The 230,686-nt window shown below is 53.2% G+C and carries 184 protein-coding genes, 15 tRNA genes, 1 pseudogene and 1 riboswitch (1 of these 201 only partly in view); of the genes and pseudogenes, 104 read left to right on the forward strand and 96 right to left on the reverse strand.

The features are described from left to right. The 6 genes from SHEW_RS10290 to ttcA form a co-directional block, all read left to right on the forward strand. Positions 1 to 248, forward strand: the 3' portion of a protein-coding gene (locus SHEW_RS10290) for a heavy metal translocating P-type ATPase (protein ID WP_011865788.1). Its footprint begins 2,176 nt before the window's first position; only the last 248 of its 2,424 coding nucleotides appear in the window; its start codon lies off the left edge, out of view; its stop codon occupies positions 246 to 248. After that, a complete protein-coding gene (gene ccoS / locus SHEW_RS10295) occupies positions 245 to 430 on the forward strand; it encodes a cbb3-type cytochrome oxidase assembly protein CcoS (RefSeq protein WP_011865789.1) in 186 nt (61 codons plus the stop codon). The genes SHEW_RS10290 and ccoS overlap by 4 nt, the downstream gene beginning before the upstream one ends. After that, on the forward strand, positions 427 to 1,119 hold the full coding sequence (locus SHEW_RS10300) for a sulfite exporter TauE/SafE family protein (RefSeq protein WP_011865790.1): 693 nt from the start codon (positions 427 to 429) through the stop codon (positions 1,117 to 1,119). Before ccoS ends, SHEW_RS10300 begins: the two co-directional genes overlap by 4 nt. Before the next feature lie 55 nt (positions 1,120 to 1,174). After that, positions 1,175 to 1,924, forward strand: coding sequence for an electron transport transcriptional regulator EtrA (etrA, locus tag SHEW_RS10305; protein WP_011865791.1), 750 nt, complete (start codon positions 1,175 to 1,177; stop codon positions 1,922 to 1,924). Positions 1,925 to 2,018: 94 nt separating this feature from the next. After that, on the forward strand, positions 2,019 to 2,951 hold the full coding sequence (uspE, locus tag SHEW_RS10310; protein WP_011865792.1) for a universal stress protein UspE: 933 nt from the start codon (positions 2,019 to 2,021) through the stop codon (positions 2,949 to 2,951). An 84-nt stretch (positions 2,952 to 3,035) separates the two neighbouring features. After that, a complete protein-coding gene (gene ttcA, locus SHEW_RS10315; protein WP_011865793.1) occupies positions 3,036 to 3,989 on the forward strand; it encodes a tRNA 2-thiocytidine(32) synthetase TtcA in 954 nt (317 codons plus the stop codon). A 79-nt stretch (positions 3,990 to 4,068) separates the two neighbouring features. On the opposite strand, the gene SHEW_RS10320 is transcribed toward ttcA, so the two are convergent. Then, entirely contained in the window at positions 4,069 to 4,692 is a 624-nt protein-coding gene (locus tag SHEW_RS10320) for a DUF2987 domain-containing protein (protein WP_011865794.1), read from the reverse strand. After that, entirely contained in the window at positions 4,670 to 5,497 is an 828-nt protein-coding gene (locus SHEW_RS10325) for a glucosaminidase domain-containing protein (protein ID WP_041406629.1), read from the reverse strand. Before SHEW_RS10325 ends, SHEW_RS10320 begins: the two co-directional genes overlap by 23 nt. A 135-nt stretch (positions 5,498 to 5,632) precedes the next feature. On the opposite strand from SHEW_RS10325, the gene yvcK reads away from it, so the two are divergent. Continuing rightward, entirely contained in the window at positions 5,633 to 6,544 is a 912-nt protein-coding gene (yvcK, locus tag SHEW_RS10330; RefSeq protein WP_011865796.1) for a uridine diphosphate-N-acetylglucosamine-binding protein YvcK, read from the forward strand. A gap of 62 nt (positions 6,545 to 6,606) precedes the next feature. Here yvcK and SHEW_RS10335 read toward each other — a convergent pair whose 3' ends face one another. From SHEW_RS10335 to SHEW_RS10355, 5 genes are all read right to left on the reverse strand, one after another. Beyond that, positions 6,607 to 7,800, reverse strand: coding sequence for an amino acid aminotransferase (locus SHEW_RS10335; RefSeq protein ID WP_011865797.1), 1,194 nt, complete (start codon positions 7,798 to 7,800; stop codon positions 6,607 to 6,609). A gap of 395 nt (positions 7,801 to 8,195) precedes the next feature. Then, positions 8,196 to 8,282 (reverse strand) — tRNA-Leu (locus tag SHEW_RS10340). Between the two features lie 38 nt (positions 8,283 to 8,320). Then, positions 8,321 to 8,394 (reverse strand) — tRNA-Cys (locus SHEW_RS10345). 35 nt (positions 8,395 to 8,429) lie between these two features. After that, positions 8,430 to 8,505 (reverse strand) — tRNA-Gly (locus SHEW_RS10350). Positions 8,506 to 8,738: 233 nt separating this feature from the next. After that, entirely contained in the window at positions 8,739 to 10,175 is a 1,437-nt protein-coding gene (locus SHEW_RS10355) for a glyceraldehyde-3-phosphate dehydrogenase (RefSeq protein WP_011865798.1), read from the reverse strand. 236 nt (positions 10,176 to 10,411) lie between these two features. Between SHEW_RS10355 and SHEW_RS10360 the strand changes: the two genes are divergently transcribed. Continuing rightward, positions 10,412 to 11,218, forward strand: a complete 807-nt coding sequence (locus SHEW_RS10360; protein WP_011865799.1) for a DUF2989 domain-containing protein — start codon at positions 10,412 to 10,414, stop codon at positions 11,216 to 11,218. Between the two features lie 211 nt (positions 11,219 to 11,429). Then, the gene (gene gap / locus SHEW_RS10365; RefSeq protein ID WP_011865800.1) at positions 11,430 to 12,440 is read left to right on the forward strand and encodes a type I glyceraldehyde-3-phosphate dehydrogenase; all 1,011 of its coding nucleotides are present in this window, start codon (positions 11,430 to 11,432) and stop codon (positions 12,438 to 12,440) included. A gap of 117 nt (positions 12,441 to 12,557) precedes the next feature. Here the strand turns inward: gap and SHEW_RS10370 are convergent, their stop codons facing one another. The 4 genes from SHEW_RS10370 to SHEW_RS10385 form a co-directional block, all read right to left on the reverse strand. Continuing rightward, entirely contained in the window at positions 12,558 to 12,890 is a 333-nt protein-coding gene (locus SHEW_RS10370; protein ID WP_011865801.1) for a hypothetical protein, read from the reverse strand. A gap of 202 nt (positions 12,891 to 13,092) precedes the next feature. Then, positions 13,093 to 13,368, reverse strand: coding sequence for a hypothetical protein (locus tag SHEW_RS10375; RefSeq protein WP_011865802.1), 276 nt, complete (start codon positions 13,366 to 13,368; stop codon positions 13,093 to 13,095). A gap of 114 nt (positions 13,369 to 13,482) precedes the next feature. Continuing rightward, on the reverse strand, positions 13,483 to 14,814 hold the full coding sequence (locus SHEW_RS10380; RefSeq protein ID WP_011865803.1) for an NAD(P)/FAD-dependent oxidoreductase: 1,332 nt from the start codon (positions 14,812 to 14,814) through the stop codon (positions 13,483 to 13,485). A 60-nt stretch (positions 14,815 to 14,874) separates the two neighbouring features. Then, entirely contained in the window at positions 14,875 to 15,441 is a 567-nt protein-coding gene (locus SHEW_RS10385; RefSeq protein WP_011865804.1) for a GNAT family N-acetyltransferase, read from the reverse strand. A gap of 121 nt (positions 15,442 to 15,562) precedes the next feature. On the opposite strand from SHEW_RS10385, the gene SHEW_RS10390 reads away from it, so the two are divergent. Continuing rightward, on the forward strand, positions 15,563 to 16,642 hold the full coding sequence (locus tag SHEW_RS10390; RefSeq protein WP_011865805.1) for a hypothetical protein: 1,080 nt from the start codon (positions 15,563 to 15,565) through the stop codon (positions 16,640 to 16,642). A gap of 81 nt (positions 16,643 to 16,723) precedes the next feature. Here SHEW_RS10390 and SHEW_RS10395 read toward each other — a convergent pair whose 3' ends face one another. Further along, positions 16,724 to 17,419: an SDR family oxidoreductase gene (locus SHEW_RS10395; RefSeq protein WP_011865806.1), complete on the reverse strand. Its 696-nt coding sequence runs from the start codon at positions 17,417 to 17,419 to the stop codon at positions 16,724 to 16,726. A 236-nt stretch (positions 17,420 to 17,655) separates the two neighbouring features. Here SHEW_RS10395 and SHEW_RS10400 point away from each other — a divergent pair, with 236 nt between their 5' ends. The 3 genes from SHEW_RS10400 (at position 17,656) to SHEW_RS10410 (ending at position 23,710) form a co-directional block, all read left to right on the forward strand. Next, a complete protein-coding gene (locus SHEW_RS10400) occupies positions 17,656 to 18,735 on the forward strand; it encodes an aminoglycoside phosphotransferase family protein (protein ID WP_011865807.1) in 1,080 nt (359 codons plus the stop codon). 598 nt (positions 18,736 to 19,333) lie between these two features. Continuing rightward, positions 19,334 to 20,521 carry an efflux RND transporter periplasmic adaptor subunit gene (locus SHEW_RS10405; RefSeq protein ID WP_011865808.1) on the forward strand — a complete coding sequence of 396 codons (1,188 nt, stop codon included), beginning with the start codon at positions 19,334 to 19,336 and terminating at the stop codon, positions 20,519 to 20,521. Positions 20,522 to 20,527: 6 nt separating this feature from the next. After that, positions 20,528 to 23,710 carry an efflux RND transporter permease subunit gene (locus SHEW_RS10410; protein ID WP_011865809.1) on the forward strand — a complete coding sequence of 1,061 codons (3,183 nt, stop codon included), beginning with the start codon at positions 20,528 to 20,530 and terminating at the stop codon, positions 23,708 to 23,710. A gap of 180 nt (positions 23,711 to 23,890) precedes the next feature. Here SHEW_RS10410 and SHEW_RS10415 read toward each other — a convergent pair. Further along, positions 23,891 to 23,981: transfer RNA gene (locus SHEW_RS10415), tRNA-Ser, on the reverse strand. An 80-nt stretch (positions 23,982 to 24,061) separates the two neighbouring features. Further along, entirely contained in the window at positions 24,062 to 25,354 is a 1,293-nt protein-coding gene (gene punC / locus SHEW_RS10420; protein ID WP_011865810.1) for a purine nucleoside transporter PunC, read from the reverse strand. A 131-nt stretch (positions 25,355 to 25,485) separates the two neighbouring features. On the opposite strand from punC, the gene punR reads away from it, so the two are divergent. From punR to SHEW_RS10450, 6 genes are all read left to right on the forward strand, one after another. Next, positions 25,486 to 26,388: a DNA-binding transcriptional activator PunR gene (punR, locus tag SHEW_RS10425; RefSeq protein WP_011865811.1), complete on the forward strand. Its 903-nt coding sequence runs from the start codon at positions 25,486 to 25,488 to the stop codon at positions 26,386 to 26,388. Positions 26,389 to 26,612: 224 nt separating this feature from the next. Then, positions 26,613 to 27,272 carry a Bax inhibitor-1/YccA family protein gene (locus tag SHEW_RS10430; protein ID WP_011865812.1) on the forward strand — a complete coding sequence of 220 codons (660 nt, stop codon included), beginning with the start codon at positions 26,613 to 26,615 and terminating at the stop codon, positions 27,270 to 27,272. A 185-nt stretch (positions 27,273 to 27,457) separates the two neighbouring features. Then, positions 27,458 to 27,847: a sulfurtransferase complex subunit TusD gene (gene tusD / locus SHEW_RS10435; protein ID WP_011865813.1), complete on the forward strand. Its 390-nt coding sequence runs from the start codon at positions 27,458 to 27,460 to the stop codon at positions 27,845 to 27,847. A 36-nt stretch (positions 27,848 to 27,883) separates the two neighbouring features. Next, positions 27,884 to 28,240 carry a sulfurtransferase complex subunit TusC gene (gene tusC, locus SHEW_RS10440; RefSeq protein ID WP_041406631.1) on the forward strand — a complete coding sequence of 119 codons (357 nt, stop codon included), beginning with the start codon at positions 27,884 to 27,886 and terminating at the stop codon, positions 28,238 to 28,240. Continuing rightward, complete coding sequence (gene tusB, locus SHEW_RS10445) at positions 28,240 to 28,521, forward strand: sulfurtransferase complex subunit TusB (RefSeq protein WP_011865815.1); 282 nt, start codon at positions 28,240 to 28,242, stop codon at positions 28,519 to 28,521. The genes tusC and tusB overlap by 1 nt, the downstream gene beginning before the upstream one ends. 8 nt (positions 28,522 to 28,529) lie before the next feature. Then, positions 28,530 to 28,853 carry a TusE/DsrC/DsvC family sulfur relay protein gene (locus SHEW_RS10450; RefSeq protein ID WP_011865816.1) on the forward strand — a complete coding sequence of 108 codons (324 nt, stop codon included), beginning with the start codon at positions 28,530 to 28,532 and terminating at the stop codon, positions 28,851 to 28,853. Between the two features lie 224 nt (positions 28,854 to 29,077). On the opposite strand, the gene serS is transcribed toward SHEW_RS10450, so the two are convergent. The 6 genes from serS to lrp all read right to left on the reverse strand — a co-directional run bounded on the left by serS (position 29,078) and on the right by lrp (position 36,136). Further along, on the reverse strand, positions 29,078 to 30,364 hold the full coding sequence (gene serS, locus SHEW_RS10460; RefSeq protein WP_011865818.1) for a serine--tRNA ligase: 1,287 nt from the start codon (positions 30,362 to 30,364) through the stop codon (positions 29,078 to 29,080). Between the two features lie 19 nt (positions 30,365 to 30,383). Further along, a complete protein-coding gene (crcB, locus tag SHEW_RS10465; protein ID WP_011865819.1) occupies positions 30,384 to 30,758 on the reverse strand; it encodes a fluoride efflux transporter CrcB in 375 nt (124 codons plus the stop codon). Continuing rightward, positions 30,751 to 32,082: a replication-associated recombination protein A gene (locus SHEW_RS10470; RefSeq protein WP_011865820.1), complete on the reverse strand. Its 1,332-nt coding sequence runs from the start codon at positions 32,080 to 32,082 to the stop codon at positions 30,751 to 30,753. Before SHEW_RS10470 ends, crcB begins: the two co-directional genes overlap by 8 nt. Before the next feature lie 58 nt (positions 32,083 to 32,140). Next, positions 32,141 to 32,767, reverse strand: coding sequence for an outer membrane lipoprotein periplasmic chaperone LolA (gene lolA, locus SHEW_RS10475; protein ID WP_011865821.1), 627 nt, complete (start codon positions 32,765 to 32,767; stop codon positions 32,141 to 32,143). Between the two features lie 157 nt (positions 32,768 to 32,924). Beyond that, on the reverse strand, positions 32,925 to 35,450 hold the full coding sequence (locus SHEW_RS10480) for a DNA translocase FtsK (protein ID WP_011865822.1): 2,526 nt from the start codon (positions 35,448 to 35,450) through the stop codon (positions 32,925 to 32,927). 182 nt (positions 35,451 to 35,632) lie between these two features. Next, positions 35,633 to 36,136, reverse strand: coding sequence for a leucine-responsive transcriptional regulator Lrp (gene lrp / locus SHEW_RS10485; RefSeq protein WP_011865823.1), 504 nt, complete (start codon positions 36,134 to 36,136; stop codon positions 35,633 to 35,635). Positions 36,137 to 36,315: 179 nt separating this feature from the next. Here lrp and ald point away from each other — a divergent pair, with 179 nt between their 5' ends. The 3 genes and pseudogenes from ald to trxB all read left to right on the forward strand — a co-directional run bounded on the left by ald (position 36,316) and on the right by trxB (position 39,289). Beyond that, a complete protein-coding gene (gene ald / locus SHEW_RS10490; protein ID WP_011865824.1) occupies positions 36,316 to 37,431 on the forward strand; it encodes an alanine dehydrogenase in 1,116 nt (371 codons plus the stop codon). 17 nt (positions 37,432 to 37,448) lie between these two features. Then, positions 37,449 to 38,207 (forward strand): annotated as a pseudogene (locus SHEW_RS10495) (alanine dehydrogenase); the annotation flags it as partial. Between the two features lie 131 nt (positions 38,208 to 38,338). Further along, a complete protein-coding gene (gene trxB, locus SHEW_RS10500) occupies positions 38,339 to 39,289 on the forward strand; it encodes a thioredoxin-disulfide reductase (protein WP_011865826.1) in 951 nt (316 codons plus the stop codon). Positions 39,290 to 39,579: 290 nt separating this feature from the next. On the opposite strand, the gene rplT is transcribed toward trxB, so the two are convergent. From rplT to thrS, 4 genes are all read right to left on the reverse strand, one after another. After that, on the reverse strand, positions 39,580 to 39,939 hold the full coding sequence (gene rplT, locus SHEW_RS10505) for a 50S ribosomal protein L20 (protein ID WP_011865827.1): 360 nt from the start codon (positions 39,937 to 39,939) through the stop codon (positions 39,580 to 39,582). An 18-nt stretch (positions 39,940 to 39,957) separates the two neighbouring features. After that, complete coding sequence (gene rpmI / locus SHEW_RS20415) at positions 39,958 to 40,152, reverse strand: 50S ribosomal protein L35 (protein WP_011865828.1); 195 nt, start codon at positions 40,150 to 40,152, stop codon at positions 39,958 to 39,960. A gap of 87 nt (positions 40,153 to 40,239) precedes the next feature. Further along, the gene (gene infC / locus SHEW_RS10510; protein ID WP_041406632.1) at positions 40,240 to 40,782 is read right to left on the reverse strand and encodes a translation initiation factor IF-3; all 543 of its coding nucleotides are present in this window, start codon (positions 40,780 to 40,782) and stop codon (positions 40,240 to 40,242) included. A gap of 3 nt (positions 40,783 to 40,785) precedes the next feature. Beyond that, positions 40,786 to 42,714, reverse strand: coding sequence for a threonine--tRNA ligase (gene thrS, locus SHEW_RS10515; RefSeq protein WP_011865830.1), 1,929 nt, complete (start codon positions 42,712 to 42,714; stop codon positions 40,786 to 40,788). Between the two features lie 315 nt (positions 42,715 to 43,029). Here thrS and SHEW_RS10520 point away from each other — a divergent pair, with 315 nt between their 5' ends. The 3 genes from SHEW_RS10520 to SHEW_RS10530 all read left to right on the forward strand — a co-directional run bounded on the left by SHEW_RS10520 (position 43,030) and on the right by SHEW_RS10530 (position 44,399). Continuing rightward, complete coding sequence (locus tag SHEW_RS10520; RefSeq protein ID WP_011865831.1) at positions 43,030 to 43,305, forward strand: hypothetical protein; 276 nt, start codon at positions 43,030 to 43,032, stop codon at positions 43,303 to 43,305. Positions 43,306 to 43,455: 150 nt separating this feature from the next. Beyond that, complete coding sequence (locus SHEW_RS10525; RefSeq protein ID WP_011865832.1) at positions 43,456 to 44,202, forward strand: SDR family oxidoreductase; 747 nt, start codon at positions 43,456 to 43,458, stop codon at positions 44,200 to 44,202. After that, positions 44,199 to 44,399, forward strand: coding sequence for a CPXCG motif-containing cysteine-rich protein (locus SHEW_RS10530; RefSeq protein ID WP_011865833.1), 201 nt, complete (start codon positions 44,199 to 44,201; stop codon positions 44,397 to 44,399). Before SHEW_RS10525 ends, SHEW_RS10530 begins: the two co-directional genes overlap by 4 nt. A gap of 208 nt (positions 44,400 to 44,607) precedes the next feature. On the opposite strand, the gene SHEW_RS10535 is transcribed toward SHEW_RS10530, so the two are convergent. Continuing rightward, positions 44,608 to 45,219 (reverse strand): riboflavin synthase, encoded by a 612-nt coding sequence (locus tag SHEW_RS10535; RefSeq protein ID WP_011865834.1) that lies wholly within the window; start codon positions 45,217 to 45,219, stop codon positions 44,608 to 44,610. Positions 45,220 to 45,247: 28 nt separating this feature from the next. Between SHEW_RS10535 and SHEW_RS10540 the strand changes: the two genes are divergently transcribed. The 3 genes from SHEW_RS10540 to SHEW_RS10550 all read left to right on the forward strand — a co-directional run bounded on the left by SHEW_RS10540 (position 45,248) and on the right by SHEW_RS10550 (position 47,037). After that, the gene (locus SHEW_RS10540; RefSeq protein WP_011865835.1) at positions 45,248 to 46,633 is read left to right on the forward strand and encodes an MATE family efflux transporter; all 1,386 of its coding nucleotides are present in this window, start codon (positions 45,248 to 45,250) and stop codon (positions 46,631 to 46,633) included. A gap of 230 nt (positions 46,634 to 46,863) precedes the next feature. Then, a tRNA-Val gene (locus SHEW_RS10545) sits at positions 46,864 to 46,940 on the forward strand. A gap of 20 nt (positions 46,941 to 46,960) precedes the next feature. Further along, positions 46,961 to 47,037: transfer RNA gene (locus tag SHEW_RS10550), tRNA-Val, on the forward strand. Positions 47,038 to 47,098: 61 nt separating this feature from the next. On the opposite strand, the gene SHEW_RS10555 is transcribed toward SHEW_RS10550, so the two are convergent. Then, complete coding sequence (locus SHEW_RS10555; protein WP_011865836.1) at positions 47,099 to 47,542, reverse strand: DUF3718 domain-containing protein; 444 nt, start codon at positions 47,540 to 47,542, stop codon at positions 47,099 to 47,101. 293 nt (positions 47,543 to 47,835) lie between these two features. Between SHEW_RS10555 and SHEW_RS10560 the strand changes: the two genes are divergently transcribed. Then, on the forward strand, positions 47,836 to 50,538 hold the full coding sequence (locus tag SHEW_RS10560) for a bifunctional acetate--CoA ligase family protein/GNAT family N-acetyltransferase (protein ID WP_011865837.1): 2,703 nt from the start codon (positions 47,836 to 47,838) through the stop codon (positions 50,536 to 50,538). Between the two features lie 154 nt (positions 50,539 to 50,692). Here the strand turns inward: SHEW_RS10560 and SHEW_RS10565 are convergent, their stop codons facing one another. The 4 genes from SHEW_RS10565 to SHEW_RS10580 all read right to left on the reverse strand — a co-directional run bounded on the left by SHEW_RS10565 (position 50,693) and on the right by SHEW_RS10580 (position 55,610). Then, positions 50,693 to 51,721, reverse strand: coding sequence for a GGDEF domain-containing protein (locus SHEW_RS10565; protein ID WP_041407162.1), 1,029 nt, complete (start codon positions 51,719 to 51,721; stop codon positions 50,693 to 50,695). Between the two features lie 149 nt (positions 51,722 to 51,870). Beyond that, positions 51,871 to 53,499 (reverse strand): phosphoethanolamine transferase, encoded by a 1,629-nt coding sequence (locus SHEW_RS10570; RefSeq protein WP_011865839.1) that lies wholly within the window; start codon positions 53,497 to 53,499, stop codon positions 51,871 to 51,873. Between the two features lie 566 nt (positions 53,500 to 54,065). Then, positions 54,066 to 54,479, reverse strand: a complete 414-nt coding sequence (locus SHEW_RS10575; RefSeq protein ID WP_011865840.1) for a MarR family winged helix-turn-helix transcriptional regulator — start codon at positions 54,477 to 54,479, stop codon at positions 54,066 to 54,068. A 42-nt stretch (positions 54,480 to 54,521) separates the two neighbouring features. Next, a complete protein-coding gene (locus SHEW_RS10580; RefSeq protein ID WP_011865841.1) occupies positions 54,522 to 55,610 on the reverse strand; it encodes a cation diffusion facilitator family transporter in 1,089 nt (362 codons plus the stop codon). A 400-nt stretch (positions 55,611 to 56,010) separates the two neighbouring features. On the opposite strand from SHEW_RS10580, the gene eco reads away from it, so the two are divergent. Continuing rightward, complete coding sequence (gene eco, locus SHEW_RS10585; RefSeq protein ID WP_011865842.1) at positions 56,011 to 56,568, forward strand: serine protease inhibitor ecotin; 558 nt, start codon at positions 56,011 to 56,013, stop codon at positions 56,566 to 56,568. Positions 56,569 to 56,670: 102 nt separating this feature from the next. Here the strand turns inward: eco and SHEW_RS10590 are convergent, their stop codons facing one another. The 4 genes from SHEW_RS10590 to zwf are packed head-to-tail and all read right to left on the reverse strand — an operon-like array spanning position 56,671 to position 61,353. Beyond that, positions 56,671 to 57,312 (reverse strand): bifunctional 4-hydroxy-2-oxoglutarate aldolase/2-dehydro-3-deoxy-phosphogluconate aldolase, encoded by a 642-nt coding sequence (locus tag SHEW_RS10590; protein ID WP_011865843.1) that lies wholly within the window; start codon positions 57,310 to 57,312, stop codon positions 56,671 to 56,673. A 21-nt stretch (positions 57,313 to 57,333) separates the two neighbouring features. Continuing rightward, positions 57,334 to 59,160, reverse strand: coding sequence for a phosphogluconate dehydratase (gene edd / locus SHEW_RS10595; protein WP_011865844.1), 1,827 nt, complete (start codon positions 59,158 to 59,160; stop codon positions 57,334 to 57,336). A 9-nt stretch (positions 59,161 to 59,169) separates the two neighbouring features. Continuing rightward, positions 59,170 to 59,868, reverse strand: coding sequence for a 6-phosphogluconolactonase (gene pgl / locus SHEW_RS10600; protein WP_011865845.1), 699 nt, complete (start codon positions 59,866 to 59,868; stop codon positions 59,170 to 59,172). A 12-nt stretch (positions 59,869 to 59,880) separates the two neighbouring features. After that, complete coding sequence (gene zwf / locus SHEW_RS10605; protein WP_011865846.1) at positions 59,881 to 61,353, reverse strand: glucose-6-phosphate dehydrogenase; 1,473 nt, start codon at positions 61,351 to 61,353, stop codon at positions 59,881 to 59,883. A 308-nt stretch (positions 61,354 to 61,661) separates the two neighbouring features. Between zwf and SHEW_RS10610 the strand changes: the two genes are divergently transcribed. Together SHEW_RS10610 and pyk are read left to right on the forward strand one after the other, a co-directional pair. After that, positions 61,662 to 62,516 (forward strand): MurR/RpiR family transcriptional regulator, encoded by an 855-nt coding sequence (locus SHEW_RS10610; protein WP_011865847.1) that lies wholly within the window; start codon positions 61,662 to 61,664, stop codon positions 62,514 to 62,516. Between the two features lie 183 nt (positions 62,517 to 62,699). Continuing rightward, on the forward strand, positions 62,700 to 64,139 hold the full coding sequence (gene pyk, locus SHEW_RS10615; protein WP_011865848.1) for a pyruvate kinase: 1,440 nt from the start codon (positions 62,700 to 62,702) through the stop codon (positions 64,137 to 64,139). A 140-nt stretch (positions 64,140 to 64,279) separates the two neighbouring features. Here the strand turns inward: pyk and SHEW_RS10620 are convergent, their stop codons facing one another. Continuing rightward, positions 64,280 to 66,556: an acyl-CoA dehydrogenase gene (locus SHEW_RS10620; protein ID WP_011865849.1), complete on the reverse strand. Its 2,277-nt coding sequence runs from the start codon at positions 66,554 to 66,556 to the stop codon at positions 64,280 to 64,282. An 8-nt stretch (positions 66,557 to 66,564) separates the two neighbouring features. Then, on the reverse strand, positions 66,565 to 67,203 hold the full coding sequence (psrA, locus tag SHEW_RS10625; RefSeq protein ID WP_011865850.1) for a TetR family transcriptional repressor PsrA: 639 nt from the start codon (positions 67,201 to 67,203) through the stop codon (positions 66,565 to 66,567). A gap of 219 nt (positions 67,204 to 67,422) precedes the next feature. On the opposite strand from psrA, the gene SHEW_RS10630 reads away from it, so the two are divergent. Continuing rightward, positions 67,423 to 69,327 carry a M2 family metallopeptidase gene (locus SHEW_RS10630; RefSeq protein WP_011865851.1) on the forward strand — a complete coding sequence of 635 codons (1,905 nt, stop codon included), beginning with the start codon at positions 67,423 to 67,425 and terminating at the stop codon, positions 69,325 to 69,327. A 154-nt stretch (positions 69,328 to 69,481) separates the two neighbouring features. Here the strand turns inward: SHEW_RS10630 and smrA are convergent, their stop codons facing one another. Then, the gene (gene smrA, locus SHEW_RS10635; RefSeq protein WP_011865852.1) at positions 69,482 to 70,072 is read right to left on the reverse strand and encodes a DNA endonuclease SmrA; all 591 of its coding nucleotides are present in this window, start codon (positions 70,070 to 70,072) and stop codon (positions 69,482 to 69,484) included. Between the two features lie 488 nt (positions 70,073 to 70,560). Between smrA and SHEW_RS10640 the strand changes: the two genes are divergently transcribed. Both SHEW_RS10640 and SHEW_RS10645 read left to right on the forward strand, forming a co-directional pair. After that, a complete protein-coding gene (locus SHEW_RS10640) occupies positions 70,561 to 71,127 on the forward strand; it encodes a YybH family protein (RefSeq protein ID WP_011865853.1) in 567 nt (188 codons plus the stop codon). Further along, a complete protein-coding gene (locus SHEW_RS10645; RefSeq protein WP_011865854.1) occupies positions 71,120 to 71,599 on the forward strand; it encodes a YchJ family protein in 480 nt (159 codons plus the stop codon). The genes SHEW_RS10640 and SHEW_RS10645 overlap by 8 nt, the downstream gene beginning before the upstream one ends. Positions 71,600 to 71,722: 123 nt before the next feature. Here SHEW_RS10645 and SHEW_RS10650 read toward each other — a convergent pair whose 3' ends face one another. From SHEW_RS10650 to SHEW_RS10660, 3 genes are all read right to left on the reverse strand, one after another. Next, positions 71,723 to 73,912 carry a putative bifunctional diguanylate cyclase/phosphodiesterase gene (locus SHEW_RS10650; protein ID WP_011865855.1) on the reverse strand — a complete coding sequence of 730 codons (2,190 nt, stop codon included), beginning with the start codon at positions 73,910 to 73,912 and terminating at the stop codon, positions 71,723 to 71,725. Positions 73,913 to 74,071: 159 nt separating this feature from the next. Continuing rightward, positions 74,072 to 74,359: a DUF406 family protein gene (locus tag SHEW_RS10655; RefSeq protein ID WP_011865856.1), complete on the reverse strand. Its 288-nt coding sequence runs from the start codon at positions 74,357 to 74,359 to the stop codon at positions 74,072 to 74,074. Positions 74,360 to 74,431: 72 nt separating this feature from the next. Then, on the reverse strand, positions 74,432 to 74,920 hold the full coding sequence (locus tag SHEW_RS10660; RefSeq protein WP_011865857.1) for a VC2046/SO_2500 family protein: 489 nt from the start codon (positions 74,918 to 74,920) through the stop codon (positions 74,432 to 74,434). A 125-nt stretch (positions 74,921 to 75,045) separates the two neighbouring features. Between SHEW_RS10660 and SHEW_RS10665 the strand changes: the two genes are divergently transcribed. The 4 genes from SHEW_RS10665 to SHEW_RS10680 all read left to right on the forward strand — a co-directional run bounded on the left by SHEW_RS10665 (position 75,046) and on the right by SHEW_RS10680 (position 76,726). Next, positions 75,046 to 75,130 (forward strand) — tRNA-Tyr (locus SHEW_RS10665). Between the two features lie 31 nt (positions 75,131 to 75,161). Then, a tRNA-Tyr gene (locus SHEW_RS10670) sits at positions 75,162 to 75,246 on the forward strand. Between the two features lie 40 nt (positions 75,247 to 75,286). Further along, positions 75,287 to 75,371, forward strand: a tRNA-Tyr gene (locus SHEW_RS10675). Positions 75,372 to 75,664: 293 nt separating this feature from the next. Next, entirely contained in the window at positions 75,665 to 76,726 is a 1,062-nt protein-coding gene (locus SHEW_RS10680; RefSeq protein WP_011865858.1) for a PLP-dependent cysteine synthase family protein, read from the forward strand. A gap of 141 nt (positions 76,727 to 76,867) precedes the next feature. Here SHEW_RS10680 and queE read toward each other — a convergent pair whose 3' ends face one another. Continuing rightward, positions 76,868 to 77,536, reverse strand: a complete 669-nt coding sequence (queE, locus tag SHEW_RS10685) for a 7-carboxy-7-deazaguanine synthase QueE (RefSeq protein WP_011865859.1) — start codon at positions 77,534 to 77,536, stop codon at positions 76,868 to 76,870. Positions 77,537 to 77,720: 184 nt separating this feature from the next. Between queE and queC the strand changes: the two genes are divergently transcribed. Next, the gene (gene queC, locus SHEW_RS10690; protein WP_011865860.1) at positions 77,721 to 78,404 is read left to right on the forward strand and encodes a 7-cyano-7-deazaguanine synthase QueC; all 684 of its coding nucleotides are present in this window, start codon (positions 77,721 to 77,723) and stop codon (positions 78,402 to 78,404) included. Next, positions 78,398 to 78,982 carry a rhombosortase gene (gene rrtA, locus SHEW_RS10695; RefSeq protein ID WP_011865861.1) on the forward strand — a complete coding sequence of 195 codons (585 nt, stop codon included), beginning with the start codon at positions 78,398 to 78,400 and terminating at the stop codon, positions 78,980 to 78,982. Before queC ends, rrtA begins: the two co-directional genes overlap by 7 nt. Positions 78,983 to 79,108: 126 nt before the next feature. Here the strand turns inward: rrtA and uvrB are convergent, their stop codons facing one another. Next, positions 79,109 to 81,127 carry an excinuclease ABC subunit UvrB gene (gene uvrB, locus SHEW_RS10700; protein ID WP_011865862.1) on the reverse strand — a complete coding sequence of 673 codons (2,019 nt, stop codon included), beginning with the start codon at positions 81,125 to 81,127 and terminating at the stop codon, positions 79,109 to 79,111. 744 nt (positions 81,128 to 81,871) lie between these two features. Here uvrB and SHEW_RS10705 point away from each other — a divergent pair. The 13 genes from SHEW_RS10705 (at position 81,872) to gloA (ending at position 92,204) form a co-directional block, all read left to right on the forward strand. Beyond that, positions 81,872 to 81,947, forward strand: a tRNA-Asn gene (locus SHEW_RS10705). Positions 81,948 to 81,989: 42 nt separating this feature from the next. Further along, positions 81,990 to 82,065, forward strand: a tRNA-Asn gene (locus SHEW_RS10710). Between the two features lie 26 nt (positions 82,066 to 82,091). Then, a tRNA-Asn gene (locus tag SHEW_RS10715) sits at positions 82,092 to 82,167 on the forward strand. A 24-nt stretch (positions 82,168 to 82,191) separates the two neighbouring features. Next, positions 82,192 to 82,267: transfer RNA gene (locus tag SHEW_RS10720), tRNA-Asn, on the forward strand. A gap of 116 nt (positions 82,268 to 82,383) precedes the next feature. Further along, positions 82,384 to 84,312 carry an EAL domain-containing protein gene (locus SHEW_RS10725; protein WP_011865863.1) on the forward strand — a complete coding sequence of 643 codons (1,929 nt, stop codon included), beginning with the start codon at positions 82,384 to 82,386 and terminating at the stop codon, positions 84,310 to 84,312. 83 nt (positions 84,313 to 84,395) lie between these two features. Beyond that, positions 84,396 to 84,974, forward strand: a complete 579-nt coding sequence (gene rsxA, locus SHEW_RS10730) for an electron transport complex subunit RsxA (protein ID WP_011865864.1) — start codon at positions 84,396 to 84,398, stop codon at positions 84,972 to 84,974. A 2-nt stretch (positions 84,975 to 84,976) separates the two neighbouring features. Then, positions 84,977 to 85,546, forward strand: a complete 570-nt coding sequence (rsxB, locus tag SHEW_RS10735) for an electron transport complex subunit RsxB (protein WP_011865865.1) — start codon at positions 84,977 to 84,979, stop codon at positions 85,544 to 85,546. Beyond that, positions 85,540 to 88,152, forward strand: coding sequence for an electron transport complex subunit RsxC (gene rsxC / locus SHEW_RS10740; protein ID WP_011865866.1), 2,613 nt, complete (start codon positions 85,540 to 85,542; stop codon positions 88,150 to 88,152). Before rsxB ends, rsxC begins: the two co-directional genes overlap by 7 nt. A 2-nt stretch (positions 88,153 to 88,154) precedes the next feature. Continuing rightward, the gene (rsxD, locus tag SHEW_RS10745) at positions 88,155 to 89,207 is read left to right on the forward strand and encodes an electron transport complex subunit RsxD (protein ID WP_011865867.1); all 1,053 of its coding nucleotides are present in this window, start codon (positions 88,155 to 88,157) and stop codon (positions 89,205 to 89,207) included. A 20-nt stretch (positions 89,208 to 89,227) separates the two neighbouring features. After that, positions 89,228 to 89,866 carry an electron transport complex subunit RsxG gene (gene rsxG, locus SHEW_RS10750; RefSeq protein WP_011865868.1) on the forward strand — a complete coding sequence of 213 codons (639 nt, stop codon included), beginning with the start codon at positions 89,228 to 89,230 and terminating at the stop codon, positions 89,864 to 89,866. Next, positions 89,859 to 90,557, forward strand: coding sequence for an electron transport complex subunit E (locus SHEW_RS10755; RefSeq protein WP_011865869.1), 699 nt, complete (start codon positions 89,859 to 89,861; stop codon positions 90,555 to 90,557). Before rsxG ends, SHEW_RS10755 begins: the two co-directional genes overlap by 8 nt. A gap of 3 nt (positions 90,558 to 90,560) precedes the next feature. Then, a complete protein-coding gene (nth, locus tag SHEW_RS10760; RefSeq protein WP_011865870.1) occupies positions 90,561 to 91,202 on the forward strand; it encodes an endonuclease III in 642 nt (213 codons plus the stop codon). A 591-nt stretch (positions 91,203 to 91,793) separates the two neighbouring features. Further along, on the forward strand, positions 91,794 to 92,204 hold the full coding sequence (gene gloA / locus SHEW_RS10765; protein WP_011865871.1) for a lactoylglutathione lyase: 411 nt from the start codon (positions 91,794 to 91,796) through the stop codon (positions 92,202 to 92,204). Between the two features lie 58 nt (positions 92,205 to 92,262). On the opposite strand, the gene SHEW_RS10770 is transcribed toward gloA, so the two are convergent. The 7 genes from SHEW_RS10770 to SHEW_RS10800 form a co-directional block, all read right to left on the reverse strand. Further along, on the reverse strand, positions 92,263 to 94,773 hold the full coding sequence (locus SHEW_RS10770) for a TonB-dependent receptor plug domain-containing protein (protein ID WP_011865872.1): 2,511 nt from the start codon (positions 94,771 to 94,773) through the stop codon (positions 92,263 to 92,265). A 1,105-nt stretch (positions 94,774 to 95,878) separates the two neighbouring features. Further along, positions 95,879 to 96,892 carry a Holliday junction branch migration DNA helicase RuvB gene (ruvB, locus tag SHEW_RS10775; protein WP_011865873.1) on the reverse strand — a complete coding sequence of 338 codons (1,014 nt, stop codon included), beginning with the start codon at positions 96,890 to 96,892 and terminating at the stop codon, positions 95,879 to 95,881. Positions 96,893 to 96,911: 19 nt separating this feature from the next. Beyond that, positions 96,912 to 97,529, reverse strand: a complete 618-nt coding sequence (gene ruvA, locus SHEW_RS10780; protein WP_011865874.1) for a Holliday junction branch migration protein RuvA — start codon at positions 97,527 to 97,529, stop codon at positions 96,912 to 96,914. Then, entirely contained in the window at positions 97,526 to 98,047 is a 522-nt protein-coding gene (gene ruvC, locus SHEW_RS10785) for a crossover junction endodeoxyribonuclease RuvC (protein WP_011865875.1), read from the reverse strand. The genes ruvA and ruvC overlap by 4 nt, the downstream gene beginning before the upstream one ends. A gap of 7 nt (positions 98,048 to 98,054) precedes the next feature. After that, positions 98,055 to 98,801 carry a YebC/PmpR family DNA-binding transcriptional regulator gene (locus tag SHEW_RS10790; protein ID WP_011865876.1) on the reverse strand — a complete coding sequence of 249 codons (747 nt, stop codon included), beginning with the start codon at positions 98,799 to 98,801 and terminating at the stop codon, positions 98,055 to 98,057. A 70-nt stretch (positions 98,802 to 98,871) separates the two neighbouring features. Then, positions 98,872 to 100,650 (reverse strand): aspartate--tRNA ligase, encoded by a 1,779-nt coding sequence (gene aspS / locus SHEW_RS10795; protein ID WP_011865877.1) that lies wholly within the window; start codon positions 100,648 to 100,650, stop codon positions 98,872 to 98,874. A gap of 169 nt (positions 100,651 to 100,819) precedes the next feature. Further along, a complete protein-coding gene (locus SHEW_RS10800; RefSeq protein ID WP_223294704.1) occupies positions 100,820 to 103,576 on the reverse strand; it encodes a transporter substrate-binding domain-containing protein in 2,757 nt (918 codons plus the stop codon). 414 nt (positions 103,577 to 103,990) lie between these two features. Here SHEW_RS10800 and cmoA point away from each other — a divergent pair, with 414 nt between their 5' ends. Genes cmoA through SHEW_RS10840 form a run of 8 tightly spaced genes read left to right on the forward strand, consistent with a single transcriptional unit; the run spans position 103,991 to position 112,745 of the window. Beyond that, positions 103,991 to 104,722 carry a carboxy-S-adenosyl-L-methionine synthase CmoA gene (gene cmoA, locus SHEW_RS10805; protein ID WP_011865879.1) on the forward strand — a complete coding sequence of 244 codons (732 nt, stop codon included), beginning with the start codon at positions 103,991 to 103,993 and terminating at the stop codon, positions 104,720 to 104,722. Continuing rightward, on the forward strand, positions 104,719 to 105,711 hold the full coding sequence (gene cmoB, locus SHEW_RS10810) for a tRNA 5-methoxyuridine(34)/uridine 5-oxyacetic acid(34) synthase CmoB (RefSeq protein WP_011865880.1): 993 nt from the start codon (positions 104,719 to 104,721) through the stop codon (positions 105,709 to 105,711). The genes cmoA and cmoB overlap by 4 nt, the downstream gene beginning before the upstream one ends. 25 nt (positions 105,712 to 105,736) lie before the next feature. Next, positions 105,737 to 106,474 (forward strand): ATP-dependent zinc protease family protein, encoded by a 738-nt coding sequence (locus tag SHEW_RS10815; protein ID WP_011865881.1) that lies wholly within the window; start codon positions 105,737 to 105,739, stop codon positions 106,472 to 106,474. Between the two features lie 15 nt (positions 106,475 to 106,489). After that, the gene (locus SHEW_RS10820; RefSeq protein ID WP_011865882.1) at positions 106,490 to 107,995 is read left to right on the forward strand and encodes an inactive transglutaminase family protein; all 1,506 of its coding nucleotides are present in this window, start codon (positions 106,490 to 106,492) and stop codon (positions 107,993 to 107,995) included. 2 nt (positions 107,996 to 107,997) lie between these two features. After that, positions 107,998 to 108,954 carry an alpha-L-glutamate ligase-like protein gene (locus SHEW_RS10825; protein ID WP_011865883.1) on the forward strand — a complete coding sequence of 319 codons (957 nt, stop codon included), beginning with the start codon at positions 107,998 to 108,000 and terminating at the stop codon, positions 108,952 to 108,954. Beyond that, positions 108,917 to 110,692 carry a hypothetical protein gene (locus SHEW_RS20115; RefSeq protein WP_011865884.1) on the forward strand — a complete coding sequence of 592 codons (1,776 nt, stop codon included), beginning with the start codon at positions 108,917 to 108,919 and terminating at the stop codon, positions 110,690 to 110,692. Before SHEW_RS10825 ends, SHEW_RS20115 begins: the two co-directional genes overlap by 38 nt. Continuing rightward, positions 110,667 to 111,818, forward strand: coding sequence for a DUF3541 domain-containing protein (locus tag SHEW_RS10835; protein WP_011865885.1), 1,152 nt, complete (start codon positions 110,667 to 110,669; stop codon positions 111,816 to 111,818). The genes SHEW_RS20115 and SHEW_RS10835 overlap by 26 nt, the downstream gene beginning before the upstream one ends. Positions 111,819 to 111,833: 15 nt before the next feature. Next, a complete protein-coding gene (locus tag SHEW_RS10840; protein WP_011865886.1) occupies positions 111,834 to 112,745 on the forward strand; it encodes a LysR family transcriptional regulator in 912 nt (303 codons plus the stop codon). On the opposite strand, the gene SHEW_RS20120 is transcribed toward SHEW_RS10840, so the two are convergent. The 9 genes from SHEW_RS20120 to SHEW_RS20125 form a co-directional block, all read right to left on the reverse strand. Continuing rightward, positions 112,722 to 113,690 carry a putative metalloprotease CJM1_0395 family protein gene (locus SHEW_RS20120; RefSeq protein WP_049766520.1) on the reverse strand — a complete coding sequence of 323 codons (969 nt, stop codon included), beginning with the start codon at positions 113,688 to 113,690 and terminating at the stop codon, positions 112,722 to 112,724. The genes SHEW_RS10840 and SHEW_RS20120 overlap by 24 nt on opposite strands. Before the next feature lie 432 nt (positions 113,691 to 114,122). After that, positions 114,123 to 114,392 (reverse strand): hypothetical protein, encoded by a 270-nt coding sequence (locus tag SHEW_RS10850; RefSeq protein ID WP_011865888.1) that lies wholly within the window; start codon positions 114,390 to 114,392, stop codon positions 114,123 to 114,125. Between the two features lie 102 nt (positions 114,393 to 114,494). After that, positions 114,495 to 115,613 carry a 2-iminoacetate synthase ThiH gene (thiH, locus tag SHEW_RS10855; RefSeq protein WP_011865889.1) on the reverse strand — a complete coding sequence of 373 codons (1,119 nt, stop codon included), beginning with the start codon at positions 115,611 to 115,613 and terminating at the stop codon, positions 114,495 to 114,497. 4 nt (positions 115,614 to 115,617) lie between these two features. Then, positions 115,618 to 116,391: a thiazole synthase gene (locus tag SHEW_RS10860; RefSeq protein ID WP_011865890.1), complete on the reverse strand. Its 774-nt coding sequence runs from the start codon at positions 116,389 to 116,391 to the stop codon at positions 115,618 to 115,620. A gap of 1 nt (position 116,392) precedes the next feature. Continuing rightward, positions 116,393 to 116,605, reverse strand: a complete 213-nt coding sequence (gene thiS, locus SHEW_RS10865; protein ID WP_223294705.1) for a sulfur carrier protein ThiS — start codon at positions 116,603 to 116,605, stop codon at positions 116,393 to 116,395. Then, positions 116,595 to 117,443: a HesA/MoeB/ThiF family protein gene (locus tag SHEW_RS10870; RefSeq protein WP_011865892.1), complete on the reverse strand. Its 849-nt coding sequence runs from the start codon at positions 117,441 to 117,443 to the stop codon at positions 116,595 to 116,597. The genes thiS and SHEW_RS10870 overlap by 11 nt, the downstream gene beginning before the upstream one ends. Next, complete coding sequence (gene thiE / locus SHEW_RS10875; protein WP_011865893.1) at positions 117,430 to 119,175, reverse strand: thiamine phosphate synthase; 1,746 nt, start codon at positions 119,173 to 119,175, stop codon at positions 117,430 to 117,432. Before thiE ends, SHEW_RS10870 begins: the two co-directional genes overlap by 14 nt. A gap of 2 nt (positions 119,176 to 119,177) precedes the next feature. After that, on the reverse strand, positions 119,178 to 121,229 hold the full coding sequence (gene thiC / locus SHEW_RS10880; RefSeq protein WP_011865894.1) for a phosphomethylpyrimidine synthase ThiC: 2,052 nt from the start codon (positions 121,227 to 121,229) through the stop codon (positions 119,178 to 119,180). Between the two features lie 177 nt (positions 121,230 to 121,406). After that, a riboswitch (TPP riboswitch) is annotated at positions 121,407 to 121,505 on the reverse strand. Positions 121,506 to 121,651: 146 nt separating this feature from the next. Then, positions 121,652 to 122,848: a hypothetical protein gene (locus tag SHEW_RS20125; protein WP_049766521.1), complete on the reverse strand. Its 1,197-nt coding sequence runs from the start codon at positions 122,846 to 122,848 to the stop codon at positions 121,652 to 121,654. Between the two features lie 223 nt (positions 122,849 to 123,071). On the opposite strand from SHEW_RS20125, the gene trhA reads away from it, so the two are divergent. Beyond that, entirely contained in the window at positions 123,072 to 123,782 is a 711-nt protein-coding gene (trhA, locus tag SHEW_RS10890) for a PAQR family membrane homeostasis protein TrhA (RefSeq protein WP_011865896.1), read from the forward strand. Here the strand turns inward: trhA and SHEW_RS10895 are convergent. From SHEW_RS10895 to def, 5 genes are all read right to left on the reverse strand, one after another. After that, a complete protein-coding gene (locus tag SHEW_RS10895) occupies positions 123,756 to 124,307 on the reverse strand; it encodes a DTW domain-containing protein (RefSeq protein WP_049766577.1) in 552 nt (183 codons plus the stop codon). The two genes, trhA and SHEW_RS10895, sit on opposite strands and share 27 nt — an antisense overlap. Positions 124,308 to 124,479: 172 nt before the next feature. Further along, complete coding sequence (locus tag SHEW_RS10900) at positions 124,480 to 127,716, reverse strand: error-prone DNA polymerase (RefSeq protein WP_011865898.1); 3,237 nt, start codon at positions 127,714 to 127,716, stop codon at positions 124,480 to 124,482. Then, entirely contained in the window at positions 127,716 to 129,770 is a 2,055-nt protein-coding gene (locus SHEW_RS10905) for a Y-family DNA polymerase (RefSeq protein ID WP_011865899.1), read from the reverse strand. The genes SHEW_RS10900 and SHEW_RS10905 overlap by 1 nt, the downstream gene beginning before the upstream one ends. Then, complete coding sequence (imuA, locus tag SHEW_RS20130; RefSeq protein WP_011865900.1) at positions 129,771 to 130,601, reverse strand: translesion DNA synthesis-associated protein ImuA; 831 nt, start codon at positions 130,599 to 130,601, stop codon at positions 129,771 to 129,773. Positions 130,602 to 130,902: 301 nt separating this feature from the next. Then, positions 130,903 to 131,394, reverse strand: coding sequence for a peptide deformylase (gene def, locus SHEW_RS10915; RefSeq protein ID WP_011865901.1), 492 nt, complete (start codon positions 131,392 to 131,394; stop codon positions 130,903 to 130,905). A gap of 179 nt (positions 131,395 to 131,573) precedes the next feature. On the opposite strand from def, the gene SHEW_RS10920 reads away from it, so the two are divergent. The 3 genes from SHEW_RS10920 to SHEW_RS10930 all read left to right on the forward strand — a co-directional run bounded on the left by SHEW_RS10920 (position 131,574) and on the right by SHEW_RS10930 (position 134,865). Beyond that, positions 131,574 to 133,295, forward strand: a complete 1,722-nt coding sequence (locus tag SHEW_RS10920) for an MFS transporter (protein WP_011865902.1) — start codon at positions 131,574 to 131,576, stop codon at positions 133,293 to 133,295. 403 nt (positions 133,296 to 133,698) lie between these two features. Next, positions 133,699 to 134,025: an MGMT family protein gene (locus SHEW_RS10925; RefSeq protein WP_041406634.1), complete on the forward strand. Its 327-nt coding sequence runs from the start codon at positions 133,699 to 133,701 to the stop codon at positions 134,023 to 134,025. A 48-nt stretch (positions 134,026 to 134,073) separates the two neighbouring features. Beyond that, positions 134,074 to 134,865 carry a DUF3108 domain-containing protein gene (locus SHEW_RS10930; RefSeq protein ID WP_011865904.1) on the forward strand — a complete coding sequence of 264 codons (792 nt, stop codon included), beginning with the start codon at positions 134,074 to 134,076 and terminating at the stop codon, positions 134,863 to 134,865. Between the two features lie 229 nt (positions 134,866 to 135,094). Here the strand turns inward: SHEW_RS10930 and SHEW_RS10935 are convergent, their stop codons facing one another. After that, a complete protein-coding gene (locus SHEW_RS10935; RefSeq protein WP_011865905.1) occupies positions 135,095 to 135,880 on the reverse strand; it encodes a class II glutamine amidotransferase in 786 nt (261 codons plus the stop codon). Positions 135,881 to 136,120: 240 nt separating this feature from the next. Between SHEW_RS10935 and fadE the strand changes: the two genes are divergently transcribed. After that, positions 136,121 to 138,568 (forward strand): acyl-CoA dehydrogenase FadE, encoded by a 2,448-nt coding sequence (gene fadE / locus SHEW_RS10940; protein WP_011865906.1) that lies wholly within the window; start codon positions 136,121 to 136,123, stop codon positions 138,566 to 138,568. A gap of 106 nt (positions 138,569 to 138,674) precedes the next feature. On the opposite strand, the gene SHEW_RS10945 is transcribed toward fadE, so the two are convergent. The 5 genes from SHEW_RS10945 to dnaQ all read right to left on the reverse strand — a co-directional run bounded on the left by SHEW_RS10945 (position 138,675) and on the right by dnaQ (position 143,946). Beyond that, positions 138,675 to 140,606 carry a cation:proton antiporter gene (locus tag SHEW_RS10945; RefSeq protein ID WP_011865907.1) on the reverse strand — a complete coding sequence of 644 codons (1,932 nt, stop codon included), beginning with the start codon at positions 140,604 to 140,606 and terminating at the stop codon, positions 138,675 to 138,677. Positions 140,607 to 141,564: 958 nt separating this feature from the next. Next, positions 141,565 to 141,641 (reverse strand) — tRNA-Asp (locus tag SHEW_RS10950). Positions 141,642 to 141,690: 49 nt separating this feature from the next. Then, positions 141,691 to 141,767 (reverse strand) — tRNA-Asp (locus tag SHEW_RS10955). Between the two features lie 117 nt (positions 141,768 to 141,884). After that, positions 141,885 to 143,207, reverse strand: a complete 1,323-nt coding sequence (locus SHEW_RS10960; protein WP_011865908.1) for a TIGR03503 family protein — start codon at positions 143,205 to 143,207, stop codon at positions 141,885 to 141,887. A 10-nt stretch (positions 143,208 to 143,217) separates the two neighbouring features. Further along, on the reverse strand, positions 143,218 to 143,946 hold the full coding sequence (gene dnaQ, locus SHEW_RS10965) for a DNA polymerase III subunit epsilon (protein WP_011865909.1): 729 nt from the start codon (positions 143,944 to 143,946) through the stop codon (positions 143,218 to 143,220). A gap of 68 nt (positions 143,947 to 144,014) precedes the next feature. On the opposite strand from dnaQ, the gene rnhA reads away from it, so the two are divergent. Further along, a complete protein-coding gene (gene rnhA / locus SHEW_RS10970) occupies positions 144,015 to 144,491 on the forward strand; it encodes a ribonuclease HI (RefSeq protein ID WP_011865910.1) in 477 nt (158 codons plus the stop codon). Positions 144,492 to 144,535: 44 nt separating this feature from the next. On the opposite strand, the gene SHEW_RS10975 is transcribed toward rnhA, so the two are convergent. After that, entirely contained in the window at positions 144,536 to 145,258 is a 723-nt protein-coding gene (locus SHEW_RS10975; protein ID WP_011865911.1) for a methyltransferase domain-containing protein, read from the reverse strand. A gap of 137 nt (positions 145,259 to 145,395) precedes the next feature. Between SHEW_RS10975 and gloB the strand changes: the two genes are divergently transcribed. Both gloB and SHEW_RS10985 read left to right on the forward strand, forming a co-directional pair. Then, positions 145,396 to 146,178 (forward strand): hydroxyacylglutathione hydrolase, encoded by a 783-nt coding sequence (gene gloB / locus SHEW_RS10980; RefSeq protein ID WP_011865912.1) that lies wholly within the window; start codon positions 145,396 to 145,398, stop codon positions 146,176 to 146,178. Between the two features lie 95 nt (positions 146,179 to 146,273). Beyond that, complete coding sequence (locus tag SHEW_RS10985) at positions 146,274 to 147,809, forward strand: LysM peptidoglycan-binding domain-containing protein (RefSeq protein ID WP_011865913.1); 1,536 nt, start codon at positions 146,274 to 146,276, stop codon at positions 147,807 to 147,809. Between the two features lie 217 nt (positions 147,810 to 148,026). Here SHEW_RS10985 and SHEW_RS10990 read toward each other — a convergent pair whose 3' ends face one another. Next, positions 148,027 to 149,871 carry an AsmA family protein gene (locus SHEW_RS10990; RefSeq protein ID WP_011865914.1) on the reverse strand — a complete coding sequence of 615 codons (1,845 nt, stop codon included), beginning with the start codon at positions 149,869 to 149,871 and terminating at the stop codon, positions 148,027 to 148,029. A gap of 37 nt (positions 149,872 to 149,908) precedes the next feature. Continuing rightward, positions 149,909 to 150,403 (reverse strand): putative 4-hydroxy-4-methyl-2-oxoglutarate aldolase, encoded by a 495-nt coding sequence (locus SHEW_RS10995; protein WP_011865915.1) that lies wholly within the window; start codon positions 150,401 to 150,403, stop codon positions 149,909 to 149,911. A 209-nt stretch (positions 150,404 to 150,612) separates the two neighbouring features. On the opposite strand from SHEW_RS10995, the gene SHEW_RS11000 reads away from it, so the two are divergent. Then, the gene (locus SHEW_RS11000; RefSeq protein WP_011865916.1) at positions 150,613 to 150,927 is read left to right on the forward strand and encodes a hypothetical protein; all 315 of its coding nucleotides are present in this window, start codon (positions 150,613 to 150,615) and stop codon (positions 150,925 to 150,927) included. Positions 150,928 to 150,962: 35 nt separating this feature from the next. On the opposite strand, the gene SHEW_RS11005 is transcribed toward SHEW_RS11000, so the two are convergent. Further along, a complete protein-coding gene (locus SHEW_RS11005; protein WP_011865917.1) occupies positions 150,963 to 152,609 on the reverse strand; it encodes a methyl-accepting chemotaxis protein in 1,647 nt (548 codons plus the stop codon). A gap of 225 nt (positions 152,610 to 152,834) precedes the next feature. Between SHEW_RS11005 and SHEW_RS11010 the strand changes: the two genes are divergently transcribed. Continuing rightward, positions 152,835 to 153,815, forward strand: a complete 981-nt coding sequence (locus SHEW_RS11010; protein ID WP_011865918.1) for an ABC transporter substrate-binding protein — start codon at positions 152,835 to 152,837, stop codon at positions 153,813 to 153,815. A 14-nt stretch (positions 153,816 to 153,829) separates the two neighbouring features. Further along, on the forward strand, positions 153,830 to 155,188 hold the full coding sequence (locus tag SHEW_RS11015) for a diguanylate cyclase (protein ID WP_011865919.1): 1,359 nt from the start codon (positions 153,830 to 153,832) through the stop codon (positions 155,186 to 155,188). Here the strand turns inward: SHEW_RS11015 and msrQ are convergent. Continuing rightward, complete coding sequence (gene msrQ / locus SHEW_RS11020) at positions 155,185 to 155,802, reverse strand: protein-methionine-sulfoxide reductase heme-binding subunit MsrQ (protein ID WP_011865920.1); 618 nt, start codon at positions 155,800 to 155,802, stop codon at positions 155,185 to 155,187. The genes SHEW_RS11015 and msrQ overlap by 4 nt on opposite strands. Before the next feature lie 38 nt (positions 155,803 to 155,840). Then, a complete protein-coding gene (gene msrP, locus SHEW_RS11025; RefSeq protein WP_041406635.1) occupies positions 155,841 to 156,866 on the reverse strand; it encodes a protein-methionine-sulfoxide reductase catalytic subunit MsrP in 1,026 nt (341 codons plus the stop codon). 181 nt (positions 156,867 to 157,047) lie between these two features. On the opposite strand from msrP, the gene rmuC reads away from it, so the two are divergent. The 10 genes from rmuC (at position 157,048) to SHEW_RS11075 (ending at position 176,383) form a co-directional block, all read left to right on the forward strand. Then, positions 157,048 to 158,523: a DNA recombination protein RmuC gene (gene rmuC, locus SHEW_RS11030; protein ID WP_011865922.1), complete on the forward strand. Its 1,476-nt coding sequence runs from the start codon at positions 157,048 to 157,050 to the stop codon at positions 158,521 to 158,523. A 91-nt stretch (positions 158,524 to 158,614) separates the two neighbouring features. Further along, a complete protein-coding gene (locus SHEW_RS11035; protein ID WP_011865923.1) occupies positions 158,615 to 160,552 on the forward strand; it encodes a transglycosylase SLT domain-containing protein in 1,938 nt (645 codons plus the stop codon). A gap of 343 nt (positions 160,553 to 160,895) precedes the next feature. Then, the gene (locus SHEW_RS11040) at positions 160,896 to 161,807 is read left to right on the forward strand and encodes an AAA family ATPase (RefSeq protein WP_011865924.1); all 912 of its coding nucleotides are present in this window, start codon (positions 160,896 to 160,898) and stop codon (positions 161,805 to 161,807) included. Between the two features lie 27 nt (positions 161,808 to 161,834). Further along, complete coding sequence (locus SHEW_RS11045) at positions 161,835 to 162,830, forward strand: DUF58 domain-containing protein (protein WP_223294706.1); 996 nt, start codon at positions 161,835 to 161,837, stop codon at positions 162,828 to 162,830. Further along, a complete protein-coding gene (locus SHEW_RS11050; RefSeq protein ID WP_011865926.1) occupies positions 162,820 to 164,862 on the forward strand; it encodes a transglutaminase TgpA family protein in 2,043 nt (680 codons plus the stop codon). The genes SHEW_RS11045 and SHEW_RS11050 overlap by 11 nt, the downstream gene beginning before the upstream one ends. A 218-nt stretch (positions 164,863 to 165,080) precedes the next feature. Continuing rightward, positions 165,081 to 168,659 carry an exodeoxyribonuclease V subunit gamma gene (recC, locus tag SHEW_RS11055; RefSeq protein ID WP_011865927.1) on the forward strand — a complete coding sequence of 1,193 codons (3,579 nt, stop codon included), beginning with the start codon at positions 165,081 to 165,083 and terminating at the stop codon, positions 168,657 to 168,659. A 1-nt stretch (position 168,660) separates the two neighbouring features. Beyond that, on the forward strand, positions 168,661 to 172,332 hold the full coding sequence (recB, locus tag SHEW_RS11060; RefSeq protein ID WP_011865928.1) for an exodeoxyribonuclease V subunit beta: 3,672 nt from the start codon (positions 168,661 to 168,663) through the stop codon (positions 172,330 to 172,332). After that, positions 172,329 to 174,317, forward strand: coding sequence for an exodeoxyribonuclease V subunit alpha (gene recD, locus SHEW_RS11065; protein WP_011865929.1), 1,989 nt, complete (start codon positions 172,329 to 172,331; stop codon positions 174,315 to 174,317). The genes recB and recD overlap by 4 nt, the downstream gene beginning before the upstream one ends. Then, the gene (locus tag SHEW_RS11070) at positions 174,314 to 175,237 is read left to right on the forward strand and encodes a hypothetical protein (RefSeq protein ID WP_011865930.1); all 924 of its coding nucleotides are present in this window, start codon (positions 174,314 to 174,316) and stop codon (positions 175,235 to 175,237) included. The genes recD and SHEW_RS11070 overlap by 4 nt, the downstream gene beginning before the upstream one ends. Before the next feature lie 141 nt (positions 175,238 to 175,378). Then, the gene (locus tag SHEW_RS11075; RefSeq protein WP_011865931.1) at positions 175,379 to 176,383 is read left to right on the forward strand and encodes a D-alanine--D-alanine ligase; all 1,005 of its coding nucleotides are present in this window, start codon (positions 175,379 to 175,381) and stop codon (positions 176,381 to 176,383) included. Positions 176,384 to 176,477: 94 nt separating this feature from the next. Here SHEW_RS11075 and SHEW_RS11080 read toward each other — a convergent pair whose 3' ends face one another. From SHEW_RS11080 to SHEW_RS11090, 3 genes are all read right to left on the reverse strand, one after another. Beyond that, positions 176,478 to 176,915 (reverse strand): Hsp20 family protein, encoded by a 438-nt coding sequence (locus SHEW_RS11080; RefSeq protein WP_011865932.1) that lies wholly within the window; start codon positions 176,913 to 176,915, stop codon positions 176,478 to 176,480. Positions 176,916 to 177,315: 400 nt separating this feature from the next. After that, positions 177,316 to 179,019 carry a bifunctional UDP-sugar hydrolase/5'-nucleotidase UshA gene (gene ushA, locus SHEW_RS11085; RefSeq protein WP_011865933.1) on the reverse strand — a complete coding sequence of 568 codons (1,704 nt, stop codon included), beginning with the start codon at positions 179,017 to 179,019 and terminating at the stop codon, positions 177,316 to 177,318. A gap of 604 nt (positions 179,020 to 179,623) precedes the next feature. Then, complete coding sequence (locus SHEW_RS11090; protein WP_011865934.1) at positions 179,624 to 180,298, reverse strand: alpha/beta hydrolase; 675 nt, start codon at positions 180,296 to 180,298, stop codon at positions 179,624 to 179,626. 191 nt (positions 180,299 to 180,489) lie between these two features. Between SHEW_RS11090 and SHEW_RS11095 the strand changes: the two genes are divergently transcribed. Then, on the forward strand, positions 180,490 to 181,509 hold the full coding sequence (locus SHEW_RS11095; protein WP_011865935.1) for a glutathione S-transferase family protein: 1,020 nt from the start codon (positions 180,490 to 180,492) through the stop codon (positions 181,507 to 181,509). A gap of 44 nt (positions 181,510 to 181,553) precedes the next feature. Here the strand turns inward: SHEW_RS11095 and SHEW_RS11100 are convergent, their stop codons facing one another. From SHEW_RS11100 to SHEW_RS11115, 4 genes are all read right to left on the reverse strand, one after another. Next, positions 181,554 to 181,778, reverse strand: a complete 225-nt coding sequence (locus tag SHEW_RS11100; protein ID WP_011865936.1) for a DUF3389 family protein — start codon at positions 181,776 to 181,778, stop codon at positions 181,554 to 181,556. A gap of 97 nt (positions 181,779 to 181,875) precedes the next feature. After that, complete coding sequence (locus SHEW_RS11105; RefSeq protein WP_011865937.1) at positions 181,876 to 182,358, reverse strand: FKBP-type peptidyl-prolyl cis-trans isomerase; 483 nt, start codon at positions 182,356 to 182,358, stop codon at positions 181,876 to 181,878. A gap of 74 nt (positions 182,359 to 182,432) precedes the next feature. Further along, a complete protein-coding gene (locus SHEW_RS11110) occupies positions 182,433 to 183,305 on the reverse strand; it encodes a WYL domain-containing protein (RefSeq protein WP_011865938.1) in 873 nt (290 codons plus the stop codon). Positions 183,306 to 183,586: 281 nt separating this feature from the next. Further along, positions 183,587 to 184,774 (reverse strand): lytic murein transglycosylase, encoded by a 1,188-nt coding sequence (locus SHEW_RS11115; RefSeq protein WP_011865939.1) that lies wholly within the window; start codon positions 184,772 to 184,774, stop codon positions 183,587 to 183,589. 255 nt (positions 184,775 to 185,029) lie between these two features. Here SHEW_RS11115 and SHEW_RS11120 point away from each other — a divergent pair, with 255 nt between their 5' ends. Continuing rightward, positions 185,030 to 185,404, forward strand: coding sequence for a DUF2750 domain-containing protein (locus tag SHEW_RS11120; protein ID WP_011865940.1), 375 nt, complete (start codon positions 185,030 to 185,032; stop codon positions 185,402 to 185,404). A gap of 57 nt (positions 185,405 to 185,461) precedes the next feature. Next, entirely contained in the window at positions 185,462 to 186,145 is a 684-nt protein-coding gene (locus SHEW_RS11125; protein WP_011865941.1) for a hypothetical protein, read from the forward strand. Positions 186,146 to 186,199: 54 nt separating this feature from the next. Here SHEW_RS11125 and SHEW_RS11130 read toward each other — a convergent pair whose 3' ends face one another. Next, positions 186,200 to 187,153, reverse strand: a complete 954-nt coding sequence (locus tag SHEW_RS11130) for a chemotaxis protein CheV (protein WP_011865942.1) — start codon at positions 187,151 to 187,153, stop codon at positions 186,200 to 186,202. 108 nt (positions 187,154 to 187,261) lie between these two features. After that, positions 187,262 to 188,875 (reverse strand): mechanosensitive ion channel family protein, encoded by a 1,614-nt coding sequence (locus tag SHEW_RS11135; RefSeq protein ID WP_011865943.1) that lies wholly within the window; start codon positions 188,873 to 188,875, stop codon positions 187,262 to 187,264. A gap of 489 nt (positions 188,876 to 189,364) precedes the next feature. Here SHEW_RS11135 and SHEW_RS20595 point away from each other — a divergent pair, with 489 nt between their 5' ends. After that, positions 189,365 to 189,538 (forward strand): hypothetical protein, encoded by a 174-nt coding sequence (locus SHEW_RS20595; protein ID WP_011865944.1) that lies wholly within the window; start codon positions 189,365 to 189,367, stop codon positions 189,536 to 189,538. Positions 189,539 to 189,687: 149 nt separating this feature from the next. On the opposite strand, the gene SHEW_RS11140 is transcribed toward SHEW_RS20595, so the two are convergent. Further along, on the reverse strand, positions 189,688 to 190,614 hold the full coding sequence (locus SHEW_RS11140; protein WP_011865945.1) for a 1-aminocyclopropane-1-carboxylate deaminase/D-cysteine desulfhydrase: 927 nt from the start codon (positions 190,612 to 190,614) through the stop codon (positions 189,688 to 189,690). A gap of 229 nt (positions 190,615 to 190,843) precedes the next feature. Between SHEW_RS11140 and SHEW_RS11145 the strand changes: the two genes are divergently transcribed. Continuing rightward, the gene (locus SHEW_RS11145; RefSeq protein WP_011865946.1) at positions 190,844 to 191,251 is read left to right on the forward strand and encodes a YccF domain-containing protein; all 408 of its coding nucleotides are present in this window, start codon (positions 190,844 to 190,846) and stop codon (positions 191,249 to 191,251) included. A gap of 86 nt (positions 191,252 to 191,337) precedes the next feature. Here SHEW_RS11145 and SHEW_RS11150 read toward each other — a convergent pair whose 3' ends face one another. Then, positions 191,338 to 192,039, reverse strand: coding sequence for a substrate-binding periplasmic protein (locus tag SHEW_RS11150; protein ID WP_223294707.1), 702 nt, complete (start codon positions 192,037 to 192,039; stop codon positions 191,338 to 191,340). Positions 192,040 to 192,055: 16 nt separating this feature from the next. Here SHEW_RS11150 and SHEW_RS20950 point away from each other — a divergent pair, with 16 nt between their 5' ends. Both SHEW_RS20950 and SHEW_RS11155 read left to right on the forward strand, forming a co-directional pair. Then, positions 192,056 to 192,310 (forward strand): hypothetical protein, encoded by a 255-nt coding sequence (locus tag SHEW_RS20950; protein WP_223294708.1) that lies wholly within the window; start codon positions 192,056 to 192,058, stop codon positions 192,308 to 192,310. Between the two features lie 24 nt (positions 192,311 to 192,334). Then, the gene (locus SHEW_RS11155; RefSeq protein WP_011865948.1) at positions 192,335 to 192,562 is read left to right on the forward strand and encodes a PGPGW domain-containing protein; all 228 of its coding nucleotides are present in this window, start codon (positions 192,335 to 192,337) and stop codon (positions 192,560 to 192,562) included. A gap of 116 nt (positions 192,563 to 192,678) precedes the next feature. Here SHEW_RS11155 and SHEW_RS11160 read toward each other — a convergent pair whose 3' ends face one another. Further along, positions 192,679 to 193,056 (reverse strand): DUF6508 domain-containing protein, encoded by a 378-nt coding sequence (locus SHEW_RS11160; protein ID WP_011865949.1) that lies wholly within the window; start codon positions 193,054 to 193,056, stop codon positions 192,679 to 192,681. Positions 193,057 to 193,410: 354 nt separating this feature from the next. Here SHEW_RS11160 and SHEW_RS11165 point away from each other — a divergent pair, with 354 nt between their 5' ends. Beyond that, the gene (locus tag SHEW_RS11165) at positions 193,411 to 193,755 is read left to right on the forward strand and encodes a hypothetical protein (RefSeq protein ID WP_011865950.1); all 345 of its coding nucleotides are present in this window, start codon (positions 193,411 to 193,413) and stop codon (positions 193,753 to 193,755) included. A 105-nt stretch (positions 193,756 to 193,860) separates the two neighbouring features. Here SHEW_RS11165 and SHEW_RS11170 read toward each other — a convergent pair whose 3' ends face one another. Then, on the reverse strand, positions 193,861 to 194,766 hold the full coding sequence (locus SHEW_RS11170) for a LysR family transcriptional regulator (RefSeq protein ID WP_011865951.1): 906 nt from the start codon (positions 194,764 to 194,766) through the stop codon (positions 193,861 to 193,863). Positions 194,767 to 194,920: 154 nt separating this feature from the next. On the opposite strand from SHEW_RS11170, the gene SHEW_RS11175 reads away from it, so the two are divergent. The 3 genes from SHEW_RS11175 to SHEW_RS11185 all read left to right on the forward strand — a co-directional run bounded on the left by SHEW_RS11175 (position 194,921) and on the right by SHEW_RS11185 (position 197,957). Further along, complete coding sequence (locus SHEW_RS11175) at positions 194,921 to 196,081, forward strand: homogentisate 1,2-dioxygenase (protein ID WP_011865952.1); 1,161 nt, start codon at positions 194,921 to 194,923, stop codon at positions 196,079 to 196,081. 91 nt (positions 196,082 to 196,172) lie between these two features. Next, positions 196,173 to 197,213 carry a 4-hydroxyphenylpyruvate dioxygenase gene (hppD, locus tag SHEW_RS11180; RefSeq protein WP_011865953.1) on the forward strand — a complete coding sequence of 347 codons (1,041 nt, stop codon included), beginning with the start codon at positions 196,173 to 196,175 and terminating at the stop codon, positions 197,211 to 197,213. 126 nt (positions 197,214 to 197,339) lie between these two features. Then, entirely contained in the window at positions 197,340 to 197,957 is a 618-nt protein-coding gene (locus SHEW_RS11185; RefSeq protein WP_011865954.1) for a LysE family translocator, read from the forward strand. A gap of 40 nt (positions 197,958 to 197,997) precedes the next feature. Here the strand turns inward: SHEW_RS11185 and SHEW_RS11190 are convergent, their stop codons facing one another. Next, positions 197,998 to 199,365: a GNAT family N-acetyltransferase gene (locus SHEW_RS11190; RefSeq protein WP_011865955.1), complete on the reverse strand. Its 1,368-nt coding sequence runs from the start codon at positions 199,363 to 199,365 to the stop codon at positions 197,998 to 198,000. A 118-nt stretch (positions 199,366 to 199,483) separates the two neighbouring features. Between SHEW_RS11190 and ggt the strand changes: the two genes are divergently transcribed. After that, positions 199,484 to 201,214: a gamma-glutamyltransferase gene (gene ggt / locus SHEW_RS11195; protein ID WP_011865956.1), complete on the forward strand. Its 1,731-nt coding sequence runs from the start codon at positions 199,484 to 199,486 to the stop codon at positions 201,212 to 201,214. Between the two features lie 83 nt (positions 201,215 to 201,297). Here ggt and SHEW_RS11200 read toward each other — a convergent pair whose 3' ends face one another. Further along, a complete protein-coding gene (locus SHEW_RS11200; RefSeq protein WP_011865957.1) occupies positions 201,298 to 202,869 on the reverse strand; it encodes a methyl-accepting chemotaxis protein in 1,572 nt (523 codons plus the stop codon). Positions 202,870 to 202,989: 120 nt separating this feature from the next. Next, complete coding sequence (locus tag SHEW_RS11205) at positions 202,990 to 204,726, reverse strand: dipeptidase (protein WP_011865958.1); 1,737 nt, start codon at positions 204,724 to 204,726, stop codon at positions 202,990 to 202,992. Between the two features lie 263 nt (positions 204,727 to 204,989). Here SHEW_RS11205 and SHEW_RS11210 point away from each other — a divergent pair, with 263 nt between their 5' ends. From SHEW_RS11210 to SHEW_RS11220, 3 genes are all read left to right on the forward strand, one after another. Next, positions 204,990 to 207,170 carry a M3 family metallopeptidase gene (locus tag SHEW_RS11210; protein WP_011865959.1) on the forward strand — a complete coding sequence of 727 codons (2,181 nt, stop codon included), beginning with the start codon at positions 204,990 to 204,992 and terminating at the stop codon, positions 207,168 to 207,170. A 311-nt stretch (positions 207,171 to 207,481) separates the two neighbouring features. Continuing rightward, on the forward strand, positions 207,482 to 209,560 hold the full coding sequence (locus SHEW_RS11215) for a bifunctional 2',3'-cyclic-nucleotide 2'-phosphodiesterase/3'-nucleotidase (protein WP_041407201.1): 2,079 nt from the start codon (positions 207,482 to 207,484) through the stop codon (positions 209,558 to 209,560). A gap of 123 nt (positions 209,561 to 209,683) precedes the next feature. Continuing rightward, positions 209,684 to 210,286: a DUF938 domain-containing protein gene (locus tag SHEW_RS11220; RefSeq protein ID WP_011865961.1), complete on the forward strand. Its 603-nt coding sequence runs from the start codon at positions 209,684 to 209,686 to the stop codon at positions 210,284 to 210,286. 112 nt (positions 210,287 to 210,398) lie between these two features. Here the strand turns inward: SHEW_RS11220 and SHEW_RS11225 are convergent, their stop codons facing one another. Continuing rightward, entirely contained in the window at positions 210,399 to 212,189 is a 1,791-nt protein-coding gene (locus tag SHEW_RS11225; RefSeq protein WP_011865962.1) for an acyl-CoA dehydrogenase C-terminal domain-containing protein, read from the reverse strand. 251 nt (positions 212,190 to 212,440) lie between these two features. On the opposite strand from SHEW_RS11225, the gene SHEW_RS11230 reads away from it, so the two are divergent. The 4 genes from SHEW_RS11230 (at position 212,441) to SHEW_RS11245 (ending at position 218,084) form a co-directional block, all read left to right on the forward strand. Then, on the forward strand, positions 212,441 to 213,295 hold the full coding sequence (locus tag SHEW_RS11230) for a D-hexose-6-phosphate mutarotase (RefSeq protein WP_011865963.1): 855 nt from the start codon (positions 212,441 to 212,443) through the stop codon (positions 213,293 to 213,295). A gap of 196 nt (positions 213,296 to 213,491) precedes the next feature. Beyond that, the gene (locus SHEW_RS11235) at positions 213,492 to 217,415 is read left to right on the forward strand and encodes an intermembrane phospholipid transport YdbH family protein (protein ID WP_011865964.1); all 3,924 of its coding nucleotides are present in this window, start codon (positions 213,492 to 213,494) and stop codon (positions 217,413 to 217,415) included. 183 nt (positions 217,416 to 217,598) lie between these two features. Beyond that, entirely contained in the window at positions 217,599 to 217,742 is a 144-nt protein-coding gene (locus tag SHEW_RS11240) for a YnbE family lipoprotein (RefSeq protein WP_160290154.1), read from the forward strand. A gap of 21 nt (positions 217,743 to 217,763) precedes the next feature. Beyond that, positions 217,764 to 218,084: a YdbL family probable chaperone protein gene (locus tag SHEW_RS11245; protein ID WP_011865966.1), complete on the forward strand. Its 321-nt coding sequence runs from the start codon at positions 217,764 to 217,766 to the stop codon at positions 218,082 to 218,084. Between the two features lie 199 nt (positions 218,085 to 218,283). Here SHEW_RS11245 and SHEW_RS11250 read toward each other — a convergent pair whose 3' ends face one another. The 3 genes from SHEW_RS11250 to SHEW_RS11260 form a co-directional block, all read right to left on the reverse strand. Continuing rightward, the gene (locus tag SHEW_RS11250; RefSeq protein ID WP_011865967.1) at positions 218,284 to 219,213 is read right to left on the reverse strand and encodes a universal stress protein; all 930 of its coding nucleotides are present in this window, start codon (positions 219,211 to 219,213) and stop codon (positions 218,284 to 218,286) included. 287 nt (positions 219,214 to 219,500) lie between these two features. After that, complete coding sequence (locus SHEW_RS11255) at positions 219,501 to 222,338, reverse strand: ExeM/NucH family extracellular endonuclease (RefSeq protein WP_011865968.1); 2,838 nt, start codon at positions 222,336 to 222,338, stop codon at positions 219,501 to 219,503. A 424-nt stretch (positions 222,339 to 222,762) separates the two neighbouring features. Continuing rightward, positions 222,763 to 223,770 carry an isoaspartyl peptidase/L-asparaginase family protein gene (locus SHEW_RS11260; protein ID WP_049766578.1) on the reverse strand — a complete coding sequence of 336 codons (1,008 nt, stop codon included), beginning with the start codon at positions 223,768 to 223,770 and terminating at the stop codon, positions 222,763 to 222,765. A 229-nt stretch (positions 223,771 to 223,999) separates the two neighbouring features. Between SHEW_RS11260 and SHEW_RS11265 the strand changes: the two genes are divergently transcribed. Both SHEW_RS11265 and tamB read left to right on the forward strand, forming a co-directional pair. Further along, positions 224,000 to 225,790, forward strand: a complete 1,791-nt coding sequence (locus SHEW_RS11265; protein WP_150100045.1) for an autotransporter assembly complex protein TamA — start codon at positions 224,000 to 224,002, stop codon at positions 225,788 to 225,790. Next, positions 225,787 to 229,686, forward strand: a complete 3,900-nt coding sequence (tamB, locus tag SHEW_RS11270; RefSeq protein WP_011865971.1) for an autotransporter assembly complex protein TamB — start codon at positions 225,787 to 225,789, stop codon at positions 229,684 to 229,686. The genes SHEW_RS11265 and tamB overlap by 4 nt, the downstream gene beginning before the upstream one ends. 89 nt (positions 229,687 to 229,775) lie before the next feature. Here the strand turns inward: tamB and fadR are convergent, their stop codons facing one another. Next, complete coding sequence (gene fadR, locus SHEW_RS11275) at positions 229,776 to 230,537, reverse strand: fatty acid metabolism transcriptional regulator FadR (protein WP_011865972.1); 762 nt, start codon at positions 230,535 to 230,537, stop codon at positions 229,776 to 229,778. Positions 230,538 to 230,686: the final 149 nt, after the last annotated feature.

Here is a 230,686-nt window from a genome sequence, read left to right on the forward strand (position 1 = left end):
CCAAAAACAGCGCCGATCTTATCCTGCTCGGCGATCAGCTATCCCGCTTTCCTCAGGCGGTTCGCATCGCCAAGATGACCGAGCAGATCATCAGACAAAACCTGATCTGGGCGCTTGGCTATAACCTGCTTATCATTCCTTTGGCGGTAACTGGACACGTGTTACCCTACATTGCTGCCATAGGTATGTCGGCCAGCTCATTAATTGTTGTCGCCAATAGCCTCAGACTACTAAAGGTTCGTTTATGAGTATTATCTATGTCTTGATCCCTATCGCCATGCTGTTCGTGCTCGTTGCCGTAGGCATCTTCTTCTGGGCGGTTAAATCTGAACAATTTGACGATCTCGACAGACAGAGCGTGTCTATCCTGTTCGATGACGACATCAAACAGAAGCCAAGTGATTCCAGCGATGAGTCGACGCCGCGTTGATCGACTTTAGCATTACCGGCGCCTTCCTCGTCGGCCTGATGGGTGCTGGCCATTGCATAGGCATGTGTGGTGGCCTGGTGGGCGCCTTCTCCCAGCAGCTCCCAAGAAAGGCCAGCGATAATATTCTGCTCGGTCAGCTGCAGTTTATCTTGAGTTATAACCTGGGCCGCATTCTCAGCTATACCCTGGCAGGCGCGCTAGTTGGCGGCTCGGCCAGCCTGCTCAGTACCCTCTTCAGTATCGATGCTTACCTGATTGGCATGCGTGTATTTGCCGGTGTGATGATGATAGTTACCGGACTCTATATCGCGCAGATCTGGTCTGGGGTGGTGCAGATTGAGCGCGTAGGGAAATTATTGTGGCGCTTCATCGGTCCTATTGCGAATAAGTGGTTACCGATAACAGATTTAAAACAAGCCTTTACGGCAGGTCTGCTATGGGGCTGGCTGCCCTGTGGCTTGGTCTATAGCACACTTACCTGGGCGGTCGCGGCAAACTCGGCGCAGCAAGGGGCGATGATCATGGCGGCCTTTGGCCTGGGCACCCTGCCGGCGCTGGTCAGTGTCGGCATCGCCGCACGCTATTTTGCCCAGCTAGTACAGGCACGAAAAGTAAGGCTTATCAGTGGCTTAATCTTAGTAAGCTTTGGCATACACACTTTGTATATTGCATTTGCGCAGCTAGGCTAGCTGTGACTATTAAATTAGTTTAACATAAGCCTAATTGTGAAATTCGAGAGAGATTATGACAGATAATATTAAAAGTCGTCGTTCGGCTGTACCCGGATGCGCCATTCATTGTCATGACTGCAGCATGGGTACTTTGTGTATCCCTTTCACGTTGAATAACAATGAGCTAGATCAGCTTGATGACATTATTGAACGTAAGAAACCGATACAAAAAGGCGAGCAAATATTTAAGTCTGGCGACTCGTTAAAATCTCTCTATGCGATTCGCTCGGGTACCATCAAGAGCTACACCATTACCGAACAGGGTGATGAGCAGATCACTGGCTTTCACCTAGCCGGTGACGTGATAGGTTTCGATGGCATTCACTCTCAGATCCACCAGAGTTTTGCCCAGGCACTAGAGACCTCTATGGTATGTGAAATTCCTTTCGATACCTTAGACGAACTCTCAGGCACCATGCCTAAGCTCAGACAGCAGATCATGCGTCTGATGAGCAACGAGATCCAAAGCGATCAAGAGATGATCTTGCTACTTAGTAAGAAGAACGCCGAGGAGCGTCTAGCGGCATTTATCAGTAATCTAGCTAGCCGGTTCGGCAGCCGCGGTTTCTCGCCCAAAGAGTTCCGTCTCACCATGACACGTGGTGATATTGGTAATTACCTTGGTTTGACCGTTGAAACCATCAGCCGTCTCCTGGGACGCTTCCAAAAAGCAGAATTGATCGAGGTAAAAGGAAAGTACATTACCATCGTCGATTTTGACTCGCTCAACAAGTTAGCCGGTAACAACAAGATAGGCCGCTAATTAGCCGATTTTCTGGGCAAATTTGATCTAAAACAAGGCAATTTGCCCTATATCGCTCATTATTTAAGTACCACCTCAGATAAAGGAAGAATCTATGAAGGACTATCATAAGATCCTTGTTGTAGTGGATCCAACAAGCGACAAGCAATCTGCCCTCGCCAGAGCCGTCGAACTAGCCTCTAAAAACCAAGCGTCAATCACCGTTTTTCTCTCTATTTTCGATTTTTCCTACGAGATGACCTCTATCCTGTCGGGTCATGAACGAGAAGCCATGCGCCAAGGCGTGATTGCCCAGCGCAGAGCCTGGCTGGACGATATCCTCGGCGGTTACAAAGATAGCGGCGTTGCCATCGACAGCGAAGTGATTTGGCACAATCGTCCCTTCGAGAGCATTATCTTACACGCCATCGAAGGTAGCTATGATCTGATCGTTAAAGGCACACACGAACACGATAAGCTTAAGTCGGTGATCTTTACCCCTACCGACTGGCACCTGATGCGTAAGGCGCCGGTGCCTGTGCTCTTGGTGAAAGAACATGACTGGCCGGTGGCCGGTAAGATCCTGTGCGCCATCAACGTGGCCTCGGAAGATGACGATCATCAAACCCTTAACGGTAAGATCATCGAGCATGCCCTGGATCTGGCCAAGAAATTCGATGCTCAGGTACATCTGGTGAATGGTTATCCTGGTACCCCAGTTAACCTGGCTATTGAGTTGCCTGACTTTGACGCGCACACCTATAGCGAAACCATTCGCATGCAGCATGAGCAGCGTGTCTGTTACCTTGCCAGCAACTATGGTATCTCCAGTGACTTTTGCCACATCAAGGAAGGTCTGCCGGAGGATGTGATCCCTGAGCTTGCCGAGCAACTGGATGCCGAGCTGGTGATCTTAGGTACCGTGGGTCGAACCGGCTTCTCGGCGGCGCTTATCGGTAACACCGCCGAGCATGTGATCGATAGCATCAACTGCGACCTGTTGGCGATTAAGCCCGACGGCTATAAGTCACCGTTAGAAGAGGAATGATCGCCTTAGGCCATCTTCTTTAGCCCCATTTTTTAAGCTATACTACGCGCCCAGAATTTTACGATACTAGGCGCGTTTTTTATTATGTCTGAAGAAACCCTCTCAAAGAAACAGATAACTCGGCTAAACAAGCTACAAAAGCGCCTTAGGCGCGAAGTCGGTAGTGCCATCGCCGATTACAACATGATTGAAGAGGGCGACACCGTCATGTGCTGTCTTTCCGGCGGCAAAGACAGTTATGCCATGCTCGATATCCTGGTCAATCTGCTGCAGAGAGCGCCGGTTAACTTTAATCTGGTAGCCGTTAACCTGGATCAGAAGCAGCCAGGTTTCCCAGAAGATATTCTGCCGGCTTACTTAGATAGCCTAAAGGTGCCTTACCATATCCTCGAGAAGGACACCTACTCTATCGTTAAAGATAAGATCCCAGAAGGCAAGACCACCTGCTCGCTCTGCAGTCGTCTGCGCCGCGGCACCTTATACGGTTTTGCCCAGAAGATTGGCGCTACTAAGATCGCCCTGGGTCATCACAGAGACGACATCATAGAAACCATGTTCCTCAACATGTTCTACGCCGGCAAGCTCAAGGCGATGCCACCTAAGCTGCTGTCTGATGATGGCGCCAACGTAGTGATCCGTCCCCTCGCTTACAGTCGAGAAAAAGATATCGCCGAATATGCAGAATTAAAGGCGTTTCCTATCATCCCTTGTAACCTATGTGGCTCACAGGAAAACCTTAAGCGTGCGGCGGTAAAAGAGATGCTCAAGAGCTGGGATAAGCAGTTCCCCGGCCGTATCGAAACTATCTTCACCGCGATGCAAAATACCAGCCCGTCACAGGGCGTCGACCGAGACCAGTTTGATTTCGTCTCTTTGAAGCAAGATCCCGATGCACCGATGAAAGGTGATGTTGCTGAGTCGGACCTGCCGGCATTCGATTTCTTAGACCTTGCCAACAGCGGTCATATCGATCTCGATGCAGCCAAGCGCAGCAGTGACCTGCTCAAAATTGATGTGGTGAGCACCTATACGCCGTAGGCGCTTATCTCAGATATAAAAACGCCCTCAGTTGAGGGCATTTTTATTATTCAGCTTCGCCATCAATGACGCGCTGACACTAGGAGCTTTTCACCCAAGGGCTGACCACCTTAGGCGTTTCACTAAAACTTATCTTAGTTAGCGCACTTATTTCATCACTTGCTAAGCGATAGATGCCGTCAACCTGCTGCGCTTTACCATCGATCGTCACCTGCGCCTTACCCGCAAACTCAAAGCTGACCCCGACAATATCCTCGGCGAAATATTTCATCGGAAAGCCCTGCATCTGCTTGAGCAACTCATCCATCTGAATTGCCAGCTCGCTAAGTGCTGCCTGGCTATAGTCTCGCGATGGTGATTTGGCGCGGATCTGCATGGCGACACCGCAACGGGTGGCATCATTTTTCATCTGCAGATTGATCAGAGCACGCTCGGACTTTAGGGTCTCATCGAATGGAATATAGAGGCGTTGGTCGTTGGATATCGTCAACGGATAATAGCGTTTCTCCGTGGTGATTGAGCCACTCTCGATAACACAGCCATTCGCCTTAGGGACAGAAAAGGCGATATCGATAAGCGAATAGTTGCCTTTGTTCATCTGCTTCATTCTTTGATAGAAGCCTTGATAGTCGAGAGAGATGGGCGTTGCCTGAACAACACTCGTTGCAAGAAGAAGGCAACTACACAGCAGGCCTTTGTTCATGATTTTCCACCAAAAATTGATTGTTATGACGTAGCATATCAAGCAGCTCTTCAACATAAGCTTCTTGACGCTCTGAGTAATTCATTAGGCCGTACACCAACTTCTCGGCGCTAACCGGCTGATTCTGCGCTCTTAGATCGGCGCGAATGGCGCGCAGCAGCGAATAAGCCGCATTTGAGTTGAGGTTACGCATATAGGAGCCCACGGAGTCTTCGACGCTCTTAAACACGGCCACTTCATGGCTTAGCCCTTCGCTTCGTGATTGCGGCACCAGACCACAGCCCTTCTTAAAGCACCATTGGCCGAAGAAGTTCATCCCTTCTCTGGCAAAACGGCTACTGCCCCAACCCGTCTCGTTAGCTGCCTGAATGAGTACTAAGTCTTCGGGAATCGTATCGACCCGCGTCAGTAGCTCATCAAGAGACTCCAGGGTAGCTGTGCGCATCGAATACTGGTATTTGCTCGCGAGCTGCAAGATACGATAGTCTTCGGCCTCGGACAGGGGCTGCTGGTTTGCTAGGTGGGTGCGAGATTGCTCCAGAAACTTGCGCTCATCGCTAATCACCGCATTGTGATGCCTGATGGCCGGGCGCAGGAAATCGAAGAAGGCCTGCTTTTTCATACCGACATCGCCGATCGCCTGAAAATCTGGGATGGCACTAAACTGACTTCGGTTTTTCAAAATCGTCCCCGGCGCTTGGTCTGGCTCGGTTTTGCGCTCAATCAAGAATAGCTTTACCGCCAATACCGCCAGCGCAACAATCCCGAGGGATAGTATCAACTTGTTGATGTGACCTGTTCTCAAATGCTTCGCTCTTATTATGAGTTCATGGGCGGCATTATATGTCATCTGCGCGATGAACAAAACCGCTATACCTAGGGGGGGAATTGGTTATAATGACCGGCAGGTAAATGGGGATTCAGGAAGGAAATACCCGAAATGCGCGATTGTGCCATCAATCAATATCAACATGTCGTCGCCATCGGCGGAGGCCACGGACTGGGCCGAGTCTTATCCTCTCTCTCATTTCTCGGCCCTAAACTGACGGGTATAGTGGCGACCACAGATAACGGTGGTTCTACCGGACGACTACGCCAGCAGCAAGACTGCATCGCCTGGGGCGATCTGCGTAACTGTCTGTCTCAACTTGCCAGCCGCCCTTCCGTCGGCTCACTGCTGTTTGAATATCGATTCGGTGGTAATAGTGAACTTGCTAATCACAATCTGGGGAACCTGGTGCTGATGGCGCTAGACGACCTCTGTGTGCGGCCGTTAGATGCGGTCAATCTGATCCGCAAGCTGCTCAACATTGAGACCAAGGTGATCCCCATGTCGGAGCAGCCTACCCATCTGGTCGCCATTCAGTCATGTGGTAATCGTATCTTCGGCGAAGTCGAGGTAGACCAGAAGTGTGAAGACCCTATCGCCCTATCGCTGGAACCTATGGTGGGCGCCACCCTTGAGGCCTGTGAGGCGGTTCGTCAAGCCGATCTCATCATCTTAGGCCCTGGAAGCTTTTTGACCAGCATAATGCCGCCACTCCTGCTGCCTAAGCTAGCTGAGGCGCTACATGCCTCTAAAGCGAAAGTAATTCTGATTGATAACCTCACCCAGGAGCCCTCGGCCGCGGCAAACTTCAGCCTGGAGAAACGCCTTGGCTGGTTTAAACAGGTGATGGGCAATAAGGCTGTCGATCATGTCCTTTGTCACGGTGACAGATATCTCACCACAGGCATAGTCACCCATTACCCGCTACGTAGTCGCCATCATCAGGCGCTCCACGACAGAGCGGCGCTGGCAGACGCTCTGTCTCTCATCGTTGAGCCGCAAGCGCTCGATGCACTGGCATAAAAAAACGCCACGTTATTGCTAGCGTGGCGTCTTTGTTAGTCGTGTTTTACCTATTATAAAGCTTACAGTACCTGTGCGATAGCGCGGCAGATGGTATCCATGTTAGCACGGGTCATGCCGGCAACACTGATGCGGCCCGAACCTACGATATAGACGCCAAACTCTTCTTTCAGGCGTGCCACCTGATCCTTATTAAGACCAGAGAAGCTAAACATGCCGTTTTGCGCCGAGATAAAACTGAAATCTTGCTCGACGCCCTGCTCAGATAATGTCTTGACGAACAGTACGCGCATCTCTGCGATACGTTCACGCATCTGTGTCAGCTCTTCTTCCCATAACTTGCGCAGTTCGGCATCACCGAGAATGGTCGCCACAATCAATGCACCATGTGCCGGTGGATTTGAATAACTGCTGCGAATGGTGCTCTTGATCTGGCTAAAGGCACGCTTGGCCGTCTCTTCATCTTCGGCGACTAAGGTCACGGCGCCAATACGCTCGTTGTAGAGACCAAAGTTTTTCGAAAATGAGTTAGCCACCAAGAGTTCAGGCACCTTGCTGGCGACCAAACGCAAACCCTGAGCGTCTTCTTCAACGCCGGCACCGAAACCTTGATAGGCAAAGTCAAACAAGGGGATCAGGCCTTTGTCGACACAAAGCTGGGCAATCACTTCCCACTGACAGATGTTAAGGTCGATACCCGTTGGGTTGTGGCAGCAGCCATGCAGCAGGAGTAGATCGCCGCTGTTGGCTTGCTCCAGGCTGGTAAGCATGGCATCGAAATCGATGTCGTGACTGGCCGCATCATAATAACCATATTGCTTAACGGTTAGACCGGCAGACTGGAAAATGTTGTTGTGGTTTGCCCAAGTTAGATTGCTTACCCAAACGGTGCGAGAAGCGGTATTACGCACCACGAACTCGGCTGCCATTCTCAGCGAACCTGTTCCGCCCGGCGCCTGCGCCGTTACCGCGCGCTTCTCACTCATCACGGCGTGATCAGTGCCAAACAACAAACCTTGTACCGCTTGGTTATAAGCGATCACACCATCGATACCCAGATAACTCTTGCTGGTTTCAGTTTCCAGCAATTTTTGCTCGGCTAACTTAACTGACTTGAGGATCGGCGTCTGGCCAGATTCATCTTTATAGATGCCAACACCTAAATTAACCTTATCTGCGCGAGGATCGGCCTTAAAAGCATCGGTAAGACCTAAAATGGGATCTGCGGGGGCCAGTACAACCTGGTTAAATATCATGGTGGTGTTCCTAAACGTCGATATAAGAAGGGGTTCGGGGCTAGTTATACCACTGTCTGAACGCCCTTCAAAGCGGATATTTTTCTATATCAATATTTTTCTTGTGCCGCCCTAGCTTTCCTGATTTTTAAAGGATTAAAGCGTAATTCTTTTAGAGATTATCCAGCGATCTTAGCAAAATTTAGCAGATCCCTTAAGATGAGATCTCGCTCACATTAGCTTTGTTCAGAGGAGTAGATTTACACACCTAAATTTGCTCAAGATAAGAACTGGGTTGCAGTGCTAACATTAAATGAAGCGTTAACTCTAAGGTTAGGTAAGAAAGAGATTGCCTAAATACAACAAAGCCCCACTTGTTAGCGAGGCTCTATTTAATCATATTCTTTTGATTATGATGGTACCCGAGGACGGACTTGAACCGTCACGCTGTTACCAGCGAGGGATTTTAAATCCCTTGTGTCTACCGATTCCACCACTCGGGCCTAGTGTGTTTTATCGTGATTTACGTTAAAACGAAAAGTGGAGGCGCGACCCGGAGTCGAACCGAGATCGACGGATTTGCAATCCGCAGCATAGCCATTCTGCCATCGCGCCTTTATCTGAAGCGGTTTACGGTGTCACCGTAAATTTGGAGCGACATATCGGGTTCGAACCGATGACCTATACCTTGGCAAGGTATCGCTCTACCAACTGAGCTAATGTCGCATCTGAAACGCTTGCCAGCCAAGTGCCCTATCGAGCTTTCCCCTGACTGCGGAAAGGAATTCTACCGATTTACCTAAAAGTGTCAACGTCTATTTATGGCTTAAACAAGGTTTGTTGCATCAACTGCTGCATTAATCACCTTTGTGACTCTTTGTTAAGCATATTCAACTTCTTATAGATAAAAAAACGCCCCGGTACTTACCGAGGCGCTTAGATTTATCTAGCGGTTAAGATTAAGCAGCAGGTAGAGACTGGTAGTTTAGACCAAGCATCTTCTGCATTACGCCAACAACCTGGCAGCTATAACCGAACTCGTTATCGTACCAAACATAAAGAATGGCGCGGTTACCCTCGGCAATGGTCGCCTGTGAGTCGACAACACCCGCGTAGCGAGAACCAACCAGATCAGAAGAGACAATCTCTGTAGACTCGGTGAAGTCAACCTGGTTTTGCAGCTCAGAACATAGCGCTACGTTACGTAGGTACTCATTCATGTCTTCTTTGCTGGTTTCACCATTCAGGTTCAGGCTAATGATCGCCATAGACACGTTTGGTGTAGGCACGCGAATCGCATTACCGGTTAGCTTACCAGCAAGCACTGGCAGTGCCTTGGCAACAGCCTTGGCCGCACCTGTTTCGGTGATCACCATGTTCAGCGGTGCGCTGCGACCACGACGATCGGCTTTGTGGTAGTTATCGATCAGGTTTTGATCGTTAGTGTATGAGTGAATCGTTTCAACGTGGCCGTTGACGATGCCATACTTGTCGTTGACCGCCTTCAGTACTGGCGTGATAGCGTTAGTCGTACAACTTGCCGCCGAGACGATAGTGTCTTCATCTAGGATATCGTTTTCGTTAACGCCGTAAACGATGTTCTTAATTGCGCCTTTGGCCGGTGCAGTCAGCAGCACCTTAGAGGCGCCGTTACATCTTAGGTGTAGTCCCAGACCGTCTTCATCTTTCCAGATACCTGTGTTATCGACCACCAGCGCATTGTTGATGCCATAACGAGTGTAATCGACTTCATCTGGAGAGTTGGCGTAGATCACCTGAATATAGGTGCCGTTGGCGATAATAGCGTTGTTCTCTTCATCGACTTCAACTGAGCCGTTGAATGGACCGTGTACCGAGTCACGACGCAGCAGGCTGGCGCGCTTCTCGAGATCGCCCTTACGACCGCCGCGCAGAACGATAGCGCGAAGACGCAGCTTGTTGCTCACACCCGTTCTTTCGATCAGTAGACGCGCAAGCAGACGACCGATACGGCCGAAACCGTATAGCACTACATCGCGTGCTTCTTGGTTGTCTTCATGATCGATTGCCGAAGCCAACTCTTGTGACATGTAGGCTTCGATCTGGCTCGCATCCTTATGTTCGCGCCAGTAGTTAACCGCTAATTTACCGATATCAACTTTACATTGCTTCACAGCTAGTTTGCTAAGTGCCTCAACAAACGGGAAACTTTCGCGTAATCTGAGTTTGTCACCCACATGACGACGCACTAAACGGTGTGACTTAATGATCTCGATAGTGGAAGCATTAAGAAGTGGCTTACCGTATAGAACGACTTCTACACCTTGGTTACGATATAACTTACCAAGTAGAGGCTGCATCGCCTCCGCCATTTCGAAACGTTCTTGCCAGCTTTGTAGGTGTTTATCAGCGGTCATTTACAGATCCTTTATCTCACTTTTACTACATTTATTGTAGAAATGATTGAGTAACAAAAAGAAAAGACCAATACTCTATTATTATCGGACGTCAATCCTGTTATTGGTCGGCGCCATTGTAATGAAAAGTGAGCCAGCGATCTAGTAAGATATTTTCTCTAACCGTGTAATTTTATTAGATAAAATCCTAAGGAGACGCGCTTTTGAGATTAAATTTTGTAATCATTACACCAATTATGTCTCTTTTGGCGCTTTTCAGCCTGTTTGGCTGTGATAATGCTGCTAATACCGCCACGATTTGTAAAAATAATCCTGAGCTTTGCGACGATTTACATCGTGATAGCTGGTGTCGATATGAGCGAGCCGACCTGATCCAGAAGCGTTACACCCTTAAAAACACCCCCTCGCCCACCGGCAAGCAGATTTATCAGCATCTGATCAATCTGGAAAACTACAGTAAATGCATCGAACTGGCCGCTGGCGTGCAGCACATCATGCACCCAGAGCGCACCAACGATAGGGTGCGAGCCTTCGGCATCAGCGCCCAGAACTTGGCGCAACTGAGAGAGACGACCAAGGACAACCCGGATCTCTATCTCTCTTACTATCACTGGATCCGCCTTAATGACCAGGCAGCCCTGTCTCGCGTAATAAAGGCACAACAGGCAGGCAGCATAAAAGATCTCGAGATCCTTGCCAGTCTCGCCTCTTATTACCAGAAGTCGGATCTCGATAAGGCCAAGGCGCTCTATCTGCAGCTGTTAGACAGTGCCGATCCGGACAGCTTTAATCCCGACTGGCTATTAGGCCTTGCCAGCATTTACCACCAGCAAAACGATCTGGAAAAAACCTATCTCTTCTCAAAAGCCAACGTATTGATGACGCGCAACACGGCATCCGATGCCAAAATGAACGCCTTAATCAATGGCAACCAGCAACTGGCGCATTTTTTAGATGAACAAGCCGATACCTTAGTGGAACATCTGAAAAACGGTGACTACGCTTCTAGTGAGATCCGCGCTCAGTTAAATACCTCGTCTTAATTGAGCCATTCTCCTTGCTGGCAAAATGTTTGCCACTAGTATTTTTTTTACAGAAATCGGCTCGGTTTTTGTAAAAAATCTGATCTTTGTAAAGAAAACAGCAAATTTGTTAAGCTAACTAGCCAATAAAACCCGATATTGCTTGACGATAGCTGTCAATTTGGTAATTTTACTACCAGATATTTTTATACATTTACCTGAGGGATATGAGATGACTATCCGCGTAGCAATTAACGGCTATGGCCGTATCGGTAGAAACGTACTTCGCGCACTTTATGAAAGCGAAAAGCAGTACCCCATCCAAATCGTTGCCATCAACGACCTGGGTGATGCTTCAATCAACGCTCACCTGACTAAGTACGACTCTGTACACGGTCGCTTCAACGCCAAAGTTGAGCACGACGACGAAGCTATCTACGTCAACGAAGACAAGATCAAAACTTTCTCTGAACGTGACCCAGCTAAACTGCCTTGGGCCGAGCTTGAAGTCGATGTTGTGTTCGAATGTACCGGTATCTTCACTTCTAAAGAAGCGGTTCAGCCACACCTAAACGCTGGCGCGAAGAAAGTGATCATCTCTGCACCGGGTAAGAACGTTGACGCGACTGTTGTTTACGGCGTAAACAACGATGTGATCACCTCTGACATGACTGTGATCTCTAACGCTTCTTGTACCACCAACTGTCTGGCGCCTTTCGCTAAGCCGCTGAACGACGAGATTGGTATCGAATCGGGTCTGATGACCACTATCCACGCTTACACTAACGACCAGCGTCTATCTGACGTTTATCACACAGACCTACGCCGCGCTCGTGCCGCCGCTATGTCTATGATCCCAACTAAGACTGGTGCTGCTGCAGCCGTTGGTCTAGTGGTACCTGAGCTGGCTGGGAAGTTCGACGGTATGGCAGTACGTGTACCTACAGTAAACGTATCTCTGGTGGATCTCTCTTTCGTTGCCGCGCGCGACACCACAGTTGAAGAGATCAACGCCATCATCGAGAAGGCTGCAAGTGTTGCACCTATGAGTGAAGTGCTGTCGGTAAACAAAGAGCCATTGGTTTCTATCGACTTCAACCACAACCCATTCTCATCTAACTTCGATGCGACACAGACCCGTGTAAATGGTCGTCTGGTTAAAGTGATGGCGTGGTACGACAACGAATGGGGCTTCAGTAACCGTATGCTAGACAACGCAGTCGCGCTGATGACTGCTAAGTAAGCAAAGTTTTATTTGAGTTACATTCATAAAAAAGGAGCCTAAATGGCTCCTTTTTTGTATCCGTCTTTCAACTTATTTTTCTGTTTTATCGTATGGCTTAGTGTGATTTTAATCGTCTTACACAGTGCGCGCCATGGCATCGTCCAGGCTCGCTATCCCCTGCGAAAGATACCCAAGGAAAATGTCTGTCTCTGCATTGCTAAGATCAGCCGACAGCACATAGCGATAGAGTTCGAGTAATCGACTCTTATAGGAAAGGAGCTGTTTAACACTGATAGCGCCGGGTAAGAAGTAATGCTCCGCCAGGCAATCTGTGACCCGCTGGCAATCGCTCTGAATAAGACGCTTGATAAAATAGGCTCGGCTATTGGCAGCGTGAAGTGCACCGGCCTTCGCCGCTGGAATATATTTAAGCTGTGCTTGGAGTCTTGGGGTGGCATTTGCTTGCATAGTGAACCTCTTAAGCCTAACACTTATTTCGTTTCACTATTATATTGGCCACAAACTGAACAGCGGCTTACCCGAAATGGATTAATCAGCTTTTAAATCAGTTCAGGCGCCAAATCTTAAACTAAATCCGCCGAACCTGGCCGTCTATCGCGCGCTATCGTCTCGAATTCCACTAAGCACTTTGCACGCACTTGGCATCAAGTTAGAAACGTTTGATACGCACCACTTTCATCACTTCGAAATCGAAGCCAGCAACGGTTTCAGTCTCGGGGTAATAGGTCATATTTACCTTGTGTCCCTGTAGGCTGCGGTACTTTTTGGTACGGCGAAACTTAAAGGGGGCGTCACAACCTTCTATGGTTACCGTATGCTGTACCCATTCATCAATCTCTCTCTGGGTATGGGATAAAATTTTCACGCCCTCTGAATGCACCAGTTTCTGATGTTTATCGAGCATCTTATCTACAACATGTTTCATAGCGGGTAACCTTTATCGATGAGTTCTAACCTGTTTAAAAAAACGACAGTAGAAAATTATAGAACATCTCATCGGCTTTGCGTGTGGTTGAGCTATGGTATCAAAAAATCGGCCCTAACTGTACCTGTCCCTGAGCCAAGCATATTGATAATAGGCACTTTGTCCTAAGCGTCGCAGTCGCGCGAAGTGAAACTTAGGCAGTGGTGATTGATAAAGCGGCAGCTCAGGCAAGCGCTCGCCGGCAATATGCTGTGCCAGGCGATAGGCGGCCTGAGCAGAAAATGCAACACCTGAGCCGCAATAGCCCAGGCTATAACCCATATTTCCCTGACTAAAGACGTGGGGCATATCATCTAAGGCGGCAGCGATCCATCCGGTCCAGTTATGATCAACTGTTACTTCGGCAAGCGCCGGGAAGCAATCTGCCATAGCACTCTTTAAACGCTCGCCATAACGGGGATCGCCGGCATCGGCGCCGCTTATTGCGCCGCGGCCACCAAACAGTAAGCGATTGTCGCTAAGCAGGCGATAGTAGTACTTGAGCCTACGGGTATCCATCACCACCTGATGCGTCTTAAGGCCTGTCGCCTCAAGCTGCGCATCAGTGAGAGGTGCCGTTACTATGATGTTGCTCAGTATGGGCAGGTAGCGATTATCAACCGCTTGATTAAAACGTTTAGGCGTATAGGCGTTACCGGCACTGACAACCTGCTTAGCGATCAGTTCTCCCTTATCGGTTATGAGTCTGTGGTGAGGTCCCTCCTTTAACCACTCTCGCACACAGCTCTCTTCATGCAGGTGTACGCCAAGGGATTGCACCACGCGCTTATAGCCCAAGCAGAGTTTTAGGGGGTTTACACCGAAACCATCGTTAAGGCGCAGCGCGCCATAGGCTTGATGGTTATCCATGTAGCTCTCTTTAAGCTCACTGGGTGTGAGAAACTGGGCGTCGTCGCCAAGATGTTCGGCGATGAAGTCGGCCGCTCCCTTTAATGTGCTATAGGCCTTGGCGTTGTGCGCTATCTTCAGATAGCCCTTGGGCTGAGCATCGCAGGCAATCTCATGCTGTTCAATCAACTGCTCGACGCGGCGCACCGCGCTCGTGAACTCACCATAGATCCCTTTGGTGGTCTCCATGCCCCACTTCTTGGCCATCTGACTATAACCCATGCGTCCAGAGCCTTTGAGTACGAAACCGGCATTGCGGCCGCTGGCGCCAAAGCCTATCTGATTTGCCTCTAACACCCTGGCCTCAATATTAAACTCGCTGGCAAGGTAATAGGCAGTCAGCAAACCAGTAAAGCCTCCACCGACGATGGCAACATCGGTTTGCATCCGGCCGCTGAGAGCTGGCAAGCGTGCAGGACGAGAGACGGTCGTCGCCCAGTATGAGTCTGGCCAGGGCTGACCATCGGGAAAGTCATTGAGTAAAGGATCGTAGGACATAATGTTTAGGACTTATAGAAAGTGATGACGTATAAGGTTATGGCTGGTTAATTCCCTAACCTAGAAAGTCAGGATCATCTCGCAGGCGACGCAATGACATTCGCTGCCACACAGCACGCAGACATAGTCTGGATGATCTGGGTTATTGTTCCAGCGCTCAGGATGTTCCTTGATGAGCTTGCCTCCAGCCTTAGTAAAGTAGCCCACGGCTGAATTATCTGGGCTCTGTTTCCAGAGATGGCTAACGCCAGCCAAGGCGCCCTGGGCCTTACAGGTTTCAATCGAGCTTTCAAGCAGGGCTTTACCTATGCCGAGTCCCCTAGCCTCTTCGGCGACCGTATTACATTTAAAATAACAGCAATGTTCGGGTGCAACAGGCCAAAGCGCTGGCGAGCACCAGCGATCCAGCGTCCAATTGCCCGGTGCGTAGGTAAGCCGAAATCCGACTAATTCGCCCTCTAAGTAGGCAACAAAGTTTGCATTGAGGCCAGATTTTAATGCCTTATGCTGCATCTCGCTAAGCATCTGCTCATCGAGATAGCCATCGCCATGCACCAGATTGCCTAAGGCGATGACTCGCTCAAAATCTTCCTGTGCTAAGGGTCTTATCTCTACTTGGCTACTCATCGCCTCACTCGTCTGTTTACCTTAAATTAACCTCAAGGTAACATAAAAACCCTTAAATGAAGTAAGGATGCGATTAAGCGCATATTTCTTGAACAATCCCAAATCATAATGGAGTCATTGGGTGAATACAGATTTCTCAAAACCTGCGCTGGAAGACAAACTCAACCGGATCACTTCGATACCACAAAGATTCAACCAGGGCCTTAAGAACCTGTGGCAACGTCTCACTCTGCCACAAAGGCTCTACCTGCTGGCTGCGCTGCTGCTGATGAGCGAGCATTTAGGCTTAGTGGCCATCATTACCACAATTGCCCTCGCCCTGGAGTTTTGGCCTCTGTTTGAGCGTGTCTGGCATTCGCTCGCCGGTAAGGCGGTATTGCTACTCTTCTATGCTATCGTGGCCAACTATGCCCTGGCAATGGCTGGTGCCATTGTTAACGAGGTAGTGGGCGTACCGGCAACGCATTTTAACTACACCCATAACTTTGCCATCTTGCTGCTTCTGCCCGCCTGGATCCTGGGCATTAGCGCCATCGGACTATTGTTTGTCCAGCTGTTGATGCCTTTCTATCTCATGATAGCCCTGATGTTAAAACCCGTTGGTATCAAGCTATTTTCCCTTACCGGCAACAGTCATTACCGTTTCACCACTTTGATGGTCAGATTCGTCCTCTCCTTGGTCTTGCTCTACCATTTGATCTTGCTAATCGGTGATGTGGAGGAGAGAGTGGAATCGGCGCTAAACGATTTAAAGACCATTGAGGAATCGGTAAAGGGAGAGTCGAACAAAGGTCAAGACAAGCAGCTAACCGCAAACACAGATGAGGTAGCCGCCAATTTAGAAATGAAGGCGCAACCCAGCGCTGAAGTGTCAGAGAAGGATGAGGCGTTATCAAACGCCGAAACTGCCCAAGAAAAGACAGATGATCAACAAACTCGCCAAGCAGAGAGCGAGGCATCGTTAGCGAAAGAATACGCCTCGCTACGTCACGCCTATCAGGGTGAGATCCGCGAGTTAATCGCCGAGTTTGCCTACCGTCTCGAGGCCGATAGCCGCTCTCGTTGTGAAAAGAGTGAGAATGCCAACGTGGTCGAGCTCAACGACTATGAAATTCTCGAGGTGGTGCCAGACAATACGGCAAAATACCGTTATCGCTTTACGGTAAGAAAATGTATTTCACCAGCCTTTCCGGCCAAATAGTTCGCTTGGGTGTTAGCCATAGGCCGTTAATAAAAGGCCGTTACCCATAGCGCCCAAGCCAGTCAACAATTGCCTTAACCGCTACCAAGGGATCTGCTGGCCATCGAAGTTTAAAAACTGTCCGGACTGAGTTGCGTCCAGGTTTTCGATACATCTAGCCATCTGATCTACAGCCTCATTTACTGTGATCAGCGCGTTGGGCCCGCCCATGTCTGTCTGTACCCAACCAGGATGAAACGCTAGGCAGTAGATCTCCTCGCTACTTAAGTCGATAGCCAGGCTCTTAAGCGCCGCGTTGAGTCCCGCCTTTGATGAGCGATAGAGATAGCTGCCGCCACTCTGGTTATCCGCCATGCTCCCCATCTTTGAAGAGATACAGATCACCTTGGCATTAGTCGCCTTTTGCAACATGGGATAGCAGATCTGGGTCACCATGATGGGGGCTATGGTATTAACCGCAAGCACCTTCTGCCACTCTGCCGCCCTAAGCTGACCGAAACCTATCCCCTTAGGGCCATAGTAGCCAGCGTTATTGATCAAGATATCGATGGCCGCGTCATTTAAATGCTGGGGTAAGGCGTGCACCGAGACATCATCGGTAACATCCAGCTGAATAATGTTAAGATTGGCATGGATCTCCGCTAGTTGGATCAAGGCACTTGCCTGAGCGGGCTGCCTGCAACAGGCACTCACTCTATCGCCTTTAGCCAGATAATGCCTGACAAAGCCTAAGCCTATCCCGCGATTTGCCCCTGTGATCACCACATGCTTTGTCATAACAACTCCTTACATCATCAATAGTTAACAACAAGAATCATAACCTAATGTTCGATGTTTTGCCTGTTTTACCCATCTTTGCACATCTATAACCGCTGGATATGCAAAGGGCTAAACCTGCAAGTCGACAAGCCGCCTTTCCTCGGTTTTTATTGTCTGCGACAATAGGGACAAATTGATGACAACCTATGTCATGTCAGCATGCCCTGTCAGTGACTAGCTAGGAATCCTCTATCTTGAATATTGAGCAACTGCTTTGCGAAACACTCTCATGCGAAAAAGTCATAAAGCTGGGTAAACTGCAGACCCTTTGGAGTGGCTATGGCGAGATAGCCCGCTTTATGGTGCATTACCTGCCTGAAGGACCGTATGACAGCTCCCGTGATGATTTAATTAACAGGCCTGCTTCGCAAACTGTCATCGTTAAGCATATCGCGCCGCCAACACAGAGCTGTCATCCCCACCAATGGGACACAGAAGTCTCTCATCAACGCAAGATGCGCTCTTATCAGGTAGAGCTCAATTGGTATCGTGACTTCGCTCGCCGTTGCCAGGAAGTGCTTAACCTCCCCCAACTTCTAGCGGCAGATCAAGATACTGAGACCCAAGAGATGTTGCTCGTCATGAGCGATCTTGACGCTCAGGGGTTCGATCAGCGCCGCATCAACCTGACCCAGGCCGAGCTTTACGCCTGCATAGAATGGCTGGCCCGTTTTCATGCAATGTTTGCCTATGAAGCTTTTCCGAAAGAAGATGCGCTGGATGATGCTTCCTACGATGGCCTTTGGCCAATCGGCACCTACTGGCACCTGGCAACCCGGCCCGATGAGCTTGAAGTTATGACAGATTCGCCTTTGAAAAATGCCACAGAGGCGATCGACGCTAGGCTTAATCAAGCCAGGTTTCAAACCTTAGTACATGGCGATGCTAAGGTCGCCAACTTCTGCTTTCACAAAGAGGTTGAAAGCTTAGGCGTTAACGGTGTGGCGGCGGTAGATTTTCAATATGTCGGTGCCGGCATTGGCGTAAAAGACTTTATCTATCTGCTGGGCAGCTGCCTGGATGAGGCTCAGTTGGTGACTATTTATGACGCTGCCTGTAGCCACTATTTTAAGTCCCTTAAACAGCAGCTTTCTGGTCGTTGGGCGGCTGAGCAAATTGAGGCTTTGGTAGCGGAGTGGAGTGACCTACTTCCCTTCGCCTGGGCCGACTTTGAGCGCTTTCTTGCTGGCTGGCAGCCTCAGCATCATAAGCGCAATGGCTTTAGCCAAGATATGACTCAGAGAGTGCTAAAGGCGCTCGGCTCAGTGCGATAGCTAAGCCCATTGTCTAAGTCCAATGCTTGAGCCCATTGCCTAAGATTGTTGTATAAGTTAATTGGTTCAAGGCGACTGATTTAAGAGGACTGATTTAAGACGACTGATTTAAGACTATTAATAGAGCCATTGAGTCGATGTTGGGCAGCTTCAGCAAGCGCCTATATCCCCCAAAATCAGGTCCTATTTACTGACTCCCCCAAAGCGTCCAAAAGGCCCGAAAACAGGGGGCAAATCACACCAAAAGGGCTACAATCATACTAAGAGAGTGCTCGATATACGCAAACGGGTGAGTACCCAAATGTGCTATCTAAGTTAGCCAATAACGCGGCATCACACTCTCTTTCTTTTGCCTGATTCTTTCGACTCTATCTTGCCTAATCTTTTACATTTCTCGCGACCTTGTTCTGGTGCATTTGCGCCTCAAGCGAAAATTGCCAATGCCCATACATCGCAAATTACATACCTGTTTACATTTAAGCGCTTTAACAAATTACCTATTTCGATAACATTTACCCTGCAAAAAATCTTTCGCCTAAGTATAAAAGCGTTTTTATTAATAAATTTATTATCTTAGCTCCAACAAGAGGAAGTGTTTGTGGCTACCGTAAAACAGTTCGTATTGCCCATCGCCGTGCTAGTGCTCGGGGGCGGCACCTTTGCCGTGCTAGCATCGATGAAAAAACCACCAGAAGAGAAACCTGTCGTTGACAATACGCCCGTCGTGGCCGTCGAGATAATTGACAAGGAGCCCATGACCTTTACCGTAAACTCCTACGGTATCGTCAACGCCAAGTATGAAACTGACCTTGTATCTCAAGTCACCGGCGAGATCGTCTACTTGAGCGATGCTTTCGTTCGCGGCGGCTTCGTGAAGAAAGGCCAGATACTGGCAAAGATAGATCCTAGCGATTACGAGGCCGCCCTTATCGATGCCAAGGCGACAGTGGCCAGTGCAAAGGCGACTCTGGTACAAGAAAAAGCCTATGGCAAGGTGGCCGCCGAAGAGTGGAAGCGAATCGAAAACGGCACCCCTACCGAGCTCAGCCTACGTAAACCCCAGCTGGCTCAAGAAGTTGCCCGCCTCAACTCATCTGAAGCGGGCCTCAAGCGCGCAACCCGTAATCTCGAGCGCACTGTAATTAAGGCGCCATATGATGCCTTGATCGAGAGCCGTCATATAGGTTTGGGCTCATACGTCTCCGCCGGTACCCAAGTGGGTAAGCTGCTTAGCACAGAAAAAGCCGAGATCCGCCTTCCCCTCCCCGATAAGGAGATACGTTATCTTGACAACAAGGGCCTGGGTGCTCAGGTGATGGTCAAGGGTAACTTCGCCGGTGAGAACACCTCCTGGAAAGGTCAAATAGTGCGCAGCGAAGGCGTTATCGACAATCGTAGCCGCATGACCTATCTGGTGGCCGAAGTGATCGATCCCTATGGGCTGAAGGACAACAAGCAGCCGCTGAGATATGGCAGCTATATTACGGCGCAGATCCACGGCTCACAGGCCCAGGATGTCACCACCATCGCCAGACACCTGGTAGTTAACGACAAGGTCGCCATCATGACGCCGGAAAACACCCTGGCATTTAAGTCGGTAGATATACTGCGTCAGCAAGGTACCCAGGTAGTGATCGGTGACGGGTTAGATGATGGCATGCGCCTCATCACCTCGGCGCTAGATTATCCCATCGAAGGGATGAAACTTGCCCTGGCCGAAGACAAGCAGACCCCGGGACAAGATGAAGCCGTCGCCGATCAACTGGCCATGGAAGACAAGGAGTAAGGGCGAATGCCAGATCCAAATAAAGGCATGATCGCCTGGTTTGCCCGCAACAGCGTGGCGGCAAACCTGCTGATGATCATCATCATTATCGGAGGTCTGCTGACCGCCAGCACGATACGCAAACAGTTTTTTCCCCAGACAGAGACCAACTGGGTCGAGTTTAGCGCCTTCTATCCTGGCGCCGCACCCCAAGAGGTAGAGGAAGGGATCACCATCAAGGTCGAGGAAGCCTTGGAGCGGGTACAGGGCCTGAAGCGGGTGATCACCTATTCTAACCGTAACTCGGCATCGGGCTATTTTCGTATCGAAGACTCCTACGACCCTCAGGTGGTCTTGGATGAGATCAAATCTGAGATCGATTCTATATCAAGCTTCCCCGATGGCATGGAACGACCGCGGGTTGAGCGCATCAAGAATCGACAGGAGGTGTTTTATATCAGCCTCTATGGCGACCTGCCGCCAAAGAAGCTCAAAGAGTTCGGCGAGAAGATCCACGATGAGTTGATGCAGTTGCCGCTGGTGAACATCACAGAGTTTTATGGCGGACTGGACTATGAGATGTCTATCGAGGTCAGCAAGGATAAGCTGCGCGAATACAACCTCTCCTTCAACGATGTCGCCAAGGCGGTTCGCGGTTATTCACGCAACATGTCGGCCGGCCAAATCAAGGCCGAGAACGGCTACATCAGCTTGAGGGTGCAAAACCAAGCCTATGTCGGCTACGAGTTTGAGAATCTGCCGCTGATCACCCTAGAAGATGGCACCAAGTTGCTGCTTGGCGATGTGGCCAATGTGGTCGACGGTTTCGAAGAGGGTATTCAATACTCCAAGTTTAACGGTAAGAACTCGGTAACTTTCTTCGTGGGCGCATCAAACGATCAGAGCATGACGGATGTCGCTAAGGTAGTGAACCAATACGTAGAAGATAAACAGGCCTCACTGCCCCAGGGCTTGAACCTGGAAACCTGGGTTGATATGACCTATTACCTGCAGGGCCGTCTGGATCTTATGCTCGACAGCATGAAAAGCGGCGCCATCTTGGTGTTTATTATGTTGGCCCTATTCCTGCGTGTTCGCCTCGCCTTCTGGGTGATGATGGGGCTGCCCGTCTGCTTCTTAGGCACGCTGCTGCTGATGCCGACCGCCATGATAGATGTCACTATCAACGTGATCAGCCTGTTTGCCTTCATCCTTGTGCTGGGGATAGTGGTCGACGATGCCATCGTCATGGGCGAGAGTGCTCATACCGAATGTGAAGAGAAAGGCCAGAGCATAGATAATGTGATCCGCGGCGTGAAGAAAGTAGCCATGCCCGCCACCTTCGGCGTGTTGACCACCATTGCCGCCTTCCTGCCCATCACCATGGACGATGGGCCTTCATCGGCCTTCGGTCAGTCGATCGGCTATGTGGTGATCTTATGCCTGCTGTTCTCGCTGGTGGAGTCTAAGCTCATCCTACCGGCGCACTTAGCCAAGATGAAACATAAAACTCAGGTTAAGCCGGGCTCTAAGAATCCCATCAACCTGCTGCGTATCGGGGTCAACTATCTACAGGCCAAGGTGGACAATGGACTACAGTTTGTGATCTATCGTCTGTACAAGCCGTCATTAACATTGTCGGTGAAATACAGATACATGATCATTGCCCTGTTCATCTCCTTAATTCTGGTCTGCGCCGGCCTCTATTCCGGCGGGATCCTGCGCTACGTGGGACAACCTAAGATCCCCCATGATTTCCCGCGCATCAGCGTCGAGATGAACCTGGACTCATCAGAGCAAGCGACCCTGTCTGCCGCATTGGCGATCGAGGCGGCGCTGCATAAGGTCGATGATCAGCTGGAACAGGAGTTTGGCCAACGAATGATCGCCGACATGCAGGTCGATCTTCAGGGCAGAACCCGTGCCCAGGTGATGACTAAGCTGGTGACCCCAGAGCTAAGGCCCATAGATACCTTTGCCCTCGCCGAGCGCTGGCGTGCGGCCATGCCGCAGATCCCAGGGGTGAAGTCCTTCAATATTCAGGATAACCTCTTCGGTGGCGGCCGCGACGATGGCGACATCAGCTTCCGTCTCGAAGGCAAAGACGAGGCACAACTCATCGCCGCGGCGAAGGCGCTCAAGGCTAAGCTTAACAGCCTGCAGGGCGTTGGCGATGTCAACGACAGCCGCCAGTCCAGCGCCAAAGAGGTGCAATTTAGCCTCAAGCCTCTGGCCAATAGCGTCGGCCTTACCCTTGCCGATGTCGCCTCTCAGGTCAGCGCCAGCTTCTACGGTCTCGAGGCCCAGCGTATTTTGCGTAACGGCGAAGAGATCAAGGTGATGCTGCGCTATCCCGAAGAGCAGCGCAACTCCATCGCCCACGTGACCGAGGTGATGATCCTCACGACACAGGGCGCAGAGATCCCCCTCTCAGAGGTCGCGGAGATCCAGGTGACGCAAGGAGTCAGCGGGATCAGACGTGAAAATGGCAACCGCACCATCAACGTCTGGGCCTCGGTGGACGCCTCTCAGGCCGAGCCATTTAAGCTAGCCCAGGACATTCGTGATAACTTTATCCCTGAGCTGCTGCGTCAGTATCCTAGGGTGAAAAGTGAGGTGGCGGGTAACATTCAGGAGCAGATCGACAGCGCCAATACCCAGATGCGTAACTTCATCATCTCGCTGCTGGTGATCTACAGCCTGTTGGCCGTTCCACTTAAGTCCTATGTGCAGCCAATGATGATCATGTCAGTGATCCCCTTTGGCATCATAGGCTCGGTGCTTGGCCACATGTTGCTTGGGATAGACCTAAGCGCCCTCTCCCTCTTCGGCATCATTGCCGCCGCGGGCGTGGTGGTGAATGACTCTTTGGTGATGGTGGATTACATCAACCGCGCCCGATTGGCCGGTATCAGCATGAAGGTTGCCGTGATTGAGGCAGGTTGTCGTCGTTTCAGGGCGATCCTGCTCACCTCGCTGACCACCTTTATCGGCCTGGTACCCATCATGAGCGAGACCAGCATGCAGGCGCAGATGGTGATCCCTATGGCGGTGTCGCTCGCCTTCGGCGTACTGTTCGCCACCATAGTGACTCTGGTACTTATTCCATGTCTCTATGTGGCGATCGAAGATACCAAGTCTGCGTTTAGTTGGATATACAACCGAATTGCCGGCGTTAAGGTGAACCAGCCTGTGGTTTCAGAGCAGTAGTCGAATACCACTCGCTGAAACAAAAGAGCCCGCTTTTTAGCGGGCTTTTTTGTAGCGCAGAGATAGCAAGAATTAAATGATAAAACCCGGGGATTAATGCCTATAGCCGATCATAGGCAAATTTACATAGCAGCCATAACGAAAAAAGGCTTCCATTTCTGGAAGCCCTTTTTCTTAATGTGGCGGAGAGATAGGGATTTGAACCCTAGACGGGCTATAAACCCGTGCCGGTTTTCAAGACCGGTGCATTCGACCACTCTGCCATCTCTCCGAACGCCGCGAATAATATAGCGCCCTATTTCACTTGTAAAGGGAAAATATGACTAAAAAGCGCATTTGGCGAACTTACGCTCACTTTGTCGAATCTTCCTCCTGATGCAGCGCAATTTTCGCCGGATCCGGGGGAGATATGGCGCCGAACACGGCTCGCCACTTGTCGTAACCTCTCACCTGAAAACCGATTAGCACGCCTATGGCGCTGACGACTATCCCGACACCAATTGCCTTCTCGCCGCTACTTGCCCATAACGCCACAAGTGAAGATGCGCCAAAGGCGATACTGATCTGCAGGAAGTTTTGTAATCCCGCCGCCTTGGCCGATGCCTGCTTGAACACCTGCAGCGCAGAGTTAACCACTATGGGATAACAAGCGCCATTGGCCGCCGCCATCACAGAGAAGATACTCAACAAAGGCCAGATAGTGCTAGATGGGTAACACAGGGTGACCAGGGCGATACCGGCAACACAAGCACCGAATAGCAACAAGACCCAGGTAAGCGTCACCTCGGCGCCTAAGCGTCGAATAAACAACTTGCTCAGATAGCCCCCGAGAATAAACATCACGGTCTGCGGAATAAAACTCAAGCCGATCGCCTTAGCCTCATACCCATGTTGCTCCATCACTATCGGCCAGAGGGTTAGGTAAGAGAAGAAAGCCGCGGAGCAGGCCCCAAATATCAGCACGTTGCCCAGATATCTGGGGCTGGCCAGCATGGCCAAATAGCTCACGCGCACACTCTTTTGAACTTGTGTGTCTGTACTGCCTTGCTGGCTAATTGCCTCGTCGGCCTTACTATTAAGGCTTTCCTTGCTTTCGACCCAGGCTAGGGTCGCCAGGATAAGCAGCAAACTTAAGCCGCCCAGGATGAAGAAGATGCTGTGCCACTGCTGCCACTCCAGCAGATAGGCACCCAGGATAGGCGCTAAGGCCGGCGACAGGGCCACGAGCGGCATGATGTTACTAAATACCTGCTGCGCCTCGCTGGCCTTATAACGATCTATCACTATCGCCTGCCAGATCACCGAAGCGCTACAGGCACCTAATGCTTGGAAGAAACGCGCCACATTAAACATGGCAATTGAGTCGCTATTGGCAATCACCAGACTGGCTGCGCCGAACAGAACGAGACCCAATACCAGACTCAGACGTTTACCTATGGCCTGTACCAAGGGGCCATACAAGAGCTGACCCAAGGCCAGACCGGCGAGGAAGAAAGTCAGCGAGCTTGCGACCTGAGTAGCACTGGCATCTAAACTTGTTTCAATTGCTTTGAAAGCAGGTAAATACATGTCAGTCGCAATAAAGCCCAACATGCTAAGTAGCGCTAGATAGATAAGAAAAGAAAATTTAGCGATTTTATTCATAAAATTAGAAGATTCACTTTAACTAACCAAAGAAGTCGGTGAGTCTATTGACTTGCCAATTGCTTGTGAAACGTTTATTTTTGCTTACAGCCTTCAAATATTCTCACGGCAAATTTAGGAGCAAATTCGAGATGCTTTCAGAACAGTCGATGCAATTAATTGATATGGTGGCCCGAGTCGGAAGTTTTACCGCGGCGGCCAACAAGTTACACAAGGTGCCCTCTGCCGTGAGTTATGCCGTGAAGCAGGTTGAGGAAGATTTGGGGGTCGTGTTGTTTGAGCGCCACCACAGAAGCGTGAGCCTCACCCCGGCAGGCGAACATTTCGTCAAGCAGGTGCGCTCCATGCTTACCCACTTGGCATCGCTAAAAGAAGACACCAAACGCGTGGCCAACGGCTGGCAACCCACACTCTCAATAGCGCTAGATAACATCGTGCGCGCCGATAAGATCAGTAACCTAATCGCCGATTTCTACCGCCATTTCGACAATGTCGAGCTGATCATACGTATCGAAGTCTTTAACGGCGTCTGGGAGGCGATCGCCACCGGTCGCAGCGACATCGCCATCGGTGCCACTACCGCGATTCCTGTGGGCGGTGATTATCGCTTTAAGGATATGGGCGACATCGAATGGACCTTCCTGGTGAGTAAGCATCACCCCCTGGCCGCAATAGATAGACCCCTGCTTGATGATGAGCTGCGCAGCTACCCCTCTATCTGTCTGGAAGACACCTCTCGCGAAATCCCAAAACGCATGACTTGGCTATTAGACAATCAGCGCCGCTTAGTCGTACCAGACTGGATCCGCGCCATCAACTGTTTCCGCGAAGGCCTGGGCATAGGTTACATGCCTAAGCACTTCGCCACCCCCTTTGTGCAAGCCGGCGCGCTGATAGAGAAAGAGCTGGAACGCCCTAAGGCACCAAGCCCCTGTTGCCTGGCCTGGAACGACGCCAACATGTCACCCGCCATGGCATGGGTGCTGGACTATCTAGGCGATAGCGAAAAACTACAGCGAGACTGGTTTAACTAATCGCATTTAACTGATCAGATTAAATCAGTCGCGTTTATTTAGTCTCGTTTAATTTACCTGGCTTAATTAACGGCTTATCGAGCAGATGGGCTTTCGCCCCTCCCTTGGCTCGGTTATGATAATAGCCTTGCAAAACAAGTTAAATCCGGTTCATGAAATGGAACTCTTGCAACCGATTTGACTCAAATAAACCATCAAGTTAGTGATAGTCACTGGAGATAAAGATGACGCAAGAAACACTATATGCAAGCCATGCTTCGACACAAGAAGTGAATAAGCTGCTTAAAAATACCTATCTGCTGCTCTCGATGACACTGGGCTTCTCAGCGCTGTGTGCGGGGCTGGCAATGGTGTTGCAAATCAGTCCTCTCATGTCTATCGGTCTGTCGATCGGTGGTTTCATTTTGTTGTTTGTCACCCTGAGAAAGGCCGAGTCGGCCGCGGGGCTGTTTTGGGTGTTTGCCTTTACGGGTATGGAAGGTGCCTCGCTTGGCTACATGCTTAATCATTATGCTGGCATGGCCAACGGTCCTCAGCTCATCATGCAGGCCTTAGGCTTGACTGCCGTAGTGTTCGTTACCCTGAGCGGCTATGCCATCACCACCAAGAAAGACTTCTCTTTCATGCGTGGCTTCCTGCTCGCCGGTTTGGTCATTGCCATCGTTGCCGGTATCGCCAACATCTTCATCGGTAGCGGCGCGGTGTTCATGGCCCTCAACGCGGGTATCGCCCTGTTAATGACAGGCTTTATCCTGTTCGATACCAGCCGCATCGTCAACGGCGGTGAAACCAACTACATACGCGCGACTGTGTCGCTGTACTTGGACTTCCTCAACCTGTTTATCTCTATTTTGCACCTACTGGGTGCAGGTAGCGACGATTAAGCAAGCTACGCTTAGAAAGCCCGCCCACATAGGCGGGCTTTTTTATGCCCTTTTCTGTGACTAATTAGCCTTCTAATTAGGCAAAGCTGTCAGCGTATTCACCTGGCATTTGGGATCAATTTAAAAAACAGATAGAATAGCAGTTTAAAGCCGAGCTCCTACGGCGCCATATTAAGTTAGGGTTAATGAGTAAGCTCATCATTCAAGTCAATCAGGCTGGTTACGGCCAGGGTAGCAGCTATCAGGCGCTGCAATTTACTAAGGCGGCTATCGATGCCGGCCATGAAGTGGTCAAAGTCTTCTTCTATCAAGACGGTGTATTATCGACCAATCATCTACAATCGCCCGCCTCCGACGAGTTTGCCCTTTACCAGGCCTGGCGTGAGCTGGGACAGACACATCAAGTGCCCTTGGTAAACTGCGTATCGGCGGCGCTGCGCCGCGGCGTTTTATCTGCGGCCGAATCGGCTGAAAACCAGTTACAGCATTGGAACCTCGAGCCCCCCTTTCAGATGGGCGGCCTTGGCGAACTCGTGACCGGTATAGAGCAAGCCGATCGCGTGATCTGTTTTTAAACGCCAGATGTTAAGCATTCGCTTTTTGGAAAAATGATGAAAAAGATCACCATTATCTTCAGACACGCGCCCCATGGCAGTGCCAAGGGTCGGGAAGGACTGGATTTTGCGCTGCTCAGCGCTAGTTTCGAACAAGAGGTCAGCCTCATCTTCGTTGATGAAGGCGTTCTTAATCTGTTGCCGCAACAGACGCCGGAAGCCATAGGGGCCAAAGATTTCCTAGCAGCTTTCAAGGCATTGCCCCTTTACGATATTGAGTGTGTCTTTGCCTGTCAGCAGAGTCTGGCTGACTATCAACTAGATGAATCGGCTCTAGCCATCCCGCTGGAAGTCAAATCCCCGGCCGAGATAGGTGAGCTATTAACCCAAGTCGATGAGGTCTTTGTCTACTGATGATACTGCATATCGTTCAATACTCGGCGGCTCAGGATAGCGCCCTAGGCACCTGCCTTCGCTACATTCAGCCTCAAGACACCCTCTTACTGCTCGGTGATGGCGTAAACTCTCTGCTGCTACAAAAATGGCAACAAGCCTTGGCTGACATACAGATCTCCTTGCTCGAACAAGACGTGATCGCCAGAGGCTTACAAACTCGCTTGAGCCAATATAAGCAGCTTAGTCAGGCAGAATTTGTCCAATATACATTAACTCACGCTAAGGTGATCACTTGGTAAATTTTATTATGTACGGCGATAGTCAGATCCCCACGGATCCCCAGGGCTATTTGAAAAATGTCAGCGACTGGAGTGAAGAGCTAGCAGTACTTATCGCCACCGAAGAAGAGATAACCCTTACAGCCGCCCATTGGGAAGTAGTACATTTCGTGCGTGATTTCTATATGGAATTTAAGACAAGCCCGGCCATTCGTGTGCTGGTCAAGGCAATAGGCCAAAAACTCGGTGCCGAAAAGGGCAATTCAAAATATCTTTATACCCTCTTCCCTCTCGGCCCGGCCAAACAGGCCACTAAGATCGCAGGGCTACCTAAGCCAGCCAAGTGTATCTAATCTTTAAGCCGTTAATGACCGTCTAATTAATTGTATTTAGATAATAAAAAACCTTCGCGATTGCGAAGGTTTTTTTGTGGTTAGAGATTTTTCATCACTAACATAATCGCTTTCCCAAATGTTGCTAACATTACTGCGAAAAAGATACAGATAATGACGACATAGGTCAGCCACTGAAAATAGCGCCCACCGTTATCCATGTTTCACACTATCTCTTTATCGCATTAGCCTATTTGAGTCAGCCCGCCCATATATGGACGCAGCGCCTCTGGAACTGTGATTGAACCATCGGCATTTTGATAGTTTTCCAACACGGCGACCAAAGTACGACCGACCGCTAAACCTGAACCATTCAATGTGTGCAGCAGTGCAGGCTTCTTGGCTGACTTTGCTTTATAGCGAGCTTGCATGCGACGAGCCTGAAAATCTTGCATGTTGCTGCAAGATGAGATCTCGCGGTAAGTATTCTGTGCAGGCAGCCAGACTTCAATATCAAAGGTCTTAGCCGCGCCAAAGCCCATATCGCCAGTACAAAGTACTACAGTGCGATATGGCAGACCCAGGCGTTGCAGCACGGTTTCAGCGTGTTGAGTCAGACTCTCGAGCGCGGCCATAGAGTCTTCTGGTTTCACCAGCTGAACCAACTCTACCTTGTCGAACTGGTGCTGACGAATAAGACCACGAGTATCACGGCCGTATGAGCCCGCTTCGCTGCGGAAACAAGCCGTATGAGCCGTCATCTTAATCGGCAGCTCATCTTCATCGATAATGGTATCGCGAGCCAGGTTAGTCAGCGGCACCTCGGCGGTTGGGATCAGGCTTAGGCCCTGACCTTCTTCGGTAGCAGGCTTGGTGTGGAACAGATCTTCACCAAACTTAGGCAGCTGACCGGTACCAAGCAGGCTGTCTTCGTTAACCAGCAGCGGCACATAGGTTTCAGTGTAACCATGCTCTGTGGTGTGCAGATCCAGCATGAACTGAGTTAGCGCACGGTGCATGCGGGCGATCTGCCCCTTCATCACGATGAAACGAGAACCGGTGATCTTAACGGCACTCTTGAAATCAAGACCAGCGTGTTGCTCACCCAGATCCACATGATCTTTCACATCGAAATCAAACTGCTTAGGCTCACCCCAGCGGCGGATCTCGACGTTGTCGTTTTCGTCCGCACCAATAGGCGCCGACTCGTCCGGCAGGTTAGGCACGCTCATGGCGATAGCATTCAGCTCTTCCAGCAGCTGCTTTAACTCGGCTTCTTTACTGCTAAGCTCGGCGCCAAGATCGCCGACTTTGGCCATGATAGGTGCAACATCTTCGCCCTTTGCCTTAGCCTGACCGATAGACTTGGAGATCGCATTACGGGACGCTTGCAGCTCTTCTGTCGCCACCTGTAGTGACTTACGCTTTTCCTCTAACTTGCTGAGACGATCCACATCCAGGATAAAACCACGGGTGGCGAGACGCTCGGCGGTCGCTTCTAATTCAGTACGTAAAAATTTGGGATCTAACATGTTTTTAGTTTCTTAATAGTTAAATGCGAGAAAAAACCAACTGCTGTCCTAAGTAAACCATGAATAAACATAGACATAGGTTCAGAGCGATATTTGTAAATGCTTTCAACCAGGCGCCCTGCTGCATCAATAACAGGGTTTCGTTCGAAAAAGTTGAAAACGTCGTAAGTGCTCCTAATAACCCAACACCTACTAATGCTTTGATTTCAGGACTGACCTGACTCGCTTCACCTAGGGCATAGATCACGCCCATCAGGAAGGAGCCGATCACATTGACCATGAGTGTACCAAAAGGAAAAGAAGAGCCAAACACCTGAATCATGAATATTGAAATAAGATAACGAAATACCGCGCCGATAGAACCACCCAGGGCCACAAAAATGAGATTATTCATAGCGTTTCACCTCACTTGCCCTGTCCATTTCGGCCAAGGTGGCTAGCTTGGTCTTGATGCGCTTCTCGAAACCATGCTCGCTAGGATAGTAGAACTGTGTGCCTGCTAGCTGCTCAGGGAAATAACACTCACCGCTGGCATAATGATTGGGCTCATCATGGGCGTAGCGATACCCCTCACCCAGGCCGATATCGGCCATCAACTGAGTTGGGGCATTGCGCAGATGATTAGGCACGGGCTGACTGCCGGTCTCCCGCGCCAGCTGGCGCGCCGCCTTGAAGGCGGTATAGACGGCGTTACTCTTGGGCGCGCAGGCGAGGTAGACAACTGCCTGGGCAATTGCCCGCTCCCCTTCGGCCGGTCCCACGCGATGAAAGCACTCCCAGGCATTGACCGCCACCGACATGGCCACAGGATCGGCATTACCTATATCTTCCGAGGCGATGGCCAGCAGGCGACGGGCGACATATAAGGGATCGCAGCCCCCTTCGAGCATGCGGCAATACCAGTAAAGCGCCGCATCCGGCGCCGAGCCCCGAATCGACTTATGCACCGCAGAGATAAGGTCGTAATATTGATCGCCATTCTTATCGAATCCGGCGAGCTGTTGCCCGGCCACCTCGATGAGCATCTGAGCATTAAACTCGCCGCCATCCGGCAGCATGTCGCTCATCAATTCGATAAGATTAAGAGCCTTACGGGCATCACCATCACAGAGGCTAGCGAGTTTGCCCGCCACTTCATTAGGCATCTTAAGCTGACGCTTACCCAGACCACGCTCCCCATCTTCCAGCGCCTGACGGACTATCTTGATGATCTCCTCATCTTGCAACCGCTTGATCAGGTAGACCCTGGCGCGGGATAACAATGCGTTATTGATCTCAAACGAGGGGTTTTCCGTGGTGGCACCGATAAAAATCACAGTGCCATCTTCGATAAAGGGCAAGAAGGCATCTTGCTGGCTCTTGTTGAACCTGTGCACCTCATCGACAAACAGCAAGGTGCGCTGCCCGCGTGACTGGGCCACACTCTTGGCGTGCTCGATGGCGGCGCGGATCTCTTTCACCCCTGAGGTGACCGCAGAGATGCGCTCGACATGAGCATTGGCATAATGGGCAACCAACTCGGCGAGTGTGGTCTTGCCGGTACCCGGCGGTCCCCAGAACATCATGGAGTGAGCCCTGCCGGCCTCGAGGGCCTGACGCAGCGGCTTACCCTCACCTAACAGATGATCTTGCCCTATATATTGCGACAGGGTTTCCGGCCGCATTCTTGCGGCAAGCGGGCGGAAGTCTGGCGCGAAATCGAAACTTAAGCTAGACACAAATGGCCTTATCTAATGACTTATTCAAATGGCTTATTCTAATTGCTAATTCAAAGGCTCAATCCAATGCCTTTAGGCGCTGATCGTCAATATCGACGCCTTCGGGAACGGTAAACTGGAACAGGCTAGCATCGGCGTCTTTCAAAGGCGCCTGGGCTGACAGATTGAAGACACTGAGGTTACCCTGCTGGTCAGTCAGCTTCATCACCTCGAGTTGCTCATCCTTAAAGCAGACCTCAACGCCGGTCACGCTGGCATCGACGGCCTTAGGGGTTATCTGATAACAATCGTCCTGACGCTTTACCTGATAGGCCTGCCAGGTCGCGTCGTCGCGATGTACCAAGAGCGCGATCGGCGAGGCATTGATAGCCTGATTGAAATCCAACACAGACACCTCTTCGGCAAAGGGATTGTAGATCCACACGTCGCGGCCATCGGCGACAATCAGGGATTCATCCGGCTGGGTCAGATGCCAATAAAACTGGTTAGGTACCGCCAAGGCGAAGGTACCCGTGCCCTGCTGGATCACCTTATTATTAACGTCGGTTACCTGCTGGCTAAAATTGGCCTTAAGGTTATCCAGCTTGGCAAGCTTATCCTTTAGGGCTGCCGAATCATCGGCGTAACTCGATGCCGCCACGACTAGAGGCAAGGCACAGACTAATTGAGATAAGGGTTTTAGCATTTCAAATCCTTTCATGTAAAAACGCTCGCTATTCACTCGGGTTACTGTCCCCATAAACTCAGGACTTTTTATTCGAACTTATCACTCTTGATGTTTACCTCTCGACTTATCATCAAGAGTGTCACAAGAGTTTGTCACGAGAAATATTAACGAGAGCTTAATAATCTTTCGGCGGCGGAGGCGCCAGCACCTCACGGTTACCGTTATGGCCTTGAGAGCTGACGACGCCCTGCATCTCCATCTGTTCTATGATGCGAGCGGCGCGGTTATAGCCAATCTTAAACTTACGCTGCACGCTGGAGATAGAACCACGACGGGTCTCGGTAACAAAGGCCACCGCCTCATCGTAGAGAGAGTCCATCTCTTCATCATTCTCCGCGGCTTCACCCGGCAGCAGCACCTGCTCCCCTTCGGCCGAGCCCTGCAAGATCTCATCGATATATTGCGGCTTGCCGCGACTATGCCAGTCGGCCACCACAGCATGGACTTCATGGTCATCGATAAAGGCGCCGTGAACACGGATAGGCACACTGGTCCCGGGTGGTAGATAGAGCATGTCACCCATACCCAGCAGAGTTTCAGCACCTTGCTGATCTAAGATGGTGCGCGAATCGATACGGGACGACACCTGAAACGCCATACGGGTTGGGATGTTGGCTTTAATCAGGCCCGTGATCACATCAACCGATGGACGCTGGGTCGCCAGAATAAGGTGGATACCGGCGGCCCTGGCCTTCTGGGCGATACGGGCGATCAGCTCTTCCACCTTCTTACCGACTATCATCATCATGTCGGCAAATTCATCGACGATCACCACTATAGACGGCAGTTTATCTAGCTCAGGCGCATGCTCTTCCATGCTGTCTTGTGAGCGCCACAGCGGATCTGTGATCTCCTCACCGCGCTCCTTAGCTTCCTTGATCTTGGCGTTGTAACCCTTGAGATTACGCACCCCTAAGGCAGACATCAGCTTATAGCGACGCTCCATCTCGCCCACACACCAGCGTAGGGAGTTGGCCGCCTCCTTCATGTCGGTCACTACCTCGCAGAGGAGATGTGGAATGCCTTCATACACAGAAAGTTCCAGCATCTTAGGATCGATCATGATGAAGCGTACATCATCCGGCCCTGACTTATAGAGCAAGCTGGTGATCATCACGTTGACCCCTACAGACTTACCCGAACCAGTAGTACCGGCCACCAGAAGGTGTGGCATCTTACCAAGATCCACCACCACAGGTTCACCCGAGATATCCTGACCCAGCACCATGCTAAGATGAGACTTGCTATGCTCAAAGGCTTCGCTGCCGAGCACGTCACGCATAAACACGGTTTCGCGGAACTTGTTCGGGATCTCCAGACCCACATAGGCCTTACCCGGGATCACCTCGACCACACGAACACTCTCGGCTAGCAGCGAGCGCGCGAGATCTTTCGACAGGTTAGTGATCTTAGACGCTTTGACGCCTGGCGCGAGCTCAAGCTCGAAACGGGTCACCACAGGGCCAGGGAAGACGCCGACCACCTTGGCCACAATGTTAAAGTCGGCAAGCTTGACCTCGACCAGACGCGCCACCTGATCCAGCTCTTCCTGACTGATCGGGTTTGTCTTACGATTTGGCACATCGAGCAGTGAAATATCCGGTAGCGGCGTAACAGGCTTCTTCGGCTGAGCCTCTTCTCCGCCCGGCAGGACGACTATGCCATCGACAATTTTTGCCTGCTCGACCTTCTGGTTTTTGGGCAGTTTCTTGGGCAGCACGGCGCCAGTTGAATGCTTGGCATCGAAATCTATGGAGACTTCATCATCCTGAGCACTAAAGCTCAGAGAAGGCTCTTGCGCTTCTACCTCAGCAGCGGTTTTTGCCGTTGGCAGGCTAAAGCTTGACTCCTTAACCCGGCCGCGAGAAGAAGTTTCTTGAGCCTCATCTTCATCATATTCATCATCGTAATCATCCTGATCGTCTTCATAGACCTCTTCTTCGGCCTTAGCCAAAGCCTTTTGACGACGAGACTCCTTGAATCGGTCAAATACCGACATGAACCCCTTGGTATCATCGGTTTCGGGCGCACTCGAGAATTTCTCGGGAACATGTTTAAGCTGCTTCAAACACCAGATGGTGGCAAAACCAACCACCTCGACCACGGTTAGCCAGCTGATGCCGGTCAGCAAAGTAAAGCCGGCGCCGACGAAACAGAGCAGCAGCAAGGTGGTGCCCAGCTGATTAAAATAAGGCAACATGGCATCGGCGATCACATCACCGGAGACGCCGCCAGCCGAGAACTCGTAGATGTCATTGGCATTCATGCTGGCAAGGGACGCAAGGCTGAAGGTGATCAACAAGAAACCAATCAGCCTTAGCCCTACCGAAAAATAATCTATCTCCAACAGTCGGTGAATACGCTTGAACAACAGCCAACCGGTCACCGCCACTATGATAGGAATAAGGTAGGCGGTGTAACCAAAGAAATAGAAAAGCACATCGGCAAGCCATGCTCCCACGGCGCCGGTAACGTTTTTAATCTCACCTTCGAAATTAGACTGACTCCATCCAGGATCAGACGAATGAAAGCTGCTCAGTGCAAGCAGAATATAGGTGGCGACCATGCAGCAGAGGATGAGTCCGCCTTCAAGCAGACGCTGCAGACCGCTGAGTGTTTTGACACTATTTCCCTTAGACAAAAGACAACCCACAAAGCAAAAACGAAAAGGTGAGCCTAAGATATCAAAATAATTCGTGCTATGCAGCGTTTTACCTGCCTATACAGCACAATAGCAAGGCAAAAGGCCTTCATTGGTGAAAAACTATTCGAGGTGAAAAAAAAGGAGCCTTTATGGCTCCTTTTTTACGACATAAATCGTTTTTAAGACTCAAGCGTTACATTTATTGCAACTCTATTGGTCTGCTTGACTTCTTCCATCACAACGTAGGTACGAGTATCAGAAACAGCGGGCAACTTAAGTAGAGTTTCACCTAACAAGCGACGATAGGCAGACATGTCAGAAACACGGGTCTTCAATAAATAGTCGAAGTCGCCAGAAACCAGATGACATTCTTGAATATCATCGAGCAGCTGTACGGCACGATTAAACTTATCAAATACTTCTGCAGTATCGCGATTTAGCGTGATTTCTACGAACACAAGTAATGAAGCCCCAAGATAATGGGGATTTACTAGCGCAGTATATCCATTGATGTAACCTTGCTTTTCGAGTCTTTTAACTCTCTCTAAACAGGGAGTGGGGCTCAGCCCTACACGCTTTGACAACTCCACATTGGAAATGCGGCCGTCGATTTGCAACTCGTTAAGGATGTTACGATCGATCCGATCTAAGTCTTTTATAGGACTCTTTTTATTATTAACCATATTTTTAACCTTGCTTTATCACTAAAACAACATTTACTGCTACGTATGTCAAAAGTTCAGCAGCATTAACTGCCGAAGTGATACTATACTAGATTTCCCTGAAACAATCACGTTCAGGACCTATAAAATAACAATTCAACCCAGAATAAATGGGTTTTTATTCAATTTGAGGCTCGAAGATGATAATTGGTGTACCTAAAGAAATCAAAAACCACGAATATCGTGTTGGTATGGTGCCGTCAAGTGTCCGCGAATTGACCCTAAAAGGTCATGAAGTATTTGTAGAGAAGAATGCAGGTGTTGGGATCGGTTTTAGCGACCAAGACTATGTCGATGTAGGCGCATCAATCTTAGACACTGCAGCTGAAGTTTTTGCGAAAGCAGAAATGATCGTTAAGGTAAAAGAACCTCAAGCGGTCGAGCGTGCCATGTTGCGTGAAGATCAGTTGCTGTTCACTTATCTTCATCTTGCTCCCGATCTGCCACAAACTGAAGATCTTATTAAGAGCGGTGCCGTCTGTATCGCTTATGAAACAGTAACCGATGCCCGTGGCGGCCTTCCGCTACTGGCGCCAATGTCTGAAGTTGCCGGTCGTATGTCTATCCAGGCTGGTGCCATGGCACTGGAAAAATCAATGGGTGGCCGCGGCATGCTACTTGGCGGCGTACCTGGTGTTGAGCCCGCTAAAGTCGTTATCATCGGCGGCGGCATGGTTGGTACCAACGCAGCACAGATGGCCGTTGGCCTGGGCGCGGACGTGGTTATCCTAGATCGCAGCATCGATGCGCTGCGTCGTCTGAACGCTCAGTTCGATAACCGTGTTAAGGCAATCTACTCGACTGCCGACGCTATCGAAAAGCACGTACTGGAAGCCGACCTAGTGATTGGTGGCGTACTGGTTCCTGGTGCAGCAGCACCTAAACTAGTGACCAAAGATCACATCAAGCGAATGAAGCCAGGCAGCGCTATCGTTGACGTCGCTATCGACCAAGGCGGTTGTGTTGAGACTTCTCATGCTACGACTCACCAAGACCCAACTTATATCGTTGATGAAGTAGTACATTACTGTGTGGCTAACATGCCAGGTGCTGTGGCTCGTACCTCGACCTTCGCGCTGAACAACGCGACCCTGCCTTACATCATCAAGTTGGCCGACATGGGTTACCGCGAAGCACTGCGTCAAGACAAGCACCTGCTAAACGGCTTGAACGTAATGCATGGTAAGGTAACCTGTAAAGAAGTTGCTGAAGCCCTGAACTTCGAGTTTGTTGATCCAAGCGTACTACTCGCCTAATCAAGTAAAGAGTGTAAGTAACCGATGCCCGTGGCGGCCTTCCGCTACTGGCGCCAATGTCTGAAGTTGCCGGTCGTATGTCTATCCAGGCTGGTGCCATGGCACTGGAAAAATCAATGGGTGGCCGCGGCATGCTACTTGGCGGCGTACCTGGTGTTGAGCCCGCTAAAGTCGTTATCATCGGCGGCGGCATGGTTGGTACCAACGCAGCACAGATGGCCGTTGGCCTGGGCGCGGACGTGGTTATCCTAGATCGCAGCATCGATGCGCTGCGTCGTCTGAACGCTCAGTTCGATAACCGTGTTAAGGCAATCTACTCGACTGCCGACGCTATCGAAAAGCACGTACTGGAAGCCGACCTAGTGATTGGTGGCGTACTGGTTCCTGGTGCAGCAGCACCTAAACTAGTGACCAAAGATCACATCAAGCGAATGAAGCCAGGCAGCGCTATCGTTGACGTCGCTATCGACCAAGGCGGTTGTGTTGAGACTTCTCATGCTACGACTCACCAAGACCCAACTTATATCGTTGATGAAGTAGTACATTACTGTGTGGCTAACATGCCAGGTGCTGTGGCTCGTACCTCGACCTTCGCGCTGAACAACGCGACCCTGCCTTACATCATCAAGTTGGCCGACATGGGTTACCGCGAAGCACTGCGTCAAGACAAGCACCTGCTAAACGGCTTGAACGTAATGCATGGTAAGGTAACCTGTAAAGAAGTTGCTGAAGCCCTGAACTTCGAGTTTGTTGATCCAAGCGTACTACTCGCCTAATCAAGTAAAGAGTGTAAACAAAGGGAGCCAATGGCTCCCTTTTTCGATTAGAACAATCTAAAAGATTGCCTTTACCCCTTAGGGGAAATTCCCTACAATCGCTGCAATTCGCTAAAGGCACGGAGAAAAAGATGAGCCAAGCTAGACACTGTAACTTATTAATTTTGGGTTCGGGCCCTGCTGGGTACACCGCCGCTGTTTATGCTGCCAGAGCAAACCTAAAGCCCGTATTGATCACAGGTATGCAGCAAGGTGGTCAGCTGACGACCACGACTGAAGTTGAAAACTGGCCAGGCGACGCCGACGATCTAACCGGTCCGGCTTTGATGGAGCGTATGCAGAAGCATGCCGAGAAATTTGAGACTGAGATCATCTTCGACCACATCAACGAAGTTAACCTGCAAGAGCGCCCTTTCCAACTGAAAGGCGACAGCGGTGAGTACACTTGTGATGCCTTGATCATCTCAACCGGCGCCTCGGCCATGTACCTTGGCCTTGAATCGGAAGAAGCCTTCAAGGGTAAAGGTGTTTCGGCCTGTGCCACCTGTGATGGTTTCTTTTACCGTAACCAGAAGGTTGCCGTGATCGGTGGTGGTAACACAGCCGTTGAAGAAGCGCTTTACCTGAGCAACATCGCATCAGAAGTTCACCTGATCCATCGCCGTGACAGCTTCCGCTCTGAGAAGATCCTTACTAAGCGCCTGATGGACAAGGTTGCGAACGGCAACATAGTTCTGCATCTCGACAGCACCCTAGACGAAGTCGTTGGCGACAACATGGGTGTGACCGGCGTGAAGATCAAGAGCACCAAAGATGAAAGCATTACCGAATTTGATGTCATGGGCGTGTTCGTCGCCATCGGCCACAAGCCAAACACTCAGATGTTTGAAGGTCAGCTAGAGATGAACAACGGCTACATTAAGGTGCAGAGCGGTCTTGGCGGCAATGCCACCCAAACCAGCATTCCTGGTGTATTCGCAGCTGGTGACGTGATGGATCAACATTACCGTCAGGCGATCACCTCTGCTGGGACCGGCTGTATGGCAGCCCTAGATGCAGAGCGTTTCTTAGACGCACAGTAAGCGTTACACTTAATAAGAAAGCAGGCCGAGTGCCTGCTTTTTTTGTCTTTAGTACCAATTAAGGTAATAAGTACTCAGAAATAGCACGGGAAAAACGTTCGAGAACAAGGCAGAGTTTTTGATAAGTAGTTATTCTACAATCAAAAATGATAACACCGTTATCGGACGTTTTAACAAGCTAGAATGACCAGTTATTTACTACGATTGGTATAAGTTCTGCCAAATAAATTTGCGGTGATCGGGCACAAAAAAAGGGACCCTGGGGTCCCTTTCAAAGCAAAGCTCACTAATTACTTAGCTAGAGCTTCTTTTGCCTTTTCAACTAGAGTGGCGAAAACCACTTTGTCGAATACAGCGATGTCTGCCAAAATCTTACGATCGATTTCGATAGACGCCTTTTTCAGACCGTTGATGAAACGGCTGTAAGACAGACCATTTTGACGAGAAGCCGCATTGATACGTGCAATCCACAGTTGACGGAATTGACGTTTCTTCTGACGACGGTCACGGTAAGCATATTGGCCAGCTTTGGTTACTGCTTGCTTAGCAACACGGTAAGTACGTGAGCGAGCTCCGTAATAACCTTTAGCTAGTTTTAATACTTTCTTGTGACGAGCACGAGCGGTTACACCACGCTTAACTCTAGGCATTGTTCTTTACTCCTCTAATTAAGCGTATGGTAGTTGACGTGCAATTGCTGGCACATCAGACTTCGCAACTAAACATTTAGCACGTAAGTGACGTTTACGCTTAGTGCTCTTCTTGGTCAAAATATGACGTAAATGGGCTTGCTTGCGCTTAAAACCGTTAGCGGTTTTCTTAAAACGCTTTTGTACACCCTTGTCTGTTTTCATTTTAGGCATTGCTAAAACTCCGCATTGGGAAATTAATAAAACGCAAGGCGAGCAGAGGCCCTCAGAGAGGTCTCTGCTACTTTTAAATTTGCCTTACTATTTCTTTTTCGGCGCGAGCACCATCACAGCCTGGCGACCTTCCATTTTTGGAAAAGCCTCCACAACTGCTATCTCAGCCAAGTCGTCTTTAATACGATTCAAAAGATTCATACCAAGACTCTGGTGAGCCATCTCGCGACCACGGAAACGCAGCGTAACTTTCGCCTTGTCGCCGTCTTCTAGAAAACGCTTCAGGTTGCGTAGTTTTACCTGATAGTCGTTTTCGTCAGTACCGGGACGGAATTTTATTTCCTTCACCTGTATCTGTTTCTGCTTCTTCTTTTGCTCTTTTTGGGCCTTAGCCTTGTCAAAAAGATACTTTCCGTAGTCCATTATGCGACATACAGGCGGCTCAGCGTTTGGGCTGATCTCTACGAGATCTACGCCCGCTTCATCTGCAAGTTCTTGCGCTTCACGAAGACTTACAATGCCGATAGTTTCACCGTCTAATCCATTGAGGCGTACTTCTGATACGCCAACAATGAGTTCGTTAATTCTATTCGCCGCTGCTTTACGCACGTCTGTTTTCTTGATCTTTATGACCTATTCCTCCAACAAATTTAGACTACGGAGCGAAATCTGTTCTTTAACCATGGCAGCAAATTGATCGATTTTGATCTTACCTAGGTCAACACCATCTCTGGTTCGCACCGCGACTTCCCTATTTTCCATCTCTTGATCGCCCACGACCAATAGATAGGGAACACGCCTTAGGGTGTGTTCGCGTATTTTAAAGCCAATCTTTTCATTCCTCAAGTCTTTCGAGGCACGAATTCCCTGATCTTTAAATAATTTGACCACTTCGTCAACATATTCAGACTGTTTGTCAGTAATATTCATCACAACGGCTTGAACCGGTGCCAACCAGGTTGGGAACTTACCTGCGTATTCCTCGATCAGGATCCCTAGGAAACGCTCCAGAGAGCCTAGAATCGCACGGTGGATCATCACAGGCGTTTGACGGCTGTTATCTTCGGCAACATAAGTCGCGCCTAGACGTCCAGGCAAGGCGTAATCAAGCTGCACTGTACCGCACTGCCATGCCCTGTCTAAGCAGTCATGGAGCGTAAATTCGATCTTAGGACCATAGAAGGCACCTTCGCCCGGTAGGATCTCATACTCGATGTCATTGGCTTTCAGCGCATCCATCAGCGCCTGCTCTGCTCTGTCCCACATGGCATCGTCACCGATACGCTTCTCTGGACGGGTAGAGAGTTTCACCACGATATCGTGGAAACCAAAGGTTGCATAGGTGTCGTAGACCATCTTGATACAGCCACTCACCTCTTGTTGCACCTGCTCTTCGGTACAGAAGATATGGGCATCATCTTGGGTAAAACCACGAACGCGCATCAAGCCGTGTAGAGAACCCGATGGCTCGTTACGGTGACAACAACCAAACTCAGCCATACGCAGTGGCAGATCGCGATAAGACTTGAGACCTTGGTTAAATATCTGCACGTGACCTGGGCAGTTCATCGGCTTCACCGCGTACTCACGGTTTTCAGAGTGAGTAGTGAACATGGCTTCGGAATACTTATCCCAGTGACCACTGCGCTCCCACAATACGCGGTCCATCATCAAGGGGCCTTTCACCTCCTGATAGGTGTACTGACCCAGTTTCTGACGAATGAATCTTTCAAGCTCGAGGAACAGACTCCAACCATCGTTGTGCCAGAACACCATGCCTGGTGCTTCTTCCTGCATATGGTACAGATCAAGCTGCTTACCTATCTTACGATGGTCGCGCTTAGCCGCTTCTTCAAGGCGAGTCAGATGCGCCTTAAGGGCCTTCTTGTCTGCCCAGGCCGTACCATAGATACGCTGCAGCATCTTGTTGTCTGAGTTACCACGCCAGTAGGCACCAGCAACACTCATCAGTTTGAAGTGATGACAGAACTTCATGTTAGGCACATGGGGGCCACGACACATGTCGGTATATTCTTCGTGATGATAGAGCGCAGGCTGGTCATCTTTGCTGATGTTCTCATCCAAGATAGCCATCTTGTAGCTTTCGCCGCGTGATTCGAAAGTGTCACGGGCTTCTTGCCAGCTGACGACGCGCTTAACCACATCATAGTTTGTCTTAGCCAGTGCCAGCATACGCTTTTCTAGCTCGGCTACATCTTCCTCGGTCAGCTTATGGTCGAGATCCACGTCATAGTAGAAACCGTTATCGATCACCGGGCCGATGGCCATCTTGGTTTCAGGCCACATCTGCTTAATGGCGTGACCCAATAGGTGAGCACAAGAGTGACGTAAGATCTCTACCCCTTCATCGTCTTTTACGGTGATGATAGCGAGATCGACATCTGTCTCAATCAAGTCGCAAGCATCTTTCAGCTCGCCATTGACGCGACCTGCGATACAGGCTTTTGCGAGACCAGGACCTATGTCCGCGGCGACATCTAGGGTAGAAACGGCGTTAGCAAACTCGCGCTTGCTGCCATCAGGAAGTGTAATTACAGGCATGTATAATCCTTATCCAGTGGTGACCCCTACGTAGGGCCACTTGGTCATATTGAGAAAATTTTAAGCAACTGAAGCGCAAAACATTACCGGAGTTTTGATCTACTTCAGCGCAGGCCTGACATTCTAGGGCCGCATCAGGTAAATCGCAAGGTTTAAGGCCGCCGCTTCGCCTTAAAATAGCCGCTAGTCTGACTAGTCGGCTACAACTCGTTAAATCTGTCACCAATTGTCCATCTGGATGTCATCGAAAAGTCATGGACGGCCCCTACTCTAGCCGCCATATCGTTATGGCTAATTCGCTTAAGGAGCCCGACCATGATGAAGCTTATATTATTGACCGCACTCTTCTATCAGCCTTTGTACCCTAATGACGGCACTCGCGGCGCGTCTATGCTGGAAACTGCTACGCAGCAAACTCAAGTGCAGGCTTTCGAAGCCAAAGGTATCGAACTGCAAACATCGACTATAGGCCTGGATGTAAGCCAACTGGAAAGTGAGATAGCTATTGAGCTCGACCAGCAGCTCAAGGCGCTACATGCCGAGCTGCCACTGCAAGGCGGCGATCAGGAGCTGCTCGCCAGCCAAAACTGATAACGATTGAAGCCGATGACGTCAGTTGTCTTGGGCTTCAACTGCACTATAGGCCTGCTATTGCCCGAGCACTTGCTATGCTATCGCAACCTATTGCTATACAGAGGAAAGTCATCCAAGATTGGGCTCAAAAGATAATGAGCAACTTAGATGACAATGAACAAATGGGCACTGGTAACCGGCGGCGCCAAACGTATTGGTGAAGCGATCGTATTAGCCTTGCACGGTAAAGGCTTCAATATACTGCTGCACTATAAGGGATCAGAAAGTGAAGCAATGGCGCTCGCAGGCAAGCTTAACCTCAGCCGGGTAAACTCGTGCCAGACTGTGCAGGCCGACCTCGCCACCGAACAAGGGCCCCTTAGCCTTATCCAACACATTAATGACCATCAACTCCCGCTTGGGGCTCTTATCAATAACGCCTCGCTGTTTGTACCAGACAGCAGTATTGAAAACTGGCAATCTAGTCAGCAGCTGTTAAACCTTAATCTGCTCGCGCCCTATCTGTTAGCCACAAAGCTCAGTGAAAACCTCGCCAGCAATGATGGCTGCGTCATTAACCTGGTGGATATTCACGGCGACCGCCCCTTAAAACGCCATGGGCTATACTCAATATCTAAAGCAGGATTAAACATGGCGACGCGGTCCCTGGCCCAAGAGTTAGCGCCTAAGGTTAGGGTCAACGGTATATCGCCAGGCGCGATACTCTGGCCATCCCAGAGCGAACAAGCGGCTATCTCCAGCGTCACTCAGGCCATACCTCTGGCGAGAGCTGGCAGCCCCGAGGATATCGCCGATACCGTGTGTTTTATTCTGGAAAGCCCCTACCTTAATGGTCAGGTGATCGCTATCGATGGCGGTCGCAGCGCAACCGGATATACAGGAGCCGACGGATGAAAATTTTTGATAAAGTGATCTGTTGTCCCCACTGCGGGCACCATCAACATATCAACTTAGATATCAGCTGTGGCGATCAGGACTACTACGACGATTGTCGCGTCTGCTGCAACCCAATCCATTTTCGAACCCACATAGACGATTCCAGACAGAAAATAGAGGTCTATGTGGACTCGGACGATGAGCAGTACTATTAAGCCAAGGCGGCTTAAACTTATAGACGGTTTAAACTTATAGGCAACTGAATCTTATCGCCCGCTTAATCTTATAGGTTGCTAGGGACTTGCCACAAAAAGCCTTGGCTTATTGTCTACGTTGCTAAATTTAGCCAGATAAAGGTCACCCACACCTGGTTACGCCTTAATCTACGCCTCAACGCCAAGCCTTATCCGTTAACCAAGCCGTCTAACCCAAACGCTTGGCCAATACCCGCTCAACCGTGTCCACGATAGCCTGAGTCTGACTGTCTATCTCGATATTAAGCATGGTGCCGACAGCGACCTCGTCTAAGTTGGTGATCTCCAAAGTTTCCGGGATCAAATGCAGCATAAAGCCAGATTCACTCACTTCCCCTACGGTCAGGCTACAACCATTCACACCAACGAAACCTTTGTAGAGAATGTAGTTCATCCATTTAGGGTCAACTTCGAGACGAATATCAAAATGAGCAGGCGTATGACTCACCTCAACCACGGTGGCCTGAGTGTGGACATGACCCGATAACACATGGCCACCTATCTCGCTGCCATAGGTCAATGAGCGCTCGATATTAACCTGGCTACCCACAGACAGACCGGCCAAATTGGTAAGCCTCAATGTCTCTTCCATTACATCGAAAAACACCCTATCATCTGCCATCTCGGTAACGGTCAGACAGACGCCGTTATTGGCGACACTTGCACCTCGCTGCAAGTTTTCCTTCAGGTGTGACGGCATCGCAATTTCGATTGTATTAAGACCATCTTTTTTATGAATAGCCACCACTTCACATGTGGCTTGAACAATACCTGTAAACATTTTTTACTCTCTGCATTAAGGCGTTTTCATGAATCAATTCGGCTTTCAAGCCAAAAAGCTCGTCCATCTCGCGTTGCCTGTGCTGATCGCCCAGGTCACCCAAACCATGATGGGTTTTATCGATACCGTCATGGCCGGACGTGTCAGCGCATTAGATATGGCCGCGGTGGCCATCGGCGGCAGTCTGTGGCTGCCGGCGCTACTGTTTGTACAGGGTTTGCTGGTCGCCTTTACCCCTGTGTTTGCCAGCCACCATGGCGCCGATAATCAAAATGCTATCAGGCCGATGGCTTTTCAGGCTGCCTATATTGCCATAATCGGCGCGGCCGTAGTGATAAGCATTCTGCTTTTTGCGCCGCAGATCTTCAAATTAATGGATTTGTCCCCCGAGCTGGCCGAGCTGAGTGTCAGCTATCTCCATGGATTTGCCTGGGGCGTCCCCGCCTTCGTGCTCTATCAGGTCTTGCGAGGATGTAGCGAGGGGATCTCCTACACACTACCGACTATGGTGATAGGGTTTGTCGGCTTGGCGGTAAACATCCCGGCCAACTATATCTTCATCTATGGCCACTTAGGTGCGCCCGCGCTGGGCGGTGCGGGCTGTGGTATCGCAACGGCCCTGGTGTTCTGGGCCATGTTTATCGCCATGACCATTTACATGCAGTGGCATAAGCGATTCGCCGTTATCAAGCCTTTAGGTGCCTTCCACCTGCCGGATCTTAAGACCATGAAGAGAATGACCAAACACGGAATGCCCATCGCCATGGCCTTGTTTTTCGAAGTGAGCCTGTTTGCCATCATAGCGCTGCTGCTCGCCCCGCTCGGCGCAGACGTTGTAGCCGGCCATCAGATCGCGCTTAACTTTTCGTCCATAGTGTTTATGCTGCCACTCTCTATCGGTATCGCCGTGTCGATACGGGTTGGATACTACCTCGGACAATATAAGGCGGACGTGGCTAAGCTAGTGACTAAGGTCGGTCTGGCTATCGCCTTTAGCCTGGCGGCCTGCACGGCCGTCATCACTGTGGTGTTTCGCACTCAGATCGCGCTGCTCTATAACCAAAACCCCGAGGTGGTCGCCCTAGCGAGCAGCCTGATGTTTCTGGCCGCTCTATATCAGCTGTCTGACTCGGTGCAGGTAGTTACTGCAGGTGCCCTGCGCGGCTATCACGACACCCGCAGCGCCTTCTACATTACCCTTGTCTCCTATTGGGCCATCGGCATGGTGCTCGGCTATCTACTGGCAGAAACCGACATACTGGTTCCTGCCATGGGCGCCCACGGTTTCTGGATTGGCTTGATCGCCGGTCTCACCAGCGCCGCACTGCTGTTTGCCTTAAGGCTTCAGTATATTCAAAAGCATCCAAAGCAATTGGCCTTGGTTGATCAGCCGATTAATCACGCCGACCTATAGCCAAGATCGACACAGGCAAGCTGATGTTTAGCTAAATAATCATCATCTTGCCTGAATCTTTATGTAAACACTTTGCCGAATATAACGACGCTTTGGCGTTAAAAAGATCAAGTTGCGCAGCAAATCACCGCTTGATTGAAAAATTACGATTTTTTACTTGCAACTCACATCACATCCCTCGTAATATAGCGCTCGTTCGCTGGCCGAGAGGTCGTGAACGGTAAAGCAGTACAACCGTAGCTCAGTTGGTTAGAGCACCACCTTGACATGGTGGGGGTCGGTGGTTCGAATCCACTCGGTTGTACCAATTTTACAAGAGATAACAGTACAACCGTAGCTCAGTTGGTTAGAGCACCACCTTGACATGGTGGGGGTCGGTGGTTCGAATCCACTCGGTTGTACCATCTTGTAAAAATATCAGCCAGCGTAAGCTGGTTTTTTTATGCCTGTTACTCGCTATTCAGCCTACTTCGCACTCACCATCACCACAATCGGTTCACCACCGCCGGATCTATTGCTGGCAAGATCGGTAATGCTCACCTTGGTCTTCACGCGATTGGCGATCGATGAGTGACGCTCAAGAAACTGAAAGCTTTGTGATGCCTGATACTGGTAGGCAAACTGCGCCAGACTCACGCCATTGCAGGAGATGCTGTTGACCCCGAAGCGCATGTTATGGTCATAGTTAACCAGTTTACGCTTTAACGCCGAACTGTTATCGCTACCCGCCGCAATACAGATCTTGGTCTCGGCGCTACTGTCCTGCGCCACAAATCTATAATTGGCATTGGTGTTAGTGCTGATATTAGCGGCGGCTGCCGCCTCTTCACCCACTGCCAGCTGAGAACTCAAGCCTAAACCTAGAGCCGTAACAGCTACACCGATAGAAACAAACGCCCCTGTTTTCATCTTCAACTCCTTAAGCCGTATTGATAACGGCGCCGCAATACCTGTTTATTGCCGATCCGCAAAGGCACTTAGGTCTGCATCTCATTGCATTGCCAGTCGCCTCGGTGCATCAGATCCCCTCAAGTAAAACCCAAAAACCGCGTCAAGGTTGTTAACCCTTGATGTCAAAGTGTTGCAAGCTGTGTAGCCCAAATGAAGGGCATGGTGAATGGTGCTTATCCTACTAAAATCCTAGAGAAAAAAAGTACAACTGAGGTACACTGTTTGCTGGCGAGTGACAACAGGAGCCGCGAATGAGCCAGCGTACATTACACACCCTATTTAAACCTAAGTCGGTGGCCATCATTGGAGCCTCTAACGGTGCCAAGCGCGCCGGCAATGTCGTAATGCGCAACCTGCTCTCCAGCGGGTTTTCCGGACCTATCATGCCGGTCACGCCAAAATACGATGCCGTGATGGGCGTGCTAGCCTACCCCAATATCGAAGCCCTGCCGCTTAAGCCCGATCTGGCCATCATCTGCACCGCAGCCAGCCGCGTCCCCGCCATCGTCGAGCGTCTCGCCCAATTTGGCTGCAAGGTGGCAATTATCAATGCTTCAGGCATGGCCAATCAGCTCGATGAAGAGGGGCTGAATCTACTGACGCTGACCCGCGCCCACGCCAAACGCTACGGCATGCGTATCCTCGGTCCCAACAGCCTGGGAATGATGTTGCCCAATCTCGGCCTCAACGCCAGCCTGGCACACACCAGCGCCCTACCGGGTAAAATCGCCTTTGTCTCCCAGTCTGCCGCCATCTGCACCACGGTCCTGGACTGGGCCAACAACAAGGGGATCGGCTTCTCCTCCTTTATCTCACTTGGCGATGCGACAGATATCGATTTCGACGAGTTGCTGGACTTTCTCGGGCGAGACTCGCGCACCACGGCGATCATGATCTACATAGACTCGGTCAACGAGAAGCGCCATTTTCTCTCTGCAGCCCGCGCCGCCGCCCGTAACAAGCCGATATTAGTGATCAAATCGGGTCGCAGCCTTGAGGGCACCACGGCCGCTAAGCTACACACAGGTGGGGAAGTGGGTAACGACGCCGTCTACGAGGCCGCCTTCAGACGCGCGGGTATGCTGAGGGTAAACGATCTGGTAGAGCTGTTTGCCGCAGTAGAAACCCTGGCCCACTCTGCTCCATTGCAGGGCGAGCGTTTGGCGATTCTCAGTAATGGCGGCGGCCCAGCCGTACTAGGCCTAGATCAGCTAATTCTCGGCGGCGGAAAAGCCGCCACCTTAGACGATGATACCTTCGACAAACTCAATGCCTTGCTGCCCGATACCTGGTCCGGGCAAAATCCGGTGGATATCGGAGGCGACGCCGATGCCAAGCGATACACCCAGAGCCTGGATATTCTGATGAACGCCGATGTGGCCGATGCCATCTTGGTGTTGCACTCCCCGTCCGCCCTTGGAGACAGCATAGAGATCGCCGACAGCATCATAGAGCTCGTCTCAAAACATCCAAGGCGTCACAAGGTCAATGTGCTCACCAACTGGAGCGGCGAAGACTCGGCCTATCAGGCCCGTAAACACTTTAACCGCGCCGGGGTGCCCACCTATCGCACACCAGAGGGAGCCGTCGGCGCCTTCATGCACATGGTGGAATACAGACGCAACCAAAAGTTGCTGCAGGAAGTGCCACAATCTATCCCAGATAATATTCCCACCGATGCCCAACTTGCGCGCTCCTTGCTGCAGCGGGCGATTGCCGATAACAAGCAGGTGATCGAGACCCATGAGGCAAGCGCCATCCTCAAGGCCTATGGGCTTAACACCATAGAAACCCACTTTGCCGCCAGTGCGGAGCGCGCCGCCGAAATCGCCGAACAGATAGGCTATCCCGTCGCCCTTAAGGTGCAATCGCCGGATATTCACCATAAATCCGATGTCCACGGCGTCATGCTTAATCTCACCTCCCATCAGGAGGTGTTACAGGCCGCCGATGCCATGGTTGGCCGGGTACATTCGATCAACCAGGACGCCGACATCCAGGGGCTCATAGTGCAGAAGATGGCGCTCACCGCTGGCACCCAGGAGATCCGCGTCGCGGTGACCCATGATCCCGTGTTTGGCCCGGCGATTCTGCTTGGCGAAGGCGGCTCCGAGTGGCAGCCCAGCACAGATGCGGCGGTTGCCCTGCCACCACTGAATATGACTCTGGCCCGCTACATGGTGATCCAGGCGCTGAAGACCCACAAGCTCAAAGACAGGCATTTGCCGCTGGGCTTAGACATGAACGCTCTGTGCGTCATGCTCACCCAGATCTCCCATCTCATAATAGATTGCCCCGAGATATCAGGCTTAGATCTTAACCCTGTGCTGTGCGCCGGTGAGCAGATCACCCTGTTAGATGTGAATATTCAGCTCAATGCCAATGCCCAGGACAATACCAACCGCCTTGCCATATGCCCCTACCCTAAGGAGCTTGAAGAGCATGCGGTATTGAAAAACGGCCTCGAGATCATGCTAAGGCCAATTTTGCCTGAGGATGAGCCTAAACACCTGGCCTTTGACAACTCCCTCTCGGACGAAGACAGATATAAACGCTATTTTGGCGTGCGCTCTAAGATGACCCATGAAGAGATGGCTGTGCTTACCCAGATTGACTATGCCAGGGAGATGGCCTTTATCGCCACCACCAAGGGTGCCGATGGCGATGATATTACCCTGGGCGCAGTGAGGGCCTCCATCGACCCCGACAATACCGAGGCCGAGTTCGCCATGGCGGTGCGCAGCGATCATCAGGGAATAGGCATAGGTAAGTTATTACTGGAAAAATTGATCGCCTATTACAAGGCCAATGACACCGAGCTGCTCACCGGCTTCACCATGTTTGAAAACCGCAACATGGCAAGCCTGGCGAAGAAGTTGGGCTTCAGTGTTACTTTTGACATGGAGGAGCATCTGATCAAGATGGACATGCCCCTCAAGCCGAAACAAGACTAGCTGGTGCGCCCAGCTTGTAAGCCGTGCTTATTTAGCACCTTTGCTAAAGCATTAACCATTTTACGCTTAGCTGTTAAATCTGCTTTCACACCCACTTACAGAAAGGCTAGCTCACAACAGAGCTAGCCTTTGAAACAGTTACTTAATGAGCCTATTAGCCCTTCACACAGTTGCGGCCTGCCGACTTGGCTCTGTATAGGGCCTCATCGGCGCGCACCAGATAAGACTCTCTGTCATCATCAAGGCGCAGTGTCGCCACCCCTATGGAGACTGTGATCGCCCCAAGTGAGAGCTTCTTATCTTTGCCTATGCTTAGATGGCGCTCGGCGATGCGCGCCCTAAGTTGCTCGGCCACCACCATGGCGCCTGAATGCTCGGTATCCGGCAGCAGGATCACGAACTCTTCGCCGCCGTAACGCGCGACAAAGTCATCCCCCTTCACCCCTTGCTTTAACGCCAGTGCGATATATGCGAGTACCTTATCGCCCACCAGGTGACCGTGGGTGTCATTAAACTGCTTAAAGTTATCGATATCGACCAGCAGCAAGCTGCTAAGGCGCTGCTCTCTTCTGAACCTTTGAATATGACCCAGCACCTCCTCATCGAAGGCGCGGCGATTACGCAGCGAGGTAAGCTGATCTGTCATCACGGCGATATTGAGATCTTCCATCTCTGCCTTCAGCGCGGCGACCTCCTGATTCATCGTCTTCAGATTCGCTTCCATCTGGCGATTGCTGATCACCACCTGAGACACCTCTTCGGCTAGGGTATCGACCAGGCGCTCGAGGGTCTTAGGGTCTGGGTCCTGGCTGATATTCTGCTGAAAGGTGGTCAGGCTGAGGTTAAATTGCGCCGTACCTGCGGTGACCTCGGATAAACGGGTCATAAAATTATTGATCAAGATCTGCGTCTCTATCTGCACATTCTCGATCACCTCGGGTGACTGCTCGCGAATGAAGCTGTTATAGAGGCCGGCATTGACCTCGGCGGTAAACTGGGCGCGGCTGGCCACCAGGGTGTCGATGGCGCGCTTAAGATCCAGATTGACCCCACGGAAATACTCATACCAAACGGCATAATTATCTGGGGTTACTGGGATATTGAGTTCTGACATGCGCGGAACGGCATGTCGGAGAATTTTAGCGGAAAGTTCGGTCTCGGTAAGTTGTTTAGCCAAATTCATAGAGATTTTCGCCATTTTATTATTAGAGAAACACTAGCGCACACTAGGCGCCTTCATCCCCGTAATTTAATGAATGAAGGCGCAATCTCTACAATAACGAAAATTTTAAGCCTTACCAGCTATTTTTGTTGTTTTTATGTTACAAACCACTATTTTACCCGACAAGTCGCAAACAGATCCTTCTCCTTGCGATACACCTCGGTCGATACGTTCATTAGACCAAGCAGGCTGGAAAAGAGGTTATCGTGTGAGAAACCACCTTTGGTGGCATGGTCACGCAGGCACTGCTTGTCTAAACCATTGTCGGAGGCGAAGTCCGCTGAGAGCCAGGCCAGCATAGGGATCTTGATCTGCTCATCCGGCGCTATCGCATAAGGCGCGCCGTGAAGGTACATGCCACTCTCCCCCAGCGACTCGCCGTGGTCGGACACATAGAGCAAGGCGGTATCGGCCTTGTTCTGCTGCGCCTCAAGGCGTGAGATCACCTGAGCGATAATATAGTCGGAATACAAGATGGTGTTGTCATAGGTATTCATCAGCTCTTCATCGCTGCAGTTTTGGATGTCGCTACGCTGACAATCGGGCACAAACTTGCGGTGGGCTTCTGGATAGCGCAAATAGTATGTCGGGCCGTGTGAACCTATGATGTGCAGCACGATAAGGGTATCCTTGGTGACACCTTCGGCAAGGCGCTTATCGAGTTCATTCAGCAGCACCTGATCGTAGCAGTAGTGACCGTCGCAGAGCTCTGGGTCGCTATTGAGATCTATGTTGATGTGTTTAACGCGGTCACACACGCCCTTGCAGCCACTGTCATTATCCAGCCAGTCCAGCGAGATACCGGCGTGATCCAGCACGTCCATGGCGGTGTCCTGGGCCTGTGCCTTGCGCGCGTCATAATCTTCTCTATCCATACTCGAGAACATACAAGGCAGGGACACGGCCGTTGCCGTGCCGCATGACTCGGTATCTTTAAAGGCGATCATGTCATAAGCCTTGGTATGGGCGTTGGTTGGCTTGTCATAGCCATAGTACTCATAGTTATGGGCCCTGGCGGTCTCGCCGACCACAACCACGACCAAGTTAGGCTTGTCGTTATGATCTAGGGTCAGATTCTTGGCATCTTTGCCCTGCACCTTATAGACCAGCGGTTCCTGGAAGTAGTTAACCTTGACATACTTGATCATAGATCCGATGGCATAGGTAGGGACTATGTAGCGCTTCATCTGATCGTTGTTACGGCCAAAGGCGACATAGTTTTGATAATAGAAGAAGCCGATCACCGCGATACCGGCAAGCATAGCGAACATGAAGGCAAGCTTATGCAGTAGCTCTTTGACGAAAGGCTTGTAGACGATATCGGCCTTAAAGATCAGCAGGGCCGGCAGCAATCCGGTCAGGGTAAAGTTTAAGATTGAAGACCAATTAAGATAGGTTAAGGCCTCGGCGCTGTTGGTCTGCACTGTGTTTTCGATCATGCCATAATCGAACACGACGCCATATTGCAGCGCGGCGAAAAACACGCTGGAAGAGATCAGGGTAACGATGATGAAAAACGGCTTAAGCAGATACTTAACCGAAAAAAGCGAGAAGATGAAGCTTAACGCGAAGATAAGAAATAGCGGAATGGTGGCAATGAAGAGGTAGTTAACCTCACCCTGCTTCTCTATACCCTGCTGAACGATCTGAAACAGCGGAATATTAAATACGCCTACATAAAATAACGCGGTGATCAGTGTAAACTGATTCACCGAAAGGGTTTTAACGCGTGACAGCACTGAGTGTTCTCTCTGTAAATAAACCTAAAATGACGTTAAATAACTCGCCAAGCCGCCGGTTATAACGACCTGCCAATCAACTAACGCCAAGACTTCTTTTTCATTTCCTGCATTATCTTTCACATCAGGGCCAAACCTAGCCCGAACCAGAAGCAATTCATGCTCTAAGCACTTAACTTTTAACACTTAGCTAAAAGTACTTAGCGAATAGCAATTCTCGAATAGCACTTAGCTAATAGCACTTCTCACATAGCACTTAGCTATCAAAATTTTGCCTTTAGTCAAAATTCGGATAGCCTTGGCGCAGAAATGTTGCGGCAATATTACCAATCAACACAGCGCGCCACAATTGTAATCGCTATCCGCCAACCAACACAGACACAGAACACCTTTGTTAACAGCTATGATTTAAGGGCGATAGCTGAAAGGCCATTTGTTAACTGCTATTTGCTTATAGCGTAAGCCTATTAACCAGCATCTTTGAAAGTTTTGAATTAACACTCGGGAGTTTACACACCCGAGGTGAAAAAAAAGTGTTTTTACAGACGCAGTGCATGAGTTGCGGGTTAAAACTCGCTGTTCATGCGCTGAAAAAAACTCAGCAAGAGCTCACGTTCGCTGTCGGAGAACTTAGCGGTAAGTTGATCGGACAAGCCATGGTGCAGTTGGTCATGCTCCCGGTAGACAGCCTGCCCCTGCTCGGTTAATCCAACCAGAATCGAGCGTCTGTCTTGCTGGTGGGCCTTGCGTGCCACCAGACCCGCCAGCTCCATCTTATCGATCTGCACCGTCAGAGTACCTGTGGTGATCCCCATTTTCTCCGCCAACTCTTTCATCCGCATGTCACCATTGCCGCCCAAAATCTCTACGGCATGGATCTGAGGCAAGGAGTGGCCAGCATCCTTGACTACGGCCATCTCCCAAGACGAGAGCTTTTCATAAAATTCGACTATGGTGTGGCTCAATAGGTCATTATTCATCTTTAACGCACAATTCCTTTTTAAAGAGTTCGAAACTTAAGCTTATTCTGCCACTTGGCAAGCGGTTTGACGGCAAGTGATGAGTTCGACCGTCAGATGGTCAATACGTTCAAATTTAGCCAACTTCTGCTTGAAATAGTCCAGCTCCTTCGGCGCATGGCTGACGATAGAGACCATGGCGGCATAATGATCGGCGCTAACACGCCAGACGTGAATATCGCTCACCTGATGATCCTGCTCGGCCTCAATCAACTCAACCATCTGATTAACGTATTGTTTCTCTATGCTGGCATCGAGCAGAATCGGCCCAGTTTGCTTCATCAAGCCCCACGCCCAGCTGGTGATGATCACAGCGCCAACCACGCCCATTACGGGATCTAACCAGGTCAGTCCCAGATACTTACCGAACAGTAAGGCGCCAATGGCGAGCAGAGAGGTCAAGGCGTCGGCCATTACATGGAAATACGCAGCGCGCAGGTTGTGATCATGATGACCCTTGTCACCGTGTGCATGCGCTTTTTCATGTTTATGCTCATGAACATGGTGATGAGCGTCATGCTCGTGGCTATGATCGTGCTCATGGCTGTGATCGTGATGATGCCCGTGACTGTGGTCATGACTGTGATCATGATGGTGATTATGATGATGCCCGTGGTGGTGGTGATGTCCATGGTGGTCTTTTAGCAAAAAGACAGAAATTACATTGACCGTCAGGCCGATCACCGCCACAAAGATCGCTTCGTTAAAGTGGATCTGCTCTGGGTTAAACAGGCGGCTCACCGACTCAACCACCATAAGCAGCGCTACCAGTCCGAGCGCGACGGCACTTGTAAAGCCCCCTAAGACGCTTACCTTACCTGTACCAAAGGCAAAATCAGGGCTGTTGGCATGTTTCTTCGCATAGTGATAGGCAAACAGGGTAATGAGAAACGCCGCGGCATGGGTCCCCATATGCCAACCGTCGGCCAATAAGGCCATCGAACCGTATACGGTACCAGCAACAATCTCGGCGATCATGGTAAATAGGGTTAGCAGCAACACATAACGGGTGTTGCGCTCGCCATCACTGTTTAAATTGGCGAACTGATGACTGTGCTGCCAGGGGGCTAGATGATCCTTAACGTTAGACATGAATGTTTCTCTATTTGTTTTTATTGGTTAACTTTGGCTAGTTAACTGTTGGTTGTTTAACTTGGGTTGATTAACTTTTAACGGTTAACTTCTACTGGTTCGTATAAAGGTTCGTACATCGGCTCGTATATTGATTCGAAGCTAGCAGTTTGTGTTTATCCGTACCCGAGACGCTCAGCCCAAATACTTTGAAAGCCAAACAGTCAGAATATTAACTAGTTTGATTTTCAAAGTAAACAAATATGAGATGCTCGAATAGAAAACTGCCATTCTCGTCACAAGCCATCTTAAAAATTAACTAAAAACAATTAAATAAAAATTATTTCTTTGCTTTTAACCCTTTTCCTCTATGCTAGCGTTTATACCTGTATAACCGTTCAATTTAACGCTAGGAGCTTTCATGAAATTACCATTGAACAAATATACATCTGCCCTATTATTCGGCCTGGGTCTCTCCCTTAGCACCTTCTGTGCCCAGGCGACCAGTCCTGCTAAGCCACAACAGTTAACCATGCCCGTCGCAATAAGCTACTCTGCAAGCGATTATCAAGCCGAGGATGCGACTAAGATGTTTCCCGCACCAACTGACGGCCTGGTGCAACACATTCTTACCCTGCCAAAGCTTGCCAATGAGGGCGACTATCGCCTGGAGATAGCCATCGGCCGTAGCGAAGAGGTAGATTGCAACAAGCATGGGCTGTCGGGGGAGATAACTCAGCATACGGTAAAAGGCTGGGGCTATAACTACTATCAGGTTGATGCCATACATCAAGGTCCTAGCACCATGATGGCCTGTTTCGATAAGGCAAAGAAGACAGCATTTCTCACCCTGCCTGAGAAACTTACCTTAGCCTACGACAGTCGCTTACCTAAGGTGTTTTACTTGCCAGCAGGTGCTCAGCTTAGATACCGCATCTGGCAGGCCAGCAGCGACTACCAGTACAGCGAAGCCAAGTAGTTGTGTTCAGCCTTACGGCCTGTAGCTCATATTAATCAGATACAAAAAAACCTCTGCCTAGGCAGAGGTTTTTATATTGCTATCTGTATTTAGAAGCAGTTATTACAGGCCGTTGATAGCGTCTTTACACAACTGAGTGATACGCGCCCAGTCGCCCTGCTCCATGGCATCGGTTGGGGCAATCCAGCTGCCACCGATACAATCGACATTCTTAAGCGCCAAATAATCTTTGTAGCTGCTCGGGGTAATGCCGCCGGTTGGGCAGAAACGTATGTCGGCTAGCGGACCCGAGAAGGCCTTCAGCGCATTCACGCCACCAGATGCCTCCGCCGGGAAGAACTTAAAGTTGGTGTAACCCAAGGCCATACCCGCCATCACCTCAGAGATGCTAGCAACGCCAGGGATTAACGGCACACTGCCTTTCATCGCCGCCTTTAGCAGGTCAGGCGTGGCACCCGGGGTGATCACAAACTGAGCGCCGGCATCGATTGCCTGCTGCAGCTGCGCTTCGTTGAGCACAGTACCCGCACCGACTAAGGCTTCGGGCACCTCTTTGGCGATCTTGGTGATCGCTTCCAGCGCACAAGGGGTACGCAGCGTCACTTCCAATACGCTGATGCCACCCTCAACCAGGGCTCTGGCGAGTGGAACCGCATCCTCAATCTTATTAATCACCATGACGGGAACGATCGGGCTACGTTTAAAAATATCTTGGGGTTGAATTGACCAGTTATTCTCAGCCATTGCTAAAAGCTTCCTCAATGATTAATAATTTTCGTCTATGGTCGTGGTGCAGCGTGCACCCGTCTCTGGACTACTTAAATTGGAACGCAGCGCCGCAAACAGTTCGCGGCCCATGCCGAAACTGGTACTGCGTAGATCGACTTTTTCCACTTCACGACTCGCCAGTACAGCCTCATCGACCAGCAGGCTCACCTCACCAGTATTGGCATCGACACGAATCAGGTCACCATTTTCAACTTTAGCGATCAGACCACCGTCTAATGCCTCTGGCGTCAAATGGATCGCCGCAGGCACCTTACCGGATGCACCAGACATACGGCCATCGGTCAGCAGCGCGACCTTAAAGCCTTTATCCTGTAGCGAGCCCAGAATAGGCGTCAATTTATGCAGCTCAGGCATACCGTTCGCCTTAGGTCCCTGACCTTTAACCACGACCACGCAGTCTCTGTCGAGCTCTCCGGCCTTAAACAAGCCTTCGAGTTTGTTCTGATCGTCGATCACCACGGCAGGCGCCTCGACGAATCGGTGCGACTCTGCAACCGCTGAAACCTTGATCACCGCGCGGCCCAGGTTACCCTTAAGCAGTTTTAATCCGCCGTTGGCCTGGAATGGCGATGCCACGGCCGTCAGTACCTCTTTATCCAAAGATTCGTTTGGGCCTTCGACCCAAACCAATTCATTGTCGATAAGGCGTGGCTCCTGAGTGTAACGACGCAGACCAGGACCGGCCACCGTCAACACATCTTCATGCAGCAGTCCGGCATCGAGCAGTTCCTTGATCAGGAAGGCCATACCGCCAGCTGCGTGGAAGTGGTTGATGTCGGCGTGACCGTTAGGATAGACGCGAGCAAGTAACGGCACGGCGTCTGACAGCTCAGAGAAATCATCCCAGTTGACGATAATGCCGGCAGCACGGGCAGCGGCAACGATATGCATGGTCAGGTTGGTTGAGCCACCCGTTGCCAGCAAGGCAACTATGCCATTGACCACAGATTTTTCGTTAACCACTTCACCGATAGGCGTGTATTGGGTACCCATCTCGGTGAGACGGCACACCTGCTTAGCCGCCATCTTATTGAGGGCTTCACGCAGCGGATCATCAGGATTCACGAAAGAGGAACCTGGCAGTTGCAGACCCATTACCTCCAGCATCAGCTGGTTGCTGTTTGCCGTACCATAGAAGGTACAGGTGCCTGCACTGTGATAAGACTTAGATTCAGCTTCCAATAGCGCAGCGCGATCCACCTGCCCCTGGGCAAACTTTTGACGTACCCGCGCCTTCTCCTTGTTAGGAATACCGGATTTCATCGGGCCGGCTGGCACAAACAACATAGGCAGATGACCGAAGCTCAGAGCGCCGATCAACAGACCAGGAACTATCTTGTCACAGATCCCCAGTAGCAAGGCGCCGTCAAACATGTTGTGAGACAGACCCACAGCCGTTGACATGGCGATTACCTCACGGCTAAGCAGGCTGAGCTCCATGCCGGGTTGCCCTTGGGTCACACCGTCACACATGGCTGGAACACCGGCTGCTACCTGGGCAACACTGCCAACTTCGTGACAGGCGTCTTTCAGCAGCTGAGGGTAGTGCTCGTATGGCTGATGGGCCGATAACATATCGTTGAAGGCGGTGACAATACCTATGTTGGCTTTGTTAAATGCCTTGATGGCATTCTTATCCGCCGGGCTACAGGCGGCAAAACCGTGGGCTAAGTTGCCACAGCTTAGGCTGCTGCGATGAACGCCATTGGCTTTTGCTTCGCCCAGCGCCGCAAGATACTTTGCACGAGTCGCTTGGCTTCTGGCAATGATCCTGTCGGTCACTGACTGTACTACTGAATGCATAATCGCTCCTTAAGCGCTCCAATAAACATCGACGGGTGTCTTATGCTGGGCAAGTACCGCACGTATCGGCATCGCCTTGGCATCGTCATTCTCAAGCGCTTGTCGGTAAACGGCGAGCTTCTGTTCACCGACTATGTGTAAATAGATTTGGCGTGACGCTAAAATCCCCTGCTTAGAGATGGTCATGCGACCATGGGGCGCCTCGCCCGGATTCACCGCCAGACACAGCGCCTGAGTAGTCAGCGCCTGTTCAATCTCCTTAGCGCACGGGAACCAGGAGCAGGTATGGCCGTCATTGCCCATGCCAAGTACCACCACATCGAAGGGCCTCGGGAAGTTGGCTAGTTGCTCTATGGCCATGTCGACACCAGCCTCTGGCGTGGCAAACATATTCTTCAGGCCGCGAAACTTGGCGCCCGCGGCGCGGTTTTGCAGCAGGTGCTGTCTCACCAAGCGCTCGTTGGAATCGCTGTGCTCGCTATCGACCCAGCGCTCATCGGCCAGGGTGATATAGACATCGTTCCACTCAATCGCCTTCTGACTCAGCAGCTTAAACAGTGCCAGCGGTGTCGAGCCGCCAGACACTACCAGGCTAGCCTTACCGCGGGCGTCGATAGCCGCCTGAAGCTGCTCGGCGATGCGATCGGCAAGCTGCGCCTCCAGGCTGGTTTTGCTATCAAAAGATTTGAATACGGATTCTTTAATCATCTTAAAATCCCCTTATTCGTCCCAAGAGCGGCCGTCTTTAGCGATCAAAGCAACTGAGGCCACAGGGCCCCAGCTACCGGCTGGGTATGGCTTAGGCTTCTCATTGCTCTCTTCCCACGCCTGAATGATGCCGTCGACCCAGGTCCATGCCTGCTCAACTTCATCGCGGCGTACGAATAGCGCCTGATTACCCAGCATGGCTTCGAGCAGCAGACGCTCATAGGCATCGGCGATACGATCGTTCTTGAAAGTATCGGAGAAACTCAAGTCCAGCTTAGTGGTTTGCAGTCTTTGTTTCTGCTCAAGACCCGGCACCTTGTTCATCATCTGGATCTCAACGCCTTCGTGAGGTTGCAGACGAATCGTCAGCTTGTTTGGCGGCAGGTTACGGTAGCTTGAGCGATACAGGTTGTGTGGTGGGTTCTTGAAATAGACAACGATTTCAGAACTCTTGGTCGGCATACGCTTGCCGCTACGCAGATAGAAAGGCACACCGGCCCAACGCCAGTTGTCGATATCGACGCGCAGGGCGACGAAGGTTTCGGCGTGAGACTGAGTATTTGCGCCCTCTTCCTCCAAGTAGCCAGGCACTGGCGCCCCTTTGAGGAAACCGGCCGAGTACTGTCCGCGCACCGTGTTTTCATAGATGTTATCGGCATCTATCTTACGCAGTGACTTAAGCACTTTTACCTTCTCATCGCGAATGCTGTCAGCATCTAGGTTTACCGGCGGATCCATGGCGACCAAGGTAAGTACCTGTAGCAAATGGTTTTGGATCATGTCGCGCATCTGACCGGCTTTATCGAAATAGCCCCAACGCCCTTCGATGCCCACCTCTTCGGCAACGGTGATCTGCACATGATCAATCGTACGGTTATCCCACTTAGAGGCAAACAAGGAGTTGGCGAATCGCAGCGCGATCAGGTTCTGTACCGTCTCTTTACCTAGGTAGTGGTCGATACGATAGACCTGGTTTTCATTAAAGTAGGCGCTGACTTGATCGTTGATGACTTTAGAAGAAGCGAGATCTGAGCCGATGGGCTTTTCGAGGACGACACGGGTATCAGGATAGATAAGGTTTTGTTCATGCAGGCAGCGACAGATATCGCCGAAGATGGCCGGCGGCGTCGCGAAGTAGTTCACCATGACGCGCTTCTTGGGCTCGAGGATCTCATGGAAGGCACTGTAACCTTCAGCCTCGGTGAAGTTAGTCCCAATATAAACACAGCGCTTTAGGAATCGCTCGAGGGTTTCATCACACAGGGCTTCTTTAACGAAGCTCTTTAATGCCGTGACAACCAGCTCCTGATACTCATCATGGCTAAAGGCGTCTTTGGCTACTCCGACTATCTTAGTCTCCTCATTGAGTAGACCTGCCTTATCCAGCTGATAAAGAGAAGGGAGTAACTTACGTCTGGCGAGATCGCCTTTGGTGCCGAACAATACAAAATCACAAGCTTTGGCTTCTGGTGATGTCATGCCCATAGCTTAAAAATCTCCTATGTACTGTGTCCCATCGTTTCGATGAGAAGCTCACATGTTTGTTGTAATATAACAACAGAATTTGTTAATTGCATCTAAATTTTGCAAAAAATGACCTATTAGTAAACTAGCAACGAGACACCAAAATCTGATATGCTTTTTGTGATTAAATTACTATATATAGTAGAAAGTTTGCTCTGTAGTTAGATCATAATTCGTCATATAAACCAAACTGTAGCACTTTTTGTTTGGTTCTATCATGACATAAAAGAATAAATATAATTACATTACAATCCAGTGGATGTACGCATATGAATACCCTAGAAAAGGTTCAGAAAAACCTAACACATTTCAGTAAGTCGGAACGTAAAGTGGCTGAGGTGATCCTGGCGTCACCACAAACCGCGATTCACTCCAGCATCGCCACCCTGGCTAAGATGGCCGACGTGAGTGAGCCTACTGTGAACCGCTTCTGCCGCCGTCTCGACACTAAAGGCTTCCCCGATTTTAAGCTGCACTTAGCTCAGAGCCTGGCCAACGGTACGCCTTATGTCAGTCGCCACGTCGAAGAAGACGACAGCCCAGACTCCTACACCACTAAGATCTTCGAGTCTTCAATGGCGGCACTGGATACCGCCAGACAGAGCATGGACACGGCAGCCATCAATAAGGCGGTCGACATTCTTACTCAGGCAAAGAAGATCTCCTTCTTTGGCCTTGGCGCCTCGGCCTCTGTTGCCCATGACGCACAGAACAAATTTTTCCGCTTCAACGTGCCTGTGATCTGCTTCGACGATGTCTTGATGCAACGCATGAGTTGTATCAACAGCAGCGAAGGCGACGTCGTGGTGTTGATCAGCCACACAGGCCGTACCAAGTCACTGATTGATATCGCCCGCCTAGCCCGTGAGAACGGCGCCGCAGTGATCGCCATCACCTCTCGTAACTCACCGCTGAGCGCCGAATGTACCCTGCCAGTGACCATGGAAGTCCCCGAAGATACCGACATGTATCTGCCCATGGCTTCACGCCTGGCTCAACTGGTCATTGTCGACGTATTGGCAACCGGTTTTACCCTGCGCCGCGGCCCACGTTTCAGAGAGAGTTTGAAGCGGGTAAAAGAGGTGTTGAAAGAGTCTCGCATCGACAAAGAAGCGACACTATAGTCCAGTTTTGTAAGGATATTAGGCGGCCCTTGTATAAGGGGCCGCCTTTTTTTTCACTTTTAATCGCAGCAGTTCACAAAATTAATAATTTGAGATAGATCATTTTGTTTGTAATTTTCCTACAAAACTCCATTTTGTCTGTTAATATAGAGTAAGATTATTTAAAACTTAACGGAGTATCTCATGTTCCGCAGAACCAAAATTGTAACGACTCTGGGTCCAGCAACCGATCGTGACGACAATCTACGTCGTATCATCAAAGCTGGTGCAAACGTTGTTCGCCTCAACTTCTCTCATGGTTCACCTGAAGATCACCTGAAACGTGCCACCGACGTGCGAAATATCGCCAAAGAGCTCGGTGTTCACGTTGCCGTACTGGGTGATCTACAAGGCCCTAAGATCCGTGTATCAACCTTCAAAGACAACAAGAAGGTGCAACTGGATATCGGTCAGGCATTTATCTTAGATGCCGATCTCGAAAAAGGCCAAGGTGATGAACACCAAGTGGGTATCGACTATAAAGAGCTACCGCAAGATGTCACCATCGGCGATATCCTGATGCTCGACGATGGTCGTGTTCAGCTTAAAGTAGAAAAAGTTGAAGGTAATAAGGTTCACACCACAGTGACGGTTGCCGGTCCCCTGTCTAACAACAAGGGCATCAACAAGAAAGGTGGTGGTTTGTCTGCCGCGGCGTTGACCGAGAAAGACAAGCAAGACATCATCACAGCAGCGGCCATCAAGGTCGACTACCTAGCGGTCTCTTTCCCACGCAGCGGCGCCGATCTGAACTACGCCCGTGAACTGGCCCAGAAGGCTGGTAGCAATGCCCTGATCGTCTCTAAAGTTGAGCGCGCCGAAGCCGTTGCCTCTGATGAAGCGATGGACGATGTGATCCTAGCCTCTGACGCCGTGATGGTTGCCCGTGGTGACCTTGGTGTTGAAATTGGTGACGCTGCTCTGGTGGCTGTACAGAAGAAACTGATCAGCCGTTCTCGCCAGCTGAACAAGAGCGTGATCACCGCGACTCAGATGATGGAGTCTATGATCACCAGCCCAATGCCAACCCGCGCCGAAGTAATGGACGTGGCTAACGCCGTGCTTGATGGCACTGACGCCGTGATGCTTTCGGCCGAAACCGCTGCCGGTGACTTCCCTGAAGAAACCGTTAAGGCGATGGCCAACGTTTGTCTTGGCGCCGAGGCTCACCCAAGTGTTCAGGTGTCTAAGCACCGTATGGACGAGCGTTTCACCTCGGTTGAAGAAACCATCGCCCTGTCGACCATGTATGCGGCCAACCACCTGGAAGGCGTTAAGGCTATCGTTGCCCTGACAGAATCTGGTGCGACACCTCAGCTTATGTCTCGTATCAGCTCTGCTCTGCCTATCCTGGCCCTATCACGTCACGATGTGACTCTAGCTAAGATGGCACTGTACCGCGGCGTACAGCCTGTCTACTTCGACTCAACAGCCTACGGCGCAGACGAGCTAGCGAAGAAGGCACTTGAAGCCCTGACCGAAGCGGGTTACCTCACATCCGGTGACATGGTACTGATGACCAAGGGTGACGCGATGGAAACTATCGGTGGCACTAACACCTGTAAGGTACTGATCGTCGCCTAAGACTTTCAGCAACAATCAAGCGGTTCGCTTAGTTAGATGAACCGCCTTAAAAGAAAAAGGTACGCAATGCGTACCTTTTTTATGCCAGACCTAGATGTCAGCCCCGTAAATTAAAACCGAAATCTTTACGCAATCCGCCGTTAGAGGCTTTCAAACTCATCCACAGCAATCGCTATCTTACGTAGCCTATCGGCCTCGAGTAGCGTGTCGTGCTCTGCCTCAGTAATGATCTTAAGCTCATAGGCTTGGGCATACAGGGCATCGTTAGCCTGTTTACGCTCAAGCTTGCCTTCCTTCTGGGCATTGCGCAGCGTCTTAAACAGATGCTTTGCCTTGTACTGAGCGATAAACGCATCTTCCACCTCGGCGATCCCGCCATTATCCCCTTCGAAATCTGGGCACAGATGGGTCAACCTATCGCGAGCCGGACCGGGTCTGAGCATGCTCTGACACACGGCAATGGTGAGCTTGTCGTCCGGACCATTGAAATGGTTACCCAGAGGGAACACCAAGGCACGCATCGCATAGGCCAGTGGGCGATTGGGGAAGTTACGCAGCGCGCCATAAAGCGCCTTAGCCGCCCTTTGCAACCTAAGCTGCATCACATAGTGTACGGTCGGCAGGTCGTCCTGCTGACGGCCATTGTCTTCGAACAGCTTGAGGGTGGCCGAGCCCAGGTAGAGTTCGCTGAGCACATCACCAAGGCGCGCCGACAACATCTCCTTGCGCTTGAGATCGCCGCCCATCACCAACATGGAGAGATCGGTGACGAAGGCGAGCGCTGCCGACAGACGAGTCATATCCTTGTAGTACTGTTTGGTTTCGCCGGATACGGGCGCCGAATTGAATCGGCTGCCGGTTAAGGCGCCCCATAGTGAACTCAGGGCATTACGTGCCGCATAGCCCATGTGACCCAGCAGCAGATTATCGAAGCGCTCTAACGCCTCGCCGGTATCTTCCATGGCCGCGGCTTCCATCTCGGCCAGTACGTAAGGATGACAACGTGTCGCCCCCTGACCGAAGATCATCAGGCTGCGGGTAAGAATGTTCGCCCCTTCTACCGTGATCGATATCGGCGTGGCCATATAGCCATGACCTAGATAGTTCTTAGGCCCAAGCTGGATCCCCTTGCCCGATTGAATATCCATGGCATCGTTGAGCACATCCCGGCCCATCTCTGTCATGTGATACTTGGCGATGGCGGTAACCACAGAAGGCTTGACCTTAAGATCGATCCCCGTGGTAGTCAGACGGCGCGCCGCCTCTAGCTGATAGGTGTTGGCGATAATACGCGCCAGGGCCTCTTGCACCCCTTCAAACTGGCCGAGCGACAAGCCAAATTGATGGCGTACATAACTGTAAGCAGTCGTGGTCTTAGTGGTGACATGACCGGAAGCCGTCGCCAAGGCGGGCAGCGAGATGCCGCGACCGGCCGAGAGACACTCGACTAGCATGCGCCAGCCCCGTCCCGCGTATTGCGGCCCACCAATGATCCAATCCAGCGGAATGAAGACATCCTCGCCGCGAGTCGTACCATTCATGAAGCCCATGTTAAGCGGGTTGTGACGATTACCTATCTCAACGCCGGGATGATCCGTTGGGATCAGAGCACAGGTGATCCCTATCTCTTCTTTGTCTCCAAGCAGGCCTTCAGGGTCACGCATCTGGAAAGCCAGCCCCAATACCGTCGATACCGGAGCCAGGGTGATATAACGCTTGTCCCAGTTAAGCTTGAGGCCTAACACCTCTTCGCCCTGGAACTCACCGCGGCAGACTATGCCGGTATCGGGAATGGCGCCCGCATCTGAACCCGCCTCGGGGCCTGTCAGGGCAAAACAAGGCACGGCTTCACCACTGGCCAGTTTCGGCAGCCAGTGATCGCGTTGCTCCTTGGTGCCATAGTGGGTCAGCAGTTCGCCAGGGCCTAAGGAGTTTGGCACCATCACACTTACCGCCGCGCTCACGCTACGACTGGCAAGCTTGCTGACGATGGTTGAATTGGCATAGGCAGAGAAGGCCTTACCGCCATACTCTTTGGGGATGATCAGGGCGAAGAAGCCCTCTTTCTTGAAGTAGTCCCACAGCTCGGGCGGCAGATCTTTACGCTCCTGCACTATGTTGAAGTCATCAATCATAGTCAGGGCCGTCATGACCTGCTCATCGATAAAGGCTTTCTCCTCTTCGGTCAGCCTTGGACGGCCGTAGCTGTGCAGCGTATCCCAGTTGGGCTTGCCACGAAATAGCTCGGCTTCCCACCAAACATCGCCGGCTTCCATCGCCTCTTTCTCGGTATCGGAGAGCGGAGGCAACACCTTCTTAAAGAAGGCGAATACGGGCCGCGTGATGCACTGCATACGGATATTTTTCACGCCAAAAAGCACTATGATGACCAATAGTGCCAGGATAAAGAGTGTCATGTTGCCCCCTACTGCGTTGTCACAGGCACTGCCACACCGGCAGCCAGATATGGAATGACCTTGCGGATCACGGCTTCGATATCATTGTGCTCATTGAAATCTGCCTCGGCAATTTCGGTCAAGGCATCAGCTGATGCCATGGTGAAGACCACAGTGCCTAAGGTAAAGTGTAATCGCCAAAACATCTCTGCGGGGGGAATATGTGGCGCGCTTTCGGCAACCGCCTTCACAAACTCGCTCAGATGCTCACCATAATGCGTGGTGATGAACCATCTCAGGTGCCCCTGACTCTCGATGTAGCCACGGCCCAACAGTTGCAAAAAGGTGCGGGTGCCATCGGCCTTAAACTTGTTAAGCTCGAGGAGCGGTTTAACCAATGACGAGAAGATCTCATTCAGGCTAGGTTCGCTAGCCTGTTTTAATTGCACCACGGCATCTGAGGCTTCTGGCATGAAACGGTCCAGATAGCGCGCGAGTACGGCGCGGATCAGCTCTTTCTTAGAGCCAAAATGATAGTTTACCGAGGCGAGGTTAACCTCTGCCTTGCTGGTGATCAGCCGCAAGGAGGTTTCTGAAAAGCCGCGCTCGGCGAATAGCTTTTCTGCCGCATCCAGTATTCTTGTTTTCGTGTCGGATCGATTTGCCATTCCGTGACCTACAACTCTGATTTAAACGTGTGTTTAAATTAAACACTGGTTCACCTATTGTCAAATGGAAATCGACAAGCTTTGCGAAGCCTTGCAAAGACAAGGAGCCCCTTAATGGCTATGGCAGATAAGGAAAAGCGCGTTCAACTGTAAAATTTGGTGAAATTGAGTAAACTATGCCCCACAAAAAGCCACACAAAAATAACAAAGGAAGCACTCATGAAACCAATTTGTGCCAAGTTGACTCCGGTTGCCGTGGTCATCGCACTCTCTCTAGGGATCGGCGGCTGTAATGACGATAACAATGCTAATACAGAAAGCAAGGCCACTGCAGAAAGCAAAGCCCAGCAGGCAGCAGGGCAAGATGGTCTAAAACAGCAAACCTCTGAGCAAGATAAGCTGGCCGAAGCCAAACAGTTTATCAGCAATGCCGAGAGCCAACTCGCCGATCTGTCTATTGAACAAAATCGCGCCGAGTGGATCTACAGCAACTTCATCACTGAAGACACGGCCACCCTCGCCGCCTCTGTCGGCGAACGCCAAACCGCCCTATCGGTACAACTCGCCACCCAAGCCGCCAACTATAGCCAGCTGCCACTGGATGAGGTCAACACACGTAAACTCAACATCTTACGTAGCGCATTGGTGCTGCCGGCCCCTCTGGATCCTAAGAAGAATGCCGAACTTGCCAATATCAGCGCCGAGCTAAATGGCCTCTATGGTAAAGGCAAATACTGTCTGGCCGATGGACGCTGTCTCACTCAGCCAGAGCTTTCGGGCATCATGGCCAGCTCACGCGATCCTAAAGAGCTTGAGGAGATCTGGAAAGGCTGGCGTGAGATCGCCAAGCCGATGCGTCCCCTGTTTGAGCGCGAGGTGGAGTTAGCCAACGAAGGAGCTAAAGATCTGGGTTATGCCAACCTCTCTGAACTCTGGCGTAGCCAGTACGACATGCAGCCCGATGCCTTCTCTGCAGAGCTCGACAGACTCTGGGGCCAAGTAGAGCCTCTGTATGAATCGCTGCACTGTTATGTCAGGGGCGAGCTGAACGAAAAATATGGTGATGAAGTCGCACCTAACAAAGGCCCTATTCCAGCACATCTGCTTGGCAACATGTGGGCGCAGCAATGGGGTAACGTCTATGACATGGTGGCGCCACAAGATGCGGACCCTGGCTATGATGTGACCGAGCTGCTGGCGAAACAGGGCTATGATGAGCATCAGATGGTTAAACAGGCCGAGGGCTTCTTCACCTCGCTCGGTTTCGACGCACTGCCTGAGACCTTCTGGAGCCGTTCGCTCTTCCTGCAGCCCAAGGATCGCGATGTGGTCTGTCACGCCTCGGCCTGGGATCTCAATAACCTAGATGATATTCGTATCAAGATGTGTATCCAGAAGACGGCAGAAGATTTCACCGTTATTCACCATGAACTGGGCCACAACTTCTATCAACGCGCCTATAAAGAGCAGCCCTTCATCTTTAAGAACAGTGCCAACGATGGCTTCCATGAGGCGATTGGTGACACGGTCGCCCTGTCTATCACGCCTAACTACCTGAAGCAGATAGGCCTACTGCAAGAGGTGCCAGATGCCTCCAAAGATATCGGTCTCTTGCTAAGACAGGCACTTGATAAGGTGGCCTTCCTGCCCTTTGGCCTCATGATAGATCAATGGCGCTGGAAGGTATTCAGCGGCGAGATCACTCCAGCACAATACAACCAAGCCTGGTGGGAGCTGCGTGAGAAGTATCAGGGCGTTAAGGCGCCAATCGCCCGCAGCGAAGCCGACTTCGACCCGGGTGCCAAGTACCATGTACCCGGCAACGTGCCCTACACCCGCTACTTCCTGGCGCATATTCTCCAGTTCCAGTTCCATAAGGCGCTGTGTGATATCGCCGGCGATAAGGGCCCGGTTCACCGTTGCAGCATCTACGGTAACAAGGATGCGGGCGCTAAGCTAAACGCCATGTTAGAGATGGGTCAGAGTAAGCCTTGGCCAGAAGCCCTTGAAGTGGTCACTGGCTCGCAAAACATGGATGCCTCTGCGGTACTCGATTACTTTGCGCCGCTAAAAGTCTGGCTGGATAAGCAGAACAAGCAGGCTAACCGTCAGTGTGGCTGGTAACGGGTAATCTCATCAAACAGGCGTACTTAGACCAATACATAGCCTAATTTGAGACAGTAGAAACAAAAAATCACCTCCTCGGAGGTGATTTTTTTTAAACTAAACACTATTAAGGCAGCAACAAGCGCTCTCAAAAATTAAGAGCCTTGCTAGGTTAAGCCCAGCGGTGTGTGCCCTTAGCATGTTGCTCTGCGGTGTCTAACTTATCTTGCTCCGATTTCATTAGCATCACCATCATGGCACCTGGACCGCCCCAGGCAGCTGGCGCACTATGAAAGGCCTGCACCACCTCTAACTCGGCAAGCCAGGCAGCAACGTAAGATTTGAGCTTAGCGGGAATAGGCTGACTATTCACCCCTGTGCCGTGGATCACGATAAGGTTTCTTAGCCCTGACGCCTGACTGTTTATCACAAAATCGAAAAGCAGCTCTCTGGCCCTGGCTAGACTCAGGCCGGTTACATCCAGATCCGCCTGCACATCATATTTTCCCTGGCGAAACAGCTTAAACACCTGTCCCTGCACGCCCTGTTTCTTAACGCTCACCACGGCATGTGGCTCTAGCGGCGTAATATCATTTAGTTCGAGGGACAGTTTCTCAAGCGCTAAGCGCCGCTGCGCATCATGATGACGCTGCTGCCCCTCAGCGCTCAAACCACTCTGAATTGGCGTGACCGCATTACTTGCCTTTAACGGCTTAACACCATGCATAGAAGCGAGAAATAAAGCGCTTTCATCTTCACTCATGCCTATCTCCTTCACTTCTGTCTTTCACTAACACGCCGGGGCCCGCTATGGTGTTTTTGTTACGAGCGACACCGCCTAAAAGCTCACTATTTAGTATTAATAGCAAATCGGCAAGTCACTTGCGGAGTCAAACACTCAGCCAATCATGAAACCAATCCCTACATCCAATTACAGCATACAGGCACCCGGTCAGGTAAAAGTATCCGTTTAGGCTCAGCAAAACTCAAGTGCGCTATAGGGGAGGCCCATTCAAGCGACTCAAAAATCACCAATCCATGGTCAGCAACCTGGTAGGTTTTGCATTTCATGTCTTATGAGGCACAGAAGCCTTGATGCTTGTAAACATCGAGAAAAGAGGTGATTAGCGGTAAAGTTGCAGAAAAAAGCAACGCCCAGTGCTAGAGACACAATTTGTTAAGAACTAAATCTTTCGCATCAAAAGGCCATGGATTATAGTGACCCTAGTATTAGCAGCAGCGTATAGCTAAATGAAACTCTTCAAATTTGTCCTTGTCTTGGGGCTCTGTGCTCTCAATTTCCAAGCCTTTGCCCAAAAGAATGACAATGATGCCTTAAATCAATTCTATAAGCAGTTCAGCGTCGCCTTTGAACAGCTAGACGCGGCCGTGATTCAAGATATCTACGCGGAGAATGCCTGCTACATTCCCGAGCAACAGAACAAAGAGATCACCATGGGGCGCGATAACATTATCGAGCTCTACAAACGCTTCTTTGGCAAGATTAAACATAAGAATGCTCAGATAGAAGTGGATTTTCGCGTGGTCGAGCGCCAGTTAGACAAACAACAGGCGACCGATGTGGGCTACTATCTTATCCGCTTCTATCCGCCTAAAGAAACCGAAGAACCCGTGAGCGAGTTCGCCGGTAAGTTTGTCACCGTCTCCAAGAAGAAGGCAGATGGCAAATGGTACCTCACGGTAGATACCAACAATCGCTCGGAACCGTCGTTTTACTATAGTGCCAAGCCGTTACCTAACCTCTATTATGGCCGTCAGTTTTCGACCCTAAACGAGTCAAGCAGCAATCATGATTAACCCCTCCCTCCCATGCCCCTGTGGCAGGTCGGTGAAAGATAAACCCCTAAGCTACAACCAGTGTTGTGAACCTTTTCATCTCGGGGTCATTGCGCCGGATCCCGAATCCTTGATGCGCAGCCGTTATTCGGCTTTCGTGCTCAAGTTGCACAAGTATCTGATTGCGACCCATCATCCCGATTATCTGGACGGACTGAGTGTCGAGATGCTCGATGAAGAGAATCATACGAGTTGGCTGGGGCTAAGCGTTAATCGAAGCAGCAGCGCTCAAGATGCGGGAATGGTAGAGTTTCACGCCTGGTACCAAGGTAGCAACGGACTGAACGCCATTCATGAAATCTCAGACTTTGTGAAGCAAGATGGTCGCTGGTGGTACACCCAGGGCGAGCAACTTGTGCCCAAATACCCCAAACGCAACGCTCCCTGTGTCTGCCAGAGCGGCAAGAAATTTAAGCAGTGCTGTCTTAAATAGTTAGATTGGTCATTCAGCCAAACTGGCTATAACGGCTTATACACAACAAGGCTGAGCGCCCACGCAAACTTTCACGTATAAACCACTACCGCAGCGGATTAGTTAGGAATAGCTATAGTTGTGTCAGTGTAGCGGCGTCTCGGCATTGGCTCGCAGGAACTGGCTGAATTCGGCCTCTCTAAGGGCTGGGCTGTAGAGGAAACCTTGGGCCTGATGACAGCTCAATGCCGATAGGAAAGATTCCTGCTCTGCGGTCTCGACCCCTTCGGCCGTCAACGACAGATTAAGCGCCTTAGCCATGGCGATGATGGCGCTGACGATCTCGCGGCTCTCACGGCTGACACTCAGATCTGAGATGAAGGATCTGTCTATCTTAAGCTTAGAGATGGGGAACTGCTTGAGATAACGCATCGAGCTGTAACCCGTGCCGAAATCGTCGATCGCCAGCCCCACCCCTAGCTCGGCCAGCTCCTTGCAAAGATGCGTCGCATAGACCACATCTTCCATCAGCTCGGTCTCGGTGATCTCTAAGATCAGGGTATTAGGGCGAATACGGTAACGGGTAACCAGCTGCCACACCTGATCGTAGAGCTGAGTACTGAAAAACTGCCGCGCCGATACATTCACATGCATAGAGATGTTGATGTTATGATGCTGCCACAGGTTGAGCTGACGGCAGGCGGCCTCTAACACCCATTCGCCTATGGCGGCGATCATGCCGGTTTGTTCGGCGATATCGATAAAGGCGCCTGGATAGAGCACCCCCTTCTTGGGGTGGTGCCAACGGATCAAGGCCTCAGCGCCGATATAGGCCTGTCGGCCGAGATCTTTAAGCGGCTGATAATATAGCTCAAACTCACGATTCTTCAGCGCCGCCTGCAGATCCCGCTCGATCTGTGCATCCTCTTTGAAGGTGTTTAACAGGGCATGGTTGAAGATCTGTATCGCGCTGCCCTGCTTCTTCTTGGCATATTGCACTGCGATATCGGCGCAGGTAAGCGCAGAGAACCCTGCCTCCAGGGCATCGATTTCGACCACAGAGAGTGCAGGTTTAGCCTCAAATGATTCGGCGCCCACCTGCACAGGCAGGCTCAGCTGATGATAGAGGCGCTTGATGGCATAATCCAGGCTCTGCTCATCCTCTACTCCTTGTAGCACCAGGGCAAACTCATCGCTGCCCACACGGGCCATCAGCTCCGCCTTCTTGACGCTGGCGAAATGTTTGATACGACGCGCCACCTCGATCAACAGGCTATCGCCCTTCTCGTGACCATAGGTATCGTTGAAGCGCTTAAAGCCTCTGAGATCGATCAACATCAGGTGGCCGCTACGGAGTTTTTCCAAGGCGCGATTGAAATAGCTGCGATTATAGAGGCCCGTCAGCGAACAGCGCCAGGCTAGACGCTCGAGTTCATTCTGCTGCACCAGCTCTTCCGAGCAATCTTCGGCGGTCACCAAGGCGTAATGGTTGCCCCTTGGCGTGGTGAAGGGACGCACCCGATAGCGCAGCCAGTAGCTCTCGCCGTCGCGACGGGTCAACTGGGTGTTTCCCTTGGTGATCTTGCCTTGCTTAACTTGGGCCAGTACCGCATCGGCCTGCACCGGCGATTGCTTAAAGAAATCCAGACAAGCTAGCGATTTGCCTAAGATCTGCTGCTTAGGCACCCCAGAGATAGCGTGATGGGCGCCGTTGACGTATTCAATCTTATCCGTGGCCAGATTGACTACCATACTGATCTGTTCAGACTGCTCTATCGCCTTCAAGAACAGACTCAGGCGTTCGTCTGTGTCGTAGGCTCTCTGGGTGGCCAGGGTCAACGCCAGCTGATCGGCGACTTGAGAGACGATATGGATTTCGCTTTCCGGCCATTCATGGGGATGCAAAGATTCGAGATAGAGCACACCTTCAAGATGGCCATTGATCCGAATCGCCACATCGAGATGGGACACCACAGCGTTGGCCGTCAGATGCTCACGAATCTCGGCGACGCGGCAGTCCTGCTCCACGTCGATCACATCTATGATACGACCGCGTTTGAGTTGTTCGAAATAGTTAGGACAGAGACCCTGTGCGGGACGCGAAGCATGATTCAGAGAAGACTGATTAAATGAAGCTTGGCTTTGAGAACCCGAAAGAGCTATGAGCTCACTGGTCTCGCAACCGGAAAACAGGCAAACACCTATGTTGTCGACCTTCAGGGATTGACTGAGCAGATCACAGGCAAGCTCGGCCGTCTCTTTAAACTGGCCTTCTTGTTTTTGCGTCGAATTGACTATCGTTTCAAGCAGATGTTGAAATTGTCGCTTGGTCATAAAATCCTACTGCCGATAACCTTTGCCAATAAAAAGGTTATCAAGGTAAAAACCGCCAAAGACGGTACAACATAGATGTTATTGTTATTATTTAACGTTCAATTTGTGCACATTACACGAATAACTAGCTAATTAGCAAGCAAATATAGCAAGCCCCTATTAGAGGCCATGCTCGAGTTGAAAAATCATCTTCTCGGCGCTGTAACCAAAGGTCAGACGTAGCTCCAGGGCGCCTTCTACCGCCTTAATGTCACTCTCCACACCCTCGAAACGCTGTTTGGCCGCTTCAGCCAAGGCTTGCAACTCACTCTGGGCCTTGTCACCCTCGCGAACCAGAGTCAGTACTGTGTCAAATTCATCGATCACAGCGCCTATGTCGGCATAGCTGCCACAATCGTTACAGGTATCGTTGACTAACTCGGATTGACCTTCTTGAATCTTCTTCATTTTGACGCTTAACCTTTTAACTGAAAATGCTCTTAGCTATATATAGCAAAACCCGAGCGTTCGCACTTAAAACTAAGCCAAAATGTCTCCTAACGCACGTTGCCTGACGATCTGCTCGGTAAAATGGGGCAGCTCCATCACAGGTGCATCGGCGTCGAGTTCATTATGAAAACGTGCCAGGGTAACGGGATCGCAGTTAGCCAACACCTCTTGCATCGCCAGTGGATCTCGCCCTCTATGCACCAAAGGCTCGGGGTTTAAATATTGCTGTAGATGAAAACCACAGAGACCCGCTTGATGAAACTGCTCACTATTATCTCTGTCTTCACCCAGATGCAGTGCGCTGGTCAGGGGCTGAGCGTCCGGTAACTCAAACTGACGCTTGAGTTTCGCTTCAAGATCACTGGGGGTTTGCTCCAGGTTAAACTGCGCCATATCGCGGGCGTCGTTAGACAACATGGCCAGCAGCAGACCAAATTCGCCCCGGCGATGATCGACTATCGCCTGGTTGAGTCGGGTCCCCAATTGATTTTCGTTGATGATCAACTGACTAGTTCGCATAAAAAAACATCAATAAAACAGCTCGTTGCTATTTAATCGACCGCTTGCGCCATAACTTTAGTAATTATTTTAAATTGGGGCTTTACAGCGCCAACGATTCTGACTACTATTGCCGCCGCAATTGAGGAGGGGTTCCCGAGTGGCCAAAGGGATCAGACTGTAAATCTGACGGCTCAGCCTTCGAAGGTTCGAATCCTTCTCCCTCCACCATTTGCCTACAATGTATTAAAGAGATACTCGTGGAGGGGTTCCCGAGTGGCCAAAGGGATCAGACTGTAAATCTGACGGCTCAGCCTTCGAAGGTTCGAATCCTTCTCCCTCCACCATCTTTATCTTGTTATTACCTTGTACTGCTGTAAAAAATATGGAGGGGTTCCCGAGTGGCCAAAGGGATCAGACTGTAAATCTGACGGCTCAGCCTTCGAAGGTTCGAATCCTTCTCCCTCCACCATTTTTTCTCCCGCGTTATCTTAGCTTTATCCTAAACCTCAGTTTTATCTTAAAACTTAGCTTCCCCGTTTGTTTTACCTATTGCCATAAAACGCATCTGTTTTTAAGGAAAACTAATTCATCCCGTTTGCTACCCACTGCAACATACTGCTTAAGCCATTTTCCAGTCGATCCTTCAATCATCACAACAAGCGCCCTCGACGCTCGGTCGCATTTCTTTTCGATTTTCCTTTTCGTTATAATTTATTTCGTTAAGCTATAAGGTCTATCCGCTCAATAACCTCAGGAGCCACAATGGATCAATCTTGGGTCAACCAGGCCATCGCAAAGATCGAGGCTGATTATCAACGCAGTGCAGACACTCATCTGATCAAGCTGGAACTGCCCATGCTGCCCTGCATCGATATCTACCTAAAAGATGAAAGCACCCATCCCACAGGCAGCCTCAAGCATCGCCTGGCGCGCTCTCTGTTTCTCTACGCCCTGTGTAACGGCTGGATCACCCAAGATACGCCCATTATCGAATCCTCCTCCGGTAGCACCGCAGTGTCCGAGGCCTACTTCGCACGCCTGCTGGGGCTGCCCTTCATCGCCGTGATGCCCGCCTCGACCGCCAAGAAGAAGATCCAACAGATCGAGTTTTATGGTGGACGCTGCCATTTCGTCGAGCATTCGAGTCAGATCTACGCCGAGTCACAACGCCTGGCCGAAGAGCTATCGGGCCACTATATGGATCAGTTTACCTACGCAGAGCGAGCCACCGACTGGCGCGGTAACAACAATATCGCCAACTCTATCTTCGAGCAGATGCAAAGAGAGCCGCATCCCGTCCCCAGCTGGATCGTGATGAGCCCAGGCACGGGCGGCACCTCGGCCACCATAGGCCGCTATATTCGTTACCAGTGTGCCAAGACCAAGCTTTGTGTGGTGGACCCAGAAAATTCGGTGTTCTACGACTATTACCATAGTGGCGATGCCAGTATCAGCTGCGCCGGCGCCAGCCGTATCGAAGGCATAGGCCGTCCGCGGGCAGAGCCCTCTTTTATCCCAGGGGTTGTCGACCATATGGTCAAGATTGATGACAGCGCATCGATCGCCACCATCTATTGGTTAGAGACGCTGATCGGCCGCAAGGCAGGCCCTTCGACCGGCACCAACCTCTATGGCGCCCTGCAACTGGCGAGCGAAATGCATGCCAACGGCCAAACCGGCTCTATCGTTACCCTGCTATGCGACTCGGGAGATCGTTATCTCGATACCTACTACGACAAGCAATGGGTAGATGAGCATATCGGCGACATTACTGAGTATCAGGCCAAGCTAGCGGCCTTTAATGAGTCGGGTCATTTGGAATAGCCAGCCTGTCTGACCAATTCTCAAGCAGGAACTTTAGAGAAGATAAGTAGGCTCTAGGAGTCACAAACGAAAAACGGCGCCTTTAACTGTTTACTCCCGGTTGGCGCCGTTTTTTTATGTGAATATAAGTGTCTCTGATACTTAATCGATATTCAGATATTTATGGGTCTGAATAGAGAGGCGCCAGTTACGCTCGATGCAGACCTTCATCGCCAGCTCGGTGGCGCGGGGCTTCTGGCTAATCGGCTGCAGGCAGATGGTCTTGCCTAGGGTATCAATGCCTTTAAGCAGCTCGTCGAGCTCCTCGATATGGGAGGCCTTGGCTACCGGGTGTTTGATCTCATCGGCGCGTTCCAGCGCCTGCTCTAACACCTTATAACCGCCCTTCATGTTGATCTTAGGCGACACCGTCACCCAGGCACGGGGATCGACTAACACGTCGAAGGTCCCGCTTGTCTCAATTTGACACTGCATGCCGGCATCGGCAAAGGCCTGAGTCAAGGCGATAAGATCATAGATACAAGGCTCGCCGCCGGTGATCACCACATGTTTGGCGCTAAAGCCCTGCACCTTGAAGTGCATCAACAGCTCACGGGCATCCAGCTCGGCCCAGCGGCCGATGGCGCCATCCACCTGGATCACTTGCTCAGAGGAGACGCGGTTCTCGGCTAAGGTTTCCCAGGTATGTTTGGTATCGCACCAGGAACATCCCACAGGGCAGCCCTGCAGACGGACGAAGATCGCCGGCACGCCCGTGTATACCCCTTCACCTTGGATGGTTTCAAAAACTTCATTAACCGGATACTTCATCTTAAACCTCGTCACTTGCGGGCGGCTTTTATAGAAGATTTTGCCCCTACAAGCAAGTATAACCCCATTAATTCCCCAAGGTTTCACCAATTTGTCCATGGCTTAGGCGGATCGCCACAAGAAAATTTGCAAGGCCTTCATGGTCAGTTAAACTATCGACAAATTTTCTATCCGGACAGAGCAGATGTCTAAAGCTGTTGTTGTGTTTAGTGGCGGACAAGACTCCACCACCTGTTTAATTCAAGCCCTGAATCAATATGATGAAGTGCATGCGGTTACCTTCGATTATGGCCAGCGCCACAGCGAAGAGATTGCCACCGCCGCCAAGCTGGCCAAGGACCTCAAAGTCGACAGCCACAAGATATTAGATGTAACCGTGCTGAACGAGCTGGCTATCTCTGCCCTGACCCGTGATGCCATTCCCGTATCCAACGAGCTGATGGATAACGGCCTGCCCAACACCTTCGTGCCTGGGCGTAACATACTGTTTCTCACCTTGGCCGGGATCTACGCCTATCAGCTGGGCGCCGAAAGTGTGATCACCGGCGTGTGTGAAACCGACTTCTCCGGCTATCCAGATTGTCGCGATTCATTTATCAAGGCGATGCAATCGGCGCTCGAGCAGGGAATGGATCGTGAACTTAAGCTCGTCACTCCCTTAATGTGGCTTAACAAGGCCCAGACCTGGGCACTGGCAGACAAGTACCACAGCCTGGAGCTGGTTAGAGACCAGACCCTCACCTGCTATAACGGTATCGTCGGCAGCGGCTGCGGCACCTGCCCCGCCTGCCTGCTGAGAGCCAAGGGACTGAATGACTATCTGGATGACAAAGCAGGTGTCATGGCCGAACTGGACGCAAAATGTTAGGTCGGCTGACGTCGCGCGCTACGCCCTATGGCGTGGTGCTGGGGATCAGCATACTCTGCAGCCTGCTCTACTTTCTCCACCTTGACGGCACGCTCGCCTTTCGCCGCAGTGCCATCGCGCACGGAGAGTGGTGGCGCCTGGTTAGCGGCAATCTGCTGCACACCAATCATTGGCACCTGCTGATGAATCTGGCGGGTCTGTGGGTGATCAGTTTTCTGCACGAGAACCACTACCGCGCCGGTAATTTCACCCTGCTGTTTGCCTTGCTCTGTCTGCTACAGGGACTGGGGCTCTACTGGTTTTTCCCCATCTTAGGCGGTTATGTAGGCCTCAGCGGCATGTTGCATGGTTTATTTGCCTACGGCGCCCTCAAAGATATTCAGATGAAGATCCGCTCCGGCTACCTGCTGTTTGCCGGCGTCTGCTTTAAGGTGGCTTATGAGCAATATTACGGCGCCACGGATCAGATCACTAAGCTGATCGATGCCAGGGTCGCCACCGAGGCGCATCTAGTAGGCGTGATCAGCGGCGTGCTGGTCTTTTTGCTCTATCGTCTCATCAGGCGACTGGCGCGCTAATGACCAGGCACTAATGACAAAGCGCTAATAACCTAGTTAAGGCATTGCTTATAACATTGGCTCTGAAAAGATAAAAAGGCTCACCTAGGTGAGCCTTTTCTTTGTTGCATCGCTTATGCGTGTGTACTAAGCCTTAATCAGCGCCTCGCGCAGGGCCAGCACTTCATCACGTAACGCTGCCGCCTGTTCGAACTCCAGATCCCTGGCATGCTGATGCATACGCTTCTCCAGCTCATCGATCTGATGGCTGAGGCTGGACGCGTCTTGCTTGGCATAGGTAGTTCTGGACTCCGCCACCTTCTGGTATTTCGGCAACACCTTGGCGGTATGCTCGTTATAGTCACCCAGATCCATCACGTCGGCGATCTTCTTCGACACCCCTTTTGGTGTGATGCCGTTGGCCAGGTTAAACTCACGCTGTTTCTCCCTGCGACGCTCAGTCTCACCGATCGCCTTGGCCATCGACTTAGTCATATTATCGGCGTAGAGGATCACCTTGCCGTTCACGTTTCGGGCGGCGCGACCTATGGTCTGAATGAGGGAGCGCTCTGAGCGCAGGAAGCCTTCCTTATCGGCATCTAAGATGCACACCAGGGAGACCTCGGGCATATCCAGGCCCTCCCTGAGCAAGTTGATGCCGACCAGCACATCAAATACACCCAGGCGTAGGTCGCGGATGATCTCCACCCGCTCTACCGTATCTATGTCTGAGTGCAGATAACGAACCTTGACACCATGCTCATCGAGATACTCGGTGAGATCTTCCGCCATACGTTTGGTTAACGTGGTCACCAACACCCGCTCGTTCACCGCGACGCGCTTGTTGGCTTCAGACAGAAGATCGTCCACCTGAATTGCCACCGGGCGCACCTCTATCTCGGGATCCAGCAGGCCTGTCGGCCGCACCACCTGCTCGGCGATCTCCCCGTCACTCTTATCCAGCTCATACTGCGCCGGGGTTGCCGACACGAAGATGGTCTGTGGCATCAGGGATTCGAACTCTTCGAACTTGAGCGGACGGTTATCCAGCGCCGAGGGCAGACGGAAACCATACTCCACCAGATTCATCTTGCGCGAACGGTCACCCTTATACATGGCGCCGATCTGCGGCACTGTTACGTGGGACTCGTCGAGGATCAACAGGCCGTCGGCTGGCAAATAGTCCAGCAGGGTCGGCGGCCCCTCGCCCGGGCGTCTGCCAGAGAGATAGCGGGAATAGTTTTCGATGCCGGAGCAGTACCCCAGCTCTGTCATCATCTCAATATCGTATTGCACCCGCTCAGAAATCCGCTGCGCCTCGATAAGCTTATTATTGTCCAGCAGATACTGCTTGCGCTCTCTGAGCTCCTGCTTGATATCCTCTGTAGCCGCCAGGATCTTCTCTCTGGGCGTCACATAGTGGGTCTTAGGATAGACAGTGGTGCGCGCGATGCGCTGCAGAATATGGCCGGTCAAGGGATCAAACAGGCTGAGACGGTCAATTTCATCGTCGAACAGTTCGACACGGATCGCCTGCTTGTCAGATTCGGCCGGGAAGATATCGATCACCTCACCGCGCACCCTGAAGGTACCGCGATCCAGCTCGATATCGTTACGGGTATATTGCAGCTCGCTCAGGCGCTGCAGGATCTCCCTCTGGCCCATAAAATCGCCCTGACGCAGATGCAGCAACATCTTCATGTAGGATTCAGGGTCGCCCAAACCATAAATGGCCGATACAGAGGCGATCAGCACCACATCGCGCCGCTCAAGCAACGCCTTGGTGGCAGAGAGTCGCATCTGTTCGATATGAGCGTTGACCGAGGCATCCTTCTCGATAAAGGTATTGGTCGACGGCACATAGGCCTCGGGCTGATAATAGTCGTAGTAGGAGACAAAATACTCGACGGCATTATTAGGAAAGAACTCCTTCATCTCGCCATAGAGCTGGGCCGCCAGGGTCTTGTTGGGCGCCATGATGATAGTTGGGCGCTGCATCTGCTTGATAACATTGGCGATGGTAAAGGTTTTGCCGGATCCCGTTACCCCAAGCAATGTCTGGTTTGCCAGCCCGGCATCCAGGCCGTCGACAAGTTGCTTGATTGCCCCAGGCTGATCGCCAGCCGGGGCGTATTGCGAAACGAGATCAAATGCTGATTCACTCAATGGTGCACTCCTTTATAGCTGTGCACCTATCTTAAAGTACCCACAGCTATTAGCCAATGAGACGGTTCATTTTCTTATTAGGCAGAATTCACCAAAACACCCCATAAATGTCATCGGTTTGTCATGTAAGTTTTGTACAAGGAGGAAATTCACGCTTCATGGTCAAAAAACAGGCTAAAACTCACGCCTGTAGCCAATTTAATACACAAGTGAAGGGCCAAAACTCATTACATATCTGTAACGTCTTGCAGATAATTGCATTAAGGGGCTTGATTTTCATAAGTTGTTGATAATTGGTGCCAATATTAAGATGCGCTAATTCTTGTCATTTTAAGTACAACCCGCAGAGCCACTGCGTTTGCCCGGCGATTTAGTGCCTAACCCACAGGCTTATCCACAGATTTAGTGGATAACTCCCGCAACCTCAGGATAATCGCGGCTTTAGCCCCTTTTACACATAGCCGCCCTTTTCTCTATAGGGATGTAATTTTACTACATTTGAAAACCCAACCTATCAGAGGAGTGTCGTCGGCAGTCATATAGCGTCAGCATAAAATGCCAATAGCCGATAAATTTCAGCCAGATATGGCCGTTAAAGCAACAAAATGCGCACTTAGCGATCACTGTGCGCATTAGATGAGCACTTAACAGCATAATTACACTTTTTTTGCCAAGTCGAGTTGACTCATGTGTAAGAGCGATTTAATATGCGCTCCGTCTTCAACGACGAGTCGCTTACACGATTCCCCAGTAGTTCAGTCGGTAGAACGGCGGACTGTTAATCCGTATGTCACTGGTTCAAGTCCAGTCTGGGGAGCCAAAGCGTCAAATCGAAGAAGATGAGTTAGCTATAATAAGATGTTCCCCTGTAGTTCAGTCGGTAGAACGGCGGACTGTTAATCCGTATGTCACTGGTTCGAGTCCAGTCAGGGGAGCCAATATAGTTAACCATATAAGTATCAATTCCCCAGTAGTTCAGTCGGTAGAACGGCGGACTGTTAATCCGTATGTCACTGGTTCAAGTCCAGTCTGGGGAGCCACTTATAGCATAGAGAAGTATCTACTCCCCTGTAGTTCAGTCGGTAGAACGGCGGACTGTTAATCCGTATGTCACTGGTTCAAGTCCAGTCTGGGGAGCCACCTTCTTAAGTTTTATCCTCAGCGTTAACCTAAAAAACTCATCGGCCATAAAGCGTTAGACTATCTGTTTCAAATTTAGCTAGAATGAGCAGTCGATCAATTTAGGTTACTTTCTTATGGGCGTTGGAAAATCTATACATCTATTGCTGATAACGGCTTGTCTTGCCTTGACGGCGCTGGCCTATCTCAACCAGCGACAAGAGATCGCCGCAATAGCCGACTTCCAACTCAAGGAATATCAGGCCGATCCCATCTGGCAACAGCCCCTACCCGAGCAAGGCCAAGCACTCTTTACGTTGCTGACTAAGCAATACGAGTTTCAGTTCTTCCAATATGTGCACCAATTAGACGGCAACCTCAACTACACCCAGGGCGAACTTATCGCCTCAGGTACGGATCTGGCCACAGTGCTCTTTAATCAGCCAAGGGAAAACACCCAAGCACTGCCCCAAGGCCGCCTGCAGGTGAAACTCTCCAGCCGCACCATAGCCAAAGATGCACTGACTCATTTTACCCAAACTCTTATCTGGATAGTCGGTGGCTATCTGGCCCTGGCGGTACTCTTTACCCTCTTGATGGCCAGACAGAAGCGGACCATAGGCTATGCGGTCAATGCCCTGGACGGTTTCGCCGAGCTTAAATTTGATGCCATCGCCCATTCACGTTTTCACGGCGAACTCAAACCCTTAGGCAAGGCACTGGAGCATTGCCGCGTCGCCCTGCATGACAAGTTCGATCAGCTGCAGCAACAGACAGAGCAGCTTAATCGTGAGGCCTATCAAGATCCTGTCACCCTATTTGGCACCCGCCCCAAGTTTACCGAGAAGCTCGACGCCCTCGCCAAGCCCGGCAAGTCGCGCATCGGATTGATGGCGATGATCAAGGCCACCGAACTGGGCCATGTTAACCAGAGCCAGGGCCGCGCGGCGGGCGATGACTACCTGGCAGGCGTCGCCACCTGCATCCGCAAGGCGCTGCAGGGAATGCCCAATATCGAGGCGTTTAGGATCAGTAGCGCCGATTTTGCCGTCTTCATACCGGATCTGGTACTAAAGGATGCCCAGCAGCCGCTGGAGAAATTAAAAGCCCAGTTCGATGAGTACCAGCAAGGCAGCGATCTCGAATCGGTAGCCTATATCGGCATGGTGCCCTATGAGCAAGGCGGCGACGCCCTGTCTCTGGTCTATATTGCCGATGCCGCCGTCAGCATCGCCCAGACACTCGGCCCCAACAGCTATCATGTGCAGGAGAAGCTCAGCGACGAGGAACTGGTTGGCGATTCCCATTGGAAACTGGCCATCGAAGATATTATCAAGCGCCGAGCCATCAAGTTTCACGCCCAGGATATTCAACCCTGTCGCGGCGCCGACAACGTCTATCGCGAGCTGCTGTCGCGCTTCTATAGCAGCGAGGGCAAGTTTCTGCCCACTGGCACAGTGATCGCCATGGCCGAGCGTCATGGGCTCAGCGTAGAGCTGGATAAGATCATCATACTCAGCACCCTGCGCCTGTTGCTCGACACCCCAACCTTCACCGGCGCCTTAGGGATCAACATCAGTACCGCCTCGGTCAACCAGCCCGCCTTTACCGCCTGGCTGAAAGATATCTTCGTGCGTCAGCGCCAGATCGCCTCGCGCCTGGTGTTGGAGGTGAATGAGGCGGGAATGCAGGCCAATATCCGCCAGGCCCATAAGTTTGTGCGCGACATGCACAGTGTCGGCGCACGGGTGGCGGTCGAGCACTTTGGCATGGGGTTCACCTCCTTCAAGTTCTTTAAAGAGGTCAGGCCCGACTTTATTAAGCTAGATGGCAGTTACTCACAGGGAATAGACACTGATAGCAACAATCGCTTCTTCGTGAAGATGATAGTCGATGTGGCCCGTAAGCAATCGGTGAAGGTGATCGCCTCCAGTATCGAGCGTCAGGAAGAGAAGTTTGCCCTGGAGCAGCTTTTAGTGGACGGCCTGCAAGGCTTTTACATCGCTAAGCCTAAACCATTCACCGTAAAGGATGAACAATCTGCGCGCAGTCAGACGGCGGGATAAATAATCCCTTCATTCTTTGTGTTGTTTATCCCGGCCGAAAGGCCGATAATAGCCCGTAAATTAGATATAGATAACCCATTGAGATGAGCGAATATCTCCTCCTATTGGTCGGCACAGTGCTGGTCAACAACTTTGTATTAGTTAAATTTCTCGGCCTCTGCCCCTTCATGGGGGTCTCGAGTAAGTTGGAATCGGCTATCGGCATGTCGATGGCGACCACCTTCGTGCTCACCCTTGCCTCTATCTTAAGCTACCTGGTCGACACCTATCTGTTGACCCCTTTCGATCTTAGCTATCTGCGCACCATGGCCTTTATCTTGGTTATCGCCGTCGTGGTGCAATTTACCGAGATGCTGGTGCAGAAGACCAGTGCCGCCCTGCACAGGGCTCTGGGTATCTATCTGCCGCTGATCACCACCAACTGCGCCGTATTGGGTGTAGCCCTGCTCAACGTCAACGAGAAACACGACTTTATCGAGTCGGCCATTTATGGTTTTGGCGCGGCGGTCGGTTTCTCCATCGTCTTGATCCTCTTCTCTGCCATGCGTGAGCGCCTCGCCGCCGCCGATGTTCCGGCGCCTTTCAAGGGCGGCGCCATCGCCATGATCACCGCAGGCCTGATGTCTCTGGCCTTCATGGGCTTCACAGGTTTGGTTAATTAAGCATGAGCCAAGTTATTATTGCCATCATCCTATTAGGATTACTCGCCCTCGCCTTCGGGGCGCTGCTGGGTTACGCCGCCGAAAAATTTAAGGTCGAAGGCGATCCCATTATCGACCAGGCCGAGGCACTGCTGCCGCAAACCCAATGTGGCCAATGCGGCTACCCAGGCTGTCGCCCCTACGCCGAGGCGATCGCCAACGGCGAGAAGATCAACAAGTGTCCGCCGGGCGGCACCGCCACCATGGAGAAACTTGCCGAGTTGATGGGCGTCGACCCAGAACCGCTCACCGCCAACGCCGAGACCCAGGTGAAGAAGGTCGCCTTTATCCGCGAGGCTGAATGTATCGGCTGCACTAAATGTATTCAGGCCTGTCCGGTCGATGCCATCTTAGGCACAGGCAAGCAGATGCACACGGTTATCACAGACTACTGCACAGGTTGCGATCTGTGTGTCGAGCCCTGCCCTGTAGACTGTATCGACATGATCCCAGTCGCCGAGACACTGCAAAACTGGAGCTGGCAGCTCAATGCCATACCCGTGGTCAATATTAGCGAGGAATCTAAGTGTTAACCTTGTTAGAACAGATAGATAAAGGCACACTCTGGCGTATCCCCGGCGGTATTCACCCACCCGAACATAAAACGCTTTCCAACCAGAGCAAGATAAGCCGTTTGCCCCTTGCGGACCACTACCTCATTCCAGTCCCGGGCGTCGGCGAAAACTGCACATTAGCCGTGAAAGTCGGCGATACTGTCACCAAGGGACAGCCCCTGACCCTGGGGGAAGGCTTTCGCCATCTGCCGGTCCATGCCCCTGTCTCAGGCAGAGTCGTCGCCATCGAGGAGCGCGCCAGCAACCACGCCTCTGCACTACCCGTGCTCACCTGCGTGATTGAAAACGATCATCAGGAAAAGTGGATCGAAAGCGTTCATACGCCACTGAGTCTTGAACAAGTGGCCGAGATGGACAACGACGACATCATCAGGCGGATTCAGTCGGCTGGCATAGCGGGCCTTGGCGGAGCCGCCTTCCCAACCCATATCAAGCTCAAACCGGTCAGCGAAATTGAGCTGCTGATCATCAACGGCGTCGAGTGTGAACCCTATATCACCTCTGACGACAAACTGATGCAGGAAAGCTGCGATGAGATAGTCCGCGGTATAGAGATAGTCCATCAGTTACTCAGCCCGAAACGCATTATTGTCGCCATCGAAGATAATAAACCCGAGGCCGTCGAGCAGATGGGCCATGCGCTCAACCGCAGCCAGCTGCCGAGTCACTGCGCGCGAGTGAGCAAGATCCCCACGCTCTATCCGTCGGGCGGCGAGAAGCAACTTATTCAGATCCTCACAGGACAAGAGGTGCCATCGGGCGCCATTCCGGCCAACCTGGGCATTCTGGTGCAAAACGTCGGCACCGCCTACAGCATAGCCCAGGCAGTCTATCGCAACATGCCGCTGATCGAGCGCGTAGTCACCCTGACGGGCCAAAATATCGCTAAACCCGGCAACTACTGGGTCCCTATCGGCACGCCAGTCGAGCACCTGCTAGAGGTGGGTCAGTTTAGAGGCGATGCCAATGCCCCGGTGATCATCGGCGGCCCCATGATGGGCTACATGCTGCCGAATGTAGCGGCGCCTATCACCAAGGGCACCAACTGTGTTCTGATGCCGAGTGAGCAAGAAGTAGCCCCGCCGAGTCCGGAGCAGCCCTGCATCCGCTGCGGCGAGTGTGCCCAGGCCTGTCCGGCGCAGTTGCTGCCCCAGCAGCTGTTCTGGCATGCCAAGGCCCAGGAATATGACAAGGCTGCCAGCTACAATCTGCGTGACTGTATCGAGTGTGGCTGCTGCAGCTATGTCTGCCCTAGCGACATTCCACTAGTGGAATATTATCGCGTCGCCAAATCTGCCCTGCGCCAAGAGGCGGAAGAGAAGAAACAGGCGGAGCTTGCCAAGCAGAGATTCGATTCCCGCACCCTGCGCCTCGAGCAGGAGAAACAGGCGCGTGAAGAGAAGGCCAAACAGGCGGCCGAGCGTCGCAAGGCGCAGATGACAGGCTCTGATAAAGATGCCGTCGCCGCCGCCATGGCAAGAATCCAGGCCAAGAAGGCCGCAGAAGCCCAAGCCTCGGCAGGCGCTACGACAGAGAAGCCACAAGACAAGGTCGCAGCAGCTATCGCGAGGGCCAAGGCTAAGAAGGCCGCGCAGAAAACTTCCAGCGAAACAGAAACTGAGACGAGCGAGCAGCCAGCATCACAAGTCAAGGGTGCCGACAATAGAGAATCGGCCGCTGTGAGTCAGAAAGAGAAAGTCGCCGCCGCCATCGCCAGGGCCAAGGCGAAGAAAGCCGCACAAGACACGGCCGATACCACTGAAGCAAGCCAAGCGCCCGCTCAGCAAGGTGCTGAGACTGCGCCATTGAGCCAGAAAGATAAGGTCGCGGCGGCAATCGCCCGCGCCAAGGCCAAGAAAGCCGCTCAGGCAGGCGCTAATGATCAGCAAGCCGCGACTGTTGAGCACAGGGACGAGCCAATTGAGCGCACTGGCGAGACTGCTAAGCCAAGCGAAAGCCAGAGTGCTAGCACAGACGATACCGAAGGCACCGAGAAGGCAGATGCTGCGGCTGCTAAGAAGGCAAAAATTGCCGCCGCCATTGCTAAGGCTAAAGCCAAGAAGGCACAGCTGGACGCTGGGGCTTCCGATGAGCCAGACGTCATGACCCCAGCTGAGGATATTGAAGCCAACAGTCCTGAAGCCATCAAGAAGGCAAAGATAGCCGCGGCAGTCGCCAAGGCCAAGGCGAAGAAGGCACAGCAAGCCGGAGCAGGCGATGAGCCAAAAGCGGAAATCACAACTGATGCAGAGCCAGCTAAAGCTGAGGCGAACGATGATGCCGAGGCCGGTAGCCCTGAAGCGATCAAGAAGGCCAAGATAGCCGCCGCAGTCGCCAAGGCCAAGGCGAAAAAAGCCGCTCAGGCAAGCGCAGGTGATGAACAACTCGCGCCCAGTGAAAGCCAGACCGATATCGAAGACTTTGCCGATGCAGAAGACGTTGCCGATACCAGCAGCCCAGAGGCGATCAAAAAGGCCAAGATAGCTGCCGCTGTCGCCAAGGCCAAGGCGAAGAAGCTGGCTAAGGCCGAGGCAGAGACCCCAAACAATGAGCACAAGGATTAATCATGGCATTTAAGTTGGCCTCATCGCCACACCTATCCACCAAGGCACAAACCCGTGGCCTGATGTTTAAGGTCATGCTGTGCGCCCTGCCCGGCGCGCTGGCCCAGTGCTACTTTTTCGGTTGGGGAACCCTGATCCAGATAGCCTTGGCTATTGCCATCGCAGTGGCCACAGAGGCGGCGGTATTAAAGTTACGTGCGCGTCCCGTGGGTAAGACCATCCGTGATAACAGCGCGGCCCTTACTGGCCTGCTCATCGGTGTGGCGATTCCTGCCTTGGCACCTTGGTGGATTGCGGCCATAGGCGTAATATTTGCCATCTTAGTGGTCAAACAGCTCTACGGCGGCCTTGGCAACAACATCTTCAACCCGGCCATGGCCGCCTATGTGATGCTGCTGATCTCCTTCCCGATGCAGATGACCACCTGGGTCGCCCCAAGTGGCGCCGCCCTGCATGATCTGGGGCTGATGCAAAGCCTGAGTGTCATCTTTCAGGGCGCCGACGCCGAGCAGGTCCTCGCCTATCGCGCCGGTATAGACGGCGTGACCATGGCCACCCCTCTGGATGCGGTTAAGACAGGCCTCTCCACCGGCCTGACCCTGGATGAGATTTTAACTAAGGCCAGCTTTAGCGACGGCTTTGGCATCGGCTGGGCGCTAATAAACCTGGCCTACCTGGCTGGCGGTCTGGTGATGCTCAAGCTTAAGCTGATCCGCTGGCAGATAAGCACCGCCATCCTGGCCAGTTTGTTTGTCTGTGCCAGCATAGGTTATCTGCTGAGCCCTGATACCCACATGGGGCCCTTGCTGCATCTGTTTTCCGGCGCCACCATGTTAGCGGCCTTCTTTATCGCTACCGATCCTGTGACCGCAGCGACCAGCACCCGCGGCCGACTGATCTTCGGCTCCCTGATCGGTCTCCTGGTCTATCTGATCCGCAGCTTCTGCGGCTATCCCGATGCCTTTGCCTTTGCCGTGCTGCTGGCAAACCTGTGCGCGCCCTTTATCGATTATTATGTCAAACCCCGAGCCTACGGCCACAGAGCAAGCCGCTAAGCCCACGGCAGGAGTATGAAGTGAAACGTTCAATCGTCAAAAATGCTAGCTTATTGGGGTTATTCGCCCTCCTGTGTACCGCCTTGGTGGCCCTGGTTAACCAGTTTACCTTCGAGCGGATCAAGCAGCAGCAAGATCTCGAGCTGATGCGCACCTTGCATCAGATCATCCCTGATGAGATGCATGACAACGCGCTTATTGAGCACTGCATCCTGATCCAGGACGCCGATGTGCTGGGCATAGATGAGCCCCTGCCCGCCTACATCGCCAGCCAAGGCGGTGAGCCGGTAGCCATCGCCATGGAAACCGTCGCGCCAGACGGCTACAACGGTCAGATTAAGCTGATCGTCGCCATCGATGCCAAGGGCGAGGTTCTTGGCGTGCGAACGCTCAACCATAACGAGACGCCGGGCCTTGGGGATAAGATCGATCTGCGTAAGTCTTCCTGGGTACTCGGCTTTAAGGGCCAGAGTATTCAGGGCGAGCAAGATAAGCGCTGGGCGGTGAAGAAAGATGGCGGTCAGTTTGATCAGTTTACCGGCGCCACCATCACGCCAAGGGCCTATGTCGGCGCCGTCAAGCGCACCCTGGCCTATTTCAATGCCAACCAGCAGACCCTGTTAAACCGCCCTGCCAACTGTGAGGTCCAGTATGAGTAACTATCGTGATATCGCCTGGCAAGGACTGTGGAAGAATAATCCGGGCCTAGTACAGCTCCTGGGCCTGTGTCCACTGCTGGCGGTCACCGCTACACTAACCAACGCCATAGGCCTTGGGTTAGCCACGCTTGTTGTGCTGGTCGGCTCCAACGTGCTGGTCTCTCTGGTGCGAGAGTTTGTGCCCAAAGAGATCCGCATCCCCGTATTTGTGATGATCATCGCCGCGCTGGTGACCTGTGTGCAGCTGCTGATCAACGCCTATGCCTATGGCCTCTATCTGTCACTGGGGATCTTCCTGCCGCTTATCGTCACCAACTGTGTCATCATTGGCCGCGCCGAGGCCTTCGCCTCACGCAACAGCGTGGTTAAGGCGGCGTTCGATGGCCTGATGATGGGACTGGGCTTCACCCTGGTGCTCATGCTGTTAGGCGCTTGCCGCGAGATCTTGGGCCAGGGCACACTGTTTGACGGTGCCGATCTGCTGCTTGGCGACTGGGCTAAAGGGCTAACGATTCATCTCTGGCAGGTGGATACCAACTTCCTGCTGGCCATGCTGCCGCCCGGCGCCTTTATCGCCATGGGCTTTCTTATCGCCATCAAGAACATGATCGACAAGCAGCTCGAGGCGCGTAAACCCGCCTTAGAGGCCGCACCAGCCGTCACCCGCGCACGCATTACCAAGGTGAGTTAAGTTATGAATACCGAGAAGCGCCGCAAGATCCTGGAGATCTTTCGCGACAACAACCCTAAGCCAGAAACCGAGCTTAACTTCTCCTCTCCCTTCGAGCTGCTGGTTGCCGTCACCCTGTCGGCCCAGGCCACGGACGTGAGCGTCAACAAGGCCACCGACAAGTTATTTCCCGTCGCAAATACCGCCCAAGCCATCTATGACCTAGGCGTCGAGGGGCTCAAAGACTATATCAAGACCATAGGCCTGTATAACAACAAGGCAATCAACGTCATCAAGGCGTGCGAGATCTTGCTGGAGAAGCACGGCGGCGAGGTGCCCGAAGACAGAGAGGCGCTCGAAGCCCTGCCTGGCGTGGGTCGTAAGACGGCCAACGTAGTATTAAACACCGCCTTCGGCTGGCCGACCATTGCCGTCGATACCCATATCTTTCGCGTCGCCAACCGCACCAAGTTTGCCATGGGCAAGAATGTGGATCAGGTGGAGCAGAAGATGTTAAAGGTAGTACCAGCCGAATTTAAGGTAGATGTGCACCACTGGTTTATTCTTCACGGCCGTTATACCTGTGTCGCCCGTAAGCCGAGATGCGGTAGCTGTTTAATAGAAGAGCACTGCGAGTTTAAAGAGAAGGTCTATCCAGACGAATAGGCGTTCAGGCTTGAGCTAATACTTGAGCAATCTCTTTAGCAAATACTTAAGCAAACTCTTGAATAAAAATAAGCTCTCAAAGGAAAAAAGCCGCAGATGCGGCTTTTTTCAGGCTCAGTAGCGAGGGGTCGCTGCTGAGCTATACCTATCACGGTAAGTAAGTGATCAGAAATAGCACGGGAAAAACGTTCGAGAACAAGGCAGCATTTTTTGATAAGTAGTTATTCTACAATCACAAATGATAACACCGTTATCGGACGTTTTAACACGCTAGAGTGATCAGTTATTTACTACGATTGGTATCAAAACATACAGACAAAAAACACGGATAGAAACAGTGCTATGGTGGCCGTTAATCCCAGGGCCATTTTCAATTCGTTTGGCATCGACAACTCCTCTAGTAACCAAGCTCAATTATCTCAGCCATCCGGGTTAACACCAGTGACATCACCCCATTCTGTGACAGGGATCATGGCGATTTACACCTGTTATTCCCAGGCTGTCATGGGATAAGCAAACCGATAGCACAGATTTAAATGGCGGATAAATAAGGTATACTTGAGCCTAGCATTCCCCTAAAAAGAGGTCCTTATGGCACAACTTTTACACACCATGCTGAGGGTCGGCAATCTCGATCGTAGCATACATTTTTACACCGAGATCCTGGGCATGAAGCTGCTGCGCAAGTCCGAGAATCCAGAATACCGCTATACCCTGGCCTTCGTTGGCTTCGACGAAGAGGCGACTGGCGCCGCTGTGGTCGAGCTCACCTACAACTGGGACACGGACAAGTATGATCTCGGCACCGGCTTTGGTCATCTGGCCATTGGCGAAGAGGATATCTACAGTCGCTGCGCCGCCATCGAAGCCGCCGGTGGTAAGGTGACCCGTCAGCCTGGCCCGGTTGCCGGTGGCACCACTGAGATAGCCTTCGTGGAAGACCCTGATGGCTACAAGATTGAGTTCATTCAAATGAAATCTGCCCAGCACGGCTTAGGCTAATCTTGATACTCACATAAAAAAAAGCGCCCTAGGGCGCTTTTTTATTTCCAACTGCTCGTTAGAACTTAACGGTTACACCGCCGTAGATCTGACGACCGATAGTGTCGTAAACCTCAGGCACTGTGCCTGCTTCGTTACCACTTGCCACCATCACTGGCTTCTCGTCGGTGAAGTTCTTCACGCCTAGACTTGCCGTAATGCTGTCGTTGATGTGGTACATACCCGAGATGTTGTGGTACAGCACTGAATCAACTGTGTCACCATAGTTGATGTCATCCATCTCACCGATAAAGCGGTTAGAGTACATCAGACTCCAGTCACCCTGGCCGGCCTTCACGCTGAAGTTGTTCTTCACCTTAGCGTAACCACCGAACATGCCGCCGATGGTGCCGGTGTAGTCGATGCCATCCTGTTCAAACTCGAGCAGGTAGGTCAGATCGTTGCTGATGCTCCAATCCAGACCCAGGCCTTCGAAACGGTAAGCTAGGTTAAAGTCGATACCACTTGTGTCTTGATAACCCACGTTGGTTAGCGGGTTAGTCAGGTTCTCCAGGTTACCGTCAGGGGTAATACCAAAGGTTTCACAAGCTGTAGTATCACCAGCGTGACAAGCATTCAGACCCGCTTGAACGTCCAGACGCGAGATGGCGTCTTTGATCTTGAAGCGCCAGTAGTCCAGCGTCAGTGACATGCCGTCGATATAGCTTGGCGAGTACACCAGACCAGCTGTGTAAGACTCTGAAGACTCAGCCTTCAGATCGGGATCTGAGGTGTAGTTCACCAAGATCTGTGGGTCTTGCTCGTTGCCCCAAGGATCGTCTAGGTAGTCGTATGACCCCACGTTACCACCGAACAGCTCGCTCACGTTTGGCGCGCGGAAACCGGTTGCCGCTACGGCGCGAAGCATAAGGTCATCGGTTGCCTCATAGGTCAAACCTATCTTCCAGGTCGATGCGTTACCAAAAGTTGAGTAGTCATCGAAACGCAGCGCAAATTCACCGGTCAGCTTGTCGGTGAAAGGTACACTCACCTCTTGATAGACAGACACCACGCTGTAGCTACCATCGGTAGGATCTTGCTGGGCTGCTGTGCCTTCACCGGCAACGATCACTGGATCTGGATTGTAGTAACCGCTGTCATGGCGATACTCGGCGCCAATCGCATAGGCCACTGGGCCCGCTTCCAGGTCAAAGGCTTCGCCGCTGATCACGCCTGATACTATGTGCTGCTCGTTACCGCCGGTAGTGCTTTCCAGGTAGCTGATGTCGTCGACGATAGCTTGAGACAGTGGGTCACCGCTGAACCAGGCATCCTGGTTGTCATAGACAGACTGCGCCATGTTCTTAGCGTTGATTGAGTTATGCACCCAGGTCTCTGCCTTGTTCTTACCATAGGTGTAAGAAAGATCCCAGGCGATGCCAGTGTGAACATCGAATTCACCGGCCAGACCCGCTGAGACGCGCAGAGTGTCAGTGTCTTGCTCATAGATACGGTTACCCGCATCTGTGGTTCTTCTGCGATATTCGACGCGACCTTGGTCGTCAGGCGTGATGCCACCGGCAACCATCTCGTCAGTTAGCGTGATGCAGTTACCAGTAGAAGTTGGCGTGCACACATCTAACATCACAGAGGCTGGCTGAGCCGCCATCATCTGCTCAGATTGACGTTTGGTGTAAAGCAGGTCGCCGGTAAAGACGATTTCGTTCGCAAACTCCTGGGTCGCGTTGGCGAAGAAGCTGTAACGCTCGTTAGGCGTCTGTAGCCAGCTGTCCTGGGTAAAGTCATAACCTTCGGTGCGATCGACCCAGTTGCCGTTCTCGTCTTGTACCTTGCCGCCTAATGAGCCGGTTGGGATGAAGCTACTGGCGCCCTTCTCGACCCAGTCGCGATCTTTTTGCATCACGCCACCACGGTCTGAATAAGCCACACCAAAGGTATAGTTACCACCGTCGGTATTGAATCCGTAAAGCGCACTGATCTCAACGTTTTCGCCGTCGCCCTTGTCGGTCGCGCCGCCATTTATGTCCAGCTGGAAGCCTTCAAAATCTTTCTTGGTGATGATGTTCACCACACCGGCAATGGCGTCAGAACCATAAACCGCTGAGGCACCGTCTTTCAGGATCTCCACACGGGCGATCATCGCCACTGGGATAGTGTTCAGATCCACTGCACTGTCGGCGCCCGAACCTGAGTTCACCATGCGGCGGCCATTTAACAGCACTAGCGTACGGCTTGCGCCCATACCTCGTAGATCCACCTGGGCGACACCGTCGGCACCATTGTTAGTGGTGGAGCCTACTGCCATACCCGCCATGGCAGGTTGCGCCTGCAGGATCTCATCAACCGAGTTGTAACCCTCGGCGCGAATGGCACTGGCGTCGATTACGGTAACAGGTGAAGCCGTTTCCATGTCTTGACGTTGAATGCGTGAACCCGTTACCGCGATACGTTCAAAAGAGGCACTTTCTTCGGCAGCAACGGCATTGTTGGCAACAAAATATCCGCTGGTCGACACTGTCGCAATTAAACTTAATTTAACTGCCGCAGCTAATCTGCTTGTTTTAATCATGTAGGTCTACTCCCTAATTCAATTTTTATTCGGCGCCGTTCTTTTATTTATTCAACGCTCGATTCGATACTCTCCTTTCACCCCAAATGCGTCAATCCACCAATTTATTAACCAATGAAAAATAAAAGTTAATACAAAGTATTATTTAAGTAACAACGCAAGTTTAATATTTCACCCCGGAGAGTGAATAAGCATTCGCCTGGTTTAATTAACTAGAAAATTTGATCCGAGCCAGTGTTTTACTCGGCAATAGTTGCAACACAATCACAACGCACACAAAAGACAAAAGTGTGACCATTATCACAAAATAACGGTCTAAACACTTGTTTCAATCTGGCGTTTTTACGCCGCAGGCACATAAACACGCCACCATTAACAAATCCGCCGACCTGAGCCTTAAATGAATAAGGATGCTGAGCGATGATTAGACTTGCTTGTTACAATATTTTACAAACGCGCAGAAAAGCAGCGTTAGTTAACTTATCTCTCTACCTAGCTTCCACCCCGTTCAATTAAATCAATCACTGACTTAACGCATTTAATTTTAAGGAGTAACTAAGTGCGGAGTTAATAAATCGGATATAAATCAAACTTCAATTTAAATGCACTCAATCTTTGTGGTAAATTAACAAAATCACCAACAAGTAGGCTTATTAAATTATATAAGTGTAATACTTTGTATCTTTTATTCCCTTAACGGGAACTCTTTTAGCTTAAATTTCAAACGAAATAATACTGAAAAAGGATTCAGGAGTAGCTAGACAGCAACCGACTCGAATCACCGACCTGATTGCATAGAAATTCGAGTGCGTCCCATGCAACGACAGAGTGACAGCAGCAAGATCATGACGCTCACGGCACACTCATGAAGACGTTATATTAGCGCCTTAGATTAAAGGCTTTGATTGAAGGTGTTGATTGAATGCTTTGATTGAAAGCTTTGATTAAAGGCTTTGATTAAATGTTCAGACAGGGAGCTACTGAGTAGACAGCAAAACAGTCGCATGTAGAGCCAATAGGTGACAACAAAAAAGCGCAGTCTTTCGACCACGCTTTTTAACGCTCAACTCACTAATGTGAAAAATAATAACCGTTCGCCTAGCGATTATTCCGGCTGGATCAGGTTGAAGTGCTGATAGGCTCTCGCCGTCGCGATACGCCCTCTTGGGGTGCGCTGGATGAAGCCTTGCTGGATCAGAAAGGGTTCGAGCACATCTTCGATAGTCTCACGCTCTTCGCCGATGGCCGCGGCCAGGTTATCCAGGCCCACAGGGCCGCCCATAAACTTATCTATGATGGCCAGCAGCAGCTTACGGTCCATATAATCGAAGCCTTCGACATCCACATCCAGCATATCCAAAGCGCTCTCGGCGACCACCTTGTTGACCTCGCCATCGTGCTTCACCTCGGCGTAGTCTCGCACCCGTCTAAGCAAACGGTTAGCGATACGCGGCGTGCCGCGAGAACGTCTGGCGACCTCTACCGCGCCTTCTTGATCGATCGGCAGCTCAAGCACCTTGGCCGAGCGCGTGACAATACTGCTAAGATCTTTGACGTTATAGAACTCGAGACGCAGGGGGATGCCAAAACGGGCACGCAGCGGCGATGTCAGTGCGCCGGCGCGAGTAGTTGCACCAATCAGGGTAAAGGGAGGCAGCTCAAGCTTAATGGAGCGCGCCGCCGGGCCCTCGCCTATCATGATATCCAGCTGATAGTCTTCCATCGCCGGGTAGAGGATCTCCTCCACCACAGGGCTAAGTCTGTGGATCTCGTCGATGAAGAGCACGTCACCGGCCTCGAGATTGGTAAGCAGGGCCGCGAGATCACCCGCCTTCTCCAGCACAGGGCCCGAGGTGGACTTGATGTTAACCCCCATCTCGTTGGCGACGATCATGGCGAGCGTGGTCTTACCCAGGCCTGGAGGTCCGTAGATCAACATATGATCAAGGGCCTCGCCGCGCTTCTGCGCCGCCTCGATAAACACCTTGAGCTGGGCTCTGGTATCGTCCTGGCCCGTGTACTCATCCAGCAGCTTAGGACGCATCGCCCTATCTATCTGCTCGTCCCGCTCCTCTGTGCCTTGGGGCTGGGCGTGAACTAACCTATCGGCTTCAATCATCTATTTCTCACTCTGAGCGCTAGAGCATCGATTTCAGCGATGCCTTGATCAAGGTTTCTGAATCCATGCCCTCTTCGAAGACACTGGACACCGCCTTACTGGCCTGTGCCGGCTTATATCCTAACGCCAAAAGCGCCGAGATGGCATCTTCTTCGGCAGTGTTAACCACAGGCGCAGGAGTATAGTTAGACTGCAACACAAACTCGCGCTCGTTGCCATGGGACGCTTCCATCAGGCTCTTAAGCTTGTCGCGCATCTCAACCAACAGACGCTCCGCAGTCTTCTTGCCGACACCCGGCAGCTTAACCAGGGTTGCGATATCGTCATGCTCGACGCATTTCACAAATTCGCCCGCCGTCATGCCAGAGAGTATGGTCAGTGCCAGCTTAGGACCGACGCCATTGGTCTTGATCAGCAGCCTGAACAGCGCCCTCTCCTGCTTGGTGATGAAACCGTACAGCAGCTGGGCATCTTCACGCACCACGAAGTGGGTGTAGATCACCGCCTCTTGGTTTAATTCTGGCAATTCGTAAAAACTGGTGAGCGGCATCTGCACCTCATAGCCGACACCGCCAGTTTCAATCAGCACCTCGGGCGCCTGCTTCTCGACGAGTAATCCCCGTAAACGACCTATCATCTATATCTTCCGTAAGTTCTCACGCTAGCCTTACCGCCCATGGCGATAAGACTCTGATATGTGTGGAAATGGCACAGGGCAACGCCTAACGCATCGGCTGCATCGGCCTGTGGCGCCGCCGGCAACTTGAGGATCTGTTGCACCATGTGCTGTACCTGACTCTTCTGCGCCCGTCCCGTGCCGACTACGGCATTCTTGATCTGGGTCGCCGAATATTCGGCCACCGGCAATTGAGCATTGGTGGCGGCGACGATGGCCGCCCCCCGCGCCTGACCGAGCTTTAACGCCGAATCGGCATTCTTCGCCAGAAACACCCGCTCGATGGCAAATTCGTCCGGCTGGTATTGGCGAATGATCTCGCTTATCCCGTCGAAAATCACCTTGAGCCGGGAAGGCAGATCATCGGATTGGGTACGAATACAGCCGCTGCCCAGGTAGATCTGCTGCCTGCCCTGGCACTGGATCACCCCATAGCCTGTGATCCGCGAGCCGGGATCCACCCCCAAGATTATCGGCATAGTCTGCCTATTCGAGGCTGGCTAAGATCTCATCGGAGATCTCGGCATTATGATAGACCTCTTGTACATCGTCGTGATCTTCAAGGTTATCGATGAGACGCAGGAATTTAGGCGCCGTCTCGGCATCCAGCTCAGCCTTAGTCGATGGCACCATGGTCACCTCGGCGTTAACCGCGTCGAGACCGGCGGCATCCAGTGCATCCTTAACCGTACCAAAGGCCTCAGGCGTGGTGTAGACATCGATAGAGGTATCATCATTGGTCACCACATCTTCGGCGCCGGCGTCGAGCGCCGCATCCATGATGGTGTCTTCATCGCTGCCTTCGGCGTAAGAGATCACGCCACGCTTCTCGAACAGATAAGCTACAGAGCCATCTGTGCCTAGGTTACCGCCCGACTTGCTAAAGGCGTTACGCACGCCTGAAACGGTACGGTTACGGTTGTCTGTCATGGTCTCGACCATCACGGCGGTGCCGCCCGGACCATAACCTTCATACATGATGGTTTCTAGCACCTGACCGTCTAGCTCACCGGCGCCGCGCTTGATGGCGCGCTCGACCGTGTCGCGGGTCATGTTATTTGACAGCGCCTTATCGATTGCCGCCCTGAGTCTCGGGTTTGAATCGGGATCCGAGCCGCCTTCTCTGGCCGCTACCGTGAGTTCGCGAATGAATTTGGTGAAGAGTTTACCGCGTTTGGCGTCTTGTGCCGCCTTGCGGTGCTTGATGTTGGCCCATTTACTGTGACCGGCCATAGGGACTCCTTATTCGAGTTTGCCTCGAAAAAGCCGAGCAAGATGCTCGGCTTATTGGTTCAATCTTGATCTATTCCTGCTCTTTTTTCGCTTCCACTACACTCACCCCAAGCTCCTCGAGCTGTACCGGGTTAGCAAAGCCAGGGGCGTTGGTGAGCGGACAGGCTGCCGTGGTGGTCTTAGGGAAAGCCATCACGTCGCGAATCGAGCTGGCACCTGTCATCAGCATCACCATACGGTCGAGGCCGAATGCCAAACCTGCGTGTGGCGGCGTACCATACTTGAGGGCCTCTAGCAGGAAGCCAAACTTCTCTTGGGCTTCCTCATCGTTAATCCCCAGGATTCTGAACACGGCCGACTGCATCTCGGCGTCGTAGATACGTACCGAGCCACCGCCCAGTTCACAACCGTTAAGTACCATGTCATAGGCGTCAGAGATGGCCGCCGTTGGATCCGCTTCCAGCTCGGCTGGCGTGATACCACTCGGCGCAGTGAACGGGTGGTGCATGGCATGCAGGCCACCGTCAGAGGTGCGCTCGAACATTGGGAAGTCAACCACCCATAGCGGTTTCCAGTCGCCTTGAAGCAGATCGAAATCTTCACCTACCTTGAGACGCAGCGCGCCCATGGCTTCGGCTACTATGTTCGCCTTGTCGGCACCGAACAGGATTAGGTCACCGTTGGCCGCACCTGTGCGCTCCAGGATCCCCTTAACCACCTCTTCGCTTAAGAACTTAAGCACTGGTGACTGAATGCCTTCCAGGCCGTTCTCCAGCTCGTTGACCTTCATCCACGCCAAGCCTTTGGCGCCATAGATGTTGACATACTTGCCATACTCATCGAGCTGCTTACGTGACAGGCTAGCGCCGCCCGGCACACACAGCACGGCAACACGGCCTTCACTGTCGTTGGCTGGCTCCTGGAACACCTTGAAGTCGACATCTTTAACCAGGTCGGCTACATCGACCAGCTCCAGCGGGTTACGCAGATCTGGTTTGTCTGAGCCGTAACGGCGCATCGCTTCGGCGAAAGTCATCTTAGGGAACTCGCCCAGGTCGACGTTCAGCAGCTCTTTAAACAGGCCGCGTACCATCTCTTCAGTCTTGTCCATCACCTGCGCTGAGGTCATGAAAGAGGTTTCGATATCGATCTGGGTAAATTCAGGCTGACGGTCGGCGCGTAAGTCTTCGTCGCGGAAACATTTCACGATCTGGTAGTAACGGTCGAAGCCAGACATCATCAGCAGCTGTTTAAACAGCTGTGGTGATTGTGGCAGCGCGAAGAACTGGCCCTTGTAGGTACGGCTAGGCACCAGATAGTCCCTGGCACCTTCTGGGGTTGCCTTGGTCAGAATTGGGGTCTCGATATCGAGGAAGCCGTTACCGTCGAGGAAACGACGCACGGCGCTGGTCACCTTAGAGCGGAAGATGATGCGCTCGGCCATCTCTGGGCGACGCAGATCCAGGTAGCGATACTTAAGACGCTGCTCTTCGGTGTTGTGTTGATTTTTGTCCATGTTGATCGGCAGTGCCGGTGCGCTGTTGAGAATGGTCAGGGCCTTACCCAGCACCTCAATCTCACCTGTGCGCATCTGATCGTTGATCTGGCTGTCGGGACGCGCGCGTACCAGGCCTTTAACCTGAACACAGAACTCGCTGCGCAGTGTGCTGGCGACATCGAATACCTCTGGCAGATCAGGATCATATACTACCTGAATCACGCCTTCACGGTCGCGCAAATCCAGAAAAACCACGCCGCCGAGATCGCGACTGCGGTTTACCCAACCTACGAGAGTAACTTCTTCCCCAACATGAGACCGATTAACGTCTCCACAATAATGACTGCGCATCTAACACTTTCCTTTCATCCGTCAAGGCCGTGCTTGAGGATATTCAATACATGACAAAAGCGGCATTATAGTGAAATATTGCCGATTTCAAAACAACTTCATCCGCTTAAAATGAAGTAAACCTTTGGGTTGGATAAATATCCATCAAATCCTGAACTGGGGTCACAGATCAGGCACTCTGGTAACAGCGCCCGCCCTGTTTCACCGCCCGCGACATCAGCTTGTCGGCGGTCTTGAGTAGCTCCACCACAGTATCGCCATCGCTTGGGAACATGGCCACCCCTATGCTGACCGATAGTGCCACATCCAGGCCGTTGATCGCAAAGGGGGCGCTAAAGCCACCGACTATGCCATCGGCCACCTGGCACACGGTATCGAGATCTTTGCTGCGATTAAGCACCATCACAAATTCGTTGCCGCCGAAACGCGCCAGGGTATCAGACTTACGCACCGCAGACTTGAGGCGCTGCGCGCCCTTGGCCAATACCCTGTCGCCCACCTGATGGCCATAGGTCTGGTTGATCTCACGCATGTTATCGAAGCTGATAAAGAGTACGGCAAAGGGCTGCATCTCGCGGCGATGTATGAGCACAGACTGCTGCAATCTGTCATCGAGCAGGCTGCGATTCGGCAAACCGGTGAGTGCATCGAACTGCCCTGCCCGCGTCAGCTCATGGGCAAGCTCCTTGGCCGCCGCCAGGCGGCTACGCTGAGCGCGCCAAATAAGATAGACAAACACCACAAAGCTGAGTAGCGCCAGAAGATAGAAGGCGCTCTGATAGTTGACCCAAGTCTTCCAACTGCTAGGTTCCTCTTTTACCCAGTGCTGATAAATCTCCTCTTGCCGCTCTGGGGTGATCTGGGCGATGGCCTGATCCCACAGGGGCACCAGCGCAGCAAACTTAGGGCTCAGGGCGAAATGGCTCTGCTGCTGGGAAAAGTCCGCCAGCACAGACATCTTAAGTGCCTTGTAGTCTGACTCCTTAAGCACCATAGCCATGTTGATCACCTTCTCGATGAAGGCATCGGCCTTGCCCTGGGCCACCGCATCGACGCCGGCGCGGCTGTTGGGCACGATCACCAGCTCGATTCCGAGCGCCTTGTTCATCAGATTGGCGATGAGATGATACCCCTCGACAATCGCCAGACGCTTACCACTCATCTGACTCAGGTTAAACACAGTCACCTGACTGAGGTTAGTCACCAGGCCCCAGGGCGATGGCCAATAGGGGGTGGTAAAGAGCATCTCCCGTTCCCGCTCTGGCGTGTGAGCGACGCTGCCGACGATATCGATTTCGCCTTGTTTAAGTGCTTCTAGCAGGCTGCTCCAGCGATCGAACGGTACACCCTCTATGGTTAAGCCCAGCTGCTCGGCGACCCAGTGGCTGATCTCGCTGTTGATCCCCATAAACTCACCGGACGGCCCCTGATACTCCATGGGCGCCCAGGCGGCAAGGTAGCCCACTTTAAGCGTGCCCAGGCTGTCTAGATAACGGCGCTGCTCCTCAGTGATAGCGAGCGGATTAAGCAAAGACTGCACGCTCCTGTCGTCTCTATCCAAGATCCATTTATTCTCTATCGCGGCGAGCTCGGCATTGCTGATCAGGCGAAAGCCCGCCGCAATACGCTGAGCCAGTCCCTTGTCCTCATTGCGGGTCAAGGCGTAGATGTCTGTGGTGAAGGCCAGCTTGCGATACTGGTGAAAGTCAGACCAGGATTCAGCCCGCAGCAGATAGTGCTGGGTCCAAGCCGATGCCGCCACGAAGGCGGCGATATGCCCCTGCTGGGCGGCCTGGATCATCTGGGTCACATCGGTATAGAGCTTGAGCTCGGAGTTTGGCAACGCCTGCTTGAGTTTATCCAGATAAGGCGCGGTGGGAACGGCGCCGACACGCTTACCCTTTAGCTCATCCAGACTATTGATGGCCTTACCATAACTGAACAGACGACTCTTCACCTGATAGGTGCGCCAGGCACGGGTGAGATTGGTCTTCATGGTATCGCTTTCGGGATAGCCCACATGGATATCGGCGCGGTGAAACTTGAGTTCATCCAGGCCATCTTCCATAGCGGCCGGGCGAAACTCCACCTCTATCCCCGTCTTCTTAGACCAGAGCTTCCAGATGTCGATATAGAGGCCGTGTGGCTCGCCATCGCCGCCGGTATCGACAAAGGGTTGGATACCTGTCGTGGTGGCAATCACTAAGGTGTTGGCGTCATGGCTAAAACCTAGCCAACGCTTGTCTATCTCGGCGCGGCTGGTTTGACTCAAGCGGTCGAACCCGCGGTTGATCTCTGTGATAAGGTCCAGCCGTCCCTTGCTGACGGCGGGCACCAGCGCCGTCTTCTTGATAAGCAAACGATTATCTAGGGGAAACTCTTCCAGAACGGCGCGGCTAACGGCGTTATCCTTTAAGTAGCCTTCCATGCCGGCAAAGACATCCACTTCGCCTGCCACCACACCGCGGAGCAGTTCGGCGCGGCTATTGTAGTAGCGGTAACTTAATCCGTTAACTTGCTGATTGAGAATGGACTCATGGGATGAGCCGGTCACTATGCCGATGCGATAGGGCTGAAGATCGCTAAAACTCTTCTTACCCTTTAGCGTGTTGCGCACATAGAGATAGGTACTGACATAGGCGATGGGCGCCGCGAAATCGAAATCTTTATCCCGCTCCTTGGTGATCCCAAGGCCAATATGGATATCGGCATCCCCCTGCGCCAGCTGTTTCAAGGAGTCCTGCCAATGACGGGCGACAAATACAACGGGCACCTGAGTCTGAGACGACCACTCACGCCAGAGATCCACCAAGACCCCCTTGACATCGCCATTCTCATCGACGAACTGATAAGGGTAGCTGTCCTCCCCCATTACCAAGACTAGCGGGGCTTGCTGCTCTTCTGCAGACACCTGAAAACTAAGCATTAAACTCAGCGTCAACGCGGCAGTTCCCATAACAAAACGGGCTATCATAAGGGGCGCAAAGACTATGCATGCCGACAGGAGACGTCGCCAGGCAACATAGGCCGAAGCAAAACAGTGTAGTGATGTCAAAGGTAGGTCCCAGTTTCTATTATCATTTTTATATCAAGCCAAGCTATCACTTGTTCTAAAAACAGTCCCTTATAAAAAGGGCTTATAAAAGGCAGCTTATATTACAAGCTGGCTACAAAAAATAACCTTAGCATCCCTGCGTCGAGCGCAAAGTCACCGCGCTGTAAAATATATGTTGTTATTAGGATATTAGACAGAATTTTATTCCTAATTACCAGTACCAGACTTGCTGCGAACTGTTATCATTAGCTAGAATGAAATATTGAATTTACTCAAAAAACTCTGATGAACTCAACTCAAGATACTATTTACGCGCAGGCCTGTGAACATATCAGTGACTTTCAATTCGACGATAGAGTCGCAGGCGTCTTTAGCGATATGATCCGCCGTTCTGTTCCCGGCTATGGACAGATCATCAACACCTTAGGCGATTTCGCCGACAAATGTGTCACACCTAATAGCAAGATATATGATTTGGGCTGCTCTTTGGGTGCGGCCACCCTTAGCGTACGTCGCCGCATCGAAGGTCGCGGATGTGAGATCATCGCCGTCGACAACAGCGAATCTATGATCGAGCGCTGTAAACAGAACCTCAGCGCCTATGTCAGCGAAACCCCGGTCGACCTTATCTGCGCCGATATACGCGATATCGAGATCCAAGATGCCTCCATGGTGATCTTAAACTTCACCATGCAGTTTTTGGCCCCGGAAGACAGACAGACGCTGATCGCCAAGATCTATCAGGGACTCAAACCCGGCGGCATTCTGGTGCTGTCAGAGAAATTAGTGTTCGAAGACGAGCCGGTGCAGCATCTTCTGGACGAGCTACACCTCGACTTTAAGCGCGCCAACGGCTATAGCGAGCTTGAGATCAGCCAAAAGCGCAGCTCGCTCGAGCATGTAATGAAGCCAGACACCCTGCCCCAGCATCAGCAAAGGCTTAAAGCCCAGGGCTTTAGCCATTTCAGCGTCTGGTTCCAATGTTTTAATTTCGCATCTATGGTGGCCATCAAGTGATCAGCTTCAGCTCCTTTTATCAACAAATTGCCGACTCCAATCTTCAACATTGGTTAGAAGAGCTGCCGGCCATCCTCGGCCAGTGGCAACGTGAACATAAGCATGGCAACCTACCCAAGTGGGAGAAGGTGCTCAATAAGTTGCACTATCCTGCGCCGGACAGAATCGATTTCACCACTAGGGTAGAGGTGGGCAGCGGCGATCAGCTCAGCAAGGGACAGCAGGAAAAACTCAAGAACCTGCTTAAACTCTTCTGCCCCTGGCGCAAGGGCCCCTTCGATCTGCATGGCATCCATATCGACACCGAGTGGCGCTCAGATTGGAAGTGGGAGCGAGTTCAGCCCCATATCTCACCACTGAAGAATCGCACCGTACTCGATGTCGGCTGTGGCAGCGGCTATCACATGTGGCGTATGCTGGGTGACGGCGCTAAACGCGTCGTGGGTATCGACCCCTCGCCGCTGTTTCTGTGTCAATTTGAGGCGGTAAAACGCCTAGCGGGCAATGATCACCCAGTGCACCTGCTGCCTCTGGGCATAGAGCAGCTGCCGCCGTTGGATGCCTTCGACACCGTCTTCTCCATGGGCGTGCTCTATCACAGACGCTCCCCCATAGATCACCTGCTGCAACTGAGGGATCAACTGAGAACCGGCGGTGAACTCGTGCTCGAGACCTTAGTGGTCGATGGCGATGAAAATACCGTACTGGTCCCAGGGGAGCGCTACGGCAAGATGAACAACGTCTGGTTCCTGCCGTCGGCCAAGGCGCTGGAAGCCTGGCTAAAGAAGGCGGATTTTGTCGATGTACGCTGCGTCGATATCGATGTGACTTCACTTGCAGAACAGCGCAGCACAGAATGGATGCCTAATGAGTCCTTGGTGGACTACCTGGATCCTAACGATGTCAGCCTGACGGTTGAGGGGTATCCGGCGCCCAAACGCGCCACTTTTATCGCCGTTAAGAATCAACCCAACAAAGATTTGGTTTAAACAAAAATAGTAAACGGGAAGCACTATGTTAAAACAGATGACCACTCTCGCCCTGGTAACCAGCCTGGTAGGCTGCGCAGCCACCCAAGATCCTAAGCAGCCCGCGCCTGTCGATGTCGACACCTTTAATGCCAGCCTGAGCGAGCAGAAGAGCGAGCTAGTCACCCTGATAAGCACCAGCCAAAGCGAGCAGCAGGCGGCGCTGACTTCCCTGTCTGCCCAGCTGGAGCAGCTGTCCAAGCAGGTGGCGGCCGTCAAATCCCAACCCGAGAAGCAGGTGGTGCAGGTCCCTATGCAGTGCGACCCATCCCCAATCGGTGACAAGTTTATCCTGGGCGCGGTTGAACACGTCTATGTCGATGAGATCAAGGCAGGCTTCGAGACCCGTATCGACACCGGCGCCGAATCTTCATCACTGGATGCCCACAACATCATACTGTTCGAGCGTAATGGCAAGCAGTGGGTGCGCTTCGATGTCTTCACTCAAGGCGCCGATAAACCATCACAGACCTTCGAGTCTAAGGTCGAGCGCTTCGTTCGCATCAAGCAAGATGCCGATGATAAGAATGACAGACGCCCGGTGATCCATGCCCATCTACAGATTGGCAATTACAAGGCGGAAACCGATCTCAACCTGGTCGATCGTAGTCACCTCGACTATCAGCTGCTGCTGGGACGTAAGTTTATGCAAGACATTGCCGTCGTCGATGTAGGACAGACTTTTGTGCACGGTAAGAACAATCCATCAAAAACAGCCAAATAATAGGATGTAAATTCGATGCACTCTAAAAAACCTTTTTATATCTTAGTGGCCCTGCTGTTTATCGCAGGCATTGCCGCCAGCGTCTATCGCGGCATAGAACACAATGTCCCCTTCCTCCCAGGCGAGCAGGTACAGAGCTGGGCCGTGGATGCCAAGGTGAGCTTCCAGGGCACAGGCGAGCCTGCCGAGGTGACCTTCTCGCTGCCCAAGGATCCTGCCTTTGAGATCTTAGCGGAAAACGCGACCTCTCCAGGCTACGGCTTGTCAGCCACAGAGGATGACACAGGCCGTCAGGTCACCTGGTCGACCCGCGAGGCGATCGGTCAGCAAGATCTCTACTATAAGGTCACCCTGGTACCGACCGGCAAGAATGAGATCCCGGCAGACAAAGAACCCGACGCGCCGCAGGCCTACAACTGGCCCGCCACAGAGAAGGCCGCCGCCGAGCAAGTGATGAGCGAGATCTGGTCGCGCAGCGCCACTAACCTGTCGTTTGCTCAGCAGCTTAACAAGAGCTTCAATGCTACAGAGCGTAGCCAGAACCTTGAGCTACTGCTGACCAGTAACTCCCGCGCCGAGCTGTTTATCCACATGCTCAACAGCAAGGGGATCCCGGCGAAGAAAGTCAGCGGTCTGTTTTTAGAAGATCAACGTCGTCGTCAGCAGCTGACCAACTATGTTGAGGTCTATCATCAGGGTCAGTGGATCATCTTCAATCCCAACGATGGTACCCAAGGACGCCCTGACAACCTGCTTATCTGGGACAGAACCGCCAAGTCGACTCTGGACGTAGTAGGCGGCGTTAACTCTCAGGTTAACTTCTCCATGTTGCAAGACACCCGCTCGGCGCTCGCCACCTCTATCGACATGCTGAAGAATAAGAATGCCTTGGACTTCTCCCTCTATCAGCTGCCGCTGGAAGAGCAGAGCCTGTTTAAGGGTATATTGCTGATCCCTATCGGCGTGCTTATGGTGGTGTTCCTGAGGGTGATTATCGGTATCAAGACCTCGGGTACCTTCATGCCCGTGCTGATCGCCCTGGCCTTTATTCAAACCACACTGCTGACCGGCCTTGTCGGCTTCCTGCTGATCGTCGCCTTCGGCCTGATGATCCGCTCCTATCTGTCGGATCTCAACCTCTTGCTGATCTCACGGATCTCCGCGGTGATCATTGTGGTGATCGGCATCATAGGCCTGTTTACCCTGCTCTCTTATAAGTTCGGTTTGAGCGAGGGGCTCACCATCACCTTCTTCCCGATGATCATCCTGGCATGGACCATCGAGCGTATGTCGATTCTCTGGGAAGAGGAAGGCGCCAAAGAGGTAATGGTTCAGGGCGGCGGCAGCCTGTTTGTTGCTACCTTAGCCTACCTGGCCATGAGCGCTACCTGGGTACAACACTGGGTATTTAACTTCCTGGGTATCCACTTGGTGATCCTGGCAACTGTGCTCCTGATGGGCCAATACACAGGTTATAAGTTATTGGAACTTAGACGCTTTAGACCTTTAGCGGGAGAATAACTATGCTGTTTGCAAAGCCCCGAAAGCTGAAGGAAAACGGCGTACTTGGCATGAACAAGCGCAACATCGACTACATAGGTCGCTATAACCCGCGCAAGTTCTACAAGCGAGTGGATGACAAGCTCACCACCAAGCAGTTGGCCCTGGCGAACGATATCGCCGTGCCGGCGCTTATCGGCACCGTCTGTCAGCAACATGAGATCATGCACATTCCCGAGATGGTCAACAACCGTGACGGTTTCGTGATCAAGCCGTCGCAGGGCTCGGGCGGTAAAGGGATCTTGGTGATCACTAAAGTGGAAAATGGCCACTATTTCAAGCCTAACGGTCACGAGGTGACCCCAAGCGAGATCGACCGCCATATCTCTAACATCTTGAGCGGCCTCTTCTCCCTGGGCGGCAAGCCAGATGTGGCCATCGTTGAGGGACTCATCGAATTCGACCCCGTATTCGACGGCTACTCTTTCGAAGGGGTGCCCGACATTCGTTTGATCGTTTTCAAGGGCTTCCCTGTAATGGGCATGCTCAGGCTATCCACTGCAGCGTCCGACGGTAAGGCTAACCTGCACCAAGGCGCCGTAGGTGTCGGCCTGGATATCGGCACAGGCCGTGGCCTGCATGCGGTGCAGTTTGACCGTCCGCTCGACCTACATCCGGATACCGACAAGAAGCTCACCGAGATCCAGGTGCCCCACTGGGACACGCTTCTGCATACGGCCTCTAAGGCCTATGAGATGAGTGAGCTGGGTTATCTGGGTACCGACATGGTGCTGGATCAGAAGCTTGGTCCTCTGCTGCTTGAGCTCAACGCCCGTCCGGGTCTGGCGATTCAAATCGCCAACGGCCAGGGCCTGCTGCCGAGGCTCAAACATGTGGAGCAGATGAAGAACAAATCTATGTCAGTGGAAGAGCGCGTCGCCTATGCTAAAACGCATTTTAGCAGTCTCCCTAGCGCTTAACTTCAGCCCGGTGGCCCAGGCCGCCTCTCCTATTACACTGCTCAGCGAGCAGTGTATCGACTATCAGGTTTCCCTGTCTCAGGCACAGGAGAGCGGCACGCCGCTCGATGCCAGTGTGCGACTCGAACGCGAGTTGATCGGTCTGTTTAACCTCAAAGACAGCGTGCGCTTCTATCGCCACTATCCTTTAAATGCCGAAGATAAAGAGGCGCTGCTTCAATGTCAGCTGCATCTGGCCGATGAGTTTGACCGCCTGGCACACGAGCCTTGGCTCCAGACCCAAAGCCAGAACTGGTCTCAAAGCGACGCGCCAGGGCTGCGCCAGTTTGGTCAGCTGCTGACGCAGCAGATTGCCGAGCAGATTGACCAGCAGCAGAAGGCAAAGATCCATACCGCCCAGGCCAGCGTCGCCCACGGCCTGAAGCAGAAAGACCTGTCGCTCAGCATAGGTCAGAGTCAGTGTCGCCTTACTGATGAAGAAACTCAGCATGCTGACCGACCAGAACAGGCCTTCGATAATTCGATAGCCAGCTACCTTATCCATCAAAAAGATGAAAGCTGTAAGCGTCAGGTGTGGCAGGCCTACCAAGTCAGGGCCAAACAGAAAAATCAGGCGGCCATCTCCCTCATCATGGCGACCAAGCAGACGATAGCGCTCGAGCATGGCGCCGACGACTATGCGAGCTGGGCGCTGAGCCATCAGCTGCTCGCCACCCCCGCACAGGTCAAACGTTTTCTGGACAGCCAGACCCAGCTAGCCCCAGCCCCCTGGACACTGGGTTCCAAGCTTGCAGTGCTTTCCAAGGTCGAGGTAACACCGCGCTCGGGTGAGCAGCTACTTGATAATATTCAGGCCGAACTTTCTCCATTCGACCTTGAATTTGAAACTGTTAACACCAATATGCTGCGGCTTTGGCATAAGGGGCGTTTGCTGGGGGATGTTTTTCTCGATCGCCCACCCAAATCCCAAATAGCAGGTTCGCAGCGAGCTAATCCGCCGTTAGGAAAACAAGAGCAACCCCCAACAGAGAAAGCGCAGGCGGTAACACTTAAGACGCAGGCGCATAAGGAACATAAGGCTCAGTTGAGCCCCCTGAGACAAACCGTAGTCGGGCAGCAATTTGGTCAGCTGACCCTGACCCTACCAGATCAGCTAAATGATTATCGCGGTCAGGAACAGCTTATCGCAGCGGTGGCCGAGATGGTTTCTCGCCTGCTCACCGGTGGGCGCTACTATCTCAACAACACCTTAGGCGATGGCCAGGCGATCGCCAGTCTCTGGCTGAATCAATATCTGAGCCAACAGCTGCTACCCGAGTTGCCATCCAATAGCCGCGAAGCCGAGCTTAAGGCCTTCTCCAAGCAGCTCAAGGTGTTTCGCAGCAAGCTGGCTTTGTCTTCGTATCAAACCTTCGAGAATCGACTCTACCGGGATCTCAGCCAGGAGTTTGGTGCCAGTTTTGGCGCGCCCTGGACAGGTGCTGATGACGCCCTCTACAGTTTTACCGGTGTGGTGACTCAAGGCCCGCTGTATTACCTCACGCTATGGCATCAGCGCCTGGCGGAGCAGATCTTGAGTGACGCTCAGCTGGAGGCAACAAGCGTTTTTGAACTCCTTCTCATCAACGAGCAGCAACAGCCCCTTGATGAGCAACTCACCGCAATTTTTGGCAGCGCGCAATCTGTCGCCACCATCCTAGAAAGGAGCCAACATGATCAACCTAAGCCCGTACACTAGAATCTTTGGGGCACTCGCACTCACCTCCGCCCTGCTACTCCCTAGCCTGCCAGCCTCGGCTAAGACGACAGCATCACTGGACGCACAGGGCGTCAAACAGGCGATCCAACAAAACCTGGAAGATAACCTCTACCAGCTGCCGCCAAGGGTGCAGGGACATTACGGCATCCGCCTCTATCGCATGACGGGCGATGACAAGTATGCCAATGCGGCCCTGGTCGATCTATACGCCGTCACCGAATCTCAGGCCTTCTACGCCTGTCAGCTGGATAAACCGGGTTTTATCGAGCAAGAAGCTCAGGCCGCCATCGACGTGCTGGGTAAGGGCCCAAGAGCCAAGGCGCGCAAGAAGGCGCTGGCTCCCTTCCCCGAGTTTCTCTTCTATACCGACGTGCTACTAAGGTTCTCAAGCCGCATCGACGAGTTTGGTCTACAAGGTCCCTGCCACGACAAGTTGGTCAAGGCGCTAAAGGCGACCGATCTTAAACGCGGGCTCACCGACAAGGCGATGATCGAGGCCTGGGCGGCGCAGCTGGTGAACTATGTATACTGGGCGAAGCAGCTAGGTGTGGGTGATTATGTGCAGGAGTATAAGGACGGCTTCAATCGCGTCTATCCTCAGAGTCGAGACGCCAAACTCGATAAGAAGCAGTTTCGCAATAAGATCTACGGCATGACACACTTTATCTTTGCCGCCAGCGAGTATTATCAGCATCCAGTCGATAGAGCGGAATTTGCCTGGATCTTAGATTACTTCGAGGCCAACATAGACAGGATCCTGAAAGATGCCACCGACGATATCATCGCCGAGGTGGGCATCAGCTTCCATCTGGCGGGAATGTCAGACAATCCTGTGGTGAAGAAGACCCAGGCGCACATCATGGCCGCCTTCGATCCTAAGGCACAGACCATACCCTCACCCCGTGGCAACCCAGATCTCGCCCTGGGCGAGCACCGCAACGTGTTAGCCATGATGCTGTTAGATTGGCCTAAGAGCCTGCATCAGGGGCCATATTTCCATAATCTTAAGGCGACCAAGAAATATCTGCCTAAGCTGGTCAGCATCAAGTCTGATGCTGCAAAGGAAAAAGCCGTAAAAGCAAAATCTAAAGCCGAAAAGCATTAGGAGAGTAGGAGCAGCATGAGTCAGGCAAAATCGACCTTCGAGCAGTGGCGCATCCTACAGGCGGTTGTGGACTGTGGAGGCTACGCCCAAGCGGCAGAGAAGCTCAACAAGAGTCAATCTTCCCTTAACCATGCGGTGGCCAAACTGCAGACCCAGTTGGGGGTCGCTCTGCTGGAAGTGAGGGGACGTAAGGCTTACCTTACCGAGAGCGGCGAGGTGCTGCTGCGGCGCTCTCGCCACATCACCCGCTCGGTGAGTGAGCTGGAGCAGTTAGCCAGCAATCTGGAGAAAGGGTGGGAGCCGAGCCTATTGATCTCCCGCGAGATGATCTATCCCATGGAGCATCTCATCGACGCCCTGGCCGAGTTTGAGCCTCAGGGGCGCGGCACCCGGATCACCATCTTAGATTCGGTGATCAGCGGCAGCGCAGAGCTAGTCGAGTCGGAAGCCGTGGATCTCGCCATCATAGGCGGCGCGCCGCCAAAGGGTCATCTGGCTCAGCCCCTATGTAACGTCGATTTTCACCTGGTCTGTCACCCTTCTCATCCCCTGGCGAGCATGGAGTTGCCGCTGGACGACCAAACCCTGGCTGAGCAGCTTCAGATAGTGATCAAAGATACGGGTCAGATCGCCCGCGGCGAGCTAGGTTGGCTCAAGGCGGAGCGGCGCTGGACGGTAGCAAATTTCCATGAGGCCTTGGTGGTCCTGTCCAAGGGGCTGGGCTTTTGCTGGATCCCCAGTCATCTGATCTGCGATGCCATCAAGGAAGGTCGCCTCACCCGCTTGACGCTGAAGGGCTCGAGTCATCGTCAGGTGCCGCTCAGCCTAGTTATCCCCAACCGCGATAAGCAAGGACCCGCCTCACAGTTGCTGGAGCAGTTGATCCTCAAGAATCACTCTGTCTTAGAGGGAGAAGGCGAAGGATGAGGAAGATGTTGAAGAAGCGTCAGACTCGCCCGCTTGGTAGCGCATCGACAGGGCTTCAGCGCTAAACAGAAGACCATCGGCCGCCAGAAGCTGGCGACTGATCCGCTCTATCGATTGTGAAGGGCTTCTATCATCATCTAGCGGCGAGGGGGAATCGATTCTGGCCGCAGAGATCTTGCCCTGATCATCCACACTACCGCTCACCTTTGGCGTCACTGGCTCTGGCAGCTGGCGCTGCTGCTCACTCTTACCGGCATCGATAAGCGGCTTCATCTGCTCAGGGGTGATGGCGCTTTGCTGACGCGTTTTGGCAAGCTCGGCCTTTGCCGAATTCATCTTACGCAGGGCTTCGCTGGCCACCCGGATATCTGCCATCGATGGGGTCGCAGGGGCCATCGCCGCCGCGTAGACCTGCTTCATCTTGTTCAGGGTAGCCAGGGGATCCCCAGGCACGGAGGAGATATCGATCGCCACCTCGCCATCAACCGCATATCGTCTGCCATCGCTCCCCTGTTCATACTTAAAACTTGGGCTACGCGCGAAGGTACCGCCAACGCTGGCGTGAGCCTGCTCATGGGCCCTCACCTCGGCGTCACGTCTGGACAGCTCTTTCAGCTCAGCTTCCTGGCGGGCAAGTTCAGGGGCTTGTGAGCGGCTCTCATCACTTGGTGCGTCCTTTCCCTCTTGCTTATCCGCGAAGGGGTTGTATGCCTCGCCGCGGGTTTCCTCGGCCCCACCAAAGATATCGACTACCGGCTTTTCCCCCTCAATTGCGCTGCCGCGACTAACGTCAACACCGCCTTGTCCCCCTGCTGTACTCGCATTTGGTTTGCCATTGCTACCTCGCGAACCAGGGGGTAAACCTGAGCCTGCTACTCTACCTGCCGCATCCGGAAGTGTCGAAGCGCCGTCCACCCCACCGCCATTGCCCATGCCTTTGCTCAAGCCACTGCTAAAACCAGAGCTTGCCGTTTGATTGAGTAGGCCTCCAACTCCGAGAGGCCCGCTGGAAAGGCTATATCCCCCTTGACCTGACGAACTGCCATTGAAGACAGGACGGCTCGCACTTGACCCCCTTTGTGTTGACAAGCCAGAACTTAAGTTACCAGAGGTAAGTAGACTGGTTGCACCCGAAGGCGTCGAGGATACCGCCGTGTTGGCCTTCAGGCTGGCATGTGACGTTTGATGAGAGGCTGCTGGCGTTGAAGCAGTGCTTATGGAACTTGAAGCGGTACTTTGGGAACTTGAAGCCCTATTTGAAGAAGATAAAGAAGCTGTAGAAGATGAGGAAATTGAAGAAGTTGAAGCAGAAGAAGACGGCAATGCACCGAGGCGCATCGCCGTTAAGGGGGGCGTAGTCATGGCGCCAGCCACGGCCTACACCTTGATATCTATCACTGTACCTAGGGTCTCGTTAGCGGTCTCTAATACTTCAACCGCGGCTTCCCCTTGGTTTTTCGATTCTATCGCCGAGACCAGGGCCTCAGTTTTATCTGTGGCGTTGACCGGATTGGTCGTCTCTGTGCCGCCAGCTTCACTCACCTGTGGTTGGCTGGGTTTGGCAACATCCACAGTAGCCTGAGTCAGGCCAGACTGGGCGCTCTGCAAGCCGGCCAGACCGGATGAAAAGCTCGATGGTATTTCCATAATTGATGGCCCTTTTTCATGAGTCACAGTTATGGCTAATTATTAATCAAAAGCCAAGCAAAGTACAGCATTACAGAGGGCTCGGCTAACATCTTGAATTGGTTAGCCTGCGCCTATCCAGCCAGCCTCCCAGTCTTTCCACACAGGGGTAAAGCCACGGCTTCGAAGGACACTGGCAACCTCGGCGGCGCTGCGCTCATCACTGATCTCAAACTGATCTAGCTGAGCCGCCGGATTGACATAGCCACCCGGTTCGGTGCGACTACCGGCGCTCATCTGGGTGATGCCGAGCCCTAACAGGTTATCTCTCAAGCTAGGCGTCTCCCGGGTCGACAGGCTGATCTCAAGCTGCTCGTTGAAGAGGCGAAAGGCACAGATGAGTTGCACTAGGCCCTTGTCGGTCAACTGCACCTTAGGCGTGATACCACCGACGCAGGGTCTGAGTCTGGGCAAGGATATGCTGTAACGACTGCGCCAGAAGCGGCGCTCGAGATAATCCAGGTGATAGCCCATCAAGAGCGCGTCCATGCGCCAATCATCGAGACCCAGTAACACACCTAGGCCTATCTTATCCACGCCCGCCTGGGCGATCCGCTCCGGCGATGCGAGACGATAACCATAGTCCTGCTTGTTGCCCCTCAGGTGATGTCTGCGATAGGTCTCAGGATCGTAGGTTTCCTGATAGAGCATCACGGCATCCAGCCCCTTCTCCACCAAAATCTCATAGTGTTCACGGCTGAGTGGCTGTACCTCCATCGCCACATGGCTAAACTCCGCCTTCACCAAGGGTAAGATATCGGCAAAGTACTCTATGCCGACCTTGGTTTCATGCTCGCCGGAGACCAACAAGATGGAATCAAATCCCTGAGGTTTGATCACCGCCATCTCGGCCGCCAGTTCATCATGGCTGAGCACCTTGCGCTTAAGCTTGTTGCTCATGGTAAAACCACAGTAGTCACACTCGTTAGCGCAGAGATTTGAGAGATAGAGCGGCAGATAGAGGCCGATGTTATGACCAAATCGTTGCCGGGTTAAGGCGGCAGCACGCTGCGCCATCGGCTCTAGGTACTCCTCGGCGGCCGGCGACAACAGGGCTAACAGATGACCCAAGTTGCCCTGCTCACCCTCGATCGCCGTCTCTACCTGGGCCGGCGTGGTGGAATAGAGCGCCATTCGCAGCTGCTCGCGAGAGAGTCCACTCAAGGTATCGAAGAAACTCATTGGGTTACTCCGATAAGAAGGCGGTGAGCGCCTGCTGGGGACTGGTGCCAATCGCCCTCTGATGCACCTGGGCCAGGCCCGCCTCATAGGCCTTACGCCCCGTGACGACAGCATCGGCAAAGCAGAGCGCCATCTTCACCGGATCGCGACTGGCGGCAATTGCCGTGTTCACCAGTACGGCGCTCGCCCCCATCTCCATCGCCGCCATCGCCTGAGAGGGTGAGCCGATCCCGGCGTCGACCACCACGGGCACCTTGGCCTGCTCTATGATGATCTTCAAAAATGCCGCCGTCTCCAGTCCGCGATTTGAGCCTATGGGGCTACCCAGCGGCATCACGGCCGCGCAGCCCACAGACTCCAGATTGCGACAGAGCACAGGATCGGCATGCACATAGGGCAATACGGTAAAGCCGCGTTCACACAGCACCTTGGCGGCGTTAAAGGTCTCAATGGGATCTGGCATCAGATACTTAGGATCGGGGTGGATCTCAAGCTTTACCCAAGAGGTTCCCAGCACCTCGCGAGCCAGTTCGGCGGCGAAGATTGCCTCCTTGGCATTGCGCGCCCCCGAGGTGTTGGGCAGCAGCTTAACCCCGCTCTGACGTATGGGCGCCAGAATATCATCGAAGCCCGCCTTAAGATCGAGCCGCTTCATCGCCAGTGTCACCAACTGTGAACCGCTGGCCGCCAAGGCCGCCAACATCTGATCGGCACTGGCAAACTTGCCCGTGCCGGTAAACAGGCGTGAAGAGAACCGACTATCGCCTATCGTTAACATATTAACCTCCTGCCACTACGCCAAAGAGTTCAATCACATCGCCCGCCTCACATAGGGTCAATGCCCACTGCGACTTGGGGACCACCTCGCCTGCCCGCACCAGGGCCACGCTATCCAGGGCTATCTGCTGGCTCTCCAACATGGACAGCAGACTCGCATTGGCAGCCACCTGTATTAACTGACCATTCAAACTTAAGCTGATCTCACTCATCATTTTCTCCTAAGGCCGATGAACAGGCTAACTCACCGCATGCAGCATAAGCCTTTATATTCGATTCTTTAATTGCCGCACAGACCGAGCACTTGTGATCTCGTCGCAGCGTGAGCTTTCGCATCTCGCCGGTTAACCCATCGAATCTGTGAACCTGCCCCAAGCCAGGTAATCCCAGCAATAGTTTTATCGCCAGCAGTGCCTGCATCGAGGCCATGGTGCCCACCATGGGCCCAAGAACGCCTATGGTGCTGCAGTTCTCGCTTACCCTAAGTTCGGCCGGAAACAGACAGTGATAGCAGCCGCTGTTCGGGGATTTGCTCAAATCGAACGCCATCAACTGACCGGCAAAGTGGGCTGCGGCAGCCACCACGTTTGGCGTGCTCAGCGCCACACAGGCGGCATTGATATGCTGGCGCGTGGCGAAGTTGTCGCAGCAATCGAGCACCAGATCCACACCTGAGAGCAGAGACTCGGCGTTGTGGAGTTCCAGACGCACAACCTTGGCCGCTATCTGACCAAAAGCCGATACCTGGCTGTTGTCACCTGTGCCTTTTCCTACCAGCCTGTCTCTGGCGACTTCCGCCTTGTACTGGCCGCAATCGTCATGGGAAAACAGTAGCTGCCTGGGCAGGTTACTCAGCTCCACCTTGTCATCATCGATCAGGGTCAATTGGCCGATCCCCGCCGCGCTCAGATACTGGGCGCAGAGCTGGCCCAAGCCGCCGACGCCGACTATGGCGACACTTGCTTCCATCAGCCTTTGCTGGCCCAGTTCGCCGACCTCGGGCAACATGATCTGCCGCGAATATCGGATAAACGCACTATCATTGAGTGACATAGGCGTTCTCCCACATTCTAGCCAGCTGTTTATAGGCCTCGCCCGGCGAATCCGCCTGGGTCACAGCGCGCACCACGGCCACCGCCTCAACGTTTGTTGCTTTAACCTGCTCTAAACGCGAAGCGTCTATGCCGCCGATGGCCACTCTGGGACAATCGGGCGTCCAAAGCGCGACCATACGCGCGAGCCTACTCAACCCCTGAGGATTAGAAGGCATAGATTTCGTCGGTGTGGGGAAGATATGCCCCAGCGCCAGATAGGATGGATTAAGCTGACTGGCCAGCGCCAACTCGAACACGCCATGGCTGGAGACGCCAAGGGCGATCCCCGCCTTGGCTATCCTATCGAGATCCGCCTCAAAAAGATCTTCCTGCCCAAGATGGATACCGAAGGCGCCATGCTTTAACGCCAGCTGCCAGTGATCGTTGATAAACACCTGCGCATCATATTTGCGCCCCAGCGCGATTGCCGCTTGGATCTGCGCTTCTAACGCGGCAGCACCTGCGCCCTCTTCTTGTTTGCTAGCTGCTTGGCGATCATCCTCCAGCTTGATCCTCAGCTGGGCCGTGGTGGCACCGGCGGCCAGCACCTGCTCCAGGTGCATCAGGTTATCCACTACGGGATACACCCCGATGGGACGCTTAAGCCTTGGAAAACTAAGCCCCGGGAAACTAAGCCTTGGAAAACTCAATATCGAGGAGCCACTTGAAGCGCGATCTGAAGAGCTAATCGAAGTGATGCCAGCCAACTCTGTGATACGGGGAAGCGATACCAGGCCAGAAGGCCAACCGCAGCGGGCTAAAGGCCCGGCGCCGGCGCCCAAGGCCTTGGCCGGCGCTATCCCTTGGCCCACATAGGTTTTAGCGAGCAAGATGGCGTCGTGTAGCACCAAGCCCTGAGCCAGAAAACTGGCAATCGCCGATGACAAGGTGCAGCCGCTACCGTGGTGATTGGGGTTATCCACCCGCTCGCCGCTCAGGCGAAAGCTAGTGTGCTGATGTAGCGGTGAGGTATGCGCCACCGCGTTGCAGATAAAGAGATCTTCCGCCTTATCGCTATACCAGAGTGAGCCCTTGTCACCGCCAGTGATCAGCAGATTGCAGACTAAGCGCCTTGAGAGTGCACTTGCCTGAGCTAGCATCTCATCACTTGATGACGCCTCGCTTCCCACCAACTTGCCAAACTCGCTGGCGTTCGGCGTCACAAGAGTAAGCAGCTTAGCGAAGGGGGTGAAATCCAACCCGGCAAGGTGCTTGGGCTCAGTTTTAAGCTCAGTTTTGGGCTTAGTTTTGAGTTTAGTTTTGGGCTTAGTTTTGGTCTGGGCGGAGGCCTGAACAGCAGATTCGCCAGTCAAGGCATCGCCGCAGGAGGCCACCATCACGGGATCCAGAATAATCGGAATCGGCTGGCCATCATCCGTTTTCAGTGGCGCCATATGGGTCGCCAGCCAATCGGCGACAAGATTAATCTGACGCTGATTGGCAAGCAGCCCTATCTTGATCGCCCTTGGCGGCAGATCTACCAGCAGGGTATCGAGCTGAGCGAGCAAGATAGCCTCACTCACAGGCTCGACACCGTTAACCGCCACCGAGTTTTGCGCGGTAACGCAGGTGATCACGCTGCAACCATGGCAGTCCAGATCCGCCATGGTCGCAAGATCAGCCTGAATGCCCGCACCGCCCCCGCTGTCTGAACCGGCAATGGTCCAGACAATAGGTTTTTCAGCGGACATGGCTACACCTCTTTTGCTTTTTCGAGAGCCGTACTTTCAAGAGAAGTACTTTCAAGAACGGTACTTTCGAGAGAGGTGCTTTCGAGAGAGGTGCTTTCAACGCCAGGGCTTTGTCTTATCGCACTGTGATAGAGCTCGCTACCACTTTGCTTAAACTGCGCCGACATCTGCGCCATCCCTTGTTGAATATCTGCCTTCGGCGCGCTAGCAGTAACGTCAATCTGCTCAACCTCAATCTCCCTTACATCGGTCGCTTGGGCCGCAGCGTATTCGCGCACCTCTTGGGTGATCTTCATCGAGCAGAACTTGGGACCGCACATGGAGCAGAAATGCGCGACCTTGGCCGACTCCTGCGGAAGTGATTCGTCGTGATACGCCCTGGCGGTATCGGGATCCAGCCCCAGGTTGTATTGATCTTCCCAGCGGAACTCGAACCTCGCCTTAGACAAGGCGTTGTCGCGGATCTGCGCGCCAGGATGCCCCTTGGCGACATCGCCGGCATGGGCGGCAATCTTATAGGCGATCAGCCCTTGCTTTACGTCTTCCTTGTTTGGCAGACCAAGATGTTCCTTGGGCGTTACGTAGCAGAGCATTGCGCAGCCATACCAGGCGATCATCGCCGCCCCTATGCCTGAGGTGAAGTGATCATAACCTGGAGCAATGTCGGTGGTCTGAGGGCCTAGGGTATAAAACGGTGCCTCGTCACACAGCTCGAGCTGCTTATCCATGTTCTCCTTGATAAGCTGCATCGGGATATGACCCGGCCCTTCGATGATGGTCTGCACGTCATACTGCCAGGCCTTCTTAACCAGCTCGCCTAAGGTTTCCAGCTCGGCAAACTGCGCCTCGTCGTTGGCATCGGCGATGGAGCCTGGACGCATGCCATCACCCAGCGAGAGGGAGACGTCATAGGCCGCGCACAGCTGACAGATCTCATCAAAGTGCTCATAGAGGAAATTTTCCTTGTGATGAGAGAGACACCACTTGGCCATGATGGAGCCGCCACGGGAGACAATACCAGTGAGGCGTTTGGCCGTCATGGGCACATAACGCAGAAGCACGCCGGCGTGAATGGTAAAGTAATCCACCCCCTGCTCCGCCTGCTCGATCAGGGTATCTCTGAAGATCTCCCAGGTGAGATCTTCGGCGATGCCATTGACCTTCTCCAGCGCCTGATAGATGGGCACAGTCCCTATTGGCACCGGCGAGTTACGTATGATCCACTCGCGGGTCTCGTGGATATAACGGCCGGTCGAGAGGTCCATCACGGTATCCGCGCCCCAACGGGTGGCCCACACCAGCTTCTCCACCTCCTCTTCGATAGATGAGGTGACCGCCGAGTTGCCTATGTTGGCGTTGACCTTCACCAGGAAGTTTCGGCCGATGATCATAGGTTCGGCCTCGGGGTGGTTTATGTTAAGCGGTAAGATTGCCCGGCCCGCCGCCAGCTCCTGACGCACAAACTCCGGCGTGATCGGCTCACCTAGCTTGGCACCGAAACTCTCACCCGGCGCGCGCTGATTGAGCACCTCTTCGGTCACTGTCTCGCGAGCCATATTCTCACGCAGGGCCACATACTCCATCTCTGGGGTGATGATACCGCGTCTGGCGTAGTGCATCTGAGTCACTACCCTGCCTTCAAGGGCGCGTCTTGGCTTGGGCAGTTGCTCAAACCTCAGATGATCTAGCCCCTCATCGGCCAGACGCTGCTGGGTAAAACCTGAGCTTACCTGCTCAAGTTCCTGGGTATCGCTGCGCTCGGCGATCCACTCGCTACGCAGCTTAACAAGACCACGACGCACATCGATATCGGCCTCGGGATCTGAATAGGGCCCGGCGCAGTCATAGACTGTGATGGGGGGATTCTTCTCATAGACAGGCGCCTCGGCCGTGCCGCCAATCAGGGTGTCTGACTGATAGATCTGCCGCATGGCGACCTTGAGATCCGGCCTGCTGCCGTTTAGGTAAAATTTTTGCGAATTAGGGTGTTGTAAGGGTTTGAGGTTATCAATAAAGGCCTGGGCCTCTGCTCGCATTTCACGACGTGTTGACATAAGCAATCTCACTATAGGGTTAGATGAAGTTGCTTGTCTGGAGAAGTTTGGCGTTGAGGGCATTGAGTCAGGCCAAATGGCCTGATTCAAAAATATGCTGGGTGTCACTGTGATTGCGCTCGCCAAATTTGCGGCGATTTTAATCCCATTGGCCGATAAAATACGGCGGGACACTAAGGTCATATTATGCTTGTTTCCTTCGCAGGGACTAACCTGATCAGGTTCAACGGATCCCGAATAAACGGTCTCAGCCTAATGGCACTCCGACAAGAGGGGCTCAGTATAGACCTAAGGGATTGAGGGTGGCAAGCCCCTTTAAACCCTAGCTGAAATCAAATTAATCGAAACAAATAATAAAATAAAATCAATCAATTGTATAAAATGAAAGTATCATGTTAATTTAAGCCTGAAAATATATCACACTAGTTTTTATCTTTAACCTCTACTCCCATCATACTCAGATGCTTATCAAGGGAGTCTTTAATCGCCTGTTTCACCTTGTCGCCACCACACTTAAAGGGGAAGCCTAAGTTTTCCCCGTGGGGGTTGATTGGCGTCGCCACACTCACCACGCGATAACAGGTATCCCCTATCTTGACGATGCGATTGGGATCCACCTTGCTGTCTAAGGTGATTGCCGTCTCATACTCGTTCTCCTTAGGCAAGGCTAACACCCTCATCTTGCCATCCATCTCGCTCATCGACTTTTTCTGGATGGCCTTGTCGGCGACGTGCTCGACTAGCTTGTCCAGCTGTGCCTGTCTGTGCCTCGCCATATAATCGCCAGTTGCAGCGCTTACCCCACCCGAGTCTGCTGCTCCGCTCTCCAGATTAAGACCTTTCATACCATCGAAGGAGAATGCTTCATTCTCATTCTGAGTGTCAGCGGGCACCTCGATTTTAGGCGCGATGTTAGACTCAGAGGGATCAACTGCTGGAACAACGGAGGGCTCAACACTTGTTTGGACAACATTAGGCTGGAAACGAGTAACTTGAGTCGCTGACGCCTCTTTCTCGGGATTTAACTCAGTCAGAGAGTCACTTTGCTGAGCGGGAACTGACGCCAGATTGTCCTCTGTCCTTTCACCCCTTTGATTAAGCGTATCTTGCTTTGGCTCGCTCGTCAGAAGTGCTTTTACTGGTACCTCGGCAGGGCGAGATTTGGCCTTCATGGCATCAAACTCAGCCTGAGTCAGCATATAGGCGCTGATGGCCTGCTTGTCTCGCTTAATTGATTCCTGAGCCAGATATGGCCCCTTAAACTGCCAACTCAAGAAAGCCAGCAATACAAGGTGCGCCAGCAAGACGGCCAAGAATATAAACATCTCTTTCCAGCCAATCCTTGCAGCTAAACCCATAAAAAGTGGGCCTTCAAGAGGTGCGTTAGGAACAAGCTCCTTAAGCGAAAGTTCCTCAAGCGAAAGCTCCTTAACCAAAAGCTCCTCAGCATGAGCGCCTTGCTCGATGTGATCTCTCGCTAAAGGCTCTCTTGCTAATGGATCGTTGACGAGATGGCAGAAGGCTAACGGCTCGACATCAATATCAGCATTAAGGTTTAAATTAAGATTGAGGTCAAGCCAGGAAAATTGGCTATCCTTAGGGGGCACTCGCAATAGCAACTCATCCTTTCCTTAGGAAACTTAGCATTTTAGAGAAGAAGAGATGCTATTAGTTCAACCAAGGATAGATAGTGGACAGTGTTAAATTTAAAAAATAATAAATTCAATCATTAACAAAACAAAATTCAACTTAGGCGTACACATGTACGCTTAACTATTTCTTTTGCACCAGCATGCTGTTAGACTCACCATTAACGAGGTCTAACCAGTTTTAGAGAGTCTAATGCCACCACAGTCCGTGCCGCCACAAACCATACAGCCCCATGAGATCGGCCTGAATAGTCAGCCCAGCTTTGCTGCTACGGCCGCTCCCTATAGCCGCGCAGAAGAGCTGGCAAACGCCCTCAGCCATGGCCTGGGTGTGATTGCAGGTATTCTGGCGCTTGCGTTTTCACTGCATAAGGGATGGGACAGGCTCACCAATCTACAACTGGGCGGATTGGCGCTTTACTGTTTGAGCATCATACTCCTGTTTCTCTGCTCAACGCTCTATCACAGCGTCTCGGCACCTAAGTTAAAGCATAAACTCAAGATAGCCGATCACTGCGCCATCTATCTGTTGATCGCCGGCACCTACACGCCGCTGATGCAGATCCTGCTCGACAGTGTCGAGGCCGATGCCATTCTCATCGCCATCTGGAGTCTTGCCCTAGGCGGGATCCTGTTCAAGACACTGTTTATTCACCGCTTCAAGATCTTTAGCCTGGTGCTCTATCTGGTGATGGGTTGGTTGTGTGTCATAGTGATGAAGCAGTTGCTTGCAGCCATGACGCCACTGGGCTTTCAGCTACTGCTGGCGGGCGGGATCTTCTACAGCACCGGGGTGATCTTCTATGTGGGTAAACGCATTCCCTATAATCACGCCATCTGGCATCTGTTTGTCCTCGCCGGCGCCCTCAGCCACTTCCTATGCGTCTACCTGACGGTGATCTAACATAAAGAGATCAAACGCCTCATCAAGCTGCTGTGCCTCTTGGCTCATCCCTAAACTGTGCATCAGGCTAATGATGCACTCTATGGTGCACAGACCTTGAGATAACTGATTCCGCCTCAGGCGATAACGTGACGGCTCGCTCTCCTGCAGCGTCAGCCTTCTCGCCGCTTGCAGATAGGGGCTCTGACGCATCATCTTTCTGGCCTCCTGCCAGGTGGCATCGAGAATGATAACCTGACGCACGCCCTGCCCCCCGTCTTTTTTAAGCAAAAGTTGCTCGGGCGTGATAGCCTGTTTCACGCTCAAGCCCATTCTCGAACCTGAGTCCGTTTCGTCTGTGTCGTACTCCTTTGGAAAGAGCAGCAGAGCTTCACCCGATTCACAGGCCTGTTTCAACGCCTCATCGGGCGCGATCCGCGACCAGGGCACACGGCTACACAGCTCAGGGAATGCGGCTAACGCCAACTGGCCAGTGTTGCTGGCACGCTCATACTCCCGCTCGTGTGTTAGCAAGACAAACTTCACCCTTTCTCTCCCGGTCATTTTGCTGGTATTTGGAGCCTAAACTCACGCCTATCGTAAACCCAAAGGCGATGAGTATACCCCAAAGGGCTAGGGCTAGAGCGAGGACAATGACAGGAACAACCCGAGTAAGCCTGTTGTGGCTCGCCCGGATGGCATGATTAACATGCGACCACTAACGAAAATCCCGCGAACTTAGTTCAAAATCATTCACCAGAGTCGATAAATCCTCCAGCCTGCCCGCGATAACGTGTGACACACCAGACTGGGTCTCAAGCACCCCAGTTACCTTTAAAATTTTTGATGTTAAAAATGGCTGTCGCTGCGCCCTGGCCGTGGCGCTCCAGACGATCACATTGATGTTGCCCGTCTCATCTTCTAAGGTCACGAAGGTAACCCCGGAGGCGGTACCGGGGCGCTGACGCCCCACCACCACGCCCGCCACATGCACAAGCTGCCCATGACGACAATCGGCTAACTCACTGGCGTGGCGACAACCCACAAATGGCGCCAGCCCTCTAAGTTGAGCCATAACATGGCGCCCCAGGCTGAGCCCTAGATGGCGATAGTCGCTCTGCATGGCCGCCATCTCACTTGGGGGCGCCAACACCACCTCACTGGCGACAGCTGGCAAGTCATCGAACAGCGGAAGGCTCGGCTGATAGGCACTGAGTTGCCAGCGCGCCTGATACCTATGCCCGGCCAGCGTCAACAGGGCATCGGCGCTGGCCAGCAGGGTCAAACAGCCCTGAGATAAACCTAGCTCATAGAGCTGCTCGACCCGGGTAAAGCCGCCTTCGGGGCGCGCCGCGATAAGGGTCTTGATCTCCTCCAGCCTGAGTCCCTTCACTTGCCTAAAGCCCAGACGTATCGCAGGCTGCTCAGCCTCCAGCAGGGGCACCAGGCTATTATCCCAGTCACTGTGATTGACACATACCGGCAGTACCATAACATCGTGACGCTGCACATCCTGAATAAGCTGCGACGGGCTATAGAAGCCCATGGGTTGACTGTTAAGCAAGGCGCAGCAGAAGGCCGCCGGATAATGATGTTTAAGATAGGCCGACACATAGGCCAACAGGGCAAAGCTGGCGGAGTGAGACTCGGGAAAGCCATACTCGCCAAAGCCTTTGATCTGCCTGTAGATCTGCTCGGCGAATGTTTGGCTGTACCCCCGCGCCGCCATCCCCTGGAGCAGTTTAGCCTCAAACTTTTCAAGCTCACCGGTACGCTTCCAGCTCGCCATCGCTCGGCGCAGCTGATCCGCCTCGCCGCCACTGAAGCCCGCGGCCACCATGGCCAGCTGGATCACCTGCTCCTGAAAGATAGGTACCCCCATGGTACGGGACAGCACGGACTCGACCGCCGGGCTGGGATATTCCACCGCCTCCAGGCCATCCCGCCGCCTCAGATAGGGATGTACCATGTCCCCCTGAATTGGCCCTGGCCTAACAATGGCGATCTGCACCACCAGATCGTAATAGCAAGCTGGCTTCAGCCTTGGCAGCATGGCGCTCTGCGCCCGGGACTCGACCTGAAACACCCCTATGCTGTCGCCTGCCTGCAACATGCGATAGACCTCGGCCTCCTCCCATGCCACATCGGCCATGGAAAAAGCTTTCTCTGGGAGACTCAGTAAGGTGAAGGTCTTACGGATCGCCGTCAGCATCCCCAGGGCCAGGATATCCACCTTTAACAGCCCCAGGCTCTCCAGGTCATCCTTATCCCACTGGATCACGGTGCGATCCGCCATGGCCGCATTTTCAATGGGTACCAGCTCAGACAAGGGCCCTGCGGAGATGATAAAGCCTCCCACGTGCTGGGACAGGTGGCGGGGAAAACCGATCAGCGTCTGCACCAAGGGCAGCAACATGCGCCCGCGCCCAGCCTCTGGCAACATGGCGGCAAGCTGAGTCGTCCAGTGATGCTTGGGATCCCGGCGATCGATATTTTTAATCATCAGGGCTACCTGCTCGGCATCTATCCCCAGCGCCTTGCCCACATCGCCCATGGCACTCTTGAAGCGATAACAGATCACCGCCGCGGCCAGCGCCGTGCGGTCACGGCCATATTTGCGATAGATATACTGAATCACCTCCTCGCGCCGCTCATGCTCGAAGTCCACGTCGATATCCGGCGGCTCGTTGCGCTCCTTGGAGATGAAACGTTCGAACAACATGTTGATCTTAGTGGGATCCACCTCTGTGATCCCCAGGCAATAACAGACCACAGAGTTGGCCGCCGAGCCCCTTCCCTGATAGAGGATCTGCTGAGACTTGGCGAAACAGACGATGTCATAGATGGTCAGAAAGAAATACTCATAGGCCATCGCCGCGATCAGCTCTAGCTCCTTCTCATACTGCGCCTTCACCCTATCGGGCACTCCATCGGGAAAGCGGCGTCTGGCGCCTTCACGCACCGCCTGCGCCAGATAATCGCTGGCCTGCATGCCGGCGGGTACCACCTCGGCCGGGTACTCATACTTGAGCTCATCCAAAGAGAAATGGCAGCGACGGGCCAGAGCCAGGCCGTTATCGATCCACTCCTGAGGATAACGTTTACGCTGCGCCGCAATCGGCTTGAGGCTAGCTTCGGCGTTGATGGAGCATAGCGCCACGCCGCTGTCGAGGTCCCGCCCATGGGCGATACAAGTTAAAATATCCAGCAGCGGCTGACGCTCCGCCTCGTGCATGCGCACGCCACCGGCCGCCACACAGGGGACCTTCTGAGTCTGACTCAGCCATTGCCACTGTTGCAAGTTAAGGGCCTCTCCCGGTAGCAAGAGCCGCTCCATCAAAAGATGCAGACGATCCGGAAAGGCTACAACTAGCCGTGAGGCAATGCTCGCTATGTGGTCACGATAACGGGACAACAGATTAGGCTCATCGCTTTGTGCCGCACTCCCCTTTGCCGTATCGCCCCCAGCCATCTCACTCTCTGCCGTATCGTTTACGGCCAAGTCACTCCTTGCATCATCACTCCTTGCCTCATCTCTCCTTGCCTCGCCAGCCTGCCTGAACTGCGCCAGCGAGGGCGGGCGCCACAGCAGCAGGCTCTGCTGCTGAGCCAAGATGGCCTCCAGGCTCACCCTGTACTCACCCTTGCCCTGGCTTCGCCTGGCGTTGGTGATCAGGGCGCTGATCTCACCATAGGCGAAACGGCAAGGCGCCAGCAGCACAAACAGCCCCTCATCGAGATGAAACTCGGCGCCCAGGATCAGTTTAAGATCGCAGCGCTTGGCCGCCTCATGGGCCTTGACCACACCGGCAAAGGAGCATTCGTCGGTCAGCGCCAATGCCTGATAACCAAGGCGCTTGGCCTGCTCCACCAGCTCGTGAGGATGGGAAGCCCCTCGCAAGAAGCTGTAGTTCGAGAGGACGTGCAACTCGGCGTACTGTAATTCAGCGTACATTAGCCAAACCACCCCTGCAGGAATAGTCCCTCAGGCGAGCGAAATACCCAGCAGAGCCCTCCCTGATGCATGCGGGCAAGGTAATAATCCCGCGGCGAGGCCGCCGACCAGGGACTGTGCAGCCGCTCCGGCCCCTTAAGCAGGCTCACCGACTCCGGCGCCAACGGTTCGGGCTGGCGCAGTAACCAATTGGGGCGGATGCGGCCATCACACAGGCCATGAAACAGATCTGCAAATAAGGTCGCCTCCTCACTCAGCGCCCGAGTCTTGCCCTGATAGCAAGCCCTCGGCTCGGCGCACCGATTATGCGTTTGGCTCTCAAGCGCTTGGCTCTTAAACTTTTGGCTGGAAGCACCTCGAGTAGAAACGCTTTGACTAGAAATACTTTGACGAGAAGTGCTTTGACGGGAAGTGCTTTGAGAAACAGCTTGATTCGATCGCTTGCCCCCCAAGGCACCCGAGCGGCTTTGAGAGACTCGGCTTTGAGAGGCTCGGCTCTGAGAAACTAGGCTCTGAGAAAGCGAGCGGCTCTGCCAGCTCAGCTCCGGCAGATGGTGACTGCAGTGCTCAAGTCCCTTGACCTTATCCGCGCCTAGACGCGCCTCAAGCAGTGAGAGCAAGCGCATGGTGGCATCACTCTTACCCTCGCCCTGCCACCAATTGGATGTCTGCACCAATAGCGGCACCAGGGTATCGGCCTGAATAGCCAGACTGATCACCGGCGCCGCCAGGATGAGGCTCTCTAGCTGCACACGGCAGAGTTTAAGTAAGGCATCCCCCCTATGCTCGGCGAAGGGATAGCGGATCTCGCAGCGCAGTGGCACCAGACTCAAGTCGCGAAACACTAAGGTTAATGACAGGGCCAGCACCGCCTGCTGACGCTGCACCAGATAAGCCGATAGGGTTGCTAGCATGCGCCCGAGGGGAAAGGCCAATCCTTCGAGGTGGCTCACCTCATAGAGCAATTCAAGCTTATGGCGATAAGACTCTGGCATCAGGTAAAACTCATGCACCTGAGGCAGCTGCCCCTTGAGCTGAGCCAGCAGGGTTAAGACACTCTCGCCAAATCGCTCACCAAGCTCCTTGAGAGGCAAGGCGAGCAGCGCCTGCACCTGAGTCAGCCCCATGTTCTCGCAAGACTGCAGCACATGCTCAGGCAGTGGCAAGATAGAGAGCGGCAGGGGCGCGACCTGCTTGAGATTCATCTGAGGTAAACTCACCAGAGACGCCCCCGCTTGATCATCTTTCGATTGCACTTTGGTTTCTTCTCCTTGTGCTTTTTCTCCTTGGGCTTCCTCTCCTTGTGCTTTCTCTTCTTGGACTGCTTCTCTCACTTCTTGTTTGGCGAGATATGTAGGTTCTGTGGCACCGATGTCCGACTCTAGGCTCCCTGGCTCAAAGTTTCCTCGCTTAGAATTCCCTAACTTAGTGCACCTAGACTCGCGAGTTTCTTTCGGGTTCCTCTTGTTATCACAGATGACATCTGCAGGCAGAGTGAGCGGCAGAGACCTGGCTCCCAGCTGAGCCAGCAAGGCATTCTCCCCCAGGGCAAATTGACACTCGAGGCCATAGTCTTGGGCACTCTTCTGATATTGACGGATGAGCCTGTCCAGACCACCGAAGATCTTTGCCATGGAGCCCACCTCCAGCAGTAGGGTATCTGCCATACTGGGCACATCAGAGGATCGACTCGATTTGCTTGCTTTATGTGACTTACTCGGCTTATTTAGCCTATGCTGCTGGGCCTGCTCGAACGGACAGACAGGCGGCACGACCCTGGCACTGTAGCCATAGCTCCACTGGCACAGCCAATGGCTGGCCTCCTGGCTCAAGGAGGGATCATAGGCCAGCAGTTGCAGCGATGGACAGAGCGCCTGGGCGGTAGCCAGGCTCTGCCCCGGCTCCACGCCCAACTTAGCCGCAGCACTCGATGCGATCAGGATCTGACTCGACTGACGCTCAAATAGGGCCAGCTCGCCGCCCTGGGGCAAGCCTTGATGATAGCTTTGATACTGGAGTAACCAGTGGGGAAAATAGACCGCCAGCCACAACATCTACGCACTCCAGGGGCCTTGTAAGATCTGACCGCTCTGCTGCTTATTAAGCTTATTTTCCAATCTCTCATCCTGCTGTTTAGTCACATCGAGCATCAGACTCTGAGCCAGTAGCTCAGGTAGCAGGGATAAGGAGAAGCGCGGCGCCGGCCAGCCCCCACGGCGCTTTAGAATATCCACCTGGGTCTCAAGAAGCCTATCGTTGCCCATTTTTGTGTTGCTTTCCGTACTGGTTTCTATGTTGGTTCCTGTGCTGATTTCGGTGCTGGGTTGCAAGGCGATCCGCAGTGGCACGGGATGAGCCTGATCCTTGACCTTGCTTGGCAGATAACAGAGACACAGGCTCTCGCCCTTCTCGCAGGCAAGCTGCAAGCGCCTGGCCTGACTGACACTGAGATCCTCGAGCCAACATAAGACCAGGGGTGAGGCGCCGCTGGTTAAGATCTGCTCGAGCGCCCAAAGCTGTTCCTTCGGCGTCTGAGTATCGACCCACAGGAGACGGCTGACATCTATCCCCTGCATCGCCAGCGACTGGGGATAAGGCACGTGAGGCGGCGCCACCAGACTCACCAACCCGGCAGCACTTCCCTCTCTCGATTGCCTAGGGATCAGGCGGCGCATCAGAGGCAGCGCCAGGCTCAACTCGCCGATCCCTTCGCTGGAGCAGAAGATCTCGCACAGCCCCTGACTGGGCCAGCCTCCCAGTCCCAGATGACGATTAAGCTCGGGATAGCCGCTGTCCAGCCCCATTTGCTGGGGATGATAGGCATCGCCGCGCCAGAGATCGCTGCGCTGGAGTAAACGTTCAAGTTGAAGATCTGCCAAGGCCATGATGCACCCGCTCTCATTCGATTCGGTTAAGCGCCCCCTCGGAAATCGGACTATAGGCTTAGACCTAACTTAAGCTATCGCCATGCCTGACGTCCGAGCAACACTCAACAGAAATATCACACAAACACTGTATATAAATACAGTATATTTATAAATTGACAGATCGCAAGCAGAGAAACCTGAGATTGGAGTGGAAAATCACCTCAAAGCATCGAGTCGGTAAGCGGCAGACAGGCACAAAAAAACCACCCTAGGGTGGTTTGATTGGTTATCGATTATCGCTATTGATTAGCAGTATAGATTAGCGATATTTCTTTACCTTCTTGAGTGCTATCTGCTGCTTGAGGGGCGACAGATGCTCGATAAAGACCTTGCCATCAAGATGATCCATCTCATGTTGCAGGACGATTGCCAGGAAGTCATCGCTCTCGATCTCAAAGGCCTCACCCTCACGGTTAAGCGCCTTGACCTTCACCTTCTCGAAACGTGTCACCTTGGCGCGGTAGCCAGGAATTGAGAGACATCCCTCCTCGCCGACGATCTCGCCCGAACGCTCGACGAATTCTGGGTTGATCACCACCATGGGCTGATCGCGATCCTCAGACAGATCAATCACTAAGATGGCGTGTTCGCTGCCCACCTGGGTAGCGGCGAGCCCAATGCCATCGTCTGTGTGATACATGGTTTCAATCAGATCATCGATAAAACCTTGCACGGCGGCAATGTCTTCTACGGGCTTGGCCTTACGTTTCAGGCGCTCATCGGGAATGGTCAATATATCGAGTACAGGCATAGTCTCAGGTTCTGGTTAATCAAATTAGGCATATAAAGTGGCGCCATTATGACCTAAATCACATTAAAGGCAACCGCAATCGGGTTTTCCCTTCAGGCCAAGCCTTGCCGGCGACTTGTATTTCATCGCTCAAGTCGATAGCATGACCAGACAAATGCATACAATATACGAGAATAATAGTGACGACCCCTGTACGTACCCCTCTGCCCAGTACCTTTTATGTGGCCAATACCATGGAGATCTTCGAGCGTCTCGCTTGGTATGGCTTCTTTACCCTCTCCTCCCTCTACATGACCTCTCCTGCTCACCAGGGGGGCTTAGGCTTTAGCGAACAGGAGCGAGGCCTGCTGCAGGGAATGATCCCCTTCTTTCTCTACCTGTTTCCTGTGCTTACCGGCGCCCTGGCCGATCGCTATGGCTACCGTAAAATGTTTCTTATCGCCTACGCCATCATGTGCCCCAGCTATTTCCTCCTGGGTCAGGTGAGCAGCTTTAGCGGCTTCTTCATCGCCTTCATGGGGGTCGCCATAGGCGCGGCCTGCTTTAAACCTGTGGTGACGGGCACTGTGGCACGCACAACAGATCACACCAACCGCGGCCTGGGTTTTGGCATCTTCTATATGATGGTCAATGTGGGCGGCTTCCTCGGCCCCTTCATCGCAGGTTATGTCCGCGCCATCAGCTGGGACTGGGTCTTCATCATGTCGGCGATCTGGATAGGCATTAACTTCATACCGGCAACCTTCTTCTATCGCGAGCCGACGGATCTCCACCAGCAGCGGGGCAAGCCGCTGTCTCAGGTGTTGAGAGACATCCAAGAGGTGCTGGGCAACGCCCGTTTCGCCCTGCTGTTTTTCGGCACCTTAGTGATCCTGCTCTCCTACGGCGCCAAGTGGATCAGTGGCGAGCAGTGCCTCACCATCTATCTGGTGTGGTTTAGTCTGCATTTTCTCTGGAACACGCTGGCCAAGTCAGACAAGCAACTGCCCTGGTATAGGCAGAAGATCGCCCTGGGCAACAAGCCCTTCGTGATCTACCTGCTTATCCTCTCCGGTTTCTGGATGGTCTACCAGCAGATCTTTATCACTCTGCCCATCTATATCCGAGACTTTGTCGATACCTCAGATCTGGTTGCCATGCTCGCCCCCTGGCCCGGGCTGCTCGACTTCTTCGCCCCCGTGGATATCACTCTACTCAGCGACGAGCTACTGAGCGCGGCAAAAGCCTACACAGCAGGAAGCCTGAGCCTGTCAGAGGTCTACTTCGACTTGGTGCATGCCAAAGTAATGATCCCAAGGGAGGAGCTGGGCGCAGCCCTTGGCGCAATCGCACAAAGCCCAGAGCTGGCCAGTCAATACAGCCAGCAGTTCGCCCAGCAGTATCGTCAGGTTAACCCCGAGTACCTTATCGGCTTGAACTTCCTCTCTATCGTGCTGATGCAGGTGATGGTAAGCCGCATTGCCGAGCGCTTCAGTCCGCTACCTGTATTGGTGGCCGGCACCCTCATCCTGGCACTGGGTACGGCGCTGGGTGGACTGGCCCACGGCATACTCATGGGCGGCGCCATGGTGCTCACCTCTATCTTAGTCTTCTCTATCGGCGAGATGGTGGCGTCCCCTAAGAGCCAGGAATATGTGGCCAGCTTTGCGCCCCAGGATAAGAAGGCGATGTTTATGGGCTACTATTTTGTCTCATCGGCCATCGGCTTCCTGTTGGCGGGCCCGCTATCGGGTTACCTCTACGCCGAAGTGGCTAAGGGCGCCGAGCAGCCTGCCCTGATGTGGTACATCATAGGCGGCTTCGGCCTGCTGGCCGCCATAGGCCTGGTACTGTTTCACCGCTTTGGTGCCAAACAGACATTATCACAGGCGCAGCCAACCGCCTTAGGCGCGCAAGGCTAGCGAAACCACCACGTCACACAGATAAGCGAACAGACAAGCGAGCAGATAGTTGAACAGATAGGCCAAGCGACAAGAACCTGTCTGTTCTTTCCCTCTGAAAACCCATAGCCGCGGCTTCTTCATCTCTCCTACCCATTTCCTCTCTCTCAACCATTTCGCCGCTCTCGCCCATTTCGCGGCTCTCACCGTTCAGGCTCTCGGATAGATTAACTCCGCCTTTAACCTTAGAAATTATAAAAAATCTGGTTTACTATCAGAACATAGCCTTAAGCCGGACAGAGGCGTGCTTAAGTTAAACGCATTGAGTTAAGCACTCTGGGCTTAAGCAATAGATCACTAACCTAATATGCAGAGGCCTTAGGGCCAAAACGGAGAACGCGTGGATCAGACACAGTTATCACCCATGGCCAAGATATGGCATGTGATTGCCCTGATCCCCGAGGGGAAGGTCAGCTCCTATGGCAAGATAGCCGATCTCGCGGGGCTGCCCGGACGGGCACGCTACGTCTCCCGCGCCCTCAAGATGGCGCCCGATACATTGGAGCTTCCCTGGCATAGGGTGATCAACAGCCAAGGCAAAATAGCCTTTCCCGAGACCAGTCCCTATTTTATCGAGCAGATGCAGAGATTAAGAAGTGAAGCGATAGAAGTGAACCGAGGTAGGGTTAAGCTGTCCAAGTATGAGTGGCAGCCGGATCTGGCGACCCTAGTGTTTGCATTACCCTTTTAACCTTTAGTTACCCGGGAGAAGGCCTTGTCGATATTCAAATCCGCATTCATGATTTCATCTTTCTGTGCCATTGCCCTTACCGCACAGGCCGATGAATACCCCTTGACCCCCCACACGGCCGAGTATCAGGTGAACTACGGCAGCATAGAGTTGGGTAAGGCGCGCTATCAACTGCCGGCACCTCAGGGCAACTTGTACCAATATCGTTTCGACAGCGACGTCAGCCTCTTGATGCTGTGGGATAAACGCACCGTCATCAGCACCTTCAGCAAGGAGGGTGAGCAGCTTATTCCCATGCGTTTCACCCATAACCGCAGCGGCACCGGCTCCGACTATCAAGAGCAATCCGCCTATGTGCTGGATCAGAAACTGGTGCACAGCCGCTACAAGGATGAGCGGGCAAAGTTTCCCTATACCCCGGATCTCTTCGACCCCTTGATGGTTCAGTTGCAGTTTAGGCTAGATATCATGAAGGGCAGCAATAAGCTGCACTACAAGATGCTCAAGAGCGGCGAGATCGATGAGTATGACTTTAAGGTGGTCGGTAAGGAGCGCATGGTGATCTCCAGCGGCACCTATGAGACGGTCAAGATAGAGGTGGTGCGGGACAACGACAAACGCCAAACCTTTTTCTGGATGTCACCCGAGCTCGGCTATCTGCCCGTCAGGCTCACCCACTTCGAGAAAGGCAGCAAGCAGCTGGATATCACCCTGCTTAATTATCAGTACAGCGAGCCGACCATGGCACAAACCAGCGAGCAGACCAATAAACAGGCGAATCAACAGACAGGTGAACAGGCCAAGGCCCTCGTAGACAGACAAAACCAATCTCAGCCGTAAAAGTCGGCAATAGATTTAGTTTATTGTCTGAATAACTCGCACATTCTGCACAGAAGATTAGCGTTACCAACATCAGCATAAAAAGGGGCCTTAGGCCCCTTCTCTTTCTCCACAGTTTACAACTAACCGTTTGCTTGACTTAAGCCTTTTAACCTAAGCTCGCTTGGCTTCAGCTCTATTGACTTTAGCTCGCTTGGCTTCTGCTCTCTTGACTTCAGCTCTCTTGGCTTCAGCCTTCTTGAGTTAAAACTAGCTCGCCCCGGGCGAACAGTTTCCACTCTCCGGGCTTCAGAATATGCCAGTCTTCGTTATCGGTCAGCGGCCTGGTCGCGATCACGGTGACGATATCGTTGGGCGTGGTCTCCTTGTCGAAATCGATCACCACGTCGGTATCGATAAGCTTGGCCTTACCAAAGGGGGCCCGGCGGGTAATGTGGCACAAGTTATTGCTGCAATAGCTCATCAGGTGTTCGCCGTCGCTCAAGATCATGTTAAACACCCCAAGGGCGCGGATCTCATCGGCCAAGGTGGCGATAAACCTATAAACGGGCAGCAGATCCGCCGGCGCCTGATCGCCGAAGCGCTCCACCACCTTCTCTAAAATCCAGCAAAACGCCAGTTCGCTGTCGGTGTCACCCACAGGCTGATAACGGCGCACCGCAAATTTTTGCTGATAATCGCTGAGCTGACCATTATGGGCATAGGTCCAGTAGCGTCCCCATAACTCACGGGTAAAGGGATGGGTATTTTCCAGTGATACGCAGCCGCGATTGGCCTGGCGGATATGACTGACCACCACTTCACTCTTGATGGGGTAAGATTTGATCAACTGCGCCACATGAGACTCGCTGCTGGGGCAGGCATCCTTGAAGGTGCGGCTGCCCTTACCTTCATAGAAGGTGATCCCCCAACCATCCACATGGGGACCTGTAACGCCACCACGCTCTGCCAGCCCGGTAAAACTAAACACGATATCCGTGGGCACATTGGCACTCATGGCCAGCAACTCACACATAAACAGACACCTTAACTCTAAATTGCTTATCTTATTTAATTCTAACGACTTGACCCAATTTGTGGAATCCTCACCTCAACAAAAAAGTTAAACAATTGTTTGAAAAATACTTGTATAAAACCCGCCATAGGGTTAGATTTTATGCGACACAGGTCTGACCAGCATCTATAATTGTGATTATGGTCATATAAAAAATGCTGACATAGAGCAGCTTTCGGTCGCTATTGAAGGAGAATTACCGTGACTAGCTTACTTTGGATTTTTGTGATGCTCTTTGCGTTAGGCGCCTTAGCCTACCTTAGAGTATCCCTGCTGACCTCGACCATCATCGCGGCTATCGTGATGGCACTGGGTACAGCAACTGCGAGCATTTCCCCCCTTGCCTGGCTGGTCTTTCTGGCCATCACCCTACCGCTTAACATAGGCGCCTTCAGAAAAAGCGTGATCACTCGTCCGCTGCTGAAACTCTATAAAGGGATCATGCCGGAGATGTCTTCCACCGAAAAAGAAGCGATCGAAGCCGGTACCACTTGGTGGGAAGCGGATCTCTTTGCCGGTAAGCCTAACTGGAAGAAGCTGCATAACTACCCTGTCGCCCGTCTGACCGCCGAAGAGCAGGCCTTTATCGAGGGACCGGTTGAGGAAGTGTGTAAGATGCTCAACCAGCATCAGGTTTCTCATCAGCTCGGCGATCTGCCAGAGTCTATCTGGCAATACCTCAAAGACAACGGCTTCTTCGCCATGATCATCAAGAAGAAGTACGGCGGCCTGGAATTCTCTGCCTATGCCCAGTCTCGCGTACTGCAAAAGCTGGCGGGCGTCTCTAGCGAGCTGGCCTCAACGGTTGGCGTGCCTAACTCTCTCGGTCCCGGCGAGTTGCTACAACACTATGGTACCCCGGCGCAGCAAGATCATTATCTGCCTCGCCTGGCCAAAGGCCTGGAAGTTCCCTGTTTCGCCCTCACCAGCCCTGAAGCGGGTTCGGATGCCGGCGCCATCCCTGACTTTGGTATCGTCTGTAAAGGCCAATGGCAAGGCGAAGAAGTGCTGGGGATGAAACTGACCTGGAACAAACGCTATATCACCCTGGCGCCGGTTGCGACCGTGCTGGGTCTGGCGTTTAAGCTGCAAGATCCCGACAAACTGCTGGGTGACAAGGAAGAGCTGGGCATCACCTGTGCCCTGATCCCAACGGATGTGCCCGGCGTCGAAACCGGTCGCCGTCACTTCCCGCTGAACTGTATGTTCCAAAATGGTCCGACACGCGGTAACGAAGTGTTCGTTCCACTAGACTTTATCATAGGTGGTCCAGAGATGGCCGGTCAGGGCTGGCGCATGCTGGTCGAATGTCTCTCTGTTGGACGCGGCATCACACTACCTTCTAACTCAGCCGGCGGAATCAAAACCGCGGCGGTGGCCACAGGCGCCTACGCCCGCATTCGTCGTCAGTTCAAGCTACCTATCGGTAAGCTAGAAGGGATCGAAGAGCCAATGGCACGCATTGGCGGCAACGCCTATCTGATGGATGCGGTCACAACCCTGACCACCACAGGTATCGATCTTGGCGAGAAGCCTTCGGTGATCTCGGCCATCGTTAAGTATCACCTGACCGACAGAATGCAGAAATGCGTCATTGACGCCATGGACATTCACGGTGGTAAGGGCGTGTGTCTGGGCGAGAACAACTACCTGGGCCGAGGCTATCAGGCGGCGCCTATCGCCATTACCGTTGAAGGGGCTAACATTCTGACCCGCTCTATGATCATCTATGGTCAAGGGGCGATCCGTTGCCATCCCTACGTACTGGCCGAAATGGAAGCGGCGTTTGATCCTGACATGCACAAGTCACTGAATGACTTCGACTCAGCCCTGTTCGGCCATATCGGCTTCACCACCAGCAACCTGGTGCGTAGCTTCTGGCTGGGCTTGACCTCGAGCTACTTCTCAAACAGCCCGTACAAGGACAAGACTAAGCGTTACTATCAGCACATGAACCGCTTCAGTGCCAACCTGGCCCTGCTATCGGATCTGGCCATGGCAACCCTTGGTGGCGGCCTCAAGCGTAAAGAGCGCGTCTCCGCCCGTCTTGGCGATCTGCTAAGTCAATTGTATTTGGCCTCGGCGACCCTGAAGCGCTATCAGGACGAAGGCCGTCAGAGTGAAGATCTTGTGCTGGTACAGTGGGCGGTTGAAGATGCCCTCTACAAGTTGCAAGACTCGCTGGACGATCTGCTCAACAACTTCCCGATGGGACTGGGCCGCGTGCTAAGAGTCATCCTCTTCCCATTTGGTCGTCCACTTAAGCGTCCAAGCGATGTGCTGGATCATAAGGTGGCTAAGATCATGCAAACCCCTTGTGCCAGCCGTGATCGCCTGGGTAAAGGCCAGTTCTGGACACCGTCTCCATTCAACGCCGTCGGTATTCAGGAGCAGACCTTTAAAGACATTCTGGCCTGTGAACCGCTGCACGATAAGATCTGCAAGGCAACCGGTAAACGCCACCCCTTCATGTGGCTGGATAAGCTAGCCGCAGAGGGTAAGGCACTGGGGATCTTGAGCGATGAGGAAGTAGCACTGCTCGAGCGCGCCGAAATTGGCCGCATGAAGTCAATCAATGTCGATGACTTCGACCCAGCCGAGCTCAGAGCCCAGACGCTAGACGATGAGACACAACATCAGGCCGCCTGAACTCGAGGCAATAACTGATCCGTAAAAAAAGGAGGCAATCGCCTCCTTTTTTATCTCCTAAAACTGCCAACACAATTATTCAAAGGTAAAGATTAACGCTAAAACATTAACCTGCCGCTTTCTCGTCTGCCGTCACAGCTGATGGCACCTGACTGCCTTTACTCTCCTGACTCCCATCAACTGACGTAGAAGGCACACATTCACCGTCTTCAAGGGACGCTGCCGCCTTCTTCTCATCGGCCAGCAACGCCTCATTGAGCGCCTCCTCGGATAACAAGCTGATAAGCTCTATGCCCACAGGTAAGTCATCCACCGCCTGGATGATAAGCTTCACCTTACCCTCTTGCAGATAGATGAGCGGCAAGGCGCCTTCACCGTAACGCTGCTTAAAATCGGCGAAGCTAAAGTTCTCCGTCAGGCTGGTACTCTTGATCTTACCACCCTTGGCGATGGTGCTGGCGAGCCTTGCATAAGTAACATTGTCACCAAACAGGCATAGACGCTCCAAATAGGACTCGGACAACTGATGGCGGGCGCTGTTACCCTCACCGCTTCCCAGGCCAAACACCTTATTCTTGCCGAGAATATCTTGAAAATGAAAAGTCACCAGCGGATTGAGCTGACGATAGGGAGACAAGACCAGTAGGCGGCCCAATCCCGTCATATCCAGCGCGTTATCGGCATGCTCTGAGGCCGGGTTACCAAAATACACGGGAATATTATCCATCCGCGATAGACGTATATTATCCCAGTTGTTATCTGCCAAGACCACAGACACATTCTTCTGGAGTAGTACCTTAGCCAGCTCCCTGGCGAACTTAGAGGCGCCAAAAATCAGCAGCCCCTGAGCGGAACCCGCCTTAACCCCTAAGAAACGAGCCCAGGCCCCGGCCGTGAGGCTCTGAGACACCACTGTACCTATGATGATCAAAAACACCAGCGGCACTATCTTGTCGGCACCCGCCACCTCGAGGCGCTCAAGTTTGATGGCAAACAGCGAAGACACCGCCGCCGCGACTATCCCCCGCGGGGCCACCCAGCTGAGAAACCATTTATCGGCGCGAGGCAGCGAGGTACCCACGGCGCAGCACCAGACACTTAAGGGTCTGGCGATAAACATCACCACCAGCAAAAGCGCCAGTCCCTGCCATCCCAGTTGCATTAGCGCGGTAGAGTCCAACCTGGCCGCCAACAGAATAAATAGGCCCGAGATGAAGAGTACGGTGAGCGTCTCCTTAAATTCGATGATCTCACCAATATCCACGCCGCGCATGTTCGCCAGCCAGATCCCCATCACGGTCACGGTAAGCAGGCCAGACTCTTCCTGCAGCAGGTTAGACGCCACGAATGCCCCCAGCATGATGGTGAGCACAGCGGTATTCTTAAGATAATGCGGCACCCAGGCGCGGCGCAGCATCACCCCTATGCCGTAACCAAACAGGACGCCAAGCCCCAGGCCTACACCCAGCATGGAAAACAGCGACAGCAACACATGACTGGCGGGCTCCGCGGCCACAGTTAGATATTCAAATACTAAGACGGCCAGCAAGGCGCCTATGGGGTCGATCACTATCCCTTCCCAGCGCAAAATACTGGCCAATTGGGATTTGGGTTTGATGCTGCGCAGCATAGGCACGATCACCGTTGGGCCGGTCACCACCACCAGCGCGCCAAACAACATGGCCAGCTCCCAAGAGAACCCCATGATGAAGTGCGTCGCTACACCGATACAGATCCAGGTGACTAAGGTGCCGAGCGACACCAGATGGGTCACCATGCGGCCATGTTCGCGGATCTCGGAGAAATTGAGCGTGAGCGCGCCCTCAAACAGGATCACCGCCACCCCGAGTGAGATCACAGGAAATAGCAGATCGCCAAAAATGGCATCGGGATCCAGCAAATTAAAAACCGGCCCCACCAACAGACCACAGAGCAGCAAGGGGAGAATCGCCGGCAGTCGCAGCCGCCAACCAAGCCACTGACACACGATTGACAAGATCCCCACTAACCCCAACATGGCCGTGATCTTTTCTACCATTATTTTTATCCTTAATGCGCTAAGGCTGACTCGCCCCAGTAACTAGCATGAGTATAGCCAAGACGGGCAACTAAATAGCACGCCTACTTTCCCTTTGCTTGCAAGATAACACTGTCAGCTCAAATGTATAGGACAACTAGAAGCGAAAAGGCAGTTTGGAGAGTCTGCTCGTTACGGAAACAAGATATTGGAAAGATTGATAGTCCCTTCACCATTGAGGCCTAAATCTTGTCGGAGAGTTGGACAGGACTCGAAATTGCGCTCTCCGGTATGACATGCCGCCATGGTTTCAAAAGAGCTAACCAACTGAGCTACCGCGCCCACCCTAGAGTTCTTTTATCTTCGACTGAATTCATCACAAAGGAAAACAGATACAAAAAAGCCCCGTCATTGCTGACGAGGCTTAAATGTTGTTGGCGGAGCAAACGGGACTTAAGCCCTCGTCACCGTCGTAACAGCCCGCCATGCTTTCAAAAGCGCTAACCAACTGAACTACCGCGCCTACCCTAAAACCCTGGCAATATGGGACTTATGTAAATCAAAGAAAAACAGATACAAAAAAGCCCCGTCATTGCTGACGGGGCTTCTATGTAGTTGGCGGAGCAAACGGTACTTAAGCCCTCGTCACCGTCGTAACAGGCCGCCATGCTTTCAAAAGAGCTAACCAACTGAACTACCGCGCCTACCCTAAAACCCTGGCAATATGGGACTTATGCAAATTAAAGAAAAACAGATACAAAAAAGCCCCGTCATTGCTGACGAGGCTTCGATGTAGTTGGCGGAGCGGACGGGACTCGAACCCGCGACCCCCGGCGTGACAGGCCGCCATGCTTTCAAAAGCGCTAACCAACTGAACTACAGCTCTTATCCTAAAACCCTGGCAATATGGGACTTATGCAAATTAAAGAAAAACAGATACAAAAAAGCCCCGTCATTACTGACGAGGCTTCGATGTAGTTGGCGGAGCGGACGGGACTCGAACCCGCGACCCCCGGCGTGACAGGCCGGTATTCTAACCAACTGAACTACCGCTCCTAAACTCGGATAAAACGCCTTGGCATTTTATCAAAATTAGGTACTTGACTGGCGGAGCGGACGGGACTCGAACCCGCGACCCCCGGCGTGACAGGCCGGTATTCTAACCAACTGAACTACCGCTCCACATCAAGTTGCGAAGGATAATACTTAGGCCACCTAGTCCCGTCAATAACTTTTTTCCTGAAACAAACTAATCAGTTAAAAATTCGCCAACCAAGCCAGATTATTCAATAAAAGCGGCTAGCTTTTCTCCGGCTCGGCGCCTTTTAGATCGTCCTCTTCCGGCATGGTCAGGTCGATCTCATCCAAAGTCGGTCCTATCTCCTTAGCCCGCTCCTCTTCGAGGCGCGCCGCGGTCACCGCCAGCGCCTGCTTAAGATTTTGTCGCTTGCGCCACACCAATAGTGCCAGCGTGCCCAAGACCAAAAGGCTAAGGTTTACGGTAACTATCCAGAACATGGCATCATCTTTTGCCTTGGCCTCGGCTATAGCCGCCTTCTTGGCCGCGATGGCCGCCAGCTCTTCAGCCGTTGGCGGTGGCTCGGGTGGTGGCACCAGATTAAAGAACTTCTCTGGCAGAGTGAGCAGTACCTCGCGCCCGGAGACAGAGGTGGCCGCGGCAATCCCCTTGATGCGATAACTGCCGAACTCGGATACCTGAGGCAAGGTCAGCTGCATACGCTTGTCGGTAACGCTTTGCACCGGCAAGGTCAGCTGCAGCCCGGCGGGACCGACTAATTCAAATTCGAAATGGGTGTTTGCCAGCTGCAACTGCTCATCATCGACAATCACCTCCACCTGCCAGCGGCCTTTGAGGTGATCCTCTGGGGCGATGACGGAGAGGGAAACCGGCATAGGCAGCAAGACGATGTCGCCACCAACCTCGCGGCTAAAGGTATTGTTCTTGGCGCTGACCAGAAAACGATAGTGGCCCCAGGGCTGATTGAGGTTGATATCGGCGGTAAAGATGCCATCGTCGGGGGCGCCATCCAAACCTTCGCCGTTATCCTTATAGCTGCCGACGATTAGGGTACCGGCCGCAAAGTTCTCGTCCCCGGGTCTGTGCTCACTGATAAACTTCGCCGTCCAGTCCACCAAATAGTCCAGTCCAGGCATGCGCATGCGCTGCTCGTCACCTAACAGCTTGGCGGTTACCTTGATTCGCTCACCCTGATAGAGCGGCTGTGGCATGGGGTCGACCTCGATCCCAAGCTTGGAGACCTTATCGATTTTAGAGCCCTTAGCGACCTTACCCAGCAGCTGCCAAGGCCCAGGCATGGGAGATTTGATGGTGATGATGTCGCCGCTTAAGCCATCGACCCACTGCACCGACTCTGGATGGCGCGAGACATACCACTTGCTGCCGTCGGGCAGCACGATGATCACAGGCGCGCTGCCATAGTCGCGCTGCACAAACAGGGTCAGCTCATCGACCATATGATCGATCCTGAAACGGTTTTTAAGCTCGCTCGCCTGGGATGATGGCACGACCTGGGCCGTGGCATTCAAAGTAAGCAGCAATAATCCTGAGGTGAAAATCGCACGTAGCAGCCAATTTCTCATAGGATGACGTTTATCCTCGCCAAATACATTGTCCTGATTTTTCGACTAAATCTAATCTTTGCTCATGCATATTCAGTTCATCGGCCGATGCGCCGATCACTTTAAGGCTTGGACGATTATTTGCGAGACGTATGATGCCACCGCTCTCCTGCCCCGGCTTCTCATTTGAGAGTTCAAACTTGGTCTGCCCCCCCGTCATGATGAGATAAACATCGGCCAGGATCTCGGCATCCAACAATGCGCCGTGGAGTTCGCGGCGTGAGTTATCTATGCCGTAGCGCTTACACAGGGCGTCCAGGTTATTCTTCTGACCTGGGTGAAGAAACTTGGCGATCTCCAGCGAATCCAACACCTGACAGATATCTGTGGTCTTGGGTCCTCTGGGGGTAAGCAGCGAAAACTCATGGTCCATGAAGCTCACGTCGAAGTTCGCGTTATGGGCCACAATCTCGGCGCCGTCGATAAACTCGAGGAAGGCAGGCGCTATCTGGGCAAACACAGGCTTATCGGCCACAAACTCGTTGGTGATACCGTGCACCGTGATCGCCTCTTCGTCGATCGCCTGCATCGGATTGATATATTCGTGAAAATGGCGGCCGGTCAGCTTACGGTTAATCACCTCGACACAGCCTATCTCGATAATACGATGGCCAAAATAGACGGCACCGGCCCCTTGGTTCATACCCGTGGTTTCGGTATCGAGAATTACTTGGCGCTTAGCATTGGAGATAATATTCATATAATTACACGCTTTTACAAAAAAATATTGGGTATACTGCAGTCCTATTTGGCTATGGTAGCAACTTGATGCACGGACTGAAACAACTCTTAATCTTTACCGATGGTTCTTGCCTGGGCAATCCGGGTCCCGGCGGCTATGGCGTGGTGATGAAATATAAGGCCCACGTGAAGGAACTCAGCGGCGGTTTTGCCTTAACCACCAACAACCGCATGGAGCTCCTGGCCCCGATCATGGCGCTGGAGGCGCTCAAGGAGCCCTGTCAGATCATTCTCACCAGCGACAGCCAATATATGCGCCAGGGGATCACCCAGTGGATCCATGGCTGGAAGAAGCGCGGTTGGCTCACCGCCGCTAAGGAACCTGTTAAGAATGTCGACCTCTGGCAGCGCCTGGATGCCGCCACCAGTACACATAAGATAGACTGGCGCTGGGTAAAGGGCCACGCGGGTCATATCGAAAATGAGCGCTGCGATACCCTGGCGCGAGAAGCCGCCGAGGCTGGCCCGAGTGAGGTAGATACAGGCTATCAGGCAAAAGGCTAGCGCTTAACACCTAATTAATTAACACCTAACTAATTAACGCCTCATTACTTAAGCTTAAACTGCTTGACCCTACCGGCTGTCGGCGCGGTAGACCATTTAGGCTGACGCACCTTCTGTCTGTCCAGGATAGGCGTCATGGGCGAGTCTAACTTGCGAGCCACCAGAATATAGACGCTGCCACTGCCTGGCAGCCAGGCCTGCAGCGCATGTTGCCAGATGGAGTCGCCGCGAATCTCACTGAGCAGATGATGGTAAACCAGACGCTCATCACCCACCACCTGATAGCCCAGCAGGCCGAGCCAGTCCTTGACCCTGGCGGGGGTAAAGAAACGGCCGCTCCAGGGGAGCTTTTCCTGACGACTGGGGAGCATCTTACCGAAGAAAGCCGGGCTCAGAGGGTTAAAACCTATGATAAATAGATAGCCACCGGAGATAAGCACCCGGTCGGTTTCGCGCAGCACGCTATAGGGATTGGCCTCGAAATCGAGCAACATGGAACAGACCACGGCATCGATCACCCCATTCTGAATCGGCAGTTGGGAATACTCTCCCTGTAGGCAGCACAAGGCGGACTCACACAGGGAAAACTCACGTCCGATAGGCAGATTAGGCTTCTCTAGGGCATGACTGAGGGGCCCCATGCAGAGCATATGATAGCCAAACACCTTGGGCCACCAGGGCATCAGCTTATCCTCGATGGCCTCTTGCAGCCACAAGCCGTTGGGCAACTCCTGCCAAGCCTGGGGTTTTATCACATTAAAGGACACTGGCCACTCCGCGACTCACTTTTCCGGTTTCCCTAATGATTTGACTATTTTAGTATTAAATCCCTAAAGCGCTATACACGCAATAGCTTTGCTCAGTAAACTAAATCCGTGTCACCCAATCCGTATGAGAGACGAGTATGCATACTGTTACCCCCATCCCCGCCTTCAACGACAACTATATCTGGCTGATTCATGCTAAAGACAGCGGCGGTCATTATGTGGTCGATCCCGGTGATGCCAAGGCGGTGCTGGACTATCTCGAGCAACATCAAATTGTGCTCGATGGCATCTTAATCACCCACCACCACAGCGATCACACAGGTGGCATCGCCGAGCTACAGGCAAGCCATGACCATAAACTCACTGTCTACGGCCCAGATAACGAAAACATCAAAGGGATCAATCATCCTATCTCGGGGCAAACTGAGTCTGTTAAGCCAGAAAAACTCGACAGTGACGCCGCGGTTTTTCATCTTCCCGGCCACACCTTGGGACACATTGCCTACCTGATTGACGATCATCTGTTCTGCGGCGATACCCTGTTTAGCGCCGGCTGCGGCCGCCTGTTTGAGGGCACCCCAGCTCAGATGCACCATTCCCTACAAACCTTGGCGCAGCTCGATGAAACTACCCTCGTCTATCCCGCCCACGAATATACTCAGGCAAATCTGGCGTTTGCTCTGACTGTCGAAAATGACAATGAGGCCCTCATCGCCCATGCCGCCAAGGTTAAACAGCTTCGTGACCAAAATCTTCCGAGTCTGCCCTCCAGCATAGGTTTAGAGAAGCAGATCAACCCTTTCCTGCGCCCTGAGCAGGCAAGCATAAAACAGAATCTCAGTTGCCATTTCGCCCAGGATGTGACAGATGACGGCACCAGTTTCACGCTTCTACGTCAATGGAAGGACAATTTCTTATAATTCCTATACAATGGCGCGCTAATTAAGTCCCCACCGAGGCGGCCCAAGGGTTATCGCCTCGCCGAGAGGGACCCAAAAGTAAGGAATTATTGTCGATGCGCTTACCCATTGTCCTGGTCGCAGGGGGACTCTCCCTGCTCACAGGCTGTCAAACTTTTACCCAGCCGGAACCGGCTGCGCCGGCGATCACCACAGCGCCCGTGGTCGTCGAGCCTCAAGTTATCGCTCCTGTCGAGCCTGAGCCAATTCAGATCACCGATGTGTGGCAACGTATCCGCCTGGGCCTCACTCTCCCAGTACCAGATCAGAAACTGGTTAATCAATACCGTAACTGGTACCTGAAACATCCCCAGCACCTGGCCCGGGTATCGGAGCGCGCCGAACCCTTCATGTATCTGATCGTCGAAGAAATTGAGAAACGCAACCTGCCGATAGAGTTAGCGCTGCTGCCGATCGTCGAGAGCGCCTTCGATCCCTTCGCCTATTCCCACGGCGCCGCCTCAGGCCTGTGGCAGTTTACCGCCCCCATGGCTAAACACTTTGGCCTGGAGATGAACTGGTGGTACGACGGTCGCCGCGATGTGCCCGCCGCCACCGTTGCCGCGCTGGATATGATGGAGTACCTCTATCAGAAGACACACAACAACTGGCTGTACGCCATCGCCGCCTATAACACGGGCGAAGGCCGGGTGCTCAACGCAGTTAAGCGCAACGAGGCCAAGGGGCTGGCGACCGACTTCTGGGCACTAGACTTACCACGGGAGACTGAGCGCTACGTGCCTCAGCTACTGGCACTGGCCGATGTGATCGCCAACGCCGATGATTACGGCATCTCCCTCTACCCCATTCCTAATGAGCCACAGCTCAAGGTTGTCGAGGTGGGCAGTCAGATCGATCTGGCACTGGCCGCCGACATGGCAGGCATGAAGCTCAACGAGCTACATTCCCTCAACCCAGGCTTTAACCAGTGGGCGACGGCGCCCGAAGGCCCACATCGTCTGGTGGTCCCCCTGGATCACGCCGAGCTGTTTGAAACCAAGCTGGCCGCCAGCGACCAAGACCAACGCCTCAAGTGGCAGCGCTATAAGATCAAGTCCGGCGATAGCCTGGGGCTGATAGCCAAGCGTTTTAACACTACACCGTCGGCCCTTCGCGCGGTAAATGACATAAAGAACAACCGCATCATCGCAGGTAAGCATCTGTTGATCCCTGTCTCCTCCAAGGATCCGGCAAAATATCTGCTCTCGGCCGAGCAGCGCCTGCAAAAGCGGCAGTCCGGCGGCAGCGGCTATAAGCTGAGCTACAAGGTAAAATCTGGCGACTCACTCTGGCTGATCGCCAAGCAGCACAAGGTGAGCGTTGCCAAGCTTGCCAAGTGGAATGGTATGGCGCCAAAGGATCCCCTCTCTATCGGTCAGAAGCTGGTGATCTGGCAACAGGGCGACAGCAAGGCGGTGACCCGTACGGTGAATTACACGGTACGCTCCGGCGACTCACTGGCTAAGATAGCCACTAAGTTTAATGTCAGCGTGAGCCAGTTGGTGAAGTGGAACAGCCTCTCGACCAAGAAGTACCTGCAACCAGGCCAGAAGCTGACCCTGTATGTGGATGTGACTAAATCTCGGGTGTAAATCTCGGATGTAAAGACCGGAGTTAAAGTCCGGGTTTAAAGTTTCGGGTGTAATCTCACACACTACCAAGCATGACAGCTTTACCTTCATGACAGGTTTACCCTCATGACAGCTTAAATTTAAGCAGCAATTACCACACACAAAAAAGCGATGCCTCGGCGTCGCTTTTTTATTAGTGCTTTTTTGTTAGCGCTTGTTTATCGGTTACAAAGCTCGCTTACAGCCCGCCTAGCTTCTTAAACAGCTTGTCTTTTAGCTCGTCGGTCGCCTTCTCGGTTTCCTTTTTCAGCTTGGCATCGAACAGGGCTGCGGTATCGAGGGAGAACTTAGGCTCGCTGATGGTGCCGGCGATGGCAAAGGGGATCTCGATGCCATAGAGCACATCTTTCTCTGCGCCGCCCTGACCCTCTAACGAGCCGACCACTGAAGTCTTCAGCGCATAATCGATCGCCTCGGAGAGCAGATTCACATTGCCCTTACCCTGTAAACGGATAAGTGGTGATGCCATATTGAGATCCGGGTTGTTCACTATCCCTTTGGCCACGGTAAAGCTGCCGGTCAGGCTAGTGAAGTCGGTTTTCTTCTCACCGCTCGAGGCCGCATTCAGGTTACCACCGAGTTTTGCTTTGGCGTCACGCAGCATCTGCGGAATGTTTACCCCATAAAGCGCACCGTCGGCGATCTCAAACTGTCCCTTGGCATCGAGATTACGCTTGATGTTATCCGGGATCAGGCTGTAGCCACTGCCTGTCACCTCGAAGTTGGTGGTACCGGCCAGCATGTCGACCTCGGCGGCATCGGTCAGCAAAGGACGCACCTTAATACCGGAGATCTTCTTGTTGAAGCGGTAGCTGGCAACAGGTTTACGACCATCGAGCTGAGCGCTGGCAAGTAGTTTACCCTGATAGAGCTCGGCGCTTAGCTGGCTGACATCTAGCACACCATTTTTCAGGGTCAGCTTCATCAACCAGTTCTCTGTCTTGATCTTATCGGCAGTCACAGACTTGGCATCGAGATCCAGCTTGAGGTTAACTGCCTTCATGCCGCTAAGGTCAGGCTCCTTGGCAGGTGCCGTGCCCTCGCCTTTAGCCGTCTTATCTTCGCCCTTAGTGCCATCATCTTTGGCCATAAATGGCGTCACATCGACATCGCCAAAGCTCATAGAGGCCACCACATCTGGCACCTTGGCGCCGTAATTAACCGACATTTTGCCCTGGGCCTTAATCTGCTCGACATTCAGACTTGAGAGCACCAAGGCCATGGTCTTGGCATTGTTATCCAGCTCGAGTTGAGTGGTGAGATTGATGTTCATGCGCTTATTGGGAATGGCATCCCCTTCCAGGCTGTTCTCAATCTCAAAATCCTTGATGGCGATTTTCGCAAGACTAGGATCGACCTTGATCTGCCCCTTACCTTGGCTGCTGACCTTCATCTCAGGCTGAGTCATGGAGAACTTGTAACCAAGATCGGCAAACTGCCCCAGAGAAAACTCGCCTAAGGTTAAGGATTCAAGTGTCAGTGCCTGGGTCTTACCCGTCGCCTCATCATAAAGATTCACCTGAGTGTTGGTGATGGCGATGCCACCGATATTCAGGCTGCTCAGCTGCACGCTGACCTGAGCGGCCCCATCGCTACCGGTTTTGTCGCCAGCCTTATCGGCCTTCTCGCCAGTGGACGTCAAACCATCCATGCTGCTGCGGCCATTCTTGTAGCTGTCGAAGTTTAGGGTCAGGCCATCTAAATTCAGCTGGGCGATCTCTACCTCTTTACTCAGCAGTGGCATCAGTGCCACCTCCGCCACTATGCCATCGACCTTAAGCATGGTGTCATGTTTGAACCCCTCAGGATTCGACAGGCTGATGTCGCCAAGGGCGATGCCTATGCTGGGGAAGAAGGTCCAGCTAAGATCTTGCTTAATGACCAGATCGCGCCCAGTTTGCTTCTTCACCGCCTCGACAATTTGCGGCTTAAAGTCATTGGGATCGAAGATAAGGGTGAGATAGGCGATCAATAATAGGAAAAGGGAGGCAAATACTATGAGTAGCCATTTTACAAATTTCATAACAGGTTCCGTCTGGTAAGGGTGAGCAATTGGCCCGTTAGGCCAATTGCGAGAGATCCAACTGCTCTGACGATACGGCAACGCCATTATCGTCGGCATAAAGCATCATACCTGGCTTTATTATAACGCGATCTATCTCAAGCGTAACGTTAACATCGCCAAGATCCCGTTTATCCGTCTTGATGGGGTTAGCGCCAAGTGCTTGAATTCCAATGGGCATCTGCGCCAAGGCGCCGACATCACGCACATAGCCATTGATCACTATACCGCTCCACCCATTGTCCACCGCACTCTGGGCAATCATATCGCCAAGCAGGGCGCGCCGATTCGAACCGCCGCCGTCCACCACCAGGACTCTGCCTTCACCAAGCTGTCCCAGCAGTTGCTTGACCTTGGAGTTGTCTTCGAAACACTTCACCGTGACCACCTCTCCCCAGAAGATTCGCTTCTGGCCAAATTGTCGATAATGGGGCGCCAATAACGACAGTTGAGTCTCATAGTGGTCAAAGAGATCGGGCAGTAGATCTTGCATTGCAGCCTCCCTGCAGAACTGAGAAAAGTTAAGTTACTATAACAAGACGAATATAAAATGAAAATTAGATGAATTTAAATTCGATCGGTTTTAGAATGTGCCTTCGCTAATATAGGTTGGCGATTTAATCATCAAGATAATAAACACAAGACCCTGGCTAATAGACCCGTCGATATTGACCAATATCGACCAAGCGATAATGGAATCACATGACAGATCATCTCAATTTACATGATGCAATGGCTGCGCTCGACGAATATGGCTACGAGCAAAAACACAGCAGCGAACTGAGTCAGGCCCGCACCCATGCGCAGATGGATAAATATCTTAGATCGTTAGACTTCAACCTGCGCAGATTGCTGATTTTGCAAGAGGTCGTTGGCAAACTGGTCGATGAAGAACAGGCCAATCTGGCCCGCCAGGAAAACATTCAGACCTATAAGACCAAGGTAATTAACCTGTCCCGCGAATATGGTATCTCTTACGACCACGTACTTGAGATCATGCAGCAAGGAACAAAGTAATCCAAATAACCTGCCAGATAGCAGGTTATTTTCCATTACAGCTTAAAGGTCGAAATAAGGGATTCAAGATCCGCCGAGCCCGATTTTATCTGCTCACTGGTACTGCCAATCTCTTCACTCTTCTGCTGATTCTCCAGTGAAATATCGTTAATCCGGGTCACATTCATATTCAGCTCGGCGATCACCGCACTCTGCTCCTCGGTCGCAGTGGCGATCTGGATATTCATGTCGGAGATCTGTCTGATGGAAGACTTGATGGTCTGCAGCGCCTCCACCACCTGACTGGTTTCACCTACCGTCTGCTCCGACTGCGCCTTGGCCCTGGCCACCGAAGCGTTGACACTGTCTACCGAGGCGCGGATAGCCTCTATGATGGCATTGATCTCCTGGGTCGATTCCTGAGTTCGACTGGCCAGGGTGCGCACCTCATCGGCCACCACCGCAAAGCCGCGCCCGGCCTCGCCGGCTCTCGCCGCCTCGATGGCCGCGTTTAGCGCCAGCAGATTAGTCTGCTCGGCGATGCCAACGATCACATCCAAGATCTGCCCTATCTTGCCTGAACTTATCTGCAGCGCCTGAGCCTCATCGGCAGTCACCTCTAACTCGTTAGACAGGCCTTTTATCTTAGCTACGGCGCCATCGACCACGGCCACTGTATCATCGGCTTCGCCATCGGCGCTGCCGGCACTATCGGCCGCTAGCTGGGCATTGGACGCCACCTCGGAGGAAGCCATGGACATCTCATTGATGGCGGTGGCGACACTTTGGGTCTCCGCCTGCATGTTGGCCGTCACCATACTGGCCTGGGCCGAGATATCCGCCAGGCCTTCGGCCAGTTCGCGGCTGTGGGTCACAGAGGCGCTCACCGAATTAACCAGCGCCTGTATCTTGGCAACGAATTCATTAAAGCTCGCCGCCACCTGTTTGAGTTCATCCCGGCCCGACTCTTCGAGCCTCAGAGTAAGATCGCCTTCGCCGCGAGCGATATTTTCGAAGGCGGCTATGGTGTCGGCCATAGGCGCCGAGATACTGCGGGAAATCACCCCTAAGATCAGGATCACCGGCAGCCACACCGCAATGCAGATCAGCAGATACTTGTAGATGAAGGCCTGCATCTCCTCTTGGATATCATCTACATAGATGCCGGTGCCGACTATCCATCCCCAGGGAGTAAAGCGTTTGACCACACTCATCTTAGGGCTCGGCGCCGAAGCATTGGGGCGATTCCACATATATTCGATCAGCGCATAATCGCTATTTGCCGTACCTGTCACCATCTTCTCGAATAGCCTGACGCCATTGGGATCTTTCATCCCCAACACATTGGTGCCCACCAACTTCTTGGCGAAGGCATGCTGCACCATGATCCCCTGCCTATCTATGGTCCAGAAATATTCGTTACCCTCATACCTCAGGGCATCCAGGGCAGCGATGGCGTTGCGTTTGGCCTCTTCCTCACTCATGCTGCCAGCTTGTGACGCCTCATAAAACTGGCTGATCACCTTCTCGCCAACATCGGACAGGGCCGATAACTTGGCCTGTTTCTCCTTAACCAAGACCTCTTCGATATTTGCCAGCGCAAACACAAACATGATACCGGTCGCGACGATGGCAAGCAGCAACATAAACAGTAAACGATGGGCAATTTTAAACTTGCGAAACAGGGCGTAAATGGCGTTCATGGCGATCACCTTCAGGCAAGTGACAGGAAAAATAGGGCAACCCTTTAAATCTCGCCCATTCAAAACCTTTTGTCAAAGCCGCTAACTACCTATAAATGCATACTTTAGTGGAATAAACAGGGGTCAAAAGCAGGATATAATACCTATTGGTTAATTATTCGTCTCTGTCGGCCGATAACAACTAAACTAAAGTGTCAGTACTTTTTATAAGGGTAATCTTTCACGATGAAAGCTAAGGGAATAGTGCTTCTGGTCTTAGTCGTTATGGGGCTCTTATCGATCAACTGGTGGGGTGGCAAGGCGCCCGCTACCGAGCCACCCATTAAGTTAAAAATAGCAACCTCTACCACGCCACTGAGTGCCCCGCTGATCATCGCCAGGGAGCTTGAGCTGTTTAAGCCCTATAACCTGGATATCGAACTTATCCCGCTGCGCGGTGGTCACCTCTGTTTTCAGGCAATGATACAGGGCGTTGCGGATCTGGCGACCAGCTCGGAAACCGTGATAATGTTCAACGGCTTTCAGCGTAGCGACTTTCGATTGCTGGCAAGTTTTGTCGAGTCGGATAACGATCTCAAGCTACTCACCCTCAACGATGAACAACCCAAGAGCATCACCCAGCTAAGCGATAAGAAGATAGGCATGGTCAAAGCCAGCTCCAGCGAGTTCTTTGCCGATGCGTTCCTGATCATCAGTGGTCATCAACAGCAGGATTTTCAGAAGGTATTCATGTCCCCCCAGGCGTTAGGGCCAGCGTTGCTGGCCGGTGACGTCGACGCCATCTCGGTATGGGAACCCTTCGGCTATAAGCTGATCGAAGAGCATGGCGATACCATCTATCAATACCCGGGTAAAGGGATCTACAACCTCTCCTTCAACCTGGTTACCTCGGCGGTCAACGCCAGGCTGCATGAGAAGCAGCATGCCGATATTCTGCGGGCGTTAAAGAGTGCACAAAACTTTATTAATCAGCACCCTCAAAGTGCCAAGCAGATCATCAGCGACTATCTAGATATCTCCTTGTCCGAACTGGAGTGGGCGTGGAATGATTACGTATTTCGGCTATCTTTAAATAACTCACTGATCTCAAATTTACATGCGCAGGCGCGCTGGGCCATTGCCAGCGGCGCCGTCGATGCACAGACCACCCCGGATTTTAGGCTGCTTCTGGATGATTCAGCACTCAAGCAGGCGCTCGATAACTAGGACGTTAACAGCAAATGATGATCAATACCCGGTTGAAATTGTTGCTCTTTATCAGCCTTTTTCTGACAACTACCATACTGTTAACCTTTGCCGGGCTGAAACACATACAGCAGGAGAACCTGCAGCAGCTTTCCCATATCATGCAGCTAGAAAGCAGCATAGATGTGCTCAGAAGCCGGCTCTGGGCCCTGCAGGAGTTTCAGGATGAGGAGGTGTTGACCCAGACCCTCAACGCCCATCAACAGCTCAAGGCCAAACTTGCCGAGGCGCAGTTCTTAGCGCCCGCAACCAAAGTATTAACCACCAATTTGAATCGTCAGGCAGACAGCCTGGCCGCACTGCTCAAACTCACCCAGCAGCATATGAGCTCGCCCCCACAACGGGGCATCACCTCCGCCCGCGGCATGTTAACCACCCGGTTTAACATCACGATACAGTCGATGAGTGAAGATCTCACCAGTCTGCAGCGCCTGGTGATCGACAGCCTGGCCGAACAGCAATCGCAGATCCTCTCGTCCACGATTCTCTTCCTGCTGGCAGGCTCAGTCATCTCGCTGCTGGTTACCATGTCGACTCTCAAAGCGTTCAGAGAGAGCCTGCACCGCATGAAGATGGGGATCAGCAAACTCAGCCAGGGGGATCTGGACAGTCATATCGAGATAGTCCACCAGAACGAGCTAGCGATACTGGCGCAGAAATTTAACACCATGACCCACAAGCTCAAGGAGACCACCATACGCAAGGAGGCACTTCAGGGCGAGGTGGCGGCGCAAACCAAGCAACTCAAGCGCCAGACTCAGAAGCTCAAGTATGTGGCGGAACACGACGATCTCACCGGCCTCTATTCCCGCAGCGCCTTCGAGCGCCAGATAGATACCGCCATCGCCCGCTGTCAGCGCACCCAGATGCACGCGGCCATGTTGTTTATCGATCTGGATAAATTTAAGCAGGTTAACGACAGCCTGGGCCATGACAATGGCGACAAGGTGCTGTCGACGGCGGCGAGGCGTATGCAGAGTGCGGTGCGAAGCTCAGACATCTGTGGCCGCCTGGGGGGAGATGAGTTCGTGGTCTGGCTCGAACCCATCAACGACATCGAGGAGGTGACCATAGTGATCGATAAGATCATACGTCAGATCTCACCGCCTATCGTCTGTGGCCGCACCACGGTTTCACTCACCGTCAGCATAGGCGTAGCCATGTATCCGCGCGACGAACTCACCCGCCTCAGCCTGATCAAAGTCGCCGACGACAACATGTACCAGGCCAAGCAGGTTAAGGGGAACAGCCACCGCTTTACCGAGCAGGTAGCCCGCCAGGTTGACAAGCGCCAGGTAGATGAAAGCCAAATAGATGAAACTCAGGTTGGCTAGTTGGCCCGCAGCGACAGGCGCCGCTGCAACTGCTTGAGATTAACCCGGATAAGTAGCAAGCAAATCAAGCCGATAAGATAAAGACTCGGCTCTATCACCTCAGATTTCACCGACCAATAAAAGTGGATAGGCGCCAGCAAGGCCACCAGATAGACCCAGTTATGCAGCTGTTGCCAGCGACGCCCCATGGCGCGTTTAACCCTGGCAAAGGAGGTGATCGCCAGCAGCAACAAGATAAGATAGGCAGTGGCGCCTACCAGAATATAGGGGCGCTTAACAATCTCACTCAGCAGCAGTTGCCAGGCGAACAGCAGATCCAGACTCAAGAAGGCCAAGATATGCAAGCTTGCATAGGCAAACACATACAGGCCCACCAAGCGTCGGGTTTGCATCAAGAGGCCTAACTTAAAGTGTTTCGCCACCGGCGAGATCAGCAGCACGGCGATCAGTGAATTGATCGCCCCCATCCCGGTGTAGTGGATGATGTACTGGACGGGATCGCCCCCAAGCTGGTCATTTAATACGCGCCACACCAGCACCACCAAGGGCACCAGGGCGATAAGATGAAAAGCTATCTTTAAGGGCAACAGATGCCTGGCTTGCAATCGAAACAAAGGCTTCTCCTTACTGGGTCACTTTAATAAATGAAGGCTTAATAGTACTGGCGCAGGTTCATCCCCTTATAGAGATGGGCTACCTGCTCGCCATAACCATTAAAGGGCAAGGTTGCGATACGCTGGGCCGAGAAGATCCCGCCCTCACCTATGCGACGCTCCGTCGCCTGAGACCACCTTGGATGGTCCACCTCGGGGTTCACGTTGGCGTAGAAGCCATATTCGTGAGGCGCCAACTGATTCCAGCTGGTGGGTGGCTGCTTGTCCATCACGCGGATCCGCACCACCGACTTGATGCTCTTGAAACCATATTTCCAGGGCACCACCAGTCGAATAGGCGCACCGTTTTGCGGTGGTAGCGTCTTACCATAGAGACCGACTGCCATGAAGGCCAGCTCGTTGGTCGCCTCATCCAGCCTTAGGCCTTCGACATAGGGGTAATGTATACCGCCGCCCATCAAACGGCTCTTCTGCCCCGGCATCTGATCGGGATCGAACAGGGTCTCAAAGGCAACATGGGTCGCGCCGGCCTTGACCCCGGCCTTGGCCAGCAGCGCCTTCAGGGGAAAGCCCACCCAAGGGATCACCATAGACCAGGCCTCGACGCAGCGCAGACGATAGATGCGCTCCTCCAGTGGCAACAACTTGGTCAGGTCATCCAGATCCAGTGTCAGCGGGTTGTCTACCAAACCCTCGACCCTCAGCGTCCAGGGATCCACCTTAAAGCCTTGGGCGTTATCGAAGGGATCTGTCTTGCTGGTACCAAACTCGTAGTAGTTATTGTGGGTGGTCACCTTCTTCTCAGGAGTTAGGATCTCCTGTTGGCCGTAGGCCTTGTTGCCGCTAAAGGCTAACGGATGCGTCACAAAGGGGGCGTGGGGCTCAGACTTACCGAACAGATCAAACAGCCCTGCCTGCACCTGGCCGGGTATGCTCGCCCCCAGCGCGCCGAGGCCGAGCGCCTTGATGATATTGCGTCTATCGTTAAATACCGCCTCTGGCGTGACGAGCGCACTCTTCTCTTGCCAAGCCTTTCTTCCTGTACCCATGATGCCCTTCGCCATATCTGTTACCACCTTTTATCCATTGCGTTTCAGCCCATGCTTAATTAGATAGTCAAAACCCTTAAAAAATTTCACCTAAATAATATTTAACGAACAAGTGTTCGTCATTTGCCCTATCTCCCCTTGAACCTGCACTGGCCTCATGAGAGGCTTAACGCCAAGCTTATAACGGGTATCGACTATGTTGACAGAACTTCCTTTATCTCTCCCACAAATCATCGTCTTAGGCGCGGTGGCCATGTTAGCCCTGCTGATCGGTGCCCTGCTCAATCAGCGACTCACCCGCAGTAAGTGGCAGAGGGTCAGAGAGGAGCTCATCCAGGAGCACACCACGGCCATCGCGCTGCTGGAAGCCTCGCTGGAAGAGAAGCGCAGCGATGTCGCCCAGCTCAACCAGAAGCTTGAACACCAGATCAATCTACTCGGCATGAGCCAGGCCCAGGCCCAGCGCGCGGACGATCTTGAGCAGCAGCTCCAGCAGAGCCAGCGTAAACAGATGGAGACGCAACTGGCCCTGTCCAAGTCTAATGCTATTCAGCAGACCCTGACGGTAAAGTTTGAGACAGAGCAACAGGCGCTGGAAGACAAGATTAAGCACCTGCATGAATCAGAGACCCGCCTGACCCAACAGTTTGAAAATCTCGCCAACAAAATTTTTGATGCTAAAGCCCAGCGTTTACAACATGAGAGCGAGCAGCAGCTCTCTAATGTACTGTCTCCCTTTAAACAGCAACTTGAAGGTTTTAGAAAGCAGGTTCAGGAATCTTACACGGTTGAGCAAAATGAACGTAGCGCCCTCAAGCATCAGCTTGAATCGCTCAAGGCGCTAAACCTGCAGATGAGTCAGGATGCCATCAACCTCACCAAGGCGCTTAAGGGAGACAACAAGCAGCAAGGCAACTGGGGCGAAGTGATCCTAGAGCGGGTGCTGCAAGAGAGCGGTCTCAGAGAGGGCCACGAGTATGAGACCCAGCAGGATCTCAAACACGACAACGGTAAACGCTTCAAGCCGGACGTAATCGTGCATCTACCGGAAAACAAAGATGTAGTTATCGATGCCAAGATGTCGCTGGTGGCCTACGAGCGTTACTTCAACAGCGAAGATGAGACCGTCAAGGCGGCCGCCATCAAGGAGCACTGTCTGTCGATCCGCAACCACATCAAGGGCCTCAGTCAAAAGGATTATCAAGCGCTTCACGGCTTAACAAGCCTGGATTATGTGCTAATGTTTATTCCATTGGAACCCGCGTTCCTGTTGGCGCTCGAGCATGAACCCAGCCTGATCAACTATGCGCTGGAGAACAATATCATGCTGGTGAGCCCGACAAACTTGCTGGTGGCGCTACGTACCATCAACAACATCTGGCGCTATGAATATCAGAACCAGAACGCCCAGCTGATTGCCAAGCAGGCGGGTAAGATTTACGACAAATTATGCGGCTATCTCGAAGACATGGAAAAGATTGGCCGCGCGGTGGAGTCGCTGGACAAGCACTACCAGGCGGCCATGGGCAAGCTGAGCACGGGTAAGGGCAACCTGATCCGCCAGGCCCACCAGATGCAGCAGATGGGCGTCACCACCAACAAGCAGCTGGATAACCAGTTGCTCGATAAGGCTCTCAGTGACCACCTGGAGCATGACATAAAACTGAATTGATCCGACATTACACTGTAAATGGGCAAGTAGATGGGTAAATCTGCGTCATTGGACGAATCGAGCACAGCAGGAAAACAAGGATAGGAAGACAATGCCAAAGCGGTTAGGCACACTTTTTCAGGCAAAACGTTATCTCCTCTTGGGCTTAGGGGCGCTCATCCCCATGACGCTGTCGGCCGCCGGCTTAACCCCAACCCAGCAGCGCTACCTGGATGCCAGAGAGGCACTGGATAAGGGCCAACTAGACAGCTATCAGGCGCTGAGAAAACAGCTCAATGGCTATCCCCTCACCCCATATCTCGACTACCACGCCGAGATAGATAGCATTCTCGACGCGCCGGGGGCTAAGGCACTGGAATCTATGGCGCGCTTCGATGGCACACCGCTCTATAACAGCGCCCGTCACCGCTATCTGGAAAATGCCGGTAAGCAAAAACATTGGCAGGATTTTCTCGCCATGAGCCCTGAACTGCCCCGCAGCATCAACTTGCAGTGCTATTACTACCGCGCCCAGCTAAGCCAGGGCGACAAGGCCGCAGCCTTCGACGGCGCCGAGAAGCTCTGGCTCCACGGTCATTCGCGCCCCAAGGAGTGCGACCCCCTGTTTAACGCCTGGGAAAAGGCTGGCAATCGAAGCCAATCTCTGCTCTGGTCGCGCATGTTACTGGCCTTCAACGGTGGCGAGTATGGCCTGCTCAAGTATCTTGCCAGTAAGGTCACCGCCCACAAGAAAGAGGCCAAGCAACTCCTGGCCGTCTATCAAGATCCCCGCAGCCTGAGACACACCAAACGCTTCAAGGTTAAGGCCACCATCTATGGCGATATCGTCGATGCAGGTCTCAGACGTCTGGCCCGAAAAGATCTTGTTAAGGCGGTCAGCCTGTTTACTAAGTATGAAAAGGCCCATCGCTTCAGCGACTATCAGGGGCAGAAACTGGCACGCTACCTGATGAAACGCGCCCTAGTTGCTCAGGAGACAGAGCTCAAAGCCTTCGTCGACAGTCGCCTGCCCAAGACAGACAGCGACGATCTTAAGGCGCTGCGCCTGCGCTGGGCGATTCGAGAGGCGGACAATCAGAGTCTGGACAACTACCTGCCCCTGCTAAGCGAGGCTAAGCGGCAGAAGGCCCGCTGGCAATATTGGATAGCCAGGCGTCAGATGGAGACAGGTACAGAGATGGCCGAGACCGCGCTGCCGAGCTTAAGTAAACAACGCAACTTCTACGGCTTTACCGCGGCCGACCTGATATCAACCTCAATAAACCTGGCGCAGATAGACACACAGCTCGATGAGAGTCTGACGCCACAGCTAACCCAAGACCCAGGCCTTGCCCGCGTCGAAGAGCTGTTGGCGCTGGATAAAAAAATCGATGCCCGCGCCGAATGGGTGTTGCTGCTTGGCCGCCATACACAGAACAAACAGGCGCAGTATGCCCTGCTGGCCCAACGCAACCAGTGGCACGATCTGACCGTACAGGCCAGTATTCAGGGCCAGCTGTGGAACGACATGACGCTGCGCTTTCCCTACGCCGCCGACGAGGCCTTCAAGGCCGCCAGCAAGAGCGCCAAGGTTGATATCGATGAGATCCGCGCCATCGCCCGCAGGGAGTCCGCCTTCTATCCCTACGCCACATCAGGCGTGGGCGCCCGCGGCTTGATGCAGCTGATGCCAGCTACGGCAAAAGAGACCGCCCGCAAGCACGGCATGAAATACAGCGGCAGCAAGAGCCTCTACGATGTCTCCCTCAATACTGCATTGGGAAGCCGTTACTACAAGTCGCTACTGGACAAGTTCGATGGCAATCGGGTGCTGGCTACTGCCGCCTATAACGCAGGACCCCACAGGGTAACCCGCTGGTTAGAGCAGAGCCAGGGCAAGTTGGATGTGTATGCCTTTATCGAGTCTATCCCCTTCACCGAGACCCGCGAGTATGTGCAGGCGGTATTAAGTTATCGCGCCATCTACCAGGCGAGACAGCAAAAGCCAGTCGCCCTCTTCTCCGCCGAGGAGCTAGCGTTCAAGTATTAACCCTTCATCTCCTCCTTCATCTCCTCCTTCATCTCCTCCTTCATCTGCTGCTTAGTTAGCCTCTTGATAAGTCCAACTGGCCGTCAAGAGGCTGGCGCTTAAATGAAACCTTTGCCTCACCTCGCTACGCGTAACAAGCCCCCACAATAGGCCCCGCAGTCCCCCCGATAATAGTACAGAGGATATGTCAAAATTCTGGCAAAACTCAGAGCAATATTTCTCTTAAGAAAAAGATGAAAAAAGCTGGCCAATCATAGACTTCTGCCTCATAGTTAAAGGTCATCATCATGGTGATTTTCGACTTTATTCTTTGATTAATACCTGCTCGCCATTAAGGAGTTCCATGTCTCATACCAGCATCACGGCGATCTTAAACCAGCTGCAACGCGTGCTTCTGGGTAAACCCCATCAGATAAAATTGGCCCTCACCTGCATCCTCGCTAAGGGACACCTTCTTATCGAAGATCTGCCCGGCATGGGCAAGACCAGTCTCTCCCAGGGGATGGCCCAGAGCCTGGGGCTTAGCCATCAGCGCATCCAATTTACCAGCGATATGCTGCCGGCGGATATTCTCGGCGTCTCCATCTTCGACAAGGAACAGTCCCAGTTTGTGTTCCATCCAGGTCCCATCTTCAAGCAGATGATCCTGGCCGATGAGATTAACCGCGCCAGCCCCAAGACCCAGAGCGCGCTGCTTGAGGCCATGGCCGAGCAGCAGATCACGGTCGATGGCGTTACCCACGCCCTGCCCAGCCCCTTCTTCGTGATCGCTACCCAGAACCCCAGCGAACAGTCGGGTACCTTTCCCCTGCCGGAATCCCAGCTCGACCGCTTCATGATGCGGATTTCCATCGGCTATCCCGACGAGACCGCCGAGTTGGCCATGCTGAAGGGGGAAGATATCTCACCTCAGCAGCAACACCTGCCCGCCTGTGTCGACCCACTCACCTTGATTGAGTTGCAGTCTCAGGTGACTAAGGTTAAGGCCTCTGAGGCGCTGCTCAACTATATTCTCGCCCTGGTAAAAGGCTCACGCCAGCTCAACGAAGGTTACGGGCTGTCGCCCAGGGCCAGCAAGGCGCTGCTCAACGCCGCCAAGGCCTGGGCCTTCATTCAGGGACGCAACTATCTGGTGCCCGACGATGTGCAGGCGGTGTTTGCCTCTGTCGCCGAACACAGGCTAAGGCACACCAGCCAGCAACAGGGCGAGGCCCTCTCTCAGCGCTTGCTCGCCAGTACCAATCCTATCTTGTAAGCCTCACTTATTAAGCCCATGGCCAGCATGAAGACGAAAAGCAGTAGATTAACAGCATGGTGGCAGGCCTGGATCGCCAGACGCCTGCCTGCCAGCACTAAGGTGACCCTGGCCCACCGTAGCATCTTTATCCTGCCCACGGGCTTTGGCCTCTTCTGGCTGCTGTTTGTGGTCTTGCTGTTTCTTTTTGGCACCAACTATCAGAATAATTTGGTGATCGGGCTTTCTATCTTGCTGCTCAGCCTGTTCAACACCTGCATCATCTACAGCTATCGTAATCTGGCGGGCATGACATTAGAGGCGAAAACCGGGCCCGAGGTCTATGCCGGCGAGACCCTGCTCTATGGCATCTGCCTCCATGCCAAACAGGTGCAACATCAGGTGGAACTCAGCTATGACAAGACCCAGGTGCAGACCATAGACAGGGTAGATGATAAGCCCCAAGAAGCGCTGATCCCCCTGAGCAACAACCAGCGAGGCTGGATCGCTCCCGGCCGCCTCAAGGTAGAAAGCCGCTATCCTCTGGGGCTTTGCCGGGCCTGGTCCCATGTGGATCTCGCCAATGCGCAGATCGCCTTCGCCCAGCCCAAGGCGGGCCAATATGAGCTCAGCGCCGAGCAGCAAGGCGACGATCATCAGGCGAAGGATATGGGTAAGAGCGTCATAGGCGTCGAGGAGTTTCGCGGCCTCAAGCCCTTCGTCACCGGCGAGTCGCTCAATCAGATCGCCTGGAAACAGCTGGCCCAGGGCCGCGGCATGCTCACCAAAGAGTTTGAGCAGCCCCAGAGTGCGCCCCAATGGCTGACCTTAGACACAAACGCGCCGTTAGAGGAGCAACTTAGCCTGCTGACCTGGGCCGCAGATAGACTTGCTGCCAAGGGACAGCTCTTCGGCCTCAAGCTTCCAAACAAAACCTTAGCGCCCGCCAGCGGCGAGCAACACAGACGTTTAGTGCTCGCCACTCTCGCCGTCTATCCTGTCGCCGTCTATCCTGAGCATCTGGAGAGTCCCCATGGCCGATAGCAAGAGCGAAAACATCGGCCGTCAAAGCCTGCTATGGTTACTGCTGGTTAACCTAAGCGTGCTGGCGCCCCTCTACGATAAGATGACCCCCTGGAGCATGGCCATCTGCGCCATCTGCCTCCTCTGGCGAGTGGGGATCTTTGCCGGTAAAGTCGCCAAGCCGCCGAGATACCTGGTCACCACATTGGCGATCGCCTCCGCTGTCACTCTCGCCTTAGTCACGGCGCAGATAGGCCTGCTTAATGGTTTGATCAATTTGCTGATCTTGGGCTATGCCCTCAAATATATCGAGATGCGTGACAGACGCGACGTGCGCGCCGTGGTGCTGGTGGGCTTCTTCCTCATCGCAATCACCCTAATCGAAAAACAGAGCCTCTGGTTTACCCTGCAACTGACCCTGGTCGCCACCATTAACATCTGTGTGCTGGTCAGCCTCTATCTTAATGCCAGCTCCATTCGCCGCACTGCCAAGCTTGGCGCCAAAATCATGCTGCAGAGCCTGCCATTGGCGATTGTATTGTTTATGGTGCTGCCAAGACTGCCGCCACTCTGGCTGGTGCCAAATCCCAAGAATGCCACCACAGGGCTCAGCGACGAGCTCTCCTTCGGCGATATCGGCAAGCTGACCCGCTCCAGCGCCCTGGCCTATCGCGTCACCTTCGATAACCGCCGTCCGGCCAACAATCAGCTCTATTGGCGCGCCCTGGTGCTGGATCACTATGATGGTAAAACTTGGACCCAAGATCCCGGCATCAAGACGCTGCAACGACAGCTCACAGTATCAAACGCTCGCCCTAGCCCCGAAGGTACCTCGATAAACTATGAGGTGATCGCCGAGCCCAGTTACCAAAACTGGCTCTTCGGCCTGGATCTCGCCTACACCAATACCCGGGAGATCCTAGAGCTGCCCGATGGCCGCCTCTACGCCAAGGCGCCCCTGAGTCAGAAATACCAGTATCGGGTCTCCTCCTATCCGCAGGCGAAACTGGATCCTCGTCTGTCACCTGAGCTTAGACGCCGCAACCTGCAGTTACCGCAAGATTCCAATCCAAGATCTCAGGCATTGGGGCTTGAACTGAAACGCGACTATCCGGAACCCGAGCGGCGCCTTAACGCCATCATGACGTTGTTTAACAAGTCGCCCTATTTCTATACCCTGGAGCCACCTAGGGTCGGCCCACAGCAGATCGATGACTTTCTGTTTGAGAATCGCGCCGGTTTCTGCGCCCACTACGCCAGTGCCATGGTGTTTCTCGCCCGCCAATCAGGCCTGCCAGCCCGCATGGTCACGGGTTATCAGGGCGGTGAGTGGAATCAGGCCGGCGGTTACCTCAGCGTCTATCAATATATGGCCCACGCCTGGGTCGAGGTATGGCTCGAGGGTAAGGGCTGGACCCGCTACGACCCTACCGCCATGATCGCCCCCGAGCGGGTCGAGGCAGGCTTCGATGCCATGTTCTCCCCCGAGCAGAGCTATCTGATCAACAACCCCTTTAGCAGCCTGAGGCTGCGTCAGTATCCCCTGCTCAATAATTTGCGCATGTCCCTGGCCAGCATAGATTACTACTGGAGCAAGTGGGTACTGGGCTTCAATGAAGAGAGACAAAGCCAACTGCTCAAGGAACTACTTGGCGAGATCAACGCCACCAAACTGGCGATCTTCATCATCGCCTCCTTCAGCGTCATCGCCCTGTTTATCGCCTACAGCGTCGGCTTGCTGCGCTTTACTCGCCACCCAGATCCTGTCGTTGCGGGATTTGAGCAGATAGGTGCCATGCTGGCCAAACGCGGCCTACCCCGTGCTCAGGGTGAGTCGGTCGATGCCTATCAAACACGGGTACTCGCTGCCGCGCCCGAACTGAGTGAGCCAATGACGCGCTACACCACAAGTTATATTACGCTGAAATATCGCGCCCCCTCTCTAAAGGCCAGCAAACAGCTTAAGCGTCAGCTGAAACAGGATCTGCGCCGCCTGCGCCTGGCTATCCTCAGGCTCAAGGGCAACTTAGCTACCAGCGAAAACACAGATTAGTGGCCACATAAATACAAATTAGTTCGATAACGTCAGGATGCTTGTTCAGGTGTTGTTGATGCAGGCTAATCCTCAAGCAAAGCCATTGAAAATGTGTGAAAAACAAGCATAAACTGGGCTAACATATCGAATTACGCCGTTATTATACGGCGAGCATTGGCCGGATAACCCAGATGCCCTAGAATGGCCACAGAACAACGAAATGGATAAGTGATCTCATGCTGTATTTGGTGCAATCGAATCGAATGGAAGCTTTGGCAGAGCTGCTCGCCAACGAGCTACAGACGCCCCTGCCGGGTCAGTCGCCGCTGAGCAATGAGCAGATCTTGGTCCAAAGCCCCGGCATGTCCACCTGGCTCAGGCTCGCCATCGCCAAGCAAAATCAGGTCGCGGCGGCGCTGGAGTTCCCCCTGCCGTCGAGTTTTATCTGGCAACTCTGCCACCAGCTGCTGCCGGATGTTCCCAAGGAGAACGCCTTTACCAAACCTGCCATGACCTGGAAGCTGATGGAGCTGCTGCCAGGCCTCTTGTCTCAGGAGGTGTTCGCCCCCCTGGCAAACTATCTGAAAGACGATGCCATACTCACAGACAGCGCGGCGCCGCACTCGTTAAAACTGTTTCAGCTTTGCAGCCAGATAGCCGACATCTTCGACCAATACCTGGTCTATCGCCCCGACTGGATCTTGGCCTGGGAACAGGGTGAGGATCGACTGCCCCCCAAGGAGCGTCCGCTAGATGCCAACCAGCAGTGGCAAAGCCTGCTCTGGCGCGAACTTATTCACTACAATCATCACACGCTGAACCAGAGCCGCTATCACAGGGCGAACCTGCACCAGGCGCTATTTGATGCCTTAAGCGATCCCCTGTGCGATCTTAGCAAGTTGCCGCCGCGCCTGTTTGTCTTTGGTATCTCCTCCATGGCGCCGCAGACCCTGGAAGTACTCTACTTTTTGGCCAAGCGGATCGATGTAGTGATGCTCAACCTAAGCCCCTGCCAACACTATTGGGGCGACATAGTTGATCCTAAGCTCAGGGCGCGAATGGCGCTGCAATATGGCGACAAGCAGCAACTCGCCATCGATTGGGAGAGTAAGCTCGAGGTGGGCAATCCCCTGCTGGCCAACAACGGTAAGATGGGCCGCGAGCTGTTAGACCTTATCCTGGAGTTGCCGGAAAACGACACCAACTTCAACTTCGAGTGCTATCAAGATCCGGGCTCAAACAGCCTGCTCCACGGTGTGCAGCAAGATATCCTAGAGCTTTGCACCCGCGGCGAAACCCTAGGACCGGACGCCGAACTCTATCTCACCACTAAAGGCAGACGAGTACTTAAGATTGACGATGATTCCCTGACCCTCAGGAGCTGTCATAGCCCGCTGCGGGAGCTTGAGACACTGCACGATCATCTGCTGGAGCAGTTGTCGCAATCGGATGGTCTCGCCCCCAAAGATATCGTGGTGATGATGCCGGATGTAGCGGCCTACGCGCCCTACATAGATGCGGTATTTGCCTCCAAGCGCGGCGATCATTTTATCCCTTACGCCATTGCCGATCGCGGCGCGGCCCAGGAATCCCCGCTGATCAACAGCTTCCTGCACCTGCTGGGCCTTAACAAGAGCCGCTTTGCCCTAACGGACATCTTAGGCATACTCGAGGTGCCCGCCGTGATGCGCCGTTTCGATCTGGACGATGATGACCTCCTGCTCATCCGCCGCTGGCTGGAGCAGGCGGGCGTGCGCTGGGGAAGGGATCAGCACAGCCGTCAGGCGCAGCAGCTGCCCGCCTTCGAACACAACTCCTGGGCCTTTGGCATCAAGCGGCTGATCTTAGGCTATAGCTTCAGCGATGAGGCACCTATCTACCATGACAGCCTGGCGCTCCCCGGCGTCGAAGGGCAATCGGCCCAGGCACTGGGTAAGCTGCTTAACTTTATCGAGGCAATCGACGAGTTTAATCTGGCGCTGGGCGAGCATTGCCCCTTAAGCGTGCGCATTACTCAGCTGCAGACCCTGGTAGAGACCTTCTACGACTGTGTCGATGAGGAGCTGAGTCAGAAACAGGAGCTTTTACAGGCAATCACCCGTCTGAGTGAGGAGCTCACTGCTACACAGTATCAGAGCGAACTCGAACTCGAGGTGATGCAGAACTGGTTTACCCGTCACCTCACCGAGTCCCGGGTGGGACAGCGTTACCTAGCCGGTAGCGTCAACTTCTGTACCCTGATGCCGATGCGCTCCATCCCCTTTATGCTGGTCTGTCTGCTAGGGATGAACGATGGGGTTTACCCCAGGGTACAGCACCCGGTCGGCTTCGATCTGGTAGCGCAGGAAGGGCCACGTAAGGGCGACCGTTCTCGCAGGTTGGATGACAGATACCTGTTCCTCGAGGCGCTGCTCTCAGCCAGAGAGCAGCTCTACATCAGCTATATCGGCCATAGCGAGCGGGATAACAGCGAGCGCATCCCCTCGATGCTGGTGTCCGAGCTTATCGAATACTGCCAGCTCTGCTATTTGCCGGAAAATTGCGCCCACCTGCTTAAGGGGTCTAATGCAGATGACACAAGCACAGCAGATATTGCCAAAATCGAGCTGGCCATCTTAGACCAGCTGATCATCACCATGCCGCTGCAGCCCTTCGATGAACGCCTCTATCTGGCAGACGAGTCTGAAGGCGCAGAGTGTGAAGGCGCAAAGAGTGAGCCAAGACGTCTTCGCCAGAGCTATAGCGAGCAGTGGTGTCCCCGAGCCCTTACTGAGCAGGATAAGCAGCACGACGGGGAGCAGGGTGCCAAGCCAGCAAGTGCTGGTCATTTCATCGAGGCGCCGCTGAGTCTGGTCGCCGATGAAGATAAGGGCGAGCCGCTTGAGCTCTCGGCGCTGATCCGTTTCTACCGCAATCCGGCGCAGTATTTCTTCAATCGCACCCTCAAGCTGGATCTTAATCTCAGCATACAGGCGGATGAAAATGATGAGCCCTTCGCCCTCAATCCCCTGTCTCGCTATCAGCTGCAATCGACCCTGATAGAAGATGCGGTCAAATCGGGCGATGAGCGGCCATCGAGTGAGTTGCTAGAGCGCTTGCGGCTCTCGGGTCAGTTGCCACTAGCCCCCTTTGATGACCTCCTGCTGAAACAGTATCAGCACGATATTCGCGCCCTGGTCGGTCGCACCCTCTATCTGCAGGGAGAGAGCAGCCATACCCAGGATATCGACCTACTGTTGAGCGATAGCGCCGCAACTGCTCTGGTTGGGCGAATCGACGGCGTCAGCGCCAAGGGGCTGGTCAACTACCGTCCGGGAACGGCGAACGCACGGGATCTGATCCGTGTCTATCTGCGTCACCTGTGTCTTAACGCCAGCGTCAGTGACAATAGCGACGTGGAACGCCATGAGGCAACGCCTTGGCAGCGCCACAGCTATCTGCTCGATATCGGCCATTTCCACGCCTTCGCGCCGATAACGCCTGAGCAGGCGCTCAATCAGCTCTCGCTCTGGGCCGAGCATTATCATCAGGGGCAGAGCCAGCCCTTGCCCTTCATGCCAAGAACCGCCTTTGCCTACGTAGAGGCCGAGGGTGAACATATTGAGAAGCTGATCGCCGCCCAGCCCCAATGGCTGGATGAACAATCTAATCTGGGCGAAGGCCAGGAGGCTCACTATCAGCGGCTGTTTACTTTCCCCGATGACTTTAGCGAGGCAGGCTTTGGCACCATAGCCAGCACGCTGCTCTCACCTATGCTGAGTCTTTATCACAAGGCGCCGCTGAGCGAGTTGGCCGATTTCGTGGAGGGCCAATAAGATGGCGACACAGACACTGGATCCCCTAAGCCTGCCGCTGTCGGGCACTCGCCTCATCGAAGCCAGCGCAGGTACCGGCAAGACCTACACCATCGCCGGCCTCTATGTGCGTTTATTATTGGGCGATAGCCAGCGCGCGCCGCTAAGCTGCGAGCAGATCCTGGTGGTAACCTTTACAAACGCCGCCACCCAGGAGCTTAGGGATCGTATCCGCAAGAAGATCCAGCTGGCCTACCGCGCCTTTCTCGGCATGGAGGTGGACGATCCGCTAATCAACACACTCTATTCTGAGGCTGAGCCCGAGGCGCGCAGCCAGGCGCTGAAGCGGCTGGATCTCGCGCTCAAGTCGCTGGATGAGGCGGCGATTTTTACCATACATGGTTTCTGCCAGCGCATTTTGTCGGACATGGCGTTCGAATCATCCCTGCTGTTTGAGTCTGAATTTACCCTGGATGATAGCGAATACCTGCACCATGCGGTGCGCGACTTCTGGCGTGAGGCCTGCTATCCGCTGCCCGGCTATCTGGCGCAGATCATCAGCAACAAGTTTAGCGATCCCGACGGCCTGACCAAGCAGCTAAGGCCGCTTCTCGGCGCCAATCAGGCCAGCGTCTCGCCGACACCCGAAGCCTTCAGTCAGGTGGCGGAGCGCCTGAGTCAGAGCCTTTCGAGACTCAGGCTCATCTGGCCGCGCGAGCGCGATGCCACCCTTGAGCTGCTCAAGGCGCTGCCGCTCAACGGCACCCGCTTTGGCAAGAAAGATCAGGGCTATCCCAAGCTCGAGACCCTGTTCGCCGCCATGGATAACTGGGCGGCTCAGCCGCTCTCCCTGCCCGACAACAAGGTGCTGGGGGCGCTGGCATTAGGCGGCCTCAAGCTCAACAAGGGCGGCGAGAGCCCAACGCCGGAACAGGCGCCGCTACTTGCCCATATCGAGCGCGTCACAGAGACAATAGACACCCTAGTGCCCAGCTTCCTCTATGGCGCCCGCGATGGAATAAAGGCCCGTTTTGCGGCGCAGAAACAGCTTAAGAATCTGCGCACACCGGACGATCTGCTTATCGCTCTGGCCGATGCCCTGAGCGAAGAAACCGACCAGGAGCAGGCGCTGGCACGGGCCATCGCCAAGCGTTTCCCCATCGCCCTTATCGATGAGTTTCAGGACACAGATCCGCTGCAATATCAGATCTTCAGCAGCATCTATCAAGGCCAGCAGGTCTCAACAGACAGCGACCTCGGGCTCTTGATGATTGGTGACCCCAAACAGGCGATCTACGCCTTTCGGGGCGCCGATATCCATACCTATATCCATGCCAGGGGCCAAACGGAAAACCACTACAGCTTGGACACCAACTACCGCTCCAGCCAGGCCATGATCGAGGCGGTCAATCAGCTGTTCTCGAGGAGTGACGATCCCTTTATCAGCCAGGCGATCCCCTTTGAGTTAGTCAAGGCATCGCCCGAAGCGGCAGAGAAGCGCCTGGTCGAGAAGGTCCCCCAAACGAGCGCGCTACGCCTTAAGCTACTCGGCGAAGATCCTAACGCCGGGCTCAATAAGGCCAGCGCCCGCAGCCAGTTGGCCGAAGATGCCGCCAACGAGATAGCCAGGCTACTCAACGAGGCCCAGCGCGGCGAGTGCTTGAAGCAAGATAAGCCGCTCAAGGCAAAAGATATCGCCGTGCTTGTCAGGGATCGCAACGAGGCCGCCTATATCAAAACGGCGCTGAGTAGCCGGGGGATAGGCGCCGTCTTTCTCAGCCGCGACAGCGTATTCGATACCCTGGTGGCCAAGGAACTTGCCCTGGTACTGCTGGCCATCGCCAATCCCAAAGATGAGCGCGCGCTGCGAAGCGCCATGGCCACCGCCCTGCTGGGCTATGATGCCCAGGCGATCCATGGCTTTAATCTGGATGAAGATGTGCGTCAGCAGCAGCTTGAGGCCTTCGACAACCTGCATCAAACCTGGCTCAAGCGCGGGATCATGCCCTGCATGATGGCGTTGGCGGCCGATACCCGCCTCATCGAGCGTCTGCTGACTGCAGATGAGGGGCAGCGCCGCCTGACCGATTTCAGGCACCTGGGCGAACTGCTGCAACAAAAAGCGATGGAGCTCGACGGCATCAGCGCCCTGCTCAACTGGTATCAGCAGACGCTGATCGAGGTGAGTAGCACGGAAGAGGCCCAGCTCAGGCTGGAGAGCGAGCAGAATCTGGTACAGATAGTCACCATACACAAGAGTAAGGGGCTGGAATATCCCATCTGTTTCTTGCCCTTCGTCAGCCTGGCCAGAGACAGTCGCCGCAAGCCTGCACCTATGCTCTACCACGAGCAAGATGCCCTGGTGTGGGATATCGACCAGAGCGAGGAGGGCTGGGCCAAATACAAGGCAGAGAATCTCGCCGAAGATCTGCGCCTGCTCTATGTGGCACTTACCCGCCCCGTGCTCGCCTGCTACTGCTATGTCGCCAACCATTCGCGCTTCACCAAGCGTGACGGGATCAGCAGCCAATTATTCGAGACTGCTATCGGCTACCTGCTGGGCATAGAGACCAATGCCTGCGAGTTTGCCGACATTCAGGCCGCCGCCCAGGCGCTGGCGAGCGAGGCGATCTCGGTCGACTTGGTGGAAAGCGATGCGCCCAAACTAGACTTTGACCCTATCGACACTGCCGATGCCGTCAAGCTGGCGCCGCGGCCACTTAACCGCAGGCACGAGATCCCCTGGCGGGTCGGCAGCTACTCAGGCCTGGTAAAACACTCGGCTCACGAACAGATCAGCCCAGGCATGGGCGATGAGGCCTTTCCCGAGCTTGAGCAGTTAGCTCCCGATAGCGAGCAGCTGTCCAGGTTTAGCTTCGAGCGCGGCGCCAACGCGGGAAGTTTCCTCCACTGGGTACTGGAGCAGATAGACTTTACCTTGGCCGATACCAGCCTAGGCGATGAGCTGCCCAAGGCGATGGAGCGCTTCGGTATCGATAGCGAGTGGCAAGATATGCTGCATGCCTGGTATCTGGATCTGCTGCATACGCCCCTCGATGGTGATGGGCTGCGTCTTGCGAGCCTCAGCCAGGCGCAAAAACTGGTGGAGATGGAGTTTTACATGCCAATAGGCAAGCTCGATGCACCTGGGCTCAATCAGCTGCTGAGTCAGTATGGTTATAGCGCCGCCCTGAACTTCGAGACCCTAGAGGGGATGCTCAAGGGCTTTATCGACTTAACCTTCGAATATCAGGGCAAGTTCTATATCGCCGACTACAAGTCCAATCATCTGGGGGATCACCTGAGTCACTATGAAAAGCCCGCCATGCTGCGGGCCATCGCAGGTCACCACTATGACCTGCAATACATCATCTATAGCCTAGCGCTGCATCGCTACCTCAAGCTACGCCTGCCCGGCTACCAGTATGACCAGCATGTGGGCGGCTGCTACTACCTCTTCCTTAGGGGCATGTCGGCCGACTCACCGAGTACCGGCGTCTACTACGACAAGCCGCCCCTGGCGCTGATCCAGGCCCTTGACACCCTGCTTAGCGAGGCTGAGGCCAGTGAATCTCAAGCTGAGTCAAAGGCAGAGTCTCAAGCTGAGCCTCAAGCTGAGCCTGAGTCGCACTCGCAAGCAGACAGGCAATCTGACATGCCATCAGGCCCAGCACAAGGAGAGCTAGACCTATGATCCAGCTAGCACAGCCACTTAGCCAGCTGCTTAAGCACTGGCAGCAGGAGGGACTGCTGACCCCATTGGATCGCCACTTTGCCCTGCAGATGCAAGCCCTGCACAGCGATGGCGACGATCTCTTTACCTTGATCTGCGCCCTGCTCAGCCGTCAACTATCCCAGCAACACACCTGTCTGCCCCTGACGCAGATAGACAAGAATAACCCGCTGCATGAACAGCAGCCCCAATGTCAACTTGAGCTGACCCCACAGGCGCTGGCCGGGCAGTTGACGCAATATCAAGCCATTAGTCCGGCCGATGGTGAGCTAAACACCCCCTTGATCCTCGATGGCGACAGGCTCTACCTGCAGCGTTACTACCAGTTTGAGACTCAGGTGGCCGAGCGTCTCACGCGCCTCAATCAGCCCATCACAGTTGCGGCGCCAGATAAGGTAGCCTGCATACTGAATATTCTGTTTGCCGGTCAGGCCGAGAAGCCCGATTGGCAGAAGGTAGCCACCGCCACCGCCTTTAGCCAGAAGCTGGCGGTGATCACCGGCGGGCCCGGTACGGGCAAGACCACCACAGTAACTAAGCTGTTACTGCTGCTCTGTCTGGAGCAGCAACTCACCATCAAGTTGGTGGCGCCAACGGGCAAGGCGGCCGCGCGCCTGAGCGAGTCGATCAAGGCCTCCAAGGCGAGGCTTGCCCAGGAGCTGGCGCCCTATGGCGATGAGTTAGATCTTGAGCAGCTTAAGCAGGTGCCAGAAGAGGCAGCCACCCTGCACCGGCTACTGGGGGTGATCCCCGGCTCCCACAGATTCAGGCACCACAAGGACAATCCTCTCAGGCTGGATCTCTTGATCCTCGATGAGGCCTCCATGGTGGATCTGCCCATGATGCACAAGCTGCTGGAAGCGCTGCCGGAGCACACCAGGCTTATTCTGCTTGGCGATCAGGACCAGCTCGCCTCGGTCGAGGCCGGCGCCGTGCTGGCTGATATCTGCGCCGGGCTAAAACAGACAAGCTCACAGGAAAGTGGCTGGCGCATGCGCTACTCACAAGAGAAGGCAGCACTCCTGAGTCAACTGACCAATGAAGATCTCAGCAACTATATCGATGCGCGCCCGGCACTGGGCGATAGTCTGGCCATGCTGATGCACAGCCACAGATTTAAGGGCGATGCCGGTATCGGACAACTAGCTGGCGCCGTCAACCGCCGCGATCTGACGGGCATATTAAGTGTCTGGCAGAAAGGATACGACGAACTTAGCTGGCTTGAGCATCAACTCTCGCCCCAGGGCAACGCCGGACTCAAGGCCTTGATGGCACAGAGCGTCGACAAATATCGCCCTTATCTTGACTTGGTTGGTCACCTGGCCAACAAAGAGCAGGCTCAAGAAGTAGATAAAGAGGCAGATCAACAACTGGATCTGGACGAAATCGCCAACCAGATCATCACTCGCTTCAACAACTTCCGTATCCTCTGCGCCATGCGCGCCGGCGAATATGGCGTCGAGGGGATCAATGCGGCGGTCACCCAGGCACTGAAGGATGCCCAGCTGATCCAGCCATCCAGCGAATTTTACGCCGGACGCCCTATCATCATTCAGAGTAACGACTATAACCTAGGGCTGTTTAACGGTGATATCGGGGTTATCCTGCCAGGTCATGGCCCCACCCACCGCCTGATGGCCTATTTCGTTCAGGCCGATGGCAGCCTGCTCAAGGTACTGCCCGCTCGCCTGCCCAGCCACGAGACCTGTTATGCCATGACGGTACATAAGAGCCAGGGCAGTGAGTTTCAGCAGGTCGCCTTCGTCTTGCCGCCAAGGCCCAGCGTTGCCCAGCGCCAGCTACTGACCAAGGAGCTGGTCTACACCGCCATCACCCGCGCCAAGGGACACTTTAGCTGTCTTGGCAGCCAGGCGGTGTTCGAAGCGGCATGCAGTCAGGTAACCCTTAGGGCCTCTGGCCTAGCACAGAGGTTGTGGCCAGCATGAGTCAAACCCTGTCCCAGCTGCTCAACCAGCGCCCGAGTGCCCATCCGAGGGCATTAGTGGTTGGTAACGGCATCAATCGCTATCGCCCTCGCAGTCAAAGTGACGAGCAAGTAACCAGCATCAACGCCTGGGATGAGATGCTTCTCAGCCTTTGGCGTGCCCACCAGGGCGATGAGGTAGCAAGCATCCCGGCTGGCATCGCCCTCACCGAATTTTATGATGCGCTAGATCTCATCAGTAGTCAGCCCAACACGCAGCTACAGAAAGCGTTCTGTAATCTGATGGCCAGCTGGCAACCCCAGCGTCAACACCAACGATTGATAGTCTGGGCAGCGGCAAACAACACGCCTGTGCTGACCACTAACTTCGAACAGACCCTCGCGAAAAGTCACCAACTTAAACTACATCACCTGCAGGCGAAACATTTTACCGACTTCTACCCCTGGTCCAGCTACTTTGCCAAGTCGCCCATCGCCTCACCCACTGAGGAGTTTGCCATCTGGCACATTAACGGCATGCAGAGGTATGCCCGCAGCGTGCGCCTTGGACTGAGCCATTACATGGGGGCGGTAGACAGGGCCAGGGATATTCTGCATCAGGGCCATCTGGGTGGCGGCTTCAAAAAGGCGCTAAAGGAGCATTGGCGCGGCAACAGCACCTGGCTCAATATCTTGCTGCATAACGAACTGGTGTTTATCGGACTAGGCCTTGAGAGTAACGAGATTTTTCTGCGCTGGTTGCTAATCGAACGCGCTAAACTCTATAAGGCCTTTCCCGAGCGCAGGCGCGCGGCCTACTATGTTTACGCCGGTGAGCCCATCTCCCAGGGACAAGCGCTGTTTCTTGAGGCGGTAGGCGTAACTGTGCTGGCGCAAACCGATTATGATGCGCTCTATGAGGCGCCTTGGGCCGAGCGTTAAGGCGGCATAGATAATGATTTCGGCCACAAATTGCCCGGTCAGACATTAAGCTTTCTTTAAGCAGCATCCAGGACTTGCATAAAAAAATCAGCACGTCATAGTGAGCATGGAAAACGATACTGAGTCGAAAACGGAGACCCGATGAATCCGATCAACCTTTTACTTTTATGCGGTGGCGGCGGCGATGAACACGCCATCTCCCTGCTGTCGGCCAACTACTTCGAGACCTCGCTGGCGAAACTTCCCCACCTGAATGTGCTGCGGGTCGAACTCGATGCCAAGGGACAATATCAAAGCAAATCAGGTGAGCGCTGTGAGCTGACCAATCGCCGCGAGATCCGTTTCGAAGACGAAAGCCTGGCGCCCTGGCCGGTGGATTATGTGATCCCCTGTATTCACGGCTACCCTGGCGAAACCGGCGACATTCAGTCCTATTTCGAACTCATAAACCTACCCTATTTCGGCTGTGACGCCGAGGGCTCTCGCAACTGTTTCAACAAGATCACCGCCAAGATGTGGTTTAGCGCCCTGGGGATCCCTAACACCCCTTACCTCTTCCTGAATCAACTGGACGAGCAGGCAATTGCCCAGACCACAGACGCCCTGGCCAAGTGGGGCTCAGTATTCGTAAAGGCCGCCTCACAAGGCTCCTCTGTGGGCTGTTACCGGGTCGATGACGCGGCGCAGATCCCGGCCATTCTGGCCGATGCGTTTCATTATTCGCCCTATGTGGTGGTAGAGAAAACCATTCAGGCACGGGAGCTGGAAGTCGCCGTCTATCAATACCGAGGCGAGACGGTCGCCACCCTGCCTGGCGAGGTGATCTGCGCCGGTGGCACCTTCTACACCTATGATGAGAAGTATGCCGCCGACAGCAAGGCCACCACTAAGGTCGTGGCCGAAGTCAGCGATGAGATAGCCCAGCAGATCCGCGCCTATGCGGTAAAGGTATTCGATGGCATGAAGCTTAGACACCTGTCGCGCATCGATTTCTTCCTCACGCCAGAAGGCGAGATCTTACTCAACGAGATCAACACCTTCCCCGGCCTGACGCCGATTTCTATGTTCCCTAAGATGCTGGCCAACCATGGCGATGACTTTAGCCAATACCTGAACGAAGCCATTCTGACCGGGCTTAATCGCTAATACGGAAAGGTGAACGTTAGCCATTAAAAAAGGGAGCCTAGGCTCCCTTTTTTATTCGATGCTGTGCTTTCACGCGCTGCACTTAAACTTTCATTTAAGCGTCTAGCAGCCTTGAAGTTGAGATCTCAATCTTGCGCGGCTTTAGGGCCTCCGGGATCTCACGCTGCAGATCGATATTGAGCAGGCCGTTTTCCAGATCGGCGCCAATTACAGTCACATAGTCGGCCAGCTGGAAGGTGCGCTCGAAACCGCGCTCAGCGATACCCTGATACAGGTATTTGCGCTCGCTCTCCTGCTCCGCCTTGGTGCCTTTTACCACTAGCTTGTCGCCTTCGCTGGTGATATCTAATTCTTCCATCGCAAAGCCGGCCACCGCCATGGTGATGCGATAGCGATTCTCGCTCAGCAGCTCTATGTTGTATGGGGGATAACCCGAGTTACCCTTGTTCGATGCAGCATGCTCGGCAAGCTGGGCTAAACGATCGAATCCAATGGCACTACGGTATAGAGGGGTCAAATCATAATTACGCATAGGTATATCCTTGTATTAAGCAATATAGTGGTTAGTGGCCGACAATAATTCACACGATATGTTTCGAATAAATTGCGCCGCGCCTTTTAGTGACATTACCGGGCAGCCCAAAGGCACTGCCATAACAAGATCAACATCTTGGGTAACATCAGGGGCCTCGATGAGCGCCCCATAATCACTATATGTGGATAGGCCTTTATGATTTCAAGGAAGAAATTTAAAAAAATTTTCCGGCGCCATTTGAATGCACTTGTGCAAAAGTTGATGACCCAGAAATTGAACCAGAGAATGACCCAGCTAAATGCTCTCGTAAACTAGCTTACTGCGACTTAGATGAATGTGAAATCTTGGACATAAAAAAGGCAGCCCTGAGGCTGCCCTTTGTGTCGCTTAATCCTGCTTATTGAGCAGTGATCTGACAACCTTCAACACTTTCAGAGTTTTCGTAAACGATATCGCCTACTGGGTTGTAGTCGGCCGCTACGATAGTGCCTGCATCCTTGAAGAAGGTGTACAGTACTTCGGCGTCAACATAACCTGTTTGTACTGGGTTTAGCTTAGGATAGCCGTCACCACCTGCCGCGTTGTAGCTAGGTACTGTCATGGTGTAAGAGCCAGTCGCGCTGTACTCTTTACCGTTAACTTCGCTGATAGCCACTGTCTTAGCCGCACAGTCAACCGTCATCTTAACACCAGTGATCTGAGCGTAAGCACCTGCACCAATTTGTAGGCTAGCCACTTCACCCAGGTAAGCGCTAAGCTCTTCACCTGTCATAGTGCTTAGAGTCACCATGTTACCGAAAGGCTGAACTGTCAGTACGTCGCGGTAAGAGATGTCACCGGCTTCGATTGACGCACGAACACCACCAGAGTTCATCACGCCCACATCGGCCGCAACCTTGGTACGCTGTGCATCGGCGATCAGACGACCCAGGTTAGTCTGCATGTAACGTACGTTTGCACGCTCACCGTCTAGTAAGCCATCGGTAGAAGCTATCACTTCATCCAGTTGGCCTTGACCACGCTCTTGGTAGTAAGAAAGCATCTCTTTCAGTGCAGCATCGGCCTCGATCGCTTCACCTACCAGTACTTTAGTCTCGTTACCTTGTTCATCTTTTACTTTCTTCACTAGGTTAACTGGAACCAGCTTGTAGTTAGCCAGGTGCAGTTCACCGTTGAAGTATTCGAAATCGGCACGGCCAACATACTTACCCCACTCGTGAGCTTGCATGATGTAGGTACCGTTTTGCTGATCAGGTGTACACTCGTCGCCCGGTGCAAAGTCAGCATACTCGCCGCCTTCCATACAAACTGGGTTTTGTGAGTGACCACCGATCACAGCCTGAAGTTGGCCTTGCTCAAGCGCCTTGGCCAGAGCCACGTCGCCAGGGGCGTTGCTGCCGTGTTCGCCGTTCGCATAGTGACCCATGTGAGTCGTTGCGAAGATAAGATCGGCTGCCTTAGCGTCTTTGATCTCTTTGATCACCTTAACGATCTCTTCTTTAGGATCGGTGAACTTAAGACCTGAGATAAATTCTGGGTTACCCAGTTTAGCCGTGTCTTCGGTGGTTAGACCGATAACAGCAATCTTGATGCCGTTAACATCGAATACCTTGTAGGCTTCGAAGTAGCGAGTGCCATCTTCTTTGTAGATGTTAGCCGCCAGCATTGGGAAGTTAGCGATAGAACGCTGCGAATCCAGTACCGCCAATGGGTTATCAAATTCGTGGTTACCGACCGCCATAGCGTCATAACCGATATCGTTCATACCAAGGAAATCTGGCAGTGCGTCTTGCAGATCAGACTCAGGTACACCTGTGTTGATATCACCACCAGAAAGCAGCAGCGTTTCGCCGCCATTGGCCGCCACTTCGGCGCGGATCTTTTCGATCAGCGTCTTACGTGCCGCCATACCATATTCGCCGTCTTTGTTTTCCCAGAAACGACCATGGTTATCATTGGTGTGCAGTACGGTAAATTTGGTGCAAGCAGTGCCAGCTTCAGCACATGTTGTTGGCGCCTTGTCGTCATCGCTGCTGTTACAACCAGCAAGTGCTGCCAATACAGCGGTAGCGACTAATCCTTTTAAAAGCTTATTTGTCATTACATCAACCCCTAGATTATCTTTTTTATTAACCATCATATTTTTTGATAGCGAACGTCATAATCTCGCCGCGAAATATAATAGCAAACAATATCTAGGAAATGTGGCATTTTTATGAACAAACATAGGGCAAATGTTTATTTTAAAAGCGTTTTACGCCTTTCATTGTTTCATCATCAGAACAAGGTAAAAATGAATCGCGAGACCTATCGATAAATTAAAACGCCAACAGATATCGATTTCCCATCTATTTTATTAACTTGCACCTATTTTCCAAAAAATGAGGATACTCCCTTTAAACAAACAAGCTCTAGCGTACCTAGATCACAAAACCGGTAAAAATTTCACACTAGATCAACTTTATCTAAAGCAGTAAAACGTAATACAGCACAAGTTGATGCATTTTTAGTCGCAAAGGTCGCCATTTACGGGCAATTGTTAACTTATGGTTACGGTAAAATGACCAGGCTGTGCCCGCCAATTGATTGACGTGATATCCATCACACTCTTGCAAGCATAAAAAAGAGGCGCCAACTGGCGCCCCTCGCTTATTTTAATAATCCTGTTCCAATTCAGGCAGGTAACAGGCAGGTGAACAGGCACGCTATAGGCTCAGTCGCGCCTTAAGCCAAAGACCTATCTCCTGAAGCTGATTTGGCAACACACTATGGCCCATAGGATAGGTATGCCACTCGCTGGAATAGCCCGCCTTGGAAATCAGATCATAGGCCGCGCGGCCAAGAGCCAGTGGCACCACCTCATCCTGCTCACCGTGTTGTTGCAGCAGCGGCGTACTACGATTGGCCTCACTCAAGTTATCGGGCATAGCATGGCCCGTCGGCAGATAGCAAGATAGTGCCATGATCCCCGCCAGACGCTTAGGAAAACGCAAGCCAGTAAACAGGCTCATCACCCCACCTTGGCTAAAACCGGCCAGGACTATCTTATCACTCGGCACACCAGAGGCGATCTGCTCCTCAATAAGCGCTGCAATCGCCAGCTCAGAGGCCAAGACGCCAGCCATATCGGCGCGATTGTCTACATCCATCCCCTTGATGTCATACCAGGCGGGCATCACATACCCCTGGTTGATGGTCACCGGTATGCTTGGCGCATGGGGAAAGATGAAACGCACGCCGAGTTCATCGGGCAGACCCAGAAGTGGCACCACAGGGGCAAAACCGGCACCGGAATCGCCAAGGCCATGCAACCAGATCACGCAGGCGCGGAACTGGGATTGAGGTTCTATGGTGATCCGCTCTAACGGCTGTTGAGACATAGGGTTTCCTTTATTACTCTTCATTAGGTGTTTATGTGCGGCCGATCATATCAGGAAGCCTAAGTCCACCCAACTATAGCCCGCCCAACTATTCGATAAAGTCGAATAAAAAACGCCAGTTTTCGCGTTTTTTATCCGTTTAGTCGACTGTTACACTGCACTTAAGAGTTAGATAAACGAGGCAGACACAGATGGGATTACTTCAAGGTGGCCAATGGGTCGATAAATGGTATGACACAGACAAGAGCAAGGGCGCATTTGAGCGGGAAGACGCCGCCTTTCGCCGCTGGATAAAGGCGCCAAGCGCAGATGAGCCTGAGCCCGAGTTTAAAGCCGAGTCGGGTCGCTACCATCTCTATGTCTCTCTCGCCTGTCCCTGGGCGCACAGAACCCTTATCTTTCGCGAGCTGAAGTCGTTGCAGGCCCATATCGGCGTCACCGTCGTCGAGCCCCATATGCTGAGCAACGGCTGGGAGTTTAGTGGCCCCAAGCAGAGTGAGATCGCCCAGCATATCGAGGGCAGTGAGATCGACAGGCTCAACGGCAAAGATTATCTCTATCAGATCTACCAACTGGCCAAGCCAGACTATAGCGGTCGGGTGACTGTACCTGTGCTGTGGGACAAGCAGCGCCGCACCATAGTCAGCAACGAGTCGGCGGAGATCATCCGCATGTTTAATAGCGCCTTTAACGAGATCACCGGCAATCATCTCGACTTCTACCCCGCCGCCCATAGCGAGGAGATAGATGAGATCAATCACTGGATCTATCACAAGATCAATAACGGGGTATACAGAGCCGGTTTTGCCACCACACAGGCAGCCTATGAGCAGGCTTTCGATGAACTGTTCGACGCCTTAGATAGCTTAGAGACACGTCTTAGCCAGCAGCGCTATCTGGTGGGTGACCAGATCACCGAAGCCGACTGGCGCTTGTTTACCACACTCGTGCGCTTCGATGCCGTCTATGTGGGTCACTTCAAGACCAATCGCAATCGCATCGCTGATATGCCGTCGATCCAGGCCTACCTGAAGGAGTTATACCAACACCCAGGGGTCGCCAAGACGGTCAACTTTGAGCATATCAAGCAGCACTACTACTTCAGCCATGGCCAGATCAACCCGACGCGCGTGGTCCCCAAGGGCCCCAGATTAGATCTCGACTCACTCCACGGCCGCGACCAACTTTTTAAAAACAAGCTTGGCCGTTAACGGGCTGCATCGGCAGCAACTGATGAAGTAGAAATCAATCTTGCCTAGGCGATATCGACACCGAGACTCTCGGCGATATCACCTAGTTGGTTTGCATCGTCTAAGCTAAGGTGCCAACGCACAGCGCCCGCATCGGCCACCATGATGTTGCCGGCGCTGAGCAGGCGCAGATCATCGGCCATGGCATAGAGGCTGACACCAGTAGTGAGTTTTACCAGCACCTCTTGGGGCGAGACGATTATCCGCCCGCCTGAAAATTCGATGACCATAGCTTACTTCCTCGTTAGATATGCAAAGACCCAGGAACACCCGGGCCTCTATGGTTTTCGCTATCTATATAGCTACGCTTATTCGCGCCGGCTCACCTTAGTGGTGATGACCGCCTACCCCGTGGGCATGTCCGTGGGCGATCTCTTCTGCAGTCGCCTCGCGCGCGTCGACAACCTCAAGATCGAAAGTCAGCTCGCGGCCCGCCAGTGGATGGTTGATATCCACGGTCGCCATAAACTTGCCCACCTTAAGTACGGTCACCTGGCGCTGGCCCTGGTCAGTGCTCACGATGGCACGCATGCCAGGCTTCCACACTTTCGCGCCTTGCAGATGCTTGATAGACACGCGCTGCTCGCCGTTTTCGTTACGCACACCATAGGTTTCTTCCGGTGGCAGGGTCACAGAAAACTTCTCGCCCACAGCCTTACCTTCCATCGCCTTCTCGACGCCAGGCATCATGTTGTCATGCCCATGTAGGTAGGCAATAGGATCTAATCCTTCGTTGGTTTCGAGCACTTCACCTGCTTCATCGCGTAAGGTGTAGTTAAACTGCACGACCATATCGTCTTTAATGCTCATCAAGCGTCCTTAGTTAGTCTCTCTTTATCAAGTGGGCGAAGCTTAGCAAAACTTCCCCCGGGGCGCTACGCCTGTTATGCCTTGGCGCCCGGCACTATAGCCAGATGCTCTATCTCGCTTAAGATGGCGTGATTCTTAAGGGCGAGCTGACAGACGCCGCTGCGGATCTGATGCTGAGCCGAGCAGTCTACGCTCCACTGGCGCAGCAGATAACCTGCCAGAGCGGCACGGCAACTAATTACCAATTCCCCCTCGCTCATCTGATAGTCCAGCGCAATCGCCTCGGGATGCATCAGGCTGGGATGGGGGATCAACACCAGAGAGACCAACTTCTGCCAGTAGCCATCCTTTTCTTGCAGCTCATGGTCGAAGGGTTCGGTGGCGCTCTGAGTCACCGCCTTGAAGCGGGTCACCACAAAGTCGGTAAACACCTGATGGGTGCGATCGAAACAGCGTACATGCCAGCGCTGTCCATTATTCACCAGGGTGTGCGGCACCAGCTCTCTGTGAGTTTCCCCCGATGACACGGACACATAAGTCACGGCTATCGCCTGCTTATGGGCGATAGCCCGCATCACGGCGGCAATAATATTGGTATCGGGATGAATAAGCTGCACCGCATCCAGACAGACGCTACTTGGCGTCACCGGATGGGATAGCCCGTCGCCGAAACCATTGGCCAACCCGTGGAGGATCGCCTCGGGATCATGGTCAAACAGCGGGGTAAACTCGGCGCGCCTATGGTAACGCTTGGTCTGATGCACCAGCTCCATGTTGTGGGGCGCCAACTCGCGGTAGCTGGAGAAATCCCTTGTCGCCGCCGCCAGGCCTGTGGCGAATTTGGCGATCAAGTCCTGGCGTGATACCTGGCCAAAATACTGCAAACTAAAGTCGATAAACGCCAGACGTTGCCGCTGGGCAAATGACAAACTCTCCATCGCATCCATATTGCTACCTTTATTGCCACTCGTAATACCAATCACGGTAAGTAAGTGATCAGAAATAGCACAGGAAAAACAGCCGAGAACAAGGCAGAATTTTTTGATAAGTAATTATTCTACAATCAAAAATAATAACACCGTTATCGGAGGTTTTAACAAGCTAGCATGATCAGTTATTTACTACGATTGGTATAAAATGCTGTCATTAACAAATGGCCGAGCAAATTGCCCGGCCAAAATCTTAAGCTAATGCAATTCTTAGCGAGATGCAATCATAATGGTTAGCACTATTTGATGCCCAGGGCGCTGAAGGTCTCATCGCTTGGAAAACCGTCGGCCACCAGGCCAACGCTGCGCTGAAAGGCCTGCAGGCCGGCGCGGGAGTTGACCCCAAGCACGCCATCAGGCTTACCCACCTCATAGCCCTTCTCGTTGAGTTTGGCCTGTAACTGCTTGAGCTTGGCGCGGCTGATGTTGTCATGCTTTGGCGGCGCCACATGCAGGCGCGCACCACCATTGATGCGATCGGCCAGATGCCCGACGGCGATGGCGTAAAACTCTGAGCGGTTCCAGCGCATGATCACATCGAAGTTGCCATAACCTAAGAAAGCAGGCCCCGTATGCCCTGCCGGTAGATAAAGGGCGGCTTGCATGTCGGGTGTCGACAGCGCGCGGCCATTGGCCTGAGTGATCCCTAAACCGGCCCAGGTGGTTAAACTTTGTTTATCATTACGACCCAGGTGACGATAATCATAATCCTTAGGCAAGCTTACCTCGCGGCCCCAGCGCTCGTTGCGCATCCAACCGAGATTATTCAAGAAGTTAGCCGCACTCGACAGGGCGTCTTGGGTACTGTTAAACAGATCGGCCTTGCCGTCACCATCCGCGTCCACCGCATACTTGGCATAGGCCGAGGGCATAAACTGAGTGTGCCCCATGGCGCCGGCCCAGGAGCCTTGCATCTGGGCGTTATCAAATTGGTAGGCCTCTTTGAGCTTCAACGCCTGAATTAATTCACCGGTAAAATAGTCACTGCGTCTCGGATCGCAGGCAAGGGTTGTCAGGGAGTCGATCACCGGCATCTTGCCTTTATAGGAGCCGAAATTGGTCTCCAGTCCCCAGAAGGCCACCAGATACTGGGGCGGAATGCCATATTCTTGCTGCAACTTATGCAGAAGCTGGCCATGCTGCTTAAGCAGACGTCTGCCCTCCTGAACCCGCCAGTCAGTCACGCGTTTGGAGAAATAGTTGTCGAAGGTCTGACTAAATTCCGGCTGCTTCTTATCTAGCTCTATCACCCTGGCCACATACTTCACCTGACCCAGCCCCTCTTCTACCGTCTTGCTCGACACCCCGGCGGCCAGCGCCTTCTGTTTGAGTGCGCTGACACAGGTATCGAAATCTTGGGCGAGCGCGCTAAGGCTTGGCAAGCCGGTTGCCAGGATCAGGGATGCAAAGGTGAGCAATTTTTTCAAAATAGAGACTCCAAGAGAAAACGGCTAAAAAAATAAGAAACTTAATGATCTGCAGCCGGCGAGAAACCAGACCTTCCCCAGACATGATAACGACTCGGGACACTTATACTAAATGATTTATGATTAATTATTCGAACTAAGACCAGTTTGTCCCATGAGCGGATAAATAGTGGACTGATCGGGTCACCTAGCGCTTGGCTCGTTAGCCACATCGCGTATAATGGGCTCGATTTTACCCACTCTAAGAGAACTCACATGACAGACACTAAGATGACAGACAATAGTCCCGTTTTAGCAAGCTTTATCGACAACGTAAAAGAGCAGCAAGCCGTTTGGGGCCTGCAAGATGAAACTGGCGAAGGTTGGGTCGTGTGTGACTCGTCAGAATATGAAGAAACGGATGTGATGCCGCTGTGGTCTAGCGAAGAACAGGCCAAGGTGCACTGCACTGAAGAATGGCAAGATTATCAGCCGGCTCCCATTCCACTGGAAGAGCTGCTGGAATATTGGATTCAAGATCTGCACGATGACGGCGTATTAGTGGGTATCGACTGGGTCGCCGAGCAGGAATGCCTAGAGCTCGACCCTATCATCCTGGCCAAGAGCCTGGTCGACATAGAGCAAGAGTAAGCCCTGAGCTTGCGCTTTAATATGCGCTTATACCAAGTAGCAGACAGGGGATAGCCCTTGTCTGCAAGCCTGCCCCTGGTCGACATCCCCTTCGACAGACGCCACACCTGTTGGTTCTGCGCCGAGCCCTGTGCTCATCAGTTTGACTATCACGCCTTGGGACATTGCCCTCACCCCTCGCTAGCGGTTCCCGCCTGTAAGGAGTGTCTGCAGATCGCCGAGAAGGCACCGCTTAGCTCTATCTGGGACTGCCACAGCGCAGTTAAAGACGAGTTAATGCGCCGCTATGCCAAACACCTGGCCATAGGCGAAAACTGGACCCAAGAGGAGCTAGAAGAATCGGACTTTAGCTGTAAGGTATTCGAAGGCTTTAAGAAGAGCGCCTGGTTTATGTATCAGGTCGCCAAAGAACGGGTCAGCGTTGCGCCCTGGCCCCTCAGCCTCAAGGGGATCCCACTCGACACAGCTGGTTTTGGCGGCGGTTTTGAGTTTGACGGCGTGCAATTTTCGTCGCTGGCCAAGGCCGTGGAACATTACGCCAAGATGCTGGGACTGGATAAGGCCTTTCTGCATCAGCTGCTGGCCGCCGTTGGCCGTGACCGTTTCGGCTACGCGGTGCGCATCGCCAGGATCAATATCGTCTCCACCGCCGTGGTCAAGCGTCAAGTATTGCGAGATATCCTTGCCGAGCAGGCACTCGACTATGATTCTATAGGCAATGATTCGCTAGACGATGAATAGTTGGACCTTGAATAACTAGGCGATGAAAAGCTAATAGTACTAAAAGCTTTCCGCTTAATTTACCTGTTCGGGCAACTGAGTACGTAGACGCTCCTGCACCACATCCACCAGCAGATCCGGCTGGAATTTTGAGATAAAGCGATCGCATCCCACCTTCTCCACCATGGCATTGTTAAAGCTGCCACTCAGCGAGGTATTGAGGGTAATAAAGAGATTGGCCATCCGCTTGTCGTTACGTACCTCATAGGTGAGACGATAACCGTCCATTTCGGGCATCTCGGCGTCGGTGATCAGCATGAGTATCTCTTGGTTGATATCACGCCCCTCGTCGCACCAACGCTTCAACAGCTTAAGTGCCTGCAGGCCATCCGAGGTCTCTATCACCTCAATACCCAGTGGCGCTAGCGTATCTTTTACCTGTCGGCGGGCGGTAGCAGAGTCGTCGGCAATTAAGATCTTGCGCCCTATCATCTTATCCACCAAGGCCTCATCCAATACCCCTTCCGAGATGGCGATATCATAGTGCACGATTTCCGCCAGCACCTTCTCCACATCGATAATGGAGACCAGACGAGTCGCGCCATCTACCTCCACCTTAGTGATGGCAGTCAGATAGTTATGACTGCCTGTGCTCTTGGGCGGCGGCATGATGTCGCTCCAGGTCATATTGATGATATGGTCGACCTTGCCGACCATGAAGCCCTGCACGCTGCGGTTATATTCGGTGATGATAAGGTTTGCTTCCTGGTCGCTGTTCATGGGCTGAAAACCGATGGCGGCGCGAAGATCGATAACGGGAATCGAGGTGCCACGAATGTTGGCGACCCCCTTGATGCTAGGATGGCTACCGGGTAAGGCACTCAGCTTCGGCAGCTTAACCACCTCTTTGACCTTAAACACATTGATCGCAAACAGCTGCGTCGCATTGATACGAAACAGCAACAGCTCGAGACGGTTTTCGCCAACCAACTGGGTACGCTGATCGACACTCTCTAGCACTTTAGCCATACAATTCTCACTACGTCATGATGTGATGGACGCGATACGCCATTAATTATAGCCATGATCCCCGGATTTCGAGCCAACATCAAGACCCAGAGATCACAGCTTTAACATTTATCCATTATTCAGGGCAACGGGCGCCACTGGCACGATGCGAGAGCCATTCTTCACCACTATATCCATGATTTTTAAATGTAACTCTTCCGATGCCAACTGAAAGGTGGGAAAACTCTTGGTGCCGATATAGGCGAGCACATTGACCTGAAGACCATGGAGACCGAAGCCCTTAAAGGTGACCCTGAGGGGCTCTTTGAGCACCAGCTCATGCTCTTCGAGCATGGCTTTAATCTCGGCGACAATCGCCTTGAGCTGCTCCGAGGTGGTCACCGCATAATCGAGACGAATATCCGCCTTGAAACGGATCTTCTCGCGCTGGGAGATGTTTTCGATCTCCATCTCCACTAACTTAGCGTTGGGCACGTGAATAAGCGTCCTGTCCAGGGTGCGGATCTGAGTGCAGCGCAGGCCAATCTCCTCGACCGTGCCGCTGATGCTACCAAATTTACACAGGTTGCCCACCTTAATCGGCGCCGCCGAATAGAGGGTAATTGTACCGATAAAGTTCTCAATCGACTGCTTGGAGGCGAGCGCGATGGCGATGCCCCCTATGCCCATACCGGCGATGATGGCGCTGGCGTTAAAGCCCAGGTGTTCTAGCCATAACAGCACCGCCATGATCACGAAGATCACCCGCAGGAAATTAGTCAGCGGCCTGAGCAGGGAGGCGGCCTGATCTTTACCCTGCTCTTTCCAGCGTTTCTTCAGGCCCTGCTGGAAGATCCCCATGGCGCTCCAGCCAAACCAGATGATGGCCGACACCAACAGAAAGCCGGTATCTATCATCTCAATTGCCGCCGGTGAGATGCTGCTGTGAGACACCCAGGCTCTGACCAATAGCACGGCTGCCAGTAAACGCAATGGCCCGGCGACGATATAGGCCAGCTCCTCTTTAAGCTCATATTGGGTTAGCAAGATAACGCGCTTGATGATCCAGGTAATGGGCACCATCACCAGAAATGCGGTGATCAGATACGCCAGCAGCAGGGTCCACTCCCACAGGTTGACGTTAAACCAGCGCCCCTCGGGGATATGATTGACAAACCACTCGGCCACGGGCCCATAGCCCAGGTTTTGATAGAGCTGTGGCACCTTGGCCACGGTAGCATTGGAGACCTTCCAGATGGTGCCGCCTTCACTGGGCACCCGCTGTAGATAGAGGGCGATCTGATCGCTCTGCAAGGCGACCCGGCCGAAGAGATCCCGATAGGCAGGAAGCTGATCGTTATCCTGCCCAAGTGGGGTATCGTTGAGCTGGCCCAGGTCGAGCCAGAGATTACGCTCTATGATCAGCTGTAGCTGCTTAGCATATTCGGCGCCTTTGCTGGCCGACATCCCCTCGGGCAGGTAACGCAGATCCAGATATTCTGCCGCCTTCTCATAATCCTGCTCGTAAACCGCCTCCATAAAGCCTTCTACCGTGCCCCTTGGGGTATCACGCTGCAGGCTGTCCTGATAATCGAAGTGCTCAACCGAGCGCACAAATTGGCTCTGACCACTGTCGGCGGCAGCATCGCTTAAGGCCCCCACCAAACTATTTGGCGCCGCGCTCCAGGCGCTGCCGACAAAAAAACTCATTACCAACATAAACTGCCAAACAACAAAGCGCATCCCAGTCCCCTTAATTGTTAACAAGCGCCTAGAAATATTAGCATTTATTCCTAAATTGCACAGTAGAAAGCTAAGCAGGAACCGGCCTTTTCATCGCCATGGGCCTGGTCAAATCGACAGAATTGATTAAATATTGACAAGTACGCCGCCGAGATTATAATGCGTTCCTTCTGCAGTACCCTGCTTTAAGTTTCTGCCTTCAAGTTTTGCATCGCTAGACTCTAAATCATCTCATAGTCATCGCTTCAACAACTCGCAGTTATCTCGTCACACTATTGTCATTTATTGATGATTTACTGTGTCCAATCCGGTGAAAAGCCCCTGTTTAGGGCGCAAGCAACGGCTTTAGCGAGGCAGATCACTTGATTATTTAAATTAGGCTGGGTAGTCTCAGAAAGGATTTAATTCATCTTTCGCAACAGCTAAGGATCTATTATTTGTTAAATTTTTACTGCCACAAGGCAGTTATAGTAATAAGGAGTATGGCCTATGTCGTACAAAGTTAACGGTCATGAGATCACGGTAAACTTCCCGGTGGACTCAATTTCAGTCAACAAATCCTCTATCGCATTTACCGATAGCCTAGGAAAAAACAAACAAACTTTTGCTAAGCGTACCGACGCCCTGCAATTTATGAAATGGTTGCTCTCAAGCAACAAATAACCCCCACGCTATTCGATACACCTCCTCTCACACGTATCGAAGGTTGCCCAGGCAACAAGTAGGATTGACCCCATTCGTCAACGACTCAGCAGGTAACATTTGGCTCAGGTTGTACCCCTTTCACAGGTACCGACCTGGCCAAATGGCATTTATCTCTCTAGCTCACCAAACTTACGCCTATACCTAGGCAGCATAGATTGATTACCCAGCAGGCCCCCTTGGTGCAGATAGAGCACGGGCGCAGCTAACCCCTGTTGCCACAGCTGCTTGAGGCAAAGCCAGCCCAGGGGATCGTAGAGCAGCTCAAACGCTATCCCCGTCGACTCGAGTTCATGCCACATCTGGTAAAACTCAGGGTACAGCTTGCCAAAGTGGTAGCGCTTAGCGGCCGGGACTATCTGAGGATGCAGCGCTTCGTCTTGCTCAAGCGCTAAAAATTGCTTCTTAAGATACTCATCGCCTCCCACCACGGCGCAGGTCATGACGCTGATGCTGGGATCTATAGCTAGGAACTGTTTCTGCAGATAGAGCGCCGTGGTGCCTGTGCCGGATGGCAGAAACACCACTAACTCGTTAAGGGGCTGCGCGCTTTTCCAGCTGGCTATCTCGCGGGCAAGCTGGGCGACGCCCGGCTCGGCAAAGGCGCAGCGCCCCCCTTCTGGCACAAACAGCTGCTCATCGCTGCCCGTCAACACCCTTTGCCTTATATAAGCTTCGCTATCCAATCCATCTCGATCCGTCTTTCTTGAGAGATCTATGATGTTGGCGCCGTTATCTAACGCCGCTAGGTAGTTGCCGCAGGGGTGCTCCGTCAGATAACTGGGGAGATGGTCCACGTAGAAATCCAGCCGCCACCCCTTGAGCTTAGCCAGGGCCGAAAGCGAATAGAGGGAGTTGGCCTGGGGCGAGCCATAGCCAATCAGTTGCCTAACAGAGGGGAAGTCGTTCTCAAGGAAATAGGCAAACTTACGCGCCTTATTACCGGAAAACTCGGGATGCAGCAGATCGTCGCGCTTCACATAGACCTTGTGCTCCCCAAGGCAGACAGCCTCTACGGGCGTGTGGCTAAGCTTCATGTTATCGGGCCTGAATGAAATGACGCGCCAGAGTGTACACCCTTTAACGGCAAATGCGTAATTTGACCGACTTTTGGCATATTATGTCAACACTCCAGAATCACACCAACACAATAATCAATAAAAACATACAGATATAACATGGCATGGTTTTCGCTTATTCCCTAGTAGATCTAATTTAAGGCCAATGCCTTAACAACAATAAAAGCACTGCAACAAGGAGCTCTTCATGGCACTACTGCGCTTAATCTTTAATATTGCATGGTTTATTTTAGGCGGCTTCGTGATGGGGCTGGCCTGGTGGCTGGCGGGCCTGCTCTGTTTCATCAGCATCATAGGCATCCCCTTCGGACGTGCCTGTTTCGTTATCGGTGAGATGGCCTTCTGGCCCTTTGGTCAGCAAAACGTTAATCGCCGCGCGTTGCAAGGGGTCGATGATATCGGTACTGGCCCGCTCGGCATGGTAGGTAACATCGTCTGGTTCCTGCTATTTGGGATCTGGCTTGCCATCGGTCATATCACCCACGCGCTGGCCTGTTTCGTCACCATCATAGGGATCCCTTTTGGTATTCAGCATCTGAAACTGGCGCTGCTGAGCCTGACCCCTATAGGGCAGACGATCACGGCCAAGGCTTAATAGCCTTGAGGCTTGAAATAGAGCCTGAAGGGGAGTTCGTGAACACCAACGACTGAACCGAATCAGGATGCTTGCCAAACGGCGAGTTAGAGGCTTTGAAGGTAATCTTCGAGGAGCTGCTCGACTTGGATACGGGCCAGGCCGGCGTTATAGATCTCTCGCCACCTGCGTCCATCGGGAGTGTTTCTAAAGGCGATATAGAGCTGTTTCGACTCCAGTAACTGCTTGTTAAATTGCAGCCTGGTCTTGAGTTCGCTCAGGTGTGGCTGCTCGATGAGAAACTGATAAACATAGAGATCCATGACGGCGCCCTGAACCCTTCCAGTGGCCACCTTGCGGATATTGTGCTCATCTGAGCTCACCAGCTCTACCGGCTGGGCGCCGATGGCAATCATTTCATCGAGCGCCTGGGTGTTCACATAGTCTCTGACCACGCCCAAGGTGTAGGCATTGAGATCCTGCACTCGCGACCAGGTAATGGGGTGCTGGCTCTGCTCCAAGATCCCAAGGGGACTCTGTCCCATGGAGTCGGAGAAGATGAATTTATCGGTTGGGTGATGATACTCGGGGAAATAGCCCTGATAGCCAGAGTCGTCCCGGGTCACCACACGCACTGTGCGGCTCCAGGGGAAATAGTCCACCTGAAGCTCATGACCCATGGCTGCAAGTGCGGCTCTGGCCACCACCACACAGGCGCCGCCATCCTTCAGCGTCGGCCCCGAATAGGGTGGCCAATTTAATGAGGAAAGCTTGAGGGTCTCGGCCTTCGGGGCTGAAACAACACACAACAAGGTAGCGATGAAGATGAAGACACACAGTAAATGGACGCGTCGTAGCGTTGCTGGCCATAGCTTTACTGGCAATGGCGGTACTGGCAATAGCGGCGTAGAGAGCAAGGCCTGCCTATTAGCGCTATTTATGCTTAAGTTAAAGCCGCCTGTTCTCATCAACACCCTTCCCCCGAATCACTGCTTCGCCGCACTCCATCGCGCCATAGATGTCCTTTTGTTACACATTTTCACTGGCATGGATAAACAAGATGATGCAAAACAAGTATAGGAGAGAAGGTCAAATGAGGTATTTATGCTGAGAAAAACCTTGATCACCGTCATCGGCGGCGCACTTTGTCTACTCGGGTTGGCGCTGGTGATCTTGCCAGGCCCGGCCTGGTTACTGCTGCCCATAGGACTTGCAGTATTAAGCTTGGAGTACCACTGGGCCAGAGGCTGGCTAAAGAAGAGCCAGAAACAGATGACCCGCAGCGCCGCTTGGCTTGACGCCAAGGTGCGCGATTGGCGTTACAGCCGCTAAAATGCGGCTATTTGCCACCATTAGCGCTATTTCCCGCCAATAGTGCTTATTCCCCACCAATGATGGCTTGGGCGCTAAGGCGTCTTAAGCCAATAGAGTGGCAAGCCAACAAAAAGCTAGGTCAGCACAAAGAGGTCGCGCCCGCAGTTCTTATGAGTCAATACGTTGAGCCGCTCCAGAATCGCCAGCAACACCCCTTGCCTGCGCATGTTTTCCAATACGCCGCGGCTGAAGCGTTCCAAACGGCTCATGGCGGTTAACAGCAAGCGGCACTGATAGAAGCTCGCCTCGCGGATATAATCTGGCTTATCGACAAGGTGGGCATTTTGGTACCACTCCTGCCAGTTGAGAGTATCGAGTAACAGTCCCTGCTGAGCGAGCTGCTCGACAAAGCCCTGCATCGTCAGCTGACTGCTGGCCTGATCGCCACGGGCAAACTGCGTGGCATATTGAGAGTAGAGATTTGCTATCTGCAAAGATATTACACTTTTCATATCGCACTCCTTAGTCCCAAGGACAGGTTGCCCTTAGCGGCCCCCATTGCCCTAACGCCTTTCGCCTTACTTTCTAGGCGTTTACCTGACTTCACATCTCATAAAACGCTTGCTGAGTCTTAAAAGAATACATTCGCTAAGCCTCTTACCTAGAGAATCTGCATACTCCGTACCACAGCTTATCTAGGAGGCTAATAGCCTGGTGCGCCCGGCGTTTTATCAATGGCTTAACTCCAGGTTAATGAGAAGATGCTGAATACAAGCTGAACATGGCTAAGGTCCTGACTGGCTAGACATTAACAGGGCGAGACCATATGCTAGCTGAGAACGCAATGATTGCGCTGGAGAATTCAGATGAAGAAATACACCACAGGCGTTAGCCTTATCCTACTGGGACTGTCTATCGGTTTTTCGCCGCTAACCCTGGCTAAAAACGATAAGCATGAACATGGTGCCAAGGCCCATAACGAAAAGAGCCTGCCACCAGGATTGCAGAAGAAGGTGGCCCGCGGCGAGCCGCTACCACCGGGCTGGCAGAAGAAACTGCACAAGGGCGATTACCTGTCTGATGACTATTATGATCGCGGCAAGATCCATGTGCCTATCGACCGTGACGGCAACATCACCATAGATGTCGATGGCACCTTTATTAAGCTGCACGACAAGACACGTCGTATCCTCGATATTATTAACGACTAGCTATTATTAACGACTAGCTATTAATAGCGACTAGCTTTCAATTAAGGCTAGCCATTTAAAAAAGCGAGCTCAACGGCTCGCTTTTTAGATCTAAAAACACTCGCTTTAACGACTGGCCTGGGCTTGGTAAAGGTTAAACTCCTCCAGGATCAGGCTGGTAAAGAGCCGGCCGGCGCGACCTAAGGGGCGCTCCATGGTCGATACCAACTGAGGGGTAAAGCTGTAACGACTGCCACCGAGAAAATCCAGTTCCTGTAACTCACCGCTGGCCAGCTCCTCTTGAATCAAAAAGTCAGGCATCCAGCCAAAGCCCAGTCCCATCAGCAGGGCATTCTTCTTCATGATAAAGCCAGACAGGTAAAACACCTTGTCACCGCCAAATTGCAGCTCGTCGCTGTGGATCTTGCCAGGCGAGGAATCCTCGATGGTCAGCTCCACATGCTGTAGCAACTCAAACAGGCTGAGCTCCTTGGCCTTGGCTAAGGGGTGAGAGCGACTCACCACCAGTATGCTGTTGATGTCGGGCAGAGGCTGTGGCCGATAGTTAGGCCCGGTGCGATAGTCTTTCACCAACATGAGATCGGCATTATCCCGCTCGAACCTGTGTTGTACCCCACCGAGAAACTCCATGTTGAGCTGGATCTTAGTAGGGATCTTATGCTCAGACACCCGCTTCAGCGCCCGCATGATGGGCTCCATGGGCAGTGAGCCATCCACCACCAACTCAAGTTTAGGCTCCCAGCCTTCGCTGAAACGGCTGGCTAAATGTTCAATGTTGCCAAGGTATTGCAGCAAGCGTTTACCTTCGGCGAGGATCACCTTACCCTCAGGGGTTAATTCGGCGCGATACTGATCCCGACAAAAAAGCTTTACACCCAGGTGCTGTTCCAGCTTCTTCACCTGATAGCTCACCGCCGACTGCGCCTTGTGCAATCGCTCGGCAGCCTTGGAGAAACTGCCCTCTTCCACCAGAATCGACAACACCCTAAAGGCTTCCACATCGATCTTCATCTCACATCCTCGGCGTAAACAAAAGACAACCATCTAAAATTTAGATTGAGTTAAGCTATTTATTATTCTTTTTTTTGTTCATGCCAGCAACTAAATTGTTACTTAGATCACATAAACATAAGTGTGCCCGCTAAAGCACCCAAGGAAAGAAGCCATGCCATTTTATGTAAGACAGGGGGAGATCCCCCATAAACGCCACATCACCTTCAAGAAAGAGAATGGTGAACTCTACCGGGAAGAACTCTTCTCCACCCATGGCTTCTCCAATATCTACTCCAACAAGTATCACCACAACATGCCGACCAAGGCATTAGAGGTGAGCCCGTTCGAGGTCAATCACGGCCAAACCTGGCAAGACACCTTGATTCAGAACTATAAGTTGGACGCTAAGCTGGCCGACCGCGAGGGTAACTTCTACTCGGCGCGCAACAAGATCTTCTTTAATAACGACGTGGCCATGTACAGCGCCAAGGTCACCGAGGCGACCGAAGAGTTTTACCGCAACGCCTACGCCGACGAGGTGATCTTCGTCCACGAGGGCCAGGGCAAGCTCTACAGCGAATATGGTGTGCTCGATGTGAAAAAGTGGGACTACCTGGTTATCCCGCGCGGCACCACCTACCAGCTTAAGTTTGACGATTACAGCCAGGTTCGCCTGTTTGTTATCGAAGCCTTCTCCATGGTGGAGGTGCCTAAGCATTTCAGAAACGAGTACGGACAGCTTTTGGAGTCCGCTCCCTATTGTGAGCGCGACATCCGAGTTCCTAGCCTGCAAGAAGCCGTGGTCGAGAAAGGCGCCTTCCCCTTGGTCTGTAAATTTGGTGACAAGTATCAGCTGACACAGCTTGAGTGGCATCCCTTCGATCTCGTGGGCTGGGACGGCTGTGTCTACCCTTGGGCTTTCAACATTCAGGATTACGCCCCTAAGGTAGGTCAGATCCACCTGCCGCCGTCGGATCATCTGGTGTTTACCGCCCACAACTTCGTTATCTGTAACTTTGTGCCGCGCCCGTACGACTTCCATCCCCAGTCTATCCCGGCGCCTTACTACCACAACAATATCGACAGCGACGAAGTGCTCTACTATGTCGACGGCGACTTCATGAGCCGCACCGGCATCGAGGCCGGCTACATGACCCTACATCAGAAAGGGGTACCACACGGACCACAACCTGGCCGCACCGAGGCCTCGGTCGGCAAGAAAGAGACCTATGAATACGCAGTGATGGTCGATACCTTCGCCCCACTGCAGCTAACCCAACATGTACAAGGTTGCATGAGTAAAGACTACAACCGCTCTTGGTTAGAAGACTAATACCGTTCGGTACACACCGAATCACAATGAATAGCCAGACAAGTCACCAAAGAGTGACTGTGGTTGTAACAAATTGAACGAGGATACTCACATGGCAAGCGAACAAAATCCACTGGGATTACTGGGCATCGAATTTACCGAGTTTTGCACCCCAGATCTCGACTTTATGCACAAGGTCTTTATCGACTTTGGTTTCTCTAAGCTGAAGAAGCATAAGCAAAAAGATATCGTTTACTACAAGCAAAACGACATCAACTTCCTGCTAAACAACGAGAAGAGCGGCTTCTCTGCCGAGTTTGCCAAGAAGCACGGCGCTGCCATCAGCTCTATGGGCTGGCGCGTAGAAGATGCCAAATTCGCCTTCGAGGGTGCGGTTGCCCGTGGCGCCAAGCCTGCAGGTGATGAGGTGAAAGACCTGCCCTATCCGGCCATCTACGGCATCGGCGATAGCCTGATCTACTTTATCGACACCTTCGGCGCGGACAACAACATCTACGCCACCGACTTTGTCGATCTTGAAAACCCAGAAATCGTACAAGAGAAAGGCTTTATCGAAGTCGACCACCTGACCAACAACGTCTACAAAGGCACCATGGAGCATTGGTCGAACTTCTACAAAGATATCTTCGGCTTTACCGAGGTACGCTACTTCGACATCAAGGGTTCGCAGACGGCACTGATCTCTTATGCCCTGCGTTCACCCGATGGCAGCTTCTGCATCCCAATCAACGAAGGTAAAGGCGACGACAGAAACCAGATCGACGAGTATCTGAGAGAATACGACGGCCCAGGCGTGCAGCATCTGGCGTTCCGCAGCCGCGACATCGTTGCCTCATTGGATGCGATGGAAGGTAGCTCGATTCAGACCCTGGATATCATCCCTGAATACTACGACACCATCTTCGATAAGCTGCCACAGGTAACCGAAGACAGAGAGCGCATCAAGCATCACCAGATCCTGGTGGACGGTGACGAGGACGGCTATCTGCTGCAGATCTTCACCAAGAACCTGTTTGGTCCTATCTTCATCGAGATCATTCAGCGTAAGAACAACCTGGGCTTCGGCGAAGGTAACTTCAAGGCACTGTTCGAATCAATCGAGCGTGACCAGGTGCGTCGCGGCGTACTCTAAACACTGGCTCATACAGAGCAATGTGACACTAAAAACCAGCCTCATCGGCTGGTTTTTTTTTGCTTTGCAGCGAGGCGATAAATCACTACACTAGCCTGCCTAGTCACTCATTCATCGCACCACAAGATGTCAGATCATATTCTTATTGCCGTTTTTCTGCCCACCTTCTTCTTCGTCTCCATCACACCCGGGATGTGTATGACACTGGCGATGACCCTCGGCATGAGCATAGGGGTGCGCCGCACCTTGTGGATGATGATAGGCGAGCTGGCCGGAGTGGCCCTGGTGGCGGTTGCCGCCGTGATGGGAGTCGCCGCCATGATGCTAAATTATCCGCAGATCTTCGAGGTGCTCAAATGGGTCGGCGGCGCCTATCTTGGCTATATCGGCATACAGATGTGGCGCGCCAAGGGCAAGATGGCGAGCCTGGACAATCAGAGCACGCAGATCAGCAACCAGGCCTTGATCTCACAGGGCTTTGTCACCGCCATCGCTAACCCCAAGGGCTGGGCCTTTATGATCTCTCTGCTGCCGCCTTTCATCGATGTGGAGCGCGCGGTGGCGCCGCAGCTGAGCCTGCTACTGATGATCATCATGATGACAGAGTTTGTCAGCATGCTGGCCTACGCTAGCGGCGGCAAGTCGCTCAAGTTGTTTTTGGCGAAGGGCGATAACATCAAGTGGCTCAATCGCATCGCGGGTTCCTTGATGATAGGGGTCGGCTTCTGGCTGGCATTGGGCTAAGCTAGGCTAGGCTTAACCTAAGTTAACTTAGCTTACTTAGTTAGTCGCCCTCACGCTTAAAGGGCAAGATAGCCTCAAGCTCATTCATATAGATCTTCACCGCCCGCGCTTCCTGCTCGATGAAATCGGCAATGGCGCGGCGAAAATCACCGTGTAAGATCTCGTGTATCGAATAGGTGGGGATAGGCTCAAAGCCCCTGAGCACCTTGTGTTCTCCCTGGGCGCCGGCATCAAATTTCTTAAGCCGCTGCGCGATGGCATAGTCTATCCCCTGGTAGTAACAGGTCTCGAAATGCAGCCCCTCTATCTCCTCCAGAGCCCCCCAGTAACGGCCATAGAGGCAATCACCACCGACGAAATAGAGCGCCGCCGCGATGGGCTCGATTTCTTGCGCGCTCCCGACCTCACTCCTGGCGTCACTCCCTGCCTGAGCTTCTAGCTTGTTAGCTTGCGGGCGCTCTACCATTAAGAGGCGCACCTTATCGGCCATGTTTTTGACGACAGCGCTGAAGAAGGCGGCATTCAAATAGCCCTGATGGCCGGAGCGCTTGTAATAGGTGCGCTGATAGCAGTGCACAAAATGGGTAAGTTCATCTTCAGTGATTTCGGCCCCGTCGATGAAGTGAAATTTCAGCCCAGCTTTTGTGATGGCGCGGCGCTCCTTGAGGATCGACTTGCGTCTGCGACTGGTAAGCCTCGAGAGAAAGTCATCAAAGCTCTGATAATCTCGATTAAACCAGTGAAACTGAGTACCGAGGCGCTGCAGATGCCCCTTACTCACCAAGGGCTGCCTCTCGCTTTCTAATAGAAACAGACTGTGCCAGCTCGATGCCGAGCAGGCCTTGGTGAGCAAATCCAGATGCTCGCCAATTTTACCGATAAGCCCCGCTTTTTGCGCCTCAGACAGATCGACTCTAAAGCCGATGCGCGACCCCGTTACCGGAGTAAAAGGGATAGCATTGACCAGCTTAGGGTAATACTCGAGCCCGTGGCGCTCATAGGCCTGGGCCCAGGCCCAATCGAACACATACTCGCCATAGGAGTGCCCCTTGAGATAGAGGGGCATCACGGCAAGCACCTTGCTGGGATCAATCTGTCTGTCACCTCCCTGAGCACTCGCCTGATTATTCTCCCCTATTTGCCCGGCCTCGCTGACCACAAGATGCATGGGTCGCCAACCCGTCTGCTCCCCCACGCAGCCGCTTAGCTCGAGGGCATGTAGATACTCATAACGACAAAAGGGGTTAGCCGGTCCGTTCTGATCCTGCCTGTTCGCGCCCGCCATCAGGGCATTCCACAGAGGTGCCCCCAGGATAGCGATTTGACTAACACACTGAATCGAATATGATGCCGCCAAGAGCTGCTCCTTAAAAAGATGGCTTGATTTCAGCAGTGATAATCGGCACATTGAAACCAAGAGAACTGACTCAGTAGCTTAACACGCTTAATATTCTTATCACTCTTCTTACTCTTAACGCGCGTATTCATTGCAAAACTTTTATTACTTTAATCATTAAGGAACCCGTGTGCGTCCAATAAAAACCTTACTCTTTGCCATCAGCCTCAGCCTGCCGCTCGTCGCAGGTCAGTTTGCCCAGGCCACCGAATCCTCCATCTATAGCCACAGCGCCACTGTGCAGCCCATCTGGGCCAAGCACGGCATGGTGGCCAGCCAGGAGGCCGTAGCCACTCAAGTCGGGGTCGATATTCTCAAGCAAGGCGGTAACGCGGTCGATGCGGCGGTCGGCGTCGGCTTTGCCCTGGCGGTCACCCTGCCAAGGGCCGGCAACATAGGCGGTGGCGGTTTCATGCTGGTGCATCTGGCCGAGGGCAACAAGACGGTCGCCATCGATTATCGCGAGGTTGCCCCCAAACGCGCCCACAAGGACATCTTCCTTAATGAGCAGGGTGATGCGGTCGCCAAGCTCAGCCGCGAACATGGCCTGGCTGTAGGCGTACCCGGCACCGTCATGGGGATGGAACTGGCCCTTAAGAAATATGGCACCATGACCATGGCCCAGGTGATCGAGCCCGCCATCAAGCTTGCCGAGCAAGGCATCACAGTCACCCCGGATCTCGCCACCTCCCTTGCCGGGCTTAAACGCCGCATCTCTCAGTGGCCAAGCTCCAAGGCGATCTTCTATCGCCCAGATGGCAGCAACTTCGAGATAGGTGACACCCTCAGCCAAAAGGCGCTGGCCCACTCACTCAAGCTGATCAAGGCCCAAGGCAGCAAGGGATTCTATGAGGGCGAAACCGCCGAGAAGATAGTCGCCAGCGTCACCCAGGCCGGCGGCATCATGACCTTAGATGATCTTAAAGGCTATCGTGTGGTCGAGCGTCAACCTGTCCAGGGCGAGTATCGCGGCTACCAGGTGATCTCCATGCCGCCCCCCTCATCCGGTGGCATACATATTATCGAGATGCTCAACATGCTCGAGCCTTACCCCATCGCCAAGTTAGGCCATAATACCGCCGACACCCTGCATTTGATGGCCGAGGTGATGAAACGCGCCTATGCCGATCGCAGCGAATATCTGGGGGATCCCGATTTTGTTGAGGTACCGGTGAAAGCGCTCATCAGTAAAGATTATGCCAAGTCCCGCGCCAAGGGGATCGCCATCAACCGCGTCACCCCAAGCAGCGAAATCGCTCCGGGCAAGCTCGCAGGTTACGAAAGCCCACAGACCACCCACTACTCTGTGGTCGATAAGTGGGGCAATGCGGTGGCCAACACCTACACCCTCAACTTCAGCTATGGCTCGGGCCTGGTGGCCGAAGGCACGGGCATTCTGCTCAACAATGAGATGGACGATTTCTCAGCCAAACCCGGCGTACCTAATGGCTATGGCCTGATCGGCGGCGATGCCAATGCGGTCGAAGGCGGCAAGCGCCCCCTCAGCTCTATGAGCCCAACTATAGTGATGAAAGACGGCAAGCCCTTCATCGTCACCGGCAGCCCAGGTGGGTCACGCATCATCAACACCACACTACAAATCATCATGAATGTGATCGATCATGGACTCAATATCGCCGAAGCCAGCTACGCTAGCAGGGTGCATCACCAATGGCTGCCCGACGAGCTGAGAGTGGAGAAGAGCCTCAATCGCGACACCATCTCGCTATTGGAAGCCAGAGGCCACAAGGTCAGCGTCAAAGATGCCATGGGCTCGACCCAGTCGATCATGATCACCGACGAAGGCCTGTTTGGCGCCTCAGATCCTCGCCGCGCCGGCAGTGCGACAGCGGGTTACTAGTATCATTCGCACTAGAATGACCCACAAAAAAGGGAAGCTAAGCTTCCCTTTTTTTTAACTCAATATTGCTACTCAATGTTTTATCACTTAATGCGCAGACTCTGACGCCAGAACTGCTGTGACAGGTGATGAGTCTTGGCCGACAGCCGCTCCACCTGACCGCCCCGCTCTGCCGCGGCCTGGGTCTGACTCAGGCTGGCCAGGGCTAGCTCGTTGATCAGCTGAATCGACTGGCTGATCTCGCTGGCCACCGCCGTCTGCTGGCTCATGGCAGCAGCGTTGGCATCGCTCATCTGATTGATCTTATCGATAGAGGCGCGCAGCTCCTCGAAGGAGGCATCCACCTGCTGAGCCAAGCCTACTGAGTGCTGAGCCTGACGCTGACCCGCCTGCATGGTCTGACTCGCCTTTAGCGTGCTGTCTCTGAACTTACTGACGATCGCCTCGATATGGCTGGTCGACTCGCTGGTGCGGCTGGAGAGCTGGCGCACCTCATCGGCCACCACGGCGAAGCCCCGGCCCGATTCACCCGCGCGGGCCGCCTCGATGGCGGCATTGAGCGCCAACAGGTTGGTCTGCTCGGCGATACCCCGTATCACCTCCAGCACCTCGTTGATCTCCTGACTGTCCTGCTCAATAGAGGCCACCACGGCGGAGAAGTTACTCACCTCCTGATGCAGCCCCTTGATGGCCTGGATCACCTCGACCAGCAGCTCATGGCCCTTCTCGGCCGCCTCATGACTCATCGACATCTCTTCGGCCGCATGCTGGATATTCTGGCTCACCTCGTTAAAGCTGGCGCTCATCTCCTCCACAGCGGTGGCCGCTTGACTGGTCTGCTGGCTCTGACTGTCGGCGCGATCCCGGGTATGGCTGATGGTCTCATTCAGGCTGACACTGAGTTCCTGTATCGACTCGGCCGAGTCCGCCATGCGTCCCACGGCGCCGCCAGTTTCAGTCAGCAGATACTGCAGGGCGAAGCTGAGTTTGCCCAGCTCATCCTGACGACCACAGTACACGGCGGTCGCCAGCGGATCGTCTATGATGCCGCTCGCCTGTTCCACCAGGGCATTAAAGGGTTTTAAGATCAGAGAGAGCCCACCAAGTCCCAGGCCCGTTGCCAGCAGCAGTGCCAGCAGGGGCGAATAGCCGGCGAGCGCGACGCCGACGCCAAGGCTCAGCAGCAGGACCAAGCCCAAACGCTTGCCAAAACCGAGGCGCGCCGCCTTTAGCGCACGGGGCCGTTTACCGGCGTTAAGCTCGCCATAGAGGGCCTGAGCGTTATCTATCTGCGCCTGGGTGGCCTTCCTGCGCACTGATTGATATTCGTGCACCTGGCCGCCTTCGAACACAGGAGCCACATAGGCGTTGACCCAGTAGTGATCCCCCGACTTAGCGCGATTCTTCACTATGCCAATCCAGGGCTTGCCCTGCTTGAGGCGAGACCACATGGACTCGAAGGCCGCCGGCGGCATGTCAGGGTGGCGCACAATATTGTGGGGCTGGCGATAGAGTTCATCCTGGGTAAACTCAGACACCTGAGTAAAACCAGCATTAGCGTATTTGATCTTGCCCTTAAGGTCTGTGGTCGACAACAAGATTGTGTCGGCGGCAAACACCTTCTCTTTCTGAGTGACAGGTTGGTTATTTTTCATATTATTGTTCTTCTGGGTACAAAGACGTTAGCTATGCTTATCTAACGCAATTAAAAAGTCATTGATAATTATCAACAAAGACTAAATTACCTTAAAAACAGTCAGGTTATTTTGCAAGCCTTAATCGCTGGTGCGCTGCGCCCCGGTCTTAGCCGCTTGCTTAGTCTTTTGCTTAGTCCCTTGCTTAGCCTGCTCAGATAACTCCTCTGTCGATGCAGCCAGTTCGACGAAAGCGGCGGTATACATCTGTAGATTGAGCATAAATTGCGCCTTGGTGATGAACTCGTGCTCGCTATGACCGGTATACTCGACGCCGGGCATGGCGGGGCCAAAACTTAGTGCATTGGGAAACAGCTTGCTGTTGGTCGAGCCGCCGATGGCCACAGGCCTTGGCGATGGCGTATCGGTAAAGTGACCAAATACCGACAGCAGGGTCTGCAGATGCGGCGCCTTGTCCATCAACTTAGGCTCGCCCCAATAGGTCTCGATCCCCTCAAGCGACACCTGGTGCTGCGCCTGCCAGCCCTCCAGTGCCTGATGAGTTTCCAGATCCAGCTGCTCGGGCGTCTTGCCCACGGGGCGTCTTAGGTTAAGCACTATCTCTGTGCCCTGATCATTTGGCTTCACCAGGGTTGCGGCCAGGGTCATGGGCCCCATAAAATCATCTTCATAGGCGATATCGCCAAACTGCTCGCCATAGAGCCCTAGCCCCACCATCTGCTGGATAAACTTCGCCGTCATCGCCGACTCGCTACGCGCAAAATGAATCCCCTTCAACAGCTCGGCCAGATGGGTCACGGCGTTGACCCCCGCCTCGGGCGTAGAAGAGTGGGTCGACTTGCCCTCGGCAGTGATGGTCAGCTGTCCGTTAACTTGGCCCTCAGATGATGTCTGCTCAAATTGATACTTCATCCCCTGCTGGGCGCTGGCCTTATCCTTAAGCGCAGCGATTGTCTTCTTATCTAGCCCAGAGATCTTGGCCACCGCCTGCTGGGGCACCTGGCTGTCGAAGGCACCGCCAGAAAAACCATCTAGGCTGGCCGACGCGCTAGAGGCTGCTTTACCATTCTTAGGCATCTTGGGCATCTTGGGCGTCTTGGGCATCTTAGGAATAGTCAGGCGAATTTCACTCCAGCCCTTCTCGGCGGTCACCACCGGGTACTCGGCGTCTATGGTGATATTGATATCGGCGGGGGTAAAGTCGGTCAAAAAGGCCTTCAGCGGCGCCCAATCCGATTCTTCGGCAAGATAGACCAGCAGCTCGATGCGCCTGTTTAAAGCTAGGCCCTTGTCCTTGATCGCCTTCATGGCATACATGGCGGTGACTATCGCCCCCTTGTCATCTTCGGTGCCGCGACCAATCAAAAAACCTGGCTGTGACTGACTGTCCAGGGTAAAGGGGTCTTGCTGCCAGAAACTGGCATCGGCGGGCTGCACATCGCCGTGGGTGATCACCCCAAGCTTCTGCTCCCCTTCCCCCAGACCGATAAGCACCACATAGCCTTGATCGCTGTAATCCAGCCCCAGGCTCTGGCTCAGGGACTTTAACTGCGCCTTGAAGCCGATAAATTCGGGATGGGTCAAGGGGGTCATCCCCTCTGTTTCCACCGTCTTAAAGGGGATCAGGGTCGATAGCGCGGAGATGGTCTCATCGCCATAGGTATTAAGGGCATATTGAGCCACTCGGTCGGCCAGGGCCGAGATCTTAGGCGCGGCTTGTAGAGGGGGTTTAGCACTTACAGCTGAATCGCCTTGGGCACTAAGATGTGAATCGGCTTGAGAGGTGGCAAAAGTTAAGCCGCTGCACAGCAATAGACTGAAGGCGCCGGCGGCTTTAAGGGAGAGTTTAAGAGTCATCTGTTATTATCATTTTTAACGTCGAATTGACGCATTTTGCCACATTTATGTGCATCTAGGGTGCAAAAACAGCCAACTCAAAACATTTGTTACAAACAAAACACAAAATCGATAGATTTAACCGTCAGAAACCTGATAATGAGCAGTTTAATGTCGCCGCTTAAGCCAATTTAAGCGCAGATATTTGCGGTCATTTTGGCCGCTTAACGAGTCGTGACGCCAGATCGCGGCCTAAAACAAGCCAATCATCGGGGAATTTAACTATGAAGGGATTGACCCTCAAGCCAATCGTGTCGGCCATGGCACTCGCCATCGCCTTAGGCGGCTGTAGCGCCCAGCAAGGTAGCAGCCAGCAAGCGGAAGTCGCACCCAACGCGGTCGCGCAGCGCATCATAGACAACAACGCCAGCAACCCCTTCTTCAAGCCCTACGATACCTTCCTGGGTATGCCAGATTTCGACAAGATCAAACCAGAGCACTACCTGCCGGCCTTCAAGGCGGGTATCGCCCAGCACAAGGCTGAGATCCAGGCCATTATCGATAACCCGGCGGCCCCTACTTTCGCCAATACCATCGAAGCCATGGAATTTGCCGGCGATCTCACCACTAAGGTGGCCAGCGTCTTCTATAACCTGACCAGTGCCGACACCAACGAGCAGCTACAGGCGATCTCTAAAGAGGTCTCTCCTATGTTGTCTGCCGCCGGTGATGACATCCTGCTTAACGACCAGCTGTTCAAGCGCGTCAAAGCCGTATATGACCAGCGCGATAGCCTGGCGCTTAATACCGCCCAGCAGAAGCTACTGGAAGATACCTACAAGTCATTCACCCGCGGCGGCGCTAACCTGAGCGATGCCGACAAGGTTAAACTCAGAGCCCTGAACGAGAAGATCGGCAAGCTGAGCCTGGAATTTGGCGATAACCTACTGGCCGAAACCAACGCCTTCGAGCTAGTAATAGACAACGCCGCCGATCTCAAAGGTCTGCCGCAGGATGTGATCAACACCGCCGCGCAAACCGCCGAGAAGAAGGGTCATCCGGGCAAATGGGTATTCACCACCCAGCGTCCATCTATCACCCCTTTCCTCACCTACGCCGACAACCGCGAGCTGCGTGAGAAGATCTACAAGGGTTACGTTGAGCGTGGCAACAATAACAACGCCCACGACAACAAGAAGATCCTGGCTCAGATGGCGGCCCTGCGCGCAGAGCGCGCCCAGTTAATGGGTTATAAGAGTCACGCTCACTTCGTGCTGGAAGAGCGCACCGCCAAGACCCCTGAAAATGTCTATGGTCTATTAGATAAGGTCTGGCCGGCAGCCCTTGGTCAAGCCAAGGCAGAAGTCGCCGTGATGCAGGAGCTGATCGACGCCGAAGGCGGTAACTTCAAGCTGGCGGCCTGGGACTGGTGGTACTATGCCGATAAGATCCGTGTGGCCAAGTACAGCTTCAACGAGCAGGAAACTCGCCCATACTTCTCACTGGAAAACACCCTGAAAGGCGTGTTCTACACCGCCAACCGTCTCTACGGCATCACAGTTAAAGAGCGCACCGACCTGCCTAAGTACAACGACGAGGTGCGTACCTGGGAAGTGTATGACAAAGATGGCTCGCTGATGGCGATCTTCCTGGGTGACTACTATGTTCGCGACAGCAAACGTGGTGGTGCCTGGGCCAACGCCTATCGCAAGCAGTACAGAATGCATGGGGTCGAGTCTAAGCCGATTATCGTCAACGTGCTCAACTACCCACGTCCAGTCGGCGACGAGCCGGCGCTGCTCACCTTCGATGAGGCCAGCACTCTGTTCCACGAGTTTGGTCATGCCTTGCACGCCATGCTGTCGGACGTCGAATACCGTTCACAGGCCGGCACCTCGGTACCACGTGACTATGTAGAGTTCCCATCACAGGTGATGGAAAACTGGATGACCCAACCAGAAGTACTGGCGCAGTTTGCCAAACACTACAAGACGGGCGAAGTGATCCCTCAGTCGCTGGTTGAGAAGATCCAAGCGGCCAGCAAGTTCAACCAGGGCTTTGCCACGGTTGAATATATGGCGGCCACCAAGCTGGATCTCGACTGGCACACCCTGAGCGACTTCGAGCCTAAGGATGCGGCCAAGTTTGAAGCCGACTCGCTGAGCAAGATGGGCCTGATTGAGGAGATCGCGCCGCGCTATCGCAGCACCTACTTCTCACACATCTTCTCGGGTGGTTACTCGGCCGGTTACTACAGCTACCTATGGTCTGACATCCTGGGCGCCGATGCCTTCGAGGCCTTCAAAGAGAACGGTATCTTCGACAAGGCAACCGCCGACGCCTTCAGAAACAACGTGCTGTCTCAAGGCGGCAGCGAAGATCCTATGCTGCTCTACAAGCAGTTCCGCGGTAAGGAAGCGGGCATCGAGCCGCTGCTTCGCAGTCGTGGCCTGCTCGCCAAGTAAGCAGCACACGTCAATCGACAAGAAGCACGCTCCGGCGTGCTTTTTTTATCCCGTCAAACCGCGAGATTGCGCAATTCCCGCGCAACTTGCTCAAGGGTTCACCGATTCATAGCAAGTCGATACAAACTGTCACATAAACAGTCGCTTACTGTCACAGTTTTTACATTTCATCTCTCTATAATTCGCCAGGCGGCACTCGGGGTTAAGCAGGCTAAAAATAAGCCTGACCAAGGCCTTGCCGCACAAATGAAGCCAAACTGAAATTAACAGCGGCTTCGGGGTCAAACAATAATTAATAGAGATTGATGGATATGTTTAATAAAAAACTATTAGCCGTGGTTATCGCATCGAGTATCGGACTCACCGCCTGTAGCTGGAACGACGATGATGAGGATACGATCACCTCGGCAAACGTGGAGCTCAGGGTACTGGAAACCACAGATCTGCACACTAATATCATGGACTATGACTACTACCAGTCTAAGGTCGATCCCACCATAGGCCTGGCGCGCACCGCCAGCCTGATCCACGCCGCCCGTAAAGAGGCAACTAACTTCGTGCTAGTGGATAACGGTGACCTGCTTCAGGGCAGCCCCATGGGCGACTACATGGCCAAGATCGGCCTCAAGGAAGGGGATGTCCATCCAGCCTACAAGGCGATGAACACCTTAGACTATGAGGTGGCCAACATAGGCAACCACGAGTTTAACTATGGCCTGGATTTTCTTGAGAAGGCCCTCAGCGGCGCCGAGTTCCCCTATATCAACGCCAACGTCTACTGCGCGGCCGATGACTGCTGGAATGACATCAAGAAAGGCGACAACCTGTTTACCCCTTACCTGATCAAGGAAAAAGTGGTTATCGACACCCAGGGCCGTGAACACACCATCAAGATAGGTTACATTGGCTTCGTGCCGCCACAGATCATGTTGTGGGACAAGCAGCATCTGACCGGTAAGGTCGAAGCTAAAGATATCATAGAGACCGCCAAGCTGTTCGTGCCTAAGATGAAGGCCGAGGGCGCCGATGTGATCATCGCCATCCCCCACTCTGGCATTGGCTCAACGGAAAACCCAGGCGATGCCATGGCTGAGAACGCCACCTTCGCCCTCACCAATGTCGAAGGCATCGATGCCATCATGTTCGGCCATAGCCACTCTATCTTCCCACACGCCAACTATGCCGATCTGCCCAATACCGATGTGGAGAAGGGTCTGCTCAACGGTGTAGCCGCCGTCATGCCGGGCCGCTGGGGCGACAACTTAGGGGTGGTGGATCTTAAACTGACCCTCAAAGATGGCGCCTGGTCGGTAACCGATGCCCAAACCGAGGCGCGTCCTATCTATGATGGCGCCAACAAGGTTGCCCTGGTGGACGCCGACAAGGATATTCACGATGCGGTCGAGCTCGAGCATCAAGGCACCCTGGCCTTCGTGGATCAGCCCATAGGTGTCGCCGCGGCGGACATGTATAGCTTCCTGACGCTGGTACAGGATGATCCTACGGTACAAATCGTCTCGGATGCACAGATTGCCCAGGTGAGCGCCAAGCTACCCGAATCGCTGCAGGGGATCCCAGTCCTCTCGGCAGCGGCCCCCTTCAAGGCGGGTGGGCGTCACGCCACCGAGGCCGATGCCTCTCAGTTCGTGCAGGTGGATGCCGGCGATCTGACCTTTAAGAACGCCGCCGATCTCTACCTATACCCTAATACCATGGTGGCGGTGAAGATCACAGGCGTCGAGCTGAAAGACTGGTTAGAGTGTAGTGCCAACCAGTTTAACCAGATCAACCCTAACTCAAGCGAGCCTCAGTCGCTGATCAACTGGAATGGCCATCCGACTTACAACTTCGATGTGATCGACGGCGTGACCTATAAGATAGATGTCACTCAGCCTAGCAAGTTTGACCGTGACTGCGCCGTTATTGCTGGCAACGAGAACGCCCAGCGTATAGTCGATCTGGCCTACACCACGCCAACAGGCGAGGTGTTAACCGGTGATGCGCTAAGCGCCCAGGAGTTTATCGTCGCCTCTAACAACTACCGCGCCTTCGGCGGCAAGTTTGCCGGTACGGGCTCAGAGTATGTGGTGATGGAGCTACCAGACACTAACCGTGAGGCCCTAGCCGCCTATATCACAGCGCAATCCAAGCCGAACGATCAAGGTGGTTATGATGGCATGGTCGACCCAAGAGCCGACTACAACTGGGACTTCAAGACCATCAACACTCAGGTGGCGCTAGACATCCGCTTTGAGACTCAGAACAGCGACAAGGCCGACAAGTTCATCAGCGACAACCAGCTGCGTAAGATGGAAAAGCTGGCCGAGCCAGATGCCCTTGGCTTTGCCATCTACCGCATCGATCTGACCAGCGATCCCGTCGCGAAATGATCATTCTGTAATGAGCATCTTAGCTAAATAGCCAAAAGCGCCTGCGGGCGCTTTTTTATTGGCTTGCGAACAGGCGCTGAAATATCGTAGATTGACACTCACTGCCCACAATTAACATGCATTATGTCTCTCAGCCAACTGCCCTTTTCACAATCCTGCGAAAACAACAAGGCGCCTATTCTAGCGGTACTGCAACAGAGCTTTAGGACCACACGGCAGGTATTAGAGATAGGTAGCGGCACAGGCCAGCATGCGGTGTTCTTTGCGGCTCACCTGCCCCATCTCACTTGGTGCCCCAGCGATCAGCCGCGATTTATCGCGCCGCTCGAGAAGCGAATCGCCCTGCAGGGCGGCGATAACATCGCGCCGCCCGTTAGCCTGGATGTCACCGCCCCCTGGCCCCTGGCCCAGGGAGAGGTTGACGGCATCTTCAGCGCCAACACGCTGCACATCATGAGCGAGGCCATGGTGACTGATTTCTTCAGGGGTGTTGATCGCCACCTCAGCGAGACTGGCAGCCTCTGCGTCTACGGCCCCTTCAACTACAATAACCAATACACCAGCGACAGCAATCGCCAGTTCGATATCTGGCTCAAGCATCGCAACATCCACAGTGGCATCCGCGACATAGAATGGATAATGGATCTAGCCAACACGGCTGGCCTAAGCCTAGAGGCCGACCACGCCATGCCCGCCAATAATCGGCTGCTGCATTTTTCACGTTAACGCTCTTTCCTGGTGCCTAGGCATTAAAAAAGGGCCTTACGGCCCTTCTTGCTAGATCGAATCTGGCTCAATCCTAACTTGCCCATTCGAATCTGGCCGAATCGAATCTGGCCTAGTCGAAATCGCTGTCTTGTAACTGAGTCAGCAGCTCACAGCTACGCTCCATCTGATAGCGAATACTCCTAGTCTGAGGCGCCCAGTAACTCATATAGAATTTCGCCGTCACTAGCTTGTTGGCGTAGAATGCCTCCTCTTCGCCCGCCGTCATGGCCTGTTGAGACTTGACCGCCATGCGCGCCCACATCCAGCCCAGAGCCACTATACCCAGGATCTGCAGATAGCCCATGGAGGCGGCGCCTATGATGTCGGGATTCTTCACCCCGTTGGCGACGATATACTGGGTCGCCTTCTCGAGATCGGTCGTGGCCTCCATCAGCGGCATCAGGTAAGGTTTCAGCGCCTCATCTTCGAGATATTTGGCCACGAACGGCTTAACCATCTCAGACCAGAGCCCCAGCGCCTCCCCTTTATCCGCAAGCAGTTTACGCCCAACGAGGTCTAGCGCCTGCACGCCGTTGGTACCTTCGTAGATCATGGCGATGCGGCTATCGCGCACAAACTGCTCCATGCCCCACTCGTGAATATAGCCATGGCCTCCATAGACCTGCTGGGCATCGACACAGGCCTTAAAGCCTTGATCGGTCACGAAGCCTTTCACCACTGGGGTAAAAAGCGCCGCTAACTTGGCCGCGATGGTCGCCTTGGCCTTGTCCTGATGACGGTGAGACTCGTCGAGCCAAAGTGCCTGCTGACCCATCAGGGCTCTGGCGCCTTGGTTGAAGGCCTTCTGAGCCATCAACATGCGTCTGACATCGCCATGAACCAGAATCGGATCGGCCGGTGACTCGCTCTCCTTGACGCCACTTAAGGCGCGCCCCTGCAGACGTTCTCTGGCGTAACTCAGGGCATTTTGATAGGCGATCTCAGAGACCCCGAGCCCCTGCACGCCCACGCCTAGTCTCGCCTCATTCATCATGGTAAACATGGCCCTCAGCCCCTGATGGGGTTCGCCCACCAGCTCGCCGATGGCGCCGTCGAACACCATGACGCAGGTAGAGTTACCGTGGATCCCCATCTTATGCTCAAGGGCACTGGCCTCGACACCGTTGCGGCAACCTAAGGTGCCATCGTCATTCACCAGATATTTGGGCACGGCAAACAGAGAGATCCCCTTCACGCCATCGGGCGCATCGGGCAGACGCGCCAGCACCAGGTGCACTATGTTGTCGGCCAGGTCGTGATCGCCAGATGAGATAAAGATCTTCTCACCGCTAATGGCATAGGTGTCTTCGCCCACCGGCTTAGCCTTGGTGCGCAGCAGTGCCAGATCCGTGCCCGCATGGGCCTCTGTCAGGTTCATGGTGCCGGTCCATTCACCCGACACCAGCTTCTCGAGGTACTTGGCCTTGAGGGCGTCGCTGCCATGGGCATGGATCGCCGCATAGGCACCGTGGGTTAAGCCCGGATACATGGCAAAGGCCATGTTGGTCGCCGTCTTCATCTCGGTAGCAAACACCCCGATACATTCGGGAAGACCCTGACCGCCATATTCTGGGTCGCTGGTGAGCGTCGCCCAGCCGTTATCTACGTATTGTTGATAGGCGTCTTTAAAGCCTTCGGGGGTGCGCACCTGACCATCCACCAGCTGGCAGCCCTGGGTATCGCCCTGGCTGTTGAGCGGCAGCATGATCTCTGTGGTGAAGTCGGCGACCCCTTGAAGAATGGCGTCAGTAAGCTCGGCGTCGATCTCATCGAATCCCTGAAGGTCATCGCGCCCATAGATGTTAAGTAGCTCGGAGAGAATAAACTGATAGTCGCGCAGTGGAGCTTGATAGATTGGCATTCCTTAATCCTTCTTTTGTCGAAACCCAAAACGAACAGGCGCTAGCCGGGACATTAGCGCTCGCTCAACTATAGTGCTCCGACCACTTTACCCAAATCTGCTCAAAAATACAGCCCTTAAACTCGGCTGTTTTATTTCAATCGTCAAAAAGCCTAAAAACAATCAAGGTCATACTACAGCTTAGCGCGAAAACTCTGTAAGCTAGGTCATCAGCTAAATGACCAGCCCGGCTTAACTCGTGAGGAGCATTTATGGGTTCTGTAACCGTAAAAAAACATCCCCAGGGACTCGAATATGTCGAGGTCGATACCGATCTCTGTCAGGCGCGCATCTTCATGCAAGGCGCCCAGATAGACAGGTTTCAGCCTAAGGGCCAAGCCCCGCTGCTCTGGGTGTCTAGCGCCGACGACTATCAGCCGGGTAGTGGCATCCGTGGCGGCATCCCTGTCTGCTGGCCCTGGTTTGGCATGCATGAGAACCCTCAGTGGCCGCAACACGGTTTTGCCCGTACCCGTCTATGGAATTTAGATTCGGTGCAGATGCAGGATCAGGTGGTGGAGCTCAAGTTTAGCCTGACGGTAAGCGATGAAGACAAGCAGTACTGGGCGCATCCGAGCAGGGTCGAGCTCATCTTTACCTTAAGCGATAGCCTAAGCGTCAGCCTGGTCAACACCAACCTTGGTAATGCGCCGTTCAATCTGACCCAGGCGCTGCACACCTACTTCCCTATCGAAGATATTCATCAGCTTAAGGCCAGCGGCTTTAGCGGCGCCCGCTATATCGAGTTTGGCGAAGGCCCCTTCGAGCAGGAGGGCGATGAGGTGCACTTTGACCGGGAAACAGACCGTGTCTACACCCAGCTTGGCGACTGCCAGTTACTGCATACGCCACAGGGGATCATAGAGGTGCGCCGCGAAAACAGCCGATCGGCGGTGCTGTGGAATCCTTGGATAGAGAAATCTAAGCGTCTGTCGCGCTTTAACGATCAGGATTATCTCACCATGGTCTGCCTCGAGGCCGCTAATGTATTAGAAGATAGGGTCGAGCTGGCGCCGGGTGAGTCTCATACCCTGAGCACCCATATCCGCTGGCAACCTCAGGGCTAAACATGAGATTCTGGGCACCAGGTGAATAAGGTGCCCTCTTTAGCCAGGTAAACTAGCGATGCATCGAAGCCGTTCTCTCCTATTGGTCATTGGTTTTACTGGCAAGAGCGCTAAAATGGAAAGGTTAGTTTCAATCATTTAGACCTTAAGTAACCAGCGCTAGCAACTTTCGCTAAATAATCAGAGACAGGGACAGATGTCGCGACGCTTTTTTACCTCCCGCAGCATAAAATGGATAGCCGGCGCCATGGCGATGTCCCTACTGCTGTTGCTGCTGCTCCTCGTGCTAGTGGCGAGTCAATTGGAATACCTGGTTAAACGTCTCGCCAATCCCTATCTGGCTAATGCTGGCATTAGCATAGAAAGTCTGCGCTTAAGCTCCAGCGATCTGATGGCGCTCAAGCTGCCCATGGCGAAGCTTAAGGTCGATGGCAACCTGGTCAGACTCGACGATCTTGAGCTTACACTCGCCGAAGACTGGTTATCGGCGCCAATGGGTCTCACCCAGATAGATTCGCTTTCGGTGCGCCGCGCCGAGGTGTCACTGAGCCAGGACTATTTCGATAATCTAGGTCGTGAGCAAGCATCAGGCGCCAGCAGCGCCCTCAACCTGGGCGCCCTGCCGCAGATCGCCTTGGGCGAAGTCAGTTTCAACCTGTTAGGCAAACAAGCTAGCTCCTTAAAGACGCAACCCTTGGGCCTCAAGCTGGATTATCTTAACCTGGATAATCAAGGTCAGCTTACCGGCGCCCTCAGCTTCTATCAGGCGCCTCTGCTGAGCCTTGCGGCGACACTCGAGAAGACCCGCTGGCAAATCGATAGCCGCCTCGAATTCGAGCCCCTTGGCCGCCTCATTGGCGAGCTCAGCATGCTCACCTCAGCTGGCCAAAGTGAACCAAAGCCAGACACGTCTCCTGCGCACCAGGCATCTAATGTTTCAGAGGCGTCTGGCGTTTCAGAGGCGCCTAGCCTTTCAAAGGCACCTGCATTAGTCACGGCCCTGCAAGATGTTAACCAGCGTTTAACCGAAATCTTTACCCTAAGTGGCAGCCTCAGCTCCCGCGGCGAATTAGACCTTATCAAGGGCGTACTGCATTCTAGCCATGAATTTGATTGGCTCAAGATTCAGCTAAAACGGCTAGGTGGCCAGACGCTATCGCCAGAGCTAAGCATTACCGTGACGGGCCAGGCGCAAGCTAAACAAGAAAGCGCTTATCTCACTCAATCAAGTCATGCTCAGTCAAGTTATTCTAGATCCATCCAGGCTCAGTCCAGTCAGAGCATGATACTTGGACTCAATGGCCCCCTAAATGATCTGCATCTCACGCTGTCGCCAACTTTGGTCACCAGCAGCACAACGCTGGAGCAGCTTGGAGAACTGGCAGGTGAATCAGAGTCCATCGCCGCCCTGCTCACGGCACTTAAGGCCCAATCTCTAGATGAGCAAGCACATGATAAGCAGGTACATGATAAGCAGGCGCCAGATATGCGAGCTCCAAACCAGCGCTCAGCCGATGAACATACGACCAAGCTCTCTCTGGTGCTTGGCCAAGAGATGAATGGTGAAGATGCGCTCGATTTTTCGCTCCAAGATGGAGACTTGCAGCTAGGAGCTCTCACCGCCAAGGTTGAAACTCAGGGATTAGTGCTCGCCGCTAAGCTTAAAAAAGCCAGGCTCGAAAAGGCTAGGCTAGAAGAAACCAGGTTAGAAAAAGATCCTGAATCGAAGCCGACTTCGGCCTGGCAGCTCACCGGCAACTGGCAACTTGATGCAGCGCTTAAACAGCCGCTGTGCCTAACCCTGCCGCCCTATCCACAGACAGGCACCGGCTGTCAGGATCGGCCTAAGAATAAAACAGACATAGACAACCGCCTCACGCTTGCAAAAGCCAATCTACAGCTAGAAGGCGAGCTAGATGCCAAACAAGCAGATGCGACAGATGATTCGACAAATGATTCGCAAAAAAATAGCACTCTCAATCTAACCCTGGCGGGCGAGCTGAACCTAGCGCAACCCGAATTTAATCATAGAGACCTTAAGGTGGGCGCTAGCCAAATCACCACAGAAATTCCGGCGCCACTCAATCTCAGCCTCGAAAAGGGGCCAGAACTTAAGCTAAACCTTGACTGGCAAGGGCTAAAAGTCGCGATCAATGGGCATCATCTAAGCTGGCCGGCGATTCAGGAGATGGCTAACAAAGAGCCAAAAGCACAGCTAACCAGCGAGCAGACTCGCACGAGTTTTGGCGCAGGTCATTTTACCTTTAGCCCAGGCAGGCCGCTTCTGGTCGAGTTAGCTAGCTTTATGAGTGTCACTCACTCCCCTCGTCTGACGCTGCCACAGGCTTCAATGGCTGAGATCTCCATAACAGACGCCTCCAGAACAGAGAGAGCAGCAAAGCCGCTGGAGCGTGAACTTACCGCCAGTGAATTTGTACTCGAAGCCGCAGAGCCACTGCGCCTCGATGCGCAAGCACTGGTGCTCCCGCCCGTCGGGTTAAAGGTTATTGCGCTGGCCGCCAGCGAGCAAAAAGCCGTTCAGGGAAAGGGCCAAGAACAGGCTCAAGCCCAGGTTAAAACCACTCAAGTTAAAACAACTCAAGTTAAAACCACTCGGGTCAACCTGGATGAGTTAAGCCTTGCCACCCAGAGCATAGCGCTAACGCCAAAAGCCACCAAGACTGACACAATTACAGGAACAGAAAGCGCCGCGGCGAAGCTATCTCAGTCAACACTATCACAGTCGACGCTGTCACTGTCGCCAGATGCACTGTTAGCCTTCCCCTGGCAGAGTGAGGCGAACTACCAACTGACCAATCTTAAGGTGAGCGAGGAGAGTGTTCGCCTCAATAAATTACGCCGCAAGACGCTAATTAAACTCCCCAGCGCCAGCCTGAGTCAGTCGCTGCATTGGCAAGGTGCCCTGCAAACTTCTGGCAGCTCAGGCACTAAGTCCTATTCAGGGCCTGTATCTGAGCCATCAAAAATTTTGATCCAATTAGCCGGCGATTCGAATGGGCACTACGGGCTGACAACCAAAGAAAAGTGGAACCTGGATGGCCTGCCATTTTACAGCGAGCATCATCTTGGGCTGACTCAATCGCTTAAGCCCAGGCTGCTTACCGGAGAACTCACGCTAGAAAGTGATGCCAACGAGCTGATGAAGCGATTGATGCGTATGCAGGGAGCAAGCCTGGAAAATCCCTTAATCGGCGATATCAATCTCACCAGCCAGCATAGCCTCAACTGGCTGGGCGATAAGATGGACTTTGCCTTTGCCTTAATACCAGAGGTCAAGCTCAGTGAGGGTAGCTATAACGCCCTGCCGTTCGAGCAGGCCGAGTTTACTGGTCAATGCCAGTTAGATGGTGTCAAAGCGCCTAACTCTCAAACGGCAAAGCTTGCCTGTGAGCCGCTGTCACTCAAGGTCGCCGCCTTCAATCCAGGGGTGCTGATCACCGACATAAACGCCCACGCTAAGCTCGAGCTAGATCTGACCCAAGGCGAAACGGAAGCTGCAACCGGAGCTCAAACAGGTGCTCAAACAGGTGCTGAATTGGCTCTCAGCGGCGCCGATGTGAAGCTTGATGCCAGGGCCAACACCTTGGGAGGCGAGATCTTACTGCCTATCTTTAACCTGAACCTCGGCGCCCCCTCCTCCGCCTATCTGGTGCTGCAGGGGCTAGATCTCGAGCAGCTGCTCGCCGCCCAGCCCCAAACCGGCATCTATGCCGATGGCATCTTCGATGGCGTGCTGCCGGTGCAGCTCGAACATGGTCAGGTGAGCATCACCAATGGGCAGCTCGCGGCGCGGGCCCCCGGTGGCCTCATCAAGGTGGATGACAATCCGGCGGTGCTGCAGATGCGCCTGTCGCAACCCTATCTCGATTTCGCCTTCTCGGCGCTGGAGGAGCTGCACTACACCCAGCTATCGAGCAGTTTCGACATGGCCCCCAACGGCGATGCCCTGTTAAAAGTTCAGGTGAAGGGACGGGCCAAAGATATTGAACGTCCTATCCATTTAAACTACGCTCAGGAAGAAAATATGTTGCAGCTACTCAAGAGTTTACAAATCGGTGATAGACTGCAAAGCGAAATCGAGCGGGCCATGGCCAACTAATTTCGCACAAGCATCGACATAAAAGTCATAGCCAGCGACAAAAGCAAACGTTCAGCCTATGGTCATCTTAGGGATCTACACTAAGACCATAGCCAATAGAATTTTCAACCAGATTAAGGAAGCACTGTGAAGAAATTGCTAACCTTGCCGACGATAACCCTGAGCCTGGCCGCCGTGCTGCTCATGGGCGGCTGCACGCCAACGGTCAAGATAGAGCCACCTGAGAAGCCTATCGTTATCAACCTTAACGTTAAGATTGAACATGAGATCAAGATTAAGGTGGATAAAGAGCTCGATGAGCTGATCAACAACGATGAACTCTTCTAATCAAGGTATAAGGTGATCCTAATGAAAAGCAAAATACTCCTCCTCATGGCCGGACTTCTTCTCAGCCTCAATGCCTTCGCCATCTCGTTGCAAGACGCCAAGGCGCAAGGATTAGTGGGCGAACAGATCAACGGCTATCTAGGTGTGGTGGTCAACAATAGTGAAGCCAGCGCCCTGGCCAAGTCGGTCAACGCCAAGCGTAAGGCGCACTACGAAAAGATCGCCCGCAAGAATCAGATCAGCGTAGATGATGTGGCCAAGCTAGCCGCCGAGAAGGCGATAGCGGCCACCGCCAAGGGCCATTACATTCAGACTCCCCAAGGAAAATGGGTCAAGAAATAAATGGTCAAAGAATAGATGGGGTAAAAATAGATGAGCAAAAAGTCGCCGTTGATAGTCCTGGCTGCTAGTTCCCCTCAATTTATGATGAGTGCCTAACCAATAAGCGACGCCTAATGCGTCGCTTATTGGTTTCTTTAACTCTCATTTATCTAACCGACTAACCACCTACTCTCACAGTGGCTCATTCAGCGCATAAGAGCTAGATGGCATGAGCGCTTTGAGGCTTGACCACCAAGAGATCGCACTGGATCCTGTCGATCACCTGCTCGCCCACATGGCCGCACATGTTAGAAAACATGCTGCCATTGCCGGTATCGCCGACGATCACCAGCTCAGAATCCACCTCCTTGGCTAAGGACTCGATAGCATCTTCCGGCAGTGACTTGGCCAGATGAAGGTGATGATTACTCACCGCCGCCCCCTTTGGCTGCAGGTGATAGCGGCTGGAATAACTAGACATCTTCTGCAGGTGGTAGTTCTCATCATTGGCAGGGGCCAGCGCCTGATGGAAGGAGATGCTTGGCGTCTCGCCATAGTAGCAATCGATAAGATGACAATCCCCCGCCAGCAGCTGAGAGAAATGCTCCGAAGTCTGCAGCACCGCGTCATTGAGCGCCCTGTGGGTCACATCATCGGCGCAGGGCTCAACCAGAGAGAGAATGTGCCCGCCGGGTTGCCACAGATGATCCTTAACCACCACCACGGGGCGGGAAGACTCGCGGATCAGCCGCACATCCAGCGGTTTGATGGTCAGCCAGTTCCATAGCTTATGGCGCGAGGCGGCTAAGATCACCGCATCCACCTTGAAGTCGTCGCAAAACTGCAGCACATCGTCGCTGCTATGACAGGCGATAGACGCCTTGGAGATAGAGAGCCCCGATTGGGCGGCCTGACTGATAAAGGCGTTTAGGCAGCTCAGCTTACGCTCCTTGGTCAGGGGTTGGGTCTGCCCCTCGTTGCCATCGGCCTCAAAGGTGTCCACTAGACGATTGACGAAATGGCTGTGCTCTAACATCATCACTATGATTGCCGCGTGGGTTTTACTGGCCAAATACACGGCGCGGGAAACGGCCTTTAAACTGAAATCGTGTTCATCTACAACCACTAAAAGTCTCTGATAGCTATCCATAACTTTGCTCTCACCTAGGATTCGCACCTAATTGTAGCTCAAGCCAGAGGCGCCAAAATGGCGCTAGCCCTTTATTGGCGTGGGTTTGCGGCAACGTCATGATAATAGAAATGATTATTGTTAAGAACATTTTTAGCTAACCCAGCCCCAATGGAAACCTTTAGCTATTAGCTGAGCGCAAAATGGCTTTTTAACCATTAAAATCATCAGATTACATAGAACTTGATATAAATTAAGCATAAAAAAGGCCACCCTAGGGCGGCCTTTTCAAGCTAATTAGCTAAACATTAGAAGTTTAACTTAGCCTTACCCTTGAGGCCGTCGTTATCCTCAACGGTCAGCTTCACCTTACTGGCGCGGTGACCGAAACTGATTGCCACAGGACCCGTCTGCTTGCTGCCGTTGTTAAACTTCCACGACTGCGACACTATCTCACCGTCTGTGTCATAGCTTAGCGAGACAAACAGATGCATAAACCAGAGATCCAGATGCTCGATGACGGCAACAGGCTTTTGCTGCTTCACCTGTACCTTCACCACCTGAGTCACGCTATGGCTCAGACCATCGTTGTCGGTTACCGTCAGGGTCACTGGGTACTCACCGGCCTTGGCGTAGCGATAGCTTAGCTGCTCGCCGCTGGCGGTCTCACCATTGCCAAGATCCCATTGATAATCGACTATTTCGCCATCTTCGTCCGTGGCGCTGCTCACCAGGCTCAGGGTGCGGCCCTGCAGCTCATAGCTGAAGCTGGCAACTGGCGCTATGGTCTCACGCTCGAGCAGCAAAGAGATCACCACAGGGTCATGGTCCGAAGAGCGATAGGCATCGCTGCTGTAGAGCGACTCAATCTGACCGGCAGACTTAAACTCTTCGTTGTAATCCAGCAGTCTTGGCTCGTCGGTATTGATATGCCACTCGGTCACATCGACAACCCTGTCGGCCAACTGAGTATTGGCCAGTGCATGATCCAGTTGCCCCGTTTCACCGGAGAAGACATAGGAGTATGCACCCGACTTGCCCAGATGGTCGAACAGCTCAAGGTATCCGGCGCCACGTAGCGCATCGATTGGATCTTCCTTGGCATAGGCGTTCATGTCACCAATCACCAGGGTCGGCAGCTCGCCATACTCGCTGGCCAGCCAAGCCCCCAGGGCGGTCGCCGCGCGGGTACGGGTTAGGTTACAGTTACCCTGACCATCGTTGAGGTCTGGGTCACCCAGGCTGACGCAGTCACTGCCCTTAGACTTAAGATGGTTCACCGCCACCACAAGTTGTTGATCTTCAACCAAGACCTCGAAGGCCTGGGTCAGACTCGGACGGTTCTTACCATCGTTAAACAGTACCTCACCCTGCTCATCCAGCGGCGAGTTAGCGCTCGAAAGCACCTTGGCCGCGCCCACAGGCCTGACGCGATCGCTACGATACAGCATGCCCACGGTAATGGCGTCTGTGCCTATGGTTGGCGTTGGCGCAGAGATAAATTGATATCTTGCCTCGCCCACCGCCTGGTTCAGACCGCTCACCAGGTCATTGATGGCCGACTCAGTACCAAAGCCGTCGTTTTCTATCTCCATCAGGCCGAAGATGTCGGCGTCTATGCTGACCATGGCGCTGATGATCTTGGCGCGCTGACGGGCAAATTCGCTTGGCGTGTCGGCGCCGCGATCCGTCGGGAAGCCTCCGCCCAGGCCATCGCCGTTAAAGTAGTTCAGTACGTTGAAGCTGGCGACCTTGAGGTTACCGCCGGCGGCCAAAGCTGGCTCGCTGCTTCTTGGGTTGGTCGCCACGAAGTTAACCGTATCAATTGGCATCAGACGGTACTTGCCAAAGCCATAGTGCATCACGGCGTGAAGCTCTGTGATCGAGTCACCCACACGCACAGTATTGTCGGCACTCAGGCCAGGTGCTGGGTAACGCACAGGATCTGGATTTTGCGAGGTTAACCCATCGTCCAGCAGCACTGAGTCTAAGGCGTTGGCCTGACTCACCGCCAGCGCCTCGCTGCCAGGCTCGGCCACCTGAGTCCCGATGAAGTGACGCTTACTACCGAGCAAGATCTCGCCGTAGCGTCCCAGGTTATAGACCTCGTTCACCACCAGGTTCTGGGTAAAGTGTACGCGCATGCCTTCGACTGCTTCGAGGTCGCTGCTCTGGGCCAGCGGCAGGCTCACCTCGGCGGCGCTCGGCAGAGCCTGAGCGCTGTCACACAAGGCGTGCTCGCTCACATTGGTCAGCTCGGTCAGGCCGTTGTACTCCTTGACCATGGCGGTCAGACGCACGCGATCGCCCGCCTGATAACCCAGCGAACCACCGGTATAAACGAAGACCCCCTCAGAGGTGTTGATGTCAGCGTCAGCCTCGGCATCGGCCATCTGCAGGAACAGACCCTTGAGCCCAGCTTCCTGGTTGCTGGTGACGATCGCCTCGACCATTACACTCTGACCATTGAGCGGGCTGATATCGCCACTGCCCTGCAGTTCTGAGATCTTGGTGGCCGGATCATGACAAACCAAGCCCACCGGTGGCTCGGTAGGATCCGTCGGATCGGTTGGGTCTGTCGGTCCCTGACCGGCAAACTGGCCGAGATCGCTAAAATCATCCTGTGCATGCCCTGTCCAGGTGGCCAGGGTCACGGCATCGTCGAGCTGAGTATCGGCGATCAGCTGGTTAGGATCCCGGCGCAGGGTGTTATTCTGGGTCGACAGATCGCCGCTGCCCCACTCTGACCCCGGATCTGTGCCCAATTGACCAAGGCTGTCGATCACCTGGCCCTGCTTGCGCAGCACTAAGGTGTCGTCACCGTTGAAGAAACTGGCTGTGCTTAGCTGGTCGGCGACCGCTAAGATCTCAGCGGCGGCATCGTTGTCGGCCAGAACATAGGTCTTGCCGGCGGCCAGGCTACCGGTAAGGGCTATGGTAGAGCCTGCACTGGTGCTGCCGTTAAAGTAGAACTCGAGTTGATATTGACTTAAATCGATGGCGGCGCCGGTGGGATTGTAGAATTCGACGGCCTTATTGTTGCTGCTGCCTTCTACATACTCAGAGATGATCAGATCGTCTGCGGCCTGGGCAAAGGTGGAGACACCACCTATCGCCAAGGCAAGCGCGCTTGCTTTGGTAAACATATTAACCCCTAAAATTATCCATTAACCTAGTGTTTAACTAGTGCTGTGCTAGACAGTATCCGAGTCTTATCGCTCAAATTACTGCGGTGCTGATCCTTCGACCAGCGCACACTATAAATCAGCTTAGTGACAAAGAGGTTACAAATTTTACATAAAGTTAATGCATTAGGTGTGAAGCGCAATTGACAGATTAGGGGCGATTTTGCAGCACAATCCTCTCTTATCAGCGCCTCGATGAAATCATTCAATAGAGGCTTACAGAGGTAGGCGGATTTAGAGGCGGACGTGAAGAAGAACGAGATAAGGAGCTTAAAGATAAGAGATAAGAGATTAGAGATAGAAGCGAAAGCCAGATCCTGGGCTATATGCCCAGGCCCGGCTTCAAAACAAGCCAATACTTTGGATAGCTTATTGTTGGATGTGCTTAGTTATCCTGCCAGATCATCACCTTGGCCGGCTCGCCGCCCTTGCGGGTCGCGCGGTACATGCCTTCGGTGTTAAATGGGGTGGCGATGTTGCCGCGCTGATCGATGGCAATCACCCCGCCGGTACCACCTGCGGTGATCAGGCGCTGATTGATCACCTCATCTGCCGCCTGCAGAATCGATTTTTGTTGATATTTCACCTTGGCGCAGATATCCCCCGCCACATGGTAGCGAATGAAATACTCGCCATGACCGGTAGCCGACACGGCGCATACCTGATTTTCGGCGTAGGTGCCGGCGCCGATCACCGGCGAATCACCGATACGGCCGAAACGCTTGACCGTCATGCCGCCGGTCGAGGTGCCGGCCGCCAGGTTGCCTTGCTTATCCAGCGCCACGGCGCCCACGGTACCAAACTTGTAATCCAGATCCAGATAGTTAACCGAGGCCTGATAGTCGGGCTTACCCGCCTCCTTGCTCTCGGCCGCCTTCAGCTTGGCCTTAGCATCGATAAGCTGCTGATAGCGGCTTTCGGTATCAAAATAGGTCACAGGAACCAGGCTAAAGTCCTGACTCAGGGCGAATTCTTCTGCTCCCTGACCCGAGAGCATCACATGGGGCGACTTGTCCATCACGGCACGCGCCAGGTTGATCGGGTTCTTAATGTGCTTCACCCCGGCCACGGCGCCGGCGTTGAGGTTGCGACCATCCATGATGGAGGCGTCCATCTCATGGGTGCCGTCATAGGTGTAAACCGCGCCTTTACCGGCATTAAACAGCGGACTGTCTTCGAGAATATTGATGGCAGTGGTCACCGCCGTCAGGCTATCGCCCCCCTTCTCCAGCACCTTATAGCCGGCATCCACCGCCTCTTTTAACTTGTCGCGATAGGCTTGCTGCTGCGCCTCGGTCAGATTGGCCTTAGAGATGGTGCCGGCGCCGCCATGGATGGCGATGGAAAATGGCTGAGTTTCGGCCACAGTGCTAGTGCTGATCAACAGGCCCATCAGGCCGGCCAGTAGGGAGGGGGTAATAGTGCTTCTCACGGTAGGCTTCCTCGTTATTGTTTGCCTTCTTTGTACCGATTTTCATCATTAATTACAATCACCATCTTGCTTGGCCTCTATAATCTGCGACAATAAACAGCAACAAACTTTTCAACTAGATAGAGCCTTTTTCTTGCGGATCTTTGCGACCTTATCCCGGCTATCGATACTCGCCCTACTCAGCTTCAGCATGGGTATCTCCCCCGTCTGGGCAAACGACTGGTTAAAGGTCGAAGTCGACGGCGCGAATGAGTCGCTTAAACGCAACATCACCGCCCACCTCGGCGCGCTGCCAGGCTCAGAGGTGCAGCGCCGTGCCTATATCTTCAACGCCGAAGAGAACATAGAGGCCGCGCTTCACTCCCTTGGCTATTACAAGGGCAAGATAGACCAGCAGCTGGAGAGCCCGGAATCCGGCCCCTGGACGCTCCGCCTCACCGTCACCCCGGGCGCCCCGACGGTGATCCAGTGGATAGATATTCAGCTCTCGGGTGAGATCCTCGATGATGAGGTGATAAACGCCTGGCTAAGGCAGATAAAGGTTAAACCCGGTGACGTGCTCAATCATGGCGAATATGAGGCGATCAAGTCGCAGCTACTCACCTACGCCTTGGCCAGAGGTTACTTCGAGGGCAAATATCTGACCAATAAGATAGTGGTCAACCGGGATCTCGACAGCGCGCAGATCAGCCTGCACTACGACTCGGGCCCGCGCTATCGCATCGGCGAAGTCAGCTTCAATGGTCACGACCTGGTGCCCGGCTTTCTCGACAAGCTGATCCCCTTTGAGCCAGATTCCCACTACAGCACGGGTAAGATAGGCGCCCTCAATCGTGAGCTGGTAGATACCGGCTACTTCACCAATATCAAGGTGCTGCCGCAGCTGGACAAGATGCAGGATGACAGGGTGCCGATTCGGGTAGAGGTAACGCCTAAACCCAGCCACTCCATCGAGCTGGGTCTGGGCGCCGACATAGGCAACTCCATCGACAACAACATAGAGCCTAGGGTCAGAGTCACCTGGCGCACGCCGCAGATCAATCGCTATGGCCACTCCCAGGAGACCAGTCTGGAATGGTCGCCGGACAGGCCTAAGTTTCTGACCACCTATACCATTCCCCTCACCCATCCGCTGGACGATCAGCTCAAGCTACGTCTCGGCCTGCTGAGGGACAAATATGGGGTGACCCAGATCTACGATCCCGATAAGCGCGACTATCGCAACACAGGTGAGCTGGAGTCGGTCAAGAAACTCGTGGGTGTCGTCAGGCAAAAACGCCTGCATAATCAATGGCTGTTTACCTATTCGTTAGATGCCATCAACGAAGAGTATACCCAGTCGGATATCAAATATAATCCCGACATCTTGCTGCTCGGCACCAGCCTGTCCAAGACCAACAGGGGCGATAAGAGTCTGGATCCCAAGTCGGGCTTCTTCCAGTATTACAGCCTGGAGCATGCCGACCCGAGTCTTGGCTCAGATCTGCGTCTGACCCGGCTACAGGCCAAGTTTAAGTGGATAGACACCTTCTTTGACAAGCACAGGTTTGTCTCCCGGCTGGATCTGGGCGCCAATCTGGTGAGCGAAGAGGATCTGCCCATGGTGCCCCCTTCGCTGCGCTACTTTGCCGGCGGCGATCAGAGCATCCGCGGCTATAGCTACCAGGAGCTTGGCCCCTATATCGAATATACCAACAGCCAAGATCAGCTGGCCCGCATGGTGGTGGGTGGCCGCTACCTGATGGTCGGCAGCCTGGAGTATCAGTACTATCTCACCCCCACATGGCGCCTTGCCACCTTCGTCGATGCCGGTAACGCCTTCGACAATCAGCAGTTCGAGCCTATCGTCTCTGTGGGCGGCGGTGTCCACTGGATCTCTCCCATCGGCCCCATCAAGCTCGACCTGGGTGTCGGCCTGAAGGAAACAGAGACAGTTGATCGCAGCTGGCGCATCCATATCACCATGGGGGCCGAGCTATGATAGAGCGGCCAGATGGAATCGACCAAGGGCAGATGACCCAGGAACAGCCGCTATCGGCGCAGGGCGGCGAAGCGCCGCCAAGATCTTTGCTATACCGCCTGCTCTGCTGGCTGCGTAACCTTGTTCGGGTGCTGCTCTATCTGCCACTGGCCCTGCTCATCCTGCTGGCCATCTTGATAGGCACCCCCTTTGGCAGTCGCATCGCGGTCAACCTCGCCGATCTCTTGGTGCCGGACTTAAGCCTGAGCTATGGCGGCGGTACCCTCAATGGTCAGCTGCAACTGGAACACGCTAAGTGGCAGATGACGGGCATAGAGGTCGAAACAGAGGGGCTTAGCCTCAACTGGCGCCCCCTGTGTCTGTTGCAGCGCCAGGTGTGTGTCGACTCGCTGGGCGCCGATGCGGTGCGGGTCGATATCGATACAGACCTGCTCACCGCATCATCGCCAGACGCTGCTCTCAAGGAGAAAGCTGCTATTGACGAAACAAGCGAGCATGGCCCGCTCACCCTGCCTATCGGCATCATACTCAACCAGAGCGACCTCAATCAGATTAGGGTGCGGGTCAATGAGATGCAGTTTAATGCCGAGCAGCTCGCGGCCAAGGCCAGCTGGTTAGAGACAGGCCTGAGGGTCAATCGGCTCGACAGCAGCGGACTATTGGTCTCGATTCCCCTTGGGCAGAGCGAAGATGGTACTCAGCCAATCCAGGCAAAAAATGACCGGCAAGACGCACAGGCGAGCTGGCCCTTGAGTCAGTTGCCCGAGGTTGAGATCCCCATGCCCATCTTCGTCGATGGCGCGCATCTGGTTGACAGCGAGCTCAGGCTCGGCGAGCGCATAGACAAATTTGCCGCTATCGATCTGGCCGGCAGTTACCTTGGCTATAAGATCACCGTCGATAGCCTGGCCTTCAGTCATGACTATGGTAAGGCGCGCCTCGATGGCGAGATGAGCCTGACTCAAGACTATCCCATGGCGCTGCATCTCGAGGCGGAGTTTAATGCCAACAAGATCAGCGAGCTGCCGGAACTCAAGAACCAGCGCCTGAACGCCGAGATCAACGGCGGTTTCTCGGCCCTTGCCGTCAAGCTTAAGGGCGAGGGTCACCTCGAGCTGGATCTCGACGCCAAAGGGAATCTGAGCACGCCTGCAATGCCCTACGAGATGACGCTTTCCAGCCGGCACCTGATGTGGCCACTTGCCCAGGCGCAATATGAGGCCAAGGCATTGACCCTTGAATCGAGCGGCAGCCTAGCGTCCCAAAGTCTCAAACTGACGGGTGAGCTTAAGACGCCTTATCATCCCTGGTTAAGCCTGAACACCCAGTTGACCCATCAAGACCAAAACGTCGAGGTGGCTGCGCTTTCCGTCGACAGCGAGATGGGCAAGTTGGATCTTAAGGGCAAGCTGGGTTACGGCGAGGCGATTAGCTGGCAGCTCGAGGCCGACACCCAAGACCTAGATCTTGCCCAGCTGGATGTGATGCCAGACAAGCCCCTGCCCGAAACTCAGATAAGCGGCAGCCTGCATAGTCAGGGACGCTTCAGCGACAAGCAGTGGTCAGTAGGCATCAGCCAGGCGGATCTCCAAGGCCAGGTGGATCAATATCCCCTGAGACTTCAGGGGGATATCTCCCTGAACGATAAGTTCCAGCTTAACGCCGAGCATCTGCAACTCGACGCCCTTGAGTCGCAGCTCACCCTCTCTGGACGGGTAGATGATGCCTGGGCGCTGGATGGCCAGCTGAGCGTGCCTGCCCTGAGCCTGTGGGATCCGAGCGCCAGCGGCGCCATCAAGGCGGTGATCAACGTCTCGGGCGATGACGAGCACCCGGAAGTGGCCATCAACGCCGACACCATAGAGTTTAAGTACGCCGATATCACGGTAGACAAGGCCAAGCTTATCGCCTTCTACCGCCCCCAGGATGCGCACCAATTTGCCCTGTCGCTAAAATCTTCGGGTATCAAGGGGCAAGGCATGGCGCTGAGCGACCTCACCTTGGGCTTCAAGGGGGATATCGCCAAACAGAAACTGGGCCTGCAGACCTATGGTGACCTGCAGCTAAACACCTCTATCGCCTCTACCTTCGACGAGAAAACCCAGCGCTTCGACGCCAAGATAAAGCGCATCAGCCTCAATTCTCGCCTCGGCGCCATGGCGCTGGATGAACCCTTCGACCTCTATTGGGATAACAAGCACGCCAAAGGCGAGATCTCCCCCTTCTGTTGGCGCCATGACGCCGCCAGCCTGTGCCTCACCGACACTGCCGAGCTTGGCGACAAGGGCGATACCCGATTGCAATTTGCCGGCGATCTCGGCGCCCTGCTGGCACCCGTGCTGCCGGAAAACCTCAAATGGAGGGGGCCGACTCAACTAGATGGCGAGCTGCAATGGGCCAAGGGCGCCAAGCCCACAGGTCAGCTGACACTGGCCATGGCGCCGGGACAGTTTGATCTCACCACCACCAAGCGTCATATCGAGGCCCAGTACCATTACCTCAACCTCACGGCTCGCCTGGATGAGCTGCAACTGGCCATCGACACTCAGCTGGAATCAGAGCGTTTCGCCAAGATAGACAGTCAGCTCACCATAAGTACCGACCCAGAGCACAGGCTGAGCGGTAAGATAGATCTTAAAGATATCGACCTGCATGCCCTGGCCGACTTTACGCCTCAGCTTGAGGTGCTCGACGGTAAGGTCTCAAGCGCCATCATCTTGGGGGGTACGCTGAATGAACCAGATCTCAGCGGCACGGTAGATCTCAACGACGGCCAACTGGCAGCGGCCGCCAACCCGACCCTGTTAGATAACATCAAGCTCAAACTCACCCTGCTGGGGCAGACGGGTCAGGTGAAGGGTCAGTGGACCATGGGCGATGGCAAGGCCAAGGTAGATGGTGTGATTGGCTGGCAAGAGGGCCTCAAGGGCGATCTTAATTTTAGCGGCGACAAGCTGGCCATCATTCAGCCGCCACTGGCGATACTGGATGTGTCACCGGATCTCGACATCAGCTTTAGCGATAAGCACCTGGATATTCGCGGCAAGCTGGATGTGCCCTCTGGCCATATCAAAATCGTGCAGCTGCCCGAGGGCGGCGTGGCCGAGTCCAGCGATGTGGTGTTCAATGACAGTTTGGCCAGTCAAGCCCAAGTAAAAGATCCCATTGCCGTCACCAGCCAGATAGCGGTCAAGGTAGGCGACAAGCTCACCATAGACGGCATGGGGCTCAGAGGCATGTTAGTCGGTACCCTGGAGCTGCGCCAGGCCGCCTTTAAGCCGCCGCTGCTCTATGGCGACATCAAGGTGGTTAACGGTAACTACAAATTTATGGGTCAGACACTGTCGATCAAGGCGGGCGAAGTGCAGTTTATCGGCCCCATGGCGGTGCCTAACCTGAATATCGAGGCGATCCGCGAGATCAAGGATGAAGATGTGGTCGCCGGGGTACGCATTACCGGCACGCCGCTAAAACCTGTGGTCACCCTCTTCTCCAATCCCGCCAAGGAGCAGGCGGAGATCCTCTCCTACATCATCAAGGGCACAGGGCTGAATAACTCAAGCTCAGATCAGAACAATGCCCTGATGATGGGCGCCGCCCTCACCCTGGGCAATCAGCTGGGGGATAACGCCTTTAGCAATCTTGGCAGCTCAGCCTCCGGCATCATAGAGAAGTTCGGCATCTCCAACGTGCAGTTCGACGCCAACGACGAAGGCAAGGTCGCCATCAGTGGCTTTATCGGCGAAGATCTCATGGTCAAATATGGTGTGGGGGTGTTCAACCCAGGCTATGAGATGACGGTGCGCTACTACCTGATGTCCCAGCTCTATCTGGAGAGCGTCTCGGGCACCATCTCCAAGACCCTGGATATCTACTACAACTTCGATATCGATTAGTGCCGCGAGAAACTACCAGATAAAAAGACGCCATAAAAAAAGCCGCTTCAATGAGCGGCTTTTTTATCAAAGGGTTTTGCGGCTGGCGCTTAAGCCTTGCTCGCCTCGGCCGACTGCATCAGATTCGCCTTGTAACGCTGCCACACCTTGCCGCTGTTGATGCCGTAGCTACGCATCAATACAGGCACGTCGTTGTGGTTGTGATCTTTGGCCAGGGCTTCGAGCGCCTGATAGAAGTCCAGCGCCAGCTCACGGGCCTTCTCAATGGCAAAGTACTCTTCACCCACACGGCTATAGAGGCCCTTGAAACCGTTGAGGATCAACACATACAGAGGGTTACCGGAATGGTACGCCAGGGTGTGATGCAGTTGGTAATCGAACTCGATAAAAGCCTTGGCATCATCTTTCAGGGTGGCCAGTGGCGCTAACGCCTCAAGCACCTTGTCTGGGTTGTAACGCACGGCGCCCTTAAAATAGATGGCACTGATGTTGGTGCGGGCAGATAAAAGCTGCTCCAGCAGCACAGGTTCACCGGCAGGGTTAAGATCGGCGATGGTTTCCAGCACGTTCAGACCCGAGGTTTCCCAGATATCGTTAACTCGTGTCGGCTTACCGTGTTGAATGGTCAACCAGCCGTCACGGGCGAGGCGCTGCAGCACTTCACGCAGCGTCGTACGTGTCACGCCAATCAGTTCAGACAGTTCTCGCTCGGCAGGAAGAATGGAACCGGGTGGAAACTTTCCCTCCCAAATCGAACGAACAATATACTTTTCGGCAAAGCTCGCAGGACCTTTCGCTTCAATAATATCTTTGTCTTTAGGCGCTACAGGTACTTGGGGGACAGTTGTCATCAGGCCACTATTCCAATTTATTCAAAGTTATCTTGGGAACTGATCATACCAGAGCGGTAAAAAATGGAAACCTAATCCGTAACATTACTGGATAAGATCAAGGACTCAGATCTCATTAATGAGCAAAATACACACCACATCAACAAGCT

The sequence above is a fragment of the Shewanella loihica PV-4 genome (assembly GCF_000016065.1).
In the GTDB taxonomy this organism is placed as follows: domain Bacteria; phylum Pseudomonadota; class Gammaproteobacteria; order Enterobacterales; family Shewanellaceae; genus Shewanella; species Shewanella loihica.

Coding starts and splice junctions, on each gene's coding strand:
- ccoS (WP_011865789.1), top strand. CDS start 245: ATGAGTATTATCTATGTCTTGATCCCTATCGCCATGCTGTTCGTGCTC.
- etrA (WP_011865791.1), top strand. CDS start 1,175: ATGACAGATAATATTAAAAGTCGTCGTTCGGCTGTACCCGGATGCGCC.
- uspE (WP_011865792.1), top strand. CDS start 2,019: ATGAAGGACTATCATAAGATCCTTGTTGTAGTGGATCCAACAAGCGAC.
- ttcA (WP_011865793.1), top strand. CDS start 3,036: ATGTCTGAAGAAACCCTCTCAAAGAAACAGATAACTCGGCTAAACAAG.
- SHEW_RS10320 (WP_011865794.1), bottom strand. CDS start 4,692: ATGAACAAAGGCCTGCTGTGTAGTTGCCTTCTTCTTGCAACGAGTGTT.
- yvcK (WP_011865796.1), top strand. CDS start 5,633: ATGCGCGATTGTGCCATCAATCAATATCAACATGTCGTCGCCATCGGC.
- SHEW_RS10335 (WP_011865797.1), bottom strand. CDS start 7,800: ATGATATTTAACCAGGTTGTACTGGCCCCCGCAGATCCCATTTTAGGT.
- SHEW_RS10355 (WP_011865798.1), bottom strand. CDS start 10,175: ATGACCGCTGATAAACACCTACAAAGCTGGCAAGAACGTTTCGAAATG.
- SHEW_RS10360 (WP_011865799.1), top strand. CDS start 10,412: ATGTCTCTTTTGGCGCTTTTCAGCCTGTTTGGCTGTGATAATGCTGCT.
- gap (WP_011865800.1), top strand. CDS start 11,430: ATGACTATCCGCGTAGCAATTAACGGCTATGGCCGTATCGGTAGAAAC.
- SHEW_RS10370 (WP_011865801.1), bottom strand. CDS start 12,890: ATGCAAGCAAATGCCACCCCAAGACTCCAAGCACAGCTTAAATATATT.
- SHEW_RS10375 (WP_011865802.1), bottom strand. CDS start 13,368: ATGAAACATGTTGTAGATAAGATGCTCGATAAACATCAGAAACTGGTG.
- SHEW_RS10380 (WP_011865803.1), bottom strand. CDS start 14,814: ATGTCCTACGATCCTTTACTCAATGACTTTCCCGATGGTCAGCCCTGG.
- SHEW_RS10385 (WP_011865804.1), bottom strand. CDS start 15,441: ATGAGTAGCCAAGTAGAGATAAGACCCTTAGCACAGGAAGATTTTGAG.
- SHEW_RS10395 (WP_011865806.1), bottom strand. CDS start 17,419: ATGACAAAGCATGTGGTGATCACAGGGGCAAATCGCGGGATAGGCTTA.
- SHEW_RS10410 (WP_011865809.1), top strand. CDS start 20,528: ATGCCAGATCCAAATAAAGGCATGATCGCCTGGTTTGCCCGCAACAGC.
- punC (WP_011865810.1), bottom strand. CDS start 25,354: ATGAATAAAATCGCTAAATTTTCTTTTCTTATCTATCTAGCGCTACTT.
- punR (WP_011865811.1), top strand. CDS start 25,486: ATGCTTTCAGAACAGTCGATGCAATTAATTGATATGGTGGCCCGAGTC.
- SHEW_RS10430 (WP_011865812.1), top strand. CDS start 26,613: ATGACGCAAGAAACACTATATGCAAGCCATGCTTCGACACAAGAAGTG.
- tusD (WP_011865813.1), top strand. CDS start 27,458: ATGAGTAAGCTCATCATTCAAGTCAATCAGGCTGGTTACGGCCAGGGT.
- tusC (WP_041406631.1), top strand. CDS start 27,884: ATGAAAAAGATCACCATTATCTTCAGACACGCGCCCCATGGCAGTGCC.
- tusB (WP_011865815.1), top strand. CDS start 28,240: ATGATACTGCATATCGTTCAATACTCGGCGGCTCAGGATAGCGCCCTA.
- SHEW_RS10450 (WP_011865816.1), top strand. CDS start 28,530: ATGTACGGCGATAGTCAGATCCCCACGGATCCCCAGGGCTATTTGAAA.
- serS (WP_011865818.1), bottom strand. CDS start 30,364: ATGTTAGATCCCAAATTTTTACGTACTGAATTAGAAGCGACCGCCGAG.
- crcB (WP_011865819.1), bottom strand. CDS start 30,758: ATGAATAATCTCATTTTTGTGGCCCTGGGTGGTTCTATCGGCGCGGTA.
- lolA (WP_011865821.1), bottom strand. CDS start 32,767: ATGCTAAAACCCTTATCTCAATTAGTCTGTGCCTTGCCTCTAGTCGTG.
- lrp (WP_011865823.1), bottom strand. CDS start 36,136: ATGGTTAATAATAAAAAGAGTCCTATAAAAGACTTAGATCGGATCGAT.
- ald (WP_011865824.1), top strand. CDS start 36,316: ATGATAATTGGTGTACCTAAAGAAATCAAAAACCACGAATATCGTGTT.
- trxB (WP_011865826.1), top strand. CDS start 38,339: ATGAGCCAAGCTAGACACTGTAACTTATTAATTTTGGGTTCGGGCCCT.
- rplT (WP_011865827.1), bottom strand. CDS start 39,939: ATGCCTAGAGTTAAGCGTGGTGTAACCGCTCGTGCTCGTCACAAGAAA.
- rpmI (WP_011865828.1), bottom strand. CDS start 40,152: ATGCCTAAAATGAAAACAGACAAGGGTGTACAAAAGCGTTTTAAGAAA.
- thrS (WP_011865830.1), bottom strand. CDS start 42,714: ATGCCTGTAATTACACTTCCTGATGGCAGCAAGCGCGAGTTTGCTAAC.
- SHEW_RS10520 (WP_011865831.1), top strand. CDS start 43,030: ATGATGAAGCTTATATTATTGACCGCACTCTTCTATCAGCCTTTGTAC.
- SHEW_RS10525 (WP_011865832.1), top strand. CDS start 43,456: ATGACAATGAACAAATGGGCACTGGTAACCGGCGGCGCCAAACGTATT.
- SHEW_RS10530 (WP_011865833.1), top strand. CDS start 44,199: ATGAAAATTTTTGATAAAGTGATCTGTTGTCCCCACTGCGGGCACCAT.
- SHEW_RS10535 (WP_011865834.1), bottom strand. CDS start 45,219: ATGTTTACAGGTATTGTTCAAGCCACATGTGAAGTGGTGGCTATTCAT.
- SHEW_RS10540 (WP_011865835.1), top strand. CDS start 45,248: ATGAATCAATTCGGCTTTCAAGCCAAAAAGCTCGTCCATCTCGCGTTG.
- SHEW_RS10555 (WP_011865836.1), bottom strand. CDS start 47,542: ATGAAAACAGGGGCGTTTGTTTCTATCGGTGTAGCTGTTACGGCTCTA.
- SHEW_RS10560 (WP_011865837.1), top strand. CDS start 47,836: ATGAGCCAGCGTACATTACACACCCTATTTAAACCTAAGTCGGTGGCC.
- SHEW_RS10565 (WP_041407162.1), bottom strand. CDS start 51,721: ATGAATTTGGCTAAACAACTTACCGAGACCGAACTTTCCGCTAAAATT.
- SHEW_RS10575 (WP_011865840.1), bottom strand. CDS start 54,479: ATGAATAATGACCTATTGAGCCACACCATAGTCGAATTTTATGAAAAG.
- SHEW_RS10580 (WP_011865841.1), bottom strand. CDS start 55,610: ATGTCTAACGTTAAGGATCATCTAGCCCCCTGGCAGCACAGTCATCAG.
- eco (WP_011865842.1), top strand. CDS start 56,011: ATGAAATTACCATTGAACAAATATACATCTGCCCTATTATTCGGCCTG.
- SHEW_RS10590 (WP_011865843.1), bottom strand. CDS start 57,312: ATGGCTGAGAATAACTGGTCAATTCAACCCCAAGATATTTTTAAACGT.
- edd (WP_011865844.1), bottom strand. CDS start 59,160: ATGCATTCAGTAGTACAGTCAGTGACCGACAGGATCATTGCCAGAAGC.
- pgl (WP_011865845.1), bottom strand. CDS start 59,868: ATGATTAAAGAATCCGTATTCAAATCTTTTGATAGCAAAACCAGCCTG.
- zwf (WP_011865846.1), bottom strand. CDS start 61,353: ATGGGCATGACATCACCAGAAGCCAAAGCTTGTGATTTTGTATTGTTC.
- SHEW_RS10610 (WP_011865847.1), top strand. CDS start 61,662: ATGAATACCCTAGAAAAGGTTCAGAAAAACCTAACACATTTCAGTAAG.
- pyk (WP_011865848.1), top strand. CDS start 62,700: ATGTTCCGCAGAACCAAAATTGTAACGACTCTGGGTCCAGCAACCGAT.
- SHEW_RS10620 (WP_011865849.1), bottom strand. CDS start 66,556: ATGACACTCTTTATCCTGGCACTATTGGTCATCATAGTGCTTTTTGGC.
- psrA (WP_011865850.1), bottom strand. CDS start 67,203: ATGGCAAATCGATCCGACACGAAAACAAGAATACTGGATGCGGCAGAA.
- SHEW_RS10630 (WP_011865851.1), top strand. CDS start 67,423: ATGAAACCAATTTGTGCCAAGTTGACTCCGGTTGCCGTGGTCATCGCA.
- smrA (WP_011865852.1), bottom strand. CDS start 70,072: ATGAGTGAAGATGAAAGCGCTTTATTTCTCGCTTCTATGCATGGTGTT.
- SHEW_RS10640 (WP_011865853.1), top strand. CDS start 70,561: ATGAAACTCTTCAAATTTGTCCTTGTCTTGGGGCTCTGTGCTCTCAAT.
- SHEW_RS10645 (WP_011865854.1), top strand. CDS start 71,120: ATGATTAACCCCTCCCTCCCATGCCCCTGTGGCAGGTCGGTGAAAGAT.
- SHEW_RS10650 (WP_011865855.1), bottom strand. CDS start 73,912: ATGACCAAGCGACAATTTCAACATCTGCTTGAAACGATAGTCAATTCG.
- SHEW_RS10655 (WP_011865856.1), bottom strand. CDS start 74,359: ATGAAGAAGATTCAAGAAGGTCAATCCGAGTTAGTCAACGATACCTGT.
- SHEW_RS10660 (WP_011865857.1), bottom strand. CDS start 74,920: ATGCGAACTAGTCAGTTGATCATCAACGAAAATCAATTGGGGACCCGA.
- SHEW_RS10680 (WP_011865858.1), top strand. CDS start 75,665: ATGGATCAATCTTGGGTCAACCAGGCCATCGCAAAGATCGAGGCTGAT.
- queE (WP_011865859.1), bottom strand. CDS start 77,536: ATGAAGTATCCGGTTAATGAAGTTTTTGAAACCATCCAAGGTGAAGGG.
- queC (WP_011865860.1), top strand. CDS start 77,721: ATGTCTAAAGCTGTTGTTGTGTTTAGTGGCGGACAAGACTCCACCACC.
- rrtA (WP_011865861.1), top strand. CDS start 78,398: ATGTTAGGTCGGCTGACGTCGCGCGCTACGCCCTATGGCGTGGTGCTG.
- SHEW_RS10725 (WP_011865863.1), top strand. CDS start 82,384: ATGGGCGTTGGAAAATCTATACATCTATTGCTGATAACGGCTTGTCTT.
- rsxA (WP_011865864.1), top strand. CDS start 84,396: ATGAGCGAATATCTCCTCCTATTGGTCGGCACAGTGCTGGTCAACAAC.
- rsxB (WP_011865865.1), top strand. CDS start 84,977: ATGAGCCAAGTTATTATTGCCATCATCCTATTAGGATTACTCGCCCTC.
- rsxD (WP_011865867.1), top strand. CDS start 88,155: ATGGCATTTAAGTTGGCCTCATCGCCACACCTATCCACCAAGGCACAA.
- SHEW_RS10755 (WP_011865869.1), top strand. CDS start 89,859: ATGAGTAACTATCGTGATATCGCCTGGCAAGGACTGTGGAAGAATAAT.
- nth (WP_011865870.1), top strand. CDS start 90,561: ATGAATACCGAGAAGCGCCGCAAGATCCTGGAGATCTTTCGCGACAAC.
- gloA (WP_011865871.1), top strand. CDS start 91,794: ATGGCACAACTTTTACACACCATGCTGAGGGTCGGCAATCTCGATCGT.
- SHEW_RS10770 (WP_011865872.1), bottom strand. CDS start 94,773: ATGATTAAAACAAGCAGATTAGCTGCGGCAGTTAAATTAAGTTTAATT.
- ruvB (WP_011865873.1), bottom strand. CDS start 96,892: ATGATTGAAGCCGATAGGTTAGTTCACGCCCAGCCCCAAGGCACAGAG.
- ruvA (WP_011865874.1), bottom strand. CDS start 97,529: ATGATAGGTCGTTTACGGGGATTACTCGTCGAGAAGCAGGCGCCCGAG.
- ruvC (WP_011865875.1), bottom strand. CDS start 98,047: ATGCCGATAATCTTGGGGGTGGATCCCGGCTCGCGGATCACAGGCTAT.
- SHEW_RS10790 (WP_011865876.1), bottom strand. CDS start 98,801: ATGGCCGGTCACAGTAAATGGGCCAACATCAAGCACCGCAAGGCGGCA.
- aspS (WP_011865877.1), bottom strand. CDS start 100,650: ATGCGCAGTCATTATTGTGGAGACGTTAATCGGTCTCATGTTGGGGAA.
- SHEW_RS10800 (WP_223294704.1), bottom strand. CDS start 103,576: ATGCTTAGTTTTCAGGTGTCTGCAGAAGAGCAGCAAGCCCCGCTAGTC.
- cmoA (WP_011865879.1), top strand. CDS start 103,991: ATGAACTCAACTCAAGATACTATTTACGCGCAGGCCTGTGAACATATC.
- SHEW_RS10815 (WP_011865881.1), top strand. CDS start 105,737: ATGTTAAAACAGATGACCACTCTCGCCCTGGTAACCAGCCTGGTAGGC.
- SHEW_RS10820 (WP_011865882.1), top strand. CDS start 106,490: ATGCACTCTAAAAAACCTTTTTATATCTTAGTGGCCCTGCTGTTTATC.
- SHEW_RS10825 (WP_011865883.1), top strand. CDS start 107,998: ATGCTGTTTGCAAAGCCCCGAAAGCTGAAGGAAAACGGCGTACTTGGC.
- SHEW_RS20115 (WP_011865884.1), top strand. CDS start 108,917: ATGCTAAAACGCATTTTAGCAGTCTCCCTAGCGCTTAACTTCAGCCCG.
- SHEW_RS10835 (WP_011865885.1), top strand. CDS start 110,667: ATGATCAACCTAAGCCCGTACACTAGAATCTTTGGGGCACTCGCACTC.
- SHEW_RS10840 (WP_011865886.1), top strand. CDS start 111,834: ATGAGTCAGGCAAAATCGACCTTCGAGCAGTGGCGCATCCTACAGGCG.
- SHEW_RS10850 (WP_011865888.1), bottom strand. CDS start 114,392: ATGGAAATACCATCGAGCTTTTCATCCGGTCTGGCCGGCTTGCAGAGC.
- thiH (WP_011865889.1), bottom strand. CDS start 115,613: ATGAGTTTCTTCGATACCTTGAGTGGACTCTCTCGCGAGCAGCTGCGA.
- SHEW_RS10860 (WP_011865890.1), bottom strand. CDS start 116,391: ATGTTAACGATAGGCGATAGTCGGTTCTCTTCACGCCTGTTTACCGGC.
- thiS (WP_223294705.1), bottom strand. CDS start 116,605: ATGATGAGTGAGATCAGCTTAAGTTTGAATGGTCAGTTAATACAGGTG.
- SHEW_RS10870 (WP_011865892.1), bottom strand. CDS start 117,443: ATGTCACTCAATGATAGTGCGTTTATCCGATATTCGCGGCAGATCATG.
- thiE (WP_011865893.1), bottom strand. CDS start 119,175: ATGTCCGCTGAAAAACCTATTGTCTGGACCATTGCCGGTTCAGACAGC.
- thiC (WP_011865894.1), bottom strand. CDS start 121,229: ATGTCAACACGTCGTGAAATGCGAGCAGAGGCCCAGGCCTTTATTGAT.
- trhA (WP_011865896.1), top strand. CDS start 123,072: ATGCCACCACAGTCCGTGCCGCCACAAACCATACAGCCCCATGAGATC.
- SHEW_RS10900 (WP_011865898.1), bottom strand. CDS start 127,716: ATGTACGCTGAATTACAGTACGCCGAGTTGCACGTCCTCTCGAACTAC.
- SHEW_RS10905 (WP_011865899.1), bottom strand. CDS start 129,770: ATGTTGTGGCTGGCGGTCTATTTTCCCCACTGGTTACTCCAGTATCAA.
- imuA (WP_011865900.1), bottom strand. CDS start 130,601: ATGGCCTTGGCAGATCTTCAACTTGAACGTTTACTCCAGCGCAGCGAT.
- def (WP_011865901.1), bottom strand. CDS start 131,394: ATGCCTGTACTCGATATATTGACCATTCCCGATGAGCGCCTGAAACGT.
- SHEW_RS10925 (WP_041406634.1), top strand. CDS start 133,699: ATGGCCAAGATATGGCATGTGATTGCCCTGATCCCCGAGGGGAAGGTC.
- SHEW_RS10930 (WP_011865904.1), top strand. CDS start 134,074: ATGATTTCATCTTTCTGTGCCATTGCCCTTACCGCACAGGCCGATGAA.
- SHEW_RS10935 (WP_011865905.1), bottom strand. CDS start 135,880: ATGTGTGAGTTGCTGGCCATGAGTGCCAATGTGCCCACGGATATCGTG.
- SHEW_RS10945 (WP_011865907.1), bottom strand. CDS start 140,606: ATGGTAGAAAAGATCACGGCCATGTTGGGGTTAGTGGGGATCTTGTCA.
- SHEW_RS10960 (WP_011865908.1), bottom strand. CDS start 143,207: ATGAGAAATTGGCTGCTACGTGCGATTTTCACCTCAGGATTATTGCTG.
- dnaQ (WP_011865909.1), bottom strand. CDS start 143,946: ATGAATATTATCTCCAATGCTAAGCGCCAAGTAATTCTCGATACCGAA.
- rnhA (WP_011865910.1), top strand. CDS start 144,015: ATGCACGGACTGAAACAACTCTTAATCTTTACCGATGGTTCTTGCCTG.
- gloB (WP_011865912.1), top strand. CDS start 145,396: ATGCATACTGTTACCCCCATCCCCGCCTTCAACGACAACTATATCTGG.
- SHEW_RS10985 (WP_011865913.1), top strand. CDS start 146,274: ATGCGCTTACCCATTGTCCTGGTCGCAGGGGGACTCTCCCTGCTCACA.
- SHEW_RS10990 (WP_011865914.1), bottom strand. CDS start 149,871: ATGAAATTTGTAAAATGGCTACTCATAGTATTTGCCTCCCTTTTCCTA.
- SHEW_RS10995 (WP_011865915.1), bottom strand. CDS start 150,403: ATGCAAGATCTACTGCCCGATCTCTTTGACCACTATGAGACTCAACTG.
- SHEW_RS11000 (WP_011865916.1), top strand. CDS start 150,613: ATGACAGATCATCTCAATTTACATGATGCAATGGCTGCGCTCGACGAA.
- SHEW_RS11005 (WP_011865917.1), bottom strand. CDS start 152,609: ATGAACGCCATTTACGCCCTGTTTCGCAAGTTTAAAATTGCCCATCGT.
- SHEW_RS11010 (WP_011865918.1), top strand. CDS start 152,835: ATGAAAGCTAAGGGAATAGTGCTTCTGGTCTTAGTCGTTATGGGGCTC.
- SHEW_RS11015 (WP_011865919.1), top strand. CDS start 153,830: ATGATGATCAATACCCGGTTGAAATTGTTGCTCTTTATCAGCCTTTTT.
- msrP (WP_041406635.1), bottom strand. CDS start 156,866: ATGGCGAAGGGCATCATGGGTACAGGAAGAAAGGCTTGGCAAGAGAAG.
- rmuC (WP_011865922.1), top strand. CDS start 157,048: ATGTTGACAGAACTTCCTTTATCTCTCCCACAAATCATCGTCTTAGGC.
- SHEW_RS11035 (WP_011865923.1), top strand. CDS start 158,615: ATGCCAAAGCGGTTAGGCACACTTTTTCAGGCAAAACGTTATCTCCTC.
- SHEW_RS11040 (WP_011865924.1), top strand. CDS start 160,896: ATGTCTCATACCAGCATCACGGCGATCTTAAACCAGCTGCAACGCGTG.
- SHEW_RS11045 (WP_223294706.1), top strand. CDS start 161,835: ATGAAGACGAAAAGCAGTAGATTAACAGCATGGTGGCAGGCCTGGATC.
- SHEW_RS11050 (WP_011865926.1), top strand. CDS start 162,820: ATGGCCGATAGCAAGAGCGAAAACATCGGCCGTCAAAGCCTGCTATGG.
- recC (WP_011865927.1), top strand. CDS start 165,081: ATGCTGTATTTGGTGCAATCGAATCGAATGGAAGCTTTGGCAGAGCTG.
- recB (WP_011865928.1), top strand. CDS start 168,661: ATGGCGACACAGACACTGGATCCCCTAAGCCTGCCGCTGTCGGGCACT.
- recD (WP_011865929.1), top strand. CDS start 172,329: ATGATCCAGCTAGCACAGCCACTTAGCCAGCTGCTTAAGCACTGGCAG.
- SHEW_RS11070 (WP_011865930.1), top strand. CDS start 174,314: ATGAGTCAAACCCTGTCCCAGCTGCTCAACCAGCGCCCGAGTGCCCAT.
- SHEW_RS11075 (WP_011865931.1), top strand. CDS start 175,379: ATGAATCCGATCAACCTTTTACTTTTATGCGGTGGCGGCGGCGATGAA.
- SHEW_RS11080 (WP_011865932.1), bottom strand. CDS start 176,915: ATGCGTAATTATGATTTGACCCCTCTATACCGTAGTGCCATTGGATTC.
- ushA (WP_011865933.1), bottom strand. CDS start 179,019: ATGACAAATAAGCTTTTAAAAGGATTAGTCGCTACCGCTGTATTGGCA.
- SHEW_RS11090 (WP_011865934.1), bottom strand. CDS start 180,298: ATGTCTCAACAGCCGTTAGAGCGGATCACCATAGAACCTCAATCCCAG.
- SHEW_RS11095 (WP_011865935.1), top strand. CDS start 180,490: ATGGGATTACTTCAAGGTGGCCAATGGGTCGATAAATGGTATGACACA.
- SHEW_RS11100 (WP_011865936.1), bottom strand. CDS start 181,778: ATGGTCATCGAATTTTCAGGCGGGCGGATAATCGTCTCGCCCCAAGAG.
- SHEW_RS11105 (WP_011865937.1), bottom strand. CDS start 182,358: ATGAGCATTAAAGACGATATGGTCGTGCAGTTTAACTACACCTTACGC.
- SHEW_RS11110 (WP_011865938.1), bottom strand. CDS start 183,305: ATGGATGCGATGGAGAGTTTGTCATTTGCCCAGCGGCAACGTCTGGCG.
- SHEW_RS11120 (WP_011865940.1), top strand. CDS start 185,030: ATGACAGACACTAAGATGACAGACAATAGTCCCGTTTTAGCAAGCTTT.
- SHEW_RS11130 (WP_011865942.1), bottom strand. CDS start 187,153: ATGGCTAAAGTGCTAGAGAGTGTCGATCAGCGTACCCAGTTGGTTGGC.
- SHEW_RS11135 (WP_011865943.1), bottom strand. CDS start 188,875: ATGCGCTTTGTTGTTTGGCAGTTTATGTTGGTAATGAGTTTTTTTGTC.
- SHEW_RS20595 (WP_011865944.1), top strand. CDS start 189,365: ATGTCGTACAAAGTTAACGGTCATGAGATCACGGTAAACTTCCCGGTG.
- SHEW_RS11140 (WP_011865945.1), bottom strand. CDS start 190,614: ATGAAGCTTAGCCACACGCCCGTAGAGGCTGTCTGCCTTGGGGAGCAC.
- SHEW_RS11145 (WP_011865946.1), top strand. CDS start 190,844: ATGGCACTACTGCGCTTAATCTTTAATATTGCATGGTTTATTTTAGGC.
- SHEW_RS20950 (WP_223294708.1), top strand. CDS start 192,056: ATGAAGACACACAGTAAATGGACGCGTCGTAGCGTTGCTGGCCATAGC.
- SHEW_RS11155 (WP_011865948.1), top strand. CDS start 192,335: ATGCTGAGAAAAACCTTGATCACCGTCATCGGCGGCGCACTTTGTCTA.
- SHEW_RS11160 (WP_011865949.1), bottom strand. CDS start 193,056: ATGAAAAGTGTAATATCTTTGCAGATAGCAAATCTCTACTCTCAATAT.
- SHEW_RS11165 (WP_011865950.1), top strand. CDS start 193,411: ATGAAGAAATACACCACAGGCGTTAGCCTTATCCTACTGGGACTGTCT.
- SHEW_RS11170 (WP_011865951.1), bottom strand. CDS start 194,766: ATGAAGATCGATGTGGAAGCCTTTAGGGTGTTGTCGATTCTGGTGGAA.
- SHEW_RS11175 (WP_011865952.1), top strand. CDS start 194,921: ATGCCATTTTATGTAAGACAGGGGGAGATCCCCCATAAACGCCACATC.
- hppD (WP_011865953.1), top strand. CDS start 196,173: ATGGCAAGCGAACAAAATCCACTGGGATTACTGGGCATCGAATTTACC.
- SHEW_RS11185 (WP_011865954.1), top strand. CDS start 197,340: ATGTCAGATCATATTCTTATTGCCGTTTTTCTGCCCACCTTCTTCTTC.
- SHEW_RS11190 (WP_011865955.1), bottom strand. CDS start 199,365: ATGTGCCGATTATCACTGCTGAAATCAAGCCATCTTTTTAAGGAGCAG.
- SHEW_RS11200 (WP_011865957.1), bottom strand. CDS start 202,869: ATGAAAAATAACCAACCTGTCACTCAGAAAGAGAAGGTGTTTGCCGCC.
- SHEW_RS11205 (WP_011865958.1), bottom strand. CDS start 204,726: ATGACTCTTAAACTCTCCCTTAAAGCCGCCGGCGCCTTCAGTCTATTG.
- SHEW_RS11210 (WP_011865959.1), top strand. CDS start 204,990: ATGAAGGGATTGACCCTCAAGCCAATCGTGTCGGCCATGGCACTCGCC.
- SHEW_RS11215 (WP_041407201.1), top strand. CDS start 207,482: ATGTTTAATAAAAAACTATTAGCCGTGGTTATCGCATCGAGTATCGGA.
- SHEW_RS11220 (WP_011865961.1), top strand. CDS start 209,684: ATGTCTCTCAGCCAACTGCCCTTTTCACAATCCTGCGAAAACAACAAG.
- SHEW_RS11225 (WP_011865962.1), bottom strand. CDS start 212,189: ATGCCAATCTATCAAGCTCCACTGCGCGACTATCAGTTTATTCTCTCC.
- SHEW_RS11230 (WP_011865963.1), top strand. CDS start 212,441: ATGGGTTCTGTAACCGTAAAAAAACATCCCCAGGGACTCGAATATGTC.
- SHEW_RS11235 (WP_011865964.1), top strand. CDS start 213,492: ATGTCGCGACGCTTTTTTACCTCCCGCAGCATAAAATGGATAGCCGGC.
- SHEW_RS11240 (WP_160290154.1), top strand. CDS start 217,599: ATGGGCGGCTGCACGCCAACGGTCAAGATAGAGCCACCTGAGAAGCCT.
- SHEW_RS11245 (WP_011865966.1), top strand. CDS start 217,764: ATGAAAAGCAAAATACTCCTCCTCATGGCCGGACTTCTTCTCAGCCTC.
- SHEW_RS11250 (WP_011865967.1), bottom strand. CDS start 219,213: ATGGATAGCTATCAGAGACTTTTAGTGGTTGTAGATGAACACGATTTC.
- SHEW_RS11255 (WP_011865968.1), bottom strand. CDS start 222,338: ATGTTTACCAAAGCAAGCGCGCTTGCCTTGGCGATAGGTGGTGTCTCC.
- SHEW_RS11260 (WP_049766578.1), bottom strand. CDS start 223,770: ATGGGCCTGTTGATCAGCACTAGCACTGTGGCCGAAACTCAGCCATTT.
- SHEW_RS11265 (WP_150100045.1), top strand. CDS start 224,000: ATGGGTATCTCCCCCGTCTGGGCAAACGACTGGTTAAAGGTCGAAGTC.
- tamB (WP_011865971.1), top strand. CDS start 225,787: ATGATAGAGCGGCCAGATGGAATCGACCAAGGGCAGATGACCCAGGAA.
- fadR (WP_011865972.1), bottom strand. CDS start 230,537: ATGACAACTGTCCCCCAAGTACCTGTAGCGCCTAAAGACAAAGATATT.